General features: G+C 55.3%; 160 protein-coding genes, 1 tRNA gene, 1 other RNA gene and 1 riboswitch (1 of these 163 running past the window's edge). Of the genes, 86 read left to right on the top strand and 76 right to left on the bottom strand.

Annotated elements, in window-relative coordinates; translation table 11 throughout:
- Positions 1–92: hypothetical protein (locus ACMV5H_RS01780; protein ID WP_245209168.1), on the top strand; the 92-nt coding region annotated here is incomplete at its 5' end.
- A gap of 207 nt (positions 93–299) precedes the next feature.
- Here the strand turns inward: ACMV5H_RS01780 and ACMV5H_RS01775 are convergent.
- A complete protein-coding gene (locus ACMV5H_RS01775) occupies positions 300–1427 on the bottom strand; it encodes an iron-containing alcohol dehydrogenase (protein WP_218520243.1) in 1128 nt (375 codons plus the stop codon).
- 286 nt (positions 1428–1713) lie between these two features.
- Between ACMV5H_RS01775 and ACMV5H_RS01770 the strand changes: the two genes are divergently transcribed.
- The 4 genes from ACMV5H_RS01770 (at position 1714) to ACMV5H_RS01755 (ending at position 5792) form a co-directional block, all read left to right on the top strand.
- A complete protein-coding gene (locus ACMV5H_RS01770) occupies positions 1714–2481 on the top strand; it encodes a response regulator transcription factor (RefSeq protein WP_021806965.1) in 768 nt (255 codons plus the stop codon).
- Between the two features lie 99 nt (positions 2482–2580).
- Positions 2581–3882, top strand: coding sequence for an NAD(P)/FAD-dependent oxidoreductase (locus tag ACMV5H_RS01765; RefSeq protein WP_414821361.1), 1302 nt, complete (start codon positions 2581–2583; stop codon positions 3880–3882).
- 30 nt (positions 3883–3912) lie between these two features.
- Positions 3913–4278, top strand: a complete 366-nt coding sequence (locus ACMV5H_RS01760) for a cupin domain-containing protein (protein ID WP_021806963.1) — start codon at positions 3913–3915, stop codon at positions 4276–4278.
- A 20-nt stretch (positions 4279–4298) separates the two neighbouring features.
- The gene (locus ACMV5H_RS01755; protein WP_414821360.1) at positions 4299–5792 is read left to right on the top strand and encodes an aldehyde dehydrogenase family protein; all 1494 of its coding nucleotides are present in this window, start codon (positions 4299–4301) and stop codon (positions 5790–5792) included.
- A gap of 39 nt (positions 5793–5831) precedes the next feature.
- Here ACMV5H_RS01755 and npr read toward each other — a convergent pair whose 3' ends face one another.
- From npr to ACMV5H_RS01700, 11 genes are all read right to left on the bottom strand, one after another.
- Positions 5832–6104, bottom strand: coding sequence for a PTS phosphocarrier protein NPr (gene npr / locus ACMV5H_RS01750; protein ID WP_021180705.1), 273 nt, complete (start codon positions 6102–6104; stop codon positions 5832–5834).
- Positions 6101–6958 (bottom strand): RNase adapter RapZ, encoded by an 858-nt coding sequence (gene rapZ / locus ACMV5H_RS01745; protein ID WP_021180704.1) that lies wholly within the window; start codon positions 6956–6958, stop codon positions 6101–6103. Before rapZ ends, npr begins: the two co-directional genes overlap by 4 nt.
- Positions 6959–7087: 129 nt before the next feature.
- Positions 7088–7549: a PTS IIA-like nitrogen regulatory protein PtsN gene (gene ptsN, locus ACMV5H_RS01740; protein WP_024483720.1), complete on the bottom strand. Its 462-nt coding sequence runs from the start codon at positions 7547–7549 to the stop codon at positions 7088–7090.
- A gap of 218 nt (positions 7550–7767) precedes the next feature.
- A complete protein-coding gene (gene hpf / locus ACMV5H_RS01735; RefSeq protein ID WP_021180702.1) occupies positions 7768–8055 on the bottom strand; it encodes a ribosome hibernation promoting factor in 288 nt (95 codons plus the stop codon).
- A gap of 23 nt (positions 8056–8078) precedes the next feature.
- Positions 8079–9515, bottom strand: coding sequence for an RNA polymerase factor sigma-54 (gene rpoN / locus ACMV5H_RS01730; protein WP_414821359.1), 1437 nt, complete (start codon positions 9513–9515; stop codon positions 8079–8081).
- Positions 9516–9565: 50 nt separating this feature from the next.
- The gene (gene lptB / locus ACMV5H_RS01725) at positions 9566–10291 is read right to left on the bottom strand and encodes an LPS export ABC transporter ATP-binding protein (RefSeq protein WP_021806959.1); all 726 of its coding nucleotides are present in this window, start codon (positions 10289–10291) and stop codon (positions 9566–9568) included.
- A gap of 6 nt (positions 10292–10297) precedes the next feature.
- Complete coding sequence (gene lptA / locus ACMV5H_RS01720) at positions 10298–10837, bottom strand: lipopolysaccharide ABC transporter substrate-binding protein LptA (RefSeq protein WP_021180699.1); 540 nt, start codon at positions 10835–10837, stop codon at positions 10298–10300.
- The gene (gene lptC, locus ACMV5H_RS01715) at positions 10806–11384 is read right to left on the bottom strand and encodes an LPS export ABC transporter periplasmic protein LptC (protein ID WP_021806958.1); all 579 of its coding nucleotides are present in this window, start codon (positions 11382–11384) and stop codon (positions 10806–10808) included. The genes lptA and lptC overlap by 32 nt, the downstream gene beginning before the upstream one ends.
- Positions 11381–11935 carry a 3-deoxy-manno-octulosonate-8-phosphatase KdsC gene (kdsC, locus tag ACMV5H_RS01710; RefSeq protein WP_021180697.1) on the bottom strand — a complete coding sequence of 185 codons (555 nt, stop codon included), beginning with the start codon at positions 11933–11935 and terminating at the stop codon, positions 11381–11383. Before kdsC ends, lptC begins: the two co-directional genes overlap by 4 nt.
- 17 nt (positions 11936–11952) lie before the next feature.
- Positions 11953–12939, bottom strand: coding sequence for an arabinose-5-phosphate isomerase KdsD (gene kdsD / locus ACMV5H_RS01705; protein ID WP_021806957.1), 987 nt, complete (start codon positions 12937–12939; stop codon positions 11953–11955).
- A gap of 15 nt (positions 12940–12954) precedes the next feature.
- Positions 12955–13932, bottom strand: a complete 978-nt coding sequence (locus ACMV5H_RS01700; protein WP_414821358.1) for a calcium/sodium antiporter — start codon at positions 13930–13932, stop codon at positions 12955–12957.
- 379 nt (positions 13933–14311) lie between these two features.
- Here ACMV5H_RS01700 and mlaF point away from each other — a divergent pair, with 379 nt between their 5' ends.
- The 7 genes from mlaF (at position 14312) to murA (ending at position 19139) form a co-directional block, all read left to right on the top strand.
- Positions 14312–15127: a phospholipid ABC transporter ATP-binding protein MlaF gene (gene mlaF / locus ACMV5H_RS01695; RefSeq protein ID WP_021180694.1), complete on the top strand. Its 816-nt coding sequence runs from the start codon at positions 14312–14314 to the stop codon at positions 15125–15127.
- A gap of 4 nt (positions 15128–15131) precedes the next feature.
- Entirely contained in the window at positions 15132–15914 is a 783-nt protein-coding gene (gene mlaE, locus ACMV5H_RS01690; RefSeq protein ID WP_021806955.1) for a lipid asymmetry maintenance ABC transporter permease subunit MlaE, read from the top strand.
- A 4-nt stretch (positions 15915–15918) separates the two neighbouring features.
- Entirely contained in the window at positions 15919–16470 is a 552-nt protein-coding gene (gene mlaD, locus ACMV5H_RS01685; protein ID WP_414821357.1) for an outer membrane lipid asymmetry maintenance protein MlaD, read from the top strand.
- A gap of 14 nt (positions 16471–16484) precedes the next feature.
- Positions 16485–17114 carry a phospholipid-binding protein MlaC gene (mlaC, locus tag ACMV5H_RS01680; RefSeq protein WP_021806953.1) on the top strand — a complete coding sequence of 210 codons (630 nt, stop codon included), beginning with the start codon at positions 16485–16487 and terminating at the stop codon, positions 17112–17114.
- Complete coding sequence (gene mlaB / locus ACMV5H_RS01675; protein ID WP_414821356.1) at positions 17114–17416, top strand: lipid asymmetry maintenance protein MlaB; 303 nt, start codon at positions 17114–17116, stop codon at positions 17414–17416. Before mlaC ends, mlaB begins: the two co-directional genes overlap by 1 nt.
- Before the next feature lie 155 nt (positions 17417–17571).
- A complete protein-coding gene (gene ibaG / locus ACMV5H_RS01670) occupies positions 17572–17826 on the top strand; it encodes a BolA family iron metabolism protein IbaG (protein WP_021180689.1) in 255 nt (84 codons plus the stop codon).
- A gap of 53 nt (positions 17827–17879) precedes the next feature.
- Complete coding sequence (murA, locus tag ACMV5H_RS01665) at positions 17880–19139, top strand: UDP-N-acetylglucosamine 1-carboxyvinyltransferase (RefSeq protein WP_021180688.1); 1260 nt, start codon at positions 17880–17882, stop codon at positions 19137–19139.
- Positions 19140–19196: 57 nt separating this feature from the next.
- On the opposite strand, the gene degS is transcribed toward murA, so the two are convergent.
- From degS to zapG, 3 genes are all read right to left on the bottom strand, one after another.
- Positions 19197–20255, bottom strand: coding sequence for an outer membrane-stress sensor serine endopeptidase DegS (gene degS, locus ACMV5H_RS01660; RefSeq protein ID WP_021806951.1), 1059 nt, complete (start codon positions 20253–20255; stop codon positions 19197–19199).
- Between the two features lie 89 nt (positions 20256–20344).
- On the bottom strand, positions 20345–21718 hold the full coding sequence (degQ, locus tag ACMV5H_RS01655; RefSeq protein ID WP_021180681.1) for a serine endoprotease DegQ: 1374 nt from the start codon (positions 21716–21718) through the stop codon (positions 20345–20347).
- A 199-nt stretch (positions 21719–21917) separates the two neighbouring features.
- Positions 21918–22316: a Z-ring associated protein ZapG gene (gene zapG, locus ACMV5H_RS01650; protein WP_021180680.1), complete on the bottom strand. Its 399-nt coding sequence runs from the start codon at positions 22314–22316 to the stop codon at positions 21918–21920.
- A 230-nt stretch (positions 22317–22546) separates the two neighbouring features.
- On the opposite strand from zapG, the gene zapE reads away from it, so the two are divergent.
- The 5 genes from zapE (at position 22547) to sspB (ending at position 26349) form a co-directional block, all read left to right on the top strand.
- Positions 22547–23677, top strand: coding sequence for a cell division protein ZapE (gene zapE, locus ACMV5H_RS01645; RefSeq protein ID WP_021180679.1), 1131 nt, complete (start codon positions 22547–22549; stop codon positions 23675–23677).
- Between the two features lie 296 nt (positions 23678–23973).
- A complete protein-coding gene (gene rplM / locus ACMV5H_RS01640; protein ID WP_021180678.1) occupies positions 23974–24402 on the top strand; it encodes a 50S ribosomal protein L13 in 429 nt (142 codons plus the stop codon).
- Between the two features lie 15 nt (positions 24403–24417).
- On the top strand, positions 24418–24810 hold the full coding sequence (gene rpsI, locus ACMV5H_RS01635) for a 30S ribosomal protein S9 (protein WP_021180677.1): 393 nt from the start codon (positions 24418–24420) through the stop codon (positions 24808–24810).
- A gap of 388 nt (positions 24811–25198) precedes the next feature.
- A complete protein-coding gene (gene sspA / locus ACMV5H_RS01630; RefSeq protein WP_021180676.1) occupies positions 25199–25840 on the top strand; it encodes a stringent starvation protein SspA in 642 nt (213 codons plus the stop codon).
- Positions 25841–25845: 5 nt separating this feature from the next.
- The gene (sspB, locus tag ACMV5H_RS01625; RefSeq protein WP_037376229.1) at positions 25846–26349 is read left to right on the top strand and encodes a ClpXP protease specificity-enhancing factor; all 504 of its coding nucleotides are present in this window, start codon (positions 25846–25848) and stop codon (positions 26347–26349) included.
- 135 nt (positions 26350–26484) lie between these two features.
- Here sspB and ACMV5H_RS01620 read toward each other — a convergent pair whose 3' ends face one another.
- Both ACMV5H_RS01620 and gltB read right to left on the bottom strand, forming a co-directional pair.
- The gene (locus ACMV5H_RS01620) at positions 26485–27903 is read right to left on the bottom strand and encodes a glutamate synthase small subunit (protein WP_021806948.1); all 1419 of its coding nucleotides are present in this window, start codon (positions 27901–27903) and stop codon (positions 26485–26487) included.
- An 11-nt stretch (positions 27904–27914) separates the two neighbouring features.
- A complete protein-coding gene (gene gltB, locus ACMV5H_RS01615; RefSeq protein WP_414821355.1) occupies positions 27915–32375 on the bottom strand; it encodes a glutamate synthase large subunit in 4461 nt (1486 codons plus the stop codon).
- Between the two features lie 695 nt (positions 32376–33070).
- Between gltB and ACMV5H_RS01610 the strand changes: the two genes are divergently transcribed.
- From ACMV5H_RS01610 to mtgA, 4 genes are all read left to right on the top strand, one after another.
- Positions 33071–33997 (top strand): TIGR01212 family radical SAM protein, encoded by a 927-nt coding sequence (locus tag ACMV5H_RS01610; protein WP_179248529.1) that lies wholly within the window; start codon positions 33071–33073, stop codon positions 33995–33997.
- Between the two features lie 114 nt (positions 33998–34111).
- On the top strand, positions 34112–36451 hold the full coding sequence (gene arcB / locus ACMV5H_RS01605; protein WP_021806945.1) for an aerobic respiration two-component sensor histidine kinase ArcB: 2340 nt from the start codon (positions 34112–34114) through the stop codon (positions 36449–36451).
- A gap of 237 nt (positions 36452–36688) precedes the next feature.
- Positions 36689–37342 (top strand): isoprenoid biosynthesis glyoxalase ElbB, encoded by a 654-nt coding sequence (elbB, locus tag ACMV5H_RS01600; protein WP_414821354.1) that lies wholly within the window; start codon positions 36689–36691, stop codon positions 37340–37342.
- Entirely contained in the window at positions 37339–38070 is a 732-nt protein-coding gene (gene mtgA, locus ACMV5H_RS01595) for a monofunctional biosynthetic peptidoglycan transglycosylase (protein ID WP_059198977.1), read from the top strand. The genes elbB and mtgA overlap by 4 nt, the downstream gene beginning before the upstream one ends.
- 55 nt (positions 38071–38125) lie before the next feature.
- Here the strand turns inward: mtgA and dolP are convergent, their stop codons facing one another.
- From dolP to ACMV5H_RS01575, 4 genes are read right to left on the bottom strand one after another with little or no spacing between them, the layout of a single operon-like run.
- Positions 38126–38701 (bottom strand): division/outer membrane stress-associated lipid-binding lipoprotein, encoded by a 576-nt coding sequence (gene dolP, locus ACMV5H_RS01590; protein ID WP_021180667.1) that lies wholly within the window; start codon positions 38699–38701, stop codon positions 38126–38128.
- Between the two features lie 10 nt (positions 38702–38711).
- Positions 38712–39302: a DnaA initiator-associating protein DiaA gene (diaA, locus tag ACMV5H_RS01585; RefSeq protein WP_021806942.1), complete on the bottom strand. Its 591-nt coding sequence runs from the start codon at positions 39300–39302 to the stop codon at positions 38712–38714.
- Positions 39303–39353: 51 nt separating this feature from the next.
- Positions 39354–39707, bottom strand: coding sequence for a YraN family protein (locus ACMV5H_RS01580; protein ID WP_172414006.1), 354 nt, complete (start codon positions 39705–39707; stop codon positions 39354–39356).
- Entirely contained in the window at positions 39704–41716 is a 2013-nt protein-coding gene (locus tag ACMV5H_RS01575) for a penicillin-binding protein activator (RefSeq protein WP_059198976.1), read from the bottom strand. The genes ACMV5H_RS01580 and ACMV5H_RS01575 overlap by 4 nt, the downstream gene beginning before the upstream one ends.
- Before the next feature lie 62 nt (positions 41717–41778).
- Between ACMV5H_RS01575 and rsmI the strand changes: the two genes are divergently transcribed.
- Positions 41779–42642, top strand: a complete 864-nt coding sequence (rsmI, locus tag ACMV5H_RS01570; protein WP_021180663.1) for a 16S rRNA (cytidine(1402)-2'-O)-methyltransferase — start codon at positions 41779–41781, stop codon at positions 42640–42642.
- 41 nt (positions 42643–42683) lie between these two features.
- An RNA gene (rnpB, locus tag ACMV5H_RS01565) (RNase P RNA component class A) lies at positions 42684–43062 on the top strand.
- A 54-nt stretch (positions 43063–43116) separates the two neighbouring features.
- Here the strand turns inward: rnpB and ACMV5H_RS01560 are convergent.
- Entirely contained in the window at positions 43117–43818 is a 702-nt protein-coding gene (locus ACMV5H_RS01560; protein ID WP_021806939.1) for a pirin family protein, read from the bottom strand.
- A gap of 107 nt (positions 43819–43925) precedes the next feature.
- Here ACMV5H_RS01560 and ACMV5H_RS01555 point away from each other — a divergent pair, with 107 nt between their 5' ends.
- Positions 43926–44831: a LysR family transcriptional regulator gene (locus tag ACMV5H_RS01555; protein ID WP_021180661.1), complete on the top strand. Its 906-nt coding sequence runs from the start codon at positions 43926–43928 to the stop codon at positions 44829–44831.
- 239 nt (positions 44832–45070) lie between these two features.
- Here the strand turns inward: ACMV5H_RS01555 and ACMV5H_RS01550 are convergent, their stop codons facing one another.
- From ACMV5H_RS01550 to ACMV5H_RS01500, 11 genes are all read right to left on the bottom strand, one after another.
- Complete coding sequence (locus tag ACMV5H_RS01550; RefSeq protein ID WP_414821353.1) at positions 45071–46057, bottom strand: glutathione S-transferase family protein; 987 nt, start codon at positions 46055–46057, stop codon at positions 45071–45073.
- A gap of 76 nt (positions 46058–46133) precedes the next feature.
- Positions 46134–46529: a DoxX family protein gene (locus ACMV5H_RS01545; RefSeq protein ID WP_024528174.1), complete on the bottom strand. Its 396-nt coding sequence runs from the start codon at positions 46527–46529 to the stop codon at positions 46134–46136.
- Positions 46530–46807: 278 nt separating this feature from the next.
- Positions 46808–47095, bottom strand: coding sequence for a YqjK-like family protein (locus ACMV5H_RS01540; protein ID WP_094983178.1), 288 nt, complete (start codon positions 47093–47095; stop codon positions 46808–46810).
- Complete coding sequence (locus tag ACMV5H_RS01535) at positions 47073–47492, bottom strand: phage holin family protein (protein ID WP_021180657.1); 420 nt, start codon at positions 47490–47492, stop codon at positions 47073–47075. The genes ACMV5H_RS01540 and ACMV5H_RS01535 overlap by 23 nt, the downstream gene beginning before the upstream one ends.
- Positions 47493–47494: 2 nt before the next feature.
- On the bottom strand, positions 47495–47800 hold the full coding sequence (locus tag ACMV5H_RS01530; RefSeq protein ID WP_021180656.1) for a DUF883 family protein: 306 nt from the start codon (positions 47798–47800) through the stop codon (positions 47495–47497).
- A 164-nt stretch (positions 47801–47964) separates the two neighbouring features.
- Complete coding sequence (locus ACMV5H_RS01525; RefSeq protein ID WP_021806937.1) at positions 47965–48336, bottom strand: DUF1090 domain-containing protein; 372 nt, start codon at positions 48334–48336, stop codon at positions 47965–47967.
- A gap of 227 nt (positions 48337–48563) precedes the next feature.
- Entirely contained in the window at positions 48564–48935 is a 372-nt protein-coding gene (gene mzrA, locus ACMV5H_RS01520; RefSeq protein WP_037376329.1) for an EnvZ/OmpR regulon moderator MzrA, read from the bottom strand.
- A complete protein-coding gene (locus ACMV5H_RS01515; RefSeq protein WP_021180653.1) occupies positions 48935–49609 on the bottom strand; it encodes a DedA family protein in 675 nt (224 codons plus the stop codon). Before ACMV5H_RS01515 ends, mzrA begins: the two co-directional genes overlap by 1 nt.
- Positions 49610–49739: 130 nt before the next feature.
- Positions 49740–50189, bottom strand: a complete 450-nt coding sequence (locus ACMV5H_RS01510) for a hypothetical protein (protein ID WP_094983177.1) — start codon at positions 50187–50189, stop codon at positions 49740–49742.
- Positions 50190–50376: 187 nt separating this feature from the next.
- Positions 50377–51153 carry a transcriptional regulator ExuR gene (exuR, locus tag ACMV5H_RS01505; protein WP_021806934.1) on the bottom strand — a complete coding sequence of 259 codons (777 nt, stop codon included), beginning with the start codon at positions 51151–51153 and terminating at the stop codon, positions 50377–50379.
- Between the two features lie 117 nt (positions 51154–51270).
- Positions 51271–52569, bottom strand: a complete 1299-nt coding sequence (locus ACMV5H_RS01500) for an MFS transporter (protein WP_021180651.1) — start codon at positions 52567–52569, stop codon at positions 51271–51273.
- 399 nt (positions 52570–52968) lie between these two features.
- Between ACMV5H_RS01500 and uxaC the strand changes: the two genes are divergently transcribed.
- From uxaC to ACMV5H_RS01485, 3 genes are all read left to right on the top strand, one after another.
- Positions 52969–54381: a glucuronate isomerase gene (uxaC, locus tag ACMV5H_RS01495; RefSeq protein ID WP_414821352.1), complete on the top strand. Its 1413-nt coding sequence runs from the start codon at positions 52969–52971 to the stop codon at positions 54379–54381.
- Between the two features lie 20 nt (positions 54382–54401).
- A complete protein-coding gene (locus ACMV5H_RS01490) occupies positions 54402–55892 on the top strand; it encodes a UxaA family hydrolase (RefSeq protein WP_414821351.1) in 1491 nt (496 codons plus the stop codon).
- A gap of 76 nt (positions 55893–55968) precedes the next feature.
- The gene (locus ACMV5H_RS01485; RefSeq protein ID WP_059201904.1) at positions 55969–56568 is read left to right on the top strand and encodes a YgjV family protein; all 600 of its coding nucleotides are present in this window, start codon (positions 55969–55971) and stop codon (positions 56566–56568) included.
- Between the two features lie 223 nt (positions 56569–56791).
- Here the strand turns inward: ACMV5H_RS01485 and sstT are convergent, their stop codons facing one another.
- The 4 genes from sstT to ACMV5H_RS01465 all read right to left on the bottom strand — a co-directional run bounded on the left by sstT (position 56792) and on the right by ACMV5H_RS01465 (position 60636).
- The gene (sstT, locus tag ACMV5H_RS01480) at positions 56792–58027 is read right to left on the bottom strand and encodes a serine/threonine transporter SstT (protein WP_021806931.1); all 1236 of its coding nucleotides are present in this window, start codon (positions 58025–58027) and stop codon (positions 56792–56794) included.
- Positions 58028–58320: 293 nt separating this feature from the next.
- Positions 58321–59058 carry a glutamine amidotransferase gene (locus ACMV5H_RS01475; RefSeq protein ID WP_209529531.1) on the bottom strand — a complete coding sequence of 246 codons (738 nt, stop codon included), beginning with the start codon at positions 59056–59058 and terminating at the stop codon, positions 58321–58323.
- Position 59059: 1 nt separating this feature from the next.
- A complete protein-coding gene (locus ACMV5H_RS01470; protein ID WP_021806930.1) occupies positions 59060–60040 on the bottom strand; it encodes a Gfo/Idh/MocA family protein in 981 nt (326 codons plus the stop codon).
- Between the two features lie 89 nt (positions 60041–60129).
- Positions 60130–60636: a M48 family metallopeptidase gene (locus tag ACMV5H_RS01465; protein WP_021806929.1), complete on the bottom strand. Its 507-nt coding sequence runs from the start codon at positions 60634–60636 to the stop codon at positions 60130–60132.
- A gap of 149 nt (positions 60637–60785) precedes the next feature.
- Between ACMV5H_RS01465 and rlmG the strand changes: the two genes are divergently transcribed.
- A complete protein-coding gene (gene rlmG, locus ACMV5H_RS01460; protein WP_414821350.1) occupies positions 60786–61925 on the top strand; it encodes a 23S rRNA (guanine(1835)-N(2))-methyltransferase RlmG in 1140 nt (379 codons plus the stop codon).
- A 42-nt stretch (positions 61926–61967) separates the two neighbouring features.
- On the opposite strand, the gene ACMV5H_RS01455 is transcribed toward rlmG, so the two are convergent.
- Entirely contained in the window at positions 61968–63989 is a 2022-nt protein-coding gene (locus ACMV5H_RS01455; protein ID WP_414821349.1) for an FAD-dependent oxidoreductase, read from the bottom strand.
- Between the two features lie 285 nt (positions 63990–64274).
- Between ACMV5H_RS01455 and ACMV5H_RS01450 the strand changes: the two genes are divergently transcribed.
- The 3 genes from ACMV5H_RS01450 to ACMV5H_RS01440 all read left to right on the top strand — a co-directional run bounded on the left by ACMV5H_RS01450 (position 64275) and on the right by ACMV5H_RS01440 (position 69320).
- The gene (locus ACMV5H_RS01450) at positions 64275–65894 is read left to right on the top strand and encodes an ABC-F family ATP-binding cassette domain-containing protein (protein WP_115160010.1); all 1620 of its coding nucleotides are present in this window, start codon (positions 64275–64277) and stop codon (positions 65892–65894) included.
- Positions 65895–65968: 74 nt separating this feature from the next.
- Positions 65969–67675: an amidohydrolase gene (locus tag ACMV5H_RS01445; RefSeq protein WP_115160017.1), complete on the top strand. Its 1707-nt coding sequence runs from the start codon at positions 65969–65971 to the stop codon at positions 67673–67675.
- A gap of 304 nt (positions 67676–67979) precedes the next feature.
- Entirely contained in the window at positions 67980–69320 is a 1341-nt protein-coding gene (locus tag ACMV5H_RS01440; RefSeq protein WP_115160009.1) for an APC family permease, read from the top strand.
- Between the two features lie 141 nt (positions 69321–69461).
- Here the strand turns inward: ACMV5H_RS01440 and ACMV5H_RS01435 are convergent, their stop codons facing one another.
- Positions 69462–70976 carry a PLP-dependent aminotransferase family protein gene (locus tag ACMV5H_RS01435; protein ID WP_414821348.1) on the bottom strand — a complete coding sequence of 505 codons (1515 nt, stop codon included), beginning with the start codon at positions 70974–70976 and terminating at the stop codon, positions 69462–69464.
- Positions 70977–71096: 120 nt separating this feature from the next.
- Here ACMV5H_RS01435 and ACMV5H_RS01430 point away from each other — a divergent pair, with 120 nt between their 5' ends.
- Both ACMV5H_RS01430 and ACMV5H_RS01425 read left to right on the top strand, forming a co-directional pair.
- Complete coding sequence (locus ACMV5H_RS01430; RefSeq protein WP_094983168.1) at positions 71097–72362, top strand: 4-aminobutyrate--2-oxoglutarate transaminase; 1266 nt, start codon at positions 71097–71099, stop codon at positions 72360–72362.
- A gap of 12 nt (positions 72363–72374) precedes the next feature.
- On the top strand, positions 72375–73829 hold the full coding sequence (locus tag ACMV5H_RS01425; protein WP_021180637.1) for an NAD-dependent succinate-semialdehyde dehydrogenase: 1455 nt from the start codon (positions 72375–72377) through the stop codon (positions 73827–73829).
- Between the two features lie 110 nt (positions 73830–73939).
- Here the strand turns inward: ACMV5H_RS01425 and yfcF are convergent, their stop codons facing one another.
- The 4 genes from yfcF to ACMV5H_RS01405 all read right to left on the bottom strand — a co-directional run bounded on the left by yfcF (position 73940) and on the right by ACMV5H_RS01405 (position 75984).
- The gene (gene yfcF, locus ACMV5H_RS01420; RefSeq protein ID WP_115160006.1) at positions 73940–74575 is read right to left on the bottom strand and encodes a glutathione transferase; all 636 of its coding nucleotides are present in this window, start codon (positions 74573–74575) and stop codon (positions 73940–73942) included.
- Positions 74576–74743: 168 nt separating this feature from the next.
- The gene (locus ACMV5H_RS01415) at positions 74744–75025 is read right to left on the bottom strand and encodes a type II toxin-antitoxin system RelE family toxin (protein WP_021806920.1); all 282 of its coding nucleotides are present in this window, start codon (positions 75023–75025) and stop codon (positions 74744–74746) included.
- Entirely contained in the window at positions 75015–75266 is a 252-nt protein-coding gene (locus ACMV5H_RS01410; RefSeq protein ID WP_021806919.1) for a type II toxin-antitoxin system Phd/YefM family antitoxin, read from the bottom strand. The genes ACMV5H_RS01415 and ACMV5H_RS01410 overlap by 11 nt, the downstream gene beginning before the upstream one ends.
- Positions 75267–75330: 64 nt before the next feature.
- Positions 75331–75984: a Qnr family pentapeptide repeat protein gene (locus ACMV5H_RS01405; protein WP_021806918.1), complete on the bottom strand. Its 654-nt coding sequence runs from the start codon at positions 75982–75984 to the stop codon at positions 75331–75333.
- Between the two features lie 193 nt (positions 75985–76177).
- On the opposite strand from ACMV5H_RS01405, the gene ACMV5H_RS01400 reads away from it, so the two are divergent.
- The 10 genes from ACMV5H_RS01400 to ACMV5H_RS01355 all read left to right on the top strand — a co-directional run bounded on the left by ACMV5H_RS01400 (position 76178) and on the right by ACMV5H_RS01355 (position 87426).
- Positions 76178–76822 (top strand): thermostable hemolysin, encoded by a 645-nt coding sequence (locus ACMV5H_RS01400; RefSeq protein WP_021806917.1) that lies wholly within the window; start codon positions 76178–76180, stop codon positions 76820–76822.
- Positions 76819–78258, top strand: a complete 1440-nt coding sequence (locus ACMV5H_RS01395; protein WP_414821347.1) for an AMP-dependent synthetase/ligase — start codon at positions 76819–76821, stop codon at positions 78256–78258. The genes ACMV5H_RS01400 and ACMV5H_RS01395 overlap by 4 nt, the downstream gene beginning before the upstream one ends.
- The gene (locus tag ACMV5H_RS01390) at positions 78255–78911 is read left to right on the top strand and encodes a TenA family transcriptional regulator (protein WP_021180630.1); all 657 of its coding nucleotides are present in this window, start codon (positions 78255–78257) and stop codon (positions 78909–78911) included. The genes ACMV5H_RS01395 and ACMV5H_RS01390 overlap by 4 nt, the downstream gene beginning before the upstream one ends.
- On the top strand, positions 78908–79717 hold the full coding sequence (locus ACMV5H_RS01385) for an SDR family oxidoreductase (RefSeq protein WP_414821346.1): 810 nt from the start codon (positions 78908–78910) through the stop codon (positions 79715–79717). Before ACMV5H_RS01390 ends, ACMV5H_RS01385 begins: the two co-directional genes overlap by 4 nt.
- On the top strand, positions 79714–80325 hold the full coding sequence (locus ACMV5H_RS01380; protein ID WP_021180628.1) for a tetratricopeptide repeat protein: 612 nt from the start codon (positions 79714–79716) through the stop codon (positions 80323–80325). Before ACMV5H_RS01385 ends, ACMV5H_RS01380 begins: the two co-directional genes overlap by 4 nt.
- Before the next feature lie 27 nt (positions 80326–80352).
- On the top strand, positions 80353–81042 hold the full coding sequence (locus ACMV5H_RS01375; protein ID WP_037376223.1) for a VIT family protein: 690 nt from the start codon (positions 80353–80355) through the stop codon (positions 81040–81042).
- A gap of 140 nt (positions 81043–81182) precedes the next feature.
- Entirely contained in the window at positions 81183–82640 is a 1458-nt protein-coding gene (locus ACMV5H_RS01370; RefSeq protein ID WP_021806913.1) for an EmmdR/YeeO family multidrug/toxin efflux MATE transporter, read from the top strand.
- Between the two features lie 103 nt (positions 82641–82743).
- A complete protein-coding gene (locus tag ACMV5H_RS01365; RefSeq protein ID WP_414821345.1) occupies positions 82744–85515 on the top strand; it encodes a DUF2339 domain-containing protein in 2772 nt (923 codons plus the stop codon).
- The gene (locus tag ACMV5H_RS01360) at positions 85512–86888 is read left to right on the top strand and encodes a DUF3999 family protein (protein ID WP_414821344.1); all 1377 of its coding nucleotides are present in this window, start codon (positions 85512–85514) and stop codon (positions 86886–86888) included. The genes ACMV5H_RS01365 and ACMV5H_RS01360 overlap by 4 nt, the downstream gene beginning before the upstream one ends.
- Before the next feature lie 238 nt (positions 86889–87126).
- Entirely contained in the window at positions 87127–87426 is a 300-nt protein-coding gene (locus ACMV5H_RS01355) for a DUF1889 family protein (protein ID WP_414821343.1), read from the top strand.
- 418 nt (positions 87427–87844) lie between these two features.
- On the opposite strand, the gene ACMV5H_RS01350 is transcribed toward ACMV5H_RS01355, so the two are convergent.
- Positions 87845–87921: transfer RNA gene (locus ACMV5H_RS01350), tRNA-Ile, on the bottom strand.
- A gap of 148 nt (positions 87922–88069) precedes the next feature.
- Between ACMV5H_RS01350 and mug the strand changes: the two genes are divergently transcribed.
- Positions 88070–88558 (top strand): G/U mismatch-specific DNA glycosylase, encoded by a 489-nt coding sequence (mug, locus tag ACMV5H_RS01345; protein WP_071682895.1) that lies wholly within the window; start codon positions 88070–88072, stop codon positions 88556–88558.
- Between the two features lie 49 nt (positions 88559–88607).
- Here the strand turns inward: mug and rpoD are convergent, their stop codons facing one another.
- The 3 genes from rpoD to rpsU form a co-directional block, all read right to left on the bottom strand.
- Positions 88608–90446 carry an RNA polymerase sigma factor RpoD gene (gene rpoD, locus ACMV5H_RS01340; RefSeq protein WP_414821342.1) on the bottom strand — a complete coding sequence of 613 codons (1839 nt, stop codon included), beginning with the start codon at positions 90444–90446 and terminating at the stop codon, positions 88608–88610.
- A 157-nt stretch (positions 90447–90603) separates the two neighbouring features.
- Positions 90604–92352: a DNA primase gene (gene dnaG, locus ACMV5H_RS01335; protein WP_059201884.1), complete on the bottom strand. Its 1749-nt coding sequence runs from the start codon at positions 92350–92352 to the stop codon at positions 90604–90606.
- Positions 92353–92490: 138 nt separating this feature from the next.
- On the bottom strand, positions 92491–92706 hold the full coding sequence (gene rpsU / locus ACMV5H_RS01330) for a 30S ribosomal protein S21 (RefSeq protein WP_001144069.1): 216 nt from the start codon (positions 92704–92706) through the stop codon (positions 92491–92493).
- Positions 92707–93030: 324 nt separating this feature from the next.
- On the opposite strand from rpsU, the gene tsaD reads away from it, so the two are divergent.
- Positions 93031–94044, top strand: a complete 1014-nt coding sequence (tsaD, locus tag ACMV5H_RS01325; RefSeq protein WP_115159962.1) for a tRNA (adenosine(37)-N6)-threonylcarbamoyltransferase complex transferase subunit TsaD — start codon at positions 93031–93033, stop codon at positions 94042–94044.
- Positions 94045–94075: 31 nt separating this feature from the next.
- Here tsaD and plsY read toward each other — a convergent pair whose 3' ends face one another.
- Positions 94076–94714: a glycerol-3-phosphate 1-O-acyltransferase PlsY gene (plsY, locus tag ACMV5H_RS01320; protein ID WP_021179487.1), complete on the bottom strand. Its 639-nt coding sequence runs from the start codon at positions 94712–94714 to the stop codon at positions 94076–94078.
- Between the two features lie 107 nt (positions 94715–94821).
- Between plsY and folB the strand changes: the two genes are divergently transcribed.
- Positions 94822–95181: a bifunctional dihydroneopterin aldolase/7,8-dihydroneopterin epimerase gene (gene folB, locus ACMV5H_RS01315; RefSeq protein ID WP_021806879.1), complete on the top strand. Its 360-nt coding sequence runs from the start codon at positions 94822–94824 to the stop codon at positions 95179–95181.
- Positions 95182–95321: 140 nt separating this feature from the next.
- Entirely contained in the window at positions 95322–96149 is an 828-nt protein-coding gene (bacA, locus tag ACMV5H_RS01310) for an undecaprenyl-diphosphate phosphatase (protein WP_414821341.1), read from the top strand.
- Positions 96150–96314: 165 nt separating this feature from the next.
- Here the strand turns inward: bacA and ACMV5H_RS01305 are convergent, their stop codons facing one another.
- The gene (locus ACMV5H_RS01305; RefSeq protein ID WP_414821367.1) at positions 96315–96464 is read right to left on the bottom strand and encodes a type II toxin-antitoxin system CcdA family antitoxin; all 150 of its coding nucleotides are present in this window, start codon (positions 96462–96464) and stop codon (positions 96315–96317) included.
- A 331-nt stretch (positions 96465–96795) separates the two neighbouring features.
- Here ACMV5H_RS01305 and lldP point away from each other — a divergent pair, with 331 nt between their 5' ends.
- Genes lldP through lldD form a run of 3 tightly spaced genes read left to right on the top strand, consistent with a single transcriptional unit; the run spans position 96796 to position 100387 of the window.
- Complete coding sequence (gene lldP / locus ACMV5H_RS01300; protein WP_414821340.1) at positions 96796–98451, top strand: L-lactate permease; 1656 nt, start codon at positions 96796–96798, stop codon at positions 98449–98451.
- A complete protein-coding gene (gene lldR / locus ACMV5H_RS01295; protein WP_414821339.1) occupies positions 98448–99230 on the top strand; it encodes a transcriptional regulator LldR in 783 nt (260 codons plus the stop codon). The genes lldP and lldR overlap by 4 nt, the downstream gene beginning before the upstream one ends.
- Before the next feature lie 17 nt (positions 99231–99247).
- Positions 99248–100387, top strand: coding sequence for an FMN-dependent L-lactate dehydrogenase LldD (gene lldD / locus ACMV5H_RS01290; RefSeq protein WP_021806874.1), 1140 nt, complete (start codon positions 99248–99250; stop codon positions 100385–100387).
- A 28-nt stretch (positions 100388–100415) separates the two neighbouring features.
- On the opposite strand, the gene ACMV5H_RS01285 is transcribed toward lldD, so the two are convergent.
- Both ACMV5H_RS01285 and ACMV5H_RS01280 read right to left on the bottom strand, forming a co-directional pair.
- Positions 100416–101651, bottom strand: a complete 1236-nt coding sequence (locus ACMV5H_RS01285; RefSeq protein WP_414821338.1) for a multifunctional CCA addition/repair protein — start codon at positions 101649–101651, stop codon at positions 100416–100418.
- Between the two features lie 108 nt (positions 101652–101759).
- A complete protein-coding gene (locus ACMV5H_RS01280) occupies positions 101760–102377 on the bottom strand; it encodes a TIGR04211 family SH3 domain-containing protein (protein ID WP_021179496.1) in 618 nt (205 codons plus the stop codon).
- A gap of 278 nt (positions 102378–102655) precedes the next feature.
- Here ACMV5H_RS01280 and ACMV5H_RS01275 point away from each other — a divergent pair, with 278 nt between their 5' ends.
- From ACMV5H_RS01275 to yjeH, 4 genes are all read left to right on the top strand, one after another.
- Positions 102656–103963, top strand: coding sequence for an inorganic triphosphatase (locus ACMV5H_RS01275; protein ID WP_223664689.1), 1308 nt, complete (start codon positions 102656–102658; stop codon positions 103961–103963).
- A 47-nt stretch (positions 103964–104010) separates the two neighbouring features.
- On the top strand, positions 104011–106848 hold the full coding sequence (glnE, locus tag ACMV5H_RS01270) for a bifunctional [glutamate--ammonia ligase]-adenylyl-L-tyrosine phosphorylase/[glutamate--ammonia-ligase] adenylyltransferase (protein WP_414821337.1): 2838 nt from the start codon (positions 104011–104013) through the stop codon (positions 106846–106848).
- A 114-nt stretch (positions 106849–106962) separates the two neighbouring features.
- Entirely contained in the window at positions 106963–108393 is a 1431-nt protein-coding gene (gene hldE / locus ACMV5H_RS01265; protein ID WP_115159743.1) for a bifunctional D-glycero-beta-D-manno-heptose-7-phosphate kinase/D-glycero-beta-D-manno-heptose 1-phosphate adenylyltransferase HldE, read from the top strand.
- A 69-nt stretch (positions 108394–108462) separates the two neighbouring features.
- Entirely contained in the window at positions 108463–109716 is a 1254-nt protein-coding gene (gene yjeH, locus ACMV5H_RS01260) for an L-methionine/branched-chain amino acid transporter (protein ID WP_059201850.1), read from the top strand.
- Between the two features lie 30 nt (positions 109717–109746).
- On the opposite strand, the gene ubiK is transcribed toward yjeH, so the two are convergent.
- Entirely contained in the window at positions 109747–110022 is a 276-nt protein-coding gene (ubiK, locus tag ACMV5H_RS01255) for a ubiquinone biosynthesis accessory factor UbiK (protein ID WP_021806869.1), read from the bottom strand.
- 147 nt (positions 110023–110169) lie between these two features.
- Positions 110170–110331, top strand: a riboswitch (FMN riboswitch).
- A 111-nt stretch (positions 110332–110442) separates the two neighbouring features.
- Here ubiK and ribB point away from each other — a divergent pair.
- The gene (gene ribB, locus ACMV5H_RS01250) at positions 110443–111096 is read left to right on the top strand and encodes a 3,4-dihydroxy-2-butanone-4-phosphate synthase (protein ID WP_414821336.1); all 654 of its coding nucleotides are present in this window, start codon (positions 110443–110445) and stop codon (positions 111094–111096) included.
- 58 nt (positions 111097–111154) lie between these two features.
- On the opposite strand, the gene zupT is transcribed toward ribB, so the two are convergent.
- The gene (zupT, locus tag ACMV5H_RS01245; protein ID WP_414821335.1) at positions 111155–111922 is read right to left on the bottom strand and encodes a zinc transporter ZupT; all 768 of its coding nucleotides are present in this window, start codon (positions 111920–111922) and stop codon (positions 111155–111157) included.
- Between the two features lie 208 nt (positions 111923–112130).
- Between zupT and ygiD the strand changes: the two genes are divergently transcribed.
- On the top strand, positions 112131–112913 hold the full coding sequence (gene ygiD / locus ACMV5H_RS01240) for a 4,5-DOPA dioxygenase extradiol (protein WP_059201847.1): 783 nt from the start codon (positions 112131–112133) through the stop codon (positions 112911–112913).
- Between the two features lie 57 nt (positions 112914–112970).
- Here ygiD and ACMV5H_RS01235 read toward each other — a convergent pair whose 3' ends face one another.
- Entirely contained in the window at positions 112971–114131 is a 1161-nt protein-coding gene (locus ACMV5H_RS01235) for a glutathionylspermidine synthase family protein (RefSeq protein ID WP_021806865.1), read from the bottom strand.
- Positions 114132–114134: 3 nt separating this feature from the next.
- Positions 114135–114794 carry a DUF1190 family protein gene (locus tag ACMV5H_RS01230; protein ID WP_021179506.1) on the bottom strand — a complete coding sequence of 220 codons (660 nt, stop codon included), beginning with the start codon at positions 114792–114794 and terminating at the stop codon, positions 114135–114137.
- Positions 114795–115133: 339 nt separating this feature from the next.
- Between ACMV5H_RS01230 and ACMV5H_RS01225 the strand changes: the two genes are divergently transcribed.
- From ACMV5H_RS01225 to dhaM, 4 genes are read left to right on the top strand one after another with little or no spacing between them, the layout of a single operon-like run.
- Positions 115134–116234, top strand: a complete 1101-nt coding sequence (locus ACMV5H_RS01225) for a glycerol dehydrogenase (protein ID WP_414821334.1) — start codon at positions 115134–115136, stop codon at positions 116232–116234.
- 50 nt (positions 116235–116284) lie between these two features.
- A complete protein-coding gene (gene dhaK / locus ACMV5H_RS01220) occupies positions 116285–117352 on the top strand; it encodes a dihydroxyacetone kinase subunit DhaK (RefSeq protein ID WP_021806863.1) in 1068 nt (355 codons plus the stop codon).
- A 9-nt stretch (positions 117353–117361) separates the two neighbouring features.
- Positions 117362–118000, top strand: coding sequence for a dihydroxyacetone kinase subunit DhaL (dhaL, locus tag ACMV5H_RS01215; protein WP_414821333.1), 639 nt, complete (start codon positions 117362–117364; stop codon positions 117998–118000).
- Positions 117997–119427 (top strand): dihydroxyacetone kinase phosphoryl donor subunit DhaM, encoded by a 1431-nt coding sequence (gene dhaM, locus ACMV5H_RS01210; RefSeq protein ID WP_094983154.1) that lies wholly within the window; start codon positions 117997–117999, stop codon positions 119425–119427. Before dhaL ends, dhaM begins: the two co-directional genes overlap by 4 nt.
- Here the strand turns inward: dhaM and dhaR are convergent.
- Together dhaR and tolC are read right to left on the bottom strand one after the other, a co-directional pair.
- A complete protein-coding gene (gene dhaR / locus ACMV5H_RS01205) occupies positions 119424–121373 on the bottom strand; it encodes a dihydroxyacetone kinase operon transcriptional regulator DhaR (RefSeq protein ID WP_414821332.1) in 1950 nt (649 codons plus the stop codon). The two genes, dhaM and dhaR, sit on opposite strands and share 4 nt — an antisense overlap.
- Positions 121374–121533: 160 nt before the next feature.
- Entirely contained in the window at positions 121534–122955 is a 1422-nt protein-coding gene (gene tolC / locus ACMV5H_RS01200; RefSeq protein ID WP_037376203.1) for an outer membrane channel protein TolC, read from the bottom strand.
- 283 nt (positions 122956–123238) lie between these two features.
- Between tolC and nudF the strand changes: the two genes are divergently transcribed.
- The 6 genes from nudF (at position 123239) to ACMV5H_RS01170 (ending at position 128701) form a co-directional block, all read left to right on the top strand.
- Positions 123239–123871: an ADP-ribose diphosphatase gene (gene nudF, locus ACMV5H_RS01195; protein ID WP_021806860.1), complete on the top strand. Its 633-nt coding sequence runs from the start codon at positions 123239–123241 to the stop codon at positions 123869–123871.
- A complete protein-coding gene (locus ACMV5H_RS01190) occupies positions 123872–124297 on the top strand; it encodes a DUF1249 family protein (protein WP_021179514.1) in 426 nt (141 codons plus the stop codon).
- Between the two features lie 27 nt (positions 124298–124324).
- Positions 124325–125152, top strand: a complete 828-nt coding sequence (cpdA, locus tag ACMV5H_RS01185) for a 3',5'-cyclic-AMP phosphodiesterase (RefSeq protein ID WP_021806859.1) — start codon at positions 124325–124327, stop codon at positions 125150–125152.
- Positions 125152–125727 (top strand): esterase YqiA, encoded by a 576-nt coding sequence (gene yqiA / locus ACMV5H_RS01180; RefSeq protein ID WP_021806858.1) that lies wholly within the window; start codon positions 125152–125154, stop codon positions 125725–125727. The genes cpdA and yqiA overlap by 1 nt, the downstream gene beginning before the upstream one ends.
- 89 nt (positions 125728–125816) lie before the next feature.
- A complete protein-coding gene (gene parE / locus ACMV5H_RS01175) occupies positions 125817–127712 on the top strand; it encodes a DNA topoisomerase IV subunit B (RefSeq protein WP_021179517.1) in 1896 nt (631 codons plus the stop codon).
- A 92-nt stretch (positions 127713–127804) separates the two neighbouring features.
- The gene (locus ACMV5H_RS01170) at positions 127805–128701 is read left to right on the top strand and encodes a LysR substrate-binding domain-containing protein (protein WP_414821331.1); all 897 of its coding nucleotides are present in this window, start codon (positions 127805–127807) and stop codon (positions 128699–128701) included.
- A gap of 1 nt (position 128702) precedes the next feature.
- On the opposite strand, the gene ACMV5H_RS01165 is transcribed toward ACMV5H_RS01170, so the two are convergent.
- The gene (locus ACMV5H_RS01165; protein WP_414821330.1) at positions 128703–129008 is read right to left on the bottom strand and encodes a putative quinol monooxygenase; all 306 of its coding nucleotides are present in this window, start codon (positions 129006–129008) and stop codon (positions 128703–128705) included.
- A 45-nt stretch (positions 129009–129053) separates the two neighbouring features.
- Positions 129054–129635 (bottom strand): NAD(P)H-dependent oxidoreductase, encoded by a 582-nt coding sequence (locus tag ACMV5H_RS01160; RefSeq protein ID WP_059201833.1) that lies wholly within the window; start codon positions 129633–129635, stop codon positions 129054–129056.
- 278 nt (positions 129636–129913) lie between these two features.
- On the opposite strand from ACMV5H_RS01160, the gene parC reads away from it, so the two are divergent.
- From parC to ftsP, 3 genes are all read left to right on the top strand, one after another.
- A complete protein-coding gene (gene parC / locus ACMV5H_RS01155; RefSeq protein ID WP_414821329.1) occupies positions 129914–132187 on the top strand; it encodes a DNA topoisomerase IV subunit A in 2274 nt (757 codons plus the stop codon).
- Between the two features lie 291 nt (positions 132188–132478).
- A complete protein-coding gene (locus ACMV5H_RS01150) occupies positions 132479–133210 on the top strand; it encodes a 1-acylglycerol-3-phosphate O-acyltransferase (RefSeq protein WP_021806853.1) in 732 nt (243 codons plus the stop codon).
- 98 nt (positions 133211–133308) lie between these two features.
- Positions 133309–134724: a cell division protein FtsP gene (gene ftsP / locus ACMV5H_RS01145; protein WP_021179523.1), complete on the top strand. Its 1416-nt coding sequence runs from the start codon at positions 133309–133311 to the stop codon at positions 134722–134724.
- Here ftsP and ACMV5H_RS01140 read toward each other — a convergent pair.
- Positions 134721–135635, bottom strand: coding sequence for a LysR family transcriptional regulator (locus ACMV5H_RS01140; protein WP_021179524.1), 915 nt, complete (start codon positions 135633–135635; stop codon positions 134721–134723). The genes ftsP and ACMV5H_RS01140 overlap by 4 nt on opposite strands.
- Before the next feature lie 133 nt (positions 135636–135768).
- On the opposite strand from ACMV5H_RS01140, the gene xapA reads away from it, so the two are divergent.
- Both xapA and ACMV5H_RS01130 read left to right on the top strand, forming a co-directional pair.
- Entirely contained in the window at positions 135769–136590 is an 822-nt protein-coding gene (xapA, locus tag ACMV5H_RS01135) for a xanthosine phosphorylase (protein ID WP_024529143.1), read from the top strand.
- A gap of 72 nt (positions 136591–136662) precedes the next feature.
- Entirely contained in the window at positions 136663–137922 is a 1260-nt protein-coding gene (locus ACMV5H_RS01130) for a nucleoside permease (RefSeq protein ID WP_414821328.1), read from the top strand.
- Between the two features lie 36 nt (positions 137923–137958).
- Here the strand turns inward: ACMV5H_RS01130 and ACMV5H_RS01125 are convergent, their stop codons facing one another.
- The 3 genes from ACMV5H_RS01125 to ACMV5H_RS01115 are packed head-to-tail and all read right to left on the bottom strand — an operon-like array spanning position 137959 to position 141307.
- The gene (locus ACMV5H_RS01125; RefSeq protein ID WP_414821327.1) at positions 137959–138888 is read right to left on the bottom strand and encodes a PfkB family carbohydrate kinase; all 930 of its coding nucleotides are present in this window, start codon (positions 138886–138888) and stop codon (positions 137959–137961) included.
- Positions 138885–140282 carry a purine-cytosine permease family protein gene (locus ACMV5H_RS01120; protein WP_021806848.1) on the bottom strand — a complete coding sequence of 466 codons (1398 nt, stop codon included), beginning with the start codon at positions 140280–140282 and terminating at the stop codon, positions 138885–138887. Before ACMV5H_RS01120 ends, ACMV5H_RS01125 begins: the two co-directional genes overlap by 4 nt.
- Before the next feature lie 8 nt (positions 140283–140290).
- On the bottom strand, positions 140291–141307 hold the full coding sequence (locus ACMV5H_RS01115) for an ADP-ribosylglycohydrolase family protein (RefSeq protein ID WP_414821326.1): 1017 nt from the start codon (positions 141305–141307) through the stop codon (positions 140291–140293).
- 215 nt (positions 141308–141522) lie between these two features.
- On the opposite strand from ACMV5H_RS01115, the gene ACMV5H_RS01110 reads away from it, so the two are divergent.
- On the top strand, positions 141523–142257 hold the full coding sequence (locus ACMV5H_RS01110; protein WP_021179530.1) for a GntR family transcriptional regulator: 735 nt from the start codon (positions 141523–141525) through the stop codon (positions 142255–142257).
- A gap of 87 nt (positions 142258–142344) precedes the next feature.
- Complete coding sequence (locus ACMV5H_RS01105; RefSeq protein ID WP_021179531.1) at positions 142345–144510, top strand: YgiQ family radical SAM protein; 2166 nt, start codon at positions 142345–142347, stop codon at positions 144508–144510.
- A 131-nt stretch (positions 144511–144641) separates the two neighbouring features.
- On the opposite strand, the gene ACMV5H_RS01100 is transcribed toward ACMV5H_RS01105, so the two are convergent.
- From ACMV5H_RS01100 to yqhD, 4 genes are all read right to left on the bottom strand, one after another.
- Positions 144642–145247, bottom strand: a complete 606-nt coding sequence (locus ACMV5H_RS01100) for a transglycosylase SLT domain-containing protein (protein WP_414821325.1) — start codon at positions 145245–145247, stop codon at positions 144642–144644.
- 139 nt (positions 145248–145386) lie between these two features.
- Positions 145387–146202 carry a 2,5-didehydrogluconate reductase DkgA gene (gene dkgA / locus ACMV5H_RS01095; RefSeq protein WP_021806845.1) on the bottom strand — a complete coding sequence of 272 codons (816 nt, stop codon included), beginning with the start codon at positions 146200–146202 and terminating at the stop codon, positions 145387–145389.
- An 87-nt stretch (positions 146203–146289) separates the two neighbouring features.
- Entirely contained in the window at positions 146290–147336 is a 1047-nt protein-coding gene (gene ahr / locus ACMV5H_RS01090) for an NADPH-dependent aldehyde reductase Ahr (protein WP_021179534.1), read from the bottom strand.
- A gap of 156 nt (positions 147337–147492) precedes the next feature.
- A complete protein-coding gene (gene yqhD, locus ACMV5H_RS01085; protein WP_414821324.1) occupies positions 147493–148656 on the bottom strand; it encodes an alcohol dehydrogenase in 1164 nt (387 codons plus the stop codon).
- A 221-nt stretch (positions 148657–148877) separates the two neighbouring features.
- On the opposite strand from yqhD, the gene ACMV5H_RS01080 reads away from it, so the two are divergent.
- A complete protein-coding gene (locus ACMV5H_RS01080) occupies positions 148878–149762 on the top strand; it encodes an AraC family transcriptional regulator (protein WP_414821366.1) in 885 nt (294 codons plus the stop codon).
- Here the strand turns inward: ACMV5H_RS01080 and ACMV5H_RS01075 are convergent.
- Entirely contained in the window at positions 149759–150781 is a 1023-nt protein-coding gene (locus ACMV5H_RS01075) for a zinc-dependent alcohol dehydrogenase family protein (protein WP_021806841.1), read from the bottom strand. The genes ACMV5H_RS01080 and ACMV5H_RS01075 overlap by 4 nt on opposite strands.
- 105 nt (positions 150782–150886) lie before the next feature.
- On the opposite strand from ACMV5H_RS01075, the gene ACMV5H_RS01070 reads away from it, so the two are divergent.
- A complete protein-coding gene (locus ACMV5H_RS01070; RefSeq protein WP_414821323.1) occupies positions 150887–151792 on the top strand; it encodes a LysR substrate-binding domain-containing protein in 906 nt (301 codons plus the stop codon).
- A 14-nt stretch (positions 151793–151806) separates the two neighbouring features.
- On the opposite strand, the gene ACMV5H_RS01065 is transcribed toward ACMV5H_RS01070, so the two are convergent.
- On the bottom strand, positions 151807–152463 hold the full coding sequence (locus tag ACMV5H_RS01065; RefSeq protein ID WP_021806837.1) for a DedA family protein: 657 nt from the start codon (positions 152461–152463) through the stop codon (positions 151807–151809).
- A 568-nt stretch (positions 152464–153031) separates the two neighbouring features.
- Here ACMV5H_RS01065 and exbB point away from each other — a divergent pair.
- Positions 153032–154024, top strand: a complete 993-nt coding sequence (exbB, locus tag ACMV5H_RS01060) for a tol-pal system-associated acyl-CoA thioesterase (protein WP_021806836.1) — start codon at positions 153032–153034, stop codon at positions 154022–154024.
- Between the two features lie 3 nt (positions 154025–154027).
- Positions 154028–154450, top strand: a complete 423-nt coding sequence (gene exbD / locus ACMV5H_RS01055; protein ID WP_021179543.1) for a TonB system transport protein ExbD — start codon at positions 154028–154030, stop codon at positions 154448–154450.
- An 801-nt stretch (positions 154451–155251) separates the two neighbouring features.
- On the opposite strand, the gene ACMV5H_RS01050 is transcribed toward exbD, so the two are convergent.
- Positions 155252–156223, bottom strand: coding sequence for a colicin-like pore-forming protein (locus tag ACMV5H_RS01050; RefSeq protein ID WP_414821322.1), 972 nt, complete (start codon positions 156221–156223; stop codon positions 155252–155254).
- 374 nt (positions 156224–156597) lie between these two features.
- Here ACMV5H_RS01050 and ACMV5H_RS01045 point away from each other — a divergent pair, with 374 nt between their 5' ends.
- Entirely contained in the window at positions 156598–158787 is a 2190-nt protein-coding gene (locus ACMV5H_RS01045) for a TonB-dependent siderophore receptor (protein ID WP_414821321.1), read from the top strand.
- A 42-nt stretch (positions 158788–158829) separates the two neighbouring features.
- Here the strand turns inward: ACMV5H_RS01045 and ACMV5H_RS01040 are convergent, their stop codons facing one another.
- The 4 genes from ACMV5H_RS01040 to ACMV5H_RS01025 all read right to left on the bottom strand — a co-directional run bounded on the left by ACMV5H_RS01040 (position 158830) and on the right by ACMV5H_RS01025 (position 164150).
- On the bottom strand, positions 158830–159648 hold the full coding sequence (locus tag ACMV5H_RS01040) for a shikimate 5-dehydrogenase (RefSeq protein WP_261454326.1): 819 nt from the start codon (positions 159646–159648) through the stop codon (positions 158830–158832).
- Positions 159649–159767: 119 nt separating this feature from the next.
- Positions 159768–161294 (bottom strand): p-aminobenzoyl-glutamate transporter, encoded by a 1527-nt coding sequence (gene abgT / locus ACMV5H_RS01035; protein ID WP_021806831.1) that lies wholly within the window; start codon positions 161292–161294, stop codon positions 159768–159770.
- A 91-nt stretch (positions 161295–161385) separates the two neighbouring features.
- Positions 161386–162837, bottom strand: a complete 1452-nt coding sequence (locus tag ACMV5H_RS01030; protein ID WP_414821320.1) for a M20 family metallopeptidase — start codon at positions 162835–162837, stop codon at positions 161386–161388.
- Positions 162834–164150, bottom strand: a complete 1317-nt coding sequence (locus ACMV5H_RS01025) for a M20 family metallo-hydrolase (protein WP_021806829.1) — start codon at positions 164148–164150, stop codon at positions 162834–162836. Before ACMV5H_RS01025 ends, ACMV5H_RS01030 begins: the two co-directional genes overlap by 4 nt.
- A 272-nt stretch (positions 164151–164422) precedes the next feature.
- Between ACMV5H_RS01025 and ACMV5H_RS01020 the strand changes: the two genes are divergently transcribed.
- Positions 164423–165319 (top strand): LysR family transcriptional regulator, encoded by an 897-nt coding sequence (locus ACMV5H_RS01020; RefSeq protein ID WP_021806828.1) that lies wholly within the window; start codon positions 164423–164425, stop codon positions 165317–165319.
- 18 nt (positions 165320–165337) lie between these two features.
- Here ACMV5H_RS01020 and ACMV5H_RS01015 read toward each other — a convergent pair whose 3' ends face one another.
- Positions 165338–165814, bottom strand: a complete 477-nt coding sequence (locus ACMV5H_RS01015; protein WP_115159726.1) for a hypothetical protein — start codon at positions 165812–165814, stop codon at positions 165338–165340.
- A 4-nt stretch (positions 165815–165818) separates the two neighbouring features.
- Complete coding sequence (locus ACMV5H_RS01010) at positions 165819–166634, bottom strand: winged helix-turn-helix domain-containing protein (protein WP_115159725.1); 816 nt, start codon at positions 166632–166634, stop codon at positions 165819–165821.
- A gap of 778 nt (positions 166635–167412) precedes the next feature.
- Here ACMV5H_RS01010 and ACMV5H_RS01005 point away from each other — a divergent pair.
- The 7 genes from ACMV5H_RS01005 to ACMV5H_RS00975 form a co-directional block, all read left to right on the top strand.
- A complete protein-coding gene (locus tag ACMV5H_RS01005) occupies positions 167413–168012 on the top strand; it encodes a helix-turn-helix transcriptional regulator (RefSeq protein ID WP_021806826.1) in 600 nt (199 codons plus the stop codon).
- A gap of 218 nt (positions 168013–168230) precedes the next feature.
- On the top strand, positions 168231–170405 hold the full coding sequence (locus ACMV5H_RS01000) for a hypothetical protein (RefSeq protein ID WP_414821319.1): 2175 nt from the start codon (positions 168231–168233) through the stop codon (positions 170403–170405).
- Positions 170375–171151, top strand: a complete 777-nt coding sequence (locus ACMV5H_RS00995; RefSeq protein ID WP_414821318.1) for a DUF3142 domain-containing protein — start codon at positions 170375–170377, stop codon at positions 171149–171151. Before ACMV5H_RS01000 ends, ACMV5H_RS00995 begins: the two co-directional genes overlap by 31 nt.
- On the top strand, positions 171144–171398 hold the full coding sequence (locus tag ACMV5H_RS00990) for a type II toxin-antitoxin system Phd/YefM family antitoxin (protein WP_071682075.1): 255 nt from the start codon (positions 171144–171146) through the stop codon (positions 171396–171398). Before ACMV5H_RS00995 ends, ACMV5H_RS00990 begins: the two co-directional genes overlap by 8 nt.
- 367 nt (positions 171399–171765) lie before the next feature.
- On the top strand, positions 171766–172812 hold the full coding sequence (locus tag ACMV5H_RS00985; RefSeq protein WP_414821317.1) for a LacI family DNA-binding transcriptional regulator: 1047 nt from the start codon (positions 171766–171768) through the stop codon (positions 172810–172812).
- A gap of 123 nt (positions 172813–172935) precedes the next feature.
- The gene (locus ACMV5H_RS00980; RefSeq protein WP_414821316.1) at positions 172936–174243 is read left to right on the top strand and encodes an MFS transporter; all 1308 of its coding nucleotides are present in this window, start codon (positions 172936–172938) and stop codon (positions 174241–174243) included.
- A gap of 35 nt (positions 174244–174278) precedes the next feature.
- Positions 174279–174872, top strand: the 5' portion of a protein-coding gene (locus ACMV5H_RS00975; RefSeq protein WP_414821315.1) for an SDR family NAD(P)-dependent oxidoreductase. It continues 171 nt past the right edge of the window; 594 of the gene's 765 nt are visible here — the first part of the coding sequence; the start codon lies at positions 174279–174281; the stop codon falls past the right edge of the window.

Genomic DNA, 174872 nt, shown 5'->3' with positions numbered 1-174872 from the left:
GAGAGGGCTACTACGAGATATGGTGGTACAGCACGAAAGTGGGGATGATCGACCTGAGAAATAGGTCGATCATCATGGGTAAAGGATGTTAAAAAGTGTTCACCATGTCCTTGAACACCTGTCTACCATGTCCCCGGTCTGTACAGAATGCAGAGGGGGAGCACCGTATTAATCGTCTTTCTTCTTGCCGAATATCTTCATCAGCGCGCCGACGATCAGCCCCAGGGCGATACCGCCTAAAATCCAGTCAACCAAACTCATTGTTGTGCTCCCGCGATCCTATAGTGCTGATTATATTATCATTCAATCAAGAACGCCCCATCGATCATTAACCTCCGTTGCTCGCTAGTGTAGCTGAGCCAGGAATTCTTGCTGTTGGACTTCTCCAGTACGATGGCCAGTTCCGCCTGGCTAAGGGATAGCTCGTCCTGCCAGAACGGGGCGATGGCGTGGCGCGTGATAAAGTCGATCAAAAAGCGCGCCGGGCTGTCCTGCTCTTCAGGGAATAGCCGCAGGGCCAGTTCGGTCATTAATGCACGTTGTTGCGGCTGATCGCTTTCTCCCAGCAATTCAAGGAACGGCAGCAGCAGGCGGCCGCACACCTGGCCGTGGTGGTAATCACGCAATGCCCCAATCTCGCCCGCGATGCCGTGGATCACACCCAGGCCCGCCATACTCAACGTGAGACCACCCAGGTAAGAAGCCTGCATAATCGCTTCCCGGGCCTCATCGCTCTGTTTCAGCACTGGCCAGGCGCACAGGAAATGATGGATGCCGCTCAACGACATCTCGCGCGACAGGCTGCTGGCCGTCTTGGAAAGGTAGGCTTCAAACAGATGAGTAAAGGCATCGATAGCGCAATAGGCCAGTACATGATCTGGCGCTCCTTTCAGCAGGTCAGGATCGAGGATCGCCACCTGTGGCACAAAGTTATTATGCCGCAAAGAGGCTTTCACCTTGGTGACCTGAGTATCGGTGATCACTGCGTTTTGGGTTACTTCGCTACCGGTGCCTGCGGTGGTGGGGATGGCAATCAACGGCAGCGTTGCGCCACTGATTTTGCTGTCACCCACTTTTTCCATGTAACGCAGGGTTGGCAGCGGGTGTTGGATCAGGGCAGCGAACGCCTTGGCGGCATCCAGCACGCTACCTCCGCCGATGGCCACCACTCTTTGCACCTGGCCTCGCCAGCGTGCTACCCATTGGTCGATTTCTTGCGGGGAGGCCTCATGGGCGACAATTTCTTTGCCTACCAGCAACGGCGTCAGCACCGGGGCCAGTTCAGCATAGAGGGTACCGTTAAGGAACGATCGGCAGGTGAACAGCAGCGTGGTTTGCGGCTCTGCCTGGAGCAGTGGGATCAGGTGCTGGATGCTGCCCTTGCCAAACCAGGCCTGCCGGTTGGCGATCATCAGACTAGTGGTCATGCTCTCTCCTTGGCGCATTTGGGCATTGAAACCACAGCATAGTTCAGCCTACCTGGGCAAACCAACGCTTTTCCTCCGTATAACACGAAATTGTTAAGATATTAACCAACTCGGATTGTGTGGGTAATCGTTGTTAGGACCTAACTTGTGATTTGATTAACATGTAAACAGCAATACCCTTGCATTCTGGCCAATTGAATGCTTTTTATAGCCTATTGGCCCAATGTCGGTCACTGATTCGTTGGGAAAGGTTGATTGTTAATTTATTAATGATTGTGGGGGCGAAATGAGTATTCAGGTCGAAAGATTATCGGCGGTGATCGACGCAGTCGCTACCCGCCAATTCTATGCCAGCCTGCTGGGTTATCTAGAGGGCTTTTTCGCCTTTGATAATGCCATCGTCTATGCCTTCGAATATGGTCAGGCACCGCGCTGCCTGATGAAAACCGAGAAAGAAAACAGCGATGCGGTAAACCAGATTTACCAGCAGGGTGCTTACCTTGAAGATCCCTTTTACCAGGCGCTGAACGGCGGCGGCCATGGCGATGTGTTTACGCTGCGGCAACTGGCTCCCTGTGGTTTTTACCAGACGGATTACTACCGTAACTTTTACCGTAAAACCGGCTGGCACGACGAGGCTGGCGTGTTGCTGCAACTGACGCCGGAACGCGGACTAGGCATATTTTTTGGCTCGGCCCGGCAAACGGTCGGCGTGCGTTATCCCCAACTGGCTGACCTGCGTGGCGCGTTGACGCTGGTAAAAAGCGTGGCACGGCTGCATGGGGAAGTGGTGGTCGCGGCTAATGTGCCCACTCCCTCTGCCCCGCTGCTAGATAGCGCAGCCCAGGCGCGCTATGCGTTAAGCCCGCGTGAACGTGAGATCGTCGATCTGATCCTGAGCGGCAACGGATCGCAGCAGATCGCCGAACGGCTGTTTATCAGCCTGGGCACGGTAAAAAATCATCGCAAGAATATTTACGGCAAGCTGAATATTGGCTCTCAGGCTGAGTTGTTCAGCCTGTTCTTGAGTGCACCCCTGCGCCGTACGGCATAATGTTAAAAAAGTGTTGCGAATATCCCTAAAGGGACATAGCCGCCCGTCCATGCTCTGCTGATAATCCAGGCTAAGGCAATGGGTAAAGGGAGTGCAGCAATGAATAATCAAATCGAATCGTTAACCTACTACGCGGCGACCAAGAAATACGATCTGCGCTTCCCCACGCTGGAAGAGGATCTGGATGTTGACGTGGTGATCATCGGCGGTGGCTTCTCCGGCATTAACACGGCGCTGGAACTGGCGGAAAAAGGCATCACCAATATCGCTATTCTGGAGGGCCGCCATCTGGGCTACGGCGGAACGGGTCGCAACGGTGGTCAGGTGATGGCCGGGATCGGCCACGATCTGGAGAAGATCAAACGCCACGTTGGTCCGGCAGGGTTAGAAACCATCTTCAAGATCAGCAATCTCGGTGCCGGGATTATCCGCGAGCGGATTAAGAAGTACGCCATCGACGCCGATTTCTGCTTTGGTTATGGCTACCTCGGCAGCAACGCCAGGCAGGAAAAGACCCTGCGTTCCTGGCTCAAAGAATTCAAAGCGGTCTCACCGGATGAAGAGATCGAGCTCTATACCGGCTCCGAAGTGAAGCAGGTGGTGGGGTCTGATGCTTATACCTGTGCGCTGAAACACATGGGGGGGGGCCACGTTCATTCTCTCAACCTGCTATTGGGAGAGGCGCAGGCGCTGAGTGGTTACGGGGTGAAAATCTTCGAAAACAGCAACGTACTGAATGTGGAATACGGCCCGCGTATTACCGTGCGCACCGGCATGGGATCGGTACGCGCCAACAAGATGCTGTGGGCCTGCAACGGCTTCCTCAACGGCATGGATCCCTTTATCTACAAAAAGACTATCAATACCTACGCCTTCCAGTTGGCGACAGAACCGCTGTCTGATGAGCTGATCCGCCAGATCAGTCCGATCCGCGGGGCTTACAGCGATATCCGGCCGGTGATCGACTATTACCGCGTCACCAACGAGAACCGCCTGTTGTTCGGCAGCGCTACCCGGCTGGTCGAATATATTCCTTCAGACCTGAAGGCCTGGAACCGTAACCTGATGCTGAAAGTTTTCCCGTATCTGAAGGACGTGAAGATCGACCTGGCCTGGGGCGGGCCGCTGTGTTGCAGCGCCAACCTGTTCCCGCAGATTGGCACCCTACCGCAGCACGATAACGTGTTTTACGTGCAGGGCTATTCCGGCTTTGGGGTGACGCCGAGCCATATCGTTTGCAAGGTGTTGGCGGAAGGAATGAGTGAGGGATCCGATCGCTATGACCTGATGAGTTCGATCCCGCACGTGGATATTTTTGGCAAAGACAAGCTGCGCCGTGTGATGACCACCGCGGGCAAGGTTTGGCACCAGACTTCCGGCTACTGGAAGGGGCGTCGTTAATTCTGACCACTAATCTAACAGGAAAAAATCATGAAACCATTACTGCTTAAGCAAGCGCTACCAGAGCTGCAACAAATTGGCAGCGTCAGCAACCTGGGGGCCACGGTGGTCGCCGGTGAACCCAACGTCGGCGTGGCGATGATTTTTGGCGCGCCAACGGACAACCTCAACTGCGGTGTCTTCAGCTGTACCCGTGGCACCTTCGTGATGGAATACCCGTTTGCGGAACATGCCACGGTATGGGAAGGCACGGCAACGCTGACCAATGAGAACACCGGCGAGTCGGTAAAGTATCAGGCCGGAGATTCCTGGTTTGTTGAGAAGGGCACCCCGGTGCGCTGGGAAATCACCTCCGATCGTTTTGTGAAGCACTATCTGGCGATTGTCGAAGGCTAACCCGCAAGGAGGGCGATACGATGACGGATATCACACTGTTGCCACAGGTCACGGCCTTTCTGGACCGCCAGCAGGGCCATTACATTCACGACCAAGCGGTGGCTGGAGCAGGCGTAGAAAGGTTTGCGGTGGTTAACCCGGCAACCGGGCTGGCCATCGCGCAGGTGAATGAAGGCGGCCAGGCTGAAGTTGACGCGGCGATGCAGGCGGCCTTTGACGCTTTCCACGGTAGCTGGGCACAGGTTTCCCCTTTGGAGCGGGGCAACTGCCTGACGCGCCTGGCCGATCTGCTGCAAACCCATCGTGAGGAACTGGCGCAGCTGGAAAGCCTGTGTTCCGGCAAAACCATTCAGCTGTCTCGCGGGCTGGAAATCGATATGGCCTCGCAGTTCCTGCGCTACTTTGCCGGTTGGTCGAGCAAAATCAGCGGGGAAACGTTGAACGTTTCATTGCCTTCCTTCCAGGGGGAGCAATACAGCGCATTCACCCGGCGTGAGCCGTTGGGCGTGGTGGTCGGCATCATTCCGTGGAACTTCTCGATCATGATCGCCATCTGGAAGCTGGCTGCGGCGCTCACCTGTGGCTGTACGGTAGTGCTCAAGCCGAGTGAGTATACGCCGCTAACCATGCTGCGGGTGGCGGAATTGGCAACGGAGGCGGGCATCCCGGCTGGTGCACTCAACGTGATCAACGGCTCAGGCGCACGCCTTGGCCCTATGCTTATCGCCCATCCGCGCTGTGCCAAAGTGACCTTCACCGGCTCGGTGCCTACCGGGATCGCGGTGGGGAAAGCGGCGATGGAGCAAGGGATTGTGCGTACCACGCTGGAGCTGGGGGGTAAGAATGCCGCCGCGTTTCTGGCGGACGTCTCGGTCGACAAGATGGTCGACGGTATTATCGAGGCGGGCTACCTGAACCAAGGTCAAATCTGTGCCGCAGCAGAGCGTTTCTACCTGCCTGCCAGCCATATCGATGAGGTACTGGCAAAGCTGACGCAGCGCTTGGCGGCCATGAAGGTGGGCTCACCGCTGGATGAGAGTACCGAAGTGGGGCCATTGGCCAACGAGGCGCATTACCGCAAGGTACTGGCGCTGTTTGACAAGGCACGGGCTGATGGCAGCCAGATCGTCTGCGGCGGTCAGGCGTTGGCAGGTCCAGGCTTCTTTGTTGCGCCGACGGCGATCCGCGCTAATGGGCCGCATGATGCGTTAATGCGTGAGGAGACCTTTGGCCCGGTGGGCACTTTCCTGGCCTATGAGGATGAAGAGCAGATGATCGCCATGATCAACGATTCGCCTTATGGCCTGGCCGCCAGCCTGTGGACCAACGATCTCAGCAAGGCGATGCGCATGATCCCGCGGATTGAAGTGGGCACCTTGTGGATCAATATGCACACCTTCCTCGATCCGGCGTTGCCATTCGGTGGGGTGAAATCGTCGGGGATGGGCAGAGAGTTCGGCAGCGCGTTTATCGAGCATTATACCGAGTTGAAATCGGTGATGGTCAGATACTGATTGCCGTTGTTTTTTAGGGGCGGAGGATCTCCGCTCCCGTTAATCTTCGTCGAAGCCGGAATTAAACAGCTCAATCACCGCTGCCAGTGCCTGTTCTTCCTGCGGCCCGGTGGCTTCAATTTCGATCTGGCGACCCTGGGCGGAATCCAGCATCAGCAGCGCGATCACGCTGCTGGCTTCCGCTTCGGTGCCGCTGTCATTACGCAGCAGCACTTCGGCGTCAAAACTCTGCACCAGCTCAAACAGCTTCATAGCCGGGCGGGCGTGCATGCCCAGCTTGTTCTTGATCTCAACCGTCTGCTTGACCGTCATTGTTGTTTACGCTTTTCCAGTGTGCGGTGACGGGATTGCACGTTCTTGCCGCGTGAACGGAAATAATCCGCCAACTGTTCAGCCACGTACACCGAACGGTGCTTACCGCCGGTACAGCCAATGGCGACGGTCAGATAGCTGCGATTGTTGGTCTCCAGCATCGGCAGCCACTGTTCCAGATAGCTACGAGTCTGGTAGATGAAGTTGTGCACTTCGGTGTGGCGATCGAGGAACGAGGCCACGGGCTTGTCCAGGCCGGTCATCGGGCGCAGTTTAGGGTCCCAGTGCGGGTTTGGCAGGAAGCGTACGTCAAACACGTAATCGGCATCGATAGGAATGCCGTGCTTGAAGCCGAAGGATTCGAACACCATCGTCAGCTCGCGTTCGCGTTTGCCCAACAGACGGGTACGCAGCATTTCCGCCAACTCGTGCACCGACATTTCCGAGGTATCGATAATCAGATCGGCACGGGAACGCAGTGGCTCAAGCAGATCGCTTTCTTCATCGATCGCGCTTTCCAGCGACAGGTTCTTGGCAGAGAGAGGATGCAGGCGACGGGTGTCGCTGTAGCGGCGGATCAGGGTGTTGCGATCGGCATCAAGGAACAGCAGCTGCGGCGTGAAGCTCTCCGGCAGCTGGGTCATTGCATATTCAAACACTTCCGGCGATTCCGGCATGTTACGGACGTCGATGCTTACCGCAGCGGAGCTATTACGTTCGGCCAGCGTCTGGGCCAGCTGTGGCAACAACACCACGGGCAGGTTATCAACGCAGTAAAAACCCATGTCTTCCAACGCCCGCAAGGCGACGGATTTCCCCGAACCGGAACGGCCGCTGACAATCATCAGCACCATGTGGTAACTCCCCTGGCATCTCAATGGCGCTCATCGCCACCGTTAGGATCTATTATCCGGGCCACGGCCCGGATATATCGTAAGTAAAACAGTTGCGTTTTCATGGCGGAAAGTCACGCCAGCCGCTGGTTACTCGGTGATGATCTGATACAGCTCTTCGTCGCTCAGCGCTGCGCGCAGGCGGCGGCACACGGTTTTGTCGGCCAGCCGTTTGGCAACCAGCGACAGCGTATGCAAGTGAGTTTTACATTGATCGGCCGGTACCAGCAAGGCGAACAGCAGATCGACCGGTTGATTATCAATGGCATCAAAGGCGATAGGTTGCTCAAGGCGGATAAACACGCCAACGGCCCGCAAAGTGTCCTCTTCCAGTTTGCCGTGTGGGATCGCGATACCGTTGCCGATACCGGTACTGCCCATACGTTCCCGGGTGAGTACTGCGTCAAACACCACCTGCGAAGGTAGGTTGAGCTGCTTGGCCGCCAGCTCGCTGATAATTTCCAAAGCCCGTTTCTTGCTGGTGCAGTGTACCGAGCTTCTGGTGCACTCGATGTTTAACACCGAGCTTAATTGCATTATTTCGTTGTTCATCTCATCTTCACTTAAAACCGCGTCCTGTCGCTTTATTGCAAGCCTGCTTTACCATTGGAAAGCAGGCTTGCGCTGATAACCTTCATGAAACGGTTTTTCGCCTGTTTAACCCTGATGGCTTATCGGCGCATACCTATACAGGTGCTGCGCCGAGGGTTGCCGTGTAGCCAATACGACTACGATGTGGGCCATTACGCATCGCATAACGGCCCAGAATGTCAGTGTTGCTTTAGTTTGTCTTTATGTTTGTTCAATTGACGCGCCAGTTTGTCGATCAGGCAGTCAATTGCGGCATACATATCTTCTTTTTCCGAGGTGGCGTGCAACTCGCCCCCATTCACATGCACCGTTGCTTCCGCAATCTGCTGCACTTTTTCCACACTGAGTACGACATATACCTGGTTAATGCGGTCAAAATACTGCTCGAGTTTGGCAAACTTGGTGTTGACGAACTCACGCATTGGTTCGGTGACTTCGACGTGGTGTCCGGTAATGTTGAGCTGCATAATGTCTTCCTTCTCTATAGAGGTCAAACCAACTGTTTACGCTGGTTGGACGGCGGGATGGACAAAGACTCTCGGTACTTGGCAACGGTGCGCCGCGCCACCATGATCCCCTGATCGGAAAGCATGGTGGTCAGCTTGCTGTCGCTAAGCGGTTTGGCAGGGTTTTCCGCCGCGATCAATTTCTTCACTAACGCCCGGATCGCCGTAGAGGAGGCTTCGCCACCGCTGTCGGTATTCACATGGCTGGAGAAGAAATACTTCAATTCGAAAATACCACGCGGGCTGTGCAGGAATTTCTGCGTCGTCACGCGTGAGATTGTCGATTCATGCATTTCCACGGCCTGGGCGATATCCGCCAGCACCATGGGCTTCATAAATTCTGCACCCTGTTCAAAGAACGCCTCCTGCTGTTCGACAATACAGCGGGTCACCTTGAGCAGCGTGTCGTTCCGGCTTTCCAGGCTCTTGATCAGCCACTTCGCTTCCTGCAAATTGCTGCGGATATACTGGCCGTCGGCATCGTTGCGCACCGTGTTGCCCAGTGCCGCATATTGCTGGTTGATTTTCAGCCGTTGGATGCTGTCTGCATTAAGCTCTACCACCCACTTGTCCTGCACCTTGCGCACCAGCACGTCCGGGATCACATACTCGGATTCACCGGTATTGATCGACTGCCCAGGGCGCGGATCGAGCGAGTGGATCAACACCATCGCTTCTTTCAGTGTATCTTCTTTTAAGCGAGTTGTTCGCATCAGGCTGCGAAAGTCGTGGTTGGCCAGCAAATCCAGATGCTCGCTGACGATCAGGCGGGCCTCCGCCAGATAGGGCGTGTCTTTGGCATACTGGGAAAGCTGGATCAGCAGGCAGTCACGCAGATCGCGCGCCGCGACGCCGACCGGATCAAAACGCTGTACGCGCTTCAATACCGCTTCGACCTCGTCCATCGTCACGTTATCGTCACCCATACTCTCCAGAATGTCTTCCAGCGGTACGGTGAGATAGCCGGTGTCATCGACGGCGTCGACGATCGAGGTGGCGATGGCGGCATCGGTGTCAGAGAACGGTGTCAGATCCACTTGCCACATCAGGTAGTCCTGCAGCGTTTGCGTGGTTTCGCCCTGATAGACCGGCAGTTCGTCATCGCCATAGTCGGTACCGGTGCCGGACGGGGTGCCCGCGGTATAGATCTCATCCCAGGTGGCATCCAAAGGCAGCTCTTCGGGCATGTCCTTCTGTTCCAGCGCTTCGCGGGTGTCTAGCCCTTCGGTCTCGACGCTTTCTTTGGTGTCGATCTCTTCGTGCTGGTCTTCGGTCTGTTCAAGCAGCGGGTTGCTCTCTAGTGCCAGTTGGATCTCCTGCTGGAGCTCAAGCGTGGACAGCTGCAACAGGCGGATCGCCTGCTGAAGTTGGGGGGTCATGGCCAGTTGCTGGCTGAGCCTGAGTTGCAAACCTTGCTTCATAATCTTCTGCTACTTCCGTTAACGGCGGCCTGCTGGCCTGCCGCTGGAACCTACAGGCGGAACTCTTCGCCCAGATAAACGCGTTTCACCTGCTCATCGGCCAGGATGGCGTCCGGCGTGCCGTGGGCAATCAGCTTGCCCTGGCTGACGATATAGGCACGTTCGCACACGTCCAGCGTCTCGCGCACGTTATGATCGGTGATCAGCACGCCAAGGCCGCTGTCGCGCAGGTGCTCGATGATTTTCTTGATATCGATAACGGAAATCGGGTCAACCCCGGCGAAAGGTTCATCCAGCAGGATAAATTTCGGGTTGGCGGCCAACGCACGGGCAATCTCCACGCGGCGGCGTTCACCACCGGAAAGCGATTGGCCCAGGTTGTCACGCAGGTGGGAGATATGAAACTCTTCCAGCAGCTCGATAGCTCGATCGTTGCGTTGCTCACTGGTGAGATCGTTGCGGATCTCCAGCACCGCCATCAGGTTGTCGTAAACACTCAGGCGGCGGAAGATAGAGGCTTCCTGCGGCAGGTAACCGATACCGCGGCGTGCGCGGGCGTGCAGCGGCAGGATACTGATATCTTCGTCATCGATCACGATGCGCCCGGCGTCGCGCTGAACGATGCCGACCACCATGTAGAAAGTGGTGGTCTTACCGGCACCGTTTGGCCCCAGCAGGCCGACGATCTCGCCAGATTTCACTTTCAGGCTCACGTCTTCAACGACTTTGCGGCCTTTGTAGGCTTTCGCCAGGTTTTCTGCGATGAGTGTTGCCATAAGTAATTAGTTACTCTTCTTTTGACCGTTTTTGTCTTGCAACTGTGATGGCACCAGAACCGTGGTCACGCGTTTGCCTTTATCGCTGAACGCCTGCATCTGCTGCTGTGGCACCAGATAGGTAATACGGTCGCCCTTCACGTTGCTATCGAGCTGTTCCAGATAGGCGTTGCCGGTGAGGGTGATCAGCTGCGGCGCGACGTCGTAACGAACTTTCTGCGCATGGCCTTTCACCGGCTTGCCGTTGTCCTGCATCTGGTAGAAGGTTACCGGATTGCCGAACGCTTCAATATAGGTTTTATTCTGATCGCCACCCGGGCGCGTGACCACGACCTTATCGGCCTTGATCTCGATGGTGCCCTGCTTGATCACCACGTTGTCGGTAAAGGTGCTGACGTTGCTCTGCATATCCAGCGACTGTTTCAGCGAGTCGATACTTACCGGTTGGTCAGAGTCGGATTTCAACGCCAATGCGGGGGAGCTGGCGGTCAAAACGAGGCTGACGATCAACAGATTACGGAGTTGGCTTTTGGTTCTGAATTTCATAGTTGGTCTTGACCTTATCAATCAGCTCAGCGGTTTTGTTCCGCAGATTACCACGCATTTTCATGCCGTTAGAGGTGAAATTCGTGCCGAACAGGGTGACTTCATCATCGGAAGAAACGTCCTGGGTGACCAGATTAATCTGGGCATTATCGGTTTTAATTTTTTCCAGCTGTGAGGTGGTTGTCAAACTGTTCACCTCTACGTGGCCGTACAGATACAGCATGCGGTTTTTGGTCAGCTTGGCGCGATCGGCGCGTATTGACCAGGTGGCCACGGCATGCTCATCAAACAGCGTCATCACCGGCTGGGTGAACCAGCTTAACTCATCAGCGGTGTAATATTTAACCTCTTCTGCCACCAGCTTATAGCTTAGCTGCCCGGCCGGATTGTATACCACGGTCACGGTATGCTGGCTCTGATAGGTCGGGTCTTGGTTGTTGACCGGTACCGAATTGTCGTCATCGCTGAAATCGGCCATGTTCCAGCCAATCAGCGCCAGCGCGATCACGGTCAGCAAGAGGGTGATCCAAAGTTTGGTTTTACTCATATTGACAGCCCTTTGGCGTCCTCCAGCTTGTTTTGCGCCAGCAGGATCAGGTCGCACAGCTCGCGCACCGCACCACGACCACCGTTGATACGGGTGACATAATGGGCGCGAGGTAACAATAATGGATGCGCATCGGCCACCGCGACGGCCAGACCGACTTCGGCCATGACCGGCCAGTCGATCAGATCGTCGCCGATGTAGGCGATTTCATCTGGCATCAGGGACAGTTTATCCAACAGTTCACGGAAGGCCAAAAGCTTATCGGACTGCCCTTGATACAGATGGGTGATATCCAACGTTTTTGCCCGGTCTTCCAGCAGTTTGGCCGAACGCCCGGTGATGATGGCCACCTCGATACCCGAGGTTTTCAGGCAGCGGATGCCGTAGCCGTCACGGACGTTGAAGGCTTTCAGCTCTTCACCGTTATTGCCCATGTAGATCAGGCCATCTGACAGCACGCCGTCGACATCACAAATCAACAGGCGGATTTTCCCGGCGCGGACCATGACTTCTTCAGCTACCGGCCCGTAACAGGTTTCAACCAGACTCATGCAGTTCGTTCCTTTCATTAAACGACGCCAGCGCGCAGCATGTCATGCATATGTACCACACCCAGCAATTGGTCGCCATCGGCAACCAGCACGGCGGTGATATGGCGTTGCTGCATCAGATTGAGCGCATCGACCGCCAGCAGGTTCGGGCGCACCCGGATACCGCCTAGCGTCATGACGTCGGTGATGTTGGCATTATTCAGATCGATGCCCATATCGAACACCCGGCGTAAGTCACCGTCGGTAAAAATACCGGCGATCTTCATCAGATCGTCGCAGATCACCGTCATGCCCAGGTTTTTACGGGTGATCTCCAGCAGCGCGTCGCGCAGCGAGGCATCGGGGCTGACGTGCGGAATTTCATCGCCGCTGTGCATGATATCACTAACGCGCAGCAGCAGGCGGCGGCCCAAAGCTCCACCTGGGTGGGACAGGGCGAAATCTTCCGGGGTGAAGCCCCGGGCCTTCAGCAGCGCTACGGCTAATGCATCGCCCATGACCAAGGTGGCGGTGGTGCTGGTGGTGGGGGCCAAACCCAGAGGGCAAGCCTCCTGCGGTACCTTGATGCACAGATGTACGTCTGCCGCCTTGCCCATCGAGCTTTCCGGATTGTTGGTCATGCAAATCAGTGGGATCTGCTGGCGTTTCAACACCGGGATCAGCGCCAGAATTTCGTTCGACTCACCGGAGTTGGAAATCGCCAGCACGATGTCCTGTGTCGACACCATGCCCAGATCGCCGTGGCTAGCCTCCGCGGGATGCACGAAGAACGCTGGGGTTCCGGTACTGGCCAGCGTGGCGGCAATTTTGCAGCCGATATGGCCGGATTTTCCCATGCCCATGACCACGACTTTACCGCAGCATCCGGCGATCGCTTCACATGCCCGGGTAAAATCGGCATTGATGTACTGATCGAGCTGGGCCAGGCCATCACGCTCAATCTGAAGCACTTCTTTGCCGGCCTGCTGAAAGTCAAAGCCCGGTTGCAACTGGTTAGATGACATACTCATTCTCAACGGTTAGCCGAACGTACTGAAAGGGATAAAGAACAGCACTGCAAGATACGCAATAAAGCCACATAATAACAGAGCTCCTGCCAGATGACCGATACGATGTTTGCGGCCAATACACAGGGCAGCAAGCAGGATACCGGCCGCCAGCATGACCCAGTAATCGCGCTGGAAGGCTGCGGGATCGATACTGCCCGGCGATAGCAGGGCAGGGACGCCCAGCACGATCACCGTGTTAAAAATCGTCGAGCCGATGATATTCCCTACCGCCATATCATCTTCGCCTTTTAGTGCTCCGGCGATCGAGGTGGCCAGTTCGGGCAGGCTGGTGCCGATGGCGATGATCGTCAGGCCAACCACCAGTTCACTCAGGCCAAAGTAGTGGGCAATCACCGAAGCGTTATCGATGATCATCCTTGATGACAGCGGCAGAATAATGAAGGCCAGCACCAGCCAGAGAATGGCCACGGTGTTGCTGCTGTCCTGCGGCAGTTCGGCGAGTTGCTCCACCGTCAGGCTGTCGTTGCCTTCACGTTGCGCCAGCCTGGCGATTTTCAGCATCAGCAGAATAAAACCGGTGGCGGCCAACAGCAGCAGTACGCCATCGAAGCGGCTCAGGGTGTTATCCATCAGCACATAGCCGCACAACAGGATAACCCCCAGCATCAGCGGCAGTTCACGCCGTAACACTTCGGAGCGAACCGACAGCGGATGGATCAGGGCCGCCACCCCCAGGATCAGTAAAATATTGGTGATGTTGGAGCCAATCACGTTGCCCACCGCCAGGTTGGTCTGCCCATTAAGGGCGGCGGTGACCGACACAATCAATTCTGGCAGTGACGTGCCGATACCGACTATCGTCATGCCGATAATCAACGGGGGAACCCCCAGCGAACGGCTAATCACCGCCGCACCATAAACTAATCTATCCGCCCCATACACCAGTAAAAATAAACCAACGATCAACAGCACTATCGCGAGAAACATTCAGGGTCCTATATTGGGGTATCATCCCGGTTCGTTGGTTAAAGACCATCATCGGCCAGCTTGCTTACCCTACGTTGTGCAAAACAACGAATTTCCCGGTAAAAGATCGAACCATAAGACTGCGACTAATCCTGATGAACTGGCTTTGAAGGGGCGCCGCATGCTGCGCCCTCAGAAACATTCTCAGTTTGTCATCAGTCAGACTTTATTTTTTTGCGTTATTTCCTAATTTTGACCGTCTGGAGCCTAAAAGTAAAACCTATGGCATCATTGGTAGCGCATTGTGGGCAAGTTTCGGTAAAAATAGGACGTATTGCCCCTATTGCTTTACCATCACGGATGATTTGGCAAAAAAATAGCCTGTACAGGATCAATAAACATGCACCAGAAGGCAGATAATCTGGTCGAAGTGCGCGGCATGAGCTTCTCTCGCGGCGATCGGCTGATATTCGAAGACATCAACCTGACGGTTCCCCGTGGCAAAGTGACGGCCATAATGGGGCCGTCCGGCATTGGTAAAACCACGCTGTTACGCCTGATTGGTGGCCAGTTGACCCCAGACTGCGGTGAGATCTGGTTTGATGGGGACAACATCCCGGCGCTGTCGCGCCATCAGTTGTATGAGTCACGCAAGAAGATGAGCATGCTGTTTCAGTCGGGAGCGCTGTTCACCGATCTGACGGTATTTGAGAACGTGGCCTACCCGCTGCGTGAACACAGCCGCCTGCCGGAGCCGATCCTGCGCAGCACGGTGCTGATGAAGCTGGAAGCCGTAGGGCTACGCGGCGCGGCAGATCTGATGCCGAACGAACTTTCTGGCGGTATGGCACGGCGAGCGGCCTTGGCGCGTGCTATCGCGTTAGATCCGACATTGATCATGTTCGACGAACCTTTCGTTGGCCAGGATCCGATCACCATGGGCGTGCTGGTCAAGCTGATCGATGAGCTGAATAACGCGCTCGGGATCACCTGCATCGTGGTATCCCATGATGTGCCAGAAGTCTTGAGTATCGCGGATTACGCCTATATTGTGGCGGATCACCATGTGATTGCCGAAGGCTCGGCAACGCAATTACAGAACAATCCTGATGCGCGAGTGCGTCAGTTTCTGGATGGTATTGCCGATGGGCCGGTACCGTTCCGTTACCCGGCCGGTGATTATCAGACAGAGCTTTTAGGGGAAGGGAGTAAATAACCTCATGTTTTTAAAGGCGTTAGCGTCGTTAGGACGCCGTGGCATCAACACCAGCGCAGCCTTTGGACGCGCCGGGCTGATGCTGTTCCACGCGCTGATCGGGCGCCCGGAGCCGCGTAAACAATGGCCGCTACTGCTCAAACAGCTACACAGCGTGGGCGTTCAGTCGCTGCTGATCATCATGGTTTCCGGCTTGTTTATCGGCATGGTGTTGGGGTTGCAAGGTTACATCGTCCTCACCACCTACAGTGCCGAGGCCAGCCTGGGCATGATGGTGGCGTTGTCATTGCTGCGTGAGCTGGGGCCGGTAGTGACCGCTCTGCTGTTCGCTGGCCGCGCCGGTTCGGCTCTGACGGCCGAAATCGGTCTGATGAAGGCCACTGAGCAGCTTTCCAGCCTGGAAATGATGGCGATCGATCCGCTGCGGCGTATTGTTGCCCCACGTTTCTGGGCCGGTCTTATCAGCATGCCGCTGCTGACGATTATTTTCGTGGCCATCGGCATCTGGGGCGGCGCGATTGTTGGCGTGGACTGGAAGGGGATCGACAGTGGTTTCTTCTGGTCGGCGATGCAAGGGGCCGTTGAATGGCGTCAGGATTTACTTAACTGCCTGATCAAGAGCGTGGTGTTTGCCATTACCGTTAGCTGGATTGCGATCTTCAATGGTTACGATGCCGTACCGACCTCTGAAGGGATTAGTCAGGCAACGACAAGGACCGTGGTACATTCGTCACTGGCGGTGTTGGGATTGGATTTCGTGCTGACTGCACTGATGTTTGGGAATTGATGTGATGCAAACGAAGAAGAGTGAAATCTGGGTTGGGGCGTTTATGCTGATTGCGCTGTGCGCCATCATCTTCCTCTGCCTCCAGGTGGCCAATATTAAATCGATCGGTAATGAACCGACTTACCGTATCTACGCCACCTTCGATAATATCGGTGGTTTGAAAGCGCGTTCACCGGTGAAGATTGGTGGGGTGATGATTGGTCGGGTTGCAGCTATCTCGCTCGACCCGAAGACCTACACGCCACGCGTGGCGTTGGATATCCAGCAACAATACAACCAGATCCCGGACACCAGTTCGCTGGCGATCCGCACCTCCGGCCTGCTGGGTGAACAGTATCTGGCGCTGAATGTCGGTTTTGAAGATCCCGAGATGGGCACGACTATCCTTAAGGATGGTGGGACCATTCAGGACACCAAATCAGCCATGGTGCTGGAAGACTTGATCGGCCAGTTCCTCTATAAGAGCGGTGGTCAGGATAGCTCGAACTCACCAGACGCTGCAGCAGCACCTACATCAGTTCCGGATGCCGCTGCGCATTCCGCTACAAGTCATTAATCGAGGAAACCTGCATGTTTAAACGTTTTTTAATGGTTGCCCTGCTGGTGGTTGCACCGCTGGCTAATGCGGTCGATCAGACTAACCCATACAGCCTGATGCAAGACGCTGCGCAGAAAACCTTCACCCGCCTGAAAAGTGAGCAGCCAAAAATCAAGCAGGATCCCAACTACCTGCGCACCATCGTGCATGAAGAGCTGATGCCGTTCGTGCAGGTGAAATACGCGGGTGCGTTGGTGCTGGGCCGTTACTACAAAGACGCCACGCCAGCCCAGCGCGAAGCTTACTTCGCCGCCTTCCAGGCTTATCTGGAGCAGGCGTATGGCCAGGCGTTAGCCATGTACCAGGGCCAGACCTATCAGATCGAACCGGAGCAGCCGCTAGGCAATGCCGATATCATCGCGATCCGCGTGACCATCATCGATAAAGGGGGGCGCCCGCCGGTGCGTCTGGATTTCCAATGGCGTAAGAACAGCAAAACCGGTCACTGGCAGGCGTATGACATGATTGCCGAAGGCGTCAGCATGATCACCACCAAGCAGAATGAGTGGGCATCGACTCTGCGCCTCAAAGGCGTAGACGGTTTGACCCAGCAGCTGCAAGCGGCCGCCAAACAGCCAATCACTCTGGATCAGAAAAACTGATGGTCGCAGCGCTGAGTTGGACATCACAACAGCAAACGCTGGTGCTGAGCGGCGAGCTGGATCGTGAGACGTTATTGCCGCTGTGGCAGCAACGTGAGACGCTGTTGGCAGACAAAACCGTGATTGATGTGGCTCAACTGCAGCGCGTGGACTCTGCCGGCCTGGCCCTGCTGCTGCATTTACGTGAGCAACGGCGCCAGCAGGGAATTGAGATAAAAATTTCCGGTATCACAGAACGGTTGCAAACGCTGATCATGCTCTACAATTTGTCAGCAATAATGCCTTTCGAAACCGCTAGTTAGCCACATTTTCGGCGGGTTGACCGGAAAAAATCAGTTAAAGGCCCCTGTTACTCGGGGGCTTTTTCTTTGGTTTAAGAAAGCGGCGGATTCCACTAAGATAGACGCCAAGAAGTCGCCACTGGTGACTATGATCCTTCGATGCAGAATTGGATACTATGGAAAATAGCGAAATTAAAGACGTGCTGATGAAGGCGCTGGCACTGGAAGAAGCGCATGTGACCGGCGATGGCAGCCATTTTCAGGTGATCGCCGTGGGTGAACTGTTCGCCACCATGAGCCGCGTCAAGAAACAGCAAGCCGTCTATGCGCCGCTGATGGAATACATCGCGGACAACCGCATTCATGCTTTGTCGATCAAGGCATATACCCCAGAAGAGTGGCAGCGGGATCGCAAACTCAACGGATTTTAAGGCTGTTTGCCCAGCGGGCAGGCAGCTCAGAACAGATAACAGAGAGTAGTTAAATGGATAAATTTCGTGTGCATGGCCGGACCCGTCTTAGCGGTGAAGTGACCATTTCCGGGGCGAAAAACGCCGCCCTGCCGATCCTGTTTGCCGCCTTGCTGGCGGAAGAGCCTGTCGAACTGCAAAACGTCCCGAAGCTGAAGGACATTGACACCACCATCAAACTGCTCAGCCAGTTGGGTACCAAGATCGAGCGTAATGGCTCGGTCTATGTTGATGCCAGCGGCGTGAACGAGTTTTGTGCTCCCTACGATCTGGTGAAAACCATGCGTGCCTCCATTTGGGCATTGGGGCCGCTGGTAGCGCGCTTTGGCCGTGGCCAGGTATCGCTGCCAGGTGGCTGTGCCATCGGCGCACGTCCGGTTGACCTGCACATTACCGGCCTGGAGCAGCTGGGTGCGGAAATCAAACTGGAAGAGGGCTACGTCAAGGCCTCTGTGGAAGGGCGCCTGAAGGGCGCACATATCGTGATGGATAAGGTCAGCGTAGGCGCAACCGTCACCATCATGAGTGCTGCAACCCTGGCGACCGGTACCACTATCATCGAGAACGCGGCACGTGAGCCGGAAATCGTCGATACCGCCAACTTCCTCAACACGCTGGGTGCCAAAATCAGCGGCGCGGGCACGGACCGGATCACCATCGAAGGCGTTGAGCGCCTGGGTGGCGGGGTTTACCGTGTGCTGCCAGACCGTATCGAAACCGGTACCTTCCTGGTTGCCGCTGCCGTTTCCGGTGGCAAGGTGCTGTGCCGCAATACCCGTCCAGATACGCTGGATGCGGTGTTGGCCAAACTGCGTGAAGCAGGGGCCGATATCGAAGTGGGTGAAGACTGGATCAGCCTGGACATGCATGGCAAACGCCCGAAAGCGGTAACCCTGCGTACGGCTCCACACCCTGGTTTCCCAACCGATATGCAGGCGCAGTTCAGCCTGTTGAACCTGGTAGCGGAAGGGACCGGTGTGATCACCGAGACGATCTTCGAAAACCGCTTTATGCACGTGCCTGAGCTGATCCGTATGGGCGCACACGCGGAAATCGAGAGCAACACCGTGATTTGCCACGGCGTAGAGCAACTTTCTGGTGCACAGGTGATGGCGACCGATCTGCGAGCCTCTGCCAGCCTGGTATTGGCAGGTTGTATTGCCGAAGGCGTAACGGTGGTGGATCGTATTTATCACATCGACCGTGGCTACGAGCGCATTGAAGACAAACTGCGTGCGCTGGGTGCCAATATTGAACGTGTGAAAGGCGAGTAATCGAGAATTTTAGCCTGTTTGTGCGAATAAAGCCCGGCTCGCCGGGCTTTTTGCTGACTAATTATTATCCTCTGGGAACTCACCCACCGCCATATGCAGCGTAATGCGTTGCCCATCGCGCAACACCACTACCGGGATCTCCGTTCCAGGGCGGATCTCCGCCACCTGATCCATCGTCTCTAATACCGACACCGCCGGTTTGTTATCGACGTTAATGATAATGTCATTAATACGGAACCCCGCATTGGCGGCCGGGCCGTTAGGGGTAATTTCGGTCACGATGATCCCCTGCAGGCGATCGATGCCGGTCGCCGAGGTGCGCACCGGGATAATCTCTTTGCCCTGAATACCAAAGTAGCCGCGGATCACCCGGCCATCACGGATCAGCTTATCCATGATCTTGGTCGCCAGTTCTACCGGGATGGCAAAGCCTAGCCCCTCTGGCGTTTCGCCATCGGTGATCTTGTCGTAGGTCAGCGTGTTGATGCCCATCAGCTCACCCAGGGAGTTAACCAGCGCACCGCCGGAGTTACCCCGGTTGATGGAAGCATCGGTTTGCAGGAAGGTTTGGCGCCCGGTGGTACTCAGGCTGATACGCCCGGTAGCGCTGATAATACCCTGGGTAACGGTTTGCCCAAGGTTGTACGGGTTACCGATTGCCAGCGCCACATCACCGATGCGTGCGGGGCGTGCGGTATTAATTGGGATCACTGGCAAGTTGCCCGGATCGATTTTCAGCACGGCCAGGTCGGTCAGGCTATCGGAGCCGACCAATAATGCCTCATAGCGGCGGCCATCTTGCAGTACGACGGTGATCTGTTGTGCATCTTTGATTACGTGGCGGTTGGTAATGATGTAGCCGCGATCGTTCATGATCACACCGGAACCCAGGGAGAGCACGTTGGTCGCGCCGCTGATGTTGCGGTTGTAGATGTTGACGACGGCAGGGGCAGCCCGGCGCACGCCGGTGTTATAGCTGGCCGGCGTTTGATCGCTGGTATTCTCAGATTTGCTGGCGAATATGTTATTGGTAGAACGCAATACGGGCAGGGCAGCCAGCAGTATACCGGCAACGACCAAACCAATAACAATAGAACGCAAGAGCTTAGCAAACATAGAGTTTTAGTTAGTGTTGAGGAAGATGAACGGAGGATAGCACGAGTTAACCGGGCGCAGTATGCTGACGCGCCCGGTTTCGCAACAAATTAACGCAGCAACAGATAAATGTTTTCGTCGCCACGTACGATGTTCAACGCCATCACCGCCGGTTTAGCTTCTAGCAGTTTACGCAGTGCGTTGATGTTTTCAACGCGCTGACGGTTGACGCCGATGATCACATCCCCTTTCTGCAGGCCAAACTGCGCCGCCGGAGTGCCTTTATCTACCTTGTCGATCTTCACGCCTTTATCACCGTTTGGCAGCGCACCGTTGGTGAGGGAGGCACCTTGCAGCGCAGGCGACAGCGTTTCGGCATTGGTTGATACGCTTTCGCTGTTATCCAGGGTGACGGCAACGTCCATGGGTTTGCCTTCACGCAGCAGGCCTATTTTAACGGTAGTGCCCGGTGCGGTGGTACCCACTTTGGCACGCAGCTCGGCAAAGCTACTGATCGGCTTGCCATCCAGGGAGACCAGAATATCGCCGGCTTTGATCCCGGCTTTGGCTGCGGCGGATTTTGGCATTACTTCACTGATAAAGGCTCCGCGTTGGGCATCCGTATTGAATGCTTTCGCCATATCGGCGGTCATTTCACTGCCTTTGATGCCCAGCAGGCCGCGCTTCACTTCACCAAACTCAATCAGCTGCTTGCTCAGGCTCTGTGCCATGTTACTTGGAATGGCGAAGCCGATACCGATGTTGCCGCCGCCCGGTGCCAGGATCGCGGTGTTGATACCGATCAGCTCACCGTTCAGGTTCACCAGCGCGCCGCCGGAGTTGCCACGGTTGATGGAGGCATCGGTCTGGATGAAGTTTTCCAACCCTTCCAGGCTCAGGCCGCTACGGCCCAGTGCGGAGATGATGCCGGAGGTTGCCGTCTGACCAAGGCCGAACGGGTTACCGACGGCTACGGCGAAGTCACCAACACGTAGCTTGTCGGAGTCGGCGATTTTTACCGCCGTCAGGTTTTTGACATCGCTGACCTGCAGCAGGGCAATGTCAGACTGTTCGTCGCGGCCAATCAGCTTGGCGTCATATTCGCGGCCATCATTGAGCTGCACGCTGATCTTGTCGGCGTTGTTGATGACGTGGTTGTTGGTAAGGATGTAGCCCTTCGCCGCGTCGATAATCACACCGGAACCCAGCCCTTCAAACGGGCGAGTGCTTTCTTTCGGTGTAGGCATGTTCGGGCCAAAGAAGAATTTAAACTGCTCTGGCAGCTGTGGCTGGCGTTGTACCTGGGTGCCTTCTACACGCACGCTAACCACGGCGGGCAGCACTTTTTCCAGCATGGGTGCCAGGCTCGGCAGCGATTCACCCGCAACGGCGGCCGGCATGGCTGCGTTGGCTGCCGGGACGGAGGCAAATGCCAGGCTAATGCTCATTGCTAATGCACTAAGAATTAAAGATCTTTTCATCATTGGTTATAGCTCTCTCAAAATCTGCCGGTGAAATTTTTTACGATACTGCCATAGCAATACCATTTGTGTAGTCTAGGACAATGAATTTACGCGAAAAGTTCACTTAATCGTCAAGAGTAAGCATGGTCAGGGCGGGGAATTAGGGACGAACAAAGTGAACAACCCGTGGGATCGCCCCACGGGTCAGTATAACGGGGAATCAGTTACCGCGTGGAGCGCCGCGCAGCAGGCCGGAGGCCCCTTCGGAGTAATCACGTGGCATTTCCACTGGCGCCTGATCGTTATCCGCTTCCGCTTCGGTCAGACGATAGCGGAACGGGTTGTCCTGCATCGGCAGATCCGGCAGCAGGTTGTTGGAGCTTTTCGCCATATGCTGATACAGCTGACGATAGTCGCGCGCCATGTTATCCAGCAGTTCAGCACTGCGGGCAAAATGGCCAACCAGCTCCTGACGGTACTCTTCAAGCTCGGTTTTGCTTTTATCCAGTTCGTTTTGCAGCACCTGTTGCTGACGTAATTTACTGTTACCAAAACGCATCGCTACCGCACCGATCACGATACCGACCACCAAACCAATCAGCGCATACTCCCAGGTCATGATGACTCCTATTTTGACTTCGTTGTTCCGCAGGGATTTTTCACTTAATAATATCCACTATAACCGTTAACCTTGTCCGAGTGGAATCCTGATAAGCCAATACCTGCAGTTTGCAGGGGTTTTCTTGGGGTACAACGCCGATAAATGTGGCGATCAGGGTGCGAAGCGGCTGCCATCCGCCGCGAAAATTGGATAAATAAATTCTCAGCGTTGTTAGGGATTGCGAATACATGCAGGCACAGTCACCGTTATCACGCTACCAGCAGGCGCTGGATGCGGGGGAATATCAGGCCGATGCGGTTCAGCGGCAGGCCGTCACGCAGTTGGATCAGATCTATCAGGCGTTGCAGCAGCTCCCGGCTCCTGCCGCCGCTAACGCTGGCAAGCGTCGTAACCTGCTTAGCCGTTGGTTAGGTAAGAGTGAGGAAACCACCACGCAGCGGCCGGTGCAGGGGCTGTATATGTGGGGCGGCGTTGGCCGGGGTAAAACCTGGCTGATGGACCTGTTTTTCCACAGCCTGCCCGGCGATCGCAAACTGCGGCTGCACTTTCACCGCTTTATGCTGCGGGTGCACGAAGAGCTGACGGAGCTGCAAGGGCAGGAAAACCCGCTGGAGATCGTCGCAGACGGCTTCAAGGCGCAAACGGACGTGCTGTGTTTTGACGAGTTCTTTGTCTCCGACATTACCGACGCCATGCTGCTGGCAACGCTGTTGCAGGCGCTGTTCGCTCGCGGTATTACGCTGGTGGCTACCTCTAACATTATTCCGGACAATCTGTATCGTAACGGGCTGCAACGCGCACGCTTCCTACCGGCGATCGATTTGATCAACGAGTATTGCGACGTGATGAACGTGGATGCGGGCATCGATTATCGCTTGCGTACCCTGACGCAGGCCCATCTGTATCTGACCCCGCTCAACCAGCAAACGCAGGACACGATGGACCACATCTTCCTCAAGCTGGCGGGCCACGCCGGGGAAGAAGCTCCGGTGCTGCAAATCAATCACCGGCCAATGCCCACCTTGCGCGCGGTGGAAGGGGTATTGGCGATCGATTTTCATACCCTGTGTGAAGAGCCGCGTAGCCAACTGGATTACATCGCGTTATCACGCCTCTATCACAGCGTGATGCTGTATAATGTGCGCATTATGGGGCCGCTGAAGGAAAACACCGCCCGCCGCTTCCTGGCGCTGGTGGACGAATTCTACGAGCGCCATGTCAAACTGGTGATCGCCGCCGAAGCCTCGATGTTCGAGATCTACCAGGGTGAACAGCTGAAGTTCGAGTTTCAGCGTTGCCTGTCCCGCCTGCAGGAGATGCAGAGCGAGGAGTATCTGAAGCTGCCTCATCTGCCGTAAACGGCGTTCGGGCCTGGCTTTCAGGCCCAGTTTCGCCCCCGATTATCGTCGCCAAATCGGTCCCCTGCGCTAAATCCGTTTTCCCGGTAAAAACAGGTCGACCTTTGTGAGCGACTTCTCTATAATCTTGCGACCCCACGTTACAACAAAGTTTTTTTCCCAAAACTTTGTATAGTGCCGGCAATGGCTATTCGAAGGGGTAGGTTTGCTGGACTTGTATGGTCGTGTGAGCCTCAACTGTTTTCGAGCGTTGGGTGAACACCTACGTGTAACTAAATTATTGGGTAAGCTTTCTAATGAAAACTTTTACAGCTAAACCAGAAACCGTAAAACGTGACTGGTATGTTGTTGATGCAGACGGTAAAACTTTAGGCCGTCTCGCTACTGAACTGGCTCGTCGTCTGCGCGGCAAGCATAAAGCGGAATACACCCCGCACGTTGATACCGGTGACTACATCATCGTTCTGAACGCAGAAAAAGTTGCTGTAACCGGCAACAAGCGTACAGACAAGGTGTATTACCACCACACCGGCCACATCGGTGGTATCAAGCAAGCGACCTTTGAAGAGATGATTGCCCGCCGTCCTGAGCGCGTGATTGAAATCGCGGTTAAAGGCATGCTGCCAAAGGGTCCGTTGGGTCGTGCAATGTTCCGTAAACTGAAAGTTTACGCGGGCACCGAGCACACTCACGCGGCACAGCAACCGCAAGTTCTTGACATCTAATCGGGATTATAGGCAATGGCTGAAAATCAATACTACGGCACTGGTCGCCGCAAAAGCTCCGCCGCTCGCGTTTTTATCAAGCCGGGCAGTGGTAACATCGTTATTAACCAGCGTAGCCTGGAACAGTACTTCGGTCGCGAAACTGCCCGCATGGTAGTTCGTCAACCGCTGGAACTGACCGACATGGTTGGCAAATTCGATTTGTACATCACCGTTAAAGGTGGTGGCATCTCTGGTCAAGCTGGCGCTATCCGTCACGGTATCACCCGTGCACTGATGGAGTACGACGAGACTCTGCGTGGTGAATTGCGTAAAGCTGGCTTCGTCACTCGTGACGCGCGTAAAGTTGAGCGTAAGAAAGTCGGTCTGCGTAAAGCACGTCGCCGTCCGCAGTTCTCCAAGCGTTAATTTTTTCTGCTTCGGCAGGACGATTTACGCGAAAAACCCGCCTCTTCGGCGGGTTTTTTTATGCCTGCAATCAGATTAAACTTTATTAAAATCAGTGAGCTAGGTGATAAATCAACGCATAGCCACCACAAAACAGTCAAAATCTGGTAAACTATCACCCACTTTTGCGCCTGTTCGCCGTGCAGTGCTGTCAGTCTACCTCCGAGGCCGTTTTCCAGACCTAAGGTTTATCTGTGAGCTGCGGGCTTGCGGTCACGATTATTCAGGATAGCAGCCTGAGATACCCAATCAATTTCACGTCGTAGCCAGGCGGCAACAACGCAATGGCTCGTGGAGTGATGGATATTTTGGCTATTCGCCGTATTTTCTAGATAACTTGGAGGTTTTCATGGCTGTCGCTGCCAACAAACGTTCGGTAATGACGCTGTTCTCTGGCCCGACCGACATCTTTAGCCATCAAGTACGTATCGTACTGGCGGAAAAGGGCGTCAGCGTCGAGATCGAGCAGGTAGAACCCGATAATCTGCCGCAGGATCTGATCGACCTCAACCCATACCAAACGGTACCGACGTTGGTCGATCGCGAGCTGACGCTGTATGAATCCCGTATCATCATGGAATACCTTGATGAGCGTTTCCCTCACCCGCCGTTGATGCCGGTGTATCCGGTGGCACGCGGTGAAAGCCGTCTGATGATGCTGCGTATCGAGAGAAACTGGTACACGCTGATGTACAAAATCGAGCAGAGCAGCGGCCAGGAAGCTGAATCAGCACGCCGCCAACTGCGCGAAGAACTGCTGGCGATTGCGCCAATCTTCGGCCAGACCCCGTATTTCATGAGCGAAGAGTTCAGCCTGGTAGACTGCTACCTGGCCCCGCTACTGTGGCGTTTGCCGCAGCTGGGTATCGAACTGAGCGGTGCTGGCTCCAAAGAACTGAAAGGTTACATGACCCGTGTCTTCGAGCGTGATGCATTCCTGGCCTCTCTGACCGAAGCCGAGCGCGAAATGCGCCTGCAGACTCGGGGCTAAGCATCATGGATATGTCTCAGATGACCCCGCGCCGTCCTTATCTTTTGCGGGCATTCTATGACTGGCTGTTGGATAACCAACTGACTCCGCATCTGGTCGTGGACGTGATGCGCCCAGACGTGCAGGTTCCGATGGAATTTGCACGCGATGGTCAGATTGTGCTGAACATTGCTCCGCGTGCCGTAGGCAACCTGCAACTGGGCGACGACGAAGTGACCTTCAACGCGCGCTTTGGTGGCGTTCCTCGTCAGGTGCTGGTGCCAATGGCGGCCGTGCTGGCGATTTATGCGCGGGAGAACGGGGCTGGTACCCTGTTTGAACCGGAAGCCAAGTATGAAGATGAAGGGGCTTTCGAAGGGCTGGAAGAGGTGTCTAGCCCTACGGGTAGCCTGATGTCAGTGGTTGATAGCGATCGTCAGGATAGCTTGGAAGACGATAACGGCCCTGATGATGAACCGCCTCAGCCGCCACGCGGTGGTGGACGCCCGGCGTTGCGTGTCGTGAAGTAAGCTACGGCAGGCAGGGAAAAAGGTGCAACTCAGGTTGCGTCTTTTTTATTGTCTGTCGATCGGCAAGTTGGGAATCTGGAAGGTAAAAGCAAAGGGCCGGCAAGCCGACCCTTTGGGAGAACGTAGAGGTTTAAATCACACTTCCAGATAACACATGATGCCTTCGGCAGCTTTGCGCCCTTCGGCAATCGCGGTAACCACCAGATCGGAACCGCGAACCGCATCGCCACCAGCGAAGATTTTCGGATTGCTGGTCTGGAAGGCGTTATCGACCGATTCCGGTGCGACGATGCGGCCCTGCTTGTCCAACTGCACATCGTGCGCGGCCAACCAGTCCATCTGGTGTGGGCGGAAGCCAAAGGCCATCACCACCGCATCGGCGTCGATCACGTGCTCGGATCCAGGTACCTGTTCGGCAACCTGGCGGCCATTGGCATCCGGGGCACCCAACTGAGTGCGCACCATCTTGACGCCAGCAACGCGCCCCGCGCTGTTAAGCTCAATGCTCAACGGCTGTAGGTTGAACTGGAACTCGACCCCTTCCTCACGCGCATTCTTCACTTCGCGTTTGGAACCCGGCATGTTCGCTTCATCCCGGCGATAGGCACAGATGACCTGAGTCGCGCCCTGACGAATGGAGGTGCGTACGCAGTCCATGGCGGTGTCACCACCGCCCAGCACGACCACACGCTTGCCTTCCATGCTGACATACGGCTCGTGTTGTTCTGGTTGGTAGCCCATCAGCTGCTTGGTGTTGGCGATCAGGAACGGCAGCGCATCGTACACGCCAGGTGCATCTTCGTTCTCCAATCCACCACGCATTGATTGGTAGGTACCTACGCCGAGGAACACCGCATCGTATTCGCTCAATAGCGCATCCATGGTGATGTCTTTGCCGACCTCGGTATTGAGTTGGAACTCGATACCCATCTCGCTGAAGATGCCACGGCGTTTTACCATCACCTCTTTTTCCAGCTTAAAGGCCGGGATGCCGAAGGTCAGCAAACCTCCGATCTCTGGATGACGATCGTAAACCACCGCTTTGACGCCGTTACGGGTCAATACGTCCGCACAGGCCAGGCCCGCCGGGCCAGCGCCAATAACGGCTACCCGCTTACCGGTTGGGTGCACGTGGGACATATCCGGCTTCCAGCCCATCTCGATGGCTTTATCGCTGATGTAACGCTCGATATTGCCGATGGTCACCGCGCCAAACTCGTCGTTCAGGGTACAGGAACCTTCGCACAGGCGATCTTGCGGACAAACGCGGCCACACACTTCCGGCAGGCTGTTGGTCTGGTGTGCCAGATCCGCCGCCTCCATGATGCGGCCTTCATTCGCCAGCTTCAGCCAGTTCGGAATATAGTTGTGAACCGGGCATTTCCATTCGCAATAGGGGTTGCCACAGGACAGACAACGGTCGGCTTGCGATTTCGCCTGGGTTTCCGAAAAGGGTTCATAGATCTCTACAAACTCAATTTTGCGGATCTTCAGCGGTTTTTTTGGCGGATCAACGCGCTGCAGGTCGATAAATTGATAAACGTTCTGACTCATTCAATGACCCCTTACTGCGCCTGAACCCGCAGCTCGGCTGCGGAACGACTACGGTGACCCAACAATGCTTTGACATCACTGGACTTCGGTTTGACCAGCGCAAACTTCGGCGCCCAAACCGGCCAGTTAGCCAAGATCTCTTCTGCCCGCGATGAACCGGTCAACTGCACGTGTTCGGTGATCAAACCGCGCAGGTGCTCTTCATGGATCGCCAGTTGATCGACGTCCAGCACTTCCACCAGTTCCGGGTTGACGCGTTTGCGGAACTCGCCATCTTCATCCAGTACATAGGCGAAGCCGCCGGTCATACCCGCACCAAAGTTGATGCCGGTCTTGCCCAAGACGCAGACGATGCCACCGGTCATGTATTCACAGCCGTTATCGCCAATGCCTTCAACCACGGTAATTGCCCCGGAGTTACGCACGGCGAAACGCTCCCCGGCACGGCCTGCAGCGAATAGCTTGCCACCGGTTGCGCCGTACAAGCAGGTGTTGCCGATGATGCTGGCTTCGTGGCTGCGGAAGGCAGAGCCCACCGGAGGACGCACGGCGATACGGCCACCGGCCATCCCTTTACCGACATAGTCGTTAGCATCGCCGGTCAGGGTCAGCTCAACGCCGCCGGCATTCCACACGCCGAAGCTCTGGCCCGCGGTACCGGAGAAATGCGCCTTGATCGGATCGGCGGCCATCCCTTGGTCGCCGTGCAGCGTGGCAATAGCCCCTGACAAGGTCGCGCCGACGGAACGATCGGTGTTACGAATATCGAAATAGAAGGTCTTGCTGTGCTTGGCCTCGATATGTGGTTGCGCCTGTGCCATCAGTTCCTTGTTCAGCACGCCCTGATCGAACGGCGGGTTGCTGCTTTCGGTGCAGTGCAGGGCTTTACCCGCGTGCGGTGTGGCAGTTTTCAGCAATGGAGACAGGTCCAGCTTGTTCTGCTTGGCGGAGATCCCGTCGAGCTCGGTCAGGAACTCGGTGCGGCCAATCAGATCGACCAGTTGGCTGACGCCGAGCGTAGCCATGATCTCGCGGGTTTCCCGAGCGATAAACTGGAAGTAGTTGGTCACGCGCTCTGGCAGGCCGTGATAGTGATCGCGGCGCAGTTTTTCATCTTGAGTTGCTACGCCGGTCGCGCAGTTGTTCAAGTGGCAGATACGCAGGTATTTACAGCCCAGCGCCACCATCGGGCCGGTGCCGAAGCCAAAGCTCTCTGCACCCAGAATGGCTGCTTTGACAATGTCCACGCCGGTTTTCAGGCCACCATCCACCTGCAGGCGGATCTTGTGGCGCAGGCCGTTGGCCACCAGTGCCTGTTGGGTTTCCACCAGACCAAGCTCCCATGGGCAGCCAGCATATTTAACTGAAGATAACGGGCTTGCACCGGTGCCACCGTCGTAACCGGCAATGGTGATCAGATCGGCATAGGCTTTCGCTACGCCGGTGGCAATGGTGCCCACGCCCGGCTCGGAAACCAGCTTCACCGAAATCATTGCTTTCGGGTTCACCTGTTTCAGATCGAAAATCAGCTGTGCCAAATCTTCAATCGAATAGATATCGTGATGCGGCGGAGGTGAGATCAGGGTCACGCCCGGCACCGAATAACGCAGTTTGGCGATATACGGCGTGACCTTATCGCCAGGCAACTGACCGCCTTCACCCGGCTTGGCACCTTGGGCGACCTTAATCTGGATCACGTCGGCGTTCACCAGATAGGCTGGCGTCACGCCGAAGCGGCCAGAGGCCACCTGCTTGATCCGGGACACCTTGTTGGTGCCGTAGCGCGCCGGATCTTCACCGCCTTCACCGGAGTTGGAGAAACCGCCCAGGCTGTTCATGGCAATCGCCAGCGACTCATGTGCCTCCGGGCTGAGTGCCCCGATGGACATGGCGGCGGTATCGAAGCGTTTGAACAGTGATTCGGCGGGCTCAACCTGATCGACCGGGATCGGCGCGCCTTTCGGGGTGATCGCCAGCAGGTCGCGCAATGTAGCAATCGGGCGCTCGTTCACCAGCTTGGCATAAGCCTGGTAATCGCTGTATTCACCGCTGTGCACCGCTTTTTGCAGCGAGTTCACCACGTCTGGGTTATACGCATGGTACTCGCCGTTGTGGACGAACTTCAGCAGGCCACCTTGATCCAGCGGCTTGCGTTTCAGCCAGGCGCGTTTGGACAGGTTTTGCAGATCCTGCTGGAAGTCGCTGAAGCTGGCACCATTGATGCGGCTGACCACGCCCTGGAAGCAGAGATCGGACAGGTCACGGTGCAGGCCAACGGCTTCAAACAGTTTGGAACAGCGGTAAGAGGCGATAGTCGAGATGCCCATTTTGGACATGATCTTGTACAGCCCTTTATTGATGCCGTTACGGTAGTTCAGCATCACGTCGCGGTATTTCTTGTCGATCGCCTGGCTGTCGACCAGCTTGGCCAGCGTTTCGTAGGCCAGATACGGGTAGATGGCGGTGGCACCAAAGCCCAGCAACACGGCGAAGTGATGCGGGTCGCGGGCGCTGGCGGTTTCAACGATGATGTTGGCATCACAGCGCAGGTTTTTGTCCACCAGGCGGGTCTGGATTGCCCCCACCGCCATTGGCGCCGGTACCGGCAGGCGCTGGTTGCTGATGGCACGATCGGACAGTACCAGCAACACTGCGCCGTCACGGACTTTACGTTCCGCTTCGTTGCACAGGGCATGGATGGTCTGTTCCAGATCCTGCTCCGCCGGATCGAAGGTCAGATCGAGCGTGTCGGCACGATAATATTCGCCTTCCAGCGTAGTGAGCTGCTTGAAGTCTGAATACAGCAGGATCGGCGATTTGAAGCTCAGACGATGCGCCTGGCCTTCGGCTTCGCAGAATACGTTCATCTCGCGGCCGATGCTGGTGGCCAGAGACATGACGTGGGCTTCACGCAGCGGATCGATCGGCGGGTTGGTGACCTGAGCGAACTGCTGGCGGAAGTAGTCATAAATGATGCGTGGACGGCTGGAAAGCACGGCGAACGGGGTATCGTCACCCATCGAACCGGTGGCTTCCTGGCCGATCTCGCCCAGTACGCGGATCACCTGGTCCAGCTCTTCGCTACTGTAGCCGAACTGCTTCTGGTAGGTTTCCAGCGTGGCGTCATCCAGCTTGCGGCTGCCCACCTGATCTTCCGGCAGGTCTTCGAACGGCACCAGACGCTTAACGTTCTTCTCCATCCACTCTTTATACGGGTGGCGGCTTTTCAGATCGTTGTCGGTTTCAGCAGAGTGCAGGATCTTGCCGCTGCGGGTGTCGATCACCATCAGCTCGCCTGGCCCGACGCGGCCTTTTTCGATAACTTCATCCGGCTGGTAATCCCAGATGCCGACTTCTGAGGCACAGGTGATCAGCTTGTCTTTGGTGATGACGTAGCGCGCCGGACGCAGACCGTTACGGTCCAGGTTACAGGCGGCGTAGCGGCCATCGGACATCACGATGCCCGCCGGGCCGTCCCACGGCTCCATGTGCATCGAGTTGAAGTCAAAGAAAGCGCGCAGATCGGTGTCCATATCCGGGTTGTTCTGCCAGGCCGGTGGCACCAGCAAACGCATGGCACGGATCAGATCCATACCGCCTGCCAGCAACAGTTCCAGCATATTATCCAGTGAGCTGGAGTCGGAGCCGGTTTCGTTAACGAAAGGTGCGGCGGCCTGCAAATCCGGGATCAGCGGGGTCTGGAACTTGTAGGTACGGGCACGTGCCCACTGGCGGTTACCGGTGATGGTGTTGATCTCACCGTTGTGCGCCAGATAGCGGAACGGCTGTGCCAAAGGCCAGCGCGGCACGGTATTGGTTGAGAAGCGCTGGTGGAACAGGCAGATGGCCGATTCCAGCCGCAGGTCGGCCAGATCCAGATAGAAGCGTGGCAGATCGGCTGGCATGCACAGACCTTTGTAGATCGTCACCAGGTTGGAGAAACTGCACACATAGAAGCTGTCATCCTGGACGCGCTTCTCGATACGGCGACGGGCTACAAACAGGCGGCGTTCCATATCACGTGGACGCCAGCCCGCAGGGGCGTTTACGAAAATCTGTTCAATACGCGGCAGGGAAGAGAGGGCGATCTCACCCAGAACGTCCGGGTTGGTAGGAACTTCGCGCCAGCCGACGATCGACAGCGTTTCGTTCTGCAGCTCTTCTTCAACAATGCGGCGGCTGGCACGGGCTTCCTCTTCGTTCTGGCTAAGGAACATCATGCCAACGGCGTAGTTCTTGGCTAAACGCCAGCCGCGCTCTTCCGCCACCATGCGGAAAAAGCGATCGGGCTTTTGCAATAACAGGCCGCAACCGTCGCCAGTCTTTCCGTCAGCAAGAATTGCACCACGGTGTTGCATGCGGGCCAGTGCGTGAATAGCGGTCCTCACCACTTTGTGGCTAGGTTCGCCTTCTATGTGGGCGATCAGGCCGAAACCACAGTTGTCCCTCTCATGGGATTTATCGTACAGCATATCAGTGAACCTCCCCAGGCTCTGTGTGACTCTTACAACCCACTGCGAAGGGCCTGCTCAATTTCAGGCAGAAGTCCAATCAGCAAGGTTAATATCGCCAATCTGCTTTTCCGCCCTCCATCAATGGCCTCTCGTGACGGTTCTCACAAGTGGTAAATGACTTGTTTTAAGAGGGAGTCTTAAATTACTGCATAATTATGACGAGACGTTTGCCCGTCCAGAAAGCTTCCAGCGGACCTCCAACTTAGCGAGAAAGAATACGCAGGTCAAATATGGGCTTAACAGGGATTTTGATGGCTTGCATGAGGTTTATGATGATGAAAAATAAGTTTTTTCAGACGGTTTTGGCTCGATGGAAAGGCAGGGGGAGTGCCGCAAAAATGTGAGCTGTCTCACTATAGTGCAATGCCTGAATCTCTGCACCATGCTAGTGCTGGCGGCAATGCCAGAGTTTTATTCTGGTAAATTTATATTTATTGTTGTTTATAACTATTTTTCACCGCTTTGTCATAAAGCTGTTAACAGTGCGCTGAGGATTAGAAACTTTCATCGAGATAAAAATGATTTTATTTGCACTAATAATGAATAGTTATGCCTACGGCGGCCTTTGGGGAAAAGCGTTGATCCCTGTCATCGCGGGAAAAGCCGTTTCTTATTAGCATAACGGCCTTCAAACACAGAGAGACACCAAGATTATGCAGTTGCCGCAATTAGTCAATATGTTTGGTAGCGATCTTCAGCGCCGTTATGGGGAGAAGATCCACAAACTCACGCTGCACGGTGGGTTTAGCTGCCCGAACCGCGACGGCACGCTGGGGCGCGGTGGCTGCACTTTCTGCAACGTGGCCTCTTTTGCCGATGAACAGATGCAGCAGCAAAGCATTGCGGAGCAACTGGCCATTCAGGCGCAGAAGGTTAACCGGGCCAAGCGCTATCTGGCCTATTTCCAAGCCTATACCAGCACTTATGCCGAAGTCGAACTGTTGGCCAACATGTATCGGCAGGCGCTGACGCAGGCCGAGATGGTGGGTATCTGTGTCGGCACCCGGCCAGACTGTGTGCCGGAAGCGGCGCTCGATCTGCTGGCAGGCTACCGTGAGCAGGGCTTCGAGGTGTGGCTGGAGCTGGGGCTGCAAACGGCGCACGATAAAACACTAAAGCGCATCAACCGTGGCCACAATTTCTCCTGTTACCAGCAGACCAGCCGCCTGGCGCGGGAGCGCGGCCTGAAGGTATGCAGCCACCTGATCGTTGGCCTGCCCGGTGAGACTTATCAACATCATCTGGCTACGCTGCAAGCGGTGGCTGAGAGCGGGGTAGACGGCATCAAGCTGCACCCGCTGCATATTGTCACCGGTAGTACCATGGCGCGAGCCTGGCAGGCGGGGCGTTTACCCGAGCTGTCGCTGGAAGATTACGCATTCAGCGCCGGGGAAATGATCCGCCATACGCCGAAGGAGATTATCTACCACCGCATCTCGGCCAGCGCCCGTCGGCCCACCCTGTTGGCACCATTATGGTGCGAAAACCGTTGGAACGGCATGCAGGCCGTCGGCGGCTATCTTCAGCGGCAGGGTGGTCAGGGTTCGGCTTTGGCCGTAGGCCAGCAATACCAGCCTTAAAACCCTGTTCTCAGGTTGCGAATTGCAACCATTCCCACAGTTCACAGTAAGGTTTCTTATCTTAACCGCATTTTACGGTATGATTTGAGAGATTATGTCTGTTGGGAATGGCTCATGAAGCAAATCCGGGTGTTAGCCCAGTACTACGTTGATTTGATGGTAAAACTGGGGCTGGTGCGCTTTTCACTGTTGCTGGCTTCAGCGCTGGTGATACTGGCGATGGTGGTGCAGATGGCGGTCACCATGCTGTTGCGTGGTGAAGTGGAAAGCATCGACGTGGTGCGCTCCATCTTCTTCGGTCTACTGATCACGCCGTGGGCGGTTTATTTCCTTTCGGTGGTGGTAGAGCAACTGGAGGAGTCGCGCCAGCGCCTGGCTCGGCTGGTGGATAAGCTTGAGGAGATGCGCAATCGCGATCTCGCGCTGAACCAGCAGATGCAAGAGAACATCAGCCAGCTCAATCAGGAAATTGCCGACCGTATCAAGGCGGAGCAAGATCGCCAACAGGTGATGGATAAGCTGACCGAAGAGATGGAGCAGCGCGAACAGGCGCAGGTGGAGTTGGGCCAACAATCAGCATTGCTACGCTCTTTCCTCGATGCCTCCCCCGATCTGGTTTACTACCGCAACGAAGAAAAAGAGTTTTCCGGCTGCAATCGGGCGATGGAGCTGCTGACCGGCAAGAGTGAAAAACAGCTGATCGGCCTGACCCCCTTTGATGTCTACAGCAAAGAGATCGCCGAAAAAGTCATCGAAACCGATGAGAAAGTATTCCGCCATAACGTCTCCCTGACCTATGAACAATGGTTGGTGTACCCAGACGGTCGCAAGGCCTGTTTTGAACTGCGCAAGGTGCCGTTTTACGACCGCGTGGGCAAACGTCACGGGCTGATGGGCTTTGGCCGCGATATAACCGAGCGTAAGCGCTATCAGGACGCGCTGGAGAACGCCAGCAGGGAGAAGACTACCTTTATCTCAACGATCAGCCACGAGCTTCGTACGCCGCTTAATGGCATCGTCGGCCTGAGCCGTATTCTGCTCGATACCGAACTGAACGATGAGCAACTGAAGTATTTGAAAACCATCCACGTCAGTGCCATCACCCTGGGTAATATTTTCAACGACATCATCGAGATGGATAAACTCGAGCGGCGTAAGGTCCAGTTGGACAATCAGCCGGTCGACTTTACCGGCTTCCTGGCGGATCTGGAGAACCTCTCCGGCCTGCTGGTACAGCCGAAAGGGCTGCAGTTCGTGATGGAGCCCGAGTTACCGCTACCGGAGAAAATCATTACGGACGGCACACGCCTGCGTCAGATCCTGTGGAACCTGATCGGCAACGCGGTGAAATTCACCCAGCAAGGCCAGATCGTGGTGCGCGTCAGGCGCGAAGAGCAGGAACAGATCGTGTTTGAGGTTGAAGACTCAGGCATGGGGATCCCGCAGGATGAGCAAGACAAGATTTTCGCCATGTATTATCAGGTCAAAGACCAGAACGGCGGGCGTCCGGCGACCGGCACCGGGATCGGTCTGGCGGTCTCCAAACGGCTGGCGCAGAGTATGGGCGGAGATATCACGGTAAACAGCGCACAAGGGCACGGTTCTTGCTTCACCTTGACCATCAAGGCGCCAGCGGTGGACGAAGTGGTCAATGAGGTCCAGGCGGTGGAAGAAATGCCGCTACCGGCGTTGCATATCCTGCTGGTGGAAGATATCGAACTGAACGTGATCGTGGCGCGTTCGGTGTTGGAGAAGCTGGGTAACAGCGTTGCGGTAGCCATGAACGGCAGCGATGCGTTAGCCATGTTCGACCCGGACGAGTTCGATCTGGCTCTGTTGGATATTCAATTGCCGGACATGAGCGGGCTGGATATCGCCCGTGAGCTGCGCGAGCGTTATGCGGGCCGCTCGTTGCCGCCGCTGATTGCGTTGACAGCTAATGTCCTGAAAGACAAGAAAGAGTATCTTGAAGCGGGCATGGACGATGTGCTGAGTAAGCCGTTGTCGGTACCGGCCTTGACCAAGATGATCAAACATTACTGGGATCATCAACCCCAACATACCACAAAGAAAACGGAGCAAAAGTCGATGCAGATTAATGAATCGTTGTTGGATACCGCAATGCTGGAGCAGTACATGGATCTGGTGGGGCCGCAGCTGATCCATCAGAGCCTGGCGATGTTTGAACAGGTTATGCCGGGGTATCTGGCGGTGCTGGATTCCAACATGACCGCGAAGGACGAGAAAGGGATCACCGAAGAAGGGCACAAAATCAAGGGTGCCGCTGGCTCCGTCGGGCTAAAACATCTGCAACAGCTGGCCCAGCAGATCCAGACGCCAACGTTACCAGCCTGGCAAGACAACGTGCAAGAATGGGTCGATGAGCTGAAGCAGGAGTGGCGCAATGACGTGGCGGTGCTGCGAGCTTGGGTAGAGAACGCTGAAAAAAAATGACCCCAGCCGAGGCCGGGGTGCGCGAATATTGCGCCAACACCAGGGAAATCATTAACCTGCGTATTGGTTTTTAGCGTTCTGGTAGAGCAGGTGGTACGAAATTCGTATACATCATACAGCGAACAACATAGCAAATGTAAGCGCTCTTGTTAGAAGAATCATTAAAATATGTGATGTAGTTAGTATTTGTCGCCTCTGGGCCTGCCTTTGCCGGCGGTCCTGGCTGGGAGAATGTCGATGAAACAGGTCGCTGTAGTACTGAGTGGTTGTGGTGTTTATGACGGGGCAGAAATCCATGAGGCGGTGCTCACCTTGCTGGCTCTGGATCGTGCCGGTGCGCAAGCGGTCTGCTTTGCACCGGATAAGGCACAACTACATGTTATTAATCATTTATCCGGCGAAGAAATGCCAGAGAGTCGCAACGTTTTGCTGGAGTCGGCGCGCATCGCTCGTGGCAAAATTCAGGCGCTTTCACAGGCCGATGCCGAGCAGTTGGATGCCCTGATTGTGCCCGGTGGATTTGGTGCGGCGAAGAATTTGAGCAGCTTTGCCACGCAAGGGGCGGAATGTTCAGTGGATCCCGATTTGTCTAATCTTATTCTGGAAATGCATAAGAGAAACAAACCAATGGGTTTGATGTGCATTGCGCCCACGCTGTTGCCGAAAGTTCTCGATCAACCGTTACGATTGACCATTGGTAACGATCCCGATCTGGGGGAAGTGATTGATGCCATGGGCGGTGAGCCGGTGATCTGCGCGGTAGATGACATCGTAGTTGATATTGAAAACAAGGTTGTCACGACCCCGGCCTACATGTTGGCCCAGTCGATCGGCGAGGCAGCGCAGGGAATTGATAAGCTGGTGTCACGAGTGCTGGATCTGGTGGAATGATAAGGTTTTCTCGTAAATCGTGGATTGTTCGCCTGTGGTTTTGGTTTAAACGAGGCGTTCTTGCGGTTATTGGCCTGTGGCTGGTGGGGATCATTCTATTCGCTTTTCTGCCGGTGCCGTTTTCTGCGGTGATGGTGGAGCGGCAGCTCGGTGCCTGGCTGAGTGGGGATTTCGGCTATGTGGCGCATTCCGACTGGGTAGCGATGGACGATATTGCCCCCTCGATGGCGCTGGCGGTGATGGCGGCAGAGGATCAGAAATTCCCCGATCACTGGGGGTTTGACGTGGCGGCTATTGAAAAGGCGATCAGCCATAATGAAAAACGGCCAACGCGCATCCGTGGTGCTTCTACCCTTTCTCAGCAAACGGCAAAGAACCTGTTTTTGTGGGATGGGCGCAGCTGGCTGCGCAAGGGGCTGGAGGTTGGGCTAACGGCAGGTATTGAGCTGGTATGGACCAAACGGCGTATTTTGACGGTGTACTTGAATATCGTCGAGTTTGGTGACGGTATCTTTGGCGTGGAAGCGGCGGCTCAGCACTTTTTCCACAAGCCGGCAAGCCGTCTGACGGCCTCGGAAGCGGCCCTGCTGGCGGCGGTGCTGCCTAATCCACATCGTTTCAAGGCCGGTGCCCCTTCGGGGTACGTGATCCAGCGCCAACAGTGGATTATGCGTCAGATGCGCCAGTTGGGTGGCGAAGGATTTCTCAAGGCGAACGATCTGAAGTGATCGTGATACAGGGTCTATGGGGTATCTGGATCACCCCAAGACCCGACTCACGAGATTATTTAACGTAGGTAAACGCCGTTGTCACGTGCTTCACGCCGCTAACCTGGCTGGCGATCTGCGCCGCAGACTGGCCTTCCTGCTGTGTCACCAAACCTAGCAAGAACACTTCGCCATTTTCGGTAGTGACCTTCACGTTTGAAGATTTGACGGTATCGCTGGTCAGGATCTGCGAACGCACCTTGGTGGTGATCCAGGTATCGGAAGAGGCGGTGCCCAGGCTGACCGGCGTGCCCTGGCGAATTTCGTTATACACCTCAGCGGCACCATCGACGCCAAGTGCGATCTGTTTCGCCCGGCTGGCGAGCTCGGTGGTAGGAGCCTGGCCGGTCAGCAGCACTTTGCCCTGATAGGCGGTGGCTACGACACGGGCTTCTTTCTTCAGTTGCTGATCTTTGCTGATGGCATTTTCGACCCGGGCTTCCAACGTGCCGTCATCGACCTGTGTGCCTACGGTGCGTGGATCGGTCGCCGTTTTGGTGGCAACCGCGGCGCTGCCAACGACAACGCCCGCGACGCAACCCTGCAACAGTAGGGCGCTGAACAGCACTGCAAATGTGGCTCTTAGCTTCATCTCAGTTCCTTTAATCGTCCTGGTGGGGGAACAATGTGTTATCAATCAGGTCGCATAGGCAATTAACGGTAAGCATATGCATCTCCTGAATGCGTGCACTGCGGTGAGAGGGGATACGTATCTCCACATCCTGCTGGCCGAGTAAACCCGCCAACTCTCCGCCATCGTAGCCGGTAAGCGCAACAATGGTCATATCACGCGTTACCGCAGCTTCGACCGCTTTTACAATATCACGGCTATTGCCGCGGGTGGAAATCGCCAGCAGTACGTCACCGGTGTGGCCGAGTGCCCGCACCTGTTTGGCATACATTTCATCATGCAGACGATCGTTGCCGATGGCGGTCAGCACCACGTTATCGGCGTTTAGCGCGATCGCGGGCAGGCTGGGGCGTTCGGTTTCAAAGCGGTTGATCATGCAGGCGGCAAAATGCTGAGCGTTAGCCGCCGAAGTGCCGTTGCCACAGCACAGGATCTTGTTGCCGTTCAATAACGATTGAACCAGGGTCATCGCGGCACGGGATATCGCGTCAGGTAAGGCTTCCGCCGCCGCAATCTGGGTTTGGATACTCTCGGTAAAACAGACTTTGATTCTATCCAGCACGTTGTTTTAATCCACTAGGTCAAAGGGCCGGCATACACCGGTCAACAGGGTTTAATCCGCATTGAAGGCATTGGGTATCCATTCTAACTGGCTACCGGTAATGGCTAAAACATCAAAACGGCAAGATGATGTGTCAAAACTGGCTCCTCGCCCTGCCAGCCAAACGGCGGCGGCATGCAGCAATCGCCGTTGCTTGCGGTAAGTCACGCTGGCCGCTGCGTCACCAAAGGCGGCGTTGCGGCGGTAGCGGACTTCGACGAATACCCAGGTTTGACCATCACGCATGATGAGATCGAGCTCACCCCCACGTACCACCACGTTGGCGGCGGTGAAGGTAAGCCCCGCGCGCTCCAGGTATTGGCGGGCCTGGAACTCATAGCCCGCCCCCTTGGCGCGTTGACTCAGGAGACCGGAACGACCGAGCCCTGGCGGTATTGCAGCCAAGTTAGTTTCCTGGTGATCACACAGTTAGGTGAAGATGTCAGCACACCGGTGGTGCCTGAAATCTGGAATCCTGGCAACTGGCGCATTTGAGCAAAGTGGTTGGCCAATGTCCAGGCATCCATCCCCATGGCGTAGAGGCGCACCAGGGAATAGTCGTTACGGAATTTGGCGGTGGCTTGCTGCTGCAACTGTGGATTGGCCCCTGCCAGCAGAGGAATATCACTGAATTGCAGGCCTTCCATTTCCAGACGGAAGTCCGGGCCAGCACCGGCCTGATAGCTGCGTGAACTGGCAAACATGGCAGGTTTGCTACGAGAGCTGGTGGTCATGTCGATCATCGGCTTGATCAGCGTCAGCTGGTCCTGCGTGGCGACAATATACACCGAGTCCACGCCACCGCCGGTAGAGGCCGGGATATCGCTTGGTGGCGCTGGAATAGTCAGACCAGCGATAGTCACCGACTGCTGCGCCGGAGCCTGTGAGGCCACCGGGGTGCCGCTCATGCGAATGCCGCCGCTGTTGACCATCTGGCGTAGCTCACCGGCAGAACCGATCCCTTGCTGCAGCACGGTCTGGCCGCCGAGTTTCTGCCACTCTTCGGTGAAGGCTTTGGCAATGCGATCGCCAAACGAGCCGCGTGGCAGCAGCAGTAACGGCTGGCGTTTTTGCTGTTCCCAGATATGGCGGGCGGCGTCACGGGCTTCATCTTCCGGTGACAGGGCGAAGTAACAGATATTCGGGCTGTCCTTCGGTTGCTCAGGCTGGTTGAGTGCCAACACGTTCAACGTCGTCGAGGTAGTGGCGAGTTGATCGACTTCGGCCTTCAATAGCGGGCCCACGACCAGGGTAGCGCCATCCTGCTGGGCTTGAGCCAACAACGCTGGCAGAGGCTGACTGGTGGTGTCGTAGACCTTCACCTGCCCGCCGGTTGCCGGGGCTGGAGTGACGGGTACCGGAGCAGGAGTAGCGGGTTGTACTGCGGCTACCTGAGTTGTATCCGCCGCAGGGGCTGAAGTGCTTACGGCACCGTTGGCATTGTCTGGCGTTGCTGCCGCGGTCTGGTCAGGGTTATTGGTCGGCTGCATTGCCTGAACGGGCGCGGTGAGTGCTATGCCACTTTGCGCAGCGTTAAAACCCTGTTGGATCGCATCGGCAAATACTTTGGCCTGGCCGTTCAGCGGTAGCAGCAGGGCGATATGCGAAGTCGAAGCCTGGGTGAAATTCAGCACCTGATTCAACTGCGTTGGCAGGCTTTTCGCCGCCGGATTTTGCGGATAGCGGTTCTGCCAGTCTTTGATCCCGGCCTTCAGCAGATCGGGATCCTGACGGTTGTCCTGATAGACTCGTAACAGATCCAGCCAGCCTTGCAGCACGTTTTCGTTGGCGTTAATCACCAGGCTGTTCATGTCGGCCGGCTTCAGGCCAAGCAGCGTTTGCCAGGTTTTATCCAGGTTATCCTGATGAGCCTGGCCGCTTAGTAACGGTTCCTGGGCAATATAGGCACGGATCAGCGGCAGTGAGGCTTGGCCCTGATTTGCCGCGATCTGCGCCTGATACAGGCGAACCAGTTGATTCGGTGACAGCGCGCTGCTGTCGATGTTATTCAGCGCATCGCGGGCTGCGCTCAAATTCTTGTTGGCCACCTGCAGTTCTGCGCTTAATAGTTGGCGCTCAAGCTGCTGTGTACTCGTCAGGTTTTGCGGCAGGGTGCTCAGTTGCTCGTTGGCCTGTGGCAGTTTGCCTTCGCGAGTTAATGCGCGAATCGCAAGTAATTGCCAGTCAGCCTTGTTATCATCGCTGCTTTGCTGCAACTGTTGCAGATAGTAATCAGAGTTGGCACTGGCTTCGTCCTGGATATTTGAGGGCGGAGTTTGTGGAACCTGACTTGGACAACCAGCTAACAGCAAGGCTGCCAGTACAACAGGTACTAATCGCCCTGCTTTGGTACGAAGGAATGTTGAGGAAAGCATACTGTATCCAGTGATGTTTTTTTCAAGATGCTCAATATTAAATCGGCAATCCGGATGAAACAATGAATCAACACCAACAATCAGCTATTTCTGCATCGACACTGTACGTGGTGCCCACCCCCATCGGTAACCTGGGGGATATGACTCATCGGGCCATAGAGGTACTGAAAAGCGTCGATCTGATTGCGGCGGAAGATACGCGCCATACCGGGTTGCTGCTGCAACACTTTGCTATTAGCGCGCGGTTGTTTGCGCTGCACGACCATAACGAACAGCAGAAGGCGGACCAACTGCTGGCAAAACTGCAGGAAGGCCAAAGCATAGCACTGGTGAGTGACGCAGGCACGCCACTGATTAACGATCCGGGTTATCACCTGGTGCGCCGTTGCCGCGAAGCGGGGATCCGCGTCGTGCCGCTGCCGGGTGCTTGTGCTGCCACCACCGCGCTGTGTGCCGCCGGTGTGGCTTCCGATCGTTTCTGCTACGAAGGCTTCCTGCCAGCCAAAACCAAAGGCCGTAAGGATACCCTGCTGGCGCTGGCAGAGGAACCGCGAACGCTGATTTTCTACGAATCAACCCACCGTTTGCTGGAAAGTTTGCAGGACATGGTCACCGTGTGGGGGCCACAGCGCTACGTGGTGCTGGCGCGTGAACTGACCAAAACCTGGGAATCGATTCACGGTGCCCCGGTGGGGGAACTGCTGGCCTGGGTGCTGGAAGATGAGATGCGCCGGCGGGGGGAGATGGTGCTGATTGTGGAAGGGCACAAGGCGCAGGAGGACGATTTGCCGCTCGAAGCGCTGCGTACCTTGGCTCTGCTGCAAAAAGAGCTGCCGTTGAAAAAGGCGGCGGCGTTAACCGCAGAGATCCACGGCGTGAAGAAAAATGCGCTGTATAAACATGCGCTAGAGCAGCAGGAACAGTAAAGCGGTTGACCTGCTGGCGCAGCAACGCTACTATCCGCGCCGGAGTTGACCAGACAGTCGCCGCTTCATTGCCGTCCTCTTCGGGGGAGACAGATGGAGGGGAGGAAAGTCCGGGCTCCATAGGGCAGGGTGCCAGGTAACGCCTGGGAGGCGCAAGCCTACGACTAGTGCAACAGAGAGCAAACCGCCGATGGCCCGCGCAAGCGGGATCAGGTAAGGGTGAAAGGGTGCGGTAAGAGCGCACCGCGCGGCTGGCAACAGTCCGTGGCACGGTAAACTCCACCCGGAGCAAGGCCAAATAGGGGTTCACATGGTACGGCCCGTACTGAACCCGGGTAGGCTGCTTGAGCCAGTGAGCGATTGCTGGCCTAGAGGAATGACTGTCCACGACAGAACCCGGCTTACCGGTCAGCTCCCTCTATACAGATAACCCCGCGTGACGAGAGTCGCGCGGGGTTTTTCTTTATCTGTACCCTACACCGGCAAATCAATCAGCAGCGCACGTAGCGGCGCTTCGGCCTGGATGGTGAGGCGGTTTTCCTCGCGGATAAACGCACCGTCTCCACAGGTCAGGCGCTGGCTCTGGTGATGGTCGCCATTGACCTCAACGGTACCGTGGATCGATTGCAGGTAGGCTCGTGGCCCATGCAGAGTAAGCGTCTGCCGTGCTCCCGCCGGTAAGTTCAAATGATGTATCCAGACCTGTTGGCGCAGTTGCAGGCTGCCTTGGGCACCATCTGGTGAGGCCAGTAGCGTATAGGGCTGATCTGGCAGGCTCAAACGCTGCACACGTTCGTTACTGCGCTCCGGACAGGCATCCAGCCACAGCTGCATCCGGGTCAGTGGCGTGCTGCTGCTGACGTTCTGTTCGCTATAGCTAAGCCCCGGTTGCGTAGCCAGCAATAACGCCTCTCCTGCACCTGCGCGTACGGTATTGCCGTCGCTGTCCCGGTATTCGGCTTCACCTTGCAGGATCAGATTCAGGATATCTACGTTGGGATAGGTGCGTGGCTGGAAGGCGGCACCCGGTGCCAATACCTCTTGATTCAGTACCCGCAGCGACGCATAGCCCATCAGTTTGGGATCGAAGTAGTGGCCAAAGGAAAAGGTATAACGAGCCTGCAGCCAACCAAAGTCAGCTTGCCCGCATTGTTGTGCTGTTCTGCATGTGATCATGGCAATCGGCTCTCTAATTTCATTCTCTTGATGGTAAGCATCTGGACGGCGGATTGTTAGCCAGTTAATCTGGTCGGTATATTCAAATTTCCTGATAGAGAGTTTCGATGGCCAGAGATCGGGCGTTAACGCTTGAAGCGCTTAGGGTTATGGATGCGATCGACCGCCGTGGCAGCTTTGCCGCCGCCGCCGATGAACTGGGGCGAGTGCCTTCGGCGCTCAGCTACACCATGCAAAAATTGGAAGAAGAACTGGATGTGGTGCTGTTTGACCGATCTGGGCATCGCACCAAATTTACCAACGTTGGCCGCATGCTGCTTGAGCGTGGCCGCGTACTGCTCGAGGCGGCGGACAAGCTGACGACCGATGCAGAAGCATTGGCGCGGGGGTGGGAAACCCACCTCACCATCGTCAGCGAAGCGCTGTCCCCTGCCTACAAGCTGTTCCCTTTGGTCGATAAGCTGGCGCTGAAGGCCAATACTCAGGTTTCGATCTTTACCGAAGTGTTGGCTGGGGCATGGGAGCGGCTGGAGCAAGGGCGGGCCGATATCGTTATTGCGCCGGATATGCACTTTCGCGCCTCTTCTGAAATCAACACCCGCAAGCTGTATAAGGTGATGAGCGTGTACGTTGCCGCACCGGAACATCCGATCCACCTGGAGCCGGAGCCGCTGTCGGAGCTGACGCGGGTGAAATACCGTGGCATTGCGGTGGCGGATACCGCTCGGGAGCGGCCAGTGTTGACGGTGCAATTGCTGGATAAACAGCAGCGCCTGACGGTGAGCACCATCGAAGATAAGCGCCGCGCCTTACTGGCCGGGCTGGGGGTTGCCACCATGCCTTATCAGATGGTGGAGAAGGATATCGAGCAGGGGCGTTTACGCGTGGTGGGGCCGGAATACAGTCGTGAGGCGGACATTATCATGGCCTGGCGGCGCGACAGCATGGGCGAGGCTAAATCCTGGTTCCTACGCGAAATCCCGCGTCTGTTTGCACGCGAGGAGAATCAGTAACTTCTTCGCATTTTTGCATTGTGTAGACCCCTCACCCTAACCCTCTCCCACAGGGAGAGGGGACCGATCGAGTTCGTTAATTGCTTTGCGTAATACCTTGCCTTTCTTGTTTTTACTCCCGATTTTCCGAAGTTGTACGAGCCAACCAAGGTCACCGGGCAGCTCCCTCTCCCTGTGGGAGAGGGTTGGGGTGAGGGGAACTGCGATTGCCGGCTCCCCTGACTCGCAGCAATCTGCAATCAACCAAAACGTACATCGCGCCCGTGGGGTTCATCCAGATCCTGTGCAGGGCCGATCGAAATGATCCCGTGCGGATTGATGGTGGCATGGCTGCGATAATAGTGGTTGCGGATATGCGCCATATCGACCGTTTCGGCAATCCCTGGCATCTGGTAGATATCGCGCAGGAAGCCGTACAGGTTGAGATAGTCGCTGATGCGGCGCTGGTCGCATTTGAAATGAGTGACGTAGACCGGATCGAAACGGATCAGTGTAGTCCACAGGCGGAGATCGGCCTCGGTAAGTCGATCGCCGGTCAGATAACGGTGCTGGCCGAGGATCTGCTCCAACTGCTCCAAAGAGGCAAACACGCCGTTCACCGCTTCGTCATAGGCCTCCTGGCTGGTAGCAAAACCGGCCTTGTACACCCCGTTGTTCACCGAATCGTAAATCCAGCCGTTGAGCGAATCGATCTTTTCACGCAGCTCTGCCGGATAGTAATCTCCAGCTCGTGCGCCGACGGCGTCGAAAGCGCTGTTGAACATGCGGATGATATCGGCAGACTCATTGCTGACGATGGTCTGCTGCTGTTTATCCCACAGCACTGGCACGGTAACGCGGCCGCTGTACTGCGGATCGGCCCGTAGATAGAGCTGGTAAAGAAAATCGGAGTGATACAGCGCATCGCCGGTTGCTGCAGGGAAATCCTGGCCGAAGGTCCAGCCGTTTTCCAACATCAGCGGATGCACCACGGAAATCGAGATGGTTTGCTCCAGCCCTTTTAGCTTGCGCATCAGCAGGGTACGGTGTGCCCAAGGGCAAGCCAGGGAAACGTACAGGTGGTAGCGATCTTGCTCGGCTTTAAAACCTGCCTTGCCATGTTCTCCCGCAGCGCCGTCCGGCGTGACCCAATTGCGAAACTGTGAGGTTGAACGTTTGAAACGGCCCCCGGTGGATTTGGTGTCATACCAGGTGTCTTGCCAAACGCCATCAACGAGTTGTCCCATGAGATCCTCCAATGTGTCTGAGAGAAAAAGTCAAAAGGCCCGGCGTTGAGCCGAGCCTTTCGTCGATACTATAAGCTTACCACTTTTTGTTCAAAATGCGGTCAATGCTGAAGCCACCAGGGCCTGCAACCGCCAGCACGATGAAGCCACCGGCAATGGTCAGGTTTTTCATAAACATCAGCTGGTTCACGCCTTCGGCAAAGTTGGTGTGGAACAGCAGAGCGGTCAGAATGGTGAAACCGGCCGTGAACAGCGCCACGGTACGGGTCAGGAAGCCGAACAGGATTGCCAGGCCACCGCCGAACTCCAGCAGGATGGTCAGTGGCAACAAGAAGCCAGGTACGCCCATCGACTGCATGTATTGTTGGGTGCCAGCATAGGCATCACCCATTTTGCCGTAACCTGCAACGATAAACAGGATTGGCATCAGAATACGAGCAACCAGCAAACCTGCATCTTCTAATTTCTTCATCATTAACTCCAAAAAGTGTTGTTGCTTGCCAATCTTGGCATTGGTACCGCCAGGGGGCCTGTAGCCGCCATGTCCGGTTGATGGAGTGAATGTTAGACGGGAATGCTGCGGGTTGTTAGCAAGTAAAACTGTCGTATTTTTTCAAAAAATCTGAATATTAAAAAATCGATAAAAGTAGTTATAAATCATTTAATTAACGATTGTTAAGGCATGCTTGGATAAAATCCACGTAAATAAAAGGGATTACCAACGGGATAATTGAACCTGTTACGGCGCGGTTATTTTTTGGGAAGGGTGTTACGGATCAGACGAACGGTGCCCCAGACGCTGAGCGCCCGCCGTGACCAGCGGATCAATTTGCTAGGATGGCGTATGCCGTACAGCGCAATCACGCTGGAGCCAATAGCCATATATTTACGCAGACCATATAAGGTCTGCCAGCTGCGATCAAAGGATTCGGTCTTTTGCAGCCACTGGCTTTTGTTGACGGCCAGATCCAGACGTTGTTGCTGGATCTGCCGGATGAGTTGCTCTTTTCTGCGTTCACGGTACTGGCGGCGATTCATGTTTCTCCTCCAGTTCAGCACGGTCGAGTTCCAATTGCTGACGTGTTGCCCCTAACAGTGTCGAACGGCGAGCCTTGGACAGTGTCCAGACAAGCCCCACAACGGCCAGGAACAGCAGAACGGCGGTAGTGGTGCCCAACGCCATCAGGCGATAAGCGGGGTCGATGGCCCAGAAGATGAGGATTAACAGGCTCATCAGGCCGAATGCGGTAAACAGCAGGGTAAGCCCCGCCATCATCAGCAACTGAATGAGGTTGGCTTTCTCCTCTTCCAGCTCGATAACGGCCAGACGCACCCGGGTTTCCACCATGCCGACCATAATGGTGACAATCCGTTGGGCGATATCCAGGACCCCTTTACCGGGGCCCTGAGCGCGCGTTTGCGGCTGCTCTGCCATAATCAGCGGCGCGCGAGCAGAACGCCTAACACCACGCCAACCGCGGCGCCGATACCGATACCGGTCCACGGGTTTTCACGCACGTAATCATCGGCCTGGCCAGCCATCTGCTTGGTTTGGTGAGCCAGTTTGTCACCAGCATCGCTCAGACGGGCACGGGTTTCTTTCAGTGCGCCTTCTGCTTTGGAGCGCAGTTTGTCCAGTTCAGCTTTAGGTTTATCGGTGGAAGAGTTCAGCACTTCTTCCAGCGTATCGGCCAGGGACTTCAGTTCAGCGCGTAAATTTTCTGCATGTGAATCATGTGCCATTTCGATAACTCCTTAACATTAACTTCGACAGACTTTTAACATAGCGGATTTATTCACTTAAGCAAAGGGCTTATCCCCGGTGGATATCACTAACCAATGTCATTATAGGCTGGTAAAATCCCGCCAGATGGGGCTCTTAGCGATAAATCCGCTAATATAAAAAATTATTCGGCCTGCGCGGCTTTCAGCTCAGCCTGAGCTTCTGCCAGCTTTCTCTGTTTGTTGGCGATTTTATCTGCCTTGCCGGTTTCCTGAGCCTCTTTCAGCTCCTGCTCACGCTCGGCCACTTTCTCCTGCTTATCAGCAATCTTCTTCTGGCGATCGGCTTGTAAACCGGACTCGGTGCAGTGGGTTTGTACTTCGCTCAGGGCTTTTTGCAGGCCTGCCACGCGGTGGCTGTTGCCGTGTTTAGTGGCATAATCGATCTGGGTCTGGATCTCCTGGGCTTTGCTGGCACAAGTCTCGGCCGCTGCCTGTGAAAGCGCAGAAAAAGTGAACAGGGGAATAGCCAGTAACAAAGTGTGGCGTAATTTCATGATTTCAATTCCTTAATGCTGGGAGATAACAAGGATGCTCCCGGTTTCCTGCTGCCCAAGGGGCAGTGCGATAGGTGGCCTACGCGGCTGACCCATGCAGACAAACAGCATAGTCATAAATTGCGTAGAACCCCAAAAGTTGAGACTGCCGGTATTTCTCATTCGGTTCAATGCGAAGGGGCGCTGTATACTGCGCCCGCTAAGGCAATCCCTGCAATGTGAAGGGATTATCCCAGATCAAGTGGCGTACGTGCAAATTTACGCACCCAGCGGCCGGGGAAAGGAGACTCGTTCAGGGCAATGGTATAACCGGGGGGCAGGATGTTTTCCAGGGCTTCGCGGGCCAGCAACTGTTGCTCAGGGGAATCCAGACGGATCACAAGGCCATCGCCCTCAGGCGTAATGCTTTTGATGCGGATACCGCGTTCATCCAGGCGCTGATAGACGTAAAAACCATCTGGCAACGATAGACCCTGCTGAGCCGCATGAATACGCAGCTCGTTTTCCGTACGTAAAATGTATGGCGCCAGCACGGCGGCCAATGCCAGCAATAGCAATGAAAGCAGCAGTGCGTATTGCCAGCGGGGGCGTTTGGCTATCACGCGTCTTTCCCTGCACGGTCGGCGCGCTTTTTACGCCACAGTACTACCAGAGAACCGACTAGCCCGGCGACCAATAGCACCAGTGGCAGCATCATCAGGCCGAACATCAACTGGTCTTCATACTTGCGGAACATCGGGGTTTTCCCGAGGGCAAAACCGACCGATACCAGGATCAGAACCCACAGCAGGCCGCTCATCCAGTTAAAGAACTGGAAGCGTGCGTTGCTCAAACCAGACAACCCGGCAATGGTAGGCAACAGCGTACGGACGAAAGCCAGGAAACGGCCAACCAGCAGGGCCGACAGGCCATGACGGTGGAACAACTGGTGGGCACGCTGATGGTAATGGGCCGGTAGATGAGCTAGCCAACCCTGTACCGTAGGCGTATTGCCTAGCCATCGGCCTTGTATGTAGCTAACCCAGCACCCCAGGCTGGCTGCGGTGGTCAGGATAAGAATGGTCACCGGGAAATTCATGGTGCCTTTGGCGACCAGGACGCCGACCAGGATCAGCAGGCTATCACCCGGCAGGAAGGCGGCGGGCAGCAGGCCATTTTCCAGAAATAAAATCATAAACAGCAAGACGTACAGCGTCCAGACCAACGAGGGGTTGGCCAGCGTTTCAAAGTCTTGCTGCCATAAGGCATCCAATAGTTGCTTAATGATATCCATCCGGTGTTCCTAAAAACGTCATTGTTATTTTCGTTCAGCGGCTGGGGGCGGTAAGCTCGCGGAGGCCCCGGCTGCTGAAGATGATGAACGGTGTTGCTTTATTCTTTGGTTCTAATGGGGCGACACCGGATCATGAGTGATACGTTAGCGAGCCACGGTAAAGTATGTTGCTTTCTTTCCAACCCCCGAGCCTGCTTTGCTGCTGCGGGAAGTTCAGCGTCCAATTGACCTGCCGCAACCGGTTAGGGGCTGGGTTATCTGCCTGCGGTTGAGGCCACAGGCGGTAGCCCAGATCCGTTGCTAAAGTATAGGCCGGAACCGACTGGGACGGGGCCTGCAACGAACTGGGATAGGAATGCATCCGGGGCAAAGACAGCAGTAGTTTGCTGAGGGGCTTGCGGCGGAGTTCACTGTGCGGACGGTAATCCTGATCGTAGGGGGAAACCACATGCTCATCAAGTAATGCCTGAGCATTTAACGCGGAGGCTAAGGCTGTGGTTTGTGCTGCATAGAGCTTTGGGCCGGAGACCGAACCGGTCCAGCAGGAAAGAGCAATAAGCATGGCAAACAACCAGCGCATGTATTCGCGTTCCACCCCAAAGTCAGTCGATAAAAAAGTGGGCTAACTCTACCAAAATAGCACGATTGGCAACAGGGAAATCTACGCGGTCGCTGGGGAAATATCGCGCAGTGGGCGGCTGTACCGGGATCGATTCAGCCGTTTTTACAATACCTGACATTCGGTACGATTTCTTGACGCCAAAATCCTATTTGGTGGGGGTGGCCATGTTATCCAAATGGATCACCGGATTCTCGGCAAACAGGTAGCGATCGGCGTTGTATTCGAAATCGTCGGTGGTGGCATTGAACAGCATCTGCTTGGTATTTTCCAGATGTTGCCACATGGCCAGTTTGGCACCGTGAGGATCTTTACGTATCAGCGCTTTAAGGATCTCATCGTGATCGTCGCACCAGCTGGCAATGGAACGCTCATCGATGTGTTCGTGCAGTTTGATCCAGTAAGGGTTGCTGACACGCTGAGCCCACATTTTTTCCACTATGGTGGCCATGGCGGTATTCTGGGTCGCCAGCGCGACCTGCACATGGAATTTGAGATCCCACTGCGAATCGCGGAAGCGATCCTCTTTGCGCGCTTGCTCCTGGATCTCCATCAGTTGGACGATATCCTGCTTGGTCACCTGGGTGGCGGCGAACTCGGCGATGTTACTTTCGATCAACTGGCGGGCCTGTAGCAGTTCAAAAGGCCCAGACGTAGCGAATTCGAGGCTTTCGCCCGGTACCACCAGGTGCTTCTGCTGGTTGGAGATCACATGGATGCCCGAGCCTTTGCGCACTTCTACGTAACCTTCTACCTCCAGCATGATGATCGCCTCACGCACCACGGTGCGGCTAACGTTCATCTCTTCTGCGATATAACGCTCGGCTGGCAGTTTCTCACCGACAGGGTAGACCCCGCCCTCAATGCGCCGTTTTAGTTCGGCGGCCAATTGCTGATAAAGGCGTCTGGTTTCAGTGAATTCCATAGTGAATACTCGGTGGTAGAAGGGCGTGATGCCATAGGACCTGTTATACCACTTATCCGTTGTGGCTGCTAGCGAGTCAGATGCGAAAAGCCCGGCACAAAGGCCGGGCTGTGGGGGTTAACTGCTGGCATTTGCCGTTTGTAATCGCTCCTGTTCCAGCTCGGAAACAGGCTTGTTTTGCAGCACGGTCCAGATCACGATGGCGGCCAGAATATCGAACACCGACAGGGCGGCGAACAGCGGACTGAAGCCTATGGTGTCAGCCAATGCGCCAACCACCAGAGCGAACATGGTGCTCGCCGTCCATGCAGCCATACCTGTCAGCCCGTTGGCGGTAGCGACTTCGTTGCGGCCAAAGACGTCCGACGACAGGGTGATCAGCGCGCCGGACAGTGCCTGGTGGGCAAAGCCCCCGATGCACAGTAAGGCGATGGCGACATAAGGGCTGGTGAACAAGCCGATCATACCTGGGCCAATCATTAGTACAGCGCCCAGGGTGACCACCAGTTTGCGTGAGACGATCAGGTTGACGCCGAAATGCTTTTGGAAGAATGGCGGCAGATAGCCACCCAGGATGCAGCCGAAATCGGCGAACAGCATCGGCATCCAGGCGAACATGGCAATTTCTTTCAGGTTAAAGCCGTAAGCCTTGAACATGAACAGCGGGATCCAGGCGTTGAAGGTCCCCCAGGCGGGCTCTGCCAGGAAACGCGGTAACGCAATACCCCAGAACTGGCGGTTACGCAGGATCTGCCAGGCGGACATCTTCTTGGCATTGCTGGTCTGGTGGTGCGCTTCCTGACCATCCAGAATGTAGCTGCGTTCTTCGGAACTGAGTTTCTTCTGGTCTTTCGGGTGTTTATAGAAGATCAGCCAGCAGATGGCCCAGATCAGGCTCAGGACACCGGTAATGATAAACGCCATTTCCCAGCTATGTGCCACAATCGCCCAGACCACCAACGGGGGAGCTAGCATCGCGCCCACCGAGGAGCCGACGTTAAAGTAACCCACCGCGATGGAGCGCTCTTTGGCCGGGAACCATTCGCTACTGGCTTTCAGCCCGGCAGGGATCATCGCCGCTTCGGCCATACCAACCGCACCACGGGCCATCGCCAGACCGACCCAACTGTTGGCCAGCGCGGTGCCCATACAGAAGATGGCCCACAGGATGGCAAACATCGCATAGCCGATTTTAGTGCCTAGCACGTCGAGGATATAGCCTGCAACGGGCTGCATCAGGGTATAGCAGGCTGAATAGGCGGCAACAATATAGGAATACTGTTGGGTCGTGATCCCCAGTGAACCTTCCAGCGAGGGGGCGGCGACGGACATCGCATTGCGGGTCAGATAACCGAGCACGGTGCCGATAGTCACCAGGCCGATCATATACCAGCGTAAGCCTTTAATTTTACGCATCCCAAATCTCTCCCAGTCTTAATATTTCGGCCACCGGCAAGCCCGTGGCGGTCATGGTGGTGATTCCCTTTCATCTGGTTGCCGGTATTCCGCTTACCGACGCCGCCCTGCGCGTTGCCATTAATCTGTGGTTATAAACCAGTAGCAGGGTGGCGAGAAGATAACTTGTCATACAGATTTAAAAGTTGAGTGATATCACAAAAACCATTATTTTTTTAAGTGATAATGCTTGGCATCATATGGCATTGATTTAATAGGGGGTTGTTTGAATAGGCATTTGGAAGCCCTCATGATGGGTTAACCCAGGTGAAATTTAGCTAGACTCTACGATAAATTGGTGTGATAACTTTCAGAAAGTTGACAGCAAGGCTAGCCAGGACAAAAGGTGAGGAACCCACAATGGCCACGTTTTTGAGCGATGATTTCTTGTTAGACAGTGAATTTGCCCGCCGCCTATATCATGACTATGCAGCGGATCAGCCTATTTTCGACTATCACTGCCATTTGCCACCGCAACAGATTGCCGAAAATTATCGTTTTAAAAACATGTACGATATCTGGCTGAAGGGCGACCACTATAAGTGGCGCGCGATGCGTACCAACGGCGTGGCTGAACGCCTGTGTACCGGCGATGCTTCTGACCGGGAAAAATTTGATGCCTGGGCGGCAACGGTGCCACATACCATTGGCAACCCGCTGTATCACTGGACACACCTGGAACTGCGCCGTCCGTTTGGCATCACCGGTAAGCTACTCTCTCCGACTACCGCAGATGAAATCTGGCAGCGTGGTAATGAACTGCTTTCGCAGGAAGCTTTCAGCGCTCGCGGCATCATGAAACAGATGAAGGTGAAAATGGTGGGCACCACCGACGATCCGATCGACGATCTGCGCCACCATCAAGCCATCGCCGCCGACAGCAGCTTCGATATCAAAGTATTGCCAAGCTGGCGCCCAGACAAGGCCTTCAATATTGAAGCCGCCGGGTTTAATGACTATATGCGACAGCTGGAAGCCGCCGCAGACACGTCCATCAGCCGCTTCAGCGATTTGTGCGATGCGTTGAAAAAACGCCTGGATCACTTTGCCACTCACGGTTGCAAGGTTTCGGATCACGCGTTAGACGTGGTGATGTACGGCGAGGCCGATGAGGCAACCCTAGACAAGATCCTGGCCCAGCGCCTCAGCGGAGAGTTGCCAACGCCACAGCAGGTAGCCCAGTTCAAGACCGCCGTCCTGCTGTTCCTGGCTGCTGAATATCAGCGCCGCGAATGGGTGCAGCAATACCACATCGGCGCATTGCGTAATAACAATAGCCGGATGTTCACTACTATCGGCCCGGATATTGGCTTCGATTCCATTAACGATCAGCCGGTAGCCGAATCACTGTCGCGCCTGCTGGATGCTCAAGCCAAGCAGGGGGCGTTGCCGAAGACCATTCTTTACTGCCTGAACCCACGGGATAACGAAGTGATCGGCACCATGGTCGGCAACTTCCAGGGGGAAGGTACGCCGGGCAAGATCCAGTTTGGTTCAGGCTGGTGGTTTAACGATCAGAAAGACGGCATGCAGCGCCAGATGACGCAGTTGGCGCAGCTTGGGCTACTTAGCCGCTTTGTGGGCATGCTGACCGACAGCCGCAGCTTCCTTTCCTACACGCGTCACGAATACTTCCGCCGTATCCTGTGCCAGATGATTGGTCGCTGGGTGGAAGATGGCGAAGCACCGGCGGATATTGCGTTGCTGGGTGAGATGGTGAAAAACATCTGCTTCGATAATGCCAAACACTATTTTGCTATCGAATTAGCGTAGTTACAGCTTGAGGTTGGTTTATGCAAAGCATCATAAAAATCCATGCAAAAGATAATGTGGCAGTTGCACTGTGTGATTTGGCGGCTGGTGACCAGCCTGTCTGGGAAGGGCAGGCGATCACACTGGCGCAAGACGTTGCTCGGGGGCACAAGTTTGCCCTTGAACCGATCGCTGCCGGTGAGATGATCGTCAAGTATGGCTTGCCGATCGGATATGCGCTGGAGGCCATTGCTGCGGGCGAACATATTCATTCGCAAAATGCCAAAACCAACCTGAGCGATCTCGATAGCTACCAGTATCAACCGGAGTTCCAGACCTTACCGGCGCAGGCGGCAGATCGTGACGTACAGATTTACCGCCGCAGCAACGGTGAGGTAGGGATCCGCAACGAACTGTGGATCATCCCGACCGTGGGCTGTGTAAACGGCATCGCCCGTCAGATCCTGCAGCGTTTTCTGAAGGAAACCGGGGAAGCAGAAGGGATCGACGGCGTGCATCTGTTCAGCCACCCCTTCGGCTGCTCACAGCTCGGGCAGGATCATGAAAATACCCGTACCATGCTGCAAAATATGGTTCGTCACCCCAATGCTGGTGCTGTTCTGGTGATAGGCCTGGGCTGTGAGAACAACCAGGTGGATGCTTTCCGCAGTACCTTGGGTGAGTTTGATGAACAGCGCGTGCGTTTTATGGTCTGCCAGCAACAGGATGATGAAGTTGCCGACGGATTGGCACATTTGCATGAATTATACCAGATTATGCGCGACGATCGCCGCCAGCCGGGCAAGCTCAGCGAGCTGAAGTTTGGCCTGGAATGCGGGGGATCGGACGGTTTATCAGGGATCACGGCCAACCCGTTATTGGGCTGCTTCTCGGATTATGTTATTGCCAACGGCGGCACCACGGTGCTGACCGAAGTGCCAGAAATGTTTGGTGCCGAGCGCATTCTGATGAGCCGCTGCCGCGATGAAGACACCTTTGAAAAAACCGTCAGCATGGTCAACGACTTCAAACAGTATTTTATTGCCCACGACCAACCGATTTACGAGAACCCTTCACCGGGCAACAAGGCGGGTGGCATCACCACGTTAGAAGAGAAATCTCTGGGTTGCACCCAAAAAGCCGGGCAGAGCCAGGTGGTGGACGTGTTGAAATACGGTGAACGCCTGCGTCTGCCGGGGCTGAACCTGCTGAGTGCGCCGGGCAATGATGCGGTCGCTACCAGCGCGCTGGCGGGAGCCGGGTGCCATATGGTGCTGTTCAGCACCGGGCGGGGGACGCCTTACGGTGGCTTTGTGCCAACGGTGAAGCTAGCGACCAACTCGGAGCTGGCAGCGAAGAAGCCGCACTGGATCGATTTTGACGCAGGCCGCCTGATCCACGGCTTGCCGATGGCGCAGATGCTGGAGCAGTTTGTCGATCTGATCGTGGACATTGCCGATGGGGCACCGGCGCGTAATGAAGTGAATGATTTCCGCGAGTTGGCGATCTTTAAAAGCGGTGTCACGTTGTAAAGCCTAGCCGGCGGGAGTAGCATAAAACGGCGTTTTGTTTTAAACGCCTTGCTACTACCGCCCCAGGATCTCCCTAATGACGTTTTATTGGTTTGCGCAGTCTGTTGGCGTGCTGGCTTTTTTGGTCGGTATCACCAGCTTTTTTAATCGCGATGACCAGCGTTTCAAACTGCAACTGTCGGGCTACAGCCTGATTATCGGCATTCACTTTATCCTGATGGGAGCGAATGCCGCAGGGAGTAGCGCACTGCTTAGCGCCTGCCGCAACCTGGTTTCGATGAAGACTCGCAGCCTATGGGTGATGTGGATCTTTATCTCCCTTACGCTGATCATTGGTTTATCCCGCTTCCACCACTGGATCGAACTGCTACCGATTTGCGGCACGACCGTCAGCACCTGGGCCTTGTTCCGCACCCGGGGTTTGACCACCCGCTGCGTAATGTGGTGCTCAACGGCCTGTTGGGTCACCCACAACATCTGGCTTGGCTCGATCGGGGGTTCGCTGATTGAAGGCAGTTTCCTGCTGATGAACGGTTTCAACATTATCCGCTTCCGCCGCCTGCAACTGCGCGGCATCGATCCTTTTGCGGTCGAAAAAAAGGCGTCTGATGAAGAGTGCCAGACCCCTCACCCTAACCCTCTCCCACAGGGAGAGGGAACCGATCGAGTTCGTTGATTGCTTTGAGTACTACCTTGCCTTTCTTGTTCTTACTCCTGGAGTTGAAATAGTAGGGGCTATCAGTTCCCTTTCGCACAAGGGGACCGATCGAGTGGATTTGAAATTGTAGTGACTCATTGGATGAGGGGGGATCGAGTTTGCTGAGATTGCCTTTCTACTTGCAAAAGAGCAGGGACTAACAGCTCCCTCTCCCTGTGGGAGAGGGTTGGGGTGAGGGGACTTAGCGAATTTTCAGCGGATCTTCATTGGCCAAACGCTGGTCTTCTGCCTGACAGGCTGCTGCGGTAAACAGCACGTCGGTGGAGGAGTTGAGCGCGGTTTCAGCCGAGTCCTGCAGTACGCCGATGATAAAGCCGACGGCAACGACCTGCATTGCAATTTCATTGGGAATACCGAACATGTTGCAAGCCAGCGGGATCAACAGCAGTGAACCACCGGCCACGCCGGAAGCCCCACAGGCGCAGATCGCCGCAACCACGCTCAGCAGCAGTGCAGTCGGCACATCAACAGGAATGCCCAGCGTATGAACCGCCGCCAGCGTCAACACGGTGATGGTGATCGCGGCACCGGCCATGTTGATGGTCGCCCCTAACGGAATAGAAACCGAATAGGTATCTTCGTTCAGATTCAGCTTTCTGCTCAGTTCCATATTCACCGGAATGTTGGCTGCGGAGCTGCGGGTAAAGAAGGCGGTAACGCCGCTTTCGCGCAGGCAGGTGAACACCAGTGGATAAGGATTACGGCGGATCTTCCAGTAAACGATCAGCGGGTTCAGCACCAACGCCACCAGCAGCATACAGCCGATCAGCACGAACAGTAGTTGAGCATAGCCCCACAGTGCGCTGAAGCCGGTATCGGCCAGGGTCGATGCCACCAGGCCAAAGATACCCAGCGGCGCAAAGCGGATCACCGCACGAACCACCATAGTCACGGCATGGGACATATCGGTGATTAACGATTTGGTGTTATCAGAGGCATGGCGCAGCGCCAGCCCCAGACCCACGGCCCAGGCCAGGATGCCGATATAGTTGGCGTTGATCAGCGCATGGAATGGGTTCGCCACCACGCTCATCAGCAAGCCTTTGAGCACTTCAACGATGCCACCCGGCGGATTGATGTCGGTGGTGCCCACGGCCAGCGCCAGCGTTGAGGGGAAAATAAAGCTGATCACCACGGCGGTCAGCGCGGCGGCAAAGGTACCCAGCAGGTAGAGGAACAGGATGGGGCGGATATTGGTTTTTTGGCCCTGCTTATGGTTGGCAATGGAGGCCATGACCAACACCAGTACCAGCAGCGGTGCCACCGCCTTCAGCGCGCCAACGAACAGCGAGCCGAGCAGGCCAACGGCTGCTGCTGCGGCTGGCGAAACCAGTGCCACCACAATGCCCGCTACCAGGCCGATCAATATTTGTTTAACCAGGCTGCCCTGAGTGATGCGTCGTAATAGTTTATTCATGATGCGCTTGCGTTTCCGCTCCCTGAGAATGTGATGTACAGATTGCTGCGCCTCGGCTGAAACGTGGCCGGGCAACTTATCGTCATATCTGTAACTAAGTATGTTTGCCATGCCAGTATTCAGTAAACGGGGGATCTTGGAAAGGGGAGAAGATGAAATTACCTGCATGGATCAATGATTGATAACATGCTGTTTACATTTGTGTGATCGTCATAACATTTGGCGTTTATGGCTATTTGCCAAATAATCGCGGGGCGTCTAGCGCCCCGGATAACAGATTATGGTGACTAACCTCAACCGAGCCCGGCCAACGGCTGCTGGGCCCCGAGGCTGGCGACAAAGTCCTGCAGCAACAGTTGGCTGAACGGGGTATCGCTAACCTGTTGTTGTTTAAGCTGATAAATTTGCTGTTTGGCCGGTTCCAACTCGCTGAGCCAGCTCAGGTAGCGCTGCATGATCGCCCCGTTAAACTCCGGGTGGAACTGGGTGGTCAGAGCGTTATCGCCGTAGCGCAGGATTTGGCAGGCGTCCTGTTGCGAGCGGGCCAGCACTTCAGCCCCTGGCGGCGGCGTTAGTACGCTTTGCGCATGGATCAGGTTCACGTTGAAGCGCGCAGGCAGGGTGGCAAGACGTTTATCCGAGCGGGCAGCGGGTAATAATTCGATCTCGAGAGTGCCAACCTCCATGCCCTGCGGGTGGTAGCCCACCTCGCCGCCCAGCGCATAAGCCAGAAGCTGGTGGCCGTAGCACACGCCAAAGATCGGCAGATTGATTTGCATTGCCTGGCGCAACCATTCTGCCGCCCGTTCGCTCCAGGGAAGCCGTTCGGTCACCATCGCGGCTGAACCGGTGATCACCACGCCGCAGTAATCTTCCGGAGGCAATGGCGTCTCGCCGGCGAGAACGTGCACGATATGTACTCGATCTGCGGCGATATTCCCCTGTCGCAGGAACATCTGCTCAAAGTTGGCCTGCTCCTGCTGGATCATCTGCGGTGCATCACCGGTTTGCATCAACAACAGCGGTTTCATCTCATTCTCCGTCAGCGGGGAACACTACGCCGGTCTGGCGGCGGATCTCCGTCAGCAGGCTGGCGACGATCAGGGAATTTTCCAGGCCCTCATGCTCGACCTGCCGTTTTTCCACCAGTTCGGCAAACACTTGCGCTTCATACAGCATGGTATTGATGTGTTGTGGCTGGGTCAGCACCTGGCTATTTTCACCGCGCGGCGTCAGCACCACGCCTTGGGCTTCGGAGATTTTTTCGATCACCAGCGTACCTTCTTCGCCCTGGATCTCACTCGGAATGTCAGAGTTGCTGACCTTGGAATGGCTGATCACCACGTCAAAGTCACCATAGTTCAGGCACACGCTGCCGTGGGCATCGACCCCGGTATCGAGCAATGTTGCGCTAGCCAATACCGACTGCGGTGCACCAAACAGCGCCACTGTGCTGGCCACGCAGTAATAGCCAATGTCCATGATCGAGCCGTTGGAAAAGTGTGGATTGAAGGTGTTTGGATTTTCACCGGCCAGGTAACGGGGATAGCGAGAGGAGTATTGGCAATAGTTGATAAATGCCTTACGCAGTTTGCCAATCTTCGGCAATGCCTGTTGCAGGATAAGAAAATTGGGCAAGTGGGCGCTTTTGAACGCTTCAAACAGCACTACCTGATGTTCCCGTGCGCAGGCCACCAGCTGTTCCACTTCGCGCAGATTTGACGCCAGCGGCTTCTCGCAAATCACGTGTTTTTTATGGCTGAGGAATAGCAGAGATTGTTGGCAGTGCAGAGAGTTGGGGCTGGCAATATACACCGCATCAATCACGTCGGATTGCGCCAGCGCTTCCAGTGAGTCAAAGAAGTGTTCGACCGGGTAGTTGGCGCCAAAGGCCTGCGCTTGTTCGAGCTTACGCGAATAGATGGCGGTCAGCCTCATCTTGCCGCTTTCGTGAGCCGCATCGATAAAACGTTCGGTGATCCAGTTGGTGCCGACAACAGCAAAGCGAATCATGGGTGACTCCAGTTTCCACAGGAAGATAGCTCAGGGGACCAGATTATCACGCCGCAAAGATTAGGCGAATATTTGCTTAAAAAGGCTGATTATTCATAGAGTTCACCAAACAAGGAAAGATGGGTCAGATACAGACGGGTATCAAACTCCAACTGGTGATAGCTGGGTTCCATATGGCAGCAAAGGCTGTAAAACGCCTTGTTGTGGTCTTTCTCTTTCAGGTGCGCTAATTCGTGGACCACGATCATGCGCAGGAAAGGTTCCGGGGCATTTTTAAACACCGTCGCCACGCGGATCTCGGCTTTGGCTTTCAGCTTGCCACCTTGCACCCGGGAAATGGCGGTATGCAGCCCCAAAGCGTGCTTCATCACCTGGATTTTGCTGTCGTAGGCCACCTTGCTCAGCGGTTGAGCATTACGCAGATACTGATTTTTCAGATCGACGGTAAACTGATAAAGCGATTTGTCGGTGGTGCAGCCATGAACCTGCGGATAGCGTTGCAACAAAACCTCGCCCAGACGCTGTTGCTGGATGAGTTGTTGCACCTGCATTTGCAGATGATCGGGGTAGCCTTGCAGGTAGCTCAGTTCAGACATGTTATTCAGTATTCAGTGGTAAACCGGGGTGAGCATTGTATGACGTTTTCTTGCTCAAATCCCTTAAAGGGTAATTAATCCCAAAAAACATTTTACTGCCGAGCATTTTTAGGGGATAAACAGCCCAAATTTATCATTCAGGAGGGGCAATGAGCCAACTCGATCTGGGAACACAGCAACTTGAGCTGGAGCGTTATCCCCAACAGGAAGAAGCCACCCAGCTGCAGGCGTGGGAAGCGGCGGACGAATATCTGCTGCAACAGTTGGAAAATGTCGATATCGGTGAACGCCCGGTACTGATTTTCAACGACAACTTTGGCACGTTGGCTTGTGCTCTGCATGGTTATAAGCCTTACAGCATCAGCGATTCATACATGAGCCAGTTGGCGACGCGCCATAACCTCAAGCTCAATGAGCTCGATGTTGAGCAGGTCACCTTGCAAGACAGCCTGGCCGAACTGCCTGCCAACCCGGCGGTGGTATTGATCCGCATCCCGAAAGCGCTGGCGCTGCTGGAGCAGCAATTACGTGCCCTGCGTGACGTGGTGGCACCCGATACGCTGATCGTGGCGGGTGCCAAAGCGCGTGACGTGCATACCTCGACCATGCAAGTGTTTGAGCGGGTGCTAGGCCCAACCCGCACCAGCCTGGCCTGGAAAAAGGCCCGCCTGATTTATTGCCAGGTCGCTGACATCGTGCCACCGGCAGCGCCGGCAACCACCGACTGGCTGCTCGATGGCACGGACTGGCTGATCCACAACCATGCCAACGTGTTCTCACGCGGTAGCCTAGATATTGGTGCACGCCTGTTCCTGGAAAATCTGCCGAAGGATTTGCAGGGCCACATTGTCGATCTCGGCTGTGGCAACGGTATTATCGGGATGCGTGCCTTGGTGCAGAACCCGCAAGCGCAGATGACCTTCGTCGATGAGTCTTACATGGCGGTGGCGTCCAGTGAACTGAACGTGGAACACAACCTGGCGCAGGAGATGGATCGCTGTCAGTTTGAAGTGAACAACTCGCTGGCGGGCATTGAGCGTGAAAGCCTGCAGGCGGTACTGTGCAACCCACCGTTCCATCAGCAGCATGCGATCACCGATCATACCGCCTGGCAAATGTTCTGCGACGCCAAGCGCTGCCTGCAAGTAGGTGGTGAGCTGTGGATCGTGGGCAACCGCCATCTGGATTACTACCAGAAGCTGAGGCGTTTATTCGGCAACTGTACCACCGTGGCCTCTAACCAGAAGTTCTTGATCCTCAAAGCGGTCAAGTCTGGCGTGCGCTATTGATGTAGGGGCGCAGCATTATACTGCGCCCGTCTAATCAATGGGTTACAGAGCCATTGCCAACCGCGTGCCCTGATCGATAGCGCGGCGGGCATCCAGCTCGGCAGCCACGTCGGCTCCGCCAATCAGATGCACCGTTTTCCCCATCTCCAGCAGCGGCTGCTGCAATTCACGGCGCGGTTCCTGCCCGGCACAAATTACCACCGTATCTACCGGCAAGCAGCTTTCCTGCTCGGCACGCAGGATATGCAGACCTTCGTCGTCAATGCGTTGATAGCTCACGCTATTGAGCATTTTCACGCCACGTAGCGCCAGGCTGGTGCGATGGATCCAACCGGTGGTTTTACCCAGGCCTTCACCTACCTTGCTGGTTTTGCGTTGCAACAGGAATATCTGGCGTGGTGAAGCTGGCACTTCCGGCCCTTGAGGGCTCAGGCCCCCGCGTTGCTCGAGCTGCGAATCGATCCCCCATTCGCGGTTAAACGCTGCCGGATCCAGGCTACTGGAGGTGCCGTGCTGGCTAAGGTATTCGGCGACGTCGAAGCCAATTCCCCCGGCCCCAATGATGGCGACCCGTTGCCCAACCGGCTTTTTATCACGTAAAACATCGAGATAGTTCACCACCTTGGCGTGCTCGATGCCCGCAATGGCTGGCATACGCGGCACGATGCCACAGGCCAGGATCACCTCATCGAAATTCGTCAGATCCTGCGGTTGCACCTGCTGCCCCAGCTTCAGCTCCACTTCATTGAGCGCCAACTGACGGCGGAAATAGCGCAACGTCTGGTGAAACTCCTCCTTGCCGGGGATTTGCTTGGCGATATTGAATTGGCCACCGATCTGCTCGGCGGCGTCAAACAGGGTTACCTGATGCCCACGGCTGGCGGCGGTGGTGGCAAACGCCAACCCGGCTGGCCCGGCCCCCACCACGGCCAATTTTTTAGGCGTTGCCGTGGCGATCAATGGCATTTCGGTTTCGCGACAGGCGCGAGGGTTGACCAGGCAGGAAGTGAGCTTGTGATCGAAAATCTGATCCAGACAGGCCTGATTGCAGCCGATGCAGGTGTTGATTTCGTCCGCACGGCCTTCTGCGGCCTTCTGCACGAACGCCGCATCCGCCAGGAACGGGCGTGCCATGGACACCATGTCGGCACAACCATCGGCCAACACCTGTTCCGCCACCGCCGGATCGTTGATGCGGTTGGTGGTGATCAGCGGGATCTTCACTTTGCCCATCAGCTTGCGCGTCACCCAACTGAACCCGGCGCGCGGCACCATGGTGGCGATGGTGGGAATACGTGCTTCGTGCCAGCCGATGCCGGTGTTGATCAGCGTTGCGCCAGCCTGTTCAATCGCCACGGCAAGCTGTTCGATCTCCTGCCAGCTGGAGCCATCCTCCACCAGATCGAGCATCGACAGGCGGTAGATCAGAATAAATTCTGGCCCGGTTGCCTCGCGCACGGCCCGCACAATTTCCACGGCGAAACGCATGCGGTTGCTGAAACTGCCGCCCCATTGGTCGATGCGCTGGTTGGTACGAGACACCAGGAACTGGTTAATCAGATAACCTTCAGACCCCATGACTTCCACGCCGTCATAGCCAGCCTGCTGAGCCAAAGCCGCGCAGTTGGCGAAGTCGGTAATAGTCTGTTCGACCTCTTGATGGGTGAGCGCTGCTGGGCTGAATGGGTTAATCGGTGCTTGCAGCGCAGAAGGAGCTACCGGCTGTGGCTGATAGCTATAGCGCCCGGTATGCAGGATTTGCAGGGCAATCTTGCCCCCAGACTGATGGACTGCCTCAGTCACGATCCGGTGATGGGCAACCTGCTGTGGCTGGTTCAGAACCGATGCTCCACGATACACCACGCCTTTCTCATTAGGGGCAATACCGCCGGTCACGATCAGGGCGACACCGGCAGCGGCCCGCTCGGCATAGAATGCCGCCATACGCTCGGGGCCATCAGGCAGTTCTTCCAGGCCGGTGTGCATCGAGCCCATCAACACCCGATTTTTCAGGGTAGTGAAGCCGAGATCCAGCGGCGCAAGCAGGTTGGGGTAAGCACGCATTGCAGTCTCCACAATATTTATCGTTATAGTTTTGACGACCACTCAAGTGGTCGGATGAGATAAATCTAGCCGTTGTTGGCGCACTTGGGAAACGCGGATGTGCTGAATGTGATAGACCTCATGTTTGCAATCGGTATAAAAGATCGGCTAACATCGGCTCGCTTTATCCCTTTTCTCTCTGCGGAGCCATTACCGAAAATGAACAACCACACCTGCTGATATCTGGCCCTATACCGAGCACGCCCGTGCCGTATGGGGATGTTTTGATTTCATACAGGAGTGTTTATGGCTCATTTTGCGCAGTCCCCCTATTTCGTTTTACATCAATTAACCTGTCAGTTTGCCAATGGCGAAACGCTGTTTGGCCCGCTTAATCTGGCCGTTGAACAGCAGCACTGTGGCCTGGTGGGACGTAACGGCGTGGGAAAAACTCGCCTGCTACGTCTGATTGCCGGGCTGGATCAACCCGCCTCAGGCCATATTGAAACGCAGGCAACCTTTGCCTATGTGGTACAGCAGCCGCACTGCACCGAACAGACGACCCTGGCTACGCTGCTGGGCTACGGTGAGGTATTTGCCGCCCAGGCCCGTCTTGAGCAAGGTTGCCCACGGCTGGACGATATCGATCGTCTTGAGGGCCAGTGGGATCTGGGGGATCGCCTGAGCACGGCTTTTGCGGCGGCTAGATTGCCTGATTTTGACCCGCAACGGCCAGCCGGAGCGCTGAGTGGCGGCGAGCGTATGCGTGCGGCTTTGTGTGGTGCGTTAATGTCGGGGGCCGATTTCCTGTTGCTGGACGAACCGACCAATCACCTCGATAGCACGGGGCGCGAATGGCTGTATCAGCAATTGGCACAGTGGCGCGGCGGTCTGTTGATTGCCAGCCACGATCGGCAACTGCTGGCACGGATGCAGCGGATCGTCGAACTGACTCCCGAAGCACTGCGCAGCTACGGCGGCAATTATCACGAATACCATCGGCTGCGGGAGCAAGAGCAACAGGCGGCGCGTGCCCAACTGGAACATGCGGCGTTGGAAAGACGGCGCGTCCGCGCCCGCCAGCAGAAAGAACATGACAATTACCAGCGCCACTCCGCCCGTACGCTGAGAACCGTGGACTCGCTGAATATCGCCTCTTTTGAAAAAGCGGCCCTCAAAGGGGCTGCGCGCGACACGATGGGTACCTTGCGTAAACAGCATCAGGGGCAAAAGAACACACTGGATGAAGCGGTGCGCGAGGCGAGGGAACGGGTTGAAGAGGATAACCCGGTGATGCTGACCTTACCGGGCAGCACGGTGGCCGCAGGTAAACAGGTGTTGGTACTGGAACAGTTACAACTACCGTTTGTCAGCTTACCGCCGCTCGACTGGCGGATGGATGGCCCGATGCGTGTCGCCATCACCGGCCCGAACGGTTGTGGCAAATCCACGCTGTTGAAGGTGATCCTGGGGCAACTGGCTGCCAGCGCTGGTTACTGCCATTGCTCGGTATCGCTGGCCTATCTCGATCAAAACCTGTCCCAGCTCGATCTGACGCGTTCGGTGGTCGATCATCTGGGTTTACAGGATACCCCGCTGGCCGAAGGAGTGTTGCGTAGCCAACTGGCGCAGCTGCAACTGAATGCCGACCGGGTCACGCTGCCGTTGGCGGCATTGAGTGGTGGAGAGCGGTTGAAAGCGGCGCTGGCCTGTGTGCTGTGGCGGCGTGAGCCTGCGCAACTCCTGCTGCTGGATGAACCGACCAACCATTTGGATCTGGCCTCATCGCAGGCAATTGAAGCAGCCTTGGCTGAGTTTCCTGGTGCGATGCTGGTAGTGTCGCACGATGAGGACTTCTTACAGGCGCTGCGATTGACCCATCGTTTGTCTTGGTCGGCAGCGGGTTGGTGCTTTCAAGCAATGTAACCCCGCCTGAGGGGCCAAGCTGGGGAGTTTTTGGTATACTTAAGGTCATTTTGTGAGGTTTCGAGACAATGACTATGACTCCAGTGGCAACAGCAGCCGAGGTAATTTATTACAACGGCACTATCTTCACCGCAGATGCGGAAAATCGTGTTTGTAGTGCGTTGGCGATAGGGCAGGGATACATTCTTGCGGTAGGGACTGATGAGCAGGTGCTTGCGCTGGCGACCCCCACCACCGAACGCATCGATCTGCACGGTAAAATGATGATGCCGGGCCTGATCGACAGCCATATGCACCCATTCTGGGGTGGCAAACAGCTCAAGGGATGCAGCCTGCACTATGCGGCGCTGACGGTAGAGCAGACCTTGCAGCATATACAGGACCATCTGGATAAATATCCGGCTGGCGATGACGAATGGCTGACGGTGCGCGCCTGGCAGCGTCAGGCGATGATCCCGGTGGGTGCAGACATGAGCCGTGCTCTGCTGGACTCTCTGAACACCCGCCGCCCGGTAGCGTTGTTCGCTAACGATTGCCACACGCTGGCGGCTAACAGCCGTGCGCTGGAGATGTTGGGCATTGATGAAAATACGCCAGTGCCGCCAGATGGCAAGATCGCCCGCGATGCCGATGGTCAACTGACCGGGATCCTGGAAGATGCTCCGGCCATGCGCGCCTTCGACAGCATTCCTTCCGGCACGGCGGAACAGAACGTGCAGGTGGCGGCTCATGTGCAGCAGGTACTGCATGAGCAGGGCGTAACCACGGTGATGGACACCCGCGTGTTTGCGGAGCAACTGGAGGCTTTCGCCGTACTGCGCGATCGCGGTGAGCTGACCTTACGCGTGCTGGGGGCCAAAGAAGTCACGCCAGACAGCGTACAAGGGCCGGAAGACGCTGCCCGTGCGGTGCAGGAAGTTGTCGCCTTTGCCGAACAGTGGAGCAGCAAGCCTTGGACACCGCAGGCCGGGATCTCTGTTGGCCATCTCAAACTGTTCGTCGACGGAGTGTTGCAGCCACCGACCATGACGGCGGCGCTGTTGGAGCCTTACCGTGAACATCATGGGGAAGCCAAGAGTGAGCGTTATGGCGATCTCTACTTCACCACGCCGGTGCTGAACGCGCTGATCGTCGAGTGTGGCCGCGCTGGGCTGCATCCGCATACCCACACGGTCGGCGATGGTGCAATCGAGCAGGTGCTGGATGCGGTTGAACTGATGCGCGCGGCCTGCCCGGGCAAGGATATCCGCCCAGGGTTGGCCCATAACGAACTGGTTGCGCCGCATCAGTATGCGCGTTTTGCCTCTTTGGCGGCAACGGCGGTGCTTTCGTTCCAGTGGGCCGGTTTACCGGGCGTGCTGATCGATGAAGAGCGCGAGATGCTGGGTGAAGCCCGTTTCCCTCACCTGGAGCCCGCGGCACGCTTCCTGGATGCCGGTGCGCGGCTGGCCTATGGCAGCGACTGGCCAATCGATCGCCTGGATGAGTGGTATAACCTGCAGGTGGGGATGACCCGCCGGGCCTGGGATAGCGAAGGTAATCCTGCCGGGCCACGCCTGGACAACGATCGCGATCTGACCCTGATCGAAACGCTGCGCGCAGCCACCATCGATGCGGCCTATATGATCGCCAAAGAGCAGTATATTGGCTCGCTGGAAGTGGGCAAATTTGCTGATGCGATCGTCCTGCACCATAATCTGTTTGAGCAACCGGCAGAGAAACTGTACCAAACCCGCATCGAGCGGACGTTGGTGGGTGGGAAGATCAGCTATCAATCCTGATAGCAATGTGAATTAAGCGGTCATTTTTACCTGGAGGCGTTGCATGCAGCGCCTCGACAAATTCGGCAACATTGCCATGAAGGGTAATTTTTACCGCTTTTCCTCATCCTGCAAACAATAAATCAACGGGTTATGCCCCAGTTCTTTACCTATTGCCACCTGGTTTTCTGAAAGCGGATTGTTAGCTTCCCCGGCAGCCTAACTTGTGCCAGAATCCGTCCCCTTGTTTTTACCGCAGCGAATCAAATAGCCTATTGGGATTGGCCCTGAATAGCGCTGAGCTGCGCCAGGAGATGATACGGTAATGCCGCAAAACATTCGGTTGCAACGAGTTCTTAAAACCCCCGCCCTGGTTGCGTTTGGCCTTGCCTATATGGTGCCACTGGGCGTGTTTACCACCTACGGTCAGGTTACCGTGTTAAGCCAGGGCCACTTACCCATCGCTTATCTGGTTACCATCGTGACCATCCTGTTTACCGCCCTGAGCTATTGCCGGATGACCAACGCCATGCCGTTGGCAGGTTCGGCCTATTCCTACGTACAGCGCAGTTTTGGTGGTAAAACCGGTTTCCTGGTAGGTTGGGCGCAGATCCTCGATTATCTGTTCCTGCCAATGCTTAACTATCTGGTTTTAGGTATCTTCTTGCACGAGGCATTCCCGTCGATCCCTGCTTACGTGTTTATTCTTGGCTCCATTGCCAGCGTGAGCGCGCTGAATATTCTGGGCGTGCGCCTGCTTAGCTCGGTGAACTTCACGCTGATTGCCTTGCAGATGGTGTTCATCGTGCTGTTTATTGTACTGGCATTTAGCGAGGCCGATCTCAGCCCGGCGTCATTGATGAAACCGCTGTTGGTGGATGCTGGTGACTTCTCTGGTCTGATCGCCGGGGCTGCGGTGCTGTGCCTGGCCTTCCTGGGTTTTGACGCTATTGCCACCATGGCCGAAGAGGCCGCCGACGCCAAACGTACTCTGCCGCGCGCGATCCTGATCACCGTGATCTGTGCCGGTGGCATCTTTGTTGCCGTCTCCTACGCCGCACATCTGGCCTATCCTGACTGGCAATCGCTGATCCCGCATCAGGACACCGCCAGCCTGATTATTTCGGAGCACGTGGGTGGCAAGTGGATGTACAACTTCTTTATGGCCACTTACCTCACTGGGGTGTATGCCTCCTCCATGTCTGCGCAAACCGGCGTCTCACGTATTTTCTACGCCATGGGGCGTGAAGGCGTGTTGCCGCGCAAAGTGTTCTACCATCTGCACCCTCGTTTCCGCACTCCGTGGCGCGCGATCGTGTTTGTTGCCATTATCTCGCTGTTGGCGCTGTGGATGGATTTGAGCATGGTAGTGTCGATGATCAGCTTTGGCGCACTGGGGGCATTTACCTTCGTTAACCTCAGCGTGATCAAACACTTCCTGATTAACCAAAAACGCCGTGGGCTGAACGCGATGTTCAAATACGGCCTGCTGCCGCTGATTGGCTTCGGTATGTCGGTGTGGCTGTGGGTCAACCTGGATCCCGAAGCGCTGAAAGTGGGCTTCACCTGGCTGTTTGCCGGCTTTATTTATCTGCTGTGGCTGACCAAGGGGATGCGTCAGGATCCCCCATCCACCCAGGATGATATCGGCGATCTGCTGGATTGATGCCCCCGGTCTGTACACTCCCACAGGGAGAGGGAGCTGTTAGTCCCTGCTCTTTTGGCAGTAAATAGGCAATCTCAGCAAACGCGAATGTCCCTTCAACCAAGGCGAATCAGCCGGTGCTCATGAAGGATCACGATACTTTCAGCCCACTCGATCGGTTCCCTCTCCCTGTGGGAGAGGGTTAGGGTGAGGGGAACCTATACACTCCAACAACACGTCAAACGCCGCTGCCATCTGCTCTTCGGGCACGCAGGCAAAGCCCATCAACAGCCCGCGTCGCGCATTTGGTAGCATGTAATATCGTGACAACGCTCTTACCAGCACTCCACGTTCATTGGCTGCCGCAGCGATGGCGACATCGTCGGCATCATTTGGCAGGTTGAGCACCAGATGCAGCCCAGCGTTGCTGTTGAACTCGCTCAACGCCTGCTTACCCAGATGCTGTTCAATCAACGCGGTAAGGAACCCGCGCCGTTTGGCATACAATAACCGCATGCGGCGGATATGTGCCGTATAGTGGCCTTCCTGAATAAACTGCGCCAGCGCCGCCTGGATGATCAAATGGCCACCACGATAAAGCTCGGCGTGAGCCGTTTTTAACTCGTCCATCAATGGCTTGGGAAGCACTACATAACCTAGCCGCAGGGCCGGATAGAGCGTTTTGCTGAAGGTGCCAATGTAGATCACCGGCGCATCGGCTTCCAACCCCTGCAGGGCCGGGATCGGTTGGCCGGAGAAGCGGAATTCGCTGTCATAATCATCTTCCACGATCCAGCCGCCAGCCGCACGGGCCAAAGCCAGCAGCCGTTGCCGACGTGCCAGGCTCATCACCGATCCCAACGGGTATTGATGCGAAGGAGTGACAAAAATCAGCCGTGGCAAGGCTGCCGGTTGTTCTGGTGGTACCATCCCGGCTTCATCCACCGCCCAAGGGCAGATATTGACGCCGTTCATGCGCAGGATATTGCGGATCCCCCAATAACCGGGTTCCTCGATCCAGGCGTCATCTCCTGGATTACACAGCATGCGAGTGACCAGATCGATCGCCTGATGAATGCCTTCGGTGATCAGGATCTGTTCCGGCGAGCAGCGCACCGAACGTGACACCCGTAGATAGTCCACCAGCGCATGCCGCAGCTCCGGGCTGCCGCCCTGGTTGCTGTAAGTCAAACGCTGTGAGGTTGGGCGGCGGCTGATACGAGCCTGGAGTTTGCTGAAGATGTGATGCGGGAATGCATTCACGTCGGGGACGCCGGGGAGAAAGGCTCCCCACTGTTTAGGGCTGGCGCTGGCGTGTTGCAGTAGCGTGGTGCCACGTTGTGACAGCTCGGCACGCCGTGGCTCGCCGTCACCGCCAATCGGCTGGCTGGCGGTGGATAAACAGCTGTCGGGTACCGTTTCTGCGACGAAGGTTCCACTTCCCTGGCGCGAAAACACATATCCTTCCGCCAGCAATTGTTCATAAACGGTTAAAACCGTATTACGTGAGAGACCCAGCTCTTGTGCCAGATCGCGTGAGGCCAGCAGGCGGCTGGAAGGGGGCAGGCTACCGTCCAGAATACTGGTACGAATGGCATTGTATAACCGCTTGTGCAGTTTATCATCGGGCTGCTCGCCGAGGCGTTGCAGCAGCAGGTCACCACTCAATGAGCGCAATTGGATCCCTCAATTAATCGTAACTGGCACTCGATTATAGGGCCACATCAGGTGTAAATAAACGCAATGTTTCACGTTTGTGAACAAAACCGATAACTGGTCCCGCCCGGAGAGAACAGCATGAAAAACGCAGAACTGAATCAACGTCGTCTGGCCGCTACCCCAAGAGGGATTGGCGTGATGTGTGGTTTTTACGCCGAGCGTGCAGAAAATGCCACCCTGTGGGATGTAGAAGGCAATGAGGTGATCGACTTTGCCTCAGGCATTGCGGTGCTCAATACCGGCCACCGTCATCCCAAGGTGATCGCCGCCATTGAAAAGCAACTGCAGGCGTTTACCCATACGGCATACCAGATCGTGCCTTATGAGAGCTATATTTCGCTGGCAGAGCGTATCAACCAACGTGCTCCAATCGAAGGCACCTGTAAAACCGCCTTCTTCACCACCGGTGCAGAAGCGGTAGAAAATGCGGTGAAGATCGCCCGCGCATACACCGGGCGTCCAGGCCTGATCACCTTCGGCGGCGGATTCCATGGCCGTACCTATATGACCATGGCGCTGACGGGCAAAGTGGCCCCTTACAAGCTGGGCTTTGGCCCGTTCCCTGGCTCCGTGTTCCATGGCCAGTATCCGAATGCGTTATATGGCATCAGCACCGAAGATGCCATGAACAGCCTGGAGCGCATCTTTAAAGCCGATATCGATCCCAAGCAGGTTGCCGCGATAGTGCTGGAGCCGGTGCAGGGGGAAGGGGGCTTTAACGTGGCTCCGGCAGAATTCATGCAGGCGCTGCGTACGCTGTGTGACCAACACGGTATCCTGCTGATCGCCGATGAAGTGCAAACCGGCTTTGCCCGTACCGGCAAGCTGTTTGCAATGGACCACTATGCGGTGAAACCGGACCTGATCACCATGGCGAAGAGCCTGGCTGGCGGTATGCCGTTGTCTGCCGTGGCGGGCCGTGCTGACGTGATGGATGCCCCCGCACCTGGTGGCCTTGGCGGTACCTACGCCGGTAACCCATTAGCCGTTGCTGCCGCTCTGGCGGTCTTGGACGTGATTGAAGAAGAACAGCTGTGCCAACGCTCCCAGCGTTTGGGGCAACATTTGGTGGAAGTGCTGCAACAGGCACGCAGCCACTGCCCGGCGATTGTGGATATTCGCGCGCTGGGTTCCATGGTGGCAGTAGAATTCAACGACCCGGCAACCGGTAAACCGTCGCCGGAGTTTACCCGTCAGGTACAGCAAAAAGCCCAGGAAGAAGGACTGTTGCTACTCAGCTGTGGGGTGAACGGTAACGTGATCCGTTTCCTGTACCCGCTGACCATTCCTGATGCCCAGTTTAACCAGGCGCTGGCAATCCTTTCCCGCGCGCTGGCCCAATAAGGAGCAATATCCATGAAACTGCAAAATCCCGATCTGCTGCGTAGCCAATGCCTGATTAACGGTGAGTGGTGCGATGCCCGCAGCGGCAAACGTGAAGCCGTGATCAACCCGGCCAACGGTGTGGAGCTGACAACGGTGCCTCTGGTGAGCGCAGAGGAAACCCAGCAGGCAATTAACGCCGCACAGCAGGCACAAATCGGCTGGAAGCAACAGACCGCCAAGCAGCGTTCCGTATTGCTGCTGGCTTGGGCCGATAAAATCATGGCGGCTCAGGAAGATCTGGCGCAGCTGATGACCGCTGAGCAGGGTAAATCGCTGGCGGAAGCGCGTGGCGAAGTGGCCTATGCCGCCTCATTTATTACCTGGTTCGCCGAAGAGGCCAAGCGTGTCGACGGTGCCGTATTACAGGCCCCACAGGCTTCGCAACGTCTGGTGGTGGTGAAACAGCCGATCGGCGTCTGCGCGGCGATCACGCCGTGGAACTTCCCGGCAGCGATGATCACCCGTAAGGCGGCTCCTGCGCTGGCCGCAGGCTGCACCATGATCGTCAAACCGGCTGAGCAAACGCCGCTGACCGCATTGGCACTGGCCAAACTGGCGCAGGATGCCGGTATTCCCGCAGGCGTATTGCAAGTGGTAACCGGCGAAGCCGCACAGGTGGGTAAAGTGCTGTGTGACAGCCCGGTAGTGCGCAAGCTGAGTTTTACCGGCTCGACCGAGGTTGGGCGCATCCTGATGGCCCAATGTGCGCCAACCATTAAAAAGCTTTCGCTGGAACTGGGCGGCAACGCTCCGGTGATCGTGTTTGACGATGCCAATCTGGACGCGGCCGTTGCCGGTATTATGGCCTCCAAGTTCCGCAACAGCGGGCAGACCTGCGTTTGCGCCAACCGTATTTACGTTCAGGACGGCATCTACGATCGCCTGGTGGATAAGCTGGTGGCCGCGGTTGAGCAACTGAAAGTCGGTGATGGCACACAAGAAGGGACGACGCAGGGGCCGCTGATCGATGAGGCCGCGATAGAGAAAGTGCAGAGCCACATTGATGATGCGCTGATCAAAGGCGCGCAGATCGCGACCGGCGGGCAGCCGCATGCGTTGGGCCGTACCTTCTTCCAGCCGACGGTGGTTACTGGGGTGACCCAGCAGATGCGCTTTGCCAAAGAAGAAACCTTTGGCCCGGTTGCGCCGCTGTTCCGTTTCCATGACGAAGCGGAAGCTATCGCGATGGCCAACGATACCGAATTTGGCCTGGCCGCTTACCTGTTTACGCAAAACGCCGCTCGTCAATGGCGGGTGCCAGAGGCGTTGGAATACGGCATGGTGGGCATCAATACCGGTTTGATCTCCAACGAGGTAGCGCCTTTCGGCGGTATCAAACAGTCTGGGCTGGGGCGCGAAGGCTCTCGCTACGGTATTGAAGAATATCTGGAACTGAAATATCTGTGCATTGACGTGAGCTGTTAACCCTCAAGACTTGAACGCTCCCCGGTGGCCTGCGCTGGGGAGCGCTTCCTCCGAGCAAGAAGTGATGTTTCTCACCGTTGAGAACGGCGGCGTCGTGGCCGCCGGTTTTTTTAGCTCCGCATTTTCTCTGGTAATGCCAACCACGCCTGCACCGATGGGCGCTGCCACTGTTTTTGTGCATAGTGGCGCAGCGGTTCCGGTACCTGATCGCCATGCATCACCAGCCGGTTGAGCATCAGGGCCAGGTCGGTATCGGCGATGCACCATTCCTGGAACAGATGATCCTGGCCATGGCTCAGTAACTTTTCCGCCGCAGCCAGCAGTTTGTTGGTTGTCCGTTGGGCATCTGCACTCAATGGGGCAAATTTGACCGCGCTGAAAATCACCTCGGTTGGGCGTTCGGCCCGCAGCGGTAACAGATCGCTACGTAACCATGCCTGGATCTCACGGGCTTTGGCGCGCTGTTTGATGTCACGCGGATAGAGCGGATGGGCTGGGTGGAGTTCTTCCAAATATTCCTCAATGGCGGAAGACTCGGAAAGCTGGAAGCTGCCCATCACCAACGTCGGCACCCGCAGCGTTAACGACAGGCTGCCGTAGGCCTGGCTTTGCTGTTCCCCCAGTGAGAGATCTACCGGCTTGACGGTAAACGGCATGCCTTTCTCCGTGAGCGCCACAAAGGTCGACATGGCATAGGGGCTGAAAAAGTTGCTATCAGTGTAGAGAACAGTGGCCGATGAGTTCATACGGATCCTTGGGGATGAGAAAGGTATTTGGGATCATTGGCGAACGGCGCAATAAAATCAAGGCGATGGCCAATGATTAAGCGTAATGGCGTATTAGGCCTAGTAATACCTTAATTGGCTTTCAAGCCGGTTTTGTTGATTTGTGAAGGGGATACTCAGTGATTAATTCTATCGCTTATCGGCAGCAAAATAGACTTCCTCCCCAGCTCGTTTTCCAACGGCGATCACCAATAGAACAATTTCATTATCACGTACTTCATAAACCAACCGATAGCCTGATGAGCGCAGTTTGATTTTGTAACGGTTCGGGCGGCCACTTAGGCGGGATGCCGGCACATGCGGGTTTTCTAAACGCTCGGCCAGCTTCTTTTTCAGTTGTTCCCGAACGGGATAACCCAGCTTTTCCCATTCCTTCAGTGCGCGCTTTTCAAATTTGAGCTTATAAGTCATTAAGATCTACGCTCACAAACTCCGCATCTTCCATGCGTTCATCTGCAATACGGTTTAATTCTGCATCTTCGGCAAGCTCCCGATAGTATGCATACAGCTCAGGGGGCACGCAGTAGAAAGCCGGTTCGTTACGATTCAGGATGGCAACCGCTTCACCTTCTCCGTCTGCAACGGTTCCCATCGGGTTCTTTTTCAGGTCGGTGATGCTGGCAGCGATAGTGGTTAAAATTTGAAAGGCCATGGTGATCTCCTGTTTGGAATATCGATATTAGCACCTTTAAAAGTGCCATTAAATAACCTATTCGTCAATCATCACTGACCAGGATTATCCCCAGCCGATCGATTAGCCCAACGACCTGCTGACTATCCAGCTGTACCCCCTCCAGATCAACCTGGCGGATATCCATCTCCCCCAGCTCTGCGCCGGTCAGATTGCAGTGGTTGAAGGTGGCGGCCCGCCAGTCAAACTGGTTGAACTCGCCGCCGGACAGATCGGAGCCAATAAAGCTGGCACCCAGCACGTTAGCGCCACTCCAGCGGTTTTCCCACAGCTCACATTTCTCCAGCACCACCTTGGAGAAATTGCTGTAGCTCAGATTGCTTTTGATGATAAAGGCGCTGCAAAAATAGCTGCGCTGCGAAATCATGTTCATGAAGCTGGCGCCACGAAAATCGGCCCCCTGTGCCTTGCATTCGCGGATCTCCAAGCCGAGGGCCTGGGCATTTCTGAAATCGGCCAGCGAGAGATCGCAGCTTTTAAAGCTGGCATCTTTCAACACCGCGCGGCTGAAGTTGCAGCCGAGTTGGGTCTCTTCGTCATAGAAAACGCAGCCGATAAACTGGGTATCGGTCAAATCGGCGCCGGAAAAATCGCAGTTCAGAAACTTGCCATTGGTGATGGTTTCACCGCGGAATTGATCATGGGCAATTTTGACGGATTGCAGCAGTAAAGGTTGCATATAATTACCTGTTTTTTTATACAGCTCATGGTGATACTACCTGAGGAAGACAGGGAAGGGAAATAGCGTGTAAGACAGCCATGTTGCTTGATGGCCACGGGCTTTTTAAATAGCGGTCTGTGCTCTCATTGCCTTAACTCTTTCTTAAGCTTATATCGCTACACTGCTCATTATCAGTCAGAGGGGCGCGATTATGAGTATACATATCCAGGCACCGTACCAGCTGTCGTTTGCTGAGGATCATGACCATAGGGCCTTATTGCAGGCTTATATACAGCACGAATACGGTCGGCAGTTTAATGCGCTCATTCCTCACTTTCTGCCTTACCTGTTAGGTATGTACCGCGCTGACGGCGTTCTGGTTGGTGCCTGCGGTCTGAACCGTGCTGATAATGCGCCGCTGTACCTTGAGCGTTATCTGGATGCGCCGATTGAAGAGGTGGTCGCCACTCAGACGGGAACAATCTTGCCACGTAACCGCCTGGTTGAAATAGGAAACTTTGCCTGCTCTGAATCTGGAAATGCCCGGATCATGTTTGCGGCAATTTGTCGGCTACTCTGCGAAAACCAACTCGACTATGTGGCATTTACCGGGACCAAAAAGTTGAGAAATATCTTCCACCGGTTGCACCTGACCCCTCTGGAACTGGCCCCTGCATTGCCGGATCGAATGGGTGAGGATGCTCAGGCCTGGGGAGAATATTATCAGGGGCAGCCCTGCGTCATGGTTGGCGATCTTAAACAAGGCCGCCAAATTCTGAGTGAAACCAGCTTATTGCTTTCATTGTTTGGCCCCATGCCGGATATATTTCCCGTGCAAATGAGCGTGCAGCTATGATCCTTTTTGAGCGTATTGAACACATTGCGGTGACAGATGGCTCTCGCCCTGCGTTATGTGATAGTCAGCAGGGCATCAGTTACGCTGATTTATTGCGGCAAACCACCTCTCTGGCCAAGCAACTCAGTAATGAGAAAATATCGCGGCTGGCCCTTTTTTTGAATAATGGCCTGGAGTGGGCCATGATCGATCTGGCTTGCCTGTTAGCCAATATTGTCATTATACCGGTGCCCGTTTTTTTCAGTGCTGAACAGCAAGACTGGTTGCTGGAAAGTAGCGGTGCCGATGCCTTGATTGGGCCTGCCCGGCAAGGGTGGATAACGATCCCTTTCCTTGATTACCCTTTGCAACGTCGGCAGCCACTCTCTGTTGCTGAATTACCCGCTAATACGGCCAAAATCACCTATACATCAGGGACAACCGGGCATCCCAAAGGGGTATGTCTGAGTCAGGAGCATTTGATGCAGGTCAGCCTGGCGCTTGCCGAGCGGGTTGCTGCGGCAAACATACAGCAGCATCTGACCTTGCTGCCACTGTCGACCTTGCTTGAAAACATTACCGGGCTCTATGTTCCGTTGCTCAGTGGCGTATGCAGCCGTATCCCCTCGCTGGCTGAAGTGGGACTGACAGGATCTAGCCAGTTCTCCGCTCAGATCCTGGCCCAAGCCATTGCACAATGGCGGCCGCACAGCCTGGTATTGGTGCCTGAATTGCTGCGTCTATTCGTCATGTTATGCACCCAGAACCCAGGGCTTGCGGAGAGCCTGCGTTTTGTCGCCGTCGGCGGGGGAAAAGTTGCTGCGGATATAGTGGTTAAATCGCACCAGTTGGGTTTGCCGGTTTTTGAAGGGTATGGCTTATCAGAATGCGGCTCGGTTGTTGCTCTCAATGCGCCGGGGCGCGCTTTGCCTGGCTCGGTGGGTGAACCACTACCGCACTGCCAGATAGCCATCGCACCGGATGGGGAGATCTTGATTTCTGGCGCGACAATGCTGGGATATCTGGGGGAACCCGCTGCAAAACCCCCGGTGGCAACCGGCGATCTCGGTCATTTTGATGCCCAAGGCTTCCTTCATATCACTGGCCGCAAAAAGAATATTCAGATCACCGCCTTTGGCCGCAATTTTTCACCGGAATGGATTGAGGCGGAAGCGCAGCTTTTTCCGGCAATATCCCGCATGGTCATCTTTGGTGATGGATTACCCGTAAATGTTGCGCTGATCCAAGTGACACCCGGTTATGAAAGTAGCCTTGCCGATCAGCTATGCCAACTTAATGGGAGGCTACCTGATTATGCACGGATCCATCATTATTTTTTGGCACAGTTAACGGTTGAAAACGGTTTATTAACCACTAATGGACGTCCGAAAAGACAGCAGATTCTGTCCACCTATCACACACGTATTCATCAGTTAATCGCGGGAGATACCCTATGAGTTTTTATCAATTATTACAGCGAGAGACGGCGGTGGACAGAGAGAAGCTCCTTTCCGCCCCGGTCATAGAGGCTTGCCGCTGCGGAAATATTAATGCTGAAATGTATATCGCCTTTTTGACACAGGCTTTTTATCACGTCAGCCATACCGTGCCTTTATTGATGACTGCGGGGGGCCGGATGAACTCAGAGTATGAATGGGTTCGCGGAGCCATTGCCGAATATATTGATGAAGAGTATGGCCATCAGGAATGGATATTAAATGATATCAGGACGTGCGGCGGAGATGCCGAGGCGGTTCGTCATGGTCAGCCGGTATTGGCAATCGAGTTGATGATTGCATTCCTCTACGACCACGTCTCTCGCCTCAACCCGATGGGTATTTTCGGTATGGTACATGTCCTTGAGGGCACCAGCGTCGCCATTGCCACCACCGTTGCCGAGCAGCTCAAGCAGGGCCTGGGATTACCGGAGAAAGCCATGAGCTATCTCAGCTCGCATGGTGAACTGGACAAAGAACATCTGGCCTTTTTTGCATCATTAATGGACCAGGTGGAAAAAAGTGAAGATCGTGCCGCGATTATCCATACTGCCAAAGTGGTCTACCAACTTTATGGCGACATGCTGCGTGGGCTGATGGAGCCAGCGCAATGAGGCTCAACAACAGCCGTATTTTGCTTACCGGTGCCAGCGGTGGTATTGGCCAGGCACTGGCTCATGCTTTGGCAAAGCAGGGGGCTTGTCTGATATTACATGGGCGTAATGAAACGGCGCTCACCACGCTGGTTAATACATTGCCTCACCCGGAAAATCATCAGGTTTGGATCGCCGATCTTGGCGGTTTTACGCAATTGACAAAGCAAGTTGAGCTACTTTTCCAACAGCAGAATATTGATATCCTGATCAATAATGCCGGCGCCAATCATTTTGCCTGGCTTGAGGATCAAAGCGAACAACAAATAATACAGCAGTTAGCCATAAATATTCAGGCTCCAATATTACTGACCCGGGCTTTGCTACCTTATATAGACCGACCCGGCATCATTATGAATATCGGTTCCAGCTTTGGCAGTATTGGTTATGCTGGCTATAGCGTGTATTGCGCTAGCAAGTTTGCTTTGCGTGGCTTCAGTGAAGCTCTCGGCAGGGAACTTGCCGGCTCATCGATAAACGTGCTCTATTTTGCCCCCCGGGCGACACAAACCACGCTTAACTCTGCGGCTGTTAATGCCATGAATGCTGAATTAGGCACCAAAAGTGACAGCGCAGAAAGGGTCGCTGATGAGGTGATTGTTGCGCTGAACAAACAGATAAAACGACGATGGCTGGGATGGCCAGAGCGGTTCTTTGTCAAACTGAATGCACTGTTCCCCGCAGTGGTCGATAAAGCGCTGGCTAAACAGCGGCATATTATTGCCCGCCATGCCAAAGCTGCCCTTGAGAAGAAGGACTCACGATGAAAAAGTTATTGTTGGTGTTGACGCTCTTTGGTAGTACAACCGCTATTGCCCAGAGTGATTTGGCCGATATTCAGAACCAATGGGCGGTTTGCCAGTATCAGGTGGCGGCGAAACAGAAAGAAAGCTGTCTGGAGCAACTTAGCGCCGTTGCGGATAAAGCCAGTTCAGCTAACGGTTCACGCGCAGATCTGCTGATCTGGTCTGCGATCGTCAAGAGTAGTTGGGCCGGTGAGAAGGGGGGGCTGGGGGCTTTGGAACTGGCCAAACAGGCGAAAATGAAGCTGGAACTGGCAATAAAGTTGGATGCCAAGGCGCTGGACGGCTCCGCCTATACCAGTCTAGGCGCCCTCTATTATCAGGTTCCTGGCTGGCCGATTGGTTTTGGTGATGACAAGCAGGCTGAGCTGTTGTTGAAACAGGCTTTACAGATTAATCCAACGGGTATCGATCCCAACTATTTCTACGGTGACTTTCTTATAGATCAAGGGCATAAGGCACAGGGCAAGCTCTACTTACAGAAAGCACTGGCGGCTCCGGCCCGTCCAGGCAGAGAATTAGCCGATAAAGGCCGCCATCAGGACATTCAACAACGACTCGATAAACTTTGAGACTACGGGTCCATAAAGGGAAACAAAATGCACCGGGAACGACACAGCATGGAAAAAATAGGCTGGCTGCGGGCTGCCGTTCTCGGGGCTAATGACGGGATAGTGTCTACCGCCAGTCTGCTGTTGGGCGTAGCGTCGGCTAACGTCACTCAGCAAAGTTTGCTCTTGACCGGGGTGGCGGGTTTGGTGGCTGGTGCGATGTCGATGGCAACCGGTGAGTATGTTTCAGTTTCTTCCCAGGCTGATACTGAAAAGGCCGCGCTGGCTGAAGAGCAAGCTGAGCTGAATAGCGATTTTCAGGGGGAACACCGCGAGTTAACCTCGATTTATGTCCATCGGGGGCTTGATTTGGCTCTGGCTAAACAAGTGGCAGAAAAACTGATGCACCATGATGCGCTAGGCGCCCATGCGCGTGATGAACTGGGGATCTCAGAAATCACCACCGCGCGTCCTTTACAGGCCGCGTGGGCTTCAGCGTTGAGTTTTGCTGCCGGGGCAATATTACCGCTATGTGTAGCGGCCATCGCGACAACGGAATGGGCCATCCCCGCCATTGCCTGCTCAGCATTGATCTCACTGGCAGTACTTGGGGGCGTTTCGGCCAAAGTGGGCGGTGCACCCATCGGCCCTGGAGTGATGCGTATTACTTTCTGGAGTGCACTGGCCATGGGGATGTCCTCGGGGATCGGGGCGTTATTTGGTTTGGTTACGGGATAAGTGTTAAACCAACAGCAGGATGTTTTTCTCTGAGTCGCAGTCATCTTCGGCAACGTATAGTGAGAAGAAAACGCTTGCAGAGTAAGCGTTGATAACCCATCATTTGAAACGACGTTTCACTTCCTTGCTACAGGCCAATCTTGAACTTACACGGGCTACTGCCCCAGCACGTTGCCAAGACGCATTGGTATGCCAAGCGAAAAAGCTATCGGGTGCTTTTTTGGCGGGAGATCACGCCACTGGCAGTTCCGATCTTTCTAGAGAACACCTGCGTACTGCTGATGGGGGTGCTCAGCACCTTCCTGGTGAGCTGGCTCGGCAAAGAGTCGATGGCGGGTGTTGGCCTGGCAGACAGTTTCAACATGGTCATCATGGCCTTTTTCGCGGCGGTGGATCTGGGTACCACGGTGGTGGTGGCCTTTAGCCTTGGCACTCGCGATCGTAAACGAGCGCGGGCGGCGGCACGCCAGTCGCTGGTATTAATGACCGTGCTGGCGGTGCTGCTGGCGGTTGGGATCCATTTGGCCGGGCAACAGATCATTAACGTGATCGCCGGTGAAGCCACGCCCGAAGTCAAATCGCTGGCGCTCTCTTATTTGCAAACCACCGTCTGGAGCTACCCGGCAGCCGCCATTGCCCTGATTGGTAGCGGTGCCCTGCGTGGGGCGGGCAACACCAAGATCCCGCTGCTGATCAATGGCGGCATGAATATCCTCAACATCCTCATCAGCAGTACGCTGATTTATGGGGTATTTAGTTGGCAAGGGCTGGGTTTTGTTGGCGCGGGGCTGGGGCTGACCATTGCCCGCTATATTGGCGCGATCGCCATTATTGCGGTTCTGGCGGTGGGCTTTAATCCGGCGCTGCGTATTACGCTCAAAAGCTATTTTACGCCACTCAACAGCAGCATCCTGCGTGAGGTGCTGGGGATTGGTATTCCCGCCAGTATCGAATCGGTACTGTTCAACGCTGGCAAACTGCTGACACAAATGTTTGTCGCCGGGATGGGGACTAACGTCATCGCCGGTAACTTTATCGCTTTCTCTATCGCGGCCCTGATTAACCTGCCGGGGAATGCCTTGGGATCTGCTTCGACCATTATCGTCGGCAGGCGTCTGGGGAAAGGGCAAATTGCTCAGGCCGAGCGGCAGATGAAGCACGTCTTTTGGCTGGCAACGATTGGCCTGACGGTGATTGCCTGGGGAACCGCTCCCTTTGCCGGGCTGTTTGCCTCATTTTATACCCAGGAAGACGATGTTAAAGAGGTGGTCAAAATCCTGATTTGGCTCAATGCCGCGTTTATGCCGATCTGGGCCGCGTCCTGGGTGTTACCCGCTGGGCTGAAGGGCGCGCGTGATGTCCGATTTGCCATGTGGGTGACGATGTTGGGTATGTGGGGCTGCCGAGTAGTCGCCGGTTATATCCTGGGCATCGTGCTGGGCATGGGCGTAGTGGGGGTCTGGCTGGGGATGTTCTTGGACTGGGCCGTTCGCGGAGTCTTCTTCTATTGGCGTATGGTCAGCGGGCGCTGGCTATGGAAATATCCACGGCTCAGAAAAAACCAGCCTGAATCAGCCGAAGAACAGTCGCCAAGCTAACGGTATTTTATTGGACTGAGCCGGGTTGGCAGTATCAATCCATTGTCGGCGGTTATGTTTTGGTGTAAGACTGATGCCACGATAAATGATCTAAAGGTGCACCATGGATGGATTGATATTTATCGCTGGTTTGGCGTTGTTCCTGTGCCTGGTGGTATTACCTATTTCTGTGGTGGTATCGCTCGGCCGTGGCAACCGCAACCAGCGGGAAATTGCCCAACTGACACTGACCATCACCCAGTTGCAAAAACAGGTGGATGATCTCCGCTTCGAGGAAACCGGGAGATCACGGCCGCCGCCAACGCCAACTCCCCAGGTGCCACCTGTGGCTGCGAAGACAACGCATGACTTTGCTGCGCATGCTGCCCAACAGTCTGCCGTGCAGCCAACTGCTGAAATAGCCGTGCCTCCACCGGTTAAATCCGCCTGGGAGCCCGCAGTTCCAAAACCAGCCGCATCAGTAACAACCATTCCTCGCCCGCCTATTGCTGATAGACCTGCCATTGATAAACCACAGCAACCGAAAAACGACCTGCTCAGCGGGCTGGTGGGCTGGTTTATGCAAGGTAATCCGCTGGCGAAGCTGGGTGTCTTGCTGCTGTTCTTCGGTTTGGCCTACCTGATGAAATACACTGTTGAACGTGACATGCTGCCTATTGAGTTCAGGTTAATGGGCGCGGCGGTAGCTAGCGGCGTTTTACTGTGGTTTGGCTGGCGTCTGCGTGTTAAACAGACGATGTATGCCCTGATCCTGCAAGGGGGCGCGGTTGGCGCGCTCTATATCACCGTATTTGGTGCCTTCCGGCTTTATCAACTGTTGCCACATATGCTGGCATTTGGCCTGATGCTGGTGATCTGCGCCGCCAGCGTGGGCTTGGCCGTATTGCAGCGTGCCCTCAGCCTGGCGATGCTTGCCAGCATTGGCGGCTATCTTTCACCTTTGCTGTTGTCCACCGGTGGCGGCAGTTATATCGCGCTATTCTCCTATTATCTGCTGCTCTCGCTGGGCATTCTGGCGATCAGCGTCTGGCAGCCATGGCGGCCACTTAACCTGCTGGGCTTTGTTTTTTCCTTTGGCGTCGCTGGGCTGTGGGGAGTAAACAACTACCTGCCGGAATACTACCTGGGCTGCCAGCTGTTCCTGATTGCCAATATCGTGATTTTTGGCGTGCTATGCCTGGCGTTGACTCTACGTGCACAGTTGCCTGGCGAGAAGATTATCGATGGCGCGCTGCTGTTTGGCCCACCGTTAATCGGTTTCGGCATGCAGTATCTGATCGTTCGCCAGTGGGAGTTTGGCCCGGCGTTCTCGGCGCTGGGCTTCGGTTTGGCTTACCTGTTACTGGCCTGGGCCGCATTGAAGCGCTACCCATCCCTGGGCCGCATGTTGGCGGTTTCCGGTTTGGCACTAGGCGGGGTGTTCACTACGCTGGCTATCCCATTGGCACTGTCTGCTGAGTGGACATCCATGGCTTGGGCGCTGGAAGGGCTGGGCATTCTGTGGCTTGGTCGTGAGCAAAAGCAAATCCGCATGAGCCTCAGCGGTTCTGGCCTGCTGGTGCTGGCCTTGGCTTCCGCCCTGGTGGCTCTTGGCGCTGGAATGACGACGCTCTCCTTCACGCTGGTGTTCGCCGTACTGGCATTAACTTGGCTAGCGGTGGCATTCCTCTGGCGCGATCTGGAGAGCGAGGCTGCATTCAGGCTGGTTGTCAGCCGCTCCTTCCTGGCTGGCGGCATCCTGCTCTGGCTGGTTTGCCTGCTCGGTTTTGCCGGGCGATTGCCGCTTGATTATGGCTACGGGGCTTTCCTGGCGTTGGTCTTGTTGACGCTATCCGTAGTGCTGTGGCGTTGGGTGGCACAAAGGCTGGCCTGGCTCGAACTAGGTTATAGTATTTGGCTACTGTGGCCGGGTATGTTGGCCATGCTGTTGTTCCAATTGGTCGACTTTGATTCTTTATTGTCCTTCGGCTGGCCGAATCTGGTCTGGTTACTGGCCTTGCCGGTGGCGTACTGGCTGCTGAAGCTCGAAGCGGGCTCCCTGCCGTTACTGCGCCTGCAGCAAGGATTACACCTGTCTCTGTTCTGGATGGTGGTGTTTGCGCTGGGTTATGAAGTCTTTTGGCGCACGATGCGCTTGCCGTGGGGCATGGATGAATGGCAATTGGGCCTGCAAATGGGCTTCCTCTCCCTGATCATCTTGGCTACACATGGTGCGCTGCGCAAAGGATGCTGGCCGTTTGCCGAACATCGTCAGCTGTATGGTGCGATTGCCTTGGCCCCATTGGCGGCGTTGGCTTTGCTGCTGTTGCTGGTAGGCAACGTGTTCGATGGGGTCAGTATAGGCTGGCGTTATTTACCACTGTTGAACCCGTTGGAAGAGGGGGCTGGTTTTGCACTCTTGGCACTGGTGACTCTGGGGCTGTTTGTCCGGCGGGAATCCCCGCAGTTTGCTGCATTGCTGAAACAGGCGCTACCGCTGTTTACCCTCGCGATGCTGTTCTGGTGGGGCAATGGGGCGGTCCTGCGTGCACTGGCCTATTACGCCGATATTGCCTGGCGGGTTGATACGCTCTGGGGCTCCCGCCTGGTGCAGACCACCTTCGCTTTGCTGTGGATGCTGATAGCGCTGATCGTCATGGTGTTGTCAACTCGCCGTGGGCAGCGTGAGGTCTGGTTTGGCGGTGCGGCGTTGCTCGGAATCGTCATTGTTAAGCTGATGCTGGTTGATAGCGCCCGGGGTGGGGGATTGGCTCGTGCCATCGCGTTTATCGGCGTGGCGATACTGGTGTTGATCGTGGGATATTTTTCCCCATTGCCACCCAAAGCGGTGCGCGGTAAGGAACCCAATGTGGCAAGCGAACGAGGGAATGTATGAAAGTAAAACTGAATAACTGGTTGCTGCTGGGGTCGCTTTGTCTGGCCGGTGCGGCCAATGCGGAGCCGGTGGCTGAAAAACCGCAAGATTTCGCCTATGGCATCTCGCTAACCACTGAAGGCAGCGCGCCATTTTTCCGTATTGAACTGCCTGAGGCAGTGTATACCGAGAGCGTTTGGCCGGATCTGCGCGATGTGCGGGTGTTCAACAATCAGGGGCAGGCCGTCCCCTTTGCATTGGCCGCGAACGTCACTACTCAGGACAATAGCCAGACTTTCCCTCTGCGTCTGTTCCCGATGAAGGGTAAAAGGGTCACTAATCAGGAACAACAGGTGATTTCGTTAAAATCCGCAGGTGGTGTTGAAGTTACCTTGCCTGTGGATAGCGACCAGCCAATGGGGAACACCTATCTGCTGGAGATCCCGCAGCATGAGGGCAACTATCCCCGTCTGACCCAGTTAAAACTGGCCTGGGAGCGTCAGCCCGAGAATTGGCAGACCCGCGTTAGCCTGTTTTCTAGCCGCGATTTAAAAGACTGGTCGAGCAGCGCTGAGGATGTGCCCTTGATGGATCTGGTCTCTGGCAGCGATCGGTTGCTGTTGGATACCATCGATCTTGATGACTATGCCAGACCTCGTTATCTGCTATTGGTGTTCAACGATGCCAAAACGGCCCCTGATTTGAAGATCCGGTCAGTGCAGGGGATTGCGGCGTCCAGACACACCGAACAGCAAAGGATCGGCCTGACCTTCAACCAAAAAGCCATTTCGCCAGGTGAGGCGGAATATAGCTGGCCGAATCCTCAACCCTTGAACAATATCAGCATTCGGCCGACGCAGAGCAATACGGTATTGCCGCTCGAGATCGATTACCGCAGCGCAGCAAGTGACAATTGGCACCCTCTGACCAAGCAGGTGGTGTTCTCGGTGAATGGCCGCACCGCAGAGGCAATCCCGCTGAACGGCTTGCTGGTGCAGGGTATCCGCTTGAAAGGCATCAACCAGCAATGGGGCGATTCACTGCCAGAAGTCTCGGCACAGCGCGATAGCCAAACTTTGATATTCAATGCCCAGGGAACCACGCCATTCCTGCTGGCGTGGGGAAATAAAGCGGCCCAGCCTCAGGCGATCCCTTTAGATAGCCTGATCCCGGCAGAGCTGCGTAAAACGATAGATGCCGATGCGTTGCCAGAAGCTGGGTTGCAATCCCAAGTGACCCTGGGCGGCACCGAACGCTTGAGCGCGGTAGATGCCGCAGAAGAGGCCAGTATGTGGAAGAAAGGCCTGCTCTGGCTGCTGCTGGTTGTGGGGGCGGGGGGATTGGTGTTGCTGGCGCTGAAGTTGTGGAAAGAGGTTCAGCAGAAGCCGCAATAGGGCGGGCAGGTGGGATAGAAAACAAGGGGTGATGCTGAATGTGTTGCCCTTTGGTGGTTGATTCAGTTGGTAGATGTCATCTCTGAAGGGATCTATACCGACGACAACAAGTAATCCTCCCTCAATTGTTTGACCGCGCGAAAAATGAAAGAAAGTTAATGATCCCTATGACATCACGGCTTGTTTGGGTTCATATTATAAACTTGTTTATTACGTGGTTAATTTTAAGGATAAGAGTATGTCAACAGTAATAGATAAAGCACTGGACTTCATTGGCGGTATGAACACATCAATACCCACACCGCATCCCATGGATGAAAGTACCGCTAAGGGAATACTTAAGTATTTGAGAGAATTAGGTGTGCCGGCTAGTGCAGCCGATGTCACTGCACGAGGTATTAAAGAGGGGTGGGATACCGGGTTCACGAAAAAAGTGGCCGGGTGGGCTGATAAAATTCAGTCTGGTGGTCGTGTTGTTATTAAAAATCCTGAATACTTTTCTTCGTACATGCAAGAAGAACTCCGGGCACTAGTTTGAGTTAACCGTTAGCAAATGGGTTAAGTACTCTAGGCGCTTTCACTATCAATGTGGGAGCGTTCCATCTATCAATCACACATTACGAGTGGTATTCGTTATACCAGTTTAAAGAATCCATAATTTCTCTCATTAGGCTATCGGGAAGAATAGATTCATCATCACTGTTAGCCAGTTCGAGTATTTTCCTCGGAGTAAGCCCCACATCGGCTAATAGCGGCCATCTGGTCTGCACATTCTGGACCGTTACAGCATCAGGAACATCATGAAGATTAAAAGGTATGCCCATAATGGCACGTCTGAGCATGCAATTTTTTGTTTCTTTAATGACCAATCCCCCCGGTAAAACTCGCTTATACTTCGTTGCGGTATCCTGAAAAAACAAAGGACTCACGTTTTTAGCGTAAGTCCTTGTTATATTTGGTGGCCCCTACTGGACTTGAACCAGTGACCAAGCGATTATGAGTCGCCTGCTCTAACCAACTGAGCTAAGGGGCCAGGCGGCGTGATTATACGGTAATCATGGGATGCAGGTCTACACCCATAAAACCATATGATGTTTTTATGCACAGTTCTAGCCTGTTGTAATTGCAGGCAGATTTTGCGATAACCGCGGTTAATTCCTTTTAACGGACTGGTGATACTCATGGAACTCTTGGCGCCAAACCTACAGGTGGTGTTCTGCGGCATCAATCCTGGCCTTTCCTCTGCCCACCAGGGCTATCCTTTTGCCAATGGCAGTAACCGTTTCTGGAAGGTGATCCATCAGGCGGGCTTCACCGATCGCCAGTTGGCCCCGGAACAATGGCTACAACTGCAAGAAAACGGTTGTGGGATCACCGCTCTGGTCGCGCGCCCAACGGTGGCGGCCAGTGAACTTTCACGCGATGAACTGCGCGGTGGCGGTGAGGTGCTCAAAGAAAAAATTCTGCGTTACCAACCTCGTGCTTTGGCGATCCTGGGCAAACAGGCGTTCAGCAGTGCGTTTGGCGTGCGTAATGCCGCTTGGGGGCGTCAGGAGATGATGCTGGGTAAAACCGAGGTGTGGGTATTGCCTAATCCCAGTGGATTGAATCGTGCCACGCTGGAGCAGCTTACCGAGAGCTACCGCGAGCTATTCCTGGCGTTAAAATAAGGCATAAAAAAACCCCGGCGAGCCGGGGTTCTTACGAGGTTGTTAAACCTTAGTCATCCAGGAAGCTGCGCAGTACTTCTGAACGGCTTGGGTGGCGCAGTTTACGCAACGCTTTGGCTTCGATCTGACGAATACGCTCACGGGTAACGTCGAACTGTTTGCCCACTTCTTCCAGCGTGTGGTCAGTGTTCATATCGATACCGAAACGCATACGCAGCACCTTCGCTTCACGTGCGGTCAGGCCAGCCAGGACGTCATGTGTGGCAGAACGCAGGCTTTCAGAAGTGGCAGAATCCAGTGGCAGCTCGAGGGTGGTATCCTCGATGAAATCGCCCAGATGTGAATCTTCATCATCACCAATCGGCGTTTCCATGGAGATCGGCTCTTTGGCGATCTTCAGTACCTTACGGATTTTGTCTTCTGGCATCAGCATACGCTCGGCCAGCTCTTCCGGCGTTGGCTCACGGCCCATCTCTTGCAGCATCTGGCGCGAAATACGGTTGAGCTTGTTGATTGTCTCAATCATATGCACCGGAATACGGATGGTACGTGCCTGGTCGGCGATAGAGCGGGTGATAGCCTGACGGATCCACCAGGTGGCGTAAGTCGAGAACTTGTAGCCACGACGGTATTCAAACTTGTCTACCGCTTTCATCAAGCCGATGTTGCCTTCCTGGATCAGATCCAGGAACTGCAGGCCACGGTTGGTGTATTTTTTGGCGATCGAGATAACCAGACGCAAGTTGGCTTCAACCATCTCTTTCTTCGCGCGGCGGGCTTTCGCTTCACCGATCGACATACGACGGTTGATGTCTTTCACCTGCTCGATGGTCAGGCCGGTTTCTTCTTCGATCTGACGCAGTTTTTGCAGGCTGCGCTGAACATCTTCATTAACGTCTTTCAGCTTCTCTGACCAGGGTTTACCCATTGCCAGTGCCGCTGCGAACCAGGTGTCGCTGGTTTCGTTGCCGGCGAACAGGGTGACGAAGTTTTTCTTCGGCATTTTGCACTGCTCAACGCACAGCTTCATGATGATACGTTCTTGCGTACGAACGCGATCCATCATGGTACGCATGCTGTTGACCAGGAAGTCGAACTGTTTTGGCACCAGGCGGAACTGCTTGAACACTTCAGACAGCTTCAGGATCTCTTCTGCTGCGCTGGAGTGGCTACGGCCGTTCTTTTTGATAACCAGACGAGTGGCTTCGTACTGATCGCGCAGATCGGTAAACTTCTGGCGCGCCAGTTCAGGATCGATGCTGTTGTCGTCTTCAGCTTCGTCTTCTTCATCTTCGTCTTTGTCGTCGTCGTCCTGCTCTTCGGTGGTTAATTCAGAACCGATGTGCGTGGCGGTAGGGGCGATGTCTTCTTCCGCGTTAGGATCGACGAAGCCGGTGATCAGATCGGACAGGCGTGCTTCGCCAGCCTCGACACGATCGTACTGCTCCAGCAGATAGGTGATGGCTTCAGGGTACTCTGCAACCGAGCACTGCACCTGGTTGATGCCGTCTTCGATACGCTTGGCGATGTCGATTTCGCCTTCACGCGTCAGCAATTCAACGGTACCCATTTCACGCATGTACATGCGCACTGGGTCAGTGGTACGCCCGATTTCAGATTCTACGCTGGACAGCACCTGAGCGGCAGCTTCTTCCGCATCTTCGTCTGTGCTGTTGGTATTTTCAGCCAGCAGCAGGTCATCGGCGTCCGGTGCTTCTTCCATCACCTGGATGCCCATGTCGTTAATCATCTGGATGATGTCTTCGATCTGATCGGAGTCGACGATATCTTCCGGCAGATGGTCATTGACCTCAGCATAGGTCAGATAGCCTTGCTCCTTACCACGTTGGACAAGAAGTTTAAGCTGTGACTGCGGGTTTTGCTCCATAAGACGGTATCCACACTTCAGAGTATTTGGGTTGGTGTCGGTCGGCGAAACCGCCAACAATAGCATTTGGGGCGTTTTTGTTGTTGCCGCGGCCCACTGTGGCGGCATATTGCAGGGCTCTGCCCTCGCATTTATCGGCACTTAAGCCGTTTGGTATTCAGTCTTTCTTCGCCAATGCCAGTTGTAATGACCAGAGTTCCTTGCGTTCGTCTGCATTCAGGCCATGCGTTCTGTCACGTGCGATCAAATCTTCCTGACGTTTTTCCAGCACCGAGTCATAGAGATTCGTCAGAGTATCTAAAAAGTGTTGTTCAACTTGTTCCTCAACGATCATATGGTTCCATGTCGCCAAGGTTTCAAGCTGCGGGCTCAATTTGTTATCTCGGTACAGCTCCAGCAACTGGCCGGTAGTCAGGCCCGGCTGCGCTAAACAGGTCTGCACCAGTTCAACAAATAGCGGTAAACCCGCCTGTTTAGTCTGCTCTAGCCCTTCCAGAGAAGGGATAAGTGTAGCCAAACGCGGATTTTGCACCAGTAATCCTATCAGTATACGCATGGTTGTGCGTTTTAGCTGGGGCGCCTGATAAGTATTCGCATTTTCCGCCTGTTTGGGCATCAGCTTGTCGAGCTGGCTATCGTCCAGCAGGCCCAGTTTGCTGCCTAGCTGTTGGCGCAGGTAGAGACGTAATGTCTCGCCCGGCACCTGAGTGATCAGCGGTAGCGCCAAGGTACTCAGTTTGGCACGGCCATCCGGGCTGCTCAGGTCGACCTGTGGCATCAACGTTTCGAACAGGAAAGTGGAAAGCGGCTGCGCCAGCTCCATTCGCTGTTCGAAGGCGTCTTTGCCTTCTTTACGGACCAAGGTGTCCGGGTCTTCGCCATCTGGCAAAAACATAAACCGTAACTGACGCCCATCGTTCAGATAGGGCAGTGCGGTTTCTAACGCGCGCCAGGCTGCTTCACGGCCAGCCCTGTCGCCATCGTAACAGCACACAACGTTATCGGTAGCGCGGAACAGCAGCTGAATATGTTCAGCCGTTGTCGAGGTTCCGAGTGAGGCAACGGCATAATCAATGCCATATTGCGCTAACGCCACCACGTCCATGTAGCCTTCGACCACCAGCAAACGTTGCGGGTTGGCGTGGCTCTGCTGTGCTTCATACAGGCCGTACAACTGACGGCCCTTGTGGAATACTTCGGTTTCCGGCGAGTTCAGGTACTTGGGCATACCGTCGCCCAGTACGCGTCCACCAAAAGCGATTACCCGCCCGCGTTTGTCGCGGATGGGGAACATCACACGCTCGCGGAAGCGATCGTAAGTGCGCCCTTGATCGTTAGTCACCAACATTCCGGCATCGTTCAGTGCTGCCCGGCTGTCGGTATCACGCCCGAAACGTTTTAACGCATTATCCCAACCGGCAGGTGCAAAGCCGATGGCAAAATGGCGGATAACGTCGTCACTCAATCCGCGCTGTTGCAGGTAGTTGCGCGCCTGCGTCCCGTTGGATTGATGCAGTGACTGTTGATAGAACGCGCTGAGCTGTTCCATCAGTTGATATAGGCTTTGACGCTGATGGCGTTCGATTGGCGTCGGTCCGGTGCCTGCCTCGTAAGGCACTTCCAGCCCGTGCATGGTGGCCAGTTCCTCGATGGTTTCGACAAACTCGAGTCTGTCGTAATTCATCAGGAAGTCGACGGCGTTACCGTGCGCTCCACAACCAAAACAGTGATAAAACTGTTTGTCGCCATTAACGGTGAATGAAGGCGTTTTTTCGTGGTGGAACGGACAGCACGCGTGATAGTTCTTGCCCTGTTTTTTAAGCTTTACCCGGGCGTCGATCAGATCGACGATGTCGGTGCGAGCCAGCAAGTCATTGATAAATACACGCGGAATTCGTCCAGCCATAAGCCCCTGTTACGATTGCCTATAAACGAGAACAAGCCGCGCATTCCTTTCGGAAAGCACGGCCTTCGTATGCAACTACTCGGTCTGCGTGTTCTTGAAAAAGAACAAAAATCACGCGGTGGGGTTACCCCCGAAGGATTAATACAGACGAGTGCGGCGTGCGTTTTCGCGAGCCAGTTTCTTCGCGTGGCGTTTTACTGCAGAAGCTTTAGCGCGTTTACGTTCGGTAGTCGGTTTTTCATAGAACTCACGACGACGAACTTCAGCCAAAACACCCGCTTTTTCGCAGGAACGCTTGAAACGACGCAGTGCAACGTCAAATGGCTCGTTTTCACGTACTTTAATTACCGGCATGTGCCTCTCACCTCAATAGAATTCGGTTTGCTGCTGGCCAAGCGCCAGCCTTTTCAAAATGGTGCGGAATTTTACTTCAATGGATGCTGCTTTGTAAAGCACCATAGCAAATTGAAACACGCCGCGTTCCGGCAAACTCGCGCAATTATGCATCGGCCGCCGATTATAGACTAATCAGAAAAAATTGCTCGTTTTTAATCACCCGGCGGGCAACCTTGTGAATCATCGACATAGCGCACCATCGCGGCCAGGGTGCTGCAGGCTGGCGGTAAATGGCGTTGATTGTGATAAACTGGCGGCCGCACGTGAATGATGGGAAATGTAATGCGCGTATTGGGTATAGAAACGTCCTGCGATGAAACCGGTATTGCAGTGTATGACGATCAAGCCGGTTTGTTAGCCAACCAACTCTACAGCCAGGTGAAACTGCATGCCGATTACGGCGGTGTGGTGCCAGAACTGGCTTCCCGCGATCACGTGCGCAAGACAGTGCCGCTGATCCAGGCCGCACTGAAAGAGGCGAACCTGAAGCCTACCGATATCGATGGCGTGGCGTATACCGCCGGGCCGGGTCTGGTGGGGGCCTTGTTGGTTGGGGCAACCATTGGCCGCGCGTTGGCGTTTGCCTGGGGCGTGCCTGCGGTGCCGGTGCATCATATGGAAGGCCACTTGCTGGCACCGATGCTGGAAGACAACCCTCCGGAGTTTCCGTTTGTGGCACTACTGGTGTCTGGCGGCCATACCCAACTGATCAGCGTGACCGGGATCGGTGAATATACTTTGCTGGGGGAGTCGGTTGACGACGCCGCTGGCGAAGCGTTCGACAAAACGGCCAAGCTGTTAGGGCTGGATTATCCCGGCGGGCCGATGCTGTCGAAAATGGCGCAGCAGGGCACTGAAGGGCGTTTTACCTTCCCACGCCCAATGACCGATCGCCCAGGGCTGGATTTCAGTTTCTCCGGCCTGAAGACCTTTGCCGCCAATACCATCCGCTCTAACGGCAACGACGATCAAACCCGTGCCGATATTGCCCGTGCTTTTGAAGATGCGGTGGTGGATACGCTGGCGATCAAATGCAAACGCGCGCTGGAGCAGACCGGGTTTAAACGCCTGGTGATGGCCGGTGGCGTCAGTGCCAACCGCACGTTGCGCAGCAAGCTGGCAGAGCTCATGAAAAAACGCGGTGGCGAAGTGTTCTATGCCCGCCCGGAATTCTGTACCGACAATGGGGCGATGATCGCTTATGCCGGGATGGTTCGAATGAAGAACGGGGGTAACCCGGAGTTGGGCGTTACCGTACGCCCACGTTGGCCGCTGGCAGAGCTGCCTGCGGTGTAAAAGCCAAGGGCCGGAATTTCCGGCCTTTCAATCATTCTTCTTTGTGTTCTTCCTGTTCTAAAACACCGTCTTTCTTCTTGCGGAACTTACCCCAGATTTTCCCTTCCTGGCCGCGCCATAGGCGCTGGATATTGTCGTGATGGCGCATCAGGATCAGGCAAGAGAGCATCGCTACCGGGAAGGTAAACTGCGGTTTGAACCACCAGACATAGAACGGTGCAATCAGCGCGCTGACGATCGCCCCGAGCGAGGAATAGCCGCTCAGCAGCACGGTCAACAGCCAGGTGCCGGTCATCAGGCCAGTGAGATCCCAGCCGATCGGCGCAATGGCACCGAACGCCGTTGCCACGCCCTTGCCCCCACGGAAGTGGAAGAACACCGGGTAGATATGCCCAAGACAGGCGGCGATTGCCGTCAGGCCCAGATACAGCGGTGGGACGTTGAACGCATAGGCCAACCAGACTGGCAGCATCCCTTTTAGTATATCGAACACCAACACCGTAGCCGCCGCCAGGCGGCCGCCGATACGCAGGACGTTAGTCGCCCCTGGATTTCCCGATCCATGTTCACGCGGATCCGGTAGCCTGGCGATCCGGCAAACCAGGATCGCGCTGGAAATTGAGCCACACAGATACGCGAAGATAATCATGCCAAGCGCGGTAGCACTCATAACGCGGTTCCGTCTAATAATGGTCGTTTTACTCGCAACATCTATGGATAATACGCATATTCCGTCGGAAGTGGTATCCGGCAAGGCCAAAAACTGAGAATGACGTGATGGATATCGTATTTATTGAAGAGCTTACCGTGATCACCACCATTGGCGTTTATGATTGGGAACAAACCATTGCGCAAAAGCTGGTGTTCGATATCGAAATGGCGTGGGACAACCGCCAGGCGGCCGCCAGCGATGATGTGAATGATTGCCTAAGCTATGCCGATATCAGCGATGCGGTCATCCAGCATGTGCAGCCCAATCGTTTTGCGCTGGTGGAGCGTGTCGCAGAGGAGGTATCCGAAATTTTGCTACGGCGCTTTAAATCTCCCTGGGTCCGTATTAAGGTCAGCAAGCCGGGTGCAGTCGCGCACGCCAGCCGGGTTGGGGTGATCATCGAACGCGGTCAGCGCCCAGCCTGACAAGTTGTCACCAATATGCAACTAAAGACCGATATGCTGGTCTGTAACTAGAATTGTTTAAGCGGCAAGGTATTGAACACTGCCGCTTTTTTGTGCTCGTACCTTTAATAGCGTTAAATTTGAAATGGGGTAGTGGTCTGATGGCGGACATGCATTCATTGTTTGTGGCATTCGTGCTTGGGGTAGTCGAAGGGCTGACAGAGTTCCTGCCGGTTTCCTCTACCGGGCACATGATTATCGTTGGTGAGTTACTGGGTTTTACCGGCGATAAGGCGAAAACCTTCGAAGTTATTATCCAACTGGGTTCGATCCTGGCGGTGGTAGTGGTGTTCTGGCGCCGTCTGTTTGGCCTGATCGGCATTCACTTTGGTGGCAAACCTGTTCCTCATGAAGGACAGACGGCAGGGCAATTGAAGTTGGGCCATATCCTGCTGGCGATGATCCCGGCGGTAGCGCTGGGGTTGCTGCTCCACGATATGATCAAATCGCTATTTGAACCGAAAAACGTGATGTATGCGTTAGTGGTCGGGGGCCTGTTGCTGTTGGCCGCCGAATGGCTGAAACCGAAAAAACCAAGCGCGGTCGGGCTGGATGATATTACCTATCGGCAGGCCTTTTTGATCGGTTGCTTCCAGTGTCTGGCGCTGTGGCCTGGCTTTTCCCGTTCCGGCTCTACCATTTCGGGGGGCATGCTGGTGGGCGTGAGCCGTTTTGCGGCCTCGGAGTTCTCCTTTATTCTGGCAGTGCCAATGATGATCGGGGCCAGCGGCCTGGATCTGTACAAGAGCCTGCACTTCCTGACGCTCAGTGACCTGCCGATGTTTGTCGTCGGTTTCGCTACCGCGTTTGTGGTAGCGCTAATCGCCATCAAGACCTTCCTGCAGTTGATCAAGCGTATCTCGTTTGTGCCTTTCGCCATCTACCGCTTTATCGTCGCGGCGGCGGTCTACATGGTGTTTATTAATTAATTCTGGCACCAGCTCGAACGTTTTCTCTTCTCCAATAGTGGGCTCTTGGCCCACTATGTTCATATTACTTGTGTTGGCGCATTCGATTGGTCGCTACCAGTGGCTTCAAATTCCATCAATGAGGAAATCTATTGCCGTTTTTGCAGTAGACGGTGAATTGCATTGTTAAAACGTTCTGTACTCATCGCTGAAACAGCCGTGTTCATCATGAAAACGATTTAATGCCTCGAGAGTTCCCTTGTTTTCTTCCTGCCATTTTTTCGTTGCGTGATTATGTAGTTTGGCAGCAAAGCTGGCGTTAAGGTTAATAACCATATTGTTAATAAGTCTATTATTTACTGTCATGTATGTACTCCTGCTGTTGTCTGTACCACATCATACACATATTTAAAAAGGCGATAGCGCGAGGGGTCCCCAAATAATGGTGCTGCTTAATCTTGCTCATTTAGCACCCCTTCTCCCCACTTTTGGTCCGACCAATGCCGGAAAAATGTGAACCTCTGGCACATAAACGGCAAAAACCCAAACAGACACATTGCATGTTTTTAACAGTAAGTTAACTATCGGTTATCAATCATATGACTTCGCCCTGTTAGTACGACCCATTAAGCGGAGGAGTATGTAAATAATCGCGGGAGTTAACTACATGGAAGTCTGGCAACAAGTTTATGATCCCATTGGTAATATCTGGCTATCAAGTGCGGTCGCGGCGCTGCCCATTGCGTTTTTTTTCTTGGCGTTGATTAAACTGAAGCTCAAGGGGCATATTGCAGCAACGTTAACCGTTGGTATAGCTTTGCTGGTGGCGTTATTCCTCTACCGGATGCCCATCGATCGAGCGCTTGCTGCGGTGGTTTATGGTTTTTTCTACGGGTTGTGGCCGATAGCCTGGATCATTATTGCCGCAGTATTTGTCTACCAGATTTCGGTGAAGACCGGGCAGTTTGACATCATCCGCTCTTCCATTCTCTCTATCACCCCCGACCAACGTTTACAGATGCTGATCGTTGGCTTCTGTTTTGGTGCCTTTCTGGAAGGTGCCGCCGGGTTTGGCGCACCGGTAGCCATTACCGCCGCCTTGTTGGTTGGGCTAGGGTTCAATCCGTTGTATGCCGCAGGGCTTTGCCTGATCGTCAACACCGCCCCGGTGGCTTTCGGCGCGATGGGCATCCCGATTATCGTTGCGGGCCAGGTGACCGGGTTGGACAGCTTTGCAATCGGGCAGATGGTCGGGCGCCAATTGCCGTTCCTGACGATTATCGTGCTGTTCTGGATCATGGCGATTATGGACGGTTGGCGCGGCATTAAAGAAACCTGGCCTGCGGTGGTTGTGGCGGGGGGAAGCTTTGCCTTGGCGCAGTATCTCAGCTCCAACTTTCTTGGGCCAGAGTTGCCAGACATCATCTCCTCGCTGGTTTCACTGGTATGCCTGACGCTGTTTCTGCGGGTTTGGCAGCCAAAACGCCTGTTCCGTTTTGATAATGCCGAGGGGGCCGTCGCCGACCAAACGCTGGTGCAGCAGCACTATGCTTTAGGGCAGATTATTCGCGCCTGGATGCCGTTTATTTTCCTGACCGCTACGGTCACCCTGTGGAGCATCCCGCCGTTTAAAGCGCTGTTCGCTCAAGGTGGTGCGCTGTACGATTGGGTGTTCTCTATTCCGGTGCCTTTTCTGGATAAGTTGGTGGCCAAAATGCCGCCGGTGGTGGCAAACATCACGCCTTATGTCGCCGTTTTCAAACTTGACTGGTTCTCTGCCACCGGCACCGCCATTATGGTTGCTGCGATCGCCTCTGTGATTTACCTGCGCATGAAGCCCAAAGACGCGCTCACCACGTTGGCTGAAACGCTAAAGGCGTTGATGTTGCCCATTTATTCCATTGGCATGGTGTTAGCCTTTGCCTTTATTTCCAACTATTCCGGCCTGTCGGCAACCTTGGCACTGGCATTGGCGCATACCGGTAGCGCGTTCACCTTTTTTTCACCGTTCCTTGGCTGGTTGGGCGTATTCCTGACCGGCTCAGACACTTCGTCCAACGCGTTGTTTGCCGCTCTGCAGGCCACCACCGCCCAGCAGATCGGCGTTTCGGATGTGCTGTTGGTTGCGGCTAACACCACCGGTGGAGTCACAGGCAAAATGATTTCACCACAGTCTATCGCGATTGCCTGTGCCGCCGTGGGGTTGGTGGGGAAAGAGTCTGACCTGTTCCGCTTTACGGTAAAACACAGCCTGATCTTCACCTGTATGGTGGGGGTTATTACTACGCTTCAGGCTTACTGGCTAACCTGGATGATCCCATGACTGTAAATCTTCAACCCATTGAGCCACTACGCTCGGCCGATCGTTTGGTTGAGCGTATCAAGGTGATGATCCGCGAACGCCAACTGGAAATGGGGATGCGCTTGCCTGCCGAGCGCCAGTTGGCCAACGAGTTGGGTGTCTCGCGTTCCTCTTTACGTGAGGCGATTCAAAAACTGATTGGTGAAAAAGCGCTCATCAGCCGACGTGGCGGCGGAACCTATGTCTGCGACGAGCTTTCCCCCTGGTCGGAGCAATGCATCGTGGAACCGCTGAGAACCTTGGTTGCCGACGATCCTGACTATCGTTATGACATTCTGGAAGCTCGCCACGCCATTGAGGCCAGCACCGCCTGGCATGCGGCAATGCGCGCCACCGCCGCAGACAAAGAGAAGCTACAGGCTTGCTTTGACGCCATGTTAGCGCTTCAGGAGAGCGATCATCCTGAACTTGCCGCTCAGGCGGATGTGCGCTTCCATTTGGCGATTGCCGAGGCTTCACACAACGTGGTGTTGCTGCAAACCATGCGCGGCTTTTTCGATTTAATGCGCACCTCCGTCATGCATAGCCGCCAGCGTATGTACACCCAGCCGACGATTTTCACCCGGCTGACTGAACAGCACGAGGAACTGCTGCTGGCGATCCTGGCAGGCGATCCTGAACGGGCGGGTAAAGCGGCCAAATCTCACCTGGGATTCGTGCATTCCACCATTAAAAATCTGCATGAAGACGAGGCCAGGCAGGCGCGTATAACCCGCCTTCCTGATGACAATTCACCGTAACAAAGGGAGATCGTTTGATGATTATCTCAGCAGCCACGGATTATCGCGCTGCGGCACAACGTAAACTGCCGCCGTTTCTGTTTCACTACATTGATGGCGGCGCTTATGCCGAACACACTTTACGGCGTAACGTGGAAGATCTGGCTCAGGTCGCATTGAGGCAGCGTGTTCTTAAGAACATGTCGGCGCTCAGCCTGGAAACCAAACTGTTTAACGAAACTTTGGCCATGCCTGTTGTCCTTGGCCCGGTAGGGTTATGTGGCATGTATGCCCGCCGTGGGGAGGTGCAGGCCGCGCGCGCCGCAGAACAACAAGGTATTCCGTTTACGCTTTCCACCGTATCGGTGTGCCCAATCGAAGAGGTGGCGCCGGCCATCAAGCGGCCCATGTGGTTCCAGCTGTATGTGTTGAAGGATCGTGGATTTATGCGTAATGCCTTGGAGCGGGCGAAAGCCGCGGGCTGTACCACCTTGGTCTTCACCGTGGATATGCCGACACCAGGCGCCCGTTACCGCGATGCACATTCGGCAATGAGTGGCCCCTATGCCGCCCAGCGGCGCTATTGGCAAGCCGTTACCCATCCTGCCTGGGCGTGGGATGTTGGCCTGAATGGGCGCCCGCACGATCTGGGCAATATTTCCGCTTACCTCGGAAAGCCCACCGGACTAGCAGATTATATCGGGTGGCTGGGGGCCAACTTTGACCCTTCGATTTCATGGAGTGATTTGGAATGGATCCGTGATTTCTGGCAGGGACCGATGGTGATAAAGGGCATTCTCGACGCTGACGATGCACGTGATGCCGTGCGTTTTGGTGCTGACGGGATTGTGGTTTCCAACCACGGTGGTCGCCAACTGGATGGGGTGCTTTCTTCTGCTCGTGCGTTGCCGATGATTGCCGATGCGGTGAAAGGGGATATCACCATCCTGGCAGACAGCGGGATACGTAGCGGATTAGACGTGGTGCGCATGATCGCGCTTGGGGCGGACAGTGTGTTGCTTGGGCGTGCTTATCTCTATGCGCTGGCGACAGCGGGCCAGGCTGGGGTAGAAAATCTGCTCGCATTGATCAAAAAAGAGATGTGCGTAGCGATGACGCTCACGGGGGCGAAAAGTATCGCTGAAATCAGCCGTGATTCGTTGGTGCTGGAGGGGTAGGTAGGGGCGCATACCGCGCCCGTTTTACCTAAGGCTGAGGTTCTTGCTGTTTCTTCCAGTCCGCCAACGCCTGCTGACGGCGGCGTTTGACCTCGTCGCGGATCGCCAGCCCTTGCAGGCCACTTTCCACCACCTCTTTGACCGAAACCGCGTTGGCGACCTGATAGGCCTGGCGCAGGTAATCGCCCTGCGGATAAGGGTTGTTTTCAAAACCGGTACGCCCGCGGGCATCGGCTTCGCTGGTGAGGATCATCTGCTCCAGCCGCTGCGGTTTACGCCACACGTCGATGGCATCAAACAGTTTTAACAGCGTTTCTGGCCGCAGTTTATTGACCGTGTGGATCAGGTCGTGGTACTCCGCCACCAGCTTCGCCAGCTCACGTACTGGATTAGGCACTCGCAGCCGTTGGCAAAGCTTCTCAACCAGCCTGACGCCCGCAGGGCCATGGCCATAGTGGTGTGGCCAGAGTTCTTGCGGCGTGATGCCTTTCCCGAGATCGTGGCACAGCGCCGCGAAGCGGATATCTACCTCGGGGCTGAGCTGGGTGGCAATCGCCAGCGTCATCAGTGTGTGTACGCCAGTATCAATTTCCGGGTGCCATTTCTCTGGAGCTGGCACGCCAAACAGGGCGTCGATTTCCGGGAACAGCACTTTCAACGCTCCGCAGTCGCGAAGCACCTGGAAATACACCTGCGGGCTCTGGCTCTGTAATGCCTTCTCGGTCTCTTTCCACACGCGCTCCGCCGTCAGGGAGGCCAGTTCACCGCTTTCGGCCATCTGCTGCATCAGCGCGCTGGTTTCAGGGGCAACGGTAAAACCCAGGGAGGCAAAGCGGGCGGCAAAACGCGCCACGCGTAACACTCGCAGCGGATCTTCGCCAAAAGCCTCGGAGACATGGCGCAACAGGCGGGCATCGAGATCGGCCTTGCCGTTGTAAGGGTCAACCAGTACTCCATCATCACCCCGCGCCATGGCGTTGATGGTGAGATCGCGCCGTAGCAGATCCTCTTCCAGCGTCACGTCCGGTGCGGCGTAGCAGGTAAATCCGGTGTAACCCTGGCCGGATTTACGTTCGGTGCGGGCCAGCGCATACTCCTCATGGGTTTGCGGGTTGAGGAATACCGGGAAGTCTTTACCCACCTGCTGATAGCCAAGCGCCAACAGATCGGCAGGCGTTGCGCCGACCACCACCCAGTCGTGATCCACTACCGGTAAGTTGAGCAGGGTGTCACGGACGGCACCGCCGACCAGGTAAATTTTCACGGTTTAACTCCTATCAATAGCTCGTTTGATCAGATTACATCAATTGGGCAGCGGATGCGTCAGGCAATAAAAAAGCGCCCGTAGGCGCTTAAACTGGCGGAACGGCAATCAGTTCATCCAGCGATTATTCTTGCGGCGTGGGATCAGGTGCGGCAACAGCAGGCCGAGCAACAAACCAACGCCGGCAACGCCGCCGCCGTACATAAACCATTGCAGAATAATGGTGCGCTGTTTGTCGTCAAGTTGCAGATTCACCGCGTTCACCTTCTTCTGCGCCACAACCAGCTGATTTTTCAGATCCTGGTTTTCCTGCTGCAGGCCGCTGATGGTGCTATCGCTAGCGGCCACTTTCTGCTGCATTTCGGCGGTGCGCTGGTTCCAGCTATTATCAATATTGGCCAGCTTGTCGGTCAGGGTTTTCACCTGCTGTTCCAGCTCTGGCACCTGGGTGCGCAGGCTTGGCGTCTGGCTCAGCTGATCCAGCGGGATCCAGACGCTGCGTCCTTTGGAATCGCGGATCTGGCCGTAGCTGGTGCTGTCATTGACGCTCAACAGCGTGACTTCTTCACCGGCATTCAAGGTGCCGACGATACGGTATTGGTTACCTGGGCCGCTATGGACATAAGTATTTAATTCATCGGAGATATAGCGTTTATCTTCGGCATGTGCGCCCCAAGTGATGCTAAAACTCAGCACGGCAAGGCAAATCAGGCGTAATTTCTGCATTATGTCATCGTTTCTGCGTGGATTTATGGAACGATAGTAGAGCGTTCAGTCTGACGGCGCAACGCCAAAACCGGAATGGGAACTATCTTACTATGCTAAATCCCGTCAGTTGCGCAGCATTCTATAACGTAACAGGTTTTTTCTGCAGTTGGCAGAGTCAAGTCAGGGGGAATCGCGGTAAGATACTCTCACTGTGCGTCGTCGGGCTGAGTGCGGCCGGCAGACTCCGCCGCCGTGAAGACTCACGCGAATGCCTAATCTATTGGTGTAAAAGAACTATGAGCGTTGAAATAGAACTGAAGTTTATTGTTTCCCCCGCAGCGATTGCCAGCCTACCGGAGCGGATTGCCGCCTGGCCTAATCAGCATTCTGCGCCGCAGAAGCTGACCAATATCTACTATGAAACCGCCGACAACTTCCTGCGCAACCATGATATGGGCCTGCGTATTCGCGGTTTTGACGATAGCTATGAAATGACCATCAAAACCGCCGGTTCGGTGGTGGGGGGGCTGCACCAGCGGCCGGAATTTAACGTCGCCATCGCCAAACCCGCGCTGGCGCTGAAAAAATTCCCGGCGGATATCTGGCCGGAGGGCTGCAAGCTGGCCCCGTTGCAAAAGGCGTTGCAGCCGCTGTTCCGTACTGACTTTGTGCGTGAAAAGTGGGTGGTCACTTACGGCGCAAGCGAGATTGAGATTGGCCTCGACCAGGGTGAAGTGCGCGCGGGTGACCTCGCTGAACCGTTATGCGAGCTGGAACTGGAGCTGAAAAGCGGTGAGACTGCTGATTTGCTGGCATTGGCAGCCGCATTGGCGGAACAGGGTGGTTTACGCCAGGGTAGCCTCAGTAAAGCGGCTCGGGGCTATCATCTGGCGCAGGGCAATGCCGAACGTGAGTTACGCCCATTAAGCGTGATGAAGCCTGCACCTAAGTCCACGGTAGAACAAGGCATGGTTGCCGCTTTCGAGCTGGCGCTGAGCCATTGGCAGTATCACGAAGAGCTGTGGCTGCGTGGCGACAAGCAGGCACGCCGTGCGGTAATGGAAGCCATCGGTCTGATCCGCCAGGCGCTGGTGATCTTTGGCGGTTTGGTTCCGCGCAAGGCAAGCACCGATCTGCGCGCTCGGCTGACGGCTTTGGAGCCTTTGCTGGTGGATAAAACCACCCAGCCGCAGGAGCTGTGCTACGGCACGGAGTATCTGCAATGTAAGTTGGCACTCACATCGTGGTTGATCACCGGCGCATGGCGGCCGTTTATCGATGCCAAATCGCAGGCTAAGCTGGAGGGTTCATTCAAGCGTTTTAGCGATATCATGCTGGGCCGTAGCGCCGCAGAGCTGAAAGAAGCCTTTACGCGCACCCTGAATGAAGATGAATATCAAGAGCAACTGCCACGCCTGACGCGCCAGGTGCTGGCGTTTATCCTGCTTTCTGGTGCCTATCCGGATAGCGAAACCGGGCCGTATATCGACAGTTGGCGCGAACTGCAATCAGCCATTGCCGAGCGTCGTCAGGGTTGGTACGAAGCCAGCCGCAAACAGGCATTATCCCATGCGCCATTCTGGTTAAACGGCGCGGTTCGTTAACTCCAGCGGGCCTGCCGGGCTGCAGGCCATAGAACGGGTCATTCACTATGTTGCCACTCTCTGCTGCGTTACAGCTTCAGGCACAGAACATCGTGCAGCGATTTCAGGAAACTCAGGGCGCGGAGTTAATGCTCAGCGCCGCAGAACAAAGCGTTCTGGCGTCGAGTGATTTTGTCAGCGACATGTTGCTCGGCCATCCTGAATGGTTGGTAACGTTACGCCAGCAGCCGCCAGTGGCCGATGAGTGGCAGCACTATGCCGCCTGGTTGCAGGATGAGCTTGAAGAGGTGCAGGACGAAGCGCAGCTAATGCGCGTGCTGCGCCTGTTTCGCCGTGAGAGCCTGGTGCGTATTGCCTGGGCGCAGGCTCAGCAGCTATGTACCACGCAAGAAACGCTACAACAGCTGAGTGCTCTGGCAGAAACGCTGATCGTCAGCGCTCGTGACTGGCTCTATCAAACCTGTTGCCGCGAGTGGGGCACGCCTTGCAATACCGATGGCGTGCCGCAGCCTTTGCTGATCCTGGGGATGGGCAAACTCGGCGGTGGTGAACTGAACTTCTCCTCTGATATCGATCTGATCTTTGCCTATCCGGAAAACGGCCACACCCAAGGCGGGCGGCGTGAGCTGGATAACGCCCAATTCTTTACCCGCCTGGGGCAACGGCTGATCAAAGCGTTGGATCAGCAAACCATCGACGGCTTTGTCTACCGCGTCGATATGCGTCTGCGGCCGTTTGGCGATAGCGGCCCGCTGGTGATGAGCTTTGCCGCGCTGGAAGATTATTACCAGGAGCAGGGGCGCGATTGGGAACGCTACGCGATGGTCAAGGCGCGCCTGATGGGGGGGCATGAAGATGCCTACAGCCAGGAGCTGCGTAAGACATTGCGGCCATTCGTGTTCCGTCGCTATATCGATTTCAGCGTGATCCAGTCGCTGCGTAATATGAAGGGCATGATTGCCCGCGAAGTGCGGCGGCGGGGGCTGAAGGACAACATCAAGCTGGGTGCCGGTGGCATCCGCGAAATCGAATTTATCACCCAGGTCTTCCAACTGATCCGTGGTGGGCGTGAGCCCAGTTTGCAGGGGCGATCACTGCTGCCGACGTTGCAGGCGGTGGGTGAACTGGGGTTGTTGACCGCGCAGCAGGTCGCAGAGCTGAGTGACGGCTATCTGTTCCTGCGGCGGCTGGAGAATCTGTTGCAGGCGATTGCCGACCAGCAGACCCAGACCCTGCCGCAGGACGAGCTGGATCAGGCGCGACTGGCCTGGGGAATGGATCAGCCAGACTGGCCGTCGTTGATGATGGTGCTGGACGAGCACATGCGCCAGGTCCGTACGGTATTTGATGACCTGATCGGCGACGATAGCCCAGACGTAGGCGAAGATCCCAACTACCAGCATTACCACAGCCTGTGGCAGGATGCGTTGGATGAGAGCGAGCTAGAGCCACTGACGCCCCATCTGGACGAAGAGGCGCGGCGGCAGATGCTGCGTTCCATCGCCGACTTCCGCCACGACGTGGACAAACGCACCATTGGCCCGCGTGGCCGTGACGTGCTGGATCAACTGATGCCACGCTTGCTGGCCGAAGTGTGTTCGCGCGTGGACGCGGCCACGGCTCTGACGCGCCTGACCCAGCTGTTGCTAAGCATCGTGACCCGCACCACCTACCTCGAGCTGCTGGTGGAATACCATGCCGCTCTCAGCCACCTGATCCGCCTTTGTGCTGCATCCCCGATGGTGGCCAGCCAACTGGCGCGTTACCCACTGTTGCTCGACGAGCTGTTGGATCCGGCCACGCTGTACCAACCGGTGGCTCCGGATGCCTATCGTAGCGAACTGCGCCAATACCGCCTGCGGGTGCCGGAAGACGATGAAGAACAGCAGTTGGAAGCGTTGCGGCAGTTCAAGCAGGCACAACACTTGCGCATTGCCGCTGCGGATATCGCCGAGGTGCTGCCGGTGATGAAAGTGAGCGATCACTTAACCTATCTGGCCGAGGCGATCATTGATGCGGTGGTGCAGCAGGCGTGGAAAGACATGGTTGCGCGCTACGGTCAGCCGACTCATCTACATGAGCGGGAGGGGTTAGGGTTCGCGGTGATCGGCTACGGTAAGCTGGGAGGCTGGGAGCTGGGCTATAGCTCGGATCTAGACCTGGTGTTCCTGCTGGATTGTCCACCAGACGTCATGACGGATGGCGATCGCTGCATCGATGGCCGCCAGTTCTATCTGCGCCTGGCGCAGCGGGTGATGCATTTGTTCAGCACCCGCACCTCTTCCGGCATTCTCTATGAGGTGGATGCCCGTCTGCGTCCTTCCGGAGCTGCCGGGATGCTGGTCAGCACCGTCGAAGCCTTTGCCGATTATCAGCGTAACGAAGCCTGGACCTGGGAGCATCAGGCTCTGGTGCGGGCGCGCATCGTGTATGGCGATCCGGCGCTGCATCAGCAGTTCGATGCGATCCGCCGCGAAATTTTGTGCAAACCGCGTGAAGTGAACAAGCTGCAGCAGGAAGTGCGTGAAATGCGCGAGAAAATGCGCAACCATCTGGGCAGCAAACAGCGCGATCTGTTTGATATCAAAGCGGACGAAGGCGGGATCACCGATATCGAATTTATTGCCCAATACCTGGTCTTAGGTTATGCCGCGGGCGAACCGCGCCTGACGCGTTGGTCGGATAACGTGCGTATCTTTGAGCTGATGGCTAATTACGACATCATGCCGGAAGACGAGGCCCAGGCGTTGACCCAGGCCTATGTCACCATGCGTGATGAGATCCACCATCTGGCGTTGCAGGAGCATTCCAGCAAGGTCAGCAGCGAGCTGTTTGCTGCCGAGCGTGAGCAGGTGCGCGCCAGTTGGAGCAAATGGCTGGGCTGAGGGAGACGTATTGTTTGCCTAAGCATTGAGCTGGTAGGCAGTTTTTACGGGTATTGCGGGCTATTATGCTAATATCTGCCGAATTTATTTTTATGACTTGTTTGGAGTTATCGGATGAAAGTTACACTACCTGATTTTCGCCGCGCCGGTGTGTTGGTGGTTGGTGACGTCATGTTGGATCGCTATTGGTATGGGCCGACCAGCCGAATTTCACCGGAAGCGCCGGTGCCGGTGGTCAAGGTTGAAACCATCGAAGAGCGTCCCGGTGGTGCGGCTAACGTCGCGATGAACATCGCCTCGTTGGGTGCCAATTCACGCCTGGTGGGCCTGACGGGGATCGACGACGCGGCGCGTGCGCTGAGCGCCAAGCTCAACGAAGTTAACGTGCGCTGTGACTTTGTCTCGGTCCCTACGCACCCAACTATCACCAAGCTGCGCGTACTTTCCCGTAACCAACAGCTGATCCGCCTGGACTTCGAGGAAGGTTTCTCCAACGTCGATCCGCAGCCGATCATGGAGCGTATCCAGCAGGCATTGCCGCAGATTGGCGCACTGGTGCTGTCGGATTACGCCAAGGGCGCGCTGAGCAAGGTGCAAGGCATGATCGCATTGGCGCGCGTTGCGAAGGTTCCGGTACTGATCGACCCGAAAGGCACCGATTTTGAACGTTACCGTGGCGCCACGCTGCTGACCCCAAACCTGTCCGAATTTGAAGCCGTGGTCGGTCATTGTCAAAGTGAAGAAGAGCTGGTGACGCGTGGGATGAAGCTGGTGGCGGACTTTGAACTGTCTGCACTGCTGATCACCCGTTCCGAGCAGGGGATGACGTTGCTGCAACCGGGCCGTGAGCCGTTGCATCTGCCAACCCAGGCCCAGGAAGTGTTCGACGTGACCGGTGCCGGTGATACGGTGATCGGTGTGCTGGCCACCGCCCTGGCGGCGGGTAATACTCTGGAAGAGTCCTGTTTCCTGGCTAACGCCGCCGCCGGTGTGGTGGTGGGTAAGTTGGGCACCTCGACCGTCTCGCCAGTCGAGCTGGAAAACGCCATTCGTGGCCGCGCCGAAACCGGCTTTGGTGTAATGACAGAAGCCGAGCTGAAAAAAGCGGTAGCGCAGGCGCGCCAACGCGGCGAGAAAGTGGTGATGACCAACGGCATCTTTGACATTCTGCACGCAGGCCATGTCTCGTACCTGGCGAATGCGCGCAAATTGGGCGATCGCCTGATCGTGGCGGTGAACAGCGATGCGTCAACCAAACGCCTGAAAGGGGAAACCCGCCCGGTTAACCTGTTGGAAAACCGTATGGTGGTGTTGGGCGCGCTGGGAGCCGTGGATTGGGTAGTGCCGTTTGAAGAAGATACGCCGCAACGCCTGATCGCCGAAGTTCTGCCAGATTTACTGGTGAAGGGCGGTGACTACCAGCCGCATGAGATTGCTGGCAGTGCTGAAGTCTGGGCCAACGGTGGCGATGTGCGGGTACTGAATTTTGAAGATGGGTTATCCACCACCAACATCATCAAGGCCATCAAGGATGGGCGCGGTTAATATTTTTTGACTGTAGGGGCGCTGAGCACTGCGCCCGAAAAAGACGACGGGTAAACAGGGTGGTTTGCAGTGAGTGGACTTAAGCAGGAGCTGAGTTTAGCGCAGGGCGTTGGGCTATTGTCCACTTCACTGCTGGGTACCGGGGTCTTTGCCGTTCCGGCATTGGCGGCGCAGGTGGCGGGTGGCGACAGCCTGTGGGCCTGGCCAATACTGATTGTGCTGGTATTCCCGATCGCCATCGCTTTTGCGGCGTTGGGCCGCCATTTCCCCAGCGCCGGTGGTGCCGCGCATTTTGTCGGCCTGGCTTTTGGGCCACGCATGGCAAAGGTAACCGCTTGGCTGTTCCTCTCTGTGATCCCCGTTGGCTTGCCTGCCGCATTACAAATCGCCGCAGGATTCTGGCAGGCCACCTTTGGTTGGGATGCCAACGGCCTGTTGCTGGTGCAAATTGTCACGCTAGTGGTGATTTGGCTGCTTGGCACACGCAGCGCCGGTTCCAGTGCCAATATTCAGACCTTGATTGCCCTTCTGGTGATAGCTCTGGTGGGGGCTATCTGGTGGCAAGGCGGCATTACCCCATCCCAAATCCCATGGCCTGCGGTCAGCGATATTTCTCCTCCTAATATGTTCCACGCGTTGGCGGTGATGTTCTGGTGCTTTGTCGGGCTGGAGGCTTTTGCTCATCTGGCGACCGAGTTTCGCCATCCAGAGCGGGACTTTCCGCGTGCGTTAATGCTCGGGCTGTTGGTGGCGGGGGCGGTCTATTGGGGCTGTACCGTAGCGGTGCTGCACTTCCATGCTTACGGCGAACATCAGGCGGCGGCCGCTTCGTTGCCGGGGATCGTGGTGCAACTGTTTGGCGAGCATGCGCTGTGGATTGCCTGCATCATCGGCTATCTGGCCTGTTTTGCCAGCGTGAATATCTACACCCAGAGCTTTGCCCGTCTGGTCTGGTCACAGGCCCAGGAAAAGCCTGCTAGCGGCTTAGCCAAACTCTCTGCGGGTCAGGTGCCGGTCAATGCATTGAGCGCAGTGGTAGGTTGCTGCCTGCTGTTCACTTTGCTGATCTATACCCTGAAGCTGCCGCTGGATACGTTGCTGGTGTATGCCAATGGCATTTTCGTGCTGATTTATCTGCTGTGTATGTTGGCGGGTTGGCGGATCTTGCAGGGGCGTTCGCGGCTGATGGCGATCGTCGGATCCGCTTTGTGCTTGTTGTTACTAGTGATTATCGGCTGGAAAAGCCTGTATGCGCTGGCGATGTTGGTGCTGATTTGGCTGGTGCTGCCGCGTAAAACGCCGGCGGTGGTCTCCAAGCAATAAGGGCGCATTGATGCGCCCCTTACAATAAACTTATTCGTCTGCTGGCTTGGCTACCGGTGCGGTATCCAGCTTGCCTTCCAATTCAGTCAGGCGCTGTTCCAGCAATGCCAGCTTCTCGCGGGTGCGCAGCAGGACTTGAGTCTGCACGTCAAATTCTTCGCGGTTAACCAGATCCAGACGGGTCAACTGCGCTTGCAGTACCTGGCGGATTTTTTTCTCAACGTCTTCCCCGAATTCACGTACGCCTTTAGGCATCGACTCTTGGACCTGGCGTGCGATCTGTTCAATTTTTTTCGGGTCAATCATGGCGTTTCCCTTTCTGATATTTGGTGGCAGATGCCTAGTGTAATGCGAGTTGCTCGCCGGATAAACCATTACCGTGTTTGCTGCGCGATCCCTCATTACGCGACCGGATGGCTTGAAACGCTAAAGCGATGGGGTTATAGTCGGGATGCTTATTCTCAGGGCGGGGTGCAAGTCCCCACCGGCGGTAAATCACCATTCACGGTGAAAGCCCGCGAGCGCTCAGCCTATCTCTCAGGAGTGGGTTAGAGGTCAGCAGATCCGGTGTAATTCCGGGGCCGACGGTTATAGTCCGGATGGGAGAGAGTAACGACACCTGTCGGGCGTATGCCCCGCTTGCGTTATTTTTTTGGCTATTGGCATAGCCACTCCTCAAGATCGCCCTGGTTCTGGTAATCCATAATTTTAATGAGGTTTTTTACCATGAATCAGACTCTACTTTCAGATTTCGGCACGCCGGAAGAACGCGTTGAACGCGCTCTTGATGCACTGCGCAACGGGCGCGGTGTAATGGTGCTTGATGATGAAAACCGTGAAAACGAAGGTGACATGATCTTCGCCGCAGAAACCATGACCGTTGAACAGATGGCGCTGACCATTCGCCACGGTAGCGGCATTGTTTGCCTGTGTATCACTGAAGATCGTCGCCAGCAGCTTGAGCTGCCGATGATGGTCACCAACAACTCCAGCCAGTTCCAGACTGCCTTTACCGTGACGATTGAAGCGGCGCAGGGCGTGACCACTGGCGTATCGGCTAGCGATCGCCTGACGACCATCCGTGCGGCCATTGCAGACGGTGCCAAGCCGAGCGATTTGAACCGCCCAGGCCACGTGTTCCCGCTGCGTGCTCAGCCTGGTGGCGTATTGAACCGCCGTGGCCACACCGAAGCGACCATCGATCTGGTCTCAATGGCCGGTTTCAAACCCGCTGGCGTGCTGTGCGAGCTGACTAACGATGACGGCAGCATGGCGGATGCGCCAGAAGTGATCACCTTTGCCAAGCAGCATGACATGGTGGTGCTGACTATCGAAGATCTGGTGGCCTATCGCCAGTCGCACGAAAAGAAAGCCAGCTGAGTCGCTGACTGAAATGAAAAAGCCGCTGATGAAGCGGCTTTTTTGTGCTTAAAATTCTTTATCCGATGCCGCCGCTTTGCAACAGCGTCAGGCTAAATCCCATCACCGCCATGCCGCACAGCACGCCATAGCTTGGATTATTGTGTGGATCGATCTCTTTGGCCAACGGCATTAATTCATCTACCGACAGCGCCACCATAATCCCGGCCACCGCAGCCATAATCGACGCCATCACCACCGGTGAAACCATCGGGCCGAGCACCAGGCAGGCCAGTACGCCCCCCAGAATTTCTGCCATGCCGGAAATACCAGACCACAGCAGCGCCTTGGTTTTGGAGCCGGTTGCCGCATACACCGGCCCGGCGACCGCCAATCCTTCTGGAATATTGTGGATGGCGACCGCGAGCGCAATGCCCATCCCCAGTTCCAGATCGGCGCTGGCGGTGACAAAGGTAGCAATCCCTTCCGGGAAGTTGTGCAGGCTGATGCCGAGCGTCAGCAGCATTGCGGTGCGTTTCAGGTTATGGGGCTTGATGGGCTTTTGCACCAGGTCTTGCGGATGCTGGTGTGGCAGCATGCGATCCAGCGCAAAGTAACCTAACAGCCCGAGCATAAACATGCCGTAGCCAAGCATGGGCGACATGCCGACGGTGTACAGCGCAGCGGGCAGCATTTCCATCAATGAAATTAACAGCATAATCCCTGCGGCAAAGCCGAGCGCAAACGCCAGCAGGCGGTTGGAGGGCTTCTGGCCAATAATGCCGAGCAGGGCACCGACAAAGGTAGCGCCCCCGGCTAACAAGGTCAGGATCAGCGGTACAGACATGCATTCTCCTTGTATGCTAATGAAAATATACCCATTTCCGATACTAACAGAGCCAAGGCATAAATCGAGTGGATTTGGCTGATGGTTTCAATCGCTCCAGCCATTCAAATTTCTTGACGATCACCATCAGGGTTATCCGGCTGCCTTGGTTGGGTAAACAGCGTAATGTAGTCAGCAGAACACTTGTCACGCTAACCAAGGATATTTTATGACCACCTCTCGTATGCCTGCACTCTTTCTTGGCCACGGAAGCCCGATGAACGTGCTGGAAGATAACCGCTATACCCAGGCCTGGCGTGCGTTGGGTGAGCAATTGCCACGGCCAAAGGCGATCGTTGCTGTGTCTGCCCACTGGTACACTCGTGGGACGGCAGTGACGGCGATGGAACATCCAAAAACCATTCACGACTTTGGCGGCTTCCCGCAGGCGCTGTTTGATACGCAGTATCCGGCACCGGGTTCACCGGAGCTGGCGGCAGAGCTGCAAAGCCTGTTGGCCCCGGCGCAGGTGATGGCCGATACCAGTGAGTGGGGGTTGGATCACGGTAGCTGGGGCGTGCTGATCAAGATGTATCCGCAAGCCGATATCCCGGTGGTGCAGCTGAGCATCGATGGGACTCAGCCAGCGGAATACCATTTTGAGCTGGGCCGTAAGCTGGCGGCGCTGCGCGATCGGGGGATCATGATCGTGGCCAGCGGCAACGTGGTGCATAACCTGCGCATGGTGAAATGGCAGGGTGACACCAGCCCGTATCCTTGGGCGGAGTCATTCAACCAGTACGTACGTGATAACCTGGACTATCAGGGCGAACATCACCCGCTGGTGAATTTTATGCAGCATGAAGGCGCAGCGTTGTCGAACCCGACACCAGAGCATTATCTGCCGTTGCTGTATGTATTGGGCGGCTGGGATGGTAAAGAGCCGATCTCAGTACCAATCGATGGGATTGAAATGGCCGCGCTGAGCATGCTTTCGGTGCAGGTTGGTTGAATAAAAAAGGCGCGAAAAATTCGCGCCTCTACGATCGAATAGGTTCGACCCTACGGATTAACCAAGAATAATATGCGGATAGAAGCGCGACAGATCCTGGGTGATCAACTCGCGATCTTCACGCAGGCCAATACCGCAAGGCTGATCGTTGACCAGCCAGCTGCCGATCAGCGTATAGCTGCCTTCAAACTGTGGCAACGGATGGAACTGCTGCACAATCATGCCTTCTTCGCCATATGGCCCATCTACGCGCGCCACTTCCTGACCGTTCTGGACGATCTGGATGTTGGCACCCTCGCGTGAGAACAGCGGCTTGGTGACGTAATGATCCATCTGCGGGTGATCGTCCTCGGCAAAGTAGGCTGGCAGCAGGTTTGGATGATCCGGGAACATTTCCCACAACAGCGGCAGCAGAGCCTTGTTGGAGATAATGCTCTTCCAGGCTGGTTCCAGCCAGCGTACGCCAGCGTCTTCCAGCTTGGTAGAGAACATCTCGCGCAGCATAAATTCCCACGGATAGAGTTTGAACAGGTTACCGATCACCTGATTTTGCAGATCGGTGAACTGGCCTTTCTCGCCCAGGCCAATCTCTTCCATATACAGGAATTCGGTCGGCAGGCCCGCTTCCAGCGCGCAATCTTGCAGATATTGCACCGTACCGCGATCTTCCTCGCTGTCTTGGCAGCAGGCCAGATGCAGCAGGCCAAAGCCGTGGTTGGCTTGCAGATCGGCGAAACGCTCAATCAGTTTTTCTTGCAGGCTGTTGTACTGGTCCGCGGCGGGATCCAGCTTGCCGGCGTTGATCTGATCTTCCAGCCACAGCCATTGGAAGAACGCTGCCTCATACAGTGAGGTTGGCGTATCGGCGTTATTTTCCAACAGCTTGGGTGGATTGATGCCGTCATAGGCCAGATCGAGGCGTGAATACAGCGAAGGCTGATTAGTGCGCCAGGAGCTGCGAACAAATTCCCAGGTGTGCTTGGGGATGCAGAATTTGGTCATCAGTTGATCGCTGTTGACCACCTTATCTACCACCTTCAGGCACATCTGGTGCAGCTCGGCGGTGGCATCTTCAATCTCTTCGATCTGCGCCAATGTGAATTGGTAATAGGCATCTTCACACCAGTAAGGTTCGCCGTACATGGTGTGAAAGGCGAAACCAAATTCGGTGGCTTTTTCGCGCCAATCTGGGCGCTCGCTAATCGCAACGCGTTTCATGTCTTAACCGCCCATGCTGCGTGAGCTGCTGGAGGTGGCGCTGCTGCGCTGCATGCTGGTCTGTTTGGCCACGGATTCACCGAAGCCACCACGGGTAACGGTATTGGTCACCGCTGGTTTAGGTGCCATGGCGGTTTTAGGTACCGTCATGGAGCGGCCGCCTGCGGTTGCCGGACCATAGCTTTTACCGCTGGCGTCAACAAACTTGCCGTTTGCCGGGCTGGCTGCGTTTTTAGAGGTAAACAGCGGCTGTTGAGCGTAGCCCCCGCCACCCATCATGCGGCCCATCATGTAGCCCGCCATCAGCGGCATCCACATGCTGCCGCTGCTTTGTGATTCTGCGGCCATGCCAGCCTGTGCTGGAGCCTGAGTACATTGCGCTTCACCGAATTCGGCGACGCAGTCTTCACGAGTGGCGTATTTAGGCGCGGTTTTTTCCGCTTCCTTCAGCGCGTTGTTATACGCGGTGGTGCACTGCTCGCTCATCGACGGGTTGGAGGTTGAACAATCGTCGGCATTTTTATACAGGGAAACCGTCTCATCCGCCTGTTCGCAGCCGGCCAGCATAAACACTGCGCTGATCGCCAAAGCTACGGGAGCAACACGGTAGCTGCGCCAGGATTTGCGGAAGGTGTCTTTGTTGATGTTTTTGGTCCGTTTCATCGATATCTATCCCATCATGCGGGCTGTATTCGCCCTTGCCCAGTAGTGGTCGATAGGATAGGGGAAAGATGCTCAAAATTAAAGCTGAAACACCCGCAGGATCCACTCTTTACGCACTTATACGTTACGGTGTGCGCCAGTTCGCTTTACGGAGCATAACTGCAGCAAAAGCGTTACATAATGGAACGTTTTGTCCGAAGCTACGTTCCATTATGTAACGTTTTTTTCCTTACTCGCCAAGCAGTCGGCAGGTCGTATAGTCAGCAACAGAATAATACGTCGATATCATCCTCTGAAATCTGAACGTTACTGGGTTAACGTCCCTACAAGGAGTCAGTTATGTTGAGAATCATTCAATCCCCAAGCAAATACATCCAAGGTGCCAATGCGTCGGCCTCCGTGGGCGAATATGCCAAAGCCCTTGCCGATCATTACTTTGTGATCGCCGACGATTTCGTCATGAAACTGGCGGGCGATACTGTGATGGGCAGCCTGCATCAGCACGGGGTGAAGTATCACGCTGGTACGTTTAATGGCGAATGCTGCCGCAAGGAAATCGACCGCCTTGGTCAGGAGCTGAAAAGCCACGGCTGCAAAGGTGTGATCGGTATCGGTGGTGGTAAAACGCTGGATACCGCCAAGGCGATCGCCTATTACCAGCATGTACCGGTGGTGTTGATGCCGACCATTGCTTCGACGGATGCGCCTACCAGCGCGTTGTCGGTGATCTACAGCGAAAGCAGCGAGTTTGAAGAATACCTGATATACCCCGCCAACCCGAATATGGTGGTGATGGACAGCGCGATTATCGCCAAAGCGCCGGTACGCCTGCTGGTGGCGGGTATGGGTGACGCGCTCTCCACCTATTTTGAAGCTCAGGCCTGTTTCGATGCCCAGGCCACCAGCATGGCGGGCGGCAAGTCTACGCTGGCGGCGCTCAATCTGGCACGTCTATGCTATGAAACGCTATTGGCTGAAGGGGTTAAGGCCAAGCTGGCGGCGGAGTCTGGGGTGGTTACCGAAGCGGTGGAGCGCATCATTGAAGCTAACACCTATCTGAGCGGTATCGGTTTTGAAAGCAGCGGCCTGGCGGCGGCGCACGCCATACACAACGGTTTTACCGTGCTGGAAGAGTGCCATCATCTGTATCACGGGGAAAAAGTGGCGTTCGGCACCCTGTCTCAACTGGTGCTGCAAAACAGCCCAATGGCGCAGATTGAAACGGTGTTGAACTTCTGCCAGCAGGTCGGGCTGCCGATTACCCTGGCGCAAATGGGCATCACCGGTGAACTGACAGAAAAAATCGGCAAGGTGGCAGAGGCCAGCTGTGCCAAGGGTGAAACCATCCACAACATGCCGTTTAGCGTGACGCCGGAAAGCGTACAGGCGGCCATCCTGACGGCGGATAAACTGGGCAGCGCCTGGTTGCAACGCGTATAAATCATCGGGCGCGGTTAGCGCGCCCGCTGTTTCCTACAGAGGAATTAACCGTGAAAAAGCTAATCAATCAGGTCGATTCGGTACTCAATGAACAACTACTCGGCATGGCTGCCGCTCACCCGGAACTGCGGGTGCATCAGGATCCGGTGTTTGTGACCCGCACGGCGGGGCCGATCCCAGACAAAGTGGCGATCCTGTCAGGCGGTGGTAGCGGCCATGAGCCGATGCACTGTGGCTTCGTGGGCGAGGGAATGCTGGATGGTGCCTGCCCAGGGGAGATTTTCACCTCGCCGACGCCGGATAAAATGTACGACTGCGGCCAGGCCATCGACGGCGGTGCCGGGGTATTGCTGATTATCAAGAACTACACCGGTGACATCCTCAACTTTGAAACGGCGACCGAATTGCTGCATGACAGCGGCGTGCCAGTGGCAACGGTGCTGGTGGATGATGACGTGGCGGTGAAAGACAGCCTGTTTACCGCGGGCCGACGTGGGGTTGCCAACACGGTGCTGATGGAAAAACTGCTCGGCGCGGCAGCAGTACGGGGCTTTGATCTGGACGCTCTGGTCACGCTGGGGCACAAAATCAACAACCAAGGCCACTCGCTAGGGATTGCTCTGGGCGCTTGCACCGTGCCTGCGGCAGGTAAACCGTCGTTTACTTTGGCGGATAACGAGATGGAGTTTGGCGTTGGCATCCACGGCGAACCGGGGATCGAACGGCGGACGTTCACCACCCTCGATCAAACGGTAGATGACATGTTCCATACCCTGATCGATCACGGTGATTATCAGCGCTCGATCCGCGTTTGGGATCGTCAGCAGGGGGAGTGGCGTGAAGAGAGCCAGAGCAAACGAGCTTTGACGCAGGGCGATCGGGTGATTGCGCTGGTCAATAACCTTGGGGCGACGCCGCTTTCCGAACTGTATGGGGTTTACCACCGTTTGGCGCAGCGTTGCGCCGCAGCCGGGATCGTGATCGAGCGTAACCTGGTGGGATCATACTGCACCGCATTGGATATGCAGGGGGTTTCCATCACCTTGCTGCAAGTGGATGACGAGTTGTTATCGCTGTGGGATGCGCCGGTGAACACGCCAGCGCTGCGTTGGGGCTGAGGAGGGATCATGACATTAAGCAAACAGCAGGTCGTTGAGTGGTTGATGCGTTGTGGTGAGGTCTTTACCCGCGAACGCGATTTCTTGACTCAGTTGGATAGCGATATTGGTGATGGCGACCACGGCCTGAATATGAACCGTGGCTTTAGCAAGGTGGTAGAAAAGCTGCCTTCGGTGGCGGATAAGGACATCGGCTTTATTCTCAAGAATACCGGTATGACGCTACTTTCCAGCGTTGGCGGTGCCAGTGGTCCGCTGTTTGGCACCTTCTTCATCCGTGCGGCTCAGGCGGCCAATGCCAAGCAGAGCCTGGATCTGGCGGAATTGAAGCAGGTGATCCAGGAAGGCGCGGAAGGCGTAGCGATGCGCGGCAAGGCAGAACCGGGCGATAAAACCATGTGTGATATCTGGGGGCCGGTCGTTGCAAGCTTGGGCGAGTCGCTACATCAGCAGCTCAGCGTGACCCAGGCGCTACAACAGGCCGCCGTTCGGGCGGAGCAGGCCGCACAGGCCACCATTGTGATGCAGGCCCGTAAAGGGCGAGCCAGCTATTTGGGCGAACGCAGTATCGGCCATCAGGATCCGGGCGCAACCTCCGTCATGCTGATGATACAAACGCTGGCCCAAGTGGTCGAGGAGGCAGGATGATCAACATCGTTGTGGTTTCGCACAGTGCACAACTGGCGCAGGGTGTTGAGCAACTCGCCCGCCAGATGATGCGCGGCGAGGGGTGCAAACTGGTGCTGGCGGCGGGGGTCGATGATGAGCTCCACCCGATCGGCACCGATGCGGTGAAAGTGATGGAAGCGATCGAATCCGTGGCGGACGGAGCGGGGATCGTGGTACTGATGGATCTCGGCAGCGCATTATTGAGTGCGGAAACTGCGCTTGAGCTGCTCGACCCAGAGGTAGCGGCCAAGGTAGTGCTGTGTGCGGCACCGCTGGTGGAAGGTACGTTGGCCGCGGTCGTCGCGGCTAACGCGGGCGGTAGCCTGGAGCAGGTACTGGCAGAGGCGCAAGGAGCCTTGCAGGTCAAGCAGGCACAGCTTGGTGAGGAGATACCCGCCAGCAAGCCACTGAATTTACCGCTGAGCCAGGGGAAAAGCCTGAGTTGGACGGTACAGAATCCGCACGGGTTGCACGCCCGCCCGGCGGCGCGTCTGGCAGAGGCTCTGGCTCCTTTTGCAGCGGAACTGGTGCTGGAAAAGCATGGCCAATGCGCCAACCCACGCAGCCTGAATCAATTGGCTTTGTTGCAGGTTCGCCACGGTGACACTATCCGCCTGATTGCCGATGGTGCACAGGCCGATGAGGCCCTGGCAGCGTTCAAGGCGTTGGCAGAGCAGCATTTTGGCGAAACCGTATCTGAGCAGCAATTGCCTTCACTGCACGGTATTCCCGTGGAGGAAAGCGTCAGCAGTGGTCCGATATTCCAGGTGTCGAGCTTCTGGCCGCAAACGGAAGAACGCCAGCTAGGGGCCGATGACGTGCTCAATGAACAGCAGCGCCTGCGTATCGCATTACAGCAGACGTTAGACGATCTGAACAAGCTGGCGGATCGCACAGGCAATCTGATCGGCAAACCGCAGGCGGCGATCTTCGGTGCGCACAGCATGCTGCTAGACGATCCCGACCTGCAACAGGCCGCCTTTACCCGTATCGCCCAACAGCAATGCAGCGCGGAACAGGCGTGGCGGCAGGAACTGGAGCAGATTGCCGACGATTATCGGGCGCTGGATGATGAGTATTTGCAGGCGCGGGAACTGGACGTACGTGACATGCTGCGCCGTACGCTGAGCCATCTGGCACGGCAGCCTATCCCGGCGATCGTGCTCAATGAGCCTGCGATCCTGGTGATGGATGAGCTGATGCCTTCCGACGTCGTGATGCTCGATCGGCGCATGGTACTCGGTATTTGCCTGAGCGGCGGCAACGCCTTGTCGCATACCGCGATCCTGGCCAAGGCGATGGGGATCCCGATGGTGGTCGGCATGAGCGAATGTATGAGCAAGACCCGCAACGGCCAGAAAGCGATGCTGGATGCGGCACGTGGCACCTTACAACTCAGCCATTAACCCCGCAGCTTGAACTGGCTGATATCGATATTCAACTGTTTGACTTTACGCCACAGCGTGGTGCGGCTGATACCCAGCAGCTGCGCCATCTCGTTAAGCTGCCCGTGGCTGACGTTGGCCACGCGGATAATCGCCTGCACCTCCATTTCCGCCAGCGTCAGCAGCGGCATGGCTGGTTGAGTGTCGCTTTCCACTAGCGGCTGATGACTGAGCAAGTGAGAGGGCAGATCGGCCAGTTGAATATGATGGCCGTGGCAAATCATCGCGGCGCGCTCTATCACTCCTTTCAGTTCCAGATCGTTACCCGGCCACAGGTACAGGCCAAGCTGGGTCATTACCTCGTCGTCTACCCGGAAGCGGCACTGGAAGTGTTGCTCCAGAGCGCGCAGATGGTGCTGAACCAGCAAAGGGATGTCACTGAGGCGCTGGCGTAGCGGCGGAATTTGGATCTCGAAGGCCTGCAGGCTATAGAACAACTGGCGACGAAAACGATTCTGTTGCACCAGCAGTGCCAGGTTGGCGGCGCTGGTAGCGATCACCCGCACGTTCACCGGGATCACGCGGCTGGAATTCATACGCATTACCACGCCGGTTTTTAGCACCTGCAACAGGGCGGACTGCATGGCCAGCGGCAGGTATTCGACCTGTTCAAGATGCAGCGTGCCGCCGTTGGCCAGTTCGAACTTGCTGAGCTGGCCCGCCTGTTCTTCGTTGGCATCACTGCCGAGTAACTCTTTCAACCCTTGTGCCTCGGGCAGCAACTGGCAGTTCAAGGCGATATAAGGCCCTGCGGCACGTTCGCTGGCATTGTGGATGGCCTGGCTGAGCAGCTCTTTCCCCACACCTTCTTCACCGCACAGCAAAATCGGGTGATGCCCCTTCGCCGCCTGCTGGCCATAGCGGATCAGGCGACGCATTTCCTGGGTGCCTGAAGGCATCTGTTCGAAGGTGTGGCTGACCCGGCCGATCTGGCTACTGACGTATTGATGCAGCCTTTCCAAGGGATGCAGCAAGGCGATGAAGCTACAGTGCTCACCGTCCAATATCGGTTTGAGGGTGAGCAGCGCGACGATAAACTGGCCCTGACTTTCAAAGGTGACTTCCACATGCTGTAACGGCTGGCGTTGGCTGATGGCGCGGTTAAGCAAGGCCGGTAACGTCAGCAACTGTGCCAGTGGTTTGCCTTGGCTCTGCTGTTCATGCAGCTTGAGCATAGTGGCGGCGCACGGGTTGATATATTGCAGATAACCCCGGTGATCCCAGGCCATAACGCCGTCGTCTACGCTGTCCAGTAGCCCGTTGAGCTGATTGAGATGGCGATTGGATTCGGCCAGCAAGCCGTCGGCGTTCAGGGCATTGCCGATCTCTCGGGCAATCGCCAGGATCAGGGAAAGATCGCCCGCATTGCAATCGGCCAACTGGCAACCCAAAGCCAACATACCACGCTGGCGGCCGCTATTGTCATGTACCGGTGCGGCGCAGAATGACCAGCCATGCAGCGCCTGGCGCACGTGTTCATCGCTATGGATCTGTACCGGATGGCCCTCGGATGCGGCCAGGGAAGGGGCATTGGTGCCGATATCGCCTTCTGCCCAATAAGCACCGGGCGCAAAACCCAGTTCGAGCAGTTGCTCGCCGGTCGCCTTGTCGCCGCATTGCCACAGCGTGCAGCCGCTTTCATCGAGGATCAGCAACACGCATTGGCGCTGCTCCATATATTCCCAGGCATCTTCCAACGCCGCCTGGCCGAGCGTAATGAAATCATCCTTACGCCGGCAGATAGAGTCGAAGGTAGTGCCCAGGGCGCGATGTGGGGCTTTCCACACGGCGGGTTGCATCAGATGGCTGCAGCGTAGCCAGGAGGCATAAATGGCCGGGGGGGGGCGCAGCTGTGGCGGTAACGCGCCTTCGGTGATCAACCGTTGCCAGAGTGAAGCGTTGTCCATCAGATCCCGTTCAGCAGATAAACCCCAATAGGGAGCCAATCATAACATTAACCTGTTTAGAGAGGCTGTGAGGTGAGGGGCAGATGCGGGATTATTGGATAAAAAACGGAGCGCGGCAAATGCCGGGCCCCGTTATTCGGTAGCTCAAAGCTGGAGCAGGTTATCTGCTAGCCGTTGGCCGAGTGGTGCTGGAACCGTCAACATAGGCATCTTGCGCCGCTGTTGGGGGGGCTACCACATCTGGCGCGGTGGAGATTGGCTTGCCTAGTGTTCCGTTCAGCATCATCAGATCGTTTTCGTTCAGCGTGCCGAGCGCCGATTTGATGTTCAGCTGGTTGATCAGGTAAGAATAACGCGCATTGGAAAGCTGTTGCTTGGCGTTATACAGCGTGGTTGTCGCATCCAGCACGTCAACGATGGTACGGGTACCCACTTCGTAACCGGCTTCGGTCGCATCCAGAGAACTCTGGGCAGAAACCACCGCTTGTTTATAAGCGCTGATGCTGCTGATGGACGCAGAAACGTTGTTGAAGGAGGAACGCACGGTTTGCACCACGCTGCGGTGGGCGCTTTCCAACTGCTCACTGGCACCGACGAAGTTGTACTGCGCCTGTTCTACCCGCGAGTTGGTTACGCCGCCGTTGTACAGCGGCACGCTAACGCTGATGCCGACCTGGTTCTGGCCATTAATCGAGTCGTTGCCACTGGTCCCTGTGTTAGCTCTGGAACCGCTGTATTTGGAATTGGTGATCCCGGTAGAAGCATTTAAATCAACCGTTGGCATATAGCCGGTTTGTGCCGATTTGATCTGCTCACGGGCCAGATCCTGGTTCAGGCGGGCAGACAGCAGGCTCAGGTTGCGGCTTTCCGCTTCTTTCAACAGGCTGTTGACGGCATCCGGGCGCTTGGTGCTGAACTTGTTGGTATCCAGCGAGGCCAGTTCCGGGTAGAAGGTGCCGGTAATTTGGCGTAACGATTCTACCGCGTTATCCAGGTTGTTACGGGCAGTCACTTCGTTGGCCAGCACGGTATCGTAGTTGGCACGGGCGTTCTGCACGTCGGTAATGGCAACCAGGCCCACGTTAAAACGTTGGGTGGTCTGATCCAGGGTACGGTAGACCGCTTGTTTATTCGCCTGGGTATAGGACAGGGCGTCGATCGCCTGCAGTACGTTGAAATAGGCGGTGGCCGTATCCAGGATCAATTTCTGGGATGACGTCTGGAAAGTGACGTCGGTAATACCGGCGGTCTTTTCCTGCAGCGTCAGCGCGCGCCATTTGGACATATCAAAGATAGTCTGGGTCAGCGCGAGCGAGCCTTGGGTGGTATTGCTGTTAAGCCCATTGGCATCGCGGAAGCCGTTGTTATAGGTATAACCAGCAGATAAGCCAAGCTGCGGCAGCAACGGGCTGCGTGCTTCGTTGATTTTTTCAAACGCCGCATCACGATCGGCAGCGGTTTTACGCAGATCCGGGTTACTTTCCCTGGCCTGTTTGTAAACCTGCAACAGGTTCTCTGCCTGGCTCATGGTGCTGAAGCCTGCGAGGCTCAGACCAATAAGAAGGGGGAGCAGTTTCTTCATTTGCATTCCTTGTTGTGCAGCAATATTGCTATGTTAGCGCTGACGATAGACGAATAGTTGCCAATTCTAGCAGAGTCTGCCGAGCGCTGAGGGTGGCTTAATGTGCCATCTCACAGAACTTTTACCTTGGTGTACGCTACGTTTACTGACACTGGGCTATTTGCATCGGCGCTACCTGATATCATGGTTCACAATCTAACACAAAGCGGGTGAAGATAATCCCGCCGTTTCTGTCATCAAATCCCTTTATTTTGCCGGCATAATCACACAGGAGAATTCGTAGATGAACCGCTCGCAACCTTCACCCGTTACTTTCGACAAAAATGATGTAGAAATTATTGCACGAGAGACGCGATACCGTGGTTTTTTTTCACTCGACTTATATCGCTTTCGCCATCGTCTGTTCAACGGTGAGATGAGCGGTGAGGTCACTCGCGAGGTTTTTGAGCGCGGTCATGCGGCGGTGTTGCTACCCTATGATCCCATCAGGGACGAAGTGGTGCTGGTTGAACAACTGCGGATCCCGGCCATCGATAGCTCAGCTTCCCCTTGGCTGCTGGAAATGGTTGCGGGTATGATCGAAACGGGAGAAAGCGTTGAGGACGTGTGCCGCCGCGAAGCGTTGGAAGAGGCTGGCGTGGTGGTCGGGCGCTGCAAGCCGGTGCTGAGCTATCTGGCCAGCCCTGGTGGCACCAGCGAACGTCTGTCTATTATGGTCGGTGAGGTTGATGCCCTGACGGCCGAAGGGATCCACGGATTGCCCGAAGAGCATGAAGATATCCGTGTCCACGTGGTCAGCCGCGAACAGGCTTACCGCTGGGTTGAAGAAGGCGCGATTGATAATGCCGCATCAGTGATTGCATTGCAGTGGCTGGCGTTGCACCATGAATCGCTTAAAGCAGAATGGGCCAACTAAATGCAAAAGCGCTATACCCCTGACTTCCCCGAAATGATGAGATTGTGTGAAACCAACTTCGCGCAATTGCGGCGTTTGATGCCGCGTAACGACGAAGTTGATGAAACCGTCACTTATCAGGTGAATGGCGCCCATTATCGTCTGACTATTGTTGAATCTACCCGTTACACCACGCTGGTGCAGATTGAACAGACTGCGCCTGCGGTCAGCTACTGGAGCCTGCCCGCGATGACGGTGCGGCTGTACCACGACGCGATGGTTGCGGAAGTGTGTTCCAGTCAGCAGATCTATCGGTTTAAAGCGCGTTATGATTATCCGAACAAAAAGTTGCATCAACGCGACGAAAAGCATCAAATTAACCAGTTTCTTGCTGATTGGTTGCGCTACTGTTTAGCGCATGGAGCAATGGCGGTTCCGGCTTGTTAGGTCGACGGAGATAACAAAGGACACCATTTGGAAAGCCTGTTTAGACTGCCCGTGGCGAGTGGGGCCAAGGTCAGGATCTTACAAATAACAGATACCCACCTGTTTGCTGGCAAGAGTGAGACCTTGCTCGGCATCAATACCTATGCCAGCTATCACGCGGTGTTGGATGCGGTGATCGCGCAGCAGCGTGAGTGCGACCTGATCGTGGCAACCGGCGATCTGGCGCAGGATCACTCCCAGGCGGCATACCGGCACTTTGCCGATGGTATCACCCGTTTGCCCGCGCCCTGTGTCTGGCTGCCGGGGAACCACGATTTTCAGCCTGCGATGGTAGATGCGTTGGCCGCAGCCGGTATCTCACCTTCCAAGCAGGTGCTGCTGGGGGACAACTGGCAGGTGTTATTGCTGGATAGCCAGGTGTTTGGCGTGCCGCACGGCGAGCTGAGTGAATACCAGCTGGAGTGGATGGAACGTTGTCTGGAAGCTCATCCAGAGCGCTACACGCTGCTGTTACTGCATCATCATCCGTTGCCTTCCGGCTGCACCTGGCTGGATCAACACAGTCTGCGTAACCCGCATACGCTGGCGGCCGTGCTGTGGCGCTATCCGAAAGTGAATACCCTGCTGTGCGGGCATATCCACCAGGAATTGGATCTGGGCTGGCACGGGCGTCGGCTGTTGGCTACGCCGTCCACCTGCGTACAATTCAAGCCGCACTGCACCAATTTTACCATCGACGACGTTTCCCCAGGTTGGCGCTATCTTGACCTGTTGCCGGATGGCCGGGTGGAAACCCAGGTATTCCGGCTGGAAAACGATGACTTCCGCCCCGACATGGATTCGGACGGCTACTGATGCCTTCAACCTTACTTTACCTGCACGGTTTCAACAGCTCGCCGCTTTCGGCCAAGGCCACGGCTTTCAAAGCCTGGCTGGCGGAACATCATCCCCATATCGACATGCTGGTACCGCAGTTGCCGCCTTACCCGGCGGAGGCGGCGGAAATGCTGGAAGATTTGGTGATGGCGCGGGCAGGCCAGACGATGGGCGTGGTAGGCTCCTCGTTGGGCGGTTATTATGCCACCTGGTTATCGCAGTGTTTTGCGTTGCCAGCGGTAGTGGTAAACCCTGCGGTGAAGCCGTATGAGCTGCTGATCGACTATCTGGGAAGCAACGAGAACCCCTACACCGGGCAGCAATATGTGTTAGAGTCACGCCACGTTTATGATCTGAAAGTGATGCAGGTCGATCCCTTGGAGTCGCCGGATTTAATCTGGTTGCTACAGCAAACGGGCGATGAAATTCTCGATTACGGTCAGGCAGTGGCTTATTACACCGCCTGCCGGCAAACGGTGGAGTCGGGCGGAAACCACGCTTTCGTCGGTTTCGAGCACTACTTCCCCCAGATTGTGGATTTTTTAGGGCTATGACGCCGCAGCAACTTCAGCTATCACAGATATACTGAACAGGCAGCGGGCGATTTCGGCACCTTCCCTCAACCACGAAAAAATAATCAACGATGACTCAATCCAGCTATAACGCTGATGCCATTGAAGTACTCAGCGGTCTAGAACCAGTGCGCCGTCGTCCCGGTATGTATACCGACACGACGCGTCCGAACCACCTCGGTCAAGAGGTGATAGATAACAGCGTCGATGAAGCGTTGGCGGGCCATGCCAAGCGTATCGACGTGATCCTGCACGCCGATCAGTCGCTGGAAGTGATCGACGACGGCCGCGGCATGCCAGTGGATATCCACCCTGAAGAAGGCGTACCGGCGGTTGAGTTGATCATGTGTCGTCTGCACGCGGGCGGTAAATTCTCCAACAAGAACTACCAGTTCTCCGGCGGCCTGCACGGCGTGGGGATTTCGGTGGTTAACGCCCTGTCCAAACGGGTGGAAGTCAACGTCAAGCGCGACGGTAACGTCTATAGCATCGCTTTTGAGAACGGCGACAAGGTGCAGGATTTGGCGGTGACCGGTAGCTGCGGCAAACGCAACACCGGCACCAGCATTCACTTCTGGCCTGACGAGCAGTTCTTCGACAGCCCGCGCTTCTCGGTTTCCCGTCTGTCACACCTGCTGAAAGCCAAAGCGGTGCTGTGCCCCGGCGTTGAAATCTACTTTATCGACAAGCTGAACAATACCGAGCAGCGCTGGTGCTACCAGGACGGCCTGACTGATTACCTGATGGAAGCGGTGAACGGCCTGATCACCCTGCCGGAAAAGGCGTTTGTCGGCAATTTTGCCGGTGATACCGAAGCGGTGGACTGGGCGCTGCTGTGGCTGCCGGAGGGCGGGGAACTGCTGACGGAGAGCTACGTCAACCTGATCCCCACCATGCAGGGCGGCACGCACGTCAACGGCCTGCGCCAAGGGCTGCTGGATGCGATGCGCGAGTTCTGTGAATTCCGCAATATCCTGCCGCGCGGCGTGAAGCTGTCTGCGGAAGATATCTGGGATCGCTGTGCCTACGTGTTGTCGGTGAAAATGCAGGATCCGCAATTCGCGGGCCAGACCAAAGAGCGGCTCTCTTCCCGTCAGTGCGCGGCGTTTGTTTCCGGCGTGGTGAAAGATGCCTTCAGCCTGTGGCTGAATCAGAACGTCCAGGCGGCCGAGCAACTGGCCGAACTGGCGATCTCCAGCGCTCAACGTCGCCTGCGTGCGGCGAAGAAGGTGGTGCGTAAGAAGCTGACCAGCGGGCCTGCGTTACCGGGCAAGCTGGCGGACTGCACCTCGCAGGACCTGAGCATGACCGAACTGTTCCTGGTGGAAGGGGACTCGGCGGGCGGCTCGGCCAAGCAGGCGCGCGATCGCGAATATCAGGCGATCATGCCGCTGAAGGGCAAGATCCTCAATACCTGGGAAGTTTCCTCAGACGAAGTGCTGGCTTCGCAGGAAGTGCATGATATCTCGGTAGCGATCGGCATCGATCCCGACAGCGAAGATCTCAGCCAACTGCGTTACGGCAAAATCTGTATCCTAGCGGATGCGGACTCCGACGGCCTGCATATCGCCACGCTGCTGTGTGCGCTGTTTGTTCGCCACTTCCGTTCGCTGGTAAAGGGTGGCCATGTGCACGTTGCGATGCCACCGCTATACCGTATCGACCTGGGTAAAGAAGTCTATTACGCCCTCGACGAGGAAGAGAAAGCCGGCGTGCTGGAGCAGTTGAAGCGTAAGAAGGGCAAGCCGAACGTACAGCGCTTTAAAGGATTGGGTGAGATGAACCCGCTGCAACTGCGTGAAACGACGCTCGATCCCAACACTCGCCGTCTGGTGCAGTTGACCATCGATGACGAGAATACCGATCAAACCATGGCCATTATGGACATGCTGTTGGCGAAGAAGCGTTCGGAAGACCGCCGCAACTGGCTGCAAGACAAGGGCGATACCGCCGAGCTTTCAGTCTGATGCCTGTGGGGCCGCAACCGCGGCCCCAAGTTTTTACATTGTGCCATCCCTGGCGCACTGCGTGCTGCGCCCGATAACCCAGGGCGGAATGCATGAAAATTACCCTCGAAGAACTCTTGGCCTATACCTCCGTAATCGATAGCGGCTCTATCACCGCCGCCGCCGAGCAGCTTGGCCAAACCACCTCTGGCATCAGCCGGGCGCTGAGCCGTCTGGAAAAAAAACTCGATACCACCTTACTGCGCCGCACCACACGTCGTCTGGAATTGACCGAAGAGGGGCAGAGCTTTCTGGCCCATGCGCGGGAAATTATCAACTCGGTGGAACATGCCGAAGAGCAGATGGCGTTACGCCGTCTGAACCCGGCGGGCAGGCTGCGCGTCAACGCTGCCGCGCCCTTTATGGAACATGTGATCGTGCCGCTGGTCGCCGGTTTCCGCCAACGTTTCCCACAGATTGAGCTGGAGCTGAACACCGATAACCTGATTATCGATCTGTTGGAGAAGCGCACCGATATTGCCATTCGTATTGGCGCATTGCGAGACTCCACCATTCACGCGCGCCTGCTGGGGGCCAGCCGGTTACGCATCCTTGCCAGCCCGTACTATATTGCCTGCTTTGGAGCACCGCAGAGTGTCGAAGAGCTTAACCACCATAGCCTGCTGGGCTTTACGCAGCCCGAGTCGCTCAATCTGTGGCCGTTGCGCCATCGGCAGGCGGAGCGCTTTGCCATTACCCCAACGCTATCGGCCTCCAGCGGCGAAACGCTGCGGCAACTGGCGCTACGCGGGGAAGGGATTGCCCAATTGGCCGATTTTATGACGCGGGAAGATCAGCGGGAAGGGCGTCTGGTTCAGCTGCTGGCGGCCGAAACGTTGGATGTCCGCCAGCCGATTAACGCGGTGTATTATCGCAATGCCCAGTTGGCCGCACGGATCACCTGTTTTCTGGACTATGTCAGCGCGCATATCACCGATGCACAGATGTGAGTCAGGCGTTATCCAGCACGTAAATGGTTGTGTCCAGCACGCTGTCCCTGATGATTTCACGGTGCTTGAGCATGTGATCCATCTGCAGGTGCTGTTCCAGATGCGCCTGACTCTGCCACTTCTCCAACATAAAGATGGAATCCGGCGAACGCTTCTGCCACGGTGCCTGGGTGTCGGCGTCGATCATTGGCTGATAGCCGCCGCAGCCTTCTTCCGCCAACACCGCTGGCAACAGCTTTTCAATCGCTTGTAATACGCTTTCACGATGACCCGGTCTGGTTCTGATTTCTGCAATTACGGTGATCATGACGGCCTCACTGGTTAACGGTATGATTTATAAAACCCATCACAGTTAAGCAAACACTTCGCCCAGATGTGCGCGCAAACGTGCGATATCGCTGGCGATATCCGGTTGTTTAATCACATCGTTACAGATAAAGGTCGGCAGTGCTTCCATTCCGAGGAACTGGTTGGCCTTGTGGAAGTGCAGATAAACGCCGTCTACGCCCACGCCGTGGAAGAACTGGTCAGGGTCGGTAAAGGCTTCCAACGGGGCATTCCAGGTCAGGCTCAGCATGTAGGTCTTGCCTTGGATCAGCCCGCCAGAACCGTATTTTTTGCTGGCATCGGAACGGGTGCGGCCGTCGCTGGCATACAGGCTGCCGTGGCCAGCGGTGAACACTTCGTCGAGGTATTTTTTCAGGATCCAGGGCTCGCCCATCCACCAGCCTGGCATCTGGTAAATCACCGTATCGGCCCACAGGTATTTCTGCACTTCGGCGTCGATATCATAGCCGTCATCGACTACGGTGACCTGTACATCGTGCTTGGCATCGCGCAGGAAACTTTCCGCTACGTCGCTCAGGGTCTGGTTCAACTCACCGTTGGAGTGGCCGAATTGCTTCTTGGCGTTAATAATCAGGATGTTGCTCATGGATACTGGGTTCCTGTCAGAATGTAGAATGTGATGGCCGTAAGGCATATCGTTGAAACGGAGTGTAATCCTTCTTGCAGCAGGGAAAAATGCGATCTAGCGCACAACAGTGTTGACTGTGAGTCAAGAAAGGCAGCCACTGATGGCAAAATTTCGCATAAACCGGGGAGATCGCCAGCATCAATGGCCGATCCACGCAGCATCTGTGACAGCCACCCCGCAGATGAGTTACTATCGCGGGCAGAATCGACCCTTTGTCGTCTGAGGATATCTGAGTAATGAGCGAACTGACTCATGACGGTGTTGAGCGTCTACCGCTGCACACATTCACTGAAAACGCCTATCTGAACTATTCCATGTACGTCATCATGGATCGGGCGCTGCCGTATATCGGCGATGGTTTAAAGCCGGTACAGCGCCGCATTATCTATGCCATGTCGGAGCTGGGGCTTAGCAACAACGCCAAATTCAAAAAATCTGCCCGTACCGTCGGTGACGTATTGGGTAAATATCATCCGCATGGCGATAGCGCCTGTTATGAAGCTATGGTGCTGATGGCGCAACCCTTCTCTTACCGCTACCCGCTGGTAGATGGCCAAGGGAACTGGGGGGCACCGGATGACCCTAAATCTTTCGCCGCGATGCGTTATACCGAATCGCGCCTGTCGAAATGCGCCGAAGTGCTGCTGGGCGAGCTGGGCCAGGGCACCACGGATTGGGTGCCCAACTTCGACGGCACCATGCAAGAACCGAAGATGCTGCCTGCACGCCTGCCGAACATCCTGCTCAACGGGACAACCGGTATCGCGGTAGGGATGGCAACGGATATTCCACCGCATAACGTGCGTGAAATTGCCGCCGCGGCAGTAGCCCTGATCGACAAACCAGGCTCATCGCTCGACGATTTGCTGGAGTTTGTGCAGGGGCCGGACTTCCCGACGGAAGCGGAAATTATTACCCCGCGCGAAGAGATCCGCAAAATTTACCAGAATGGCCGTGGCTCGGTACGCATGCGTGCCATCTGGAAGAAAGAAGACGGCAGCGCGGTGATCACCGCCTTGCCGCACCAGGTTTCCGGTGCCAAAGTGCTGGAGCAAATCGCCAGTCAGATGCGTGCTAAAAAGCTGCCGATGGTGGAAGACCTGCGCGATGAGTCCGACCACGAGAACCCGACCCGTCTGGTGATCGTACCGCGCTCGAACCGTATCGATCTGGAACAGGTGATGAACCATCTGTTTGCCACCACCGATCTGGAACGCAGCTACCGCATCAACATGAACATGATCGGTCTGGACAACCGCCCGCAGGTCAAAGGGCTGGTGGAGATCCTTGCCGAATGGCTGGTTTTCCGCCGGGATACGGTGCGCCGCCGCCTGAATTATCGCCTGGAAAAAGTGCTCAAACGGCTGCACATTCTGGAAGGTTTGCTGGTTGCGTTCCTCAATATCGACGAAGTGATCCACATCATTCGCAGCGAAGATGAGCCGAAGCCGGTGTTGATGCAGCGGTTTGGCCTCTCCGATACCCAGGCCGAAGCGATCCTCGAGCTGAAGCTGCGCCATTTGGCCAAGCTGGAAGAAGTGAAGATCCGTGGCGAGCAGGATGAGCTGGCAAAAGAGCGCGATCATCTGCAGGCGCTGCTGGCTTCCGAGCGCAAGCTGAACAACCTGATCAAGAAAGAGATCCAGGCCGATGCGCAGGCTTATGGCGACGATCGTCGTTCGCCGTTGACCGAACGTGAAGAAGCCAAGGCCATGAGCGAGCACGATTTTGTGCCTTCAGAGCCGGTGACGATTGTGCTGTCGCAAATGGGCTGGGTGCGTAGCGCCAAGGGCCACGATATCGATCCGAGCGGCCTGAGCTACAAGGCCGGAGATAGCTTCCTTGCCGCCGCGCGCGGTAAGACTAACCAGCCGGTGGTGTTCATCGACTCAACTGGCCGCAGCTATGCGCTCGATCCGCTGACGTTGCCTTCGGCACGTGGCCAGGGTGAACCGTTAACCGGTAAGCTGACGCCACCGCCAGGTGCCACCATCGAGCAGGTGCTGATGGCTGCGGACGATCAGAAACTGCTGATGGCTTCCGATGCTGGCTACGGCTTCGTGTGTACCTTTAACGATCTGGTTGCACGTAACCGCGCCGGTAAGGTGATGATCACCCTGCCGGACAACGCCAAGGCACTGCCGCCGATGGAAATTCACGGCAGCGACGATATGCTGCTGTCTATCAGCACCGCTGGCCGCATGCTGATGTTCCCGGTCGCCGATCTGCCACAGCTGTCGAAGGGCAAGGGCAACAAGATTATCTCGATACCGTCGGCGCAGGCTGCCAGTGGGGAAGATAAACTGGCCTGGCTGTTCGTACTGCCGCCGCAGACCTCGATCACCCTGCACGTAGGCAAGCGCAAGCTGAAACTGCGCCCGGAAGATCTGCAGAAATTCCGCGCCGAGCGTGGCCGTAAGGGCACGTTGTTGCCACGTGGCCTGCAGCGTATCGATCGGGTTGAGGTGGATATGCCAGAGCGCGAATCGTTGGGTGATAGCGAAGAGTAAAGCGGTGATATACCCTGCTTGGGCGCAATAAACTGCGCCCAAGCGATCGCAGGTATTCTTACGTAGGGGCGCTGCATGCTGCGCCCGTACCCGTTCAGGGCTTTTTTATCCTGATCTTTTTTTTTAAGTGAGTTAATTTTTCCGGCTATAAATTTATTGTGCCGATCGCTGGCTGGCGGGAAAATAGAGAACTTAGAAGCGCCGCGCGTTCTTCAGCCTGCGCTCCTCATACAAAAAGAAATCTTCCCTGCCGTTCAGCGGCCGGGTTGGCAGTGTGCTAATGAGGTTGTTATGTTATTGATATTACGTGCGATCATTGTCACGGTCTATTGCCTGTTGGTGAGTTTTTTCGGTTCGCTTTACTGCTTGTTCAGCCCGCGTAACCCCCGCCATGTAGCGACCTTTGGCCATCTGTTCGGCCGCCTGTCGACAGTGTTCGGCATCAAGGTTGAACTCCGTAAGCCTACTGGCGCGGACAACAACGGCAAATGTATTTACATTGCCAACCATCAGAACAACTACGACATGGTGACGGTTTCTAATGCGGTACAGCCACGCACCGTGACCGTGGGCAAAAAAAGCCTGGTGTGGATCCCGTTTTTCGGCCAGCTTTACTGGTTGACCGGTAACCTGCTGATTGACCGGGATAACCGCGCTAAAGCCCATGGCACCATTGCTCAGGTAGTAGATGCCTTCAAGAAACAGGACATCTCGATCTGGATGTTCCCGGAAGGAACCCGCAGCCGTGGCCGTGGTTTACTGCCGTTTAAAACCGGTGCGTTCCACGCGGCGATCGCTGCCGGTGTGCCGATTGTGCCGATCTGTGTTTCTTCTACCGACAAGATCAAGCTGAACCGTTGGAACAACGGCCATGTGATTGTGGAGATGCTGGAACCTGTCGATACCAGTCATTACAGTAAAGAACAGGTGCGTGAGCTGGCGGCCCATTGCCGCGAGCTGATGAAGGCGAAGATTGACCAGTTGGATGCGGAAGTCGCCAAGCTAGACGCCGCCAAAAAATAATAGAACGCAGTTAGCTATTTTCATGCGGCCTCATGCCGTTTATGCCCCGCTTTAGCGGAGCTTTGCACACGGTTTAGCTTTGTTTTCATGGAGAAGATATGTCACTCAGTCGACGTCAGTTTATTCAGGCATCGGGCTTGGCGCTATGCGCAGGAACCGTGCCGCTGAGGGCCGAAGCGAGCGGGATGCCAACTCCGTTACCGATCCCGCCACTGCTGGAATCCCGCCGTGGCCAGCCGCTGTTTTTAACCCTGCAACGTGCCCATTGGGCCTTTATGGACAACCGTAAAGCATCCGTCTGGGGCGTCAACGGCATGTATCTGGGGCCGACGGTGCGGGTCTACAACGGTGACGACGTTAAACTGATCTACAGCAACCGCCTGCCCGAGCCGGTATCGATGACCATCAGCGGGTTGCAGGTGCCAGGTACCCTGATGGGCGGTGCGCCGCGCATGATGTCGCCCAACGTTGATTGGTCGCCGGTGATCCCTATTCGGCAGGCGGCGGCTACTTGCTGGTATCACGCCAACACGCCGAACCGTATGGCACCACATGTGTACAACGGCTTGGCTGGCCTATGGCTGGTCGAGGATGAAATCAGTAAAAACCTGCCGCTGCCTAACCATTACGGCGTCGATGATTTCCCGCTGATCATTCAGGACAAGCGCCTGGATAACTTCGGTACGCCTGAATACGATCCTCCGGCGCAGGGGGGCTTTATTGGCGATACGCTGTTGGTCAACGGCGTGCAGAACCCGTTTATCGAAGTCTCACGTGGCTGGGTTCGCCTGCGCCTGCTGAACGCCTCGAACTCACGGCGCTATTCGTTGCAGTTGAGCGACGGGCGGCCGATCAACGTGATCGCCAGCGATCAGGGATTCTTGCCTGCACCGGTTGCGGTACAACAACTTTCTCTGGCTCCAGGTGAGCGCCGCGAAGTGCTGATCGACATGTCGCAGGGGGCCGAAGTGACCCTCACCGCCGGTGAAGCAGCAGGGATCATGGATCGTTTGCGCGGTCTGTTTGAACCTTCCAGCATGCTGGTTTCCACCCAGGTACTGACGTTGAAACCGACGGGCCTGTTGCCGTTGGTCACCGACAATCTGCCAATGCGCCTGCTGGCGGATCAACTGCTGGATGGTAACGTCAGCCGCTCGCGTGAATTCCGTCTGGGAGACAAGATGGCCGGCATCAACGGGGCCATCTGGGATATGAACCGCATCGACGTACAAACGATGCAGGGCACCTGGGAGCGTTGGACCATTCATGCCGATACACCGCAGGCGTTCCACATTCAGGGCGTGCAGTTCCTGGTGAAACGCGTCAATGGCGCGCAGCCGATGGCGGAAGATCGCGGCTGGAAGGATACCGTCTGGGTCGACGGTGACGTGGAGCTGCTGGTGTACTTCAACCAGGTTTCCTCGGAGCACTTCCCGTTCCTGTTCTACAGCCAGACGTTGGAAATGGCCGATCGCGGTTCGACCGGCCAGTTTGTGGTCCAGGCTTCCGCTTAAACAGCCCCGGGCGTTCGCAGCATTTTCAGGAACGCCTTCACCACCGGTGTGGCACTTTCGGCGTGGTAGATCGCATACAGATCCGCCGAAGGGGCCGCCTGCAACGGGCAGAAACGCACGCCGGGCCACGGTATGCGCCCGTAGCTATCCGGCAGTAACGTAATGCCAAAGCCTTCCGCCACCAGCGCCATCAAGGTTTGCGGTTCATTGACCTGATGGACGATGTCTGGCGCAAAGCCATGTTGCAAACACAGGTTGTGCAGATACAGCCCCAGGCTGGCCTCGTTGGGCGGCAGCACGATAAATTTGTCATGCTTCAGGGCGGGGAGTTGGATTTCCTCCCCCGTTGCCAGTGGATGCCCCTCCGGCAGCACCACCGAGATCTTCTCCCGCGCTAATAATTGACAGGCCAGCCCCGGCAGCGCCTGTTGTTTTGCCTCACGCCAGACCCCGATATCGATATGCCGCTTCTGCAATGAGACGATTTGCTGGCTGGGCGTTTGTTCATTCAAGGTCCAGGTGACTTTCTCTTCCTGCCCGGTAAAGCGTTTCAGTGCTGGGATCAAACCGCCCCAGACCGAGGTGCCTACCATGCCAATCACCATATGGCCGGCCTCGCCACGGCCCAGTTGCTGCACCTGATTGAGCGCATTGCCCGCCTGATCGAGCAACGTTTCGACGTTATGGAACAGCGTACGGCCAGCCTGCGTCAGCGCCATGGAGCGGGTAGTGCGTTTGAACAGTTCCACCCCCAACTGGTTTTCCAGCTCTTTGATATGTTTGCTGAGCGGCGGTTGGGACATGTTCAGCCGCTGTGCGGCCTGGGTAAAGTTCATCTCCTCTGCCACTACGCGGAAATAGTGCAGCAGGCGAAAGTTGATCCGGCTAGGGTCGGGTAGTGGCTTTTTCATGGTTGTTCGGGCCTCCCGATGCAGGGTATTTATAGGTAAACGGAATAAATCAGCGGGCAACAATGTATTGGTCGCCACCCGCCGTCGCTCTCTACTATGGGAATTAAATTATCCCCCTACAGAAGAGAATACTATGTTTAATCAAGACGATGCTTTTTCTTGTGCCGATGTGCTGCGGACCAGACTACCAGGCTTTCAACCCCGCGCCGCACTGATTCTGGGATCGGGACTGGGGGCGCTGGCAGACGTAATGACCGACGCCGTAACCATCGACTATACCGAATTACCAGGTTTCCCGGTGAGCGGCGTAGTGGGCCACGCAGGGCAATTAGTGGCGGGCTGGCTGGAAGGCGTGCCGGTACTGTGCATGAAAGGGCGCGGGCATTTCTATGAGGGCCGTGGCATGCAGGTGATGACCACTGCCGTGCGTACCTTCAAACTGCTGGGCTGCGAATTCCTGTTGGCGACCAATGCTGCTGGCTCACTGCGTAAATCGGTCGCCCCGGGTAGCCTGGTGGCGCTGACCGACCACATCAACTTTATGCCGGAATCCCCGCTGGTGGGGGCCAACGACGAGCGTTTTGGTCCACGCTTCTTCAGCCTGGCTAACGCCTACGATCGTGACCTGCGTGCGCAGCTGGCGGCCGTAGCGGCCAAGGCCGGTATCCCATTGGCTGAAGGGGTGTTTGCCGCCTACACCGGCCCGAACTTCGAAACCCCGGCCGAGATCCGCATGATGCAGACGCTGGGCTGCGACGTGGTGGGGATGTCGATCGTGCCAGAAGTGCTTTCGGCCCGGCACTGCGGCCTGAAGGTGCTGGTGGTCTCGGCGATGACCAACTATGCCGAAGGGTTATCCGATACGCCGCTTTCCCATGAGCAGACGCTGAGCTGCGCTGCGCTGGCGGCAGACGACTTTATGCGCCTGATCCGTGAGTTCTTCAAAACGCTGTAATTCTTATTTCCATCCGACTACCCCGCGGCAAGCCCTACCTTGCCGCGTAAATCACAACAATAGGTGATGGTAATGGCAATAAAAACACGATTGAAGGTGATGATTTTTTTCCAGTTCTTTATCTGGGGCGCCTGGTTGGTGACGTTGGGATCCTACATGATCAACACCCTGCACTTCAGCGGGGCGCAGGTAGGCATGGTGTACAGTTCGAAAGGGATCGCCGCGCTGATCATGCCAAGCCTGGCGGGGATCATTGCCGATCGCTGGATCAAGGCCAACCGTCTGTATGGCCTTTGTCATCTGCTGGGGGCGGTGGCGTTGTACTACGCCGCACAGGTCGATCAGCCGATGGTGATGTTCTGGGTCATGCTGTTCAACGCGATGGTCTATATGCCCACCATGGCGCTTTCCAACGCCATTTCTTACTTCTGTCTGGAAAAGCACGGTTTTGATACGGTCAAGGATTTCCCACCGGTGCGGGTTTATGGCACCGTGGGCTTTATTCTGGCGATGTGGTTGATCAGCTTTAGCCGCATTGAATTGAGCAATATGCAGCTGTATCTGGCTTCCGCGGTGTCGCTGCTATTGGCAGTCTACTCCCTGACGCTGCCAAATTGCCCGACCAACAAGGTAAAACGCTCGCAAAGCTGGGTCAGCCTGTTGGGGCTGGATGCGTTCGTGTTATTCAAGCAAAAGCGCATGGCGGTATTCTTCCTGTTTGCCATGTTGCTGGGGGCGGCGCTGCAAATCACCAATACCTTCGGCAACCCGTTCCTGCACGATTTCTCTCTTAACCCGCTGTATCAGGACAGCCTGAGCGTGCGCTATCCTTCGGTGCTGCTCTCCCTGTCGCAAATCTCTGAGGTGTTTTTCATCCTCACCATCCCGTTCTTCCTGCGTAGATACGGCATCAAGCAGGTGATGCTAATCAGCATGGCGGCCTGGACGCTGCGTTTCCTGTTCCTGGCCTACGGTACGCCTGCCGGGTTCGGCTTCCTGCTGCTCCTGCTTTCAATGATCGTTTACGGCTGCGCGTTTGATTTCTTCAATATTTCCGGTGCCATCTTTGTGGAGAAAGAGACCGACCACCGCATTCGTGCCAGCGCTCAGGGGCTGTTTATGACCATGGTTAACGGTGCAGGGGCTTACGTTGGAGCCATTGCCAGCGGCGAGGTTGTGGACTTCTTCACCCATAACGGGGTGAAAGATTGGCAGAGTATCTGGCTGGTTTTTGCCGCCTATACGCTGGTGCTGGGGGTGATTTTTGCCCTGTCTTTCAACTACCAACATCGGCCGGAAGAGATGAACGGCGAGCTACAGAAGGCGCATTAAGGTAAAACACAGGGGCTGAGTTCAGCCCCTGTGATATCAGGCAGGAAAACGCTGTTGCAGCTGTTGCCAGTCTGGTGCTCCGGATGCACCACGGCTGGCCACCACGCAGGCGGCCACGCGGTTGGCAAGATCGACGGCTTGTACCAGCGGCAGGCCAGCGGAAAGCCCGGCTAGCACACCCGCGCAGTGGGCATCCCCCGCACCGATGGTATCGACGACGTCAACCGGGTAAACGGGCACATGCTGCGGCTCATTGCGGCCATCGCAGACCCAGGCACCGTCACGATCCAACCGGCAGATCAGGGTAATGTTATGCGCTGTGGCATAACGTTGCGCAGCGCTGACAGCATCACCTTCCCCACACAAGATCGCAACTTCATCGCGGTTGAGGGTGAGCAAGGTGTGGCTGTCGCTAAGCATGGCGAAAAACTCTTCACCCAGTTGACCGACGCGTGGGCCGGGATCCAGCAGCCGCCATTGATCGAACGGCAAGCGGGTAAGCCAGTCGCGCAGTGCTTCACCAGGTTCCCCCACCAGTTCATAGCCGTTGGCATAGACCACCGTTTCCGGCGTTAGCGGTAGGGTAGCCAGCTGCGCCTTATTCCAATGGGCTTCACAACCGGTCACGGTAACAAAAGTACGTTCACCGTTGGGTTCCACCAACGCCAGGCACCACCCATTATCTAACTGGCCATGGCGTAACAGCACCGGCAAATCCAGCTCCTGCATGGCGGCTTCGATGGCCGCTCCCCAGTCTCCGTTGCCCACCGGCATACCGTTAATCATGGGGACACCCAGGCGGCGTAGTGCCCGCGCTACGTTGAAGGCACAACCGCCAATCTGCCGCTCTTGCGGCTGCGCTTCGATATCTTCACCGCTGACCGGCAGCTTTGGCAGCGTGAGGACCACGTCTCCCACGGCTCCGCCTACCACCAGAATAGGTTTTACTGCGACAAATTCACTCATTGATGTCCTTTGTTGCTTGCCAGATAGAGGCCATAGGCAACCAGGCTGACCAGGAAGGAAACGAACAGCCCCAGGCTGGAATCAGCGAACAGGCCTTTTGCCAATGGGCCATCGATAAAGCCGGTTTTGGTCACCAGCAGCCCGCACAAGGCGCCGAGGAACCAGCAGAATAGTGGCACCTTACGCACGCCGCGGTTCTGGCCGTTCAGGCCGTACAGGGCATTACCGTCGTAACCATGATGACGGCGCACTTTAGCATAATCGAGAATGAAAATGGCTTCCCAGGCGGCAAGGAATACCCCGCAGAACACCAGGAAAGAGATAAATGGCCCCATAAAGTCGCCAGAGATAAACAGCACATAGATGGCGATGCCAAGGATGACCACGGCGTCAATGGAGACGGCCAGAGACTGTTTCACCTTCACGCCTAGCGTTAGCAGGTTAAGGCTGGCGGAGTAGAGACTGAGCACGGCAATAGTGACGATACCGGCGGTCGCAGCCAGCAGATAAGGGATAGCCATCCACTTTGGCAGCACCGAACCGATTAACGCAATCGGGTTGGCGGCGCTGGCCAGATCCGGCAGCTGTACCGAAAGCAGAATGCCGGTGAACATTAGCAGGATCAGGGGCAGGCAGGCACCGCCCACCACGGCGGCAAAGATGCTTTTATCTGAAGATTCTGGGCTTTGATAACGGCTGTAATCGGCCCCGGCAATGGCCCAACTGATCCCGGTACCGGCGGCGATCACCGAAACGGCGGGCAGGAAGCCGGTCAGCCAACTGCCGGAAGGCAGTGACAGCACTTTGCCCCATTCGGTGGTGAAGACGATATATAGCACCACAATCAGCGTCATGGTGCCGAATATCCGGCTGAACCAGCTCTGCATCCAGACTACCGTGTTCTGGCCCAGCAGGCTGACTACGATGGTCAAGCCACCAAACAGCAACAGGCTGAAAGCGGTAAGGGAGTGGCTTTCACTCAGGCCTATGGCCTGGAACAGCGCGGCCAGGGTGAGCGTGCCGGTGATGACGTTCACCGCTTCCCAACCCATCAGGTTGATCCAACTGAAGGTGGTGGGCGCGATGTTGCCCTTCAGACCAAAAATCACCCGCGATAAGGTCAAAGTAGACGTGCGGCCACGTTTCCCGGCGAAGCTGGTGTAGCCTACCAAAGCAAAACTGGCTACGCCGACCAATGCGGCCAGGATTGACTGGATAAAGGACAGGCCGAACGCGACAATAATTGCCCCGTACACCACGCCGAGAATACCGATGTTGGCGGCAGACCATATCCAGAACAGCTCGAGCGGTTTACCGGTCTGCTCTGCATCCGGCACGCGATCGATCCCCGTGCTTTCTACTTTCCATGTCTCACTGCGGTTGATTTCACTCATGGTGCGATTTATTCCTGTTTGCGCAGCCTGAGGAGAGCGGCCGCGTAGGGCTCAAAATCTATTTGATTGGCGCTATTGATCGTGGCAATCCACTCCGCCGGGAAGGCGGCTATGCCGCGTAAGGCTCCGCAGATCGCCGTTGCCATGGCGCCAATGGTATCGGTATCTCCACCCAGATTGGCGGCCAGGATCGCACAACGTTGCGGATCGGTGTCTGCCAGTTCAACCAGCGCCAATGCCATTGGGATCGACTCGATAGTGTCCATCCCGGCACCGACGGTATGGTAAAGCTCCGCCAATGCTTCGCTATCCGGCAGATGGCCCAGGTTAGCGGTGAACTCCAGCGCCCAAACCAGACGGCGACTGAGCGAAGGGCTGAAGGTGGTGATATGTTGCTGTTGCACCTGCTCCACATGTGCGGGCAGTTCTTGCTTGATGGTGGCCCAATCCGCGCCTTCGACAGCCCGGCTTACGGCCCAGGCAATGGCAAAAGCGCCAGCCACGGCGATATCCGACTTGTGGGTCGGGCTGCAAGACAGCCTTACCGCTGTGATAAAGGCTGGTAAATCGCTACTTGGCAGCAGGCAACCTAACGGAGCGACACGCATGGCCGCTCCATTGGTCACGCCGTTAGCGGCGATCTCTGCCACCGGCGTACCGGCGCGGAACGCCAACAGCGCGGCTTTGGAGCTGGGGCCGAGGATATTTTTCTCAAAGGCTCCGATCCGTTCTGCCCACAGCATGATGTGGTGAGCAATACGTTCTGGCTCGACCCGGCCCTCTGCGGCCAACAGCGCATCCATCAAGGCCACTGCCTGCTGGGTGTCATCCGTGTATTCCCCGGCGATAAAGCCGTTTGCTGCGATATTTTCTGCCGGGCCAGGCAGGAAGTGGGTGATCCAACCAAAATAATCACTAACCTGTTGTAATGGCCACAGTTCTGACGGCATCCCCATCGCATCGCCCACGGCTTGCCCATAGAGCGTCCCTAGTATGGCGTGGTGAGGATTTTTTATATTTTTCATTTATATGGGTGTTCCCTGGTGTTGGTGCTAACCGATGTAAAACATCAGTGTTGCTAATGTTAGTCGTAAAATGGATCCAATTAAAGTCCAATAGTCGAAAAATGTGACTCCAATCTAAGTCCAATGCAAGCGTGCATGGTGTAATTACCCTGAATGTGACAAATATGGTAAAAACGAGGCGGTTGAGGAATGCGAACAAATCAGAGGTGGGTCCGATGAATGATTTTATTGCCTGGCTGCGTCAGCAGCTTTCACAGGCAGCGGCGGCACCACGTTACATCCAACTGGCGAATTCCCTGGAAATTGCCATCAAGCAGCGTGTGCTGGGCGTCGGCGATTTTTTACCGCCGGAACGCGTGTTGGCTGAAGCATTGGATTTGTCACGCGTTACGGTCAGTAAGGCGATGAGGTTGCTGGAGGAACAAGCGCTGGTCTCACGCCAACAGGGCATTGGTACTCGAGTGGCCATGCACATCGGTTATTCCCTCAATCAGGATAGCGGCTTTACCGCGCAGGTTTTGCGCAGTGGCAGCAGCGTCAGCAACCAATGGCTGTTGCGTTCCTGCATAAAGGCACCCAGTGAGGTAGCCAAGGCGCTGGAGTTGGCAAGCGACAGTATCGTGGTCAAGCTACGCCGCCTGCGGTTGATGGATGGCAATCCGGTATCGTTGGAGACCACCTATATCCCGACCCGTTTTTTGCCCGATCCCGAAGAGCTGGAACACTCGCTGTATGCACTATGGAAGTCGCGAGGGATTGTGCCAGAGGGCAGGCATTTTTTATTGAAAGCGGTTGCCAGCAATGATGAAAACGCCAGCTTGCTCAATGTGCAAAGCGGCACGCCGCTGTTACGCATTGTCCAGATCAGCCGCAACGTTCAGGGCGAAGTGCTGGAGTTCAGCGAAACGCTGTGCCGCAGCGATGTGTACGAGTTTGAGGTCAAAAGCTGAGTAATCTGAGAAATAACCATGCTCTTTTGGCGGCGAGTGCGTATAATCGCCGCCCGGCGATAAATTAACCTGCACAAGAGCACCCGAATGAGCACTACCAGCCTGATCCAACCCGAACGTGAATTGTTCTCCTATGAGCCTTATTGGGCCGAATGTTTTGGCCCCGCGCCGTTTTTACCGATGTCGCGTGAGGAGATGGACCAATTAGGCTGGGATAGCTGCGATGTGATTGTGATCAGCGGGGATGCTTACGTCGATCACCCAAGCTTTGGCATGGCGATTGTGGGCCGCATGCTGGAGGCTCAGGGCTTCCGCGTGGGGATCATTGCCCAGCCGGACTGGAGCAACAAAGAAGACTTTATGCGTTTGGGCAAACCGAACCTGTTCTTTGGTGTGACCGCCGGCAATATGGATTCGATGATCAACCGCTATACCGCCGATCGTAAGCTGCGTCATGACGATGCCTACACCGCCGGTAACGTGGGTGGCAAACGCCCGGATCGCGCGACCCTGGTCTATAGCCAACGCTGTAGAGAAGCCTATAAAGATGTTCCGGTCATCCTGGGCGGTATCGAAGCCAGCCTGCGCCGTATTGCCCATTACGATTACTGGTCGGATACCGTGCGCCGTTCGGTGCTGGTGGATTCCAAGGCCGATATGCTGATCTACGGCAACGGCGAACGCCCGCTGGTGGAGTTGGCGCATCGCCTGGCGGCGGGTGAAAAAATTCAGGACATCCACGATATCCGTAACACCGCCGTGATGCGTAAAGGGGCCATGCCGGGCTGGAGCGGGGTGGATTCTACTCGCCTGGACAAACCGGGCCGCATCGAGCCAATCCCTAATCCTTACGGTGAAGATTTGCCCTGTGCCGATGGCAGCACGCCAGAGCCAGAGGCAAAACCCGTCACCGTGCGTGCCGCCAAACCCAAACCGTGGGAAAAAACCTATGTGTTGCTGCCTTCCTTTGAGAAGGTAAAGGCGGACAAGGTGCTGTATGCCCATACTTCGCGCATCCTGCACCATGAAACCAACCCTGGCTGCGCCCGTGCGTTAATGCAAAAACACGGCGACCGCTACGTGTGGATCAACCCACCGGCGATCCCGCTCACCACGCCGGAAATGGACAGCGTGTTTGCCCTGCCGTACCAGCGTGTGCCGCACCCATCCTATGGCGAAGAGCGTATCCCGGCCTACGATATGATCCGCTTCTCGGTGAACATTATGCGTGGCTGCTACGGCGGCTGTTCGTTCTGTTCAATCACCGAGCATGAAGGGCGCATTATCCAGAGCCGTTCGGAAGACTCGATCGTGCGTGAAATCGAAGAGATCCGCGACAAGGTGCCGGGCTTTACCGGGGTGATCTCCGATCTGGGTGGTCCAACGGCCAACATGTATATGTTGCGCTGTACCAACCCGCGTGCCGAGCAAACCTGCCGTCGCGCCTCCTGTGTGTATCCGGAAATCTGTACCTATATGGATACCAACCATGAGCCGACCATCAAACTTTACCGCCGCGCCCGTGAGCTGGAAGGGATCAAGAAGATCCTGATCGCCTCCGGGGTGCGTTACGATCTGGCGGTTGAAGATCCGCGCTATATCAAGGAACTGGCGACCCATCACGTGGGCGGCTATCTGAAGATCGCGCCGGAGCATACCGAAACCGGGCCATTGTCCAAGATGATGAAGCCGGGGATGGGCAGCTACGATCGCTTCAAGCAGCTGTTCGATCAGTATTCCAAACAGGCAGGTAAAGAGCAGTATCTGATCCCTTATTTCATCTCCTCGCATCCGGGCACCCGTGATGAGGACATGGTGAATCTGGCTCTGTGGCTGAAGAAAAACCGTTTCCGTCTCGATCAGGTACAGAACTTCTACCCGTCGCCAATGGCGAACTCCACCACCATGTATTACAGCGGTAAGAACCCGTTGGGTAAGGTGGGGTATAAGAGCGAAGACGTGTTTATTCCGAAGGGCGATCGCCAGCGCCGCCTGCATAAGGCATTGTTGCGCTATCACGATCCGCTCAACTGGCCGCTGATCCGCACCGCGTTGGAAGAGATGGGGATGAAGCACCTGATTGGTGGCCGTCGCGAATGCCTGGTGCCAGCACCGAGCATTGACGAGCAGCGCGAGGCCAAGCGCTTACAGCGGCATACCCGCCCGGCGTTGACCAAGCACACGGACATTACCCGCCAGCGCACGCCGTCCAACAAGCCACCGCGCAAGCCTATCCGCAACGGTAAGGCCTGATAGAGCAGGGAGCCCAAGTGGCTCCCTTTCTTTTATCCCCTCTAGGGGATATTCCATAAATTATCCCTTGGTGAGGATATTATTTTGTTATCCCTTTCAGGAAAGACGCTATGGAGCTAGCTATTGCCAGGCTACAAACTGTTATACGCCGCCTCGACCTTCAGCATATAGCGCGGTGCCTGCGGTGAGGGATGGTACTGGCGCACATGCCAGTGAAAGGCCTCGGGTGACAGGTTGTTGATCATTCTGATGGCTTTTTTGCGATCGCTGGAGAAGGTACGTAGCAAGGCTCCTGCGCCGTTGGCATAGGCCACTTCAGTGGCATAGCGGCGGGTCACCGGATCGTCAATCCACTTCAGTTGCTGCTGTTGCAGCGCACCGATATAGGCTGCCCCCAGATCGATATTGGTTTCTGGATCCAACAGATCGTCATCATCCGGGCAGCCGCGTTTGCCTTTAAAGCGGTAGGCATCACAACCGGCGGTATTCGCCTTGAGCTGCATCAGGCCGATGGCGTTGGAAGGGCTGACAGCCTTGGGGTTAAAGCCGGACTCTACCTGAATAATGGCGGCGATCAGCTTTTCATCGACATCATACTCGTCGGCCGCGTCTTCGATTTCATCGTCATAGGCGTGAGGATCGTGGCTAGTACGCTGGTGCTTACTGGAACAGCCCGCCAGCACCAACAGCATTAACACTATGGTCAGGCGCGGCAAAGATGAGAAAGAGAAGGTCATGAAACTCCAAGCTGCTGTGATCGGATCGCTGCGCCATATCATAGCGCCAGTGACCGATAAGATCTTGGGTTAAAAGCCAATTAACGCGAGAGGCTGCCAACAATAAAGCAACGGGGCCGACAGTGCGACCCCGTGATGTTTACAGAGAGTCTGGATCCGGCCCCAGGCGGTTACCGATATCCAGCTTGGTGATTTCGCCCAGTTCGTCCTTATCCAGTTTGAAATCAAACACCTCAAAGTTTTCACGAATGCGCGCGGGCGTAACCGATTTCGGGATCACGATCAGGCCGCTGTCCAGATGCCAGCGCACGACGATCTGTGCCGGCGTCTTGTTGTACTTCTCCGCCAGCTTCTTGATCAGAGGTTGATCAAAGACGCCTTCACCCCCTTGCGCCAATGGGCTCCAGGATTCGGTGGCGATGTGATGAGTCGCGTTCCAGGCGCGCAGCTGGCGCTGTTGCAGCAGCGGGTGCAGTTCGATCTGGTTGATCACCGGCGCGACGCTGGTTTCATCCAGCAGGCGTTGCAGGTGTGGCGTGTGGAAGTTACAGACGCCGATGCTTTTCACCAGCCCTTGCTCACGCAGTTTGATCAAGCCGCGCCAGGCTTCGACATACCGATCCTGTGCCGGTTTCGGCCAGTGGATCAGGTAGAGATCGACGTAATCCAGCTTCAGCTTTTTCAGGCTGGTTTCCAGTGCTGCCTGCGGATCGCCCTGATCGTCGTTCCACAGCTTGGTGGTGATAAACAGCTCTTCACGTGGGATCGCGGTGGCTTGCAGCGCGGCACCCACCCCTTCCTCGTTTTTGTAAATCGCGGCGGTATCGATGGAGCGATAGCCGACTTCCAGCGCCTTGGTGACGGCCTGCGTAGTTTCTTCAATGCTGGCTTGCCATACGCCGAGTCCCAACTGCGGCATCAGATTACCATCGTGGAGTTTGATGATGGGTTGCATGCGCTATCTCCTTATGACTGCTTTCAGGCCAAAGCCTGCTTACATGAATTTTAGTTCGCCACCTCAGCGCTTGCCGAGTTTGCGAGCTCAAGCGTGCATATCCAGTACGATACGATAACGGGCCTTGCCCGCTTCAAGATGCGCGATGGCATCGTTGACCTTGCTCAATGGGAAATGCTCCACCTGCGGCTCAATGCCATGCCGGGCGCAGAACGCCAGCATATCGGCCAGGCGTGAAGGGGCACCGGTAGGTGAAGCGGAAAGTTCAGCCTGTTTGCTGATAAACGAGAATACCTGAACCGGCACCGGGTCGGGGATCGCCCCAACGAAGTGCAGGCGGCCTTTCGGGGCCAAGGTGCCGATAAAGGCATCCCAATCTAAAGAGGCGCTGGCGGTGACCAGAATAAAGTCGAGCTGATTGGCGATGGCCTGTAATGCGGCGCCGTCATTGCTGGCCACCACGCGGTGTGCACCCAACGAAAGCGCTTCGTCACGTTTGCTGTTGGACGAGGTAAAGGCGGTGACTTCACAGCCCCAGGCATGCATAAAGCGGATCGCCATGTGGCCCAGGCCGCCGATACCGACCACGCCAACGCGCTGTGTCGGGCGGACATCGTACTGCAATAGCGGGTTGAACACCGTGATCCCGCCGCAGAACAGCGGCCCGGCGCTGGTCACGTCAACGCCTTCCGGCAGTGGGATCGCCCAGGCCCAGTGGCTGCGGATGCGATCGGCAAAACCGCCGTGGCGACCAATGATGGTAGGTTGTACCTCGTTGCACAGATGCTGATCGCCAGACATACAGGGGTGGCAGTGCATACAACTGCCACGATTCCAGCCAACGCCCACCACCTGGCCAATCTTCAGCCCTTTGTTCTGCGCATGGGCACCGAGCTTGGTGACTTTGCCCACCACCTCATGGCCGGGCACGAACGGATAGTGGGTCATGCCCCATTCATTATTGAGCATGGAGAGGTCGGAGTGGCAGACACCACAGTAATCGATAGCAACTTCAATTTCATCGTCGCCTAATGCACCGGCGTCGAAGGTAAAGGGTTCAAGCGGCTGTCCCTGGCCGGGCGCGGCCCAGGCACGAATGCTATTGTCAGATACGGAGCTGGATTGGTTCGCCATAAAATTCTCCCATGAGTTAACGAGACGATGTTATGCGACGCGATCGAAAGCGCGGACAAGGCGCACAACCGTGCCCGATGATCGGTCGGGCACGGTAAGTAGAAACTAAAGCCTAGCAGGAAACTGTGATGTTGCGATGAAATCGTGCGCCAGCAATTAGCGTGCCGCTTGATAAATGCGTTGGCTGACTTCCAGCGTAATGTCCCCATTCTCGCCCAGAGCGGTCATGCCGTGCTGGTGCAACTTGTCGAGCAGCGCAGGGATGGAGCTACCGTCGAGTTGATAATCAGACAGGCGGGTTGGCACGCCCATTTGCTCAAAGAAGGCACGGGTGGCGGCAATCGCGCCGTCGATACGGCTTTCTTCGGAACCCTCACGCAGACCCCAGACGCGATCGGCGTACTGCAGCAGTTTTTCGCGCTTCTGGGCTTTTTTCTCTACCAGCAAGGCAGGCAGGACGACGGCCAGGGTTTGCGCATGATCCAGACCGTGCATGGCGGTCAGCTCATGGCCGAGCATATGCGTTGCCCAGTCTTGCGGCACACCAGCACCGATCAGGCCGTTCAGCGCCATGGTGGCACTCCACATCACGTTGGCACGTACCGCATAGTTTTCCGGTTCGGCCAGCGCACGTGGGCCATCTTCCAGCAGCGTTAACAGCAGGCCTTCGGCAAAGCGATCCTGCACCTTGGCATCGACCGGGTAAGTCAGGTATTGCTCAATGGTGTGGACAAAGGCGTCCACTACGCCGTTGGCGATCTGGCGCGGTGGTAACGAATAAGTCACCACCGGATCGAGCACGGCGAACAGAGGCTGCACCAGCGGAGAGAAGAAGTGCTGTTTGTCGCCGCTGCTCTTACGGGTGATCACCGCGCCGCTGTTGGATTCGGAGCCGGTCGCTGGCAAGGTCAGTACGCAACCCATCGTTACTGCGCTGGCGATCTCGCTGCCCACGGTTTTCAGGATATGCCAAGGATCGCGATCGGCCTGGTAGTCGGCCGCTGCCGCGATGAATTTGGTGCCATCAACCACTGAACCGCCGCCGACCGCCAGCAGGAAGTCGATCTTTTCTGCCCGCACGACTTCCACCGCTTTCATCAGGGTTTCATAGGTCGGGTTAGGCTCGATACCGGAGAACTCCTGCACGTTGCGGCCAGCCAGCGCGGCATAGACCTGATCCAGCACGCCGTTGTTCTTCACGCTACCACCGCCGTAGGTGATCAGAATGCGGGCGTCTGCCGGGATTTGTTTGCCTAATTCGGCAATCTGGCCTTTACCGAACAGGATTTTGGTTGGGGTATGGAGGATGAAGTTTTGCATTATCGTATTCTCTTTTCGGGTCAGGGAAGCGCCAACGGCGCAAAATAACTGGGGTCTATTGTCGGCAACCTGGCACGATCGCACAATGCACATTCCTGTCGGTGTCTTGCCTATTCCTACACTACACTGTAGAAAATGCATGTTTATGGTTATTATCCGTGTCGAATTATTCAGACGACCAGAGGGGCTTGCTGATGGAGAACGTTGAACTACGTAGCCGTATGGCGCGCCAGGCGATGCGCTTTGCCACTGCCAAAGGCTATAGCCCAACGCCCGTACCCATGGTGAAGGTGCTGTATTCCGACGAATATTACCCGCGTCAGCCGGTGATGTATGAGCCAGGCATTGTCATCATCTTTCAGGGTCATAAGGTGGGCTACTGTGGCAGCAAGGTGTTTCAGTACGATCCGCGCAATTACCTGCTGATGACGGTGTCGCTGCCGTTTGAGTGTGAAACCTTTGCCAGCCCGGAACAGCCGCTGGTGGGGCTGGCGGTCAATATCGACACCCAGATGCTTCAGGATCTGCTGATCGATATCGGTGATGGCGATTACCTGATGCAGCCTAGGGGTGAAAGCTGCGGCGTTAACCTCTCGGTGCTTAGCGATGAAATGCTGTGCGCCACAGAACGTCTGTTGGACGTGATGGAGAAACCGTTGGATGCGCGGGTGCTGGGGCCACAAATCGTGCGTGAGCTGCTTTATTACGTGCTGCGTGGCAGCTGCGGTGCTTCGTTGCAGGAGCTGGTTAACCGGCATACCCATTTCAGCCAGATCGCCAAGGCGTTACGGCGGATTGAGAACCAGTATGCCGAGAACCTCAACGTCGAACAGTTGGCGTATGAAGTGAACATGAGCGTGTCGGCGTTTCACCATAACTTTAAGGCGGTGACCAACACCTCGCCGCTGCAATATGTGAAGTCGTATCGTCTGCACAAGGCGCGTTTGCTGATGCTGCATGACGGTCTTAAGGCCAGCACGGCGGCGATCCGCGTGGGCTACGAGAGTGCTTCGCAGTTCAGCCGCGAGTTTAAGCGGCTGTTTGGCATTACGCCGAGCGATGAAATCGCCCGGCTGCGGGACAATAGCGCCATCATGCAGGGTTAGCGCGTCAGGACGATTTTGCCGAACGGACCGCGATCTAGGTGATCGAGCGCCGCGTGTAGCTGATCGAAACGGTAACGCTGGTCGATGACGGGCTTGATGCCGTTGGCGTCGACGGCGCGAACCAGATCTTCCAATGCGCGGCGATGGCCGACGGCAATCCCCTGGATCTGTGGCGACTTCAGCAACAGCAGGCCTGCGGGGATGGCGATCTCCGCGCCTTCCAGCATGCCGATCACGGAAATACGCCCGTGGATCGCCACCGCACGTAGGGAGTTGAGCAGATTGCTGCCACCCACGGTTTCGACAATATGATCGATACCGCGATCCTGCGTCAGCTGATAGATCGACTCCACCCAATCCCCTTGCAGGCGATGAATGCCGTGATCGGCCCCTAACGCCTTGGCACGTAGCAGTTTCTCTTCGCTGCCGGAGGTGATAAAGACCTGCGCTCCGTGGGCTTTGGCAATCTGTAGCGCGAACAGGGCAACACCACCGGTGCCTTGCACCAATACCGATTCACCAGCACGCAAATGGCCGCGTTCTGCTAAGGCGAACCAGGCCGTCAGCCCGGCGCAGGGCAGGGTACTGGCTTGGGCATCGTCTAGTGTGGTAGGTGACGCGCTCAGCCAGCTCTCATCAACCACCACGTATTCCGCCAGCATCCCTTGATAAGTACCGCCTGATGCACGATAAGGCGGAGTGCGGGCATCACCGTCAGGTTTTCCGTCGATCCAGTCTGGGCTAAAGGTAGAGATCACCCGATCCCCAGGGCGAAAACGCGTGCTGCCGCTTCCCACCGCGTCTACCACGCCAGCCATATCCGAGGCAGGGGTAAACGGCAGCGGCAGATCCAACGGCATGGTGCCTTCTATCACCATCTTATCGCGGTAGTTCAGCGCCACGGCGTTCACTTTCACCCGTACCTGATGTGGGCCCGGCTGTGGAATAGCGCTTTCGGTTAATTGCAGATGCTCACGCCCTACGGCGTTCATCGTCCAACGTTGCATGGTATCGGCCATGTGGTGCTCCTGATGGGTTGAAGATATTCACAGATAATAACGTTGATTTAAAATCACCAGTGGCGATAATTTTTCCCAAGATTGTTTCCTAAAAGGCTACAAAAAATGAGCGACCGATTAAGCGGTATCTCGGTATTGGTCAGCGTGGTGGAGGCGGGCAGCTTTGCGCTGGCGGCCAACAGGCTGCATCTTTCCCGTTCGGCGGTGGGTAAAACTATCGCCCGGCTGGAACAACGGCTGGGCGTGCGGTTGTTTCACCGCACCACCCGCAGCCTGAATCTGACTGACGATGGCGCGCTGTTCTATGAGCGTTGTTTACGGGCGTTGGAGGAGGTCCGCGTCGCAGAGAACCTGCTGGAAAGCGGTAAGCGGCAGGTCAGTGGTCGGTTGCGGGTCTCGATGCCGGTGCTGATTGGCCGCCTGTGTATCGCGCCGGTGCTTACCGCGTTGGCGCGTGAGCATCCAGGATTGGAACTCGATCTGTCATTCAGCGATCGGGTGGTGGATGTGGCCGAGGAAGGATTCGATCTGGCGGTGCGTAACGGCCCATTGCCAGACAGTGCCGGGCTGGTGGCTAGAAGGCTAGGGGATAACCGTATGACCCTATGCGCCTCGCCGGATTATCTGGCTCGCTGTGGTGCCCCAGACAGCATTGAGGAACTGCACCAGCACGATGCCATCGCTTATCGCTACGCCGCAATGATACGTAGCTGGTTGATCCCGCAGGCAGACGGAACAATGCGAGAAGTGATGCCTAAACCCCGTTTGTTGATGGACGATCTGCAGGCGATTGCCGACGCGGCGGTGGCTGGGTTTGGCATTGCCTGGCTGCCATGCTGGCTAATCCGTGATGCCTTGCTGGAAGGCCGATTGCAGCAGGTATTGGGGGAGGTACCGGGGAAAGACTTTGAGGTGCATGCCGTCTGGCCGCTTACGCCGCATTTACCCTTGAAAGTGCGGCTGGCGGTGGATGCGCTGGTCAGCCACCTGCCCGCGAGGATGGCGCTATAGCCGCGCCACCCGATTCAGGAAGCGCGTTTTTTACGCCAAACGACCAGCATCACGCCCAGCAGCCCAACGACCAACAGCACCATCGGCAGGATCATCAGCCCGGCCATCACCTGATCTTCGTGGCGTTTCACCAGTGGGATTTGGCTAAAGGCATAGCCTAGCGTGACTACCGAGCCTACCCACAGCAAGCCGCTGAGCCAGTTAAAGATTTGAAAACGGGCGCTATTGAGGCCCGAGATACCGGCCATGGTAGGCAACAGGGTGCGTACAAACGCCAGGAAACGGCCAATCAGCAAAGCGACCAGGCCGTGGCGGTTAAACAGCATGTGCGCACGCTGGTGGTATTGCGCTGGTAGCTGTAGCAACCAGCCTTTCACCACCGAGGTATGGCCAAGCCATCGCCCTTGCAGATAGCTGAGCCAACAACCAAGGCTGGCGGCGACCGTCAGAATAATCAGCGTGGGGATAAAGTTCATCACGCCTTTGGCGATCAAGGCACCGGCCAACAGCAGTAAGCTATCTCCGGGCAGGAAGGAAGCGGGCAACAAACCGTTTTCCAAAAACAAGGTGGTAAAAAGGACGGCATAAACCACCCAAATCACGCTGGGATCGGCAAGTGCAGTAAAGTCTTGCGTCCACAGTGCGTGAACAATTTCTCTTAATACATCCATTCTTTATCCTGGGGTGCCTGGGCTGACTTTCTATAGGCTACCGTGCTGTTATAGCCATGCTCACCGGTAAATATAGGCCACACACGGCGGTGAGGCCCTTGAGCACCATATAGTGTACCGCTATTAGCTTAAGCGGACATTAAACAGAGCATAGAAAATGTGGCAAAGGCCGTAAAACTCGGAAAAAGTACAGGCGACCGTCGGTATGACCAAGTAAAAACGCTGTAAAACCTTGTACCTTGCTGTGTGATTTTATCTAGCCCTTACGTAGGGGATGCATGCCTCGCTTGCAGACGTTTTCCCGCAGTCATGGCTGAGCTATTCACACCGTTTGTGGCCTGTTGGGGTAAAAAGCAGCAGTTTGAGTGATGATTTTGTTAGCATTATGGGTGGGCAATGTTATGCCAAAAGACGCGCAAACCCTGATAGTGACTGGGGTTGTATCATTTTTTGCTCGTCGATGCGTAATTCTTCAAATAATAATGATAACTACTATCAATCCCTGATTGGTTTGATATGATCGCACGCTGAATTCTTCCTTCAATGTTGAAATGGGTGGAGGCACAGCGTGAAAACGGCTGGCAAAATGACAAATCAAAGTGCTCAGGGCGCAGGCCGTGGGCAATGGGGCGCATTGGGGCGCAGTGTGATCGCCTCACTGGTATTGGTGGTGGGGTTGGCGGGCAACGCTCAGGCGGCACCGGCCACTGCACCAGCAGTCGCTGAAAGCGTTGCCGCGGCAACGACACCGGCCACACCAACAGCGGTAACCCCAGTGGCGGGTACCCCGGAAAATATCACCCCGGTTAATCCTGAACCGACCATCCAACCGCCTGAAACGCGCGGCATGGACCTTTCCGTCTGGGGCATGTATCAGCACGCCGACATCGTGGTGAAAATCGTGATGATTGGCCTGGTGCTGGCGTCTATTGTCACCTGGACCATTCTGTTTGCCAAAGGCAGCGAGCTGTTTCGTTCCAAGCGCCGTCTGCGCCGTGAGCAGTTGGCGCTGGCCGACGTGCGTTCGCTGGACGATGCCTCCGAACTGGCGCAAGATTTCTCACAAGAGAGCATCACTGCGGTGCTGCTGCAAGACGCGCAGAACGAACTGGAACTGTCGGCGGCCTCTAACGACAATAACGGTATTAAAGAGCGTACCGGTTTCCGTCTGGAACGCCGCGTAGCGGCCTACGGGCGTCAGCTGGGGCGCGGCAATGGCTTCCTGGCTACCATCGGCGCCATTTCACCGTTTGTCGGCCTGTTTGGTACCGTATGGGGCATCATGAACAGCTTTATCGGCATTGCCCATTCGCAAACCACCAACCTGGCGGTCGTTGCCCCGGGGATTGCGGAAGCCTTGCTGGCCACTGCGCTCGGTCTGGTTGCAGCAATCCCTGCGGTAGTGATCTACAACATCTTTGCTCGCGTTATTGGCGGCCACCGTGCTCAGGTGGGCGATGTGGCGGCACAGGTGCTGCTGCTGTTGGGCCGCGATCTGGATCTGGCGGCCTCGGCCGATGCCAAACGTTCGCAGCATGCGCACCAACTGCGGGTGGGGTGAGTTATGGCGATGCGCTTAAATGAAGATCTGGACGACAGCGGCGAACTGCATGAAATCAACGTGACGCCGTTTATCGACGTCATGCTGGTGCTGTTGATCATCTTTATGGTGGCTGCGCCGCTGGCAACGGTAGATATTCGTGTCGATCTGCCTGCTTCTTCCGCTAAACCGCAGCCGCGTCCGGAAAAACCGGTGTTCCTGTCGGTGAAGGCAGACAAGCAGCTGTACGTGGGCGATGAGCCGGTGACGGCGGAACAGCTGACGGCGGTGCTGGATCAACGTACGCAGGCGAATAAAGAAACCACCATCTTTTTCCAGGCGGACAAGACCGTAGATTATGAAACGCTGATGAGCGTGATGGATACGCTACGCAAAGCCGGCTACCTGAAAGTGGGGCTGGTGGGAATGGAAGGTGTGGCCAAGTAACGCTTAACACCGCTGTTAAAAACATCTGAAGGGGCTGTTTAGCCCCTTTGTCTTATCTAGATACCAACCTGAAAATTCCTACGCTACTCAGTGATTGCGCTTCAATAGCCTGAATGGTGCCTGTGGTATTCCGGCATTGAACATTTCTTGCAGAAATTCTGGCATGTTACAATTGATAATGATACTCTTTATCAATTGAGTGTATTCAAGAATAGTATAGAGAATAATTAGTATTAATTGCAAAATTTGGGGGCGTGATGCGGGAAGGGGAAAGCGGTATCGCTGAGCGAAAACTGTTTATGACATTAGCTGTTGGGCTATGTCCCTTGTTTTTGCTTTTCTGTTACTTTAAATTAAACCCAACTGCCCAACTATTTGAACTTGGCGTTGAGATAACTAAAATTCACCCGATAAATATATCCTCTGATAATATTTTATTAAGTTCAGTCTTAGGGTTGTATTGCAAGTTAGCGTTATTTTTTTTGCCTTTTACTTTGTCATTAAATACAGAAGTCATCTAAGGCTTAAGCTTAGTAGTGTCGGTTTGTATTCGATAATAGTCAGATTTTTTCTCTTTTCTATCGTTTACGCTATATATATTTATATGTTTATTTTTTGCTCACTTGATGTATCACATGGAAACAGACTGCTTAAATTCTTATCTTCTAATGATTATTTTCTTTTTGTCTATTACGTGATTACTTTTACTGGGATATATTTATTTACTTCACTTTTCCTATGGTTTTTGGTGAGGTTCCCATCAGAGTACGCAGACCGACGATAAGAGCGCCGGGCTTTATATCAATTTAATAAATCTATGATTTTATTGTTCAGTGTTTCGGCAAGTGACGCGTCAATAAAAGATGACGCAATGCTAATTACCAGGATGGCGGCTATTACTGGTAATACAGACATTGAAAATAAAGAGAGTATTCCAGTCACTATTGCCAAGGCAACACTAGACGCTACCCCACTCAACACCATGCCCTCCACCTCTAACATCAGTGGCTTCCAATTCCCAGATTCGTAGCCCTCTATACTTTTTTCGCGTATTTTCTCAGCCTTAATCACCAGATCTGCGACTTTAAAGAATCGGCCAAAATTACTGAGCTTGTTTGCCATGTCGTTAACATTCGTATATCTCCAGGCATGAATAAGAGCATCTCTGTCTCCTTTGTTGATTTTCATACCAGGAGTTGACATGATTTTATTTAAAGATGCCATTGCATCATTAAAGTCTCTTATTCTCTTTTCTTGGGAATTTTTAATGTTATTGGCAATTTCATCAGCAGCAAGTTGGTAATTTTTACCCAAACGTTTACTGATCCCTTCTGCTGAGCTGGAAACAATGGTAGAAATGTTTAGCAAAAATGCTTTTTCTGCTTTGGCCTTTGCCTCCTTTTGTTTTTTAAGTGCTTCTTTAAATGTGCCTTTATTCATTCCGCCAAATTGAGCAAATCGAGTCATGTATATTTTTTTGGCTAAAGGCATATTTCCTTTGCTCAATGCACTTCTGAGCTCTTTATAATCTTTTCCATTCTTTATATAGGGACAGTTTTTCTGTCCGCAGCGCAGGCAAATATTATTGTCTAATAACTCCTTGGTTTGGTCAGATACTGAGTTATCTCCTGCAGGCCAAACAATCATTAGATCGCCAGAGTCAATACCTGTTGTAGGCCAACCCCAAGCGCCACCGTCCCATGCTAGCCCCGGTTCTGGAGCTACTCCATTATTCCAACTGTAGGGATCGTAGCCAACAATTTCATCAATCATATGAGTTCCTCTTCTTGTTCACAATTAGGTTGAGCTCTGTATATGTGTTTATATACAGTATTGAGAATGATATTCGTTTCCAGCGTGCAACTAAATGAATGATAATGATTCTCAGTTGTGCCGTAACTGACACAAAAGTGACAAGTGTTGGCTTTGCCAGCTATCCTCGCTGCTCCCTGATGTGCCGCCTGTTGCATAACCCTCGATAGCCATATTCGCCATTCTTCCGCTTAAAAAATAACCCGCCAGAAGTATGGAGAAATTGTGAATTTACGCTTTCCTGCGTTTAAGTGCTAATGGTTATCATTACAATTCTCAATTACAGAAATGGTTACAATTATTATTATCTACTTTAAATAAAAGGGATTATTACGATGGTTATACCTAACAACAGCAGACTGCGACCTTGTGCGATCTTGTTGGCGGGGCTTTTCAGTAGCGGTGGGATGGCGGCAGAGGAGGTGCCAGCAGAAGACAGCGAGACCATGGTGGTGCGTGCCACCGCGGCGGAAGAACTGAAACAACAGCCCGGGGTTTCGATTATCACCGCCGAGGATATACGCAAAACGCCACCGGTCAACGACCTCTCCGACATTATCCGCAGAATGCCAGGCGTCAACCTTACCGGCAACAGCGCTAGCGGTAGCCGAGGTAATAATCGGCAGATTGATATAAGGGGAATGGGGCCGGAAAACACCTTGATCCTGATCGACGGTGTCCCGGCAACCTCACGTGATTCAGTGCGTTATAGTTGGCGTGGCGAAAGGGATACTCGTGGCGATACCAACTGGGTACCCGCAGAAATGGTTGAACGCATTGAGGTGTTACGTGGCCCGGCTGCAGCCCGCTATGGTTCGGGTGCAGCTGGCGGGGTAGTTAATATCATTACCAAACGCCCAACCAAAGATTGGCATGGCACGCTTTCGCTGTTTACCAACCAGCCCGAAAACAGCAAGGAAGGGGCGACCAACCGCGCCAACTTCAGTTTAAGCGGCCCGCTAGTCAGTGACGTGCTGACCATGCGCCTGTTCGGTAACCTCAATAAAACCGATGCCGATGCCTATGACATCAACACCCAGCAGAACGGTTCCTATGCCGCAGGGCGTGAAGGCGTCAGAAACAAAGATATCAATGCCTCACTCTCCTGGAGAATAGACCCGCAGCAGATCCTCGACTTTGACTATGCCTACAGCCGCCAAGGCAATATCTACGCGGGCGATACCCAATACAGCAATGGCAATCTCAGCCCAGGCGGTCTGGTGGCTTCGCTGTACGGCCAGGAAACTAACCGCCTGTATCGCCAGAGCTACGGCATTACCCATAATGGCATCTGGGATTGGGGCCAATCCCGGCTGAACTTTAACTATGAGAAAACCAACAATACCCGTCTGGCGGAGGGCACAACTGGCCGCATCGAGGGGATGATCAACGACGATACTTACAACACCAGCCGGCTGGAGAATTATCGCACCGGCGGTGAGCTGAATATCCCGCTGGATCTGCTGTTTGAGCAGAACGTCACGCTGGGTGCCGAGTGGAACCGTGAAAAGCTCAACGATCCGGCATCCATGCAGATGACCGACTCCAGTGGCATCATCATCGGCGGCGTCTCTGGCGATCCCTCCGAGCGCAGCGCTAAAAATAGCGCCGACACCAGTTCACTTTATTTTGAGGATAACATCGAGCCGCTGGCGGGAACCTTTGTGATCCCTGGGCTGCGCTTCGACTATCACAATAAATATGGCGCTAACTGGAGCCCAAGCCTGAACATTTCGCAGGAGCTTGGCGAGTATTTCAAACTGAAGGCCGGTATTGCCCGAGCCTTTAAAGCGCCAAACCTATACCAGTCCAGCGAAGGCTATCTGTTATCCACCCGTGGTAACGGGTGCCCGAAGGACATAGTTTCAGGCAGCTGCTATCTGCTGGGGAATAACGATCTGGATCCGGAAACCAGCGTTAACAAAGAGATCGGCCTGGAATTTACCTGGGCAGGTTACGATGCAGGCATCACCTATTTCCGCAACGACTATAAAAACAAGATCGTGGCGGGCACCGAGATTGTTGGCTATGCCTCTAACGGTTACAACATCTTGCGTTGGGAAAACGGCGGTAAAGCGCTGGTCGAAGGGTTGGAGGGTAACCTGGTGGTGCCATTGGTTGAGGACATGCTCACCTGGCGCACCAACGCGACCTATATGATCACCTCCGAAAACAAGGATACCGGTAATCCTCTGTCGGTGATCCCCAAGTATACGGTGAATACCCTGCTGGATTATCAGGTCACCGATAAGCTCTCCACCAACCTGAATTGGACGATGTATGGTCGGCAAAAGCCGCGCGAATATGCGGAGATCCGTAACGAAGCCGGCACGCTTTCCACTCAGGAAGTCGGGGCTTATTCGGTGGTGGGCATTGGCGTCAATTACGATCTGATGAAGGATCTGAGCCTGAAAACCGGCGTCACCAACCTGTTCGACAAGCAGATCTACCGTGAAAATGAAGGGGCTTCGACCTACAACGAACCGGGCCGGGCCTATTACGCGGGCCTGACCCTGTCGTTCTAATCGCTGCTGGTATGACGTATCCCCTCTGGTGAGGGGATACCATTAGCCACGAGCATGTGCCGCAGCGCGAGAGATTTGCTCATCGGAAGGACGCACGCCAGTGTACAACACAAACTGCTCCAAAGCCTGTAAAGCGATCACTTCTGCACCGGTCACCACCTGCAAACCCTGCTCCCGTGCATAGCGGATCAGCGGGGTTTCTGCTGGCAGTGCAACCACGTCGAAAGCGATCTTGGCAGTCTGGATGGTGGCTGGTTCAAAGGCCAACTGCTCGGCTTCGCTACCGCCCGCCATGCCGATCGGCGTGACGTTAATCACCATCTCAACCTGTAAATCGCCCACTTCTGGCTGCCACTGATAACCATACTGCGCTGCCAGCGCCTGGCCCGCCTGTGGGTTGCGCGCAATGATATGGCCGTTCTTGAACCCTGCATCGCGCAGGGCGGCGGTCACCGCTTTGGCCATACCGCCGCTACCACGCAGGGCAAACGAGGTGGCCGGGGGGATCTGGTATTTCGCCAGCAGTTTGGCGATGGCGATATAGTCGGTGTTATAGGCCCGCAGGAAGCCGTCGTCGTTGACGATGGTATTGACTGACTCAATGGCTGTGGCCGACGCATCCAGCTCATCAAGGAACGGAATACAGCTCTCCTTGAACGGCATGGAAACCGCACAGCCGCGAATACCCAAAGCGCGCACGCCGCCGACCGCTGCCTGAATATCTTTGGTGGTGAACGCCTTGTAGATGAAGTTCAGATCCAGTTCCTGATACAGATAGTTGTGGAAACGGGTGCCGAAATTGCCTGGCCGACCGGCCAGTGACATACACAGCTGCGTATCTTTGTTGATTTCACGACTCATAGCAGGCCCTTAGCGCATTGAAATAAGTGTCCCCACCGGCTGGCAAGCATCCGGCGGGGATAATCGGTTCAGCTTACGCCAAAAGACGGGGTATTGAGCACAATTTTTTCGGCATTGGTTTACCCCATTTTCGGGTAGACCCCAGGCCCGATAGGCAGCCCCAGCATGTACCACACCACCAGCAGCAGGGTCCAGACGGCGAAGAACACCAGCGGATAGGGCATGATCAGCACGTAGTAGGTGCCGAGTTTGGCGTCTTTCAGGTAGCGTTGCAGAAAGCCAAGGAATAGCGGCAGGAATGGCGACATCGGTGCCAGTGGCAGCACGGATGAGTCTGCGATGCGGAAAATCATCTGGGCGAAGGCCGGGTGAAAGCCCAACAGCATAAACATCGGCACGAAGATCGGGGCCAGGATCGACCAGATGGCGGAGCCGCTGGCAATAAACATGCACAGGAAGGCAGACAGGAACATCAGGCCGAGGAACGCAGGAGCACCGCTCATTCCGGCCGCCTCCAGCAGATCCGTCAGGCCGATGGCCATAAACTTGCCCATGTTGCTCCAGTTGAAGAACGCTACAAACTGCGACAGCGGGAACACCATGACGATAAAGCCAGCCATGTTCTTCATCGGCTCCACCAGCTGGTTGGGGATATCGTCCGGGCGGCGGATGGTCTTGGTGACGACGCCGTAAGTGATGGCGACGGTGAAGAAGAACAGGATGATGATCGGCACAATGCCTTTAATAAAGGGCGAGGGGATCACCGAGCCGGTTTGCGGATCGCGCAGCGGGGCCCCCTCCGGCACCACCAGCGCTGCCATCACGGCGATAAATACCAGCGCGGCGATCCCGCTCATCATCAGGCCACGGTTTTGTAATGGAGTGAGCACCTCTAGCTTGTCTTCGGCGGTGCCTTGCCATTTTGGTAGCCGTGGCTCGATAAACTTATCCGTTAGCAACGCGCCGGTAATGGTCAGGACGATCACCGAGGTGGCCATAAAGTACCAGTTGTCGATCACGCTGACGTGGATTGCGCCGTCAACCGCTTTGGCCGCTTCGGTACTGATGCCGGAAAGCAGCACATCGGTGGTGACAATCAGCAGGTTGGCGGTAAACCCCGAGCCGACACCGGCGATCGCCGCCAGTAGCCCGGCAATGGGGTTACGCCCGACGGCCAGGAAGATCAACGCCCCCAGCGGCGGCATTACCACCAGTGCGGCATCGGAGGAAATATGGCTGAAGAAGGCGATAAACAGCACCATATAGCTGGCGTAGCCGGCGCTGACGTGTGAGGCCATTTTGTACATCAGCGCCTGCAACAGGCCGACCTTTTCCGCCAGACCGGCACCGATCACCAGCGCCAGGATCGCCCCCAATGGCGCAAATCCGCTGAAGTTGTGGATGATGTTGGGGAGGATCCATTGTATTCCCTCCACGCTCAGCAGATTTTTTACCTGGATCATCTCCCCGGTAGCCGGGTTTTTCACCACTAGGCCCAACCAGGAAATGAGCGCGGTGGCGAGCATTAACACCACGATTAAATAAACGAATAACAGGAAGGGATTGGGGATTTTATTACCGATACGTTCTACCCAGTAAAAAATACGCCCGGGGCTTTTATTGGCGGATGATGCTATCTCACTCATGATATTACCCTCTTGTCCGTCATCAGATTTTTATAGTTTTATGGGTCGCTATGGTGGTCTGGCTCGGAACGGGAGCCAGAACGGTCGGGATTTACTTCAGTGGGGAAGGTTTCACCCCCGCAGGGATGGGGCATTGATAAGGCTGTTCGGCACGTTGCTGGCGGAACTCCTCGCGGCAGGCGTTCAGCAAAGCGTTATCGCTCAGTAAGGCGACGGCGGTAGCGGCCATCACTTTACCTGCCAGACACATGCCCTTATGGGCTATTGAAGTGCGGCCCTGGGCGACCAACTGCCAGGTATGCAGCGGCGTGCCCAGAGCAAAGCAGGGGCTGAAGCACTGAGCCGTTGGCGTGACCCAACTAACGTCGCCGACGTCGGTAGAGCCGTACAGGATTTCTTGTGACTCCACGTAGGGAGCGACCTCGTCCATCAACACCTTATCGCCCAACTGCTTTACCCATTCCTGCCCAGCGACCCCACCAGTGCGTGAAATATTCAGTTTGGCATTGCGCAGGTCGTCCTTGCTGAGCGTTTGGCGGATCTCCGTGGCAAACCGCCGCTCTTCGTCGCTGTAATCCGGTAAGCCGAAATCGCACACGTATTGATACATCGCCTTTTCCAAGCGGCGATTGGGGATGTAGTTGGAGCAGGCTTTTTCAAAGTGCACCGTCATCTGGGTGTCAGTCATCAGCGCTGCACCTTTGGCTACGTTGACCAGGCGCTGGTAAATATCCTGCACCTGATCGAGTTGTGGAGCTCGCACCAGGTAAAGCACTTCGGCATCGGCCTGCACCACGTTGGGGGAGCTGCCGCCGGTATTGGTGACCGCATAATGCAGCCGGGCTTCCTGCACGATATGTTCACGCAAGAAGTTGGCTCCGGTGTTCATCAGCGTCACGGCATCCAGCGCGCTGCGGCCGAGATGCGGCGAGTTGGCCGCGTGAGCGGCGACGCCCTTGAAGCGGAACGCGGCCTGAATATTGGCCAGGCTGCTGGTATTGAACATGCCGCTGAAGCCTTCCGGGTGCCAGGCGAGGGCGGCATCCACATCGGCGAACAGCCCTTCACGCACCATAAAGGTTTTACCAGAGCCGCCTTCTTCTCCTGGACAGCCGTAAAAGCGTATCGTGCCGGTTAACTGTTGTTGTTCCATCCAGGCTTTAACCGCAAAGGCCCCGGCCAGTGCTGCGGTGCCGAGCAGGTTATGCCCACAGCCGTGACCATTGCCGTTTTCCACCAGCGGAGACGGGGTGGCACAGCCCGCCTGCTGGCTCAGACCGGCCAATGCATCGTATTCACCCAATAAGGCGATCACCGGATGGCCGCTACCGAAGCTGGCGATAAACGCCGTTTCAATGCCGCCAACGCCGCGTTCAACTGCAAAACCCTCTTGTTCCAAGGCGTTTGCCAGTAGTTCGGCGGAGTGGGTTTCGGTAAAGCGAGTTTCTGGGTGATCCCAGATCTCATCGCTTAAGGCACTGAAGTGGGCCTGATGGCTATCGATGTAATGATGAATAAAAGAGACCAGTTCCGGCTGTTTCATACTGCGCTCCCAAAAGTCGGTAGGTTCAGTGCCAGGGTAGCCAGCGTTTTTACCGCCACGGTGAGTACTTGCTCGTCAAAATCGAATTTCTCGTTGTGATGCCCGGCGCTGAGTTCGCAACCGAAAATCACATAGGATGCTTGCCCACCGTGAGATTTCACCCGTTCCATCATGTAGGTGGCATCCTCTGAGCCCGCAGCCTGCTCGCGGCGATCGACTACTGAAGCAAGCTCGCCGATGCTGAGTGCCTGGCGGTGGATGTAATCCACCCAAGGTTGCGTCGGCTGGCTGCTTTGCGCCGCGCCCATCAGGGCGATGTCGTATTCCACCCCCTGCATGGTGGCGGCTCCTTGGATGACGTTGAGCGCCTGTTGATAGACAAACTCGTTGATCTCATTGGTGGCACCGCGTGTCTCTACCTTCATAAAGGCGGAGTCTGCGATCACGTTACGGCCGGTGCCTGCTTGCAACACGCCAACGTTTATACGTGAGCTGCCTTCGCTGTGACGAGGGATGGCATACAGCCCAATGCTGGCTTGCGCCGCTGCCAGCAGGGCATTGCGGCCATCCTCCGGTTTGGCACCGGCATGGGATGCCACGCCACGGAAAGTGACGTCCAGCTTGGTGGTAGCCATAAAACTGTCGCTGCCGCACACCAGTTCCCCGGCCGGTACGCCGGTGCCGATATGCACGGCGGTAAAGAAATCGACGTCATCGACCACGCCAGCTGCCACCATCGATTTGGCCCCGCGGGTACCTTCCTCGGCCGGTTGGAATATCAGCTTGATGCGGCCATGCAGCTGTGGCTCCAGGCTCTTGAATACCCGCGCCAACCCCAGGCCGATGGTGGTATGCCCATCGTGCCCGCAGGCGTGCATCATGCCGCTATTGCAGGAGGCGAAACCTTCACGGAACGGCAGATGGTCGGGATGCAGTAGTTCATTGAGATCGAGTGCGTCCATATCGACGCGAAAGGCGATGGTGGGGCCAGGGCGGCCGGTATCCAGCGTGGCGACAATGCCGGTAAAACCACCGGAAAAGAAGGGGAGCCACTTCGCCAGGGCACCTTGTTCGATGGCTCGTTGTTCTTGCGCCGCCAGGATTTGTGACGAGGGTAGCCCCATGCGGGCTTCGGCGTTAATCACCTCGCGGCCGAGTTGCAACTGATAACCTAATCGATCCAACTCTTCCGCCACCAGCGAAGCGGTACGGAATTCAAGCCAGCCAGATTCGGCATGGTGGTGGAAGTCACGGCGCCAGGCTTGCAGCTGCGGATACAGTTCGGTCACTAACGTTGAAAGCGGAGTGTTCATAGCAGTTTTCCATTAGTTATCACGCCTTGAATAAAATTCAGGCAGATGTGGTGCACTGACGAGGATCAGGCAATTAAATTAAAATTGAATATTTATGTAATTAGTTGCTAAAAAGCCGTGAAAGGCGCCTATTGAGCGCAATACTGCGTGTAAATAAGCGAAATGATGATTGGGTTATTTATTTTGTTTTTTTCGAATGTACACAATGGTATCGGGTTAAATAAGATGCCAATATCTTGCTACTGATAAACAACGGTTATCGCAAATCGCCTATGCCAGCCTCGATAAAATTGCACCAGTTACGCGCCTTTGTGGAAGTCAGCCGCCAGGGCAGTATCCGCGCCGCCAGTCGTACCTGTAACCTTTCCCAGCCTGCGTTGACCAAGTCGATTCAGGAGTTGGAAGAGGTGCTCGGCGCCAAGCTGTTTGTCCGCCGCAGCAAAGGGGTGGTATTAACCGACTGCGGCGATAACTTTTTTCAGCATGCCAGCCTGATCCTCGAAGAGCTGCGGGTAGCGCAGGAAGATATTCAGCAGCGGTTGGGGCTAGCGGGCGGCTCGGTCAATATCGGCGTTGGTGGCAGCGTTGCTCGCACGGTAATGCCGAAAGTGATCACCCAGTTTCACCGGGAATATCCCAATGTGAAGGTGCGCATCGTGGAGGGGCAACTGGTCTCGATGATCCCGGAGCTACGCCAGGGGGAGTTGGATTTTACCATTAATACCTACTACCCCAGCAGCATGGACAATGAGTTGAGCTTTGAGCGGCTGATGGAAAGAGAATACAAGGTGGTGGTACGCAAAGGGCACCCTTGTGAGAACGCCCGCACGCTCAAAGAGTTGCAACATTGCGATTGGACTATGCCAACCCCAAATGGCAGCTACTACCGCCTGCTACATGAACTGTTTGGTGATATGGGGATGGCACCGGCGATCAGCGTCACCTGCGAAACCTTTATGGCCTGTACCAGCCTGGTGGCGCAGAGTGACTTTGTCAGCATTCTATCGGTTGATGTGATTTCCGATCCTATCCTGGGCCGCCATCTGGTCGCGTTGGAATTGGACGAAGCCTTACCAAAAGCGACCTTTTACCTGATCCAACGCAAGGATACGACGCTCACGCCGATGGGCGCCTACCTGGCCCGCCTGTTCAGGCAGCATTGCCGGTAGCAGCTTCTCCGGGGGGCGTTAGCGGCGAATGCAGACGATCAGAGGATTAGTAAACCCTTTGATAATAATGGCATCTCTATCTAAATCCCTGATCTTTGAGTAAAACCCGATGCCAGGGGTTTGCGGTAACACTCTGTTTTGCCAAAGGTCTGCTGGCGTATTATCCGTAGGGTGGCTCTCTGTACGGGTAAAGACGATTTCGTTCACGTTTTCCAGCTCCGACGGGGCGACGGTAAAGTAGACGGTCCTTCTCAGGATATAGTCATGGCCCTTATTCTTTATTGAACCGGAAAATTTCAAAATCCCATCATATGCCGACCTAAAAATGACGTCGACATGGGTGTTGACCTCAACTGCGTCAGCTTCATTGATTTTGAGGTGTGCGAACAGCTGAGCATCACAATGGAACGGCTTGCGGGACTGCACCTGATAAATATAAAAAAGGGTTGAACATAAACTAATAATCAACAGCAGGGCTACGACGATTTTTTTCATGTTATTACTCTACTGTTTTGTAATTTAAACAATTTTTATAGCTGGTGGCGTCAATTTTACTGCAGGCAGCGAGCAGCCGGACTCTGAAACGGTCGTTATTAGGGTGTGCTTCTGCATAAAAAACATCCAGATCTTCCCGCGAACAGTCTATGCCTTCCGCTTCTATCTCTTTGACGATTTTAGCCGTAAACTCTTTATTTGGCTTGTCGTCATTTAAGTTATAGATACTGCATTTTTCATGAGTCACCACGAAGTTCACGCTCTCTTTTTTGCTGTGTCTCAGCATGGTCGTGCCCGTTACCGTGGTCAGTAACAGTAAAAGAGCAAGTATGTAGATTATCATCTTGTGTTTTTTTAACGATAAATAGATAGATTGATGCTCTCCTTCCTCGGTCATTGTCGGTGGTAGGGTTTCTGAAGAGGTATTGGACTCCTCAGTGACAGGAACCCCGGTTACCGGTGCTTCTTCTGTTATTCCCTGCTCCGATTTTTGTATCGGATGGATTTCTGCATCCATTCTAAAACCGACGCGGGGAACGGTGGAAATGATATCCTTACTCACGCCGAGATTAGTGAAAGCTTTGCGTAACTCACTAATATGGTTGTTCAGGCTGGCATTCGACGGTGAAAAGCCATAGTCCGCCCAGACGTTTTTTAGCAGATCATCGCGAGCAAGGTTGACCCTATTGTTGTTAATCAACTCACTGAGTAATCGGGTTGCTGGCTTTGATAATTCAACAGATTGCTGAATGTCATTTTTAACCGTCAATATTCTATTGTCAGGATCAAAGATAATATTAAGGTTTATTATATATTTCATGGCGATAACCGAGCATCCTTGGTGTTAGTGTTGAACTGCGTCCAGTAATAAGAATAGTCTTAATGGCTTGACTGTGCGTAGGAATTTAGTGGCAACCCGCTACCGTAGTCAACCCTGATTTGAACTATTTTTTCAGCAATAATAACTAGTTGAATTCAAGACAGTATTACCTACTCGCTTATCGGTTTTTTTTTGTCCCAAAAAGCATTAAATATATTAAAATTGATAATTTTAAGTCATTAAATCTAATTTTTATGTATTAAGTAGGTTATTTTGCTTGTTTGTTGTCTGTTCATTAAGATTTATCGCAACGCCAAACCACTGGCAAAAGCGTTTAAAGAGTGTACGTAACGGTGAAATCGGTAACGAGCCAAATGCCACGAGTAAAGTGACGGTATCCTTCAATGGTAACGTAGCTGCCGTCGCAGGCCCTTGGATATTGCGGGCTAGCCTCGTCATTGAGGGTGCTAGCGGTCCCATTAAGCTGACTGAGCCAACCACCATCCAAAAGCTGCCAAAAGGCATAATCCCCTGAACTTCAGTGTCTATCTGCAGGGTGATGGTGCGTTTGCCACTGTTACCAAAGGTTAATTCAAGGCGGTTGCCAGCTTCACTTTAGCTGGCCAGTAATTAGCTACGTCATTATAGGAATAACCTATTTTAGGCATGCGGAGGTATCCGCACCCCTTGTTTGAGGGCAATAGCGTCAAGGATTATTTGCCATATAAACGAAACCCATATTATCGCGTGTTTTCTTGCCGATTCATAAGGAACTAAAATGACACCACATATTGTTATCACTATTCAGGATAGCAACCGTTATTTTGCTCTGGGCATTCAACATATTTTGCAGGACTATTTTCTAGCTAAAGGCTGTACATGGAGTTTTGTGCCGGTTGCGTCTGGGATCACGATCGACCTGATGGTTTGTGTCAACCCCTTTGGCTGGTCATCGCGGTTCAATGCTCGTCGGGAAAATCCGGTGAATCGACGGCTTGGGACGATTATCATAAATGATACGGCCGCTGAGAATGTAATACGTCAGCATGAGCCCGCACGATTAGGTCGCAAGGAACGGCCTGATGCCGTGGTGCGTTTGGTCGAGGAGATGTTTGAGCAGGCAAGTCAGTCGTCTTTGACAGACAATACGGTAAGTGTGTGTCGGCATTTGCATTTGACCCCGCGCGAGCGCGACGTTCTGCAAGGGATCTCACAGGAATTAACACCTGACGAGATCGCGAGTAAACTTTCGCTTAGCGTCAAGACCGTCAGCACCCATAAACTCACGGCGATGCGCAAGCTCGGTTTCAAGCGTAATGGCGAATTATATTACTGGCTGCGGCAAGGTGGCCTGTGGCAGGGAAATAGCCTGCAATAAACCAATTACAGGCGCTGGTATGGCAACCTCCGTAGCCAGCGGTTGGAGAGCGGAGCCTTTTGTTGAGCCCTATGGCACCAAGGTGATTATCGGGTTCGATAATTCCTAATTATGCCGACTTGTTTGCGCCGTATTGTTTTTTCTCAATGCTTACGACACTATCTCAGGCAAAATTCTCTCGGGATGAGAGTGACCACTGGAGATAAGTAAGAATAACGATGAAAAAACTTATAATAGCCGCGGTGGTCTCAACCATCGCTGGTACCAGCCAGTTCGCACTGGCCTCTTCCGATGAAACTGGCTGCCGCTGGAGCGATTATTGCGCAATGAGTGGTGTGCCCTACCTGGCCGCCGATAATGACACCCGCGTCAATCTGCTGATGCTGGCAGCGGGAATGCGCAATCTACCCGTAGCACTATCGTCGTTGTCGCAGGATATTAGCCGCAGCAGAGGATACACGTTTGGCGTGTTCCCTGGGGAAACCGCGCCTGCAACCGATCAGCCCACCGCACCAGGCCAAACGGCACCACAGGACGATCCTCTTGATGCGCTAGCATTAAGCCTGGGCATTAAACCGTCGGGGTTAACCGGTTTTTCAGCCGAATATGAAGGCCGCTGGATCTCTAATAATCCGCTGTCACTCAGCCAATTTTTCCAGACCCTGCTGGCAGACCAACAGCTAGATCATGCCGAACGCGATTTACTGGCGTTGCGCCGGGCCAAAATTTATCGGGGTGAAGCGCAGCCGGAGCAATTTTTACCGTTGATGGCAAACTATGCCGCAGGTTCCCATGCGGCGGCGTTCAGAGATTATCTCACCAGTGCGGAACAATTTTATCAGGGGCAGTTTACCGATGCGGATACCGGTTTCCAACGGCTTAAAGAGTCAGATCAGCCATGGGTAGCAGAAACCGCCGCTTATATGCTGTTCCGCGTGGCCTTGAACCAGATCACTGAAAATGCCACGGATCAGTACGGCATGTTCGATCCGCAGCGGGCCGATAAAGAGGCGGGCGCCCTGGCATTGCAACGTGCGCAGGCCTATCTGGCCGCTTATCCCAAAGGCGAATATGTGGCTTCCGTGCAGGGACTGCAGCGCCGGGTGAATTGGTATCTGTCCGACTGGCCGCGTTTGGCACAGCTGTATGAAAGCGAGATCACCGCCGCCACTGATATCAATACGCTTGGCGCGATGATTGATGAAGGGGACCAAATTCTGCTGAGCCGCAACATTCCGTATGACAGTGCAGAGCCACCTTTTGTCAGCAGTGCCGATGCCCCGTTGTTGACCTTCACCCAAACCATGAAGTGGCTGCGCAAATACAATCTCGATAACCCGTCGATGCCGAAAGTGACCGATGAGATGCTGCAGGGGTACAAACCGATGTTTGTTGCCGCCAATCAGTTGCCGCTCTGGGAATATATGCATAATGCCTGGCTGTTCTATCAGCAAAAGGATTATGCCGCGGTCACCAAGGCGATCCAGCCAGCGGCACAGCTGGCAGCAAACGATCTCATCGCGTTCAGCCAGCAACTCCTTTACGGCGATGCCCTGGTGATGCAGGAAAACTGGCAGGGTGCAGAAGCCCATTGGCGTCATCTGCTTGGTATGAAACTTGCCCCTTATCAGCAACAGTATCTGCAACTGATGTTGGCCACCGCCTTGGTGCAGGAAAATAAAACCGCGGCTATTTTTGCCCCAGACAGCCCAATCAATAACCTGCGTTACCGCTCAGTGGTGCTCAAAAGCCTGGCCAATAAAGCGTTGTTGCAACAGCAGGCCGCTGGCGCGCCTAACGATGAAGAAAAGACCATCGCACTGCATACGCTGTTGTTCAAGGATTTGATGGTGGGCGACTATCAGGGGTTTATTGACGACAGCCAACTGAAAAAACACATCAAACAGACGCCTGAGCCGCAGGTATTTGGTGATGTCGCACTCAGCGTTTTCGATTGGGATGGCAGTCGGACCGAGCCTGGCTATTTCTGTGCTTCTTTGGACGCTAACGTTGCCGTGTTGGCGAAGAACAAGAGCGATCCACATGCCATGAACTGCGTGGCTGAGTTCTTGCGTACCACCTTTGCCGATATCAGCACTGAAGCGGAAATGGGGGGCAATGAACAGTTGGATGACTTGGCTGGGGCCGAACTGAGTAAAGATAAAGCGCATGGCAGATTAAAATATTATCAGCAAGTGATCGCCGATCCCAAGGCCGAACCGGAAGATAAAACCTATGCGCTGTACCGGGCGGTGATGTGTTTCTCTCCTTCCGGCTACAACAGCTGCGATCGGCAGGAGATCTCGCAAAAAACTCGCCAACGCTGGTTTAACCTTTTGAAGAGCCAGTATAAAGGTAACCAATGGGAACAAAAGCTCAAATACTATTGGTGATGCGTTTTTTGCTGCTGCTGTGGTTGCCGATCTTTGCAACCGCCGCAGCGGCGGATAACGCAGCTGGCCGATATGTGAATGCGCATGATTACCGCGCATTCTGGCTTTGGTCCGGCGTTTGGCCGCAGCCTGCGTTGCAGCAGGCCGATCTGCTCTATCTCCATCAGGATGAAATCGTGAACGGCCGCCAGGGCGCTCGTTTTCTGAAGTTGGGGTTGCCGTTGAGCAAGCTCCAGGCACCCGCCATCTGGATCACCGTACGTGTCGCAACCCTGGATATGTCTGACGAGGTATTGGCCTCGGCGGTGCACATGCCTGCCCGTTGGGCTGCGGCAGGCAATCGGGTGGTAGGGCTACAGATCGACTTTGATGCGGCAACCTATCAACTGGATAAGTACTCGGAGTTTCTCGACAAGCTGCGCGGTCGGTTACCCAAAGAATATGCTTTGGGAGTGACTGGCCTGCTCGATTGGGCAAAGACCGGCAACGTCAGCCAGTTGAATGCGTTGCCAATCGATGAGTTAGTGATCCAAACCTATCAGGGGCGGCGCACGGTCACGGAATATGAACGCTATCTCCCCGCGCTGCTTAAGCTGCAAATTCCCTTCAAAATCGGTCTGGTGCAGCAGGGTGACTGGAACTCCGAGTGGCAACGGCGGCTGGCCACATCGCCTTATTATCGCGGTGAGGTGGTTTTTTTGTTGAATACCATTAGGAAAACGTCCTTAGGAGATAACAATGATTAACTTTACGGCCAGTCAGGCCAAAACCCAGTTTAAACAAATGATGGCTACAGCCCAGCGTGAACCAGTTTGTATCACCCAAAACGGTAAACCCTCCGTAGTGGTCATGCCTGTTGAGGACTACAATGCGTTTGCAGAGTTTAAGCTACAAAACCTGTGCGCCAAGCTTGAGCACTCTATTAATCAAGCCAAACTAGGACGGTTACATGATGGGGAGTTGGTATTTGACGAACTGATAAACGATATATGATGGGTTAGTAGCCTACTTCAATCGACCATTATATTTGAGGCGCTGCATGCAGTACCCATCCAAACCCCGTTCCAGCCTTTAACCCCACCACTAAACACTGACTAAACAGCCGGGGATTTTACCCGTGTTTAGTAATGCCATGGCGCTGGGCTTGATAGCTTTCACAAAAGCATCACGCAACTGCGGCACGGCCAGTAAAGTCGCTTGATTGAGTGATATCTCCGCTATAAATTGATCTGCATCGTTTCACTAAAACGATACAGATAATGCCAGGTCACATATTTAATATGTTGATTATACAGTTATTTAATGGCATTCCGTGCGTAAGTTAACCAATTAACGTCAGCACCGGAGGGGGAGCGAAAACATGGTCAATATTCGTGATGTCGCACATCTCGCCGGTGTTTCCGTGAGCAGCGTTTCCAACGTGTTAAATGGGCGCAGCAATCAAATGCGCCCGGAAACCCGACTGCGTATCGAACAGGCGATGCGCGAATTGAACTATCAGCCCAACAGAGTGGCGCAGCAGTTGAAAACCGGGCATGCCCGGATGATCGGTCTGCTGGTTCCCTCGATCGTCAATCCCAGCTTTTCTGCCCTGGCTCGCGAGGTTGACCTGGCGGCTAAAGAACACCGCTATCGGGTGTTGTTGGGCAACACCTATCGGCAAGAAGATGAAGAGCGCACCTTTATCGAAGATATGTTCGCCCATGGGGTGCGCGGCATTATCGTTGCGGCGAGTGATATCCGTAAGACCCATTTTGCACAGGCTGCCGAAATGGGAATGATGATCGTCAACTACGATAACCGCATGGCGGGGAGCTTCACCGCTGATGCCCGGTTATTCGACAGCGTCTCAATGGACAACGTAGAGGCCGGGCGATTGGCGGCTCAACACCTGATCGAACGCGGTTGCCGCAATATCGTCTTTGCCACCGAGGCCAGCCTGACCATGAGCCGCAGCCATAAGATTGAAGGATTTCTCACCGTGGTGCGTAATCATCGGCTGCCCGCTCAGCAACGGGTAATAGAAGGCAAAGCTAGCGGAGAGTATGGCGATACCGAGATGGCCGAACTGGGTTGTACCCTGGCCGCTCAGGTACTTGCTCTTTCTCCGCGCCCAGATGGCGTAGTGGCTATCAACGATGCTCTGGGGATCGGCCTGCTGGCAGGGCTGCGGGAGGCTGGAGTGGCGGTGCCTGGTGAGATATCGGTAGTGGGTATCGACAATATTCCGCTCTCGGGGCTGGTGTGGCCAGCGCTGACCTCCGTCATGCCACCGCTTGCCGAGATGGCTCAGGTGATGGTCGAGCGCTTATTGCAACGCGTAGGGGATCCTACATTAGTCCCCGAAGAGTTTATTTTCCCGCCGACGTTAGTCAGCCGCCAGTCGGTAATAACCATTACGCCATAACGCGAATAGCGTAACGAGAACGATTAAATAGCATTACTTATTATCAGGTAAATATACCTGTATCCATCAGGCATGCCTGTAGCAGATTATTATTCCGATTAACAACATTGGAAGTATTCTATTATGCAAAAAAGAACGCCTCAGGAAATTGAACGCAGTGCCATCAGGAAAATGACGCTGAATATTGTCCCATTAATGATCTTATTATACTTTCTGGCTTTTTTGGATCGTAATAATATGGCCTATGCGGCAATTGCTCTGGAAGATAGCCTGGGGTTAACCGCCTCGGCCTTTGGCTTTGCCTCTGGGATATTCTTTATCGGCTATTTTATGTTTGAGATCCCCAGTAATGCGGGAACCATCAAGTTCGGCCCACGTATCTGGTTTGCCAGGATCCTTATCACCTGGGGGATATTTGCCGTGCTGATGGGGTTTGTCCGCACGCCGATGGAGCTGTATATCTGTAGGTTTATGCTGGGAGTCTGTGAGGCGGGATTTTTCCCCTCGGTCGTCTATTACTTCACGGTATTTTTCCCGGAGAAGTACCGTACCAAGATCCTCGGCATGTTTATCATCGTACAGCCGTTGTCGAACGCTATTGGCTCACCGATTTCCGGGCTGATCCTTAACATTGAACATGGCTGGTTTGGCCTGGAACCCTGGCAGTGGCTGTTTATCCTCGAAGGTGTTCCGCCGGTGATTATTGGCCTGCTTATTCCTTTTATTATCAAGAACTCACCGAAGGATGTGGGCTATCTCGATGTGGAAGAGAAAGCCTGGCTAATGGACAATGCCACCCGCAGCAAATCGGGTTCCAAGGTCAAGCTGTCTGATTTCGTGCAGGGGATAAAAAATAAAAAGTATCTGTTATACGCCATGTTGAATTTTGGCATGGTGTGTGGGATCTACGGCTTTGGGATGTGGCTGCCCTCCATCATCACAGCTATCTCCGGGGATGATATTTTCCACGTGAGCCTGATTGCCTTTATTCCCTACGGATTGGCCGCCTTGCTGGTTTATCCGTGGAGCCTGTGGGCCAGTAAAAGCAAAAAAATCGGCGTGTTTGCCGGCATCAGCATGATTGTCGCCGCCTTTGGCCTGATAGGTGCCGTGGTATTCTTTAACTACAACGTATTTGTCGCGCTGATGTTCCTGAGTGTTGCTGCGATAGGTATCTATACCTCGGTTCCTTCATTCCTTTCCATGCCCGCCAATATTTCAACCGGGGCGGCGGCAGCGGCCGGACTTGCGGTGGTGAGCTGTATCGGCAATATCGGAGGTTTTGTCGCGCCTTACGTGGTCGGGTTATTAAAGGACGTCACTAACAGTAATACTCTGGGGCTGGTTTTCCTGTCGCTGTGTTTATTGGTTACCGGATTGATCTGCATTTTTTACTGCGCCAAACAGCGTGAAGGCGTTATTCGCTCATAACTGGTTTTATCTAGAAATAATCGAGAGGCAATAAAATGGGAAATCTAACGGGTAAGAAAGTGTTTATTACCGGGGCCGAGCAGGGGATTGGCAAAGCTACCGCAGAGCAGTTGATTAACGCCGGGTGCGACATCTACATCCACTATTTCAGCGGTGAAGAGGGGCCAAAGGAACTGGCTGACTTAGCCCATTCGCGCGGTCAACGCGCCGCCTATGGTTATGCAGATTTAACCGATACCGCAGATACCCAGCGATGCGTCTCTGCCGCCGCCGAGTTTTTGGGGGGGATAGACATACTGATCAATAACGTGGGCGGCATTATCGCCCGTAAATGGTTAGGCGAGATCGACCGTCAATTCTGGCAGACGGTGATTGATGTCAATATGACGACCATACTGAACGTCACGCAAAGCGCGCTACCTTACTTAAAAAGCGCCAAGGACGGAGCCAGCATCGTCAATCTGGCCTCACTGGCTGGTCGTTCCGGCGGGCATTCTGGTTCACTGGTTTACTCCATGGCCAAAGGGGCGGTATTAACCTGGACCCGCTCCCTGGCGGCGGAACTGGGAGAACATGGCATCAGGGTCAACGCCGTAGCGCCGGGGCTTATTCTTGGCACTCGCTTCCAT

Origin of the sequence: Serratia sp. N21D137 (genome assembly GCF_047530005.1) — a bacterium.
In the GTDB taxonomy this organism is placed as follows: domain Bacteria; phylum Pseudomonadota; class Gammaproteobacteria; order Enterobacterales; family Enterobacteriaceae; genus Chania; species Chania fonticola_B.
This window is presented reverse-complemented; position numbering and strand designations above follow the sequence as displayed.

Coding starts and splice junctions, on each gene's coding strand:
- ACMV5H_RS01775 (WP_218520243.1), bottom strand. CDS start 1,427: ATGACCACTAGTCTGATGATCGCCAACCGGCAGGCCTGGTTTGGCAAG.
- ACMV5H_RS01770 (WP_021806965.1), top strand. CDS start 1,714: ATGAGTATTCAGGTCGAAAGATTATCGGCGGTGATCGACGCAGTCGCT.
- ACMV5H_RS01765 (WP_414821361.1), top strand. CDS start 2,581: ATGAATAATCAAATCGAATCGTTAACCTACTACGCGGCGACCAAGAAA.
- ACMV5H_RS01760 (WP_021806963.1), top strand. CDS start 3,913: ATGAAACCATTACTGCTTAAGCAAGCGCTACCAGAGCTGCAACAAATT.
- ACMV5H_RS01755 (WP_414821360.1), top strand. CDS start 4,299: ATGACGGATATCACACTGTTGCCACAGGTCACGGCCTTTCTGGACCGC.
- npr (WP_021180705.1), bottom strand. CDS start 6,104: ATGACGGTCAAGCAGACGGTTGAGATCAAGAACAAGCTGGGCATGCAC.
- rapZ (WP_021180704.1), bottom strand. CDS start 6,958: ATGGTGCTGATGATTGTCAGCGGCCGTTCCGGTTCGGGGAAATCCGTC.
- ptsN (WP_024483720.1), bottom strand. CDS start 7,549: ATGAACAACGAAATAATGCAATTAAGCTCGGTGTTAAACATCGAGTGC.
- hpf (WP_021180702.1), bottom strand. CDS start 8,055: ATGCAGCTCAACATTACCGGACACCACGTCGAAGTCACCGAACCAATG.
- rpoN (WP_414821359.1), bottom strand. CDS start 9,515: ATGAAGCAAGGTTTGCAACTCAGGCTCAGCCAGCAACTGGCCATGACC.
- lptB (WP_021806959.1), bottom strand. CDS start 10,291: ATGGCAACACTCATCGCAGAAAACCTGGCGAAAGCCTACAAAGGCCGC.
- lptA (WP_021180699.1), bottom strand. CDS start 10,837: ATGAAATTCAGAACCAAAAGCCAACTCCGTAATCTGTTGATCGTCAGC.
- lptC (WP_021806958.1), bottom strand. CDS start 11,384: ATGAGTAAAACCAAACTTTGGATCACCCTCTTGCTGACCGTGATCGCG.
- kdsC (WP_021180697.1), bottom strand. CDS start 11,935: ATGAGTCTGGTTGAAACCTGTTACGGGCCGGTAGCTGAAGAAGTCATG.
- kdsD (WP_021806957.1), bottom strand. CDS start 12,939: ATGTCATCTAACCAGTTGCAACCGGGCTTTGACTTTCAGCAGGCCGGC.
- ACMV5H_RS01700 (WP_414821358.1), bottom strand. CDS start 13,932: ATGTTTCTCGCGATAGTGCTGTTGATCGTTGGTTTATTTTTACTGGTG.
- mlaF (WP_021180694.1), top strand. CDS start 14,312: ATGCACCAGAAGGCAGATAATCTGGTCGAAGTGCGCGGCATGAGCTTC.
- mlaE (WP_021806955.1), top strand. CDS start 15,132: ATGTTTTTAAAGGCGTTAGCGTCGTTAGGACGCCGTGGCATCAACACC.
- mlaD (WP_414821357.1), top strand. CDS start 15,919: ATGCAAACGAAGAAGAGTGAAATCTGGGTTGGGGCGTTTATGCTGATT.
- mlaC (WP_021806953.1), top strand. CDS start 16,485: ATGTTTAAACGTTTTTTAATGGTTGCCCTGCTGGTGGTTGCACCGCTG.
- mlaB (WP_414821356.1), top strand. CDS start 17,114: ATGGTCGCAGCGCTGAGTTGGACATCACAACAGCAAACGCTGGTGCTG.
- ibaG (WP_021180689.1), top strand. CDS start 17,572: ATGGAAAATAGCGAAATTAAAGACGTGCTGATGAAGGCGCTGGCACTG.
- murA (WP_021180688.1), top strand. CDS start 17,880: ATGGATAAATTTCGTGTGCATGGCCGGACCCGTCTTAGCGGTGAAGTG.
- degS (WP_021806951.1), bottom strand. CDS start 20,255: ATGTTTGCTAAGCTCTTGCGTTCTATTGTTATTGGTTTGGTCGTTGCC.
- degQ (WP_021180681.1), bottom strand. CDS start 21,718: ATGATGAAAAGATCTTTAATTCTTAGTGCATTAGCAATGAGCATTAGC.
- zapG (WP_021180680.1), bottom strand. CDS start 22,316: ATGACCTGGGAGTATGCGCTGATTGGTTTGGTGGTCGGTATCGTGATC.
- zapE (WP_021180679.1), top strand. CDS start 22,547: ATGCAGGCACAGTCACCGTTATCACGCTACCAGCAGGCGCTGGATGCG.
- rplM (WP_021180678.1), top strand. CDS start 23,974: ATGAAAACTTTTACAGCTAAACCAGAAACCGTAAAACGTGACTGGTAT.
- rpsI (WP_021180677.1), top strand. CDS start 24,418: ATGGCTGAAAATCAATACTACGGCACTGGTCGCCGCAAAAGCTCCGCC.
- sspA (WP_021180676.1), top strand. CDS start 25,199: ATGGCTGTCGCTGCCAACAAACGTTCGGTAATGACGCTGTTCTCTGGC.
- sspB (WP_037376229.1), top strand. CDS start 25,846: ATGGATATGTCTCAGATGACCCCGCGCCGTCCTTATCTTTTGCGGGCA.
- ACMV5H_RS01620 (WP_021806948.1), bottom strand. CDS start 27,903: ATGAGTCAGAACGTTTATCAATTTATCGACCTGCAGCGCGTTGATCCG.
- gltB (WP_414821355.1), bottom strand. CDS start 32,375: ATGCTGTACGATAAATCCCATGAGAGGGACAACTGTGGTTTCGGCCTG.
- ACMV5H_RS01610 (WP_179248529.1), top strand. CDS start 33,071: ATGCAGTTGCCGCAATTAGTCAATATGTTTGGTAGCGATCTTCAGCGC.
- arcB (WP_021806945.1), top strand. CDS start 34,112: ATGAAGCAAATCCGGGTGTTAGCCCAGTACTACGTTGATTTGATGGTA.
- elbB (WP_414821354.1), top strand. CDS start 36,689: ATGAAACAGGTCGCTGTAGTACTGAGTGGTTGTGGTGTTTATGACGGG.
- mtgA (WP_059198977.1), top strand. CDS start 37,339: ATGATAAGGTTTTCTCGTAAATCGTGGATTGTTCGCCTGTGGTTTTGG.
- dolP (WP_021180667.1), bottom strand. CDS start 38,701: ATGAAGCTAAGAGCCACATTTGCAGTGCTGTTCAGCGCCCTACTGTTG.
- ACMV5H_RS01575 (WP_059198976.1), bottom strand. CDS start 41,716: ATGCTTTCCTCAACATTCCTTCGTACCAAAGCAGGGCGATTAGTACCT.
- rsmI (WP_021180663.1), top strand. CDS start 41,779: ATGAATCAACACCAACAATCAGCTATTTCTGCATCGACACTGTACGTG.
- ACMV5H_RS01560 (WP_021806939.1), bottom strand. CDS start 43,818: ATGATCACATGCAGAACAGCACAACAATGCGGGCAAGCTGACTTTGGT.
- ACMV5H_RS01555 (WP_021180661.1), top strand. CDS start 43,926: ATGGCCAGAGATCGGGCGTTAACGCTTGAAGCGCTTAGGGTTATGGAT.
- ACMV5H_RS01550 (WP_414821353.1), bottom strand. CDS start 46,057: ATGGGACAACTCGTTGATGGCGTTTGGCAAGACACCTGGTATGACACC.
- ACMV5H_RS01545 (WP_024528174.1), bottom strand. CDS start 46,529: ATGAAGAAATTAGAAGATGCAGGTTTGCTGGTTGCTCGTATTCTGATG.
- ACMV5H_RS01540 (WP_094983178.1), bottom strand. CDS start 47,095: ATGAATCGCCGCCAGTACCGTGAACGCAGAAAAGAGCAACTCATCCGG.
- ACMV5H_RS01535 (WP_021180657.1), bottom strand. CDS start 47,492: ATGGCAGAGCAGCCGCAAACGCGCGCTCAGGGCCCCGGTAAAGGGGTC.
- ACMV5H_RS01530 (WP_021180656.1), bottom strand. CDS start 47,800: ATGGCACATGATTCACATGCAGAAAATTTACGCGCTGAACTGAAGTCC.
- ACMV5H_RS01525 (WP_021806937.1), bottom strand. CDS start 48,336: ATGAAATTACGCCACACTTTGTTACTGGCTATTCCCCTGTTCACTTTT.
- ACMV5H_RS01515 (WP_021180653.1), bottom strand. CDS start 49,609: ATGGATATCATTAAGCAACTATTGGATGCCTTATGGCAGCAAGACTTT.
- ACMV5H_RS01510 (WP_094983177.1), bottom strand. CDS start 50,189: ATGCGCTGGTTGTTTGCCATGCTTATTGCTCTTTCCTGCTGGACCGGT.
- exuR (WP_021806934.1), bottom strand. CDS start 51,153: ATGGAATTCACTGAAACCAGACGCCTTTATCAGCAATTGGCCGCCGAA.
- ACMV5H_RS01500 (WP_021180651.1), bottom strand. CDS start 52,569: ATGCGTAAAATTAAAGGCTTACGCTGGTATATGATCGGCCTGGTGACT.
- uxaC (WP_414821352.1), top strand. CDS start 52,969: ATGGCCACGTTTTTGAGCGATGATTTCTTGTTAGACAGTGAATTTGCC.
- ACMV5H_RS01490 (WP_414821351.1), top strand. CDS start 54,402: ATGCAAAGCATCATAAAAATCCATGCAAAAGATAATGTGGCAGTTGCA.
- ACMV5H_RS01485 (WP_059201904.1), top strand. CDS start 55,969: ATGACGTTTTATTGGTTTGCGCAGTCTGTTGGCGTGCTGGCTTTTTTG.
- sstT (WP_021806931.1), bottom strand. CDS start 58,027: ATGAATAAACTATTACGACGCATCACTCAGGGCAGCCTGGTTAAACAA.
- ACMV5H_RS01475 (WP_209529531.1), bottom strand. CDS start 59,058: ATGAAACCGCTGTTGTTGATGCAAACCGGTGATGCACCGCAGATGATC.
- ACMV5H_RS01470 (WP_021806930.1), bottom strand. CDS start 60,040: ATGATTCGCTTTGCTGTTGTCGGCACCAACTGGATCACCGAACGTTTT.
- ACMV5H_RS01465 (WP_021806929.1), bottom strand. CDS start 60,636: ATGTCTGAACTGAGCTACCTGCAAGGCTACCCCGATCATCTGCAAATG.
- rlmG (WP_414821350.1), top strand. CDS start 60,786: ATGAGCCAACTCGATCTGGGAACACAGCAACTTGAGCTGGAGCGTTAT.
- ACMV5H_RS01455 (WP_414821349.1), bottom strand. CDS start 63,989: ATGCGTGCTTACCCCAACCTGCTTGCGCCGCTGGATCTCGGCTTCACT.
- ACMV5H_RS01450 (WP_115160010.1), top strand. CDS start 64,275: ATGGCTCATTTTGCGCAGTCCCCCTATTTCGTTTTACATCAATTAACC.
- ACMV5H_RS01445 (WP_115160017.1), top strand. CDS start 65,969: ATGACTCCAGTGGCAACAGCAGCCGAGGTAATTTATTACAACGGCACT.
- ACMV5H_RS01440 (WP_115160009.1), top strand. CDS start 67,980: ATGCCGCAAAACATTCGGTTGCAACGAGTTCTTAAAACCCCCGCCCTG.
- ACMV5H_RS01430 (WP_094983168.1), top strand. CDS start 71,097: ATGAAAAACGCAGAACTGAATCAACGTCGTCTGGCCGCTACCCCAAGA.
- ACMV5H_RS01425 (WP_021180637.1), top strand. CDS start 72,375: ATGAAACTGCAAAATCCCGATCTGCTGCGTAGCCAATGCCTGATTAAC.
- yfcF (WP_115160006.1), bottom strand. CDS start 74,575: ATGAACTCATCGGCCACTGTTCTCTACACTGATAGCAACTTTTTCAGC.
- ACMV5H_RS01415 (WP_021806920.1), bottom strand. CDS start 75,025: ATGACTTATAAGCTCAAATTTGAAAAGCGCGCACTGAAGGAATGGGAA.
- ACMV5H_RS01410 (WP_021806919.1), bottom strand. CDS start 75,266: ATGGCCTTTCAAATTTTAACCACTATCGCTGCCAGCATCACCGACCTG.
- ACMV5H_RS01405 (WP_021806918.1), bottom strand. CDS start 75,984: ATGCAACCTTTACTGCTGCAATCCGTCAAAATTGCCCATGATCAATTC.
- ACMV5H_RS01400 (WP_021806917.1), top strand. CDS start 76,178: ATGAGTATACATATCCAGGCACCGTACCAGCTGTCGTTTGCTGAGGAT.
- ACMV5H_RS01395 (WP_414821347.1), top strand. CDS start 76,819: ATGATCCTTTTTGAGCGTATTGAACACATTGCGGTGACAGATGGCTCT.
- ACMV5H_RS01390 (WP_021180630.1), top strand. CDS start 78,255: ATGAGTTTTTATCAATTATTACAGCGAGAGACGGCGGTGGACAGAGAG.
- ACMV5H_RS01385 (WP_414821346.1), top strand. CDS start 78,908: ATGAGGCTCAACAACAGCCGTATTTTGCTTACCGGTGCCAGCGGTGGT.
- ACMV5H_RS01380 (WP_021180628.1), top strand. CDS start 79,714: ATGAAAAAGTTATTGTTGGTGTTGACGCTCTTTGGTAGTACAACCGCT.
- ACMV5H_RS01375 (WP_037376223.1), top strand. CDS start 80,353: ATGCACCGGGAACGACACAGCATGGAAAAAATAGGCTGGCTGCGGGCT.
- ACMV5H_RS01365 (WP_414821345.1), top strand. CDS start 82,744: ATGGATGGATTGATATTTATCGCTGGTTTGGCGTTGTTCCTGTGCCTG.
- ACMV5H_RS01360 (WP_414821344.1), top strand. CDS start 85,512: ATGAAAGTAAAACTGAATAACTGGTTGCTGCTGGGGTCGCTTTGTCTG.
- ACMV5H_RS01355 (WP_414821343.1), top strand. CDS start 87,127: ATGTCAACAGTAATAGATAAAGCACTGGACTTCATTGGCGGTATGAAC.
- mug (WP_071682895.1), top strand. CDS start 88,070: ATGGAACTCTTGGCGCCAAACCTACAGGTGGTGTTCTGCGGCATCAAT.
- rpoD (WP_414821342.1), bottom strand. CDS start 90,446: ATGGAGCAAAACCCGCAGTCACAGCTTAAACTTCTTGTCCAACGTGGT.
- dnaG (WP_059201884.1), bottom strand. CDS start 92,352: ATGGCTGGACGAATTCCGCGTGTATTTATCAATGACTTGCTGGCTCGC.
- rpsU (WP_001144069.1), bottom strand. CDS start 92,706: ATGCCGGTAATTAAAGTACGTGAAAACGAGCCATTTGACGTTGCACTG.
- tsaD (WP_115159962.1), top strand. CDS start 93,031: ATGCGCGTATTGGGTATAGAAACGTCCTGCGATGAAACCGGTATTGCA.
- plsY (WP_021179487.1), bottom strand. CDS start 94,714: ATGAGTGCTACCGCGCTTGGCATGATTATCTTCGCGTATCTGTGTGGC.
- folB (WP_021806879.1), top strand. CDS start 94,822: ATGGATATCGTATTTATTGAAGAGCTTACCGTGATCACCACCATTGGC.
- bacA (WP_414821341.1), top strand. CDS start 95,322: ATGGCGGACATGCATTCATTGTTTGTGGCATTCGTGCTTGGGGTAGTC.
- ACMV5H_RS01305 (WP_414821367.1), bottom strand. CDS start 96,464: ATGGTTATTAACCTTAACGCCAGCTTTGCTGCCAAACTACATAATCAC.
- lldP (WP_414821340.1), top strand. CDS start 96,796: ATGGAAGTCTGGCAACAAGTTTATGATCCCATTGGTAATATCTGGCTA.
- lldR (WP_414821339.1), top strand. CDS start 98,448: ATGACTGTAAATCTTCAACCCATTGAGCCACTACGCTCGGCCGATCGT.
- lldD (WP_021806874.1), top strand. CDS start 99,248: ATGATTATCTCAGCAGCCACGGATTATCGCGCTGCGGCACAACGTAAA.
- ACMV5H_RS01280 (WP_021179496.1), bottom strand. CDS start 102,377: ATGCAGAAATTACGCCTGATTTGCCTTGCCGTGCTGAGTTTTAGCATC.
- ACMV5H_RS01275 (WP_223664689.1), top strand. CDS start 102,656: ATGAGCGTTGAAATAGAACTGAAGTTTATTGTTTCCCCCGCAGCGATT.
- glnE (WP_414821337.1), top strand. CDS start 104,011: ATGTTGCCACTCTCTGCTGCGTTACAGCTTCAGGCACAGAACATCGTG.
- hldE (WP_115159743.1), top strand. CDS start 106,963: ATGAAAGTTACACTACCTGATTTTCGCCGCGCCGGTGTGTTGGTGGTT.
- ubiK (WP_021806869.1), bottom strand. CDS start 110,022: ATGATTGACCCGAAAAAAATTGAACAGATCGCACGCCAGGTCCAAGAG.
- ribB (WP_414821336.1), top strand. CDS start 110,443: ATGAATCAGACTCTACTTTCAGATTTCGGCACGCCGGAAGAACGCGTT.
- zupT (WP_414821335.1), bottom strand. CDS start 111,922: ATGTCTGTACCGCTGATCCTGACCTTGTTAGCCGGGGGCGCTACCTTT.
- ygiD (WP_059201847.1), top strand. CDS start 112,131: ATGACCACCTCTCGTATGCCTGCACTCTTTCTTGGCCACGGAAGCCCG.
- ACMV5H_RS01235 (WP_021806865.1), bottom strand. CDS start 114,131: ATGAAACGCGTTGCGATTAGCGAGCGCCCAGATTGGCGCGAAAAAGCC.
- ACMV5H_RS01230 (WP_021179506.1), bottom strand. CDS start 114,794: ATGAAACGGACCAAAAACATCAACAAAGACACCTTCCGCAAATCCTGG.
- ACMV5H_RS01225 (WP_414821334.1), top strand. CDS start 115,134: ATGTTGAGAATCATTCAATCCCCAAGCAAATACATCCAAGGTGCCAAT.
- dhaL (WP_414821333.1), top strand. CDS start 117,362: ATGACATTAAGCAAACAGCAGGTCGTTGAGTGGTTGATGCGTTGTGGT.
- dhaM (WP_094983154.1), top strand. CDS start 117,997: ATGATCAACATCGTTGTGGTTTCGCACAGTGCACAACTGGCGCAGGGT.
- dhaR (WP_414821332.1), bottom strand. CDS start 121,373: ATGGACAACGCTTCACTCTGGCAACGGTTGATCACCGAAGGCGCGTTA.
- tolC (WP_037376203.1), bottom strand. CDS start 122,955: ATGAAGAAACTGCTCCCCCTTCTTATTGGTCTGAGCCTCGCAGGCTTC.
- nudF (WP_021806860.1), top strand. CDS start 123,239: ATGAACCGCTCGCAACCTTCACCCGTTACTTTCGACAAAAATGATGTA.
- ACMV5H_RS01190 (WP_021179514.1), top strand. CDS start 123,872: ATGCAAAAGCGCTATACCCCTGACTTCCCCGAAATGATGAGATTGTGT.
- yqiA (WP_021806858.1), top strand. CDS start 125,152: ATGCCTTCAACCTTACTTTACCTGCACGGTTTCAACAGCTCGCCGCTT.
- parE (WP_021179517.1), top strand. CDS start 125,817: ATGACTCAATCCAGCTATAACGCTGATGCCATTGAAGTACTCAGCGGT.
- ACMV5H_RS01170 (WP_414821331.1), top strand. CDS start 127,805: ATGAAAATTACCCTCGAAGAACTCTTGGCCTATACCTCCGTAATCGAT.
- ACMV5H_RS01165 (WP_414821330.1), bottom strand. CDS start 129,008: ATGATCACCGTAATTGCAGAAATCAGAACCAGACCGGGTCATCGTGAA.
- ACMV5H_RS01160 (WP_059201833.1), bottom strand. CDS start 129,635: ATGAGCAACATCCTGATTATTAACGCCAAGAAGCAATTCGGCCACTCC.
- parC (WP_414821329.1), top strand. CDS start 129,914: ATGAGCGAACTGACTCATGACGGTGTTGAGCGTCTACCGCTGCACACA.
- ACMV5H_RS01150 (WP_021806853.1), top strand. CDS start 132,479: ATGTTATTGATATTACGTGCGATCATTGTCACGGTCTATTGCCTGTTG.
- ftsP (WP_021179523.1), top strand. CDS start 133,309: ATGTCACTCAGTCGACGTCAGTTTATTCAGGCATCGGGCTTGGCGCTA.
- ACMV5H_RS01140 (WP_021179524.1), bottom strand. CDS start 135,635: ATGAAAAAGCCACTACCCGACCCTAGCCGGATCAACTTTCGCCTGCTG.
- xapA (WP_024529143.1), top strand. CDS start 135,769: ATGTTTAATCAAGACGATGCTTTTTCTTGTGCCGATGTGCTGCGGACC.
- ACMV5H_RS01130 (WP_414821328.1), top strand. CDS start 136,663: ATGGCAATAAAAACACGATTGAAGGTGATGATTTTTTTCCAGTTCTTT.
- ACMV5H_RS01125 (WP_414821327.1), bottom strand. CDS start 138,888: ATGAGTGAATTTGTCGCAGTAAAACCTATTCTGGTGGTAGGCGGAGCC.
- ACMV5H_RS01120 (WP_021806848.1), bottom strand. CDS start 140,282: ATGAGTGAAATCAACCGCAGTGAGACATGGAAAGTAGAAAGCACGGGG.
- ACMV5H_RS01115 (WP_414821326.1), bottom strand. CDS start 141,307: ATGAAAAATATAAAAAATCCTCACCACGCCATACTAGGGACGCTCTAT.
- ACMV5H_RS01110 (WP_021179530.1), top strand. CDS start 141,523: ATGAATGATTTTATTGCCTGGCTGCGTCAGCAGCTTTCACAGGCAGCG.
- ACMV5H_RS01105 (WP_021179531.1), top strand. CDS start 142,345: ATGAGCACTACCAGCCTGATCCAACCCGAACGTGAATTGTTCTCCTAT.
- ACMV5H_RS01100 (WP_414821325.1), bottom strand. CDS start 145,247: ATGACCTTCTCTTTCTCATCTTTGCCGCGCCTGACCATAGTGTTAATG.
- dkgA (WP_021806845.1), bottom strand. CDS start 146,202: ATGCAACCCATCATCAAACTCCACGATGGTAATCTGATGCCGCAGTTG.
- ahr (WP_021179534.1), bottom strand. CDS start 147,336: ATGGCGAACCAATCCAGCTCCGTATCTGACAATAGCATTCGTGCCTGG.
- yqhD (WP_414821324.1), bottom strand. CDS start 148,656: ATGCAAAACTTCATCCTCCATACCCCAACCAAAATCCTGTTCGGTAAA.
- ACMV5H_RS01080 (WP_414821366.1), top strand. CDS start 148,878: ATGGCGCGCCAGGCGATGCGCTTTGCCACTGCCAAAGGCTATAGCCCA.
- ACMV5H_RS01075 (WP_021806841.1), bottom strand. CDS start 150,781: ATGGCCGATACCATGCAACGTTGGACGATGAACGCCGTAGGGCGTGAG.
- ACMV5H_RS01070 (WP_414821323.1), top strand. CDS start 150,887: ATGAGCGACCGATTAAGCGGTATCTCGGTATTGGTCAGCGTGGTGGAG.
- ACMV5H_RS01065 (WP_021806837.1), bottom strand. CDS start 152,463: ATGGATGTATTAAGAGAAATTGTTCACGCACTGTGGACGCAAGACTTT.
- exbD (WP_021179543.1), top strand. CDS start 154,028: ATGGCGATGCGCTTAAATGAAGATCTGGACGACAGCGGCGAACTGCAT.
- ACMV5H_RS01050 (WP_414821322.1), bottom strand. CDS start 156,223: ATGATTGATGAAATTGTTGGCTACGATCCCTACAGTTGGAATAATGGA.
- ACMV5H_RS01045 (WP_414821321.1), top strand. CDS start 156,598: ATGGTTATACCTAACAACAGCAGACTGCGACCTTGTGCGATCTTGTTG.
- ACMV5H_RS01040 (WP_261454326.1), bottom strand. CDS start 159,648: ATGAGTCGTGAAATCAACAAAGATACGCAGCTGTGTATGTCACTGGCC.
- abgT (WP_021806831.1), bottom strand. CDS start 161,294: ATGAGTGAGATAGCATCATCCGCCAATAAAAGCCCCGGGCGTATTTTT.
- ACMV5H_RS01030 (WP_414821320.1), bottom strand. CDS start 162,837: ATGAAACAGCCGGAACTGGTCTCTTTTATTCATCATTACATCGATAGC.
- ACMV5H_RS01025 (WP_021806829.1), bottom strand. CDS start 164,150: ATGAACACTCCGCTTTCAACGTTAGTGACCGAACTGTATCCGCAGCTG.
- ACMV5H_RS01020 (WP_021806828.1), top strand. CDS start 164,423: ATGCCAGCCTCGATAAAATTGCACCAGTTACGCGCCTTTGTGGAAGTC.
- ACMV5H_RS01015 (WP_115159726.1), bottom strand. CDS start 165,814: ATGAAAAAAATCGTCGTAGCCCTGCTGTTGATTATTAGTTTATGTTCA.
- ACMV5H_RS01010 (WP_115159725.1), bottom strand. CDS start 166,634: ATGAAATATATAATAAACCTTAATATTATCTTTGATCCTGACAATAGA.
- ACMV5H_RS01005 (WP_021806826.1), top strand. CDS start 167,413: ATGACACCACATATTGTTATCACTATTCAGGATAGCAACCGTTATTTT.
- ACMV5H_RS01000 (WP_414821319.1), top strand. CDS start 168,231: ATGAAAAAACTTATAATAGCCGCGGTGGTCTCAACCATCGCTGGTACC.
- ACMV5H_RS00995 (WP_414821318.1), top strand. CDS start 170,375: ATGGGAACAAAAGCTCAAATACTATTGGTGATGCGTTTTTTGCTGCTG.
- ACMV5H_RS00990 (WP_071682075.1), top strand. CDS start 171,144: ATGATTAACTTTACGGCCAGTCAGGCCAAAACCCAGTTTAAACAAATG.
- ACMV5H_RS00985 (WP_414821317.1), top strand. CDS start 171,766: ATGGTCAATATTCGTGATGTCGCACATCTCGCCGGTGTTTCCGTGAGC.
- ACMV5H_RS00980 (WP_414821316.1), top strand. CDS start 172,936: ATGCAAAAAAGAACGCCTCAGGAAATTGAACGCAGTGCCATCAGGAAA.